This window comes from Arthrobacter echini (genome assembly GCF_008107445.1).
GTDB classification, from domain to species: Bacteria; Actinomycetota; Actinomycetes; order Actinomycetales; family Micrococcaceae; genus Arthrobacter_D; species Arthrobacter_D echini_A.
The window spans coordinates 1-227533 of sequence record NZ_VSLD01000001.1 but is presented as its reverse complement, the minus strand read 5'-3'; the positions used below and the strand labels follow the sequence as shown (position 1 = coordinate 227533).

Below are 227533 nucleotides of genomic sequence, written 5' to 3'. Positions count from 1 at the left end.
GACCCGGGTCTCGTAGCGCGCCGGGGAATGCGGCGTGTCGATGCGGCGTACCAGGCCGATGCCCGTCAGGTCGGCGAGGATCACGTAGACGGACTGCACCGTGATGTGCGGCAGTTCCGCCTGCGCCGCGCTCGAGATCTCCTCGGCGGTCGCGTGGGGGATCGCCTCGACGGCGGCCAGGACACCGAGGCGCTGACGGGTCACGCGCCGGTCGCGGGACCGCAGGGCCGTGGACCAGAGGGACTCCTGGGTCCCCTGAGTCGCGGCCGTGTGTGTCATGTCACCAGTCAAGCAGTAGATCTGACAAACTCATAATAGGAGACGATGTCGGTCCCCCTCCGGGCGCCCGAATCAGTACCGTGGGAGGCGTGCATCTCATCGAGCGGGGCTGGGCCTGGCTGCTGGACTACGCCTATGTCGGTTTCCGGCAGGCTCACGACTTCATCGTCAGGGCTGATCCGGCGCAGTACCTCGTCCAGGACCCGGGAGCCCCGGAAGCCCTCGCCCCGGTGCTCCTGATCCCCGGGGTGTACGAGAGGTGGCAGTTCATGAAGCCGGTCGCCGACCATCTGCACGGTGCCGGCCACCCGGTCCACGTGGTGCAGCGGCTCGGGTACAACCGGGGTACGGTGCCCGCCATGGCAGACCTCGCGGCCGAGTACCTGGAGCGGCACGGCCTCAGCGACGTCGTCGTCGTCACCCACAGCAAGGGTGGGCTCATCGGCAAGTTCCTCCTGACGATGCCGGACACGGCGCCGCGGATCTCCCGCCTCGTGGCGATCAACGCGCCGTTCTCCGGTTCCGTCTACGCGAACTTCTTCGTCCTGCCCAGCATCCGGGCCTTCTCGCCGCAGAACAGCATCCTGAAGACCCTGCGGGCCAATCTCGAACTGAATGCGCGCATCACCTCCATCTACGGCCGGTTCGATCCCCACATCCCCGGGGGCAGCTTCCTGGAGGGTGCCCGGAACATCCAGCTCGACACCATGGGCCACTTCCGGCCCGTGGCCGACCCGCGCGTGCTGCAGGAGATCGATCGGGCGATCAGCGACGGCGAGCGCCACCCCGCCTGACGCCCCTGACGCCCACGGCACGACACGACGCCGATGACCCCTCGGGGATCGTTGCTGATGCGAATCAAAGCGCGGCTAGACTTGCCGCGTGCCCAGACTCCTCGCCGACATCACCCCGCTGAAGGAGAGTCCGGCATTCCGCAGGCTCTACCTCGGCACGGCGCTCTCGGCGATCGGCACCCAGCTCACCATCGTCGCGGTGAGCCTGCAGATCTACGCGCTCACGCAGTCCACCCTCAGCGTGGGCCTGCTCAGTCTGTTCGCGCTCGTCCCGCTCGTGGTGGCGGGGCTCTACGGCGGCGCGATCGCCGATGCCCTCGACCGGCGGAAGGTGGCCCTGTGGTCCGGCGTCGCGCTCTGGGGCACCACCACCGCCATAGCCCTGCAGGCGTGGCTCGGCGTCGACAGCGTCGGGTTGCTCTATGCGCTGATCGCCGTCCAGTCGGGAGCCGCGGGCATCAATCAGCCCACGCGGAGCTCCATCATCCCGCGGTTGGTCCGCCCGGCGCTGCTGCCGGCCGCCAACGCGCTCAGCATGATCACGTTCGGCCTGGCCTTCACCATCGGGCCGCTGCTCGCCGGGGTCCTCGTGGCCCAGGTGGGCTACGCCTGGACGTACACGGTCGACGTCGTCACCTTCACCTTCGCGCTGTGGGCGGTCTACCGCCTTCCGCCGCTGCCGCCGGAGGGTCCCACCAGGCGTGCCGGGCTGGCCACCGTGCTCGAGGGTTTCCGTTTCCTCGGGACGCGCCCGAACATCCGCATGACGTTCATCCTCGATCTGATCGCCATGATCACGGCGCAGCCGCGCGCGCTCCTGCCGGCCGTCGGCGCCGTGCTCATCGGCGGCGGCGAACTCACGGTCGGCATCCTGCTGGCCTCCGGCGCCTTCGGATCGGTGCTGGCCGGGCTGTTCTCGGGCCCGCTCGGCCACATCCACCGGCAGGGGCAGGCGGTGATCTGGTCCATCGTCGGCTGGGGTGCCTCCGTGGCCGGTTTCGGCGCCGTCGTCGTGATGGCGGGGTCGTCGTCGCTGCCCGCCGTCGAGGGGGACCTGTCGCCGTGGGTGCTCCCGGCCGCCGCATGCCTGATCCTCGCCGGCATCGCCGACTCGATCAGCAGCGTCTTCCGCAACACCATCCTGCAGTCCGCAACGCCGGATGCGATGCGCGGACGGCTGCAGGGGGTCTTCATCGTCGTCGTCGCCGGCGGTCCCCGTCTCGGCGACATGGTGGCCGGTGGTCAGGCCGCGTGGCTCGGCGAGGGCTGGACCGCCGTCGTGGGGGGCCTCGCGTGCATCGTGCTGGTGCTCGCACTGGTGCGCTGGCAGCCGGGCTTCTCGCGGTACGACTCGCGTCAACCCGAGCCCTGATCGCAGCGTCGCCGGCCGGCAGGACGCCTCTCAGCGAGCGTGAAGCTCCGACCCGTACCATGAACGGACAAGCCTCGTCCGATCCTCCGTCCTCCGTGGCGGTTCGGCCGGGGCCTCCACCTCGCAAGGAGTGAGTAGTGCACAACCATTTCAACGGTGCCAAGACGGCGTTGTTGTTCGGTGCCCTCATGGGCATCTTCCTCGTCTTCGGCGCGGTCATCGCCGGAGCCACCGGCAGCTCGATGTTCATCTGGCTGTTCGCCCTCCTCGGCGTCGGCTCCATCGCCTACAGCTACTGGAACAGCGACAAGATCGCCATCCGCAGCATGCGCGCGGTGGAGGTGTCGGAGCAGCAGGCGCCGGCGATGTACAGGATCGTCCGGGAGCTCAGCACGAGGGCGGGCAAGCCCATGCCGCGGCTGTACGTCTCCCCGACGAACGCGCCCAATGCGTTCGCCACGGGACGCAACCCGGAGAACTCCGCAGTGTGCTGCACCCAGGGGATCCTGCAGCTGCTCGACGAGCGTGAGCTGCGCGGCGTCCTGGGGCACGAGCTCATGCACGTGTACAACCGCGACATCCTCACCGGATCCGTCGCGGCGGCCGTGGCCGGCGTCATCACGTCCGTGGCGCAGATCTTCGCGTTCACCGGCATGATGGGCGGCAACAGGAACCAGGGCGGCAACCCCCTCGCCGCGCTGCTCCTGGCGATCCTCGCGCCGTTGGCCGCGGGGCTCATCCAGACCGCGATCGGCCGCACGCGGGAGTTCGACGCCGACGAGGACGGCGCCGCCCTCACCGACGATCCGCTGGCGCTCGCTTCCGCGCTCCGCAAGCTCGAGAGCGGTACCCAGCGCGCTCCGCTGCCGCAGGATCAGAAGCTCGTCAACACCTCCCACCTCATGATCGCCAATCCGTTCAAGGGCGGCGGGCTGAGCAAGCTGTTCGCCACGCACCCGCCCATGAACGAGCGCATCGCGCGGCTCGAAGGCATGGCCGGCCGGCCTCTGCGCTGATCACCTCATGACGACGGCGGCCCTACCTGATTTGGTAGGGCCGCCGTCGTCGTTCCGGAGCGTGGATCAGCGCAGATTTCGCGACCGGGAAGCGTATTGCCCTCGAGCACGGGGAGCACCCCATCGTCGAGCGGCAGGAACTTCCGGCGCTTCTCGGTGAGGGATGGGTAGCGTGATGGCTATCCTGTCGCCGGCAGTGACTACACGGTTTCGATTTGGTTCAAGGAGACATCATGATGGCGTTTCACTCGTGGGTAATCAGGTGCAGCTCGTGACGGGGCTAGGAGGACTGAACCCGTCGGAAGGCGCATTGGTGCTTGGGCTGGTGCAGCAGCAAGTACCGGTTGTCAATGAGCCACCCGATGTCAAAGCCACCGCCGAGAAAATTGCCGGCATGGTGAGAGCAGCCAAGGCCGGCCTGCCTACGCTCGACTTACTGGTCTTCCCGGAGTACAGCCTCAATGGGCTGAACCCGAAGGTCTGGGCACGCGATGAGATGCTCTGCGACATCGATGGTCCCGAGGTGGAGATATTGCGTGGCGCGTGCGCTGACAGCGCCGTCTGGGGATGCTTTTCGGTCATGGAGCGCAATCGCAATGGTGCTCCATACAACAGTGGCATCATCGTCGATGACACAGGCGAGGTGGTCCTGTACTACCGGAAGATGCACCCGATGGTGCCCCTCGAGCCCTGGGAACCAGGCGATATCGGCATCCCGGTCTGTGACGGGCCTGCGGGATCCAAACTGGCCCTGCTCATCTGTCACGATGGGATGCTGCCGGAAATGGCCCGGGAAGCTGCCTACAAGGGAGCCAACGTCATTCTGCGCACGGCAGGCTACACCGACCCCATACGCCACGCCTGGCAGATCACGAATCAGGTCAATGCCTTCACAAATCTTGCCTACACCGCCTCGGTCGCCCTGACCGGAGCGGACGCAACTGGTATCTGGTCCATCGGCGAAGCCATGATCTGCGACGTCGACGGCGCGGTCCTGGAGCACGGCGACAACTCACCGGATCGTATCGTCACCGGTGAGGTCATCCCCGCACGTGCAGACCAAGCCCGCCGGACATGGGGGGTGGAGAACAACATCTACCAGTTGGGTCATCGCGGGTACGTTGCTGTACGCGGTGGCGCCAAGGACAACCCCTACACCTACATGACAGACCTCGCTGCCGGACGCTATCGCGTTCCATGGGAGGACGAAGTAGAAATCACGGACGGCACCTCAGCGGGCTACGGCCCGCCTCGTGAGGCAGGAAGTACCACCGAGACCCACCGGTCCAGTGCCCCGCGCCAGACAACCGGAGGGTAGAGCGAAAGGTGCACGGTCGCCGGTGCGGGGCTGAGGGCCGGTAACGATCACGGCCGGCGTACCGGAATGGGAGCGGTCTGACTTTCGCCGACCGCGGGACGGGACCTGCTCCTGGGCGACGTCGGTTCCGACGGCGGCACGACTCTCGGCTCTTTCGCCTCGGGGAGGGCAGGACCTCGGCGCCCGGATATGAGGGGTACGACTCCGGAGTTCGGAGTCGTGCCCCTCACCAGGAACCCCGACTATCGCTGCGAGATCCTAAAGTGCCGTCGTTCGCTTCACTTGCCTGAGTCTGACCGTGAAGTAGAGTGCCGCAGCGGCAGCGCCGCACAGGGCGCCGACCAGGCCTATTCGGACCACGAGCCCTGGGGAGAGGCCGGTGTAGACCACCGAGGCACTGATGCCTGTCACTGCTGTGATGATCGACGCTTCGATGAGTGACCGTTTCCAGTACGGCAGGCAGCGGACGAGCACTGCGTCGAGCCGCCAGATGACGAGGCCGAGGACCAGACCACCGGCTGCACCCACCCACCCGCCGAAGAAGCTCGCAACCATCGCCAATCCCAACGAACGGCCCTCGAGGGCGAGCTCCGGTGGTTCCGAGATCCCCAACACGATGCTGGCTGCCCCGATGGTAGCGCCAACGGCGATCCCGGACACCAGGCCGAATGCCACGGCAGACGGCGGAAGTGAGGACGGGCTGATGCTGGTCGACATGCGTACCTCTTCGGAGGGGCCCTCAAGGAGGGACCTGACTCAGGCCTGATCAGTCATGATGTTCAGCGTCAGCGCATGTTCACGAACTGCAGATCTGCCTCGTCGAAGTTCTTGAGCAGGGCCATGGTGGCCTGCAGATCGTCGCGCGACTTCGAGCTGACGCGCAGCTCGTCCCCCTGGATCTGGGACTTCACGCCGTTGGGTCCCTCGTCGCGGATGAGCTTGTTGATCTTCTTCGCGATGTCCTGCGCGATGCCCTCCTTGATGGTGGTCTCCAGCCGGAACTCCTTGCCGGACGCGTAGGGCTCACCCGTATCGAGGGACTTGAGGGAGATGCCGCGTTTGATCATCTTGGACTGCAGCACATCGAGCACGGCCATCACGCGCTCCTCCGAGTTGGCCTTCATGAGGATCATCTCGCCGCTGAAGTCCACCTCCGCGCCCACCCCCTTGAAGTCGTAGCGCTGGACGATCTCCTTCTGGGCCTGGTTCAGCGCATTGGCGACTTCCTGCTTGTCCACTTTGCTGACGACGTCGAACGTGGATTCGCTTGCCACGATGCCTCCTGGGGTGGTGGGGATTCTTTCCCCCAAGACTATCGGCAACCCCCGCGCGGCGTCCTGCCGCTGCTCACAGGTGGGTGACAGCCCACACCCGGTCCGCGTACAACCGGCGGTGGAACGGTGGGGTGACCGCCGCAGCAGAGGAGACAACACCATGACCACATCACCGCGCCGCCGCTACCAGGTCCGGCTCCGCACGGCTCTGGCGGGATCCTTCCTCGCCGCGGCCTCGGCGACCTCACTGATCGGCATCGGAACAGCCCCGGCTCTGGCCTCGACGTCACGCGTGACGGCGGAGAGTACCGAACACGTGGACGAGGAATCGAACGATCGTCTCGAGTGGGTCAAGGCGGCTCCGACCGTGGGGACGGCGACAACCTTCCTGGTCACAGTCGGCAGGACGTCGAATGACCGGCTTGCCGGGGTGGAGGCCGATCTCGACCGGGCGGTGCTGCTGCGGCTCGTCACCCCGGAGCAGGCGAGCGGTTTCTACGCCCAAGTGGAGCGCCGCGTGGCCGCCGGACTCTAGCGGCGGATCGGGCACCGGCACCGATTCGTCACCCGGGTCCTTTATCTGTAAAGTTGTCTTGCCCGAGCTTGCTACGGGCGGTCCTCCTAGCGAGGACGTACGGCAGATTACCCGAGTGGCCAAAGGGGGCTGACTGTAAATCAGCTGGCATCGCCTTCACTGGTTCGAATCCAGTATCTGCCACTCGCCAGTCTTGGCGGGGAACATGGACCCATCAGGATCTCTTCGGAGGTCCTGGTGGGTCTTTCCTTTTTGCCGGAGAGCCATCGATCTCCTGTATGGCGGCCCAGTGCGCCGGGATGATGGTGCGCGTGAAGGAATCGATACCGTTGTCCCGGGAGCAGGGCGAATCCGGCACTGCGGACATCAACGAGGTGCAGTCGAACGGGGACCGGTTCGAGAAGGGCACCATCATCAGTTGACGCGCGGGATGCGGCGGTCGCGAGCCGGAATATGGTACGGCCAAGCTTCACCGATCCCGCCCGGCTCGTACACGTGCCCGACGAAAGCCCGCACCTCGTCCACGATTTCGTCCCGGGGGATGCGGGACTCCTCCTCCGAGGTCACCCCTCCCGATCCGTGGGAGACCCTTCCGACGCTGAAGCCATACGTTCCGTCAGCAGGCCCGTTGACCCAGGAGAAGTCGTAGCCTTACTCCGCCAGGCATCGCGCTACGCCACACCTTCCGATCCGACGGGCCGACGTACGATCAGGGCACCGCATCACATATCTGGGGGAATCATGAAGTTCTATCGTGCACCGCTACTAGGCCTCGCTCTGACCCTGACCGCCTGCTCAGGAGGTGGGACCGCAGAGGCGCCGATGCAGTCGACCGCTGAAGGCGCGTCGGCATCCGCTTCTCCCGCACCAACGGCCTCAACAGCAGCTGCACCTCCGTCAGCGACCTCAGCACCGGCGCCCGCTCCAGCGCCGAATCTGCAGTCGTCCGCGCCGACAACTCCGGCTCCGGCGCCCACCACAATGCCGGCAGCGCCACCACCTGCGGCAGAACCGCCGGCCAACACACAGCTGTCCCCGCGCGGCAATCTCATCAAACAGGTCGGTGAATTGGCCGGAATCAAGGGTGCCGACGGGGAGTACCTGGTCTCCTTCACGGTGAACGACATCGCCGTCGACGTGCAATGCACCGAAAGCTTTGCGGACGCACCGGAGAACGGTCACTTCGTCGCTCTCGACGTTTCGGTGGAGACGAGCCCGAACATGCTCAACTCGGACCTGATCCAGCAGTTCAGCATGTCCTCGTACACGTTCCAGGCGATCGGGCCGGACGGTGTCACCTCGAATGCGGGTGCGGACAGTGTCGCGACCCTGTTCTGCCTGGATGACTCGGTGCTTCTACCCACAGATATCGGACCGGGCGAGAAGGCTCAGGGGATCGTCCTCCTCGACGTCGAGAATCCTTCCGGGACGCTCGTCTACGAGGACTACTGGACCGACAGCGCCTGGGAGTACAGCTACTAGCGTCGTCGAGGGGCTCCGACAACGCCTCGCCGGGCGCTGGAGCCATCCGGCGAAGCCTCCTCCACGAATGGTCAGTGCGCTTACCTACAGTGGGAGGCGATGTCGGAGGAGCCCAGGATCAGCACGACGCCGGAGGCACGCATAGGGTGGCTGGACAGCCTGCGAGGCGTTGCCATCCTGCTGGTGATCGTGCTGCACGCGGGCGAGGCCCTGCGCCTCGTTGTCGGCCCCGTCCCAGGCGTCGACCAGGTGAATCTGTTCCTCGAACCGTTCCGCATGCCCGTGCTGATGTTCCTCTCGGGCATCCTGCTGCCGCGCTCGGTCGCCAAGCCGGGCCGGGAGTACGTCGCGGGCAAGGTGTCCATGGTGGCGTGGCCGTACCTCCTGTGGTCCTTGATCCTGCTCCTTGCCGGAGGCGACGTCAGCCTGGCCGGACTCGCGCAAATCGTCTACCTTTCGCCCACGTACCTCTGGTACCTCTGGTTCATCCTGATCTTCTACGCGGTGGCCTACCCGCTGCGCCGCGTGCCGCCCCTGCTGATCTCCGGTGCCGCACTGCTGGTCTCGCTCGTGCTGCCGGACGGCGGCCGCCCGGAGATCATGGCCTTCCTCGCGGCGTTCTTCTTCTTCGGGGCCTGGTGCGCCCGGCACGCTCGGCAGGTCACCCGGATCATCGAGCGCCCGTGGGTGCTGGTGATGGCAGGGGCCTCTGCCGTGACCGTGGGTGTGCTGAACCTGACCGGGCGTGACGTGCTCTACCACGGCGAGTTCGCGTGGGGCGTGGTGGGAGCACTCGGTGTGGTCTGCTGGCTGTTCCCGCGCCTGCCCGGCGGACGCGTGAGCGCTGCGCTCGAGTTCGTGGGCCGCTACTCGATCGTCTTCTACGTGGTGCATCTGGGCCCCATCATGATCATGCTGGCCCTCGTGGACGCCGGCAGATTCGCGGGGGCCTGGTTCGTCCTGCCTCTGCTGCTCGGCGTAGGCGTCGGCGTCCCGCTCGGCCTGGCTCGGGTGTATGCGACGCGGAAGCATGCGTCCGTCAATCTCCTGTTCGAACTGCCCGCGCTCAAGGAACGGTCGCGGATGCGATCCTCCCGTCGTCATCGGTCGCACGTCGCCTGACCTCAGCGGAGCCGCGTGAGCCTGGTGGACAGGAAGTGGTCCTTCGCCGGTCCCGTGACGTCCCAGGAGTACTCGATGGCGTCCGCGGCGCGGATGTGGAAAGCCACGCGGTACGTGTCCAGAGGGCACCCGTGCACGTCCTGCGCTTGGCCCGAGCGGAGATCGAGCCGACAGAGCACCCGCTGATCGGGGAATCGGACGATCATGGTGGCCCCCACCGCACTGACCCGGTAGGTGCGCGACGCCGGCGCCTGGAAGTGCGGCCAGCACGCCGTTCCCTCCTCGACCCAGGCCAGGCCGTCGGAGTCAGGGGTGAACGTGGTGAGGCCGCTGAACGTACCGCTGATGCCCGATGCGCGGTCGAGGAGACGGCGTTCCGTCCACCACACGCCGGTGAGGAACGCGATCGGGTCCTCCACGCCCAAGGAACCCGGTGCTGTCTCGTCCATGGATCTCCTGTCGTCGGCCCGTTCCACGGTAGCCTCCCGCTCTCGTCTTGGTGGCTCGAACCATGAATGTTAGGCTGCCTAACTATGGACACCGAGACCGAGACCGAGGACGCGGAGCTGCTGAATCTTGCGCAGTCCTTCCGCAGCACCCTGCGCCACGCCGTCTACCTGAGCCGCTCCATGGACAGTGACGGCGAACTGTCGACCATGCAGATGAGCACGCTGAGCATGGCCGCTGACGCACCCCTGAGGGTCAGCCGCGTCGCGGCCAATCTCGGTATCCGGGTGCCCTCGGCCACCGAGCAGATCATCAAGCTCGAGCAGGCGGGACTGGTCTCCCGGCAGCCGGACCCCACGGACTCCCGGGCGGTACTGGTGCAGCTCACCCGGACCGGCCGCACCACCTGGGAGGAGGTCAACCGGCGCCGGAACGCACGGATCGCCGAGCTGCTCGGACGCCTCGACAGCCGGGACAGGGCGACCCTTGCCGCAGCCCTGCCCGTGGTCGCACAACTGACCAACAACAGCTAGGAGTTCCTGAGTGACCACGCGTGCTTCCGTGCCGGAGACCTCGTCCACCTCGGTTCTGAGTGAGGAGAAGCAGTCCTTCTTCCGTCAGCCCAGGGCTGTCTGGGCCACTGCCCTCGCCGCCGTCTTCGCCTTCATGGGTATCGGACTCGTGGACCCGATCCTCCCCGCCATCGCCGAGAATCTCGACGCCACACCGAGCCAGGTGTCCCTGCTCTTCACGAGCTACTTCCTCGTCACGGCCATCGCGATGCTGGTCACCGGGTTCATCTCCTCCCGGATCGGTGGGAAGAAGACGCTGCTGCTCGGCCTCGGGCTCATCGTCGTCTTCGCCTCGCTGTCAGGGCTGTCGGGCGACGTGGCGACCCTCGTCGGCTTCCGCGCGGGCTGGGGGCTGGGCAATGCCCTCTTCGTGGCCACCGCGCTCGCGGTGATCGTCGGCGTCGCGAGCGGCGGCACGGCCACCGCGATCATCCTCTACGAGGCGGCCCTCGGGTTGGGGATCTCCCTGGGCCCGCTGCTCGGGGCGCTCCTGGGCGGCTGGCAGTGGCGTGCGCCGTTCTTCGGCACAGCCGTCCTCATGGCCGCGGCGCTCATCGCCCTGACCGTCATGCTGCCGCCCACGCCGACGCCGGCACACCGGACGTCGCTGAAGGATCCGCTCCTGGCCCTCGGGCACAGGGGACTGCGCACCACCGCCTCCAGCGCCCTGTTCTACAACTACGGCTTCTTCACCATCCTCGCGTTCACGCCCTTCGTGCTCGGCATGGACGCCTACGGCATCGGCGCCGTCTTCTTCGGCTGGGGCCTCATGGTCGCCGTCTTCTCTGTTCTCGTGGCGCCGGTCCTGCAGCGACTGCTCGGCACCACCCGCGTGCTGCTGCTGACCCTCGGCGCCCTCGCGCTGGTCCTCGTCGGCCTGGCTCTCGCGGCGGAGCGCTCGGTGACCGCCGTCGTCGTGCTGGTGATCATCTCCGGCGCGCTGCTCGGCATCAACAACACGCTCTACACGGAACTTGCCATGGGGGTCTCGGACGCGCCGCGGCCCGTCGCCTCGGCCGGTTACAACTTCGTCCGCTGGCTCGGCGGCGCCCTCGCCCCCTTCGCCGCGACGAAGCTCGCCGAGCTCTACGACCCGCGGGTCACCTACGCGGTGGCGGCCGCCATGGTGGTCGTCGCCGGCGCCGTCGTGCTCAATGGCCGCGGATCGCTGAAGCACGCGACGGCGCACGGGTGATGACGGGCGACGCCGTCAGTCCGCGAGGAACGACGTCGTCGCCTGGTCCTCCACGCCCCCGTAGTACCGGCCCAGCAGGGCCTTGAACCACGGCTCCTGCGGGGCAGCGAGGTTGAACAGGGTCATGGAGGACTGCAGCTTCCGGGCATCGGTCCCGCCGAGTACTTCCTCCGGGTCGTTGCCCTCAAGATTGAGGAGGGCGTGCACGCATTCCAGCAGGCGCGGCCCCAGGACGGGGTGCGAAAGATATGCCTGCGCCTCGTCGAGGGACGCGATGGCATAGCGGGCCGACGTCGGACTGCTCCCGAGGCCCTGGACCTGCGGGAAGACGAACCACATCCAGTGCCCCGTCTTGCGTCCGCCGCGCAGCTCGGTGAGAGCCTGCTCGTAGGTGTTCTGGGCGTCCTGCGCGTCGACGAAGCGCGCCAGGTCGAAGGGGTCGGTGTTCACTCGTGTCTCCGGAACTCGTGGGGGATCAGTAGGTGATCGGTCCGCTATTTCTTCATCGGTAGCGAACAGACCTGACAGGTACGGGGTGCGCTCGTTAGCGTTAGGGGATGTCGACAATCAATATCACCGAGGCAAGCTTCCCCGAAACCATCGAGGGCAACGACATCGTGTTCGTTGACTTCTGGGCCGAGTGGTGCGGCCCGTGCAAGCAGTTCGCACCGGTGTACGACGCCGTGTCGCAGCAGCACGACGACATCACCTTCGCGAAGGTGGACACCGAGGCGGAGCAGTCGCTCGCCGCAGCGGCCGGCATCACCTCGATCCCCACGCTCATGGCGTTCCGGGACAAGGTCCTCGTCTTCTCCCAGCCGGGTGCCCTCAACGCCACACAGTTCGGCGAGCTGGTCGAGGCCGTGAAGGGCCTGGACATGAAGGCCGTGCACGAGCAGATCGCGCAGCAGTCCCAGGAGGACTCTCCCGCCGCTGACGCGCAGTAGTTCGCGCTACCACAACGGCCCCGCACTCGTGGAGTGCGGGGCCGTTCGTGTCGGGTGCGTGGGACTCAGGCCTGCTGGTCGGAGCGCACCACGTGGGGCTGTGCGGCGAGCAGTGCGCTCAGCGACTCGCCGAGATCCTGCAGGGCCGGGCCGCGCATGTGGAGATCGAGGGCTTCCGTGGACTCCCACCGCTCCTGGAGCACAATCCGGTCCTCCTGTGCCTCGGTGATCTCGTACCGGAGGCATCCCGGTTCCTGGACCACCTGCTCGATGGCCAGATCGAGGGCCAGCTTCACGCGGGTGAACTCACCCTCCTGCGGGGTGAAGATTGCTGTGACGTCTACGGGTTCGCTCATACCCCAACCCTAGCGGCCGCCCGGTGCCCGTTCCGCACGCGAGCCGCGCTCCGTGCCTAGCGCCCGCGGTGGTCCTCGGGCGTCAGCCGGGGGCCGAAGGCCTGTTTCCGGAATCCGCTCGCATAGAGGGCCCGCACCACGCGCTGGCGCTGCCCCGCCCACGGCCGCAGCAGCTCCACCATCCCGGCGTCGTCCGTCCGGCTCCCGGTCAGCGCAGCGCCGACGTAGGCCGCGAGATGGTAGTCGCCCACGGAGATGGAGTCCGGGCAGCCGTGCGTCCGCTGGACCACCTCGGCGACGGTCCAGACGCCGATCCCCGGAACCGAGCGCAGACCCGCCCTGACCGCCTCACCCTGCCGGGAGGCGAGCCGCTCCAGGCCGCTCGCCACGAGGGCTGCCTTGAGGATCGTGGCGGAGCGCTTGGCGTCGACGCCTGCCCGGTGCCAGTCCCACGACGGCACGCGTCGCCACTGCTCGGCGGTCGGCGGGAGCCGGAGACCTGCAGGGGCCGCGACGCCGGCGGCGGGGGCGGTGTCCCCGTAGCGGGTCAGCAAGTAGCGCCAGGCGCGCTTGGCCTCGATCCCCGTGACTTTCTGTTCGAGGACCGCGCGGGCCACCGTGTCGAGCATGCGACCCGACGAGGGGAGACGGAGCCCGGGATCCAGGTACCTTCCCTTCCGGGCGAGCTCCGGCAGGGTGGCGCGGAACGCAGGGCTGTCGAAGTTGCTCCAGTCGTCGTCGCCGCCGAGCAGCCGGGGGAGCGCCTCGAGTGCCCGGGCTGCCCCGGGGCCCCACGCGGATCCCTGGATGACGCAGTCGTTCAGGGAACCCCGCTGTCGCAGCAGCAGGCTCACCGGTCCCTGATCCGTGCGGAAGGCCAGCCAGTGATCCGGCCCCTGGACGATGAACGCGGGGTCGTGGGCCCCGCACTGCAGGGTGCCCACGCTGCGGGTCAGGCTGTACGGGCCGCCCGGGATCCACTCCGCCGTCTCCGCGCCGAAGGGCACGAGAGCGGGGGCGATGGACATGGAACCATGGTGCCACGGTGGTACCCCGGTGCGCTCGCGGGGCGGGGGATCAGCCCGCGATGGCGGCGGTGATGGCCTCACCCAGGGACGCCGTCGTGCCCGTACCGCCCAGATCGCGGGTGAGTGCATCACCACCGGTGGCGAGCACCGATTCGATGCCCGCCAGGATGCCCGCAGCGGCGTCGGTCTCCCCGAGATGGTCCAGCATCATGGAGGCACTCCAGATCTGCCCCACCGGATTGGCGATGCCCTTGCCCGCGATGTCCGGCGCCGAGCCGTGCACGGGTTCGAAGAGGCTGGGGAACGTACGGTCGGGGTTGATGTTGCCGCTGGGTGCCACGCCGATCGTGCCGGTGCAGGCGGGCCCGAGATCGGACAGGATGTCGCCGAAGAGATTGCTGGCCACCACGACGTCGAACCAGTCGGGGTGGAGCACGAAGTTCGCGCAGAGGATGTCGATGTGGAACTTGTCCACCCGGACGTCGTCGTACTTCGTGGACATCGCCGCCACGCGCTCGTCCCAGTAGGGCATGGTGATGGAGATGCCGTTGCTCTTCGTCGCCGAGGTCAGGTGCTTCTTCTCGCGGGTCTGCGCGAGCTCGAACGCGTAGCGGAGAATCCGGTCCACGCCGGTGCGCGTCATGACGGTGTCCTGGATGACGGTCTCGCGCTCCGTGCCCTCGAACATCCTGCCGCCCACGCTCGAGTACTCGCCCTCGGTGTTCTCGCGCACCACCCAGAAGTCCACGTCCCCGGGCTCCCGGCCCGCGAGCGGGCTGGTGATCCCCGGCAGCAGGCGCACGGGGCGCAGATTCACGTACTGGTCGAAGTGGCGGCGGAACTGCAGCAGGCTGCCCCACAGCGAGACGTGGTCGGGCACGACGTCGGGCCAGCCGACGGCGCCGAAAAAGATCGCGTCGAAGGTGCGTAGTTCCTCGAACCAGTCGTCGGGCAGCATCTGGCCGTGGGCCGTGTAGTACTCGGCGCTCGCGTAGTCGAACTCGACGGCGTCGATCCCGAAGCCGTACCGCGTGGCCGCGGCCCGCAGGGCGCGCAGGCCCTCGGGCATGACCTCCTTGCCGATCCCGTCCCCGGCGATGACGGCGATGCGGTAGTTCTCGGTCATGGCTGGATCCCCTCGTCGGACGGTGGCTGGTGCTCCAACCCTAGGCGCAAGCCCCCCGGGGGGCGCACGGCGTGTGTTACGGGGGCGCACGGCGCCGGGGTCGGCAGCCGGTAGCGTTGTGTTCATGAAGTATGCCAAATCGATTGTCGATCTGATCGGCAACACCCCGCTGGTCAGGCTCAACTCCGTGACGGACGGCATCGCCGCCACCGTCCTCGCCAAGGTCGAGTACCTGAATCCGGGCGGGTCGGTGAAGGATCGCATCGCGGTCCGGATGCTCGATGCGGCGGAGGCCGAGGGCCGGATCAAGCCGGGCGGCACCATCGTGGAACCGACGTCCGGCAACACCGGGGTGGGCCTCGCGCTCGTCGCGCAGCAGCGTGGCTACCGGTGCATCTTCGTGGTGCCCGACAAGGTGGGCGAGGACAAGCGGAACGTCCTGAAGGCGTACGGCGCTGAAGTGGTCGTCACGCCGACGGCGGTGGCGCCGGAGAGCCCGGAGTCGTACTACGGCGTCTCGGACCGCCTGGTCCGTGAGATCCCCGGTGCCTACAAGCCCGACCAGTTCTCCAACCAGTTCGGCCCGCTGAGCCACTACGAGAGCACCGGTCCCGAGATCTGGGCCGACACCGAGGGCACGGTGACGCACTTCGTCACCGGCGTCGGAACGGGCGGCACCATCACAGGGACGGGGCGGTACCTGAAGGAGGTCTCCGCGGATCGCGCCGGAGGCCCGGTGCGGATCATCGGCGCCGATCCGGACGGGTCCGTGTACTCCGGTGGCACGGGGCGGCCCTACTTCGTCGAGGGTGTGGGCGAGGACATGTGGCCAGGCTCCTACGATCCCGAGGTCCCGGACGAGATCGAGGCCGTCACCGACGCGGAGAGCTTCGAGATGACGCGGCGACTCGCCCGTGAGGAGGGGCTCCTGGTCGGCGGCTCGTGCGGCATGGCCGTCGTCGCCGCCCTGCGCGTGGCGAAGGAGCTCACGGCGGACGACGTCGTGGTGGTCCTGCTGCCCGACGGCGGCCGGGGTTACCTCGGCAAGATCTTCAACGACGACTGGATGAAGTCCTACGGCTTCATGGACGGCGGCGCGGACACCGGCGTCGGCGCGGTCCTGGACGCGAAGGACGGTTCCATGCCGGCCCTCGTCCACGCCCACCCGGCGCAGACGCTCCGCGACGTCATCGCGCTCATGGCCGAGTACGGCGTCTCCATGGTCCCCGTGCTGTCCCAGGAACCCCCGGTGAAGATGGGCGAGGTGCTGGGCTCCGTGGACCAGCGGTCCCTCACCGAGAAGCTCCTCCACGGCCGGGCCGAACTCACGGACACGGTCTCCGAGCACCTGGACGCGAAGCTTCCGCTCATCGGATCGCGGGAGTCCCTCGAGGCCGCACGGGAGCGGCTGCAGCACAGCGACACGCTGATGGTCACGTCCCTAGGCTCGCCGGTGGGAATTCTGACGCGCCAGGACGTGCTGACGTATATGAGCAGCTGACAGTCCACCAGAACACCAGGAGCATCGTGACGCACTCTGACGCCCAGGGTTTCAACACCCGGGCCATCCATGCAGGCCAGACACCCGATCCCACCACGGGAGCGGTGATTCCGCCGCTGTACCAGACGACGACGTTCGCGCAGGACGGCATCGGCAAGCTCCGCAACGGCTACGAGTACGGGCGCGGGACGAATCCGACGCGCGATTCCCTGCAGACGCAGATCGCAGCCCTCGAGGGCGGGAAGCACGCGTTCAGCTTCTCCTCGGGCCTGGCCGCGGAGGACGCGCTGATCCGCGGTGCGCTCCGGCCGGGTGACCACATCGTCCTCGGCAACGACGCCTACGGCGGTACCTACCGGCTGATCGACCGGGTCCTGTCGCAGTGGGGCATCACCAACTCCGCCGTCGACATGGCCGACGCCGCCGCGGTGCAGGCCGCGATCTCGGCCAACAACACGAAGATGGTGTGGGTCGAGACGCCGTCGAACCCGATGATGAAGATCACCGACATCGCCGCGACCGCCCAGCTGGCGCACGACGCCGGCGCCCTGCTCGTGGTCGACAACACCTTCGCCTCGCCGTACCTGCAGCAGCCGCTCACCTTCGGTGCCGACGTCGTCGTGCACTCGACCACGAAGTACATCGGCGGCCACTCCGACGCCAGTGGCGGCGCCGTGGTGGTGAACGACGACGAGCTGGCCGAGAAGGTCGGCTTCGTGCAGTTCGCCGTCGGCGCCGTCTCCGCGCCGATGGAGGCTTGGCTCACCACGCGCGGACTGAAGACGCTCGGCGTCCGCATGGACCGACACTCCTCGAACGCCACGGCGATCGCCCGTTGGCTGCAGGAGCAGGCCGAGGTGGAGCGTGTCTACTACCCGGGTCTGCCCGAGCATCCCGGCCACGATCTCGCCGCGGCGCAGATGAAGGACTTCGGCGGCATGATCTCCGTGACCTTCACGGGCGGGGCCGAGGCCGCGAAGAAGGTGGCCGAGTCGACGCACGTGTTCACCCTCGCCGAGTCCCTGGGTGGCATCGAGTCGCTGATGAACTACCCCTCGGACATGACGCACGCCTCGGTGCGGGGCACGGAGCTGGCCGTACCCGAGAACCTGGTCCGCCTGTCGGTCGGCATCGAGGATCTCGAGGATCTGATCGGCGATCTCGAGCAGGCCATCGGCGCCCTGCGCTAGTTCTGCCTGATTTTCTTCGTGGAAGGCCCCTCCGTTCGGTGGGGCCTTTCGTGCGTCCGGCCACGTGGTGGACGGCGCATCAGAGTCACGTCTGGCCCTACCGGAAGCCGGGGAACCTGAAGCGCTTCTTCGCCTTCGGTTGGGTCAGCTGGAAATAGTCGCTGCTCTGGGGCAGCCACATGAGCAGCACCGCGGCGAGCATGGCCCCGGCTATCAGGGACAGGCCGGGCGTCCCGCGGACGAGGATCGGCGCGCCCATGAGGATGCCGATGGTGCTCAGCACCTCGCGGGCGCTCCTCCTGCCCCGTCGCAGCGGGAGCAGGAGGAGCAACTGCAGGACGGCGAGCGCGCCGAAGAGTGCCCCGAGTCCGATGGATCCCGCCCGATCGAGATCCTGCACCGCCGCCGAGCCCATGAAGGTCCCGGCGGCGACGAGCAGGAGCACCGCGATCGCGAGCCACAGGACCACCGCCGCACGCAGCGTGAAGGGTCGCGGCGGCAGGACCCGCGCCAAGGGGAGACTAGCCCCGCGGAGCGACAGTGCTGTTGCCGCTCCCGGTGTCGTAGGAGTAGACCTCCGTGCCGCCGATCCACACCTGCAGGGCACGCTGCATGACGTCGAGTGGGTCCCCGCTCCACAGCACCAGATCCGCGTCCTTCCCGACCGCGAGGGAGCCGAGGCGATCGGCCAGCCCCAGCACCCTGGCCGGGTTGATGGTGATGGACCGCAGGGCCGTCTCGCGGTCGAGCCCCTCCTTGACCGCCAGGGTGGCCTGGTGCACGAGGAAGTTGATGGGGATCACCGGGTGGTCGGTGATGATGGAGATCTCGACGCCGGCCCTGGCCAGCTTGCCTGGATTGGCGATCGATCGTCCGCGCAGCTCCACCTTCGACTTCGTGGTGAACAGCGGACCGATCAGCACCGGGGTGCCGCGCTCCGCCAGGACGTCGGCCAGCAGATGGGCCTCGGTGCCGTGGTCGAGCACCAGGTCGTAGCCGAACTCGTCGGCGAGCCGGATCGCGGTGGCGATGTCGTCGGCGCGGTGGGCGTGCTGGCGCCAGGGGATCTCGCGACGCAGCACCATGGCAAGGGCCTCGAGATGGGGGTCGCGCGCATTCTCGTCGGCCTTGCCCATGTAGTTCTGGGCCTTCATGAACGCCTCGCGGATGACCAGCGCCGTGCCGAGCCGGGTGGAGGGCGTCTTGCCCTTCTCGCCGTAGACGCGCTTGGGGTTCTCGCCGAGTGCCGACTTCAGACCGCTGGGGGAGCGCAGCACCATCTCCTCGAGATAGCGTCCGTGCGTGTGGATGGCCACGGCCTGTCCGCCGATGGGGTTGCCCGAGCCGGGATTGACATTCACCGTGGTCACGCCACCGGCCAGGGCGTCGTCGAACCCCGGATCGTACGGGTTCACGGCGTCGATGGCCCGGACGCCCGCCATGTTGGGGTCGGTCATCTCGTTGGTGTCGTCGCCGGCGGAGCCCTCGCCCTCCTCGTGCGTTCCGAGGTGCACGTGGGCGTCGACGAACCCGGGCAGCAGCCATTTGCCTGCGGCGTCGATGACGGTGGCGCCGTCGGGCACGGTGACCGAGGCCCCGAGGGCCGAGATGCGGCCGTCCTCGACGAGGACAGTACCGTCGAAGGCCTCTCCGTCGATCGGGACCACATGGGCGTTCGTGATGGCTGTCGTGGTGCTGCCGCTGGGGGAGGACATCGGTGGTTCGACCTTTCCTGGGGGACGTGGGGTGATTTCCACCATATCCGCCCGCGACGCCCCACCCGGAAGCGGATGCCTACACTGGATGAGCTGTGGCCCCGGGTTTCGAGGGAACAGCGACAGACACCGGTTCCTCGGAAGGAAAGCATGAGCCAGCGCGGTACCCCGATGGCCGTTCGGGCGCTGGGCATCGTCGGTGCGCTGGCCGTGGCGGTGGCGCTGATCTCATGGGCCTACGCCTGGGCCGATGTGATCGGCCTCGACTTCAGGGTCTACCGGATGGGCGGACAGTCCGTGGTCGACGGCGACGGCTCGCTCTACACGCGCTCCTTCGGCGAGGGGGAGGGCTCGCTCCTGTTCACCTACCCACCGTTCGCCGCGCTGGTCTTCACCGCCCTGACGCTCGTGAGCGCGGAGACCGGCGCCGCCCTGTTCGTGGGCCTGTCGGTGGTCGTGGCGGCCGTGACCGCCCTGCTCATCACGCGGTACCTCGGAGGCTTCCGCACCAGCGCCGCGGTACTCGCGCATCCGGTGGCGCTGCCGCTCACCATCGCCGGCACAGGGCTGATCTGCCTGCTCGGCCCCTGGCGCGAGACGATGGCGTTCTCCCAGATCAACATCCTGCTCTTCGCCATGATCGCCGCGGATCTGCTCTCGAACCCGCACCGCCGGGTGCCCACCGGTCTGCTGACGGGGATCGCCGCGGGCATCAAACTGACGCCGCTGGTCTTCGGCCTGTACTTCCTGGTGCGCGGCGAATGGAAACAGCTCTTCACCATGGCCGGTGGCTTCTTCGGCACCATCGCCGCCGGCTTCCTCCTCCTGCCGTCCGAGTCCCGCATCTACTGGCTGCAGATGCTCCGGGACACCGGGCGGATCGGAGGTGAGGGCTACGTGGACAATCTCTCCGTCCGGGGTGCGATCCTGCACGTCATGGGTCCCGACTTCCCCGCCACCGTCCCGTGGCTGCTGATCTCGCTGCTGCTGGTGACAAGTGCCGCCTACGTCATCCGGTCCGGCCGTCGTCGTGGTGACCGTTTCACACCGATCGCGATGACGGCGCTGCTCATGCTGCTGATCTCCCCGATCTCCTGGTCCCATCACTGGGTCTGGATCGCCGTCGTCCTGGCGGTGCTCGCGGGTCAGGCCGCCGGACTGCCGGTGGCACTGCGGGCCTACCGGAGCGCAGCGGCGGCCCTGTTCGTCATCACCCTCCTCGTCTTCGTCTATTCACCGAAGACGATCGGCCTGCTCCTCGGTGCGGAGGACCTGAACTCGCAGGCCACCACCGGATGGCTCGTCGCCTCCAGCGCCGGTGTTCTCTGCGCGCTCGCCATCACCGTGTTCTGGGTGCTCCTATCCCGTGCGCTGCGGCCCGGAGGTGCTCCGGACGCAGGGGTGGACGGCGGACCGGTGGCAGCTGGAGCGCACGTGGCCGTATCCGGGTCGGCGCGATGACCACCGGCACTCTGCTGGCCGTCTGCCGCGTCCACGAACTGCATCGCACGAAGGACGCCACCGGCGTGACCGCCATCGACAAGCGCGCGGTCGAGGGACCTGTCACAGTGCATCCGCTGGGCCTCAGCGGCGATGTCCAGGCCAGCAGGAAGCACCATGGCGGGCTCCTGAAGGCCGTTTACGCCTACGGGCAGGACGATGCCGACTTCTGGACGCAGCAGCTCGGACGGGACGTGAGCCCCGGGCTGTTCGGCGAGAACCTGCGGGTCGCCGGGATCGATGCCTCCGGGGCGGTCATCGGCGAGCGCTGGAGCATCGGTGAGCAGGTTGTCCTCCAGGTGACCATGCCACGCACACCCTGCAGCAACTTCGCCCGGTTCCTCGGCGAGAGAGCCTGGGTCAGGCGCTTCTCCGAGGCGAACCGGGTGGGAGCCTATCTCTCCGTGGTGTCCACGGGCAGCATCATGGCGGGGGACACCATCCGTGTGGAGGATGTCCCCGCCCACGGCGTCACGGCAGCGCAGGTCTACGCCGGGCTGGACCGGGAGCAGGCCGAGGCACTCCTCGCTGCGTCGGCGGACGATCTCGTCACGCTCACTCCGCAGGTCCGTCGGTCCGCGCAGCGCGCCCTGAGGATGCCGTCTCCCGCTTGACCTGCACAGGCACAGCGCCTGACACGTGCGCAACGTCACCCCCGGAGGACGCCCGTGTGCGGACCCGGCGGACGGACGTGCCGTAGACTAGGGTCATCCCCCACACCGGTATTCCCGTCATGTCCGACCATTTGGTCAGGATTCGTTGTGTTGGGGCTCGGAGCGCAGACTCGCGAGCAGATTCATCAGGGAGCGCCGGCTAAAGAAAAGTCACACATCGCGAGTCGCACAGACTCGCATCGATGTGGGACGAGGAGTCCCGGCGCGGGATTGAAACAGTGCCGGACTTCCATGTTCATCCGGCGTCTCGGGCTTCCTCCCGTAGTGCCGGCCGGCACCTACCTGGAGGACTCATTCCCGTGCCTGAAAACCTGACCGAGCAGATCACCGACACCACACCAGCAGCCGAAGCGGCACCAGTGGATTCCGCATCACCGGCGAATTCCACGGCGCTACCCGTCGATGACGGCGTCGACATCCTCTTCACCGATCTCAAGCTCGACGGCCGCGTGCTCGCGGCGCTGTCCGACGTCGGTTACGAGAAGCCCTCGCCCATCCAGGCGGCGACGATCCCCGCACTGCTCGATGGCCGCGACGTCGTCGGCCTCGCGCAGACCGGAACCGGCAAGACGGCGGCCTTCGCCATCCCCGCGCTGTCGAAGATGGCCGAACTCGCCGACATCAACGGTGGGCCCAGCAAGAACACGCAGGTCCTGGTGCTCGCACCGACCCGCGAGCTCGCGCTCCAGGTGGCGGAGGCCTTCACGTCCTACGCCAAGCACATGGACGGATTCACCGTCCTTCCCGTCTACGGCGGTTCGCCCTACGGCCCCCAGCTCAACGGACTCCGCCGCGGTGCTCAGGTTGTCGTCGGCACTCCGGGACGCGTGATCGACCACATCTCCAAGGGCTCGCTCGACCTGTCCAATCTCGAGTACGTGGTGCTCGACGAAGCGGATGAGATGCTGCGCATGGGCTTCGCCGAGGACGTGGAGCAGATTCTCTCCTCCACCCCGGACGAGAAGCAGGTGGCCCTGTTCTCCGCGACGATGCCCCCGGCCATCCGCCGCATCGCCAAGAAGTACCTGAACGATCCGGCCGAGATCTCGGTCAAGGGCAAGACGACGACGGGCACCAACACGCGCCAGCGCTACCTGCAGGTCATGGGCCCGCACAAGCTGGACGCGCTGACGAGGATCCTCGAGGTGGAGGACTACGACGGCATCATCGCCTTCGTCCGTACCAAGATGGCGACCGAAGACCTGGCGGACAAGTTGCGTTCACGGGGCTTCTCGGCCGCAGCCATCAACGGAGACATTCCCCAGCAGCAGCGCGAGCGTACCGTCGAGGCCCTCCGCGACGGCAAGATCGACATCCTCGTGGCCACGGACGTCGCAGCCCGTGGGCTCGACGTGGACCGCATCTCGCTCGTCGTGAACTACGACATCCCGCACGACACGGAGTCCTACGTGCACCGCATCGGCCGCACGGGCCGCGCCGGCCGTTCGGGAGACGCCATCCTGTTCATCACGCCGCGGGAGAAGTACCTGCTCCGCTCCATCGAGAAGGCCACGCGTCAGCCCGTCGAGCAGATGCAGTTGCCGTCCACAGCGAAGATCAACGAGCTGCGCCTCGGTAAGTTCGCCGACAGGATCACCCAGACCCTGTCCGGTGAGGACGTCTCGCTGTTCCGCGATCTCATCGCGAGCTACGAGCAGGAGCACAATGTGCCGGCCAACGAGATCGCGGCGGCGCTCGCGGTCATGGCGCAGGGCGGCCAGCCGATCCTCGTCCAGGACATCCCTGTGGCTCCGGCCGGTCAGCGCGAGCGGGCCGAGGGACGCAAGGACGGCTTCGGGTCGAGGGGCCCCACGCGCACGCTCACCGAGGGCAACGCCACCTACCGCATCGCGGTGGGTCGTCGCCAGCGTGTGATGCCGGGGTCCATCGTGGGCGCCATCGCCAACGAGGGCGGGCTCTCCTCGGCGCAGATCGGCGGGATCGACATCCGCGCCGACCACAGCCTCGTGGAGCTCCCGGCCGATCTGTCCAAGGACCAGCTGCGCGCCCTGTCCCGGACGCGCATCGGCGGCGAACTGATCCACCTCGAGCTCGACAAGGGCCGCAAGCCCGCCGCCGGGCGCGGTGCGGGCGAGTTCAAGAAGCCCTTCAAGAAGGACTACCCGAAGCGCGACGGCGACACCCGGTTCTCGGGCGACGCCACGCGCAAGCCACGTCAGGGCAAGGGCGCCGGCGCCGGAGCGGGACGCTCCAACGCGCAGTCCGAGCAGTAGCAGGAACGACGCCGGGCGGGCCGCGTGGGAGCTGTGGAAGATGCAGTCTCCACGCGGCCCGCAGGCCCCTCCCTCGGGGCGGTCTGCGATTTCGCTCCACCGGCGGAGAACTGGTAACGTAATGTGCTGTTGCCCCCCTAGCTCAGTGGTAGAGCGCGTTCTTGGTAAGAACGAGGTCACCGGATCGATTCCGGTGGGGGGCTCATGAATGAGAGGCCCGTGACGATCCTCGGATCGGTGCGGGCGCCCTCATTTACGGCGGTGTAGCTCAGCTGGTTAGAGCGCACGACTCATAATCGTGAGGTCCCGGGATCGAGTCCCGGCACCGCTACAGAAGGAAAGGCCCCGGAGCACGAGCTCCGGGGCCTTCCGCGTCTCAGGGTGAGTGTTCCATGGTGTGCGGTGTATCGGGTGCGGGGGAAGCCGCTACTTTCCGCTCGTCGCAGTGGGCTTGCTCTTCGTCGTTGACGTTGCAGCATCCTTGACCGACTGCGGTGTCTCGCGGCCCAGCTGTTCGTCGAGTGCTACGCGGAGCCGCGCCTTTGCGGCGCTCACGCGCACGGTGTCGGCGGGCCGGTGGTCGTGGGGGTGCCCGTTCGGGGCCGGTCGTGCGCGCGCCGTGTCGGTCATCGCCATGCCCTTCGGCTGGTGCGTGCTACCCCCAGTGTCCGATCCCGTCGTCGGGCCGTCCAGCACGGCGACGGGATCGGCCAGAGGGTCGCGCGCCCAGATGGCGTCGAGGATCAGGCGGTCCTCCTCCGTGGCGAGCTCGCTGGAGGAGAGCTGCAACAGGGCCTTCACGCCGGCCTCCTGCCGGACCGGATCGGCCGAGGTCGCCGCGTCGATGCCCCATTGGGTCCGCCGCCACCATTCCGCGCGGTCGTCGGCGCGCCTCCTCTGCCCGAGTGCCGCGCGATCCGCCGTCGCCCGCTGGCGCAGGGACGCGAAGGCAGTGATCGCTGCGAGGACAGCGGCGAGCAGAACGGCCAGGGGAGCGAGGGCGCCGACCACCTCCCACCACGGCAGACCATCCGAGAGGATCTCGACGCTGATCGGCTCGGGCGGCGTGGTCGCGGTCAGGACGGACATGGCGCCAGCCTAGCGGTCGGTACTCCTGCTCCGACGATCCGCTGTGTCGGCGCTCACCGCAGACGGACGGCGTGCAGTACGGTGTCGCGGACGTCCACGGCCTGCCCGTTCGGCCCCTGTTCCTTGCGTGGAGAGGAGGCGCTGATCCTGATGTCCCACGCATCGTCGAGGAGCCCGGCAATCTGGTCGGGTGTGTAGAACAGCTCGGCCCGCGGCGGCCTCCCGATGCCGGTCTCGAGGTCCGACGGGTCGTGGGCGACCACCAGGAGCGAGCCGCCGACTCCCACGGGGGCGGCGAGCGAGCCGAAGATGCTCGAGCGTTCCGGGTCCGCGAGGTGCAGGAACTGCACGGACACCAGGTCAAGGCCTGACGGAAGGTCGGGGGAGGACGACAGATCCACACGGCGCCAGGTGAGGCGGTCGGCGACGCTCGGGTCCAGATTCCCGGTGTGTGCACGGGCACGGGAGAGCGCCACATCGGAGACATCGATGCCGAGGACGTTCCAGCCGCGCGTGGCGAGCCAGATGGCATCCGCTCCCTCGCCACACCCGACGTCGAGCGCCGTCCCCGGCGTGAGGTCTCCCGCCACCGCGACGAGCTGCCCGTTCGGCTCACCGCTCCAGACCCGCGGGCGCTGCCGATAGCGGTCGTCCCAGAACTCCTGCGTGGCTCCGAGCTGCATGGCGTGTCCTTCCTCCGTGATCCTCGTCCACGGGCGCCGACCCTCCGCGGCCCGCCCCGATCCATCATGGCCCCTCCGCGGCGCCCTCGGACGGTCCGCGGAGAAGATTCCCGTTCACCCCTACACGTACCCTGACACTCCCCCTAGGATGAGCGGACTATCGATGCGCGCCCGGTCCACGGGCCCCGACGGGGAAGCAGCCACGATGACCTACGACGAGTCCGCCCGGACGACCGAGGACCCGAGGAACCCACCCGGCGCCGTGCGCCGACGACGGAGCCACGACGGCGATCCGCCACGCTTCGCGGATCGCTTCACGGAAGGGCAGGGCGGTAGGAATCCCGGGCCGGTCGTCGTGTCCGATCATGCACCCTCCGGTGATGTACCGGTCCGAGACACATCGGCCAGCGACCCACCGACCGCTGATCCACCGACCGGCAATGCTCCGTCCCCTGACGCCCGGGCCACCGGCTCCCTGCACATCGTGGCACCGCTGCAGCGCGACCCGGCGCCCCCGCCGCGCCCGCACGATTCTCCGCCGACGGCTCCGGGCGCAGCCTCGACCGGCCTGCGCCCCAGGGAGGGGCGGCGCTCCTTCCTCACCCCCGACGACGTCGTCGTCCCCGCCGAGACGGGTCTGCGCGGCTTCCTGGCGGGGCTGGGTATCCGGCTGCAACCCTCGGTGAGGGAGCGGGCGGTGAGGGCGGACATCGCCGCAGTGAGCCGGCACTGGCCCGGTCCGCGCACCATCGCCGTGGTGAACGGCAAGGGAGGTGCGAACAAGACCCCCACGGCGGTGCTGCTCGCGGCGGTCTTCGCCCGCAACGGTGGCGGACCGGTCCTGGCCTGGGACAACAACGAGACCCGGGGAACCCTCGGCTGGCGTACCGAGCAGGGTCCGCACGAGGCCACCGTCCTCGATCTCCTGCCGCAGACCGACGCACTGCTGGCCCCCTCCGCCCAGTCGGCGCTCCTGGCGCGGTATGTGCACCACCAGACGGCGGACAAGTTCGACGTGCTCCGGTCCAAACCTGCCGTGCTGGCCTCCGAGCAGAAGATCACGGCCGCGGATTTCGACGCCCTGCACGAGGTCGCCTCCAAGTACTTCCGCCTCAACGTGGTCGACTCCGGCAACGACGAGACGGCCGAGCGGTGGCTGCGCATGATCCACCACACGGATCAGCTGGTGATCGCGACCACCACGCTCGAGGAGCATGCGGAGGCAGGAGCGCTCCTGCTCGAGGCCCTACGGGATCGCGGCGGTCGCTACGGCGACCTGGCCCGGCAGGCCGTGGTGATCATCAGCCAGTCGGACAAGAACGGCAGTCCGTCCCGGAGCCGGGCCATGGCAGAGGGGTTCGACGAGCTCGCGCGTCGCTCGGTGATCATCCCGTTCGACGTCGCGCTGCTCAAGGGGCGCATCCGCTTCAGCGCCCTCAGGCCGGTCACGCAGCGGGCCTGGCTGGAGGCAGGGGCCGCCGTGGCGGAGGGACTCTGACGCGATACTCGCCTTGCGCGATCCTGGACCAGGGCCTGGTCACCAGCCGCGATGCCGGTGACGTCGAGGTCTTGGGCGACAAGCTCCTCGAGGAGATCCGGAGGGTCCGCACGAGGGTCGGGCCCCGTAGGGAGCGGGGATGGGGCAGGATCAGCACATGACCGATCTGCCCTTCCCCCTCAGGCCCATGCTCGCCAAGGCCGTCGGCGACGTCCCCGAGCCGGACAGCGTTGCGGGCGGTCTGGTGTACGAACCGAAGTGGGACGGCTTCCGGGCGATCGTGAAGATCGAGGACGGCGCCTGCGAGATCGGCAGCCGCGGCACGAAGCTGCTCACGCGGTACTTCCCCGAACTCGTCGAAGCGTTGCTCGGGAATCTCCCGGACCGCTGTGTCGTCGACGGCGAGATCGTCATCCGGCAGGGTGAACCAGGAGCCGAACGGCTCGACTGGGAGGCCCTCTCCCAGCGCATCCACCCCGCTGCGAGCAGGATCCGCCTGCTCGCGGAACAGACGCCGGCGTCGTTCGTGGCCTTCGATCTCCCGGCGCTCGGTGACGACGATCTGACGGCAGTCCCGTTCGCGCAGCGCAGGGAGGCGCTGGAGCGCGTGGGTGCAGCATTCTCCGCGCCGGTCCACGTGTCCCAGACCACCCGCGACGTCGGGCTGGCGCGGCGCTGGCTGGTCGAGTTCGAGGGAGCCGGCCTGGACGGCGTGGTGGCCAAGCCGCTCGGCGCGGTATACGAGGCGAACAAGCGGCGCATGCTCAAGATCAAGCACCACCGCAGTGCCGACACCGTGGTGCTCGGCTACCGTGTGCACACCTCCGGACGGGGTGTCGGTTCGCTGCTGCTCGGCCTGTACGACGACGACGGCGAACTGCGCAACGTGGGCGGTATCTCGGCGTTCTCGGACGCGCGCAGGCTCGCCCTGATCGAGGAGCTCGAGCCCGACGTGATGCACGACGACGACGGCGAGGTGCTCCGCGGTGCCACGGAACGCAACCGTTTCGCGTCGGCGAAGGACGTGTCCTTCGTCCGGCTGCAGCCCCGCCGCGTCGTCGAGGTGCGGTACGACCAGATGGAGGGCGCCCGCTTCCGGCACACCGTGCAGTTCGAGCGGTGGCGCCCGGACCGCGAAGCACGTTCGTGCACCTTCGGTCAGCTGGAAATCCCCGCAGCCTACGACCTCAGCGAGGTGCTGGCCTGAACCCCACGCGGAGTCCGGTCGGGGGAGGGCGCACCTACGCTGGGGACATGGAACAGACGTACCTCTGCAGCGGCGTGGACTGGCGTGCCGACGCACCCGTCCTCTCGCTGCACCAGATCCTGCCGGCCCGCACAGCCCCGACCGGTGCGGCCGGGCAGACCGCGGCCGGTCTCCCGCTCGTGCCCGGGACGAGGCTGGCGTTCGAGGTCGCGGCCGAGGGCAGATTCTGCCTCGGATTCCACCGTGTCCACGACCGGGACGAGCGGACCCAGGTGCCGTGCGAGGATCAGCTGCCGGCCGAGCGCGGCTACCAGTGCGGGCGCTGCTTCGCGCAGGACGACCTCCGCTTCATGCACGACTTCCACCGCTCCGGGATCGCACCGGCGGGTCTCAAGCGCTACCTGGACCAGCCGCACTGGCTCTATGTCGCCACCTTCGCCGACGGGGCGTCGAAGGTGGGCACGGCGTCGCACCTGCGGAAGCAGGCACGGCTCGTGGAGCAGGGCGCAGTCCTCGCGCAGTACGTGGCCTATGCGCGAGACGGCCGCGTGGTGCGGATCCTGGAGGACGAGGTGACGCGCTCCGTCGGCCTGCAGCAGGCCGTGCGTTCCGGGGCGAAGGCCGCAGCGCTCTGCGCGCCGCTACCCGCCGCCCAGCTCCAGGACATCAACGACGGCTTCGCGCTCGCCGCCCGCGGACTGCTCGCGGGAGGCATCGACGTGGATGGCTTCGAGGTGGTCCGGGAGGAGTTCGTGCCGCCGGTGGCCGACGTCGTCCTCGGCCACAGCGGACTGCAGCCCTACCCCGAGCCGCTGGGCACGGGCCGCCATGGCTTCACGATCCGCGACGTGCTCGGTCCCTCCGCCCTGGTCTCGATCGACGGCTCCGCGCTCGTGTTCGTCGCCGATCTCGCGCAGCTCAAGGGGCGGCGTCTGGGCTTCGGTGATTTCGCCACCGGGGTTCCCGCCGTCCAGGAGTCGCTGTTCTGAGCAGCACGCGCAAGGCCCGGGACGACCGCGGGACGACGACGGTAGAATCGGGGCATGCTGAATACGCCCTGGGAGACCGGCTCGGACCTGTACCGCAAACTCGTGGTCTCCGCACTCGTCACGACGGCCGTCGGCATCCTCGTCGCCGTCGTCGGCGCCGGGACAGCCCGGAACAACCTGGTCTACACGGGTATCGCGGTGATCGTGGTGGGTATGAGCTGTCATGTGGCCGGCATGGTCATCCGGTCCCGCGACCTCAGGCGCCGCATGAAGAACCGGGGCTGACCCCGCGTCGGACGGCGTCCGTCGTCATCTGCCGCACTGTTCCCAGGACCACCATCGTTCCCAGCACCACATCGTTCCCATCGGAGGACCCATGACCATCGCCCCGGACCTGCAGGGACGAAGCTACCCGCCGGCAGAGCCCTACTCGGTGGGACGGGAATCCGTCCGCGACTTCGCCCGTGCGGTGAAGGCCACCCACCCCGCACACTTCGACGTCGCTGCCGCCGCGGCTCTCGGCCACGCGGACCTCGTCGCACCCCCGACCTTCGCGATCATCGTCGCCCAGCGCGCCGATGCGCAGCTCATCGCTGATCCCGACGCCGGGATCGACTTCACCCGCGTGGTCCACGCCGACCAGCGCTTCGTCCACCACCGCCCCATCCTCGCCGGCGACGAGCTCGTCGCCGAACTCCACGTGGACCAGGTGCGCGCGATGGGCGGGGGAGCGATGATCACCACGCGCGCCGAGATCTCCACCGTGGAGGGCGCGCCCGTGGCCACGTCCACCTCATCCATCCTCGTCCGCGGAGAGGGCCAGTAGCCATGACCGTGTCAGTCACCACGCTCGAGGTGGGTCAGTCGATCGGCTCCACCACCGTCCACGTCACCCGGCAGGATCTCGTGCGCTACGCCGGTGCGTCGGGGGACTTCAACCCGATCCACTGGAACCAGTCGTTCGCCGAGGGTGTCGGCCTTCCCGGGGTGATCGCCCACGGCATGTTCACCATGGGCGCCGCCGTCCAGCTCGTCACCGACTGGGCCGACGACCCGGCCGCCGTCGTCGACTACCAGACGCGTTTCACCAAGCCGGTGGTCGTCGAGGACACCACCGCCGAACCGGGCGAGCCGGGAGCCGTCGTGGAGGTGTCCGGGGTGGTCGGTGCGATCGACACGGACGCGTCGACGGCGCGCATCGACCTCACGGTGACTGCGGCCGGCCAGAAGGTGCTCGTGAAGGCGCAGGCCGTGGTGAGGCTGCCATGAGTGCTGCGGCGACCGGGACGCGGCTCGCCGATCTCACCACCGCCCGCGTCGGCGGTCCCGCGGGCACGCTCGTGGAGGCCTCGACCGAGCAGGAGATCGTCGACGCCGTCCGCGCCGCCGATGCCGCCGGCAGCCCCCTGCTGATCATCAGCGGCGGGTCGAATCTGCTGATCGGTGACGACGGCTTCGACGGCACGGTGGTCCACATCACCTCGACGGGGTTCACCGTCAACGACGATGACGCGACGTGCGGCGGCGTCATGGTGAAGGTGCAGGCAGGCCAGGACTGGGACGAGCTGGTGGAGTACACAGTGCTGCACGCCTTCTCCGGGCTGGAGGCGCTCTCGGGCATCCCTGGCTCCACCGGTGCCACGCCCGTCCAGAATGTCGGGGCCTACGGATCGGACGTGTCCCAGACCATCGCGACGGTGCGCACGTACGACCGCGAGACCGACCGCATCAAGAGCTTCACGAACTTCGAGCTGGGGTTCGGCTACCGGGATTCCCTCCTCAAGCGCAGCACCGTCGAGGGGTCACCGCGCTACGTGGTGCTCTCGGTGGAGTTCCAGCTGGCGCTGGGCCGCATGAGCACGCCGATCCGGTACGCGGAACTGGCGCGGGTACTCGGAGTCGAGGTGGGGAAGCGGGCCTACTCCAACGACGTGCGTCGCGAGGTGCTGCGCCTGCGCGGGGGCAAGGGGATGGTGCTCGATGCCCCCGATCCGGACACGTGGAGCACGGGCTCCTTCTTCACGAATCCCGTCGTCACCGAGGACGTGGCTGCCGCGCTGCCGGAGGACGCGCCGCGATTCCCAGCCGGGGAGCACCGGGTGAAACTCAGCGCGGCCTGGCTGATCGACCAGGCGGGCTTCGGCAAGGGCTTCGGCCTGGCCGACGACGCCGGCCACGCCGCCGCGGACGGACGGGCAGCCCTGTCCACGAAGCACACGCTCGCCCTGACCAACCGGGGCGGCGCGTCCACCGACGATCTGCTGGCGATCGGACGGCTCGTCAGGGACGGCGTCGAACGGGTCTTCGGGATCCGGCTGGAGCCGGAGCCGCTGCTCATCAACTGTGCGCTGTAGCCGTCCGTCGGCGCTGCCCGCCGTCCGTCGGCGCGGTGGCCGTGTACTGGCGCGCTGCTGCGCACTTGCGCCATTTCCGCCGGATGCGGGTGTCACACCTGCCGGTCACCGGTGTCGCACCGCAGGCTGATCACCGTGTCCTGGCCGTTCGCTCACAGGTGTTGTACCGCAGCCCATCAGGGTGCCGCACCCGGCGGGATGCGGGTGTCATACCGCAGGAGTCAGGTCCGCGGGTGGGGATACTCCGCGGCCCGGCCCTGGAAGGCGAGGATGTTCGAATTGCGAATGACGCCCTCGCTGATCTCCACGGCGTATCGGAGGACGTCGTCGTTCTCCCACGCCGTGGGTCCGTCGAGGACCGTCCGGAGGTAGGGCAGGAGCGCTTCGCTGACCTCCCACGTGGCGGAGTCCCACAGGTACGACGGGCTGTGGTCCACGCCGTAGTAGCGGACGTTGTTCCCCACCCGGAACATCGGATCGTCGAACGACGTGGGCCGCGCCCAGCTGAAGCCCATCCCCTCGTCGCAGGAGACATCCACGATGAGTGTGCCGGGGGCGAGGGACGCCAGGTCGGAGTCGACGAGGAACATGACCGGTTCGTTGGGGTCCTGCAGGATGCAGTTCACGATCAGGTCGTGACCGGCCAGGAAGCCGGCCAGCGGTACCGGGCCGCTCTCCTCGAGGACCACGCTGTTACTGGAGTCCGCGGCGTCGTGCTCCACCTGCAGCATCCTGGCCGAATGGATCGGGGAACCGACCGCCGTGACTCCGCGACCGGTGAGGACGTCGACGTCGTGGATGCCCTGTGCGTTCAGCGCCGTGACAGCGCCGCGCGCCGTTGCACCGAAACCGATCACCACGGCGTTCAGCTTCCGGCCGTAGTCGCCGGTGGAGCCCACGAGCTGCAGCGCGTGCAGAACGGAGGAGTAGCCGGCCAGCTCGTTGTTCTTGTGGAAGACGTGGAGGCTGAACGCACCTGCTGCGGTCCAGTGGTTCATGGCCTCGAAGGCGATGAGGGTGAGGCGGCGGTCGATCGCGTGCTGGGTGAGTTCGGCGTCCTGGACACAGTGCGGCCAGCCCCACAGCACCTGGCCCTCCCGCAGCTGCGCGACGTCCGACGCCAGGGGCTTGGGCAGCAGGATCACATCGCTCTCCGCGATGAGTTCCTCCCGCGTCGCGAAGCCGCCCACGAAGGGAGCGAGTTGCTCGTCCGGCACCCCGAAGCGGTCGCCGTACCCGTGCTCCAGCCGGATCCGCTGCTGCAGATCGTCGTCGATCCGGGAGAAATGGTGCGGGTGGATGGGCAACCGGCGCTCATTGGTCTTGCTTGAATGCGCCATGATTCCGAGGCTGAGCTGATTCACGCGTGCTCCTTCTGGTTACACCCTGTCTAGCACGTCGGGGCGAAGCAGACGAGCGCCCCATACGTCGGACTGCCTGGGCGGGTGCCGGCGGGTCTGGCAGGTTCGCGGACCTGCTGCAGGTGCCGGGAGCCCGGCGGCTGTCAGCGGATCTGGTGGGACCGACGTCGTTCGATGGCTTCGGTGAGTTCTGTCGGGGCGTCGGTAGAGACGAGGACACTGGTGCTACCGGTCGAGATGCGCACTGCCGGTCCGCCGACCAGATAGCCGGTGGTGCTGTTCGGCATGATCCGCAGTCCCATGCCCGAGCCCAGTCCGGTCGCCTTGGCCGGCTGCACGCCGTCGATCCGATGGTAGGGGATGGAGGTCCTGAAGATGCGCGCAACGCTGATGCTCAGCTCCCCGGCGTCCAGGCGGACCACCGCCTGCATCATCACTGTCGCGACGAAGAGCAGTGCCATGAGGGCCCCGAGGATCAGTCCGATCCCGTTCAGGCCGCCCGCCATCATGCCTGCGGTGACCGAGATGGTGGACGCGGCCCCCAGGACCAGGAAGCCTATCCGGTACTTGAGCGGCATCCGGGCGTGGAACGTCTCGGCGGTCTTCTGTTGGTCCCGGTCCATGCGTTCATTCTGGTGACGGACTCCTTCCGCGTCCACCAGGGAGGCCTCGTGGCCGTGTGCGCGTGTCGCTCCTGCGGCTCCCTCCCGCTGTTCGGCGTCCTTGGGTGGGATTGACGCTCCTTGGCTGTTCCTTCCCACTGGTCGGAGTTGCGCAGTGGGATCGACGGTTCTGCAGCGCCCCTTCCCCCGCTCACTCCCACTGGTCGGAGTTGTGCAGAGGGATCGAGCGTTCTTTCCCAGCGTTGGGGGTTGTGCAGTGGGATCGACGCTCCTCCATCGCTCTCTCCCAATGTCGGAAGTCGTGCGGTGGGATCGACGGTTCTGCAGCGCTCCTTCCCCCGCTCACTCCCACTGGTCGGAGTTGTGCAGTGGGATCGAGCGCTCGTCCCCAGCGGTCAGCATTGTGCAGTGGGATCGACGCTCCTTCACTGCTCCACCCCACTGGTCGAAGTTGTGCGGTGGGAACGAGCGCTCCGACGTGCGCACCACCGCACGGGAACGCCGATGCAGGCACTCCGACGCCTTGGCCGGAAAGCTAGATAGCGGGGGTGCGGCGGGCCTGTTCCGCGGCAGCCCGGGTGAGGACGACGTCGCCCCAGCTCAACTCGCGCTCGACGAGCTGGCGGGAGCACAGCCACTGGGCGAGGCGCGAAGCGACGCTGATCTGGGCGAGCCGATCGTGGAAGTCGGGCAGGAGATGAGGCTGTGCGAGGAAATCGGGCAACGCGTGCAGTAGCGCCGGTGCACCCATGACCTGGGAGAAGGGGCAGTCCGTCCCGAACTGGCGTTCGAGGGCGAGCAGCTCCTGGTCCTCGACGGTCAATCGGCTCCATGCGCTGTCCTCGAGATAACCCCGGAGGTGGTCCTGGACCCGTTCGTACCGCAGCAGACTCTCCGGATGACGGACGTGGGAACTCGACGCGAAGAAGCGCCGAAGGATGGTGTCTGCGTTCACGGGGTCCATGCGGTCATCCTGCCGCTGCCCACCGACCTTTTGCTCCAGGAGCCGTCGCGGAACCTCAGGTGACCGGGCCACCGGGACCGGTGCCGGGCACCGACGCCGCATCCTTGGCAGCCCTGCAGCTTCGGGTCCTCGGCCGCCCGGGTGACGTCATCGCCCGGCGGGCCTCGCGGCGCACGGTCCCATGCCGGCCCGGCTGCCTCGAAGTACGGACCGGGCAGCGCGCCGCCGGCGATCGGACCTACAGGTTCCCGGTCGCGATCAGCAGCATGCGGCGCAGGGGTTCGGCCGCTCCCCACAGCAGTTGGTCGCCCACGGTGAAGGCGCTGATGTACTCCGGCCCCATCTCGAGCTTGCGGATGCGCCCCACCGGGATCTCCAGCGAGCCCGTGGCCGCGATGGGGGTGAGGCCGGACACGGTGTCGACCTTCGTGTTCGGGATCACCCGGACCCATTCGTTGTCGGCCGCGATGATTGCCTCGATCTCGTCGACGGGCAGGTCCTGCGTGAGCTTCAGGGTCAGGGCCTGGGAGTGCGAGCGCATGGATCCGACGCGGACGCACAGGCCGTCGAAGGGGATGCGTGTCTCCGTCCCGAGGATCTTGTTCGTCTCCGCTCCGGCCTTCCATTCCTCCTTCGACTGCCCGTTGCCGAGATCCGCGTCGATCCACGGGATCACGGACCCGGCGAGCGGCACCCCGAACTGCGTGGCGTCCAGGCTCGGGTGGCGCTGCTTGGCGAGGATGGCCCGGTCGATGTCGAGGATCGCCGATGCGGGGTCGTCGAGATTCACGGCCACGCTGCTGTGGAGGGCGCCGAACTGATCCAGCAGCTCGCGCATGTGCCGTGCGCCCCCACCCGACGCCGCCTGGTAGGTCATGGAGGTACCCCACTCCACGAGACCGTTCCGGAAGAGCCCGCCCAGGCCCATGAGCATGCAGGAGACCGTGCAGTTGCCGCCCACGAAATCCCGGACACCGCCCGCGAGGCCCGCTTCGATGACCGACCGGTTGACCGGATCGAGCACGATCACGCTCTGCTCCTCCATCCGCAGCGTCGACGCGGCATCGAGCCAGAGACCGTCCCAGCCGGTGGCACGCAGCCGGGGATGGACCTCCGCGGTGTAGTCGCCGCCCTGAGCGGTCACGATGATCGGCAGGGTGGCCAGGGTCTCGACGTCGTACGCGTCCTGCAGCACCCCGGCACCGTCGGCGAACGACGGCGGGGCACCACCGGCCGCGGAGGTGGAGAAGAAGATCGGGTTGATGCGGTCGAAGTCGCCCTCGTCCTGGAGGCGCTGCATGAGGACGGAGCCCACCATGCCGCGCCAGCCGACGAACCCGACCGACGGCAGGGCGGAGGTCGCGGGTACTGAAGTCATGGGCACCAGCTTAGGCGTGACGCCCGGTCCGACCCTCCTTATGACGGAGGGACGGACCAGTCGCTGACGGATTTCGACGGAGGGCTGAGGCGCGCTGATGGAGGGCTGACGAAGGCGCGGGACCGAGGGACGGACCAGGCGCACCGCCGGAAGGCCGATCAGGGCGTGGCTACGGGCGGCGGGTCCAGAGGCTGATGCGGTACCGGGACCCGCCCGAAGACTCCAGCCACCCGGTCTCGGGCGTGAGCGCGGCGAGCGCCCAATCGACATCGAGCGACGGCGCCATCGTGTCGCCGTCCTCGGCCGACTCGATGACTGTGACGAGAGCGGCGTTGGCCAGCGCCATGGCGTCGGCATAGACCTGTCCGCCCCCGATGATCCAGATCTCCTCCGCGCCGGGGCTTGCCCCGGCGGCCTCGATCGCGGCCTCGAGGGATCCGACGACGACGGCGCCAGGGAATGCGCTGGGCTCGGAGCCGGAGATGACGATGTTGGTGCGGTCCGGCAGCGGCCGGAACTTCTCCGGGAAGGATTCCCAGGTGCGGCGACCCATGACCACCGGATGGCCCGTGGTCGTGGCCTTGAAGTGCGCCATGTCCTCGGGCACGTGCCAGGGGATACCGCCGTCCCGACCGATCACGCCCGCCTCGGTCTGCGCCCAGATCATGCCGATCACCGGGGAGGACCCGACGGCGTCGGGCACGCTCAGGCTGTCGGCTGCAGAGCTCATACGGCCACCGGTGCCTTGATGGTGGGGTGGTGCCGGTAGTCGATCACGGCGAAATCCTCCAGGGTGTACTCGAAGATGCTCGCGGGTTTCCGGGAGAGTTCGAGGCGCGGGTAGGGGTAGGGCGTGCGGGAGAGCTGCTCCCGGACCTGCTCCACATGATTGTCGTACACGTGCACGTCGCCGCCGGTCCAGATGAACTCACCGGGCTCCAGACCGGTCTGCTGGGCCACCATGAGGGTCAGCAGGGCGTAGGAGGCGATGTTGAACGGCACGCCGAGGAAGGTATCGGCGGAGCGCTGGTACAGCTGGCAGGAGAGTCTGCCGGGAGCACCGTCGACGCCGGGGGTCACGTAGAACTGGAAGAAGACATGGCAGGGGGGCAGGGCCATGGACTGCAGCTCGGAGACATTCCATGCCGAGACGAGATGGCGGCGCGAATCGGGCGTGTCCCTCAGCGCCTCGACCACCTGCGCGATCTGGTCGATGTGGCCGCCATCGGGTGTGGGCCACGAGCGCCACTGGACGCCGTAGACCGGGCCGAGCTCGCCGTCGTCGTCCGCCCATTCGTTCCAGATGGAGACACCGCGTTCCTGGAGCCAGCGCACATTCGAGTCGCCGCGGAGGAACCAGAGCAGCTCGAGCGCCACGGACTTGAAGTGCACGCGCTTGGTGGTGATCAGGGGGAAGGACTCGGTCAGGTCGAAGCGCAGCTGGCGCCCGAAGACACTCCGCGTGCCGGTGCCCGTCCGGTCACTCTTGGCGACGCCGTTGTCCATGACGTCGCGCAGCAGGTCCTCGTACGGCGTGGGGAGGGGAGTGTTCACCCGGACAGTCTAGCGATCGGCGGGACAGGTGCTCACGACGCCGACACCTGCTCCGGAGCGACCGGGCGCCTGGCTCCGGGTGACCTCACGGGCAGCACCGCGACGACGACGGCGGCGAGGAACAGGGCGATCACGAGGGTATCGAGCTGCCCCGATCCCGGCGGGTACGGCGCAACTCCGGCGCCGTCCGGTACCAGGGCCGCGCGATTGCCCGCGAGGACGAAGGCAGCGAGGGCGAGCATGCCGGAGATGGTCATGACCAGGGTGCGGGCCGCCACCGCCGCGCGCAGGGACCGGTCCCCGAGCTCGGGGGCCAGACGCAGCCGAGGGCGGGTCAGCGTGAGGGACAGCACGGCCACGGAGCCACTCAGGAGCAGGCCGTAGGAGGCCCACCAGAGAGCGGGCTGCGTCGATGCCCCGGGCAGAGTCCCCACCCAGAGCGCCAGCCAGGCCGCACCGAGGACGACGGCGAGGGCAGGGACCATGATCAGCAGGAGCAGCGCAGGAGGACGCGGCGCTGTCCGCGGATCCGACGGCAACCCGTGGTTCCTCAGCAGGATCAGCTCGGCCCACAGCTGGACACCGAGGAACGCGAGATAGGCCACGGTCAGCATGCCGAGCTGCAGCGGGCCACCCAGCGGCATGCCGAGGGAGAACAGCAGCGGTACGACGCCGAGGCACCACACCGCGTAGCCGATGCGTTGCCCGCTGCCCACCACACTCCGGGCCCGTGGGAGCGACCCGGCGGGTGCCGGGGGCTGGTCCCCGTCGTAGAGGTGAGGAGGTTCGAAGCGTGGCCGGGCCGCGACGACCATGAGGAGGGTCGCCACCGAGAGGAGGCCCACCCCGACGCGGAGAGGGTCCCAGGCGGGCCCTGCGCTCGGCGGTGCTGCGAACTGCAGGCAGGCGCCCACCACCAGCACCGTGACCAGGGCCGTGGTCCGCAGCAGGCGGTTGACGAACACGCCGCGCATGATGATGTCCTCCACCTCCGTGAGGGTGGACACAGGCCGACGCCGCACGATCACCTGCAGCGTCAGGACGACCCCGACAATCAGCGTGGTGTAGGAGATGCCGGCGATCGACGCGAAGTAGGGTCCAGGGACGCGCGAGACGGAGGGGGCGAACCCCTCCACGGGAGCGTCCTGCGGGTCGATGGGGGAAACGGGCACCGTCAGGGCGATCGCGGCGAAGCCGACCAGCACCAGCACCCCCGTGGATGCCGTCAGGTAGCGCGGCAGGTACTCGCGCACGTGCCTCGCCATCCGGTCGGCGTCGTGATCTCCGGCGCATCGCGGACCGGTGAACTGCGCGATCAGATAGATGCCGACGATCGAGAGGAGGGGTGTGAGGGTATCCGTCAGATCCCTGGAGAACACTGCACCCCTGGCCGCCCCGGAGGCCGACGGCCAGGGCGTGGCCAACTCGTGCAGGGGCGGGGAACCGAGGACGCCGCCGACCGCGAGGGCGAGGAGGGCCGCCACCATCGCGTGGCGCCTGGCCGCGCGCATCGGGAGTGTCTCCGATCGGCCGGTGCGGAGCGTCAGACGCAGGACGGCGTACACCAGGAGGGCGCCGATGAGAAGATTCACCCCCGTCGCGGCGACACTTCCGGTCGTGGCCATCGTTTCCCTCCCCGAATGCTCTGCCAAGCTTTCGACACGGGCAGGGCTGCGTCAACCCCCGAGGATCAGTCGTCGTACGCCCGGTACTGCTCCACGGACACGATCCGGCCGGGATCGGTGCTGCTGACCTGACAGATCAGGGCCTCTCCGGGCGCCAGATAGGGGTCGTCGGTGGGAAGGAGCGCGCGCAGCCGCTTCGTCAGGTGGCCCTCCAGGACGTCGAAGACCAGCGGCAGGACGGGGCGGTGTGTGCAGATCGCCACGGGGCGGCGCTTGTCGAACACCCGCTCGACGGCGGCCCTCGTCCGTCCGGGCTTCCGCGCGGCGTCGCGCTCGGTGAGGGCGTCCACGAGCTTGAGCTTGGCGCTGCGCTGGTTCACGTAGGGCGAGACGGTCTGGACGCAGCGCACCCACGGGCTGCTGATCACCCGCTCCGGGTTCCACGCCTGCAGCAGGCGGCTCACCGCGACGGACTGCCGTCTGCCGGTGGCTGCGAGCGGGCGGTCGCCCTCGGCCAGGCTCCAGGAGGAGCGGGGTTTCGCCTTCGCGTGCCGCACCACGATCACCGGCCATGTCTGGAGATCGTCGGCATCGTACGCCTCGACGAGGACGTCCAGTGGTTCGACGTCGGAGGGGTTGCTCAGCATGGTGCGGGCCTTCTGCGGCGTCACCCACTCCACGTGGTCGACCTCCTTGCCGTCGGGGACGGGGGAGAGGTGCCGGATGCCTGCCGCCCAGTACTGGACGATTTTCTCCCCGGAGTTCACCGGATACCTGATGGTGGCGAGCGGGATCCCGAGCTCGACGCGGAGACCCACTTCCTCGAATGTCTCGCGGACCGCGCACTCCGGCGTGGTCTCGCCCTCGTCGAGCTTGCCCTTCGGCCAGGACCAGTCCCCGTAGCGCGGCCGGTGGATGAGCAGGAGCTCGAGCCGGCCCTTCTCGATCCGCCAGCACAGGGTGCCGGCCGCGATCACGACGGCGTCTCCCGGCGGCATGCCGGAGGCCGGGTCTTTCGTGGAGGAAGCCATCAGCGACGCGACACCGCTTGCTGGCGGGTCCTGGAAGCGAGTAGCCAGGACTGGATGTCCTCGAGGGGGGCGCCCTCTTCGTCCCGGTGGTGGCGGGTCCAGCACCCGGTCTCGTCGAGGTGCCAGCTGGACACGGACGGATCCATGTAGCGGTCCATGAGATTCATCAGGTACGAGATGTCCTCCGGAGCGCTGAGCTGCACCAGCGCCTCGACCCTGCGATCCAGGTTGCGGTGCATCATGTCGGCCGAGCCGATGAAGACCGCCGGCTCACCCCCGTTCGCGAAGGCGAAGACCCGCGAGTGCTCCAGGAAGCGGCCGAGGACGGAACGCACCGTCACGTTCTCGCTCAGGCCGGGAACCCCGGGGCGCACGGAACAGATGCCGCGGACGATCACGTCCACCGCGACGCCGGCCTGTGATGCGCGGTAGAGCGAATCGATGATGGCCTCGTCCACGATGGAGTTGACCTTGATGACCACGCGCGCCGGCAGTCCCGCCCGGCTGTTCGTGATCTCCTGCTCGATCCGCTCCATCAGACCCGAACGGACGGACCGCGGAGCCACGAGGAGCCGCTTGAAGGTGGACTTCGGGGCGTACCCGGAGAGCTGGTTGAACAGCCGCGAGAGATCCAGGCCCACCTGGTCGTTCGCGGTGAGCAGGCCCAGGTCCTCGTAGTATCTCGCGGTGCGCGGGTGGTAGTTTCCCGTGCCGATGTGGCAGTACCGCCGCAGTCCGTTGATCTCCTGCCGCACCACGAGCGAGAGCTTGCAGTGCGTCTTCAGGCCCACGATCCCGTACACCACGTGGACGCCGGCCTGCTCGAGCTTCCGTGCCCAGGAGATGTTGGCCTGCTCGTCGAAACGCGCCTTGATCTCCACCAGGGCGAGGACCTGCTTGCCCGCCTCGGCGGCGTCGATCAGCGCGTCGACGATGGGGGAGTCGCCCGATGTCCGGTACAGCGTCTGCTTGATGGCCTGGACCTTGGGGTCGGCTGCAGCTTGCTCGAGGAAGGCCTGGACCGACGTCGAGAAGGAGTCGTACGGGTGGTGCAGCAGGATGTCCCGACGTCGCATCGCGGCAAAGACGTTCGCGGCCTTGGAGGTCTCGCTCTCGTTCAGATGCCGGCTCGTGTGCGGAACGTGCTTGGGGTAGTGCAGTTCACCGCGGTCGATCGCGGCGATGACGCTGAGTCCGCGCAGGTCCAGCGGTGCCGGGAGGGCGTAGACCTCGTCCTCCTCGACACCGAGCTCGCGGGAGAGCAGGGCGCGAATGCTCGGGTTGATGTCCGTGGTGACCTCGAGGCGGACGGGCGGGCCGAAGCGGCGGCGCAGCAGTTCCTTCTCGAGGGCCTGGAGCAGGTTCTCGGCGTCGTCCTCCTCGACCTCGAGGTCCTCGTTGCGCGTGACCCGGAACAGATGGTGCTCGAGCACCTCCATCCCGGGGAAGAGCTGGTCGAGGTGGACGGCGATGACCTCCTCGAGCGGGATGAAGCGCGCGATCCGCCCCGCGACGTTGCCCGCGCGGGGCCCGTCGACGGACACCAGGCGCGGGAGCTGGTCGGGGACCTTCAGGCGCGCGAAGAGCTCCTTCTCGCTGATGGGGTTACGCACCACGACGGCGAGATTCAGTGACAGCCCGGAGATGTAGGGGAACGGATGCGCGGGGTCCACGGCGAGCGGGGTGAGGATCGGGAAGACCTTCTCGGCGAACATCGTGTGCAGATCGGCCCGCGCCGCGTCGTCCAGCTCGTCCCATGTGGTGAGGTGGATCTGCTCCTGGGCGAGGGCGGGGCGGATGTGCTCGGTGAAGACGGCGGCATGGCGCTGCTGCAGTTCGTAGCCGTCGTGCATGATCTTCTCGAGCTGCTCGATGGGGCTGAGGCCGGAGGCCGATGGCACGGCGAGCCCGGTGGCGATACGCCGCTTCAGCCCTGCCACGCGCACCATGAAGAACTCGTCGAGGTTGGACGCGAAGATTGACAGGAAGTTGATGCGCTCGAGCAGATAGAGATTCGGGTCCTCGGCCAGTTCGAGCACGCGGGCGTTGAAGTCCAACCAGCTGATCTCGCGGTCCAGGAAGCGGTCCGGGCTGATCTCTCCCTCGGGGACGAGACTCGGCGGGAAATCCGGGATGTCGATGCGGTCCTGGGTGGCTCGCGCCGGGGTCGATTCGGACGAGCCGTACAGCGACGCGGTACGGCGGGTGGTCTTCGAATCCATTGCGTCTCCTCCAGCAGCGGGCACAGGCTTGGCGGGCCTCCCGCCCTGAACGGTAGAGGTGCGCCCTGGATGAAACACTACAAGGTGCTTCAGGCAGCCTTGCCGGCGTACATCACGTCCACGTCCCAGCGCGTGAAGCCGAGCTTCCGGTACAGCGCGACGGCGGCCGTGTTGTCGGCGTCCACGTAGAGCATGATGGCCTGCAGCCCGGCGCCGTGCAGATGCTCGATGCCCGCGATCGTGAGGGCCTTGCCGAGTCCCGTGCCCTGCGCGTCCGGAGCCACGCCCACCACGTAGACCTCGCCCATCGCCGCCCTGTCACCGCTACCCGCGTGGATCTTCGTCCAGTGGAAGCCCAGGAGCCGTCCGTCCTCCTCGCTGACGGCGAGCAGGAAGCCGTCCGCGTCGAACCAGTCCTCGTCCATGCGTGCCTCGAGGTCCGCTCGGGTGGTGGCGCCCTGTTCCGGATGGTCCGCGAACGCGGCGGCGTTGGTGGCCAGCCAGGCGTCCTCGTCCTGGCCACGGACGAAGGGCCTGAGGCTCACGCCGGCGGGCAACCGGAGCGCGGGCACCGATGCCTCGACGGCGGCGCGCGTCAGGCGCATGCGCCAGAGCTCACGGACCGGCTCGAAGCCGAATCGCTCGGCGAGGTCCGCCGCGGCTGAATGATTGCCGTGCGACCAGCCGCGCAGATCGCGGATGCCCTCGCGGAGTACTCCCTCGATGAGCGCTGTCCCGGCGCCTTCGCCGCGGCAGTCCGGCCCGACGACGAGCTCGAGGACCGCTGCGTCCTCGCTGCGGGTGATCACGGCGACCCCTGCGAGTTCGCTGGCCTCGTGACCTGCGATGCGCGCGGTCAGGACCAGCAGCCGTTCCCCGGCCTCCCGGTCGCGGAGCGTCACGAGTGTCTGCTCGGACAGCGGAGGATTGCCGTCGGACTCGGCAGCTGCGGAGGCGAGACCGACGATCTCCCCGAGGACGGTCTCCTCCGGTGCGCCGGAGATCCGGTCGATGGACCAGGTGGGAGCATGCTGCGCGGTCGTCATGCGCCCAGCCTAGTCCCCGCGCCAGGGCACCGGTTTGGCTCGTCGTCCGGACTGCGGTACTGTTTGGAACTGCTCGAGGGGGATGCACCAGTGGGGTGCCCGCGATACGTTCGACCCGTATGTCCTCCACCATGACGCCGGTACGTCCGGCTACGAGACCCCCGCCCACCGGCGGGGGTTTCGTCGTCTCCGGGGTCCGTGCCATGCCACGCCATGCCCTGGCCGGGTCCGATGGTCCTCAGGCGTCGTGTCCGACCGACACCCGCTCCTCGCCCGACCGGTTGCGCGTGAAGCGGTATCCGACATTGCGCACGGTGCCGATCAGCTGTTCGTGGTCCGCCCCGAGCTTCGCGCGCAGGCGCCGCACATGGACGTCGACAGTGCGCGAGCCGCCGTAGTAGTCGTAGCCCCAGACCTCATGGAGCAGCTGGTCGCGGGTGAACACCCGGCCCGGATGCTGCGCGAGGTACTTCAGGAGCTCGAACTCCTTGTACGTCAGATTCAGCGGTTCCCCGTGGACCTTAGCGGTGTAACTGATGTCGTCGATCACGACGCCGGAGGCGTGGATGGCGGTGTCGGTCTCCCTCCCGGCGGCCACAGAGCGCCCGATGGCCAGCCGCAGCCGGGCCTCCACCTCGGCCGGACCGGCCGAGTCCAGCACGACGTCGTCCGCTTCCCAGCCTGCTGTCACCGCAGCCAGACCTCCCTCGGTGAGCACGAGGACGAGGGGTGCGCCCGGTCCTGTGGCCCGGAGCAGCAGTGTCAGGGACCGCGCTCCGAGCAGATCCTCGCGAGCGTCCACGAGCACGACGTCGCACGGCCCGGTGGTCAGGAGCGCGGTGGGCTCCGCGGGGAGGATGTGAACCCGGTGATCGAGCAGTTCGAGCGCCGGAAGGACCTCGACGGAGGATCCGGTGCTGTTGGTGAGCATCAGGATGTGCGGCATGGGTCCTCCACGGATCAGGCGTGCATGGATCAGGAGTGCGCATCATCGGGCAACGGCGTCGGCCCGCCCGGCGGAGGGCGGGTCACGTTCCGACGAGTGTAGCCGCCGCCGCGTGACGTGTCCCACGCCGCGGGGTGCCTGTGGGCGCCGGATTGTCCCTCTCCCCCTGCGCGTAGGGCAGTATTGCAGGGTGAAGAGGACGAGTGTGGCAGTCGCGGCGGCCGGAGCCACCGCCCTCGTGGTCGCCGCGTCGTACCTCTCGCTGACCGCGGTCGCGCTCTCGGTCGGAGCCCTGTGCGTCGTCGCCGCCGTCGGGTGGACCCATCTTCTGGGGGTCCCGGCACGCAAGAGCCAATCGGCGGCCATCGGACTCAGCGCACTCCTCGCGGTGAGCCTCACAGCTCTGGTACCTGCCCCGTCCTTCCTGGCGTGGTTCCCCGCCTGTGTGGCGCTCGGTGTCGGGGCCGTCTTCATGATCCAGCTCGTCCGGGGAACGGGACAGAGCTTCCGCCTCGAATCGACGCTCGGGGCCAGCTCCGGGGTTGTCGCCGTGGGGATGGGGTCGGGCTGGGTCGCCACCGAGCGGCTGGCGGCCAACGCCACCGATTCCGGCATGACGCTCGTGACCGGGGTGAGCATCCTGGTAGCCATCGCGGTCTCCCTCCTGCCGTTCCCGGACCGTCTCATCGCTCCGGCCGCCGTCGCCCTCGCCGCGCTCGCGGGCCCCCTGGGTGCCCTGCTGTTCACCGATGTGCCGGCGCTCGCCGCAGCTGTGGTCGGCCTGGTCTGCGGTGCGGTCATCGCCGCGACCCGGCGGCTCCTGATCGCGCGTGGAACGCCGCTGCCGGCGCTGGCCGCGGTCTCCGCGGGTCTCACCCCCGTGCTCGCCGTCGGCGCCGTCGTCTACTTCCTCGACGGTTTCTTCCTGGCCTGACGGACCCTCCTGTGGCTCCGACTCGAGGAGGGTGACCCGGGCACATCCGTTGCGGCGCTGTCGGAGGTGCACGTTAGGATGTCACCATGTCCATCCTCGCTCTTGAAATCTTCTTCATCTCGCTGCTGGTCGTCGCCGGTCTCGGCATGGCAGGTTTCGCAGCCCTCGTGATCGCCCGCCTGTACAAGGGCCAGAAGTAGCCGATCGGCCCGGCGCCCCGATGTCGATCGATCTACCCACCGACCTCACGCCCGAGCTCGTCCCCCTGTCCTGGCTGCTCGGGACCTGGGAGGGTACGGGCATGCTCGGGGAGGGGACTGCGGGATCGGAACGCTTCTTCCAGCGGGTCGAGTTCACCCAGAACGGCCTGCCCTACCTCCGGTACAGTGCGGAATCCTGGCTCGTCGACGAGCAGGACGTGCAGCTGCGACCGCTCTCCGTCGAGACGGGGTTCTGGGCTCTGGACCGCAGGCTGAACGATGCCGACGTCGGGCCGGGACTGAGGCCGGCCGACATGGTGCCGTCCCTGAAGACGGCCGACGAGGTGGAGCAGTTCCGCAACGACGCCGGGGGCTTCGACCTCACCGCCACCATCGTCCACCCCGGCGGCATCGCGGAGCTGTACTACGGGACCATCAAGGGCCCGCAGGTCCAGCTCAGCACCGATCTGGTGATGCGCGGACAGCAGTCCAAGGAGTACACCGCTGCCACGCGTCTGTTCGGCCTCGTGGAGGGCAATCTCTACTGGCGCTGGGACGTCGCGGCGGACGGCGGATCCCTGGAGGCGCATGCCTCGGCGATCCTGCGCAAGGCCTCCTGACCGCAGCGGTCGGAGGACCTGCGGGGCTCCCGGGTCTGGGCCGGAGGAATAGTCCCTCCCGGAAGGCGTTATACGGATATGACCTCACAGAGCCCTTTCCTGGAACGCCCCGGCGCCGTGGCCGGCGGTGGGGCAGATTCCGGCGTGGCGTCCCACTACGGCGACCCCTTCCGCGAGCAGCGGCTCCTGGCCGACGGACAGGCGGTGGTGGACCTCTCCCAGCGCGGCGTGGTCACCATCTCCGGCCCTGATCGGCTCAGCTGGCTCAACACGCTCTCCTCCCAGCTGCTCCTCGGCCTGCAACCGGGCCAGAGTTCTGAGACGCTGCTGCTCACCGTGCAGGGTCGGATCGAGCATTCGGCCCACGTGGTGGACGACGGCGCCACCACCTGGCTCATCACCGAGGGCAGCGAGGCCGCCCCCATGGCTGCCTGGCTGGACAGGATGAGGTTCACGCTGCGCGTCGAGGTGGCGGACGTGTCGCAGGACTGGTCCGTGCTCGGCTCCACGCGCGCCCTGCCTGTCCTGGGCGGGGACGCCGTCGTCTGGGAGGACCCGTGGCCGTCCGTCGGAGTGGGCGGGTACGCCTATTCGGGTTTTGCCGATGACGAGCACCCCGGCGCGGAGCGGCCCTGGTTCGAGTACCTCGTACCGCGGGACGGCGTCGAGGACGCCGTGACCTCGACGGGGCTGACCCTCGCCGGTTCCCTCGCGGCCGAAGCGCTCCGGGTTGCCGCCTGGCGACCCCGTCCGGGTTTCGAGACGGACGAGAAGACCATTCCGCACGAACTCGACCTGATGCGCACCGCGGTCCACCTCTCGAAGGGCTGCTACAAGGGGCAGGAGACCATCGCGCGGGTCCACAACCTCGGGCACCCACCGCGCCGTCTGACCTTCCTCCACCTCGACGGCAGCCAGCACACCCTGCCCGCCGGGGGGAGCGCCGTCGTCGTCGAGGGACGCACCGTCGGCAGGGTCACTTCGGTGGCTCACCACTACGAGATGGGCCCCATCGCCCTCGCCGTCCTCAAGCGGTCCGTCGATCCGGCGGCCGGGCTGCTCGTGCAGGACGGCGAGGAGACCTACGCCGCCGCACAGGAGGTCATCGTGACCCCGGATGCCGGGCAGGTCGTGGGCCGGGCCACCGGCTTCCTGCGGACACCGCGATGAGCGCCGGGAACGACGGCCCGACCGACAACGACGACGCTGCCGCGGCGATCGCCCTGGCCCATGCTCTGTTCGACGCCGCCCGGAACGGTGATGGTGCCATGCTGATGCGTTACCTCGATGCCGGGGTGCCGATCACGCTGACCACGGCGGCCGGGGACAGCCTGCTCATGCTCGCGGCCTACAACGGCCACCCGTCGATCGTCGAGGACCTCCTCGGCCGAGGCTCCGCCGTCGACCAGGCGAACGACCGCGGTCAGACACCCCTCGCCGGCGCGGTGTTCAAGGGCTACACGGACGTTGTGCAGATGCTGACGTCAGCCGGAGCGGACCCCGACGCGGGGACGCCCTCCGCCCGTGCCACGGCGGAGATGTTCGCCCGGGCCGGGATGGTGGAGCTCTTCGACCGGTAGCGCGTGCACGTCCGCCGCGCGGGGTTTGTGCCGCCGTCGTCGTGGCGCCCGTTCCGCCGCGGGTGCAGCCTCGATCGCGTGCGGGCCCGGGGGCTTCGCCCGGTCGCCCCAGTCGATGGACGGCATGTCGCACCCCGACACACGCTTTCCGGGTCCGAAGACCCAGGATTCGCACCGTGTCCCGCGGAGCACGGCGCCGAGGCCCCCGGACTGATGATGCGCACGCCGGAACGAACTCAGTCCCGGGGCAGGGCCACCGACGTCTGGGTCCCCGCGTACGCGAAGCCCGCCCTGCGCGCCGTCCGCTGGGATGCCGTGTTGTCGGTGCGGGCGCGCCACTGGGGTACGAGCCCGGCTGCCATCGCCTCCTCGACCGCGACGGCGGTGATGCGCTGCGCGTAACCCCTGCCCCGCTCGTCCGGCGGAGTGAGCACTGCCATGTGTGCCAGGATCCCCTCCCGGAGGTCGTACCCCGCGCCGGCCAGCGGCGTCGGTGAGGCGTCGTCCTCCGTGGTGTCCTCGCCCAGGAGGACGACGGCGTTCCCCATCCGCGCCAGGCCAGCCTCGGCGACGTCGTCAGGCGGGCACCGCTGCTCGAGCGCTCGGATGAGGGCGGCCTCGGAGGACACGACGGCCGGAGATCCCTCGAGCTGCGGCAGTGTGTCGCAGAAATAGAGCTGGGCCTCCCCGAGTCCCCGGCCTCCGTGGTCGCGGCTGAGGGCGAGCAGTGTGGAATGCTTCCTCAGTTCGGCCCCCGGAATGTCCCGGGCGGCGTCCACGGCCCAGCCGGGTCCGGCGAGGATCTCCCGGCCGAAGAGGGTCACGAAGGTCAGTACCGAGGCGTCGTCGTCGATATGACGGAGCCTGTCCGTGCCGCCGTCGCCCAGCGCGCCGTCGTCGAGACCCAGCAGTCGGGCCCAGGCGAAGCGGACGATGGAGACCGTGCCGGTCTCGAGTTCCAGCTCGCTCATCCGAACAGGATCGCGGCTTCGTCGTAGCGGTGCTGGGGGACCCGCTTGAGATTGCCCAGCGCTGCCTCGAAACCCACGTGGACGATCTCGGTGCCCTCCAGGGCCACCATGGTGCCCCAGAGTCCGTCCACGACGGAATCGACCGCCGCCATGCCGAGGCGCGTTGCCAGCACGCGGTCGAACGACGACGGCACGCCTCCGCGCTGGATGTGACCCAGGATCGTGGCGCGGGTCTCGATGCCGGTGCGGGCCTCGATCTCGGGGGCGAGCTGCTCCGCGATCCCGCCCAGCCGTGGGCGGCCGAAGGTGTCGAGGCCGCGCTCGGAGTGCGCCTGCTCCAGGTGCGAGGGCACGAATCCCTCGGCGACGACGACGAGGGGAGCACGCCCGCGTGAGTTCGCCATGGACACCCACTCGGTGATCTGCTCGATGCTGGTCCGCTGCTCGGGCATCAGGATGGCGTGGGCGCCGGAGGCCATCCCCGCGTGCAGGGCGATCCAGCCGACGTGGCGGCCCATGACCTCGGCGATCATGCAGCGGCTGTGGGATTCACCCGTGGTGCGCAGTCTGTCGATCGCCTCGGTGGCTATCTGCACGGCCGTGTCGAACCCGAAGGTGTAGTCCGTCGCGTCGAGGTCGTTGTCGACGGTCTTGGGTACGCCCACGATCTTCAGGCCGAGATCCGTGAGGCGCTTCGCCGCAGCCAGGGTCCCCTCGCCGCCGATGGCGATGATCGCATCGATACCCAGGCGCTCCAGATTCGCGGCGATGGCCTCTGCACCGCCGTTGCCCTCGAAGGGATTGGTCCTCGACGTGCCGAGGATGGTGCCTCCCTGCTTGGAGATGCCGCGCACCGCGTGACGGGGCAGCTCGATGACGTCGCCCTCGACCACGCCCCGCCAGCCGTCGCGGAAGCCCACGAACTCCTGGTCGTGCACCTTGATGCCCTTGAGCACCGCGCCGCGGATGACGGCGTTCAGTCCGGGGCAGTCGCCCCCGCTGGTGAGGATTCCGATCTTCATGTGTCCTGGTTCCTTACGACGAGGTTGGGTCCATCGCGAGCACGCCGTCGGGCCCACCCACGAGTCTAGACTCAGGGGCCGCCCGGGTCCCTGAGGGGCATGGCCGCCGGGCCCGGACGGGCCCACGGGCGGCGCGGTGCGGGGTGCTCCGGCGTCGGCGGGAGCACGTAGGCTGGAGCCATCCTGCGCGCGGGGGACCGAGGTCCCCAGGCGTGCGTGCCCAGCCCGTCCGAGGAGGACATCGACCGTGCCCCAGGCAGGTTTCGCACCGGTAGCGCTGCGCATGGTCCACATCTCCAGACCGGTGCTGTGGATCAATACCCTGGGGACCGGTGTGATCGGGCTCTGGCTCACCGGGAGCCTGTGGCGGGCCGATGCCCTGGTGCTCCTGGTCTGGCTGACGCTGCCGTTCAACCTGCTCATCTACGGCGTGAACGACATCTTCGACCAGGACACTGACGCCCTCAACCCCCGCAAGGGCTCCCTCGAGGGCGCCCTGATCAGGGCCACCGAGGTCCGCGCCATCTGGAGCTCCGTGCTCGTGGCCAATGTGCCGTTCCTGATCTGGTTCGCCGTGACGCTGCCCCCGGCGGCCCTGGCGTGGATCGCGGCCTACGCCCTCGTCTTCGTCTTCTACTCCGCTCCGCCCCTGCGCTTCAAGGCCCGCCCCTATCTCGATTCGATCAGCAACGCGGCCTATGCCTTCCCGCTCGTCATCGTGCCCTACGCGCTCGGGGAAGCGCCGGTGTGGGCGGCGGCCCTCGGTCTCATGGCGTGGAGCGCCGCGAAGCACACATTCGACGCCGTCCAGGACATCGACGAGGACAGGTCGGTGGGGATCACGACGACGGCGGTCCGGTTGGGCGCCCGCGGCGTCGTCGCCTGGAGCGGCGCGTGGTGGATCGTGTCCACCGTCTGCTTCGCGCTCGTGAACATCCCGGTCGCCGTGGTCAACGCGGTGATCGCCGGAGGCCTCCTGCTCGCCCTGTCCCGGGATCCCCGGCCAGAGACCGGACACCGCCTGTACCGGTACTCCATCGCGTTCCCGTACGTGGCCGGGACGGTCGCCGGCGTCCAGCTCGTCGTCGCCCTCACCCTGGATCTGCTGCCATGAGCCGCGTCGTCGTGGTGGGCGGTGGTATCGGCGGTCTCACGGCCGCCGCCCTGCTGGGACGTGCCGGGCACCGCGTGACCCTGCTGGAGGCAGCGGATCGCGTGGGCGGCAAGAGTCGCCGCATCGACCTGGCGGGGCAGCGGGCCGACACCGGTCCGTCCCTGTTCACGTTCCCGGGCGTCTGGGAAGAGCTCCTGCGCCGGCTCGATGCCGCAGGGTCCCACGGCGCGCAGAGCGCTGCCGAGGTCGCGGATCTGCGGCTTGAACGGCTCGAGGAGGTCGGTACCTACTTCTACCGTGGCGAGAAGTGCTCTCTGCCCGTCCCCGAGGGCCACCCCTGGCACGGGGCCTGGACCCGTTTCGCCGCCGAGCACGGCATCCTCGGGCCGGACGTGTCCCGGTTGCTGACCACCGGCCCCCTGGAGGCGGGCTCGTACCCGGCGCTCGCGCGGCTGGCGGGCCTGTACGGTCCGAGGCTGACCACGCGCAGCTACCTGGACAGCCTCACCTGGCTGCCCGACGGGTTGCGGGAGGTCATCGCGATCCACACCCTGAATGCGGGGGTCAGTCCCACCCGGACGCCTGCGCTCTATGCCAGCATGCCCGCGATCATGGCGCACGACGGGGTCTGGATCCCGGAGGGCGGCATCTTCGAACTGGTGCTGGCCCTCGAACGGATCGCGCGCGACGCAGGCGTGGAGATCCGGACGTCGGAACCGGTGCAGCGTATCCGGCGGCACCGGGTGGTGACGCGGGAGGGAACCTATCCGGCGGACGCCGTCGTCAGTGGCCTCGACGCGCACCGCCTGGCAGGACTGCTGGGTGGCCGCGCGCCCAGGACGCCGCGGAAGCTCACCTGCTCCGCCGTTGGGATCTATGCGGTGCTGTCCCGGCCCCTGCCGGCGGGCACGGCGCGTCACGGCGTGATCATGCCCGACGACCCTGCGGAGCTCTACGCGGCACTCGAGGCCGGCAGTGAGCCCGAGCAGACCATGGCCTTCGCCAACTACTACCCGGCGCACGAGGTGTATCCGAACGCGTCGGCCACCCTGGCGCTGCTCCTCACCGCTCCGGCCAACGGCCGGACGTACTCCCTCGAGGACCCGTTCGTGCGGCGCGAACTCGAGCGGACCACACGCGTGCTCGGGCTGGAGGAGCCCCTCGAGGACCATTTCGCGTCCCACGAGATCCTCGACCCCGGGTATTTCGGCGAGCGCGGCTCCGCCGGGGGTGCCCTGTACGGTGCGGTACATCCGGTCTGGATGAGTGGCCCGTTCCACGTGCCGCCCTATGCGGACCCGTTGCGCCCCTGGCTCTGGCGCGTCGGCTCTTCGGTGCATCCGGGCGGGGGGCTGCCCGCGGTGCTCGGCGGTGCCATGATGTCCACGCAGAAGCTCCTGGCCCGGCTCGGTCCCGCAGCGCGCTGAGCCGAATGGCTCAGGGGTGGCGGACGGTGTCCTCCGCCTCGACCGCACCGGTGGGTGCGGTCCGGGATCGGGTCAGCTGAAGCCGGCGGCGAGCGATCAGGACGATCAGCGCCACAGCGAGCACCGCGGGGACCACGAGCCCGGAGAAGATGCAGACGCTCAGCCACAGGACCATGGAGACGAGCAGGCTGTCGAGCAGTCCCGGGCGAAGGGGTACCTCGGTGAGGTGCCGCCCTCCGATCCACGTCACGAGGGCGGAGGCGACCAGCCCGGAGATCAGCCAGCCGCCGTAGTTGGAGAGCGGAACCCCGTAGTACGGCCCGCCTCCCGGCCAGATCCAGAACCCGAGGGCCGCCGCTCCCGGGTCGAGGACGCCGTCGATCACCACCAGCAGCAGCCCGCCGAGCACGATCCTGCGCAGCATCGTGCCGGTGCCCGACACGACGGCGACGGCCCCGATGACGAGCGGCACGTAGGACAGCGGTAGCAGATAGGGAACGAGTCCGAAGATGGTGGGACCGAGCGGATCGCCGTAGTAGAACTCGCCGTACGGCATGTGGGTCGCGACGCCGAACCCCTCGATGAGATACCCGAAGACGGACACGGCGGCCAGTGCTGCAACACCGCGGGCCGCTCCGAACTGCCGGACGATCGCGATGAAGGCGGGCAGTGCGATGAGCAGATTGAAGCCGTAGGACGCGTAGCTCGCCCCCTCGACATCGGGGAATCTGACCAGGAAGAAGCCGGAGACGAACAGGAACACGCAGGACGCGATGAGCAGGCGGGGGAAACGGCGGGTGGCTGGGGTCTTCGGCACGGCACCCATCCTCTCAGGTGCCCGGAGGCGAAGGCGCATCCAGCGCTGGATGCGCCCGTGCCGGGACCGGGGGGCTAGCGGTTCAGCAGCGTCTCGAGGGCGATGGTCCCGTCGTCCTTCGGGAGCAGGAGCCACAGCACCCCGTAGAGCGGCAGGCTGATGAAGGGGAGCAGGAAGCTGAGCAGCATCCCGATCCGTACATAGGAGACGCGCCAGCCGAACTGCTGGGCGATACCGGAGGCTATGCCGCCGAGGAGTCCTCCGGGAGCCCGTTTGAGGGGGGAGGAGCGGAGGACGCGGTAGAAGGTCTGCATGGTCTGCCTTTCGATGACGGGGAGGGGTGGTCGGGACGCGACGGGATCGGGAGTCAGCCCTCCCAGTATCCCGCGATGTCGTCGGTCCCGGTGTCCGAGCGGTCCCAGTCCGCGCGGTCCCGGTCCGCGCCGGCGGGGTGCCGCGCGCGGAGCGAGAGGATGCCGCCGATCACGAGGGACAGTCCCACGCCCACGAGCAGTCCGAGCGTGAGGATCACCGGATCGATGGCGATGGCGAAGAACTGCCCGGCGAGGATCAGCGCGGGGATGATCAGGAGCACCACACCCCACACGATGGTCGTCACGCGTGGGCGGGGTTCCGGCGGGGTGAGGGAGGTGCTCATGGGGTTTCTCCTGTAGGGGTCGGGTCGACAAGCGCAGGGCCACCGGGATCCACGGCGTCCGGCACCCTGACGATCGTCACGTCGCTCAGCGCGCCGCCCAGGTCGAGGACGATCGCGGGTCCGGAGGTATCGGGTGTCACCTCGTCCCGGCCCAGATCGAGGGCTCCGACGTCGCCGTCGACGAGGCGTGCGGTGGTGTCGGGGCCGCGGACGCTCACACTGCTCAGCGGCATCTCTCCCCGGATCTCCACCGCCACGTCCTCGGGCACCCGTACCGTGACCTCGCTGGCGAGGGAGTTCACCGGCACGACGAGGTCCCGTTCGGGAGTGGGGAGGCCGGTGAGATCGATGGTGCTCGCTGCCGCAAGATTGCTGTACCCCTGCGCTGCCGCCTCGGACGACCCCGGCCGGGCGATGGTCTGCTGGGCCAGGGCGAGTGTCCCACTGACCACCACGAGGGAGGCGACGAGTGCGCCGATCGTCGCCACGGCTGCGGTGGCACCGACGAGGCCGGAGGTCCGGCCCCGCACCCCGAGGGCGATCACAGCGAGCGCCAGGATGATCGCGGCGGTGGCGAGCGCCACGACCGGAGCATCGGCGAACCTGAGCACACCGGTGTAGTCCAGGGCGAGTACGAGGGCGGAGACGGTGATCGCTCCACCGACGAGCAGCGCGGTGACGGAGCCGGGTGGACGGACGGGCCGCCGCCGCGGCAACGGAGCCAGCCGCTGTCGCTGTGGTTCGATCGGGGTGTCACCGGAGGAGGCGAACGACGATCCGGCCCACGCGCCCTGCCCGGGCTGGTAGGGCAGCGGATAGGTCGGGGGAACATCCTCCCGCGGCGCCGTCGGCTGGTATCCCGGTGCCGCGTCCTCCACGTCAGGTCCTCCCGGCCGGGGCCCGGACCTGCCCGAGCGATTGATGATCCAGTACACGAAGAGCACGACGGCGCCGACCCAGAACAGTGCCCACAGCAGCCCGCTCCCGCCGTCCCCGAGGATGGGCGCATCGGGCCGCAGCAGTCCCAGGCCCACCAGGACGGTGGCTCCCGTCAGGCCGGTGGTCCAGGAACCACGCCCCGCCTGCTCCACGTGGATCCGCCCGTCCGGTTCGGGCAGCAGTGCCCACGCGATGCCGTACAGGAGCACGCCGACGCCGCCGAAGATCACGAGGACCACGATCAGACCCCGGACCAGGGCCAGATCGAGGCCGGTGCGGCGGGCTACGCCACCGGCGACACCGGCCACCCACCGATCCTGCGTCCGAATGATGTGCAGGCCCCGGATCCAGCGGAAGAAGGCGGACGAGGCGGGAAGGTGTTCCTGATCGGCGTGGTCCGGTTCTCGATGCTCGGCGGGCCCGCCCGGTGATGGGTTCATGCCTACATCCTTCCGCCGGGAGGGTGGGGGTGCTATCGGGGACTGCCCTGAGGGGACCCTGAGCTGCCCCTGATTCTGCTCCGGGTGCGGTGCCGCCTACCCGCCCGCGTGGTCTCATGGAGTGATGAGACCACCCCTGGTGCGCGGGCGCGACGGCATGATCGCCGGAGTGTGCGCCGGACTCGCCGTCCACCTGGGGATCGGCGCCGGCTGGATCCGCCTCGGCATGATCCTGCTCACCCTCGCGTCCGGAGCAGGCGTGGTCCTCTACGGATGGTTGTGGATCTTCGTCCCCACGACCGCCGACCGGGCGGACCTCGACCGCCGCAGCGGGCCCGCCTCGTTCATGCGCGACGCCGGCACCGCCGCAGTCGCTCCTCCGCCGGGACGGCAGGCCGCGGGACGTGACACCGGCGCGACGGCGACCGCTCCGGGACGGGACACCGGCACCGCCGCGACCGCCCCGGCGACCGCTCCGGGACGGGACACCGGCGCGACAGCCCCGGGACCGCCTGCCCCGGGACCGCCTCCGTCGGGGGAGCCGGAATCCTGGGGTGAACGGGCGCGCCGCGCGGGTCGGCGGGAGGTCCTGTTCGGCGCGGGACTGCTCATCATGGCCGCGGTGCTCCTGGCGCAGGTGCTCGGTGTCCAGGTCGACTGGGCGTTCCTCGTCCCGGTCTCCGTGGTCGTCACGGGCGCGGCGCTCGCCTGGTCCCAGCTCGACGACGCCCGGCGGGCCCGGCTGGTCAGCCAGGCCCGCGCAGGGAGGCCCGGCTGGGGCGTGCGCCTCGCGGCGGGCATCGTCCTCGTCGTCGCCGGTGTCCTCGTGGCGCTGTCCAGCAGCACGTCGCTGTCCCTGACGATGACCACCCTGATCGCGGTCGTCGCCGTCCTCGCCGGCGTCGGGCTGGTCCTTGCCCCCTGGGGCCTGAAGTTCTGGCGCGACCTGGAGACTGAACGAGCGTCGCGCGTACGGGAGGCGGAGCGCGCCGAGATAGCCGCCCACCTGCACGACTCGGTGCTGCAGACGCTCGCCCTGATCCAGAACAGGGCGGATTCCGAGACCGACGTGCTGCGCCTGGCCCGGGCCCAGGAGCGGGAACTCCGTCGGTGGCTGTTCGCCGATCCTTCCCGGGACCCGGGCAGCCTGTCCGAGCGCCTCCGCGCGACGGCCGGCGAGATCGAGGATCTCTACGGGCACCCCATCTCGGTGGTCGCCGTGGGCGATGCCGCCCTCGGACCCGCCGAGGACGCCCTTTCCCAGGCGGCGAGGGAAGCCGTGCTGAACGCCGCGAAGCACGCGGACGTGGCCGTCTCGGTGTACCTGGAGGCCGGTCCGGACAGTATCGACGTGTTCGTCAGGGACCGTGGTCGCGGCTTCGACCCCGACCAGGTGCCGGCCGACCGCGCGGGGATCCGCGAATCCATCCACAGCAGGATGCTGCGCTACGGTGGCTCGTCGGAGCTGAGGACCGGTCCCGGCGGCACCGAGGTACACCTCCGGCTCCCGCGGACAGGCGCCGGCCAGAGCGGAGCTTCCCGGTCGGCGGGGAGCGGGAAGGACGCCGGATGACCCACGAACCGACGGACCCGGCAGGCGACGCTCGCGCCTCCGTGGTGATCGTCGACGACCACGGCATCTTCCGTTCCGGCCTGCGCGCCACCCTGGGTGCGACGATCGACGTGCTCGGAGAGGCGTCGACGGTGGAGGAGGCCGAGTCGGTCATCCGGGCCACCGGGCCCGACGTCGTGCTCCTCGACGTCCATCTGCCGGGCGGACGCGGAGGAGGCGGGGCGGAAGTCATTCTCCGCTGCGTCGCGTTCGGCGCGAGGTCCCGCTTCCTGGCCCTGAGTGTCTCGGATGCCGCGGAGGACGTCGTCGCCGTGATCCGGGCCGGCGCTCGCGGCTACGTCACGAAGACCATCTCCGGGCCCGACATCACGGCGGCCGTCCACCGCGTCGCCTCGGGCGATGCCGTCTTCTCACCCCGACTCGCCGGGTTCGTCCTCGATGCGTTCGGCACCGCGGCGGTCGCCGTCGACGACGAACTCGACCGCCTCTCCGCACGCGAACTCGAGGTCATGCGCCTGATCGCCCGCGGCTACACCTACAGGGAGACGGCGAAGGAACTCTTCATCTCGATCAAGACGGTCGAGACCCATGTGTCGGCCGTGCTCCGCAAGCTCCAGCTCTCCTCGCGCCACGAGCTGACCCGCTGGGCCTCGGAGCGACGGCTCCTCTGAGCTGTCGGACCCCCGTGGGCGGGGGGCGGCTCCCGCGCGGCTAGACGCCGGCCAGGGCCCCCTCGAGTGCCGGCCAGGCAGCGCCGGCCCCCACACCGCCCATCAGGACCACGATGCCTGCGATCACGGCCACGGTGGCGGGCCACCGCCGAAGGGTCGGACCGGGCGCAACCGCATCCGGTCCGCGCTCCGCCGGCCGGAAGACGGGGGCGAGCCAGCGCAGGTAGTAGAACAGGCTCGCTGCCGTATTGAGGGCCGCGACCACGACCAGCCAGGCGACACCGCCGTCCCAGCCCGCGGTGAAGGTGGTGAGTTTCCCGACGAAGACGACGGTGGGCGGCGTGCCCACGAGGCTGAGGAGGCAGACCACCAGCACTCCGGCCAGCCACGGTCTCCTCCTCCCCAGACCCCTGTACCGGCCGAGCTCGTGCTCCCCGGTGGCCGCGACCACGGCGAAGGCACCGAGATTCGACACGGCATAGGCGCCCAGGTAGAAGAGCAGGGACGGCAGCGCCAGCGCACTGGTCCCGACGACGGCCACGGGGAGCAGCAGATAGCCCGCCTGGCTGACCGTGGACCAGCCCAGCAGGCGGCGGACGTCCGTCTGGGAGAAGGCTGCGAAGTTGCCGATGGTCATACTGGCAGCGGCCAGGACGGCGATCAGCAGGGCCGCATCGACCGTGACCGGGATCGTGGTGAGGAGCCTGTAGGCCGCGACGAGTGCCCCGATCTTCGGCACGGTGGTCAGGAACGCAGCCACGGCGACACCCGCGCCCTGGGCGGCGTCGGGGACCCAGAAGTGGCCCGGCACCGCCCCGGCCTTGAAGGCGATCCCGGCCAGCACGCCGACGAGACCTGCGGCGACGGCGCCCGCCGGTGCGTCGACCAGCCCGGCACGCAACTGGTCGTAGGCGCTCGCCCCGGCGAGGGAGTAGAGGATGGTGGCGCCCAGGAGCAGGGCGATCCCGAGGAAGGCACCCAGCAGATAGGTCTTCAGGGCTGCTTCGGCGGCCCCGGGTGAGCGGCCCATGCCGATCAGGGCGTAGAGGGGAATGCTGGCGAGCAGATAGGCCACCGCGAGAATCAGCAGGTCGTTGGTCCCGGCCATCACCATGGCGCCCAGGGCGGAGAGGAGCATCAGCGCGTATGTCTCGCTCTCCCTCGGGGTACCGCCGAGTTCGTCAGCTCCCAGACAGACGACCAGGAGCGTCGCCGAGCAGATGACCAGGCGTGCGACGGTGGTGGGGGTGTCGATCGCGAAGCTGCCCTCGAACACCGTCCGCACCGTCCCGGACAGCCCGGCCGCGGCGCTGACGGCACCCCCGGCCAGCGCGGTGATCGCGATCAGGCGGGTGAGCCCCTGCCGGGTCCGGGGCAGGAAGGAGCCGGCGAGCAGGGCCGTGATCGCCCCTGCGAGGACGATCATCTCCGGGAGGAGGGCCGCGAAGTCCGCGTCCATGCTCATGCCGGCATCCATGGGTCAGCGTCCCACGAGCTCGACGACGGCAGCCGCAGCCGGCTCGACGAGGTCCAGCAGCGGGCGCGGGAAGATTCCGATGAGCAGCGAGAGGAGCAGGAGGGGGCCGATGGACAGCAGCTCCGGTGACCGCAGATCCGTGACGTCGGCTGCCTTGCCGCGGACCGGTCCGGTCAGGAGACGCTGGGTGGCGAGGAGGAACAGGGCGGCAGTGACCAGGATGCCGGGTAGCGCGAGTGCGGTCCACGGAACCGTGCCGATCACACCGGCGAAGATCTGGAACTCCGCGATGAACCCGCTGAAACCAGGCAGGCCCAGGGAAGCGAACGCGACGACGGCGAACAGGACCGCGAATCTCGGTGCCACCGCGGCGATCCCGCCGAAGGACCCCATGTCGTAGGTTCCAGCCCTGGCCCGCAGCACTCCGGCCAGCAGGAACAGGGCCGCCGTGATGAGTCCGTGGCTCACCATCTGGGTGAGTGCCCCGGTGACCGCCACCTCCCGCGCCTGCGCATCGGTCCCTCCGGCCACCCCGGCGGCTCCGACGGCGAGGACCACGTATCCCATGTGGTTGACCGAGGTGTAGGCGATCATCCGCTTGAGATCGGTCTGGGCCAGCGCCACCAGGGCCCCGTACAGCACGGAGACGATCCCGACGACGATGATGACCCAGGCCCAGTCCCGCCACGCCTCGGGGAGCATGGGCATCGCGATCCTGACGAAGCCGTACGTGCCGAGCTTCAGCAGGATCCCGGCGAGGACCGCCGATCCGATCGCCGGTGCATCCGTATGGGCGGGCGGGAGCCAGGTGTGGAAGGGGAAGGTGGGGGTCTTGATGGCCAGCCCGAGCAGGATCGCCCCGAGGACGAGGCCGCCTGCCACGGGACTTCCGTCCAGGGGTGCCGCTGCCGCGAGCTCGACCATGTCGAAGGTCCGCGGTTCCGAGGCGAGGTAGAGCCCGATGAAACCCAGGAGGAGGGCGAGGGACCCCAGGAAGGTGTACAGGAAGAACTTCAGGGCTGAGGCCGCGGCGTTGCCGTGCCCCCAGCCCGCGATCACGAAGTACATCCCCACGATCGACAGATCGAAGAAGAGGAAGAACAGGATGAGGTCCTGTGCGGCGAACACTCCCAGACAGGAGGTCTGCAGGAACAGGAACAGCGCAGCCTGCGGACGCGGTCTGTCCTGCTCCCGGACCGCGTAGACGGCGCAGCCGAGGAACACCACGGCGGTCAGGGCCAGCAACGGCAGAGACAATCCGTCCACACCCACGTGATAGCTGCTGCCCACCGTCGGGATCCAGGCGACCTGCTCCTCGAACGCCACACCGCCGTCGCCCGGAGCCTCGAACGCCGCCCACAGCGCAGCGACGAGGACCGCTTCCACTGCGGTGACGGCCACCCACGCCCACCGTGCCGCAGCGTCCGGGAGCTGCGGGAGGACCGCCAGGACGATGGCGGCGGCAAGGGGCAGGAAAACGACGAGACTGAGCACGGTCACCTCACGAGGAGCAGGAGGACGAGCGCCGCCACGAGGAACGCGGTGGCCTGGGCATAGTAGTGGTGGACCTGTCCGGTCTGGGGCCGGCGGACGAGACCGCCGAAGCGGCGGGCGCCCCGGCCCGTTGCCCGCACCACGGCGTCGACGCCGTCGGCATCGATCCGTGCTGTTGCCGCGGCGGTCCGGAGCCCACCGCGCGAGGCCGCCGTCACGGCGCGATCGAGCCCGGAATCATCGAGGCGGGCGGCACCGCGTCCCGCTCGTGCGGCGAGGAATGCGCCGGCCAGCACGCCGCGATCCACCACGTGGTCGTCGAAACGGGCCAGAGCCACCGAGAGCGCGAAGACGGGACGGACGACGAGCACGTGCACCGCGTGCTCGAGGCCGAACCACCGGAGGGCCCACCTCGGCTCCACCACGCCGAGCCGCGCCACGACGACGAGCACGCTCAGCGCCAGCACGGCGGAGAGGATCAACTCTCCCCGGGAGGCCGCGGGGGAGCCCCCGTCCCCGAGGAAGGCACGGACGGAGTCGGCCAGCGGGGGGAGTGCCAGGACACCGAGACCCACGGCACCGGCGGCCAGGACGAGCAGGGGGAGCTGCTGCCAGGGCCCGATCCGGCGGGTGCCCTGTTCCTCGGTGTCCCAGGTGCCGGAGGTGCCCGGGCCGGGACGACGCCACACCAGGACCAGGGCTTTGCCCGCGTAGGCTGCCGAGAGCGCCGACGCGACGAGCCCGACGCCGTACAGTGCCGGCGATGCTTCCAGTGCGGCCGCGAGTACCCCGTCCTTGGTCGCCCACAGCGCGAGCGGAGCCACCCCGGCCAGACCCAGTGCACCGAGGGTGAAGGCGCCGCCCACCAGGGGCCAGTGGCGCCCCGCCCCGCGCAGGCCCCGCAGTTTCTTCGTCCCGAGCGCGGAGAGCCAGGCGCCCGCGACCAGGAACAGGAGGGCCTTCGTCGCCGCATGGGCGATCAGGTGCGCCGTCCCGCCGGCCACCGCGCCGAGCCCCGCGCCGAGCACCACGAAACCGAGCTGCGCCGCCGTCGACGCGGCCAGCAACTGCTTGAGGTCCTTCTGGGCCACGGCGACGACCCCGAGGACCAGCGCCGTCGAGACGCCCACCCACGACGTGACCGGGCCGGCCCATGCGGTTGCCTGGATCAGGGGTGCCACGCGCAGCAGCAGGTAACCGCCCATGGCCACCATCGCCGCCGAATGCAGAAGGGCGCTGACCGGACTCGGGCCTGCCATGGCCCGCGAGAGCCAGAAGCTGAACGGAAGTTGGGCTGCCTTTCCCAGGGCCGCCACGAGGATCCCGGCGGTGATGACGGTCCTCCAGCCCTCGGGGGCGGCGGGCAGTTCCCGGAAGGCGGCACCCGTGCCTGCGGCCAGCGCGGCTCCTGCCGCCACGTAGAGCCCGAGATCAGCGGCCCGGGTGGTCAGGAAAGCCGTCAGCCCCGCCGACACCCGGTGCTGGTCCTGCCACCGGAAACCGACGAGGGCGTAGGACATGGCACCCATCACCTCCCAGGCGAACAGGAGGGCCGGGAGTGTGGTCGCGGTCACCGTCACCACCACCGCGGCGACGAAGAGGAGCATCAGTCCGTGGAAACGCGCTGGCGGCGAGACCTCCGCCGCTGCGCCCGACGCCGAGGCGAAGAGCAGGACCAGCAGGGCCACGAGGGCCACCGAGGGGAGGACCAGCGCCGAAAGGGCGTCGACGGCCAGGCCGAACCCGGCCCCGCCGATGAAGGGGAGCTCCAGTGCCGGACGGCGCACTCCCGCCACCACGGACAGCACGAGGACGAGCGAGACCACCGACACCGACACCGGAGCGGCCGACGTCGCCAGGCGGCGCCCGCCCAGGCAGAGCGCCGCCCCGGCCAGCGCCGGCAGGCCGACGAGGGACCACAGCAGCACGCTCATCCGCTCAGATCCGTGGCCATGTCCGTCATGTCGGACTTCCTGGACCGGTTGAGCAGCGTCGCGACGGCAAAACCCATGGCCATCTCCACGGTCATGGCCGCGATGACCACCAGCAGGAGGACCTGTCCATCGGGAGCCGGCGCGAGGAACCACCACAGACCCGCCGCGGCGAGGATCACGCCGTTGAGCATCAGCTCCAGCCCCATCATCACCATGACGACCACCTGCTGGGACAGCGCCCCGTACACGCCCACGGAGAACAGGGCGGCAGCGATCACCAGGACGGTGTCGAGCGTCATGCCTGATCACCCTGCTCCCCGGGACCCCTCGGCGTCGCCGCGCGCAGGTCGTCGCCGAATCTGTCGTAGCGTCCGCGCGGAGTGGCCAGGACCAGAGCGGCTACGAGGGTGGCGAACAGGAGCGGGCTGACCGTGAGCATGACCAGCATCTTCGAGCCCATGACGGCCTCCCCCAGGGACCGGGTCAGGTCGCCGGCCGGTTCACCGCGGCGTGCCGGCCAGTCGACGAGCAGTGCACCTCCCGCGAGGACGACGAACACCCCGAGGGCCAGGACCAGCGAGCCCACTTTGTTGTGCACCATGCTCATCGGCATCAGCGCCGGGTTCATGCCCATGAACATGATCATGAAGATGGCCATCACGGCCATTTCCATGACCATCATCAGGATGGTGATCACCCCGATGTACTCGAGGTTCAGCAGCAACAGTATGGCGCCGACGGCCACGAAGGAGACCGCCAGGGCATACGTGGCCCGGGCCATGGAATCCACCCGGAACACGGCGATGCCCGCGGCCACGGAGATCACGGCGAGGACCCAGAAGACGGCATCGAGCACGGGACTCATTGCACCACCACGAAACTGACGAGAAGGAGTTGGAGCAGGACTGCGGGTAGGACGACGATCCAGGCCACTTCCGCCAGGCGATCGGGCCGGACGACGGGCAGGAGCCGCCGGACGCCGACGAGGGCCGCCAGCACGGCGAGGGTCTTCACGAGCGTCCACACCCACGAGGGGGCGAATGGACCCGATCCGCCGCCGAGGAACAGCGCGACGGCGAATCCCGCCCCGGCGCTCAGCAGCGCGTACCGGCCCGCCAGCAGCAGGAGGCGGTCGACGCCCGACAGCTCGGCGAGTACCCCGCCCGCGATGTCCTTGCCCGCGGCGGCACCGAAGGGCCCCCAGACGGAGAAGGCCACCACTCCTGCACAGAAGACGAGGAAGGCCACGGGCATCCAGACCACGAACCAGAGCTCATCCTGGGCCGCGACCACATCCCCCACCCGCAGGCTGCCCGCGGCGATGGCCGGGCCGGTCAGGGCGAACATCAGCGGCAACTCGTAGGAGAGAGCCTGTGCGAGGAAGCGATAACCGCCGATCAGTGCGTGGGCGCTGTTCGCTCCCCATCCCACGAGCCACACGAGGGCCCACACCATCACGTCCATGGCGTTGAACCACACCACGCCCACGGAGAGATCGGCGACGGTCCACGCGCCGAGGGGGACCACCGCGACCTTCAGCAGCGCCACCACGAGCAGGCCCACCACGCCGATCCGCCACAGCAGGGAATCGGCGGCCACGATCGTCCGGCGTCGCTGCCTGAGCAGTCGTGCACCCTCCCACACCGGTGCAGCGGCTCCCGAAAGGGTGCGTCTGCCCTGAAGCCGCGCACCCACGGCGCCGTCGAAGGCTGCGGCCAGGACAGCGACGATCCCGAGGAGCACGGTGGCGGTGACGGTGCCCAGCGGACCAACCTGGATGATGCCCTCAGCCATGATCGGAGCCTTCCGGCGCGACAACAGCCGTGTCCAGTCCGAGGGACGCGATCACGAGCCGTGCTCCCGCGACGTCGAGACCGGTGATCAACCCGGGTATCTGCTCCAGGCGTTCAGCTTCGGCAGCGGGGGAGCGGAGGGGAGCCGCGGTGTCTGCAGCGATCTCGCCGAGCAGGGCGGTCCTGACCCCGTCCAGCAGGGCCATCAGTCCTTCGAGAACACCCGGCAGATCCTGGACCGACCAGCGCAGCACACGGGACCGACGGAGCCGCTCACCGAGGCGCTCCACCTCAGCCGTCACCGTCTCGATCGGCGCATCGTCCAGCACCGAATCCCGAAGGCGGATCGCCCGCATCGACAGGCGTTCGAAGTCCAGCAGCGCCAGCAGGCCGGCCACCTGATCACAGTACTGAGCGCTCCTCAAACGCACCGTGCCACGCATCAGCCCCGCACCGTCACGAGCTCGATCCGGGCCCCATCCGGCGGCCGGGAGCACCTCCACGGCGGCACCGGTGACGACGTCGCCCTGCAGCGAGCAGCGCACCACGAGTCCCGCGGGCCAGTGCGGAAGGACCGGGCCCAGCGAGACATGCAGCACATCCAGGTCGAGGCCGTCCCTGTCGGTTCCCCCCTCGGCCAGACCGATCCCGCCGGGCATCGGCATGTCCATGCCGTCGTGGTCCATGCCCTCATGCCCCATGTCGCCGTGGTCCATGTCCCCGTGCCCTGCGTCGCCGTGGTCAGGATCATGCGGAACGTCACCGGCCACTGCGGTCCGTGCTTCGGCGTCAACGCGCTGAACCGTGCCGTCGAGCAGCGCTCGCCGGGACTCGTCGAGCACACCGGACACCTGATCCGGATCCGTCGCTCCGATGCGCACCCTCGGTCCGGGAAGCTGGTCCCAGACCCGGTCGACGATCTCGCTGAACTCCCGGCCGGCCACCCCGCAGGTGAGCATGATGTCGGCCTCCGCCGGCGAGTTCGCCTGCACCCAGCCCCGATGACGCAGTTCCCGCTCGGCAGTCATCCGGGTCGGGCCCCACCCCGGGACCTCGACGACGAGGACATGGGGGCGTCGGGCAGCCAGCCGGGCGACGGCGGACGTCAGGTCCACCGGAGTGCCCCTTCGCGCCAGGCCCAGACGACCCCGGCCATCAGCACGCCCAGGAAGACGAACATCTCCACCACGGCGCCGATCCCGGCGTCGGCAACGATGACCGCCCACGGATACATGAAGAGCATCTCCACATCGAAGGCCAGGAAAAGCATGGCCAGGGGATAGTACCGCGCGTGATAGCGGGACAGTGCGTGCTCGGACGGTTCCCAGCCGGACTGGAACGGCAGACTCGTCAGCGGGTCCCGCGCCACGGCGACGAGCCGTGCCACGCCGTACAAACACCCCGCGACGACGAGTGCGACGAGGAGCATGGCGAGGATGTTGAGATATCCGGACACGACGGCCTCCTGATGGTCAACAAGCTGCAAGGACTGCTGTGGTGATCGTTCTCATCCCGCACGGGTCCACAACCTGCCGTACGACCTGGTCATGCCGCGACGCGGTAGATCTGCAAGGAAGGGCTACAGATCGAAGAGCCTATACCCTATGGGGGTATGCGTCGAGGGGCTCTCCTCGGGGATTCGACGATGCCGGACCGTGGTCACCGGCAGTGCGGGAGCTGTCTCAGCGGGTGGAGCCGAGGAACTCCTGCAGCCGGGCCACACCCGTGGCGAGGTCCTCGTCGCCGAGCGCGTACGACAGCCGGAGATAGCCGCTGGGCCCGAAGGCCTCACCTGGCACGACGGCAACCTCGGCCTTCTCCAGGATCAGCGCGGCCAGCTCGGCCGAGGACCCGGGACGGACGCCGTCGAAGCTGCGGCCGAGGAGTCCCCGGACGTCGGCATAGGCGTAGAAGGCGCCGTGCGGGGTGGGACACTCGACGCCGTCGATCGCGTTCAGCCCGGCGACCATGGCGCGGCGGCGGCGGTCGAAGGCCACTTTCATCTCATCGACCGCAGTGAGCGGTCCTGACACCGCCGCGAGGGCCGCCATCTGCGGCACGTTGGAGACGTTCGAGGTGGCATGGGACTGCAGATTGGTGGCCGCCCTGACGAGGTCCTCGGGGCCGATCATCCACCCGACACGCCAGCCGGTCATGGCGTACGTCTTCGCGACGCCGTTGAGGATCACCACCTTGTCCCCCAGGGACGGCGCTGCCGTCGCGATGGAGGTGAAGGGGACGTCGTCGTACGTCAGGTGCTCGTAGATCTCGTCGGTGACCACCCAGAGACCGCGTGCGGCCGCCCACTCGCCGATCTCGCGGACGGCGTCAGCGGTATAGACCGCTCCCGTCGGGTTCGAGGGCGAGACGAAGAGGAGCACCTTCGTGCGCGGGGTCAGTGCCTCCTCGAGCTGGTCGACCGTGACGAGATAGCCCTGCTCGGGGCCCGCGAACACCTCCACGGGCACGCCGCCCGCGAGGCGGATGGCCTCGGGATAGGTGGTCCAGAACGGTGTGGGCACGAGCACCTCATCCCCCGGGTCGAGGAGGGTGGCGAAGGACTCGTACACGGCCTGCTTGCCGCCGTTGGTCACGAGGACCTGGGCCGGCTCGACCGCGTATCCCGAGTCGCGCAGTGTCTTCTCCGCGATGGCCTGTTTGAGCTCCGGGAGGCCACCTGCGGGGGAGTAGCGGTGGAACCGCGGTTGCCGGGCAGCGTCGATGGCCGCCTCGACGATGTAGTCCGGCGTCGCGAAGTCGGGCTCCCCGGCGCCGAAGCCGATGACCGGGCGACCGGCGGCCTTCAGCGCCTTCGCCTTCGCATCGACGGCCAGGGTCGCGGACTCGGCGATGGAACCGATCCGCTCCGAGATCCGGGGGAGCGCTGCGCGGAGGGAGTCGTCGGTCGTCGCGTTCATCGGGTCCCGTTCAGTGAGGTTCCATGGATGCGTCCAGCTTATGCGGTGGATGCTGTGGGGACCCCACCTCCGCAGGAAGCGATCGGCCGGTGCTCCGGGGCCGGTTCGGGCACCCAGTGCCCGTACCCATCGATGGGTTCGACGTTCCGCGGCGCAGTGCGTAGACTTGACCCTTGGTGTTGGACGCCATGATGGATCGTGCCCGGACAGGGCCGTCCTGAGCGGGCGCAGTCCAGGATCGAAGGGTAGTGGCGCAATTGGTAGCGCAGCGGTCTCCAAAACCGCAGGTTGCAGGTTCGAGTCCTGTCTGCCCTGCGCGTGGACCCCACGGAAGAGTTGTGGGGACGCGGCAGAAACAGATCACGAAGATCCGGCGCGTCCGCGGTCGGCGGTAGACATGATCAGCTGGGGCGCCGCGCGGTGGTCCTGCTGGCACCCACACAGATTGATGAGGTTGACGGTGACCGACACGGCTGCGAGCAGCTCCAGGGGCGGGTCTCGGGACAGGAAGGCTCCCCGGCGCGGCTTCTTCGGACGCATCATCCTGTTCGTCCGCCAGGTCTTCGCGGAACTCGGGAAGGTCGTCACGCCGACGCGTCGCGAGCTGGTCCGGTTCACCATCACGGTCCTCATCTTCCTGGTCATCATGATGCTTCTGGTCACCGGCCTGGACCTCTTGTTCGGCGCCGGCGCGGTGTGGGTGTTCGGCGACAGCTGATCACGGGTCCGGCCGTCCGCCAGGGCAGCCGTCAGGAGCCCAGTACAGGCAAGCAAGTCAACTTCCGAAGAATGTCAGAAAGCAGGGCTAGGTGTCCGAGCAAGAACTCGAACAGCAGATCACTTCCGAGGACGGTCTGGAGAACGAGGAGCACGCAGGGGAAGGGACCGTCGTGTCCTCCGATCCAGACGTGCCTGCTGACGACTCCACGGCAGATTCCGTCGACGGTGCAGGCGACGACGACGGCGATCCTGCGACAGCGGCCGAGCCGGAGGCCGACGATGCGGACGTGCCGCCGGCGGGCGATGTTGACTCTGTCGACGGCTCGGACGAGGCCGACGGAACGCGTGTGGACGCCACCGACGGCTCGGACGAGGCCGACAGCTCGGACGCCGACGCAGCCATAGACGACGAGCCTGCCGCAGATCCGGTCGCGGATTTCCGGGCCAAGCTCCGCCGCCAGGAGGGCGACTGGTTCGTCATCCACTCCTACGCCGGCTACGAGAATCGTGTGAAGGCGAATCTGGAGACCCGTATCCAGACGCTCGACATGGAGGATTTCATCTTCGAGATCCAGGTGCCGATGGAAGAAGTGGTGGAGATCAAGAACACCACCCGGAAGATCGTCAACCGCGTGCGCATCCCCGGCTACGTCCTGGTCCGCATGGAGCTCACGGACGAGTCCTGGGGGGCCGTCCGGCACACCCCCGGCGTCACCGGCTTCGTCGGCAACGCACACAACCCGGTCCCGCTGAGCCTGGCCGAGGTGTTCTCGATGCTCGAGCACACCATCGTGCACATGGATGCCGAGTCGGGCAAGCCCGTCCAGCCCCAGTTCACGCCGGCAACGGTGAACTTCGAGATCGGGGAATCCGTGACCGTCAACGAGGGGCCGTTCGAGACCCTTCCGGCGTCCATCTCCGAGATCAAGCACGAGTCCCAGCAGCTCGTGGTGCTCGTATCGATCTTCGAGCGCGAGACCCCGGTCACGCTGTCCTACAGCCAGGTCACCAAGATCCAGTAAAGCTTCGACGCAGCCGGCCTCCTCGGCCGGCAGCGTCGCAAGGGCCGTCACGCCATGACGGCCACCACCGTCGGGACGCTCCTGTCCCTGCGAAACACACTGCAAGAGAAGGACCCTTTCATGGCCCCCAAGAAAAAGGTCACCGGACTCATCAAGCTGCAGATCAATGCAGGCGCCGCCAACCCGGCTCCTCCCATCGGTCCCGCCCTTGGCCAGCACGGTGTCAACATCATGGAATTCTGCAAGGCCTACAACGCCGCCACGGAATCCCAGCGCGGAAATGTCATCCCCGTCGAGATCACGGTGTACGAGGATCGCTCGTTCACCTTCATCACCAAGACGCCTCCGGCAGCCGAGCTGATCAAGAAGGCAGCGGGAGTCGCCAAGGGCTCGGGAACGCCGCACACCGTCAAGGTCGCGAAGCTCACCAGCGCCCAGGTCGAGGAGATCGCCACCATGAAGATGGAAGATCTCAACGCCAACGACGTCCAGGGCGCAGCGAAGATCATCGCCGGAACCGCCCGTTCCATGGGCATCACCGTCGAGGGCTGACAACCCCCTCACCCGCGCTGACCGCGACGTCGGTCGGCGCACAACCATTCATCAAAGGCGAGGCGCCCCACGGGCGCCACTCGTCAGTGGCAGGGCCGAGCGCGGTCCGACGACCACGACTGCATAAGGAGAACAGGCAGATGGCACAGCGCAGCAAGGCATACAGAGGAGCCGCGGCGAAGATCGACGCGGACAAGCAGTACGCACCCCTCGAGGCGGTCGGCCTGGCGAAGGACACGAATCCGTCCACGTTCGACGCCACGGTCGAGGTATCGTTCCGTCTCGGAGTGGACCCTCGCAAGGCGGACCAGATGGTCCGAGGCACCGTCAACCTCCCGCACGGCACGGGCAAGACCGCCCGGGTCCTCGTCTTCGCCACCGGCGAGAAGGCGGAGGCGGCCATCGCCGCCGGCGCCGACTTCGTCGGTTCGGATGACATGATCGAGAAGGTCTCCGGCGGCTGGACCGATTTCGACGCTGCCGTCGCGACCCCCGATCTCATGGGCAAGGTGGGCCGCCTGGGCAAGATCCTCGGCCCCCGTAACCTCATGCCGAACCCGAAGACCGGAACTGTCACGGCGGACGTCGCGAAGGCCGTGACGGACATCAAGGGTGGCAAGATCGATTTCCGGGTGGACAAGCACTCCAACCTGCACTTCATCATCGGCAAGGTCTCCTTCGAGGAGCAGAAGCTCGGCGAGAACTACGCCGCTGCGCTCGAGGAGATCCTGCGCCTGAAGCCGTCCGCGTCGAAGGGCCGGTACATCCAGAAGGCCACCGTCTCCACCACGTTCGGTCCGGGAATCCCCGTGGATCCGAACGTCACGAAGGTCTTCGCGGTCTAGCTGACGTCGAAGAGCCCCGCAGCACCAGCTGCGGGGCTCTTTCACGTTCAGGGCGATCCCGGGTGCTGTGTGTGATTTGGCCGGACTGGGCTCCTCGCGTACGCTGGTGCTACCAAAGACCGTCGGTCGATCATGTCCCGCTTCACGCATCGTGCGCAAGTACGCCGCAACGAAGAAGGGACAGGGTCCGAAAGCTCCGAGAAGGGGCGACCTACGCAGGTGAACGAAGCTCCTCCCCGGGATCACATCCCGGTGGGCCAAGCCCCGTGCATCTGCGCGGGGCGTTTTTTATTGGAGTGGGAACAGCCGGCGCACAATCCCCGGAAGGAGGGTTATGGCAACGCCGACAAAGGTTTCTGCAGTGGATGAGATCACCACCGATTTCAATGATTCCACCGCCGCTGTCCTGACCGAATACCGTGGGCTCACCGTTGCACAGCTGAAGGAACTGCGTCGCGCCCTGGGCGCCGACACCAAGTTCTCCGTCGTCAAGAACACCTTGACCGGCATCGCGGCAAAGGAAGCCGGCATCGACGCGTTCGATGGCCAGCTCTCCGGTCCCACCGCGATCGCCTTCATCAAGGGTGACGCCGTTGCAGCGGCCAAGAGCCTCACGGACTTCGCGAAAGCCAACCCGAAGCTCATCATCAAGACCGGCATCTTCGAGGGCAAGGCCCTCGACGCTGCCGCTGTGGCCGCACTCGCGGCCCTGGAGTCACGCGAACTCCAGCTCGCCCGGGTGGCCGGTGTGCTCAAGGCGCCGATGTCCAGCCTGGCACGCACCGTCGACGCGCTGCGCGTCAAGCTCGAGGAGACGAGTGGCGCTGCACCCGTAGCGGACGCTCCTGCAGCCACCGAGGAAGCCGATGCGCCAGCAGAAGCAGCCACGGAGGCTCCGGCCGAGGAAGTCGCAGCACCCGAGGAGAACTAGCTTCTCCCCGTTCCACACACTGAAGGTGCCGTGCACCACTAAAGGAAGGACGCCTCCCATGGCGAAGCTCAGCAACGAAGAGCTCATCGAAGCTTTCAAGGAACTGTCGATCATCGAACTCTCGGACTTCGTGAAGTTGTTCGAGGAGACCTTCGACGTGACCGCCGCTGCAGTCGCAGTCGCCGGTCCCGCCGGTGGCGGAGCCGATGCAGAGGAAGAGGAGCAGACGGCATTCGACGTCATCCTCGAGGCTGCCGGAGACAAGAAGATCGCAGTCATCAAGGAGGTCCGCGCGCTCACCTCGCTGGGCCTGAAGGAAGCCAAGGACGTTGTCGACAGCGCTCCCAAGGCTGTCCTCGAAGGAGCTACCAAGGAAGCTGCGGAGAAGGCCAAGGAGTCCCTCGAGGCTGCCGGCGCCACCGTCACGCTCAAGTAGCATCAGCCGGCCTGTCGCGGCGCATCACAACCGCGACACGGACGACAGAAGAGCCCCGCTTCATCGGAAGCGGGGCTCTTCTGCTGTCCCGGGCCGGTTCAGCGGCGGTCCGGTCAGCGCCAGAGCAGCAGTGCTTCCCCCTGACCGCCGCCGCCGCAGAGACTCACGGCCGACCGGCCACTCCCGCGACGGGAGAGTTCCATCGCGGCGTGGAGTGCGAGCCGCGCACCCGAAGCCCCGATGGGGTGCCCCAGAGCGATGGCCCCGCCGTGGAGATTGCACTGCTCCAACGGGTAGTCGAGGTCCTTCAACGATTGGCATGCCACCGAGCCGAAGGCCTCGTTGATCTCGATGAAATCGAGATCGCCCACCAGCCAGTCCGCACGAGCGAGGGCCTGCTTGATGGCCTCCGACGGCTGGGAGTGCAACGAATTGTCCGGTCCGGCCACCTGGCCGGGCTGCCCGAGGACGGCCAGCACGTGGAGGTCCTTCTCGTCGGCATAGGCGCGCGTGGTGACGACCAGAGCCGCGGCACCGTCCGAGAGGGGAGAGGAATTGCCGGCCGTGATCGCACCGTCCGGGTTGAAGGCCGGGCGCAGCTTCGCGAGTGATTCGACGGTCGTCGTCGGGCGGATCCCCTCGTCGGCCGTGAGGACGATGTCGTCGCCCTTCCGCTGCTTCACCGTGAGTGGGACGATCTCCTCGCCGAGGACGCCGTTCTCCGTGGCCTCGGCCGCACGCCGGTGCGACTCGGCTGCCACCGAGTCCTGTGCCCTGCGGTCGATCTCGAGGCGGACGTTCCCGCGCTCGGTCGAGGCTCCCATGGAGTCGTTGTCGAAGGCGTCGGTGAGGCCGTCGTGGGCCACCGAGTCGAGTGCCTGAATGGAGCCGTAGTTCCACCCCTGGCGTGAGCCGGGCAGCAGATGCGGTCCGCGCGTCATCGACTCCTGGCCGCCGGCCACCACCACCCGTGCCTCTCCGCTGCGGATGAGTCGGGCGGCGTCGATCACGGCTGTCAGGCCGGACAGGCAGACCTTGTTCAGCGTGACCGCAGGGACGTTCCACGGGATCCCCGCCTTCACGGCGGTCTGCCGGGCGGGGTTCTGGCCGCAACCTGCCTGGACCACATGCCCCATGATGACGGCGTCCACAGCTCCGGCGTCCACGCCCGAGCGCTCCAGCGCACCCGTGATGGCCCGTGCGCCCAGTTCCACGGCGGTGAAGGAAGCCAGCTGTCCGTTGAGCCGCCCGAGCGGGGTACGGGCGCCGCCGACGATCACGACGTCGTCGGGGGATGGCGTGGGTGTTGCCATGGCGGAACTCTCTTTCGTCGTCGAATGGTGCTATCAGACTAGGGGCTCCATGGGCGCGCTGCCGCTGGAGCTCAGGAAGCGTCCCGCGGACCCGGTCCGTCGGCGCCCTGCGGGTACAGCAGGGGCAACTGGAGCGTGAGCCACGGGCTGAAGGCCCACGGTGTGTTCGTCACGGCCGGGACCAGGTCGGCCGGGTCCACCCAGTGGAGGTCCATGACCTCGGCGGGCAGCGGATCCACCGCGGTCTCCGCGAGCGCGGTGTACACGGGGCAGATCTCGTTCTCGACGATCCCCGAGGCGTCGACGGCGCGGTACCTGAAATCCGGCAGTGCCGGTCGGATGTCCCGGACGGTGAAGCCGAGCTCCTGCGCGGCGCGGCGCCGCACGGCATCCTCGAAGGTCTCGCCGGGGGCAGGATGCCCGCAGAACGAATTGGTCCACACGCCCGGCCAGGCCTTCTTGTCGAGGGCGCGCCGTGTGACGAGGATCCGCCCCGCGTCGTCGAAGACATGGGTGGAGAAGGCGAGGTGGAGGGGCGTGTCGCTCGTGTGGACCGTCGCCTTGTCGTGGGTCCCGATCGGGGTGCCGTCCTCGGCGAGCAGCACCACCACTTCCGCGCCGCCGGGGCCATCGGTCGTATCGCGTTCCATGGTTCCTGCTTCGCTCGCCATCGTGACACCTTTTCGCTGATCGTCCGCCCGGGTGGGTCGTCATGGCGCGGCCGAGTAGTCCGGCTGCCACCGCCCGACGTTTCGTCAGGGGCGCCCTATCCGTTGTTTACTTTACCTATGGACATGGACACTCTGCTGGTCGAGCCCGCCGGGCTGGAGCGGGTCGAGAGTGCACTCGGGCGGTTCTTCGAGGAGTCCAAGCTGCGCGCTGCCCGGATCAGCCCCGGATACCACGGCCTGTGGGAGACACTGGAGCAGTGCACCGCGGGCGGCAAGCGCTTCCGCCCCCGCCTGGTGATGTCCGCCTACCAGATGCTCGGCGGGTCCGACGTCGGCAACGCGGCCGAGGTCGGCGCCGCGTTCGAGCTGCTCCACACCGCCCTGATCGTGCACGACGACGTCATCGACAGGGACTTCGTCCGCCGTGGGATCCCGAACGTGTCCGGCCGCTACCGCATGATCGCCGAGAAGGCCGGCATGACCCCGGAGGGCGCGCGGCATGTCGGGTTCTCCGCTGGAGTCATCGCGGGCGATCTCGCGTTGTCCAATGCCCACCGCCTGCTGGAGCGGGTCGAGACCACGGCCGGGGTCCGCCGCCGGCTGGGAGAGATCCTCGACGAAGCGGTATTCGCCTCCGCCGCGGGGGAGTTCCTCGACATCGAGACCTCGTTCGACACCACCATCCCGCCACTCGAGGACATCGTGCACATGGCCCGCCTGAAGACCTCGGTCTATTCCTTCGAGGGTCCGCTGCAGGCCGGAGCGGTGCTCGCGGGTGCGGAGGAGGACGTCATCACCCGGCTGGGTGACTTCGGGCGGGACGCCGGGATCGCCTACCAGGTGGCGGACGACATCCTCGGCGTCTTCGGGAACGAGACCCGCACGGGCAAGACGAACTGGGGAGATCTCCGCGAGGGCAAGCGCACGGCGCTGATGTCCTTCGTGTCGACGCGCCCCGAGTGGGAGAGCATCTCGTCCCTCGTCGGTAACCCGGCCATGTCCGCGGCAGATGCCGACTACGTGCGGCGTATCCTCGTGGACTCCGGGGCCAGGGACTACTCGGCGGACCTGGCGGCCGACTACGCGGCGCGGGCCCGCACGCATCTCGACTCCGACACCGTGCCGCCCGCGCTGCGCGCCGTCCTCGACCCCGTGGTGTCAGCCGTCGTCGACAGGGTGCACTGAGTGGGCATCGACGACTCGCTGCAGCGCTACAGTGCTGCTGCCCTGAAGACCTCCGCGGAGGTCATCCGCTGCTACTCGACGTCCTTCGGGATGGCTTCGCGCATCCTGGACCGGACCACCCGGGGACACATCGAGGCGGTGTACGCGCTCGTGCGCATCGCGGACGAGATCGTCGACGGCGCGGCGGCCGGGGCCGGTCTCACGCCGGACGACGTCGAACGCCTTCTCGACGATCTCGAGCGGGACACCGGGACGGCGCTGCGCACCGGCTACAGCACCAATCTCGTGGTCCATGCGTTCGCCGTGACGGCACGCACCACGGGCATCGGCATCGAGCTCACGCAACCCTTCTTCGCCTCCATGCGCGCGGACATCATCCGGAACGAGCACACCCAGGAGTCCTTCGAGCTGTACGTCTATGGCTCCGCCGAGGTAGTGGGCCTGATGTGCCTGCGCGCCTTCCTGGTAGGACGCCACGTGACGGAGCGCGAGGGTGAGGTCCTGTCCGACGGTGCCCGCCACCTGGGGGCGGCCTTCCAGAAGATCAACTTCCTGCGCGATCTGGCCGAGGACTTCTCCGTCCTCGGGCGCAGCTATTTCCCCGGCATCAGCCCCGGGAGTTTCTCCGAGACGGACAAGCTCCGCCTGCTGGACGACATCGACGAGGACCTGCGGATCTCCGCCGCCGCGCTGCCCGGGCTCCCCCCCAATGCGCGCCGCGCGGTCTCCCTGGCCCAGGGTCTGTTCGCCGAGCTCGCCACCAGACTGCGGCGTACCCCCGCCGAGGAACTCCTCAGGGCGAGGATCCGGGTGCCCAATCCGGTCAAGCTCCGCATCATGGCGAAAGCCTTCACCGGTCGCGCGGTACCGGAACTCGCCGCGCAGGAGAGGACGGCATGACGTCAGAGCAGATGGGGCGTGCCCGGGCGGGTGCGCGGGAGGTCGTCGTGATCGGCGCCGGGATCGGAGGCCTCGCCACGGCGGCCCTGCTGGCGCGGGAGGGCCACCGGGTGACCCTGCTGGAGAAGCGTGACGAGGTAGGTGGCCGCGCGGGGTCGTGGGAGCAGGACGGCTTCCGCTTCGACACGGGCCCGTCGTGGTACCTGATGCCCGAGGTGATCGATCACTTCTTCAGGCTGATGGGCACGAGCGCGTCCCAGCAGCTCGATCTCCGGAAACTGGATCCCGGCTACCGGGTGGTCTTCGAGGACGGTCTCGACACCGTCGACGTGCCGGCGGACCGTGAGGCCGTCACCAAGCTCTTCGAGTCGATGGAGGCCGGGGCCGGCGAGCAGCTCTCGCGGTATCTCGACTCGGCGGAGGACGCCTACGAGATGGCCAAGAAGCGGTTCCTCTACTCCACCTTCCAGTCCTTCACGCCGTTCCTCAGGGCGGATGTGCTCAGGCGGCTCCCACGGATCGGCTCATTGCTCCTGCAGTCCCTGCACTCCTTCGTCGCAAAGCGCTTCAGGGATCCCCGGATCCGGCAGATCCTCGGCTACCCCGCGGTCTTCCTCGGCAGTTCCCCGTTCGACGCGCCGAGCATGTACCACCTCATGAGCCATCTGGACCTCGACGACGGCGTGCTCTACCCGATGGGCGGCTTCACCACCCTCATCGGGGCGATGCGCAGTGTCGCGGTGGAGGCCGGCGTCGAGATCCGTAACGGGGCCGACGTCGTGGGAATCGACACCGACGCCCGCACTCCCGGAAGATCACCCCTGGATCGTCGGACGGCGACGGTCCGCGGTGTTCGCTACCGGACCGCGGACCAGGAGTCCTCCGTCCCGGCAGATCTCGTGATCTCCGCGGCGGACCTCCATCACACGGAGACGACGCTGCTGCCCGGAGACCTGCAGACCTATCCGGAGAAGTACTGGCAGAAGCGCGTGCCGGGTCCGAGCGCGCTCCTGCTCTACCTCGGGGTGCAGGGCGCACTGCCGCAGCTCGAGCACCACACCCTGCTGTTCACCACGGACTGGCGCGAGAACTTCGGCAGGATCTTCGGCAAGGAGAGCTCCGTCCCGTCGCCTGCGTCGCTCTACGTGTGCCGGCCCAGCGCCACCGATCCCTCGGTGGCACCGGAGGGCCACGAGAACGTCTTCGTGCTCGTGCCGATCCCCGCGGACGTGGGGATCGGCAGGGGCGGCCTGGAGCGCGGGGGAGACGCGCGGGTCGAGGCGCTCGCGGACGAGGTGATCGGGCAGATCTCCGCCTGGGCCGGCATTCCGGATCTTGCCGAGCGCATCGTGGTACGTCGCAGCTATGGTCCCCAGGATTTCGCCGAGGACCTCAATGCGTGGCGTGGTACGTCCCTGGGTCCGGCGCACATCCTGCGGCAGAGTGCCTTCTTCCGCGGCTCGAACCGGAGCGCGAAGGTGGAGAATCTGCTGTACGCGGGAAGTTCCACCGTGCCAGGCATCGGGATCCCCATGTGCCTCATCAGCGCGGAGCTGATCGTCAAGCGGCTCCGCGGCGACGTCAGCACCGGCCCGCTGCCGGAGCCTGTCCGCGAGTAGCTACTTTCCGCCGGGGACGCGCCGCCGCAGGGGAACGCCGGGGCTTGACGCCGAGGCAGATACAGGTTATTGGACTTCCCGCCGTTCGTCCCGTAGTGTAGATCCTTGCGTCTTCCCTCTAAACCTCAGCCTTCATATAGCGGTGGGCTTTGCTCTGCTCTCGTCGTTGGATCTGGCCACCTGGTTGGGATCCACGCGGGCAGATATCGGTGGGCACTGAGATCCCTGCAGCATCCTGCGGTGGCGGTGTCGAGGCGGAAGCGCTGACAAGCCTGACGGTCTGTGGAAGGATCCCTCTTGGTCGCCTCGAGCACCTCTAATAATGCAACCGCTCCGAGCCAGGTCGACGCCGACGGCGCCGCACCACGGCTCTCATTCGCAAAGATTCACGAACCGCTTGACGTCCCCAATCTCCTCGCGCTCCAGACGGACAGCTTCGACTGGCTGATCGGCAACGAGCACTGGAAGGCCCGGGTCGAGGAAGCCCTCGAGAACGGGATCCAGGGCATCGCGACCACCTCCGGGCTGGCCGACATCTTCGAGGAGATCTCCCCGATCGAGGACTTCCAGGGCACCATGTCCCTGAGCTTCTCCGAGCCCGAGTTCGCCGACCCCAAGTACACGATGGCCGAGTGCAAGGATCGCGACGCGACCTACTCGGCGCCCCTGTACGTCAAGGCCGAGTTCATGAACAACAACACGGGTGAGATCAAGCAGCAGACCGTGTTCATGGGCGACTTCCCCCTCATGACCGACAAGGGCACCTTCGTCATCAACGGCACCGAGCGTGTCGTCGTGTCGCAGCTCGTCCGATCGCCCGGCGCGTACTTCGAGCGCACCGCGGACAAGACCAGCGACAAGGACATCTTCAGCGCGAAGATCATCCCCTCCCGCGGCGCCTGGTTCGAGCTCGAGATCGACAAGCGCGACCAGGTGGGCGTCCGCTTGGACCGTAAGCGCAAGCAGTCGGTCACCGTGCTCCTGAAGGCGCTCGGCTGGACCGAGGGTCAGATCCTCGAGGAGTTCGGGCAGTACGACTCCATCCGCGCCACCATGGAGAAGGACGCCACGGAGACCCGCGAGGACGCACTCCTCGACATCTACCGCAAGCTCCGCCCGGGAGAGCCTCCCACGGTCGAGGCGGCGCAGACGCTGCTCGACAATCTCTACTTCAACCCGAAGCGCTACGACCTCGCGAAGGTCGGTCGGTACAAGATCAACCGCAAGCTCGGTATTGACAAGGCGCTGACGGATTCCGACGCGTCGGTCCTGAACATCGATGACATCGTCGCGATGATCAAGTTCCTCGTGGCCCTGCACGCGGGCGACAAGACCCTCGGCGGCAAGCGCGACGGCGGCGACGTCGATCTCCGCGTCGAGGTCGACGACATCGACCACTTCGGCAACCGCCGGATCCGCGCGGTCGGTGAGCTCATCGAGAATCAGGTGCGCACGGGGCTCTCCCGCATGGAGCGCGTCGTCCGCGAGCGCATGACCACCCAGGACGTCGAGGCCATCACGCCGCAGACCCTGATCAACATCCGCCCCGTCGTGGCCGCGATCAAGGAGTTCTTCGGAACCTCCCAGCTCTCGCAGTTCATGGACCAGAACAACCCGCTGGCCGGCCTGACGCACAAGCGGCGTCTCTCCGCGCTGGGCCCGGGTGGCCTGTCCCGTGACCGCGCAGGCATGGAGGTCCGTGACGTCCACCCCTCGCACTACGGACGCATGTGCCCCATCGAGACCCCTGAAGGCCCGAACATCGGTCTGATCGGCTCCCTCGCCTCCTACGGCCGCATCAATGCGTTCGGCTTCATCGAGACGCCGTACCGCAAGGTCGTCGACGGCATCGTCACGGAGCAGATCGACTACCTCACGGCCGACGACGAGGTGGAGCGGCTCATCGCCCAGGCGAACGCACCGCTGAACGAGAAGAACACCTTCACGGAGGACATGGTCCTCGTCCGTACCCGGGGCGGTTCCGGCGAGCCCGTACTCGTCGAGCCCGGCGAGGTCGAGTACATGGACGTCTCCCCGCGCCAGATGGTGTCGGTCGCGACCGCGATGATCCCGTTCCTGGAACACGACGACGCCAACCGCGCCCTCATGGGAGCGAACATGCAGCGCCAGGCCGTGCCGCTGCTCCGGTCCGAGCGTCCCCTCGTGGGCACCGGCATGGAGAAGAACGCGGCTGTCGACGCGGGCGACGCCGTCACCGCGACGAAGGCGGGTGTGGTCAAGGAGGTCTCGGCCGATCTCGTCAGCGTGCTCAACGACGACGGCACGGAGACGAACTACCCGATCATGAAGTTCGCCCGCTCGAACCAGGGCAACGCGTACAACCAGCGCGTCCTGGTCTCCGACGGCGACCGTGTCGAGTACAACACGATCATCGCCGACGGTCCGTCCACGGACCAGGGCGAGCTCGCGCTCGGCAAGAACATGCTGGTCGCGTTCATGTCCTGGGAGGGTCACAACTTCGAGGACGCGATCATCCTGTCGCAGCGGATCGTCTCCGACGACGTCCTGACCTCGATCCACATCGAGGAACACGAGGTGGATGCCCGCGACACCAAGCTCGGTGCCGAGGAGATCACGCGTGACATCCCGAACGTCTCCGAGGAAGTCCTCGGGGCGCTCGACGAGCGCGGCATCATCTACATCGGTGCCGAGGTCGAGGCCGGCGATATCCTCGTGGGCCGCGTCACACCCAAGGGCGAGACGGAGCTGACCCCCGAGGAGCGGCTCCTGCGCGCCATCTTCGGCGAGAAGAGCCGCGAGGTCCGCGACACCTCGCTGAAGGTCCCCCACGGCGAGTCCGGAACGGTCATCGGCGTGCGGATCTTCGACCGCGACAACGACGACGAGCTGCCCCCGGGCGTGAACCAGCTGGTGCGCGTCTACGTGGCACAGAAGCGCAAGATCACCGACGGCGACAAGCTCGCCGGCCGCCACGGCAACAAGGGCGTCATCTCGAAGATCCTGCCCATCGAGGACATGCCGTTCCTCGAGGACGGCACCCCGGTGGACATCGTGCTGAACCCCCTCGGAGTACCGGGCCGGATGAACGTGGGCCAGGTGCTCGAGATCCACCTCGGGTGGGCGGCCAAGCAGGGCTGGAAGATCGAGGGCGATCCGGAGTGGGTCCGCAATCTGCCGAACCTCCCCCGGGAGATCGCGACGACCACTGTGGCAACACCCGTGTTCGACGGTGCCACCGAGGACGAGATCGTCGGTCTGCTCGGCTCGACGAACGTGACCCGCGACGGAGATCGCCTGATCGGCGAGTCCGGCAAGGCACGCATGTTCGACGGACGCTCCGGCGAACCGTTCCCGGATCCGATCTCCGTGGGCTACATGTACATCCTGAAGCTCCACCACCTGGTGGACGACAAGATCCATGCGCGTTCCACCGGACCGTACTCGATGATCACCCAGCAGCCGCTAGGCGGCAAAGCGCAGTTCGGCGGGCAGCGCTTCGGTGAGATGGAGGTCTGGGCCCTGGAGGCCTACGGAGCGGCGTACACGCTGCAGGAGCTCCTGACCATCAAGTCGGACGACATCCACGGGCGCGTCAAGGTGTACGAGGCCATCGTCAAGGGCGAGAACATTCCCGAGCCGGGTGTCCCCGAGTCCTTCAAGGTGCTCATCAAGGAAATGCAGTCGCTCTGCCTGAACGTGGAAGTCCTCTCCACCGACGGCACCACGATCGAAATGCGTGACTCGGATGAAGAAGTCTTCCGGGCCGCGGAGGAACTGGGCATCGACCTCTCACGGGCTGAGCCGAGCTCTGTCGAGGAGGTCTAGGCGACATCCGGATCAAGTCTGGTCCGGCGCCTGGAGGAAGGCGGCTTTAATATTTCGGAGGCCGCCCGCGGCCGAGGAAATTTCGTTGCCGCCGTTCCAGGCGCCGGACCGGACACCCGGCACGCGCCCAGCACTCTTCGCCGCACCCCACAAGACGTCACGAATTTAGAGAACAAAGAGAGAACAGGGACCCTATGTCCAGCGAATCCTCCTTCGGCCTCATGCGAATCGGCCTTGCCACCGCGGACGAAATCCGTGGCTGGTCCTACGGCGAGGTCAAGAAGCCGGAAACCATCAACTACCGCACGCTCAAGCCCGAGAAGGACGGCCTCTTCTGCGAGAAGATCTTCGGCCCTTCCCGTGACTGGGAGTGCTACTGCGGCAAGTACAAGCGCGTGCGCTTCAAGGGCATCATCTGCGAGCGCTGCGGCGTCGAGGTCACCCGCGCCAAGGTACGCCGTGAGCGCATGGGTCACATCGAGCTCGCCGCCCCCGTCACCCACATCTGGTACTTCAAGGGTGTTCCCTCACGCCTCGGGTACCTGCTGGATCTCGCGCCGAAGGACCTCGAGAAGGTCATCTACTTCGCCGCCTACATGATCACGTCGGTCGACGACGAGAATCGCCACGCCGAACTGCCCAACCTCCAGGCCGAGCACGACCTCGAGAAGAAGCAGATGACGGATCAGCGTGACTCCGACATCGCCGCCATTGCCAAGGATCTCGAGGACGAGCTCGCCCGCCTCGAGGGCGAGGGTGCCAAGGCAGCGGACAAGAAGAAGGCCCGCGACTCCGCGGACCGCCAGATGGCCAATGTGCGCAAGCGTGCCGACGCCGACATCGAGCGTCTCGTCCAGGTGTGGGAGCGCTTCAAGACCCTGAAGGTCGCCGACCTCGAGGGTGACGAGGGCCTCTACCGTGAGCTGCGGGATCGCTACGGCCTGTACTTCGAGGGCTCCATGGGCGCCGAGGCGATCAAGAAGCGCCTCGAGAACTTCGACATGCCGGCCGAGGCCGAGATGCTGCGCGACATCATCCAGAACGGCAAGGGCCAGCGCAAGACCCGCGCCCTGAAGCGTCTGAAGGTCGTCAATGCGTTCCTGACCACCACGAACAGCCCCCTGGGCATGGTCCTGGACGCCGTTCCGGTGATCCCGCCGGAGCTCCGCCCCATGGTGCAGCTCGACGGCGGACGGTTCGCCACCTCCGATCTCAACGACCTCTACCGTCGCGTGATCAACAGGAACAACCGGCTCAAGCGTCTGCTCGATCTCGGGGCACCCGAGATCATCGTGAACAACGAGAAGCGCATGCTCCAGGAGGCCGTGGACTCCCTGTTCGACAACGGTCGTCGCGGGCGTCCGGTCACCGGACCGGGCAATCGTCCCCTGAAGTCGCTCTCCGACATGCTCAAGGGCAAGCAGGGTCGGTTCCGCCAGAACCTGCTCGGCAAGCGCGTCGACTACTCGGGCCGTTCGGTCATCGTCGTCGGCCCCCAGCTGAAGCTGCACCAGTGCGGTCTGCCCAAGCAGATGGCGCTGGAGCTCTTCAAGCCGTTCGTCATGAAGCGGCTCGTCGATCTCAACCACGCGCAGAACATCAAGAGTGCCAAGCGCATGGTCGAGCGTTACCGCCCCCAGGTGTGGGACGTCCTCGAGGAGATCATCACCGAGCACCCCGTGCTGCTGAACCGTGCACCCACCCTGCACCGGCTCGGTATCCAGGCGTTCGAGCCGCAGCTCGTCGAAGGCAAGGCCCTCCAGCTCCACCCGCTGGTCTGTGCCGCCTTCAACGCCGACTTCGACGGCGACCAGATGGCAGTGCACCTGCCGCTGAGTCCCGAGGCCCAGGCCGAGGCGCGCATCCTGATGCTCTCCTCGAACAACATCCTCAAGCCCTCGGACGGCCGCCCCGTCACCCTGCCCTCGCAGGACATGATCATCGGGCTGCACCACCTCACCACCAAGCGTGAAGGCAGTGCCGGTGAGGGCCGGGTCTTCACGAGTCCGGCCGAGGCCGTCATGGCCTACGACGCCGGTGAGCTGCACCTCAACTCGATCGTGCGCATCCGTGTGACCACGTTCGTGCCGAGCACCGACATCGCGGCGCCCGAGGGCTGGGAGCCCGGTGCTCCTGCGCTCATCGAGACCTCGCTCGGGCAGGTGCTCTTCAACGACACCCTTCCCGACGACTACCCGTGGGTGGAGAAGGTCGCGGACAAGGGGCAGCTCTCCACGATCGTCAACGATCTCGCGGAGCGCTACCCGAAGGTCGTCACGGCGGCGACGCTGGACAATCTGAAGGACGCCGGTTTCTACTGGGCAACCCGCTCGGGTGTCACCGTCGCCATCTCGGACATCTCCGCGCCGATCAACAAGGCCGGCATCATGGAGGGCTACGAGACGCAGGCCGCCAAGGTCCAGTCTCAGTTCGACAAGGGCCTGATCGCCGACGAGGAGCGCCGTCAGGAGCTCATCGACATCTGGAACAGGGCCACCAACGAGGTGGCTGCGTCCATGCGCGAGGCCATGCCGAAGGACAACACCATCAACCGCATGGTGTCCTCCGGCGCGCGAGGCAACTGGCTGCAGGTCCGGCAGATCGCCGGTATCCGTGGTCTGGTGGCCAACCCGAAGGGCGAGATTATCCCGCGTCCGATCAAGTCCTCCTACCGTGAGGGTCTGTCGGTCCTGGAGTACTTCATCGCCACGCACGGTGCCCGCAAGGGCCTGGCCGACACAGCACTGCGGACCGCGAACTCGGGGTACCTCACCCGACGCCTCGTGGACGTGTCCCAGGACGTCATCGTCCGCGAGGACGACTGCGGTACGGAGCGCGGCCTGAAGGTCACCATCGCCGAACCGAACGCCGACGGCGAGCTGGTGCTGCATGACGAGGTCGAGAACTCGGCCTACTCACGCACTCTGGCCACCGACGTCGTCGACTCGGCGGGTAAGGTGCTTGCTGCGGCCGGCTCCGACGTCGGGGACGTCCTCATCGACCAGCTGTTCGATGCGGGCATCACCGATATCAAGGTGCGCTCCGTGCTCACCTGCGAGTCGAGCGTCGGGACCTGCGCCCTCTGCTACGGCCGCTCACTGGCGACCGGCAAGACGGTGGACATCGGCGAGGCAGTCGGCATCATCGCGGCGCAGTCGATCGGCGAGCCGGGTACCCAGCTGACGATGCGTACCTTCCACACCGGTGGAATCGCCTCGGCGGAGGACATCACCCAGGGTCTGCCCCGTATCCAGGAGCTCTTCGAGGCGCGCACCCCCAAGGGTGTCGCCCCGATCTCCGAGGTCGCAGGGCGCGTCACAGTGGAGGATGCCGAGAAGCAGCTCCGCCTGGTGGTCACTCCCGACGACGGCTCCGAGGAGATCGCGTACCCGGTCCTGCGCCGTGCACGCCTCCTGGTCTCCGACGGCGAGCACGTGGAGGTCGGGCAGCAGCTCGTCTTCGGTGCTGTCGACCCGAAGCAGATCCTACGGATCCTCGGCCCCCGCAAGGCCCAGGAGTTCCTGGTGGACGAGGTGCAGCGTGTGTACCGCAGCCAGGGTGTGGGCATCCACGACAAGCACGTGGAGGTCATCGTCCGGCAGATGCTGCGTCGGGTCACCGTGATCGAGTCCGGGGAATCGGACCTGCTCCCGGGCGAGCTCGCGGAGCGTCGCCGCTTCGAGGACGAGAACCGTCGCGTGGTGTCCGAGGGCAAGAAGCCGGCCTCGGGCCGTCCCGAGCTCATGGGCATCACCAAGGCCTCGCTCGCCACCGAGTCGTGGCTGTCGGCCGCTTCCTTCCAGGAGACCACGCGTGTCCTCACGCAGGCCGCCATGGAAGGCAAGAGCGATCCGCTGCTGGGTCTCAAGGAGAATGTCATCATCGGCAAGCTCATCCCTGCCGGTACCGGTCTCGACCGCTACACCAAGGTGACGGTCGAGCCCACCGAGGAGGCGAAGGCCAACCTCTTCACCGGTCCGAGCGCATTCAGTGACTTCGACTACGCCGGAGTGGAGAGCGGGCTGAGCCCCGAGTTCCATGCCATCCCGCTGGACGACTACGACATGGGGTCCGAGTTCCGCTGAGCGGATCCCCGGTGAGTCCCGTACACCTGCCAGGTGTGCGGGACTCACCTGTTCTCGGCGCCCCGGCCGGACCTCGTTGGGGCGTGCCTGCCGACCTCTGGTATGGTAGGGGTAATTGTTTGTGTGGCAGAGGATCGGCGCCGTCATGGGTGCATCTCCGCGTTGTACGTATCGTGTACAACGAATGCCACATTTTTTCACGCCTACCGACCAGTGCGAACAGCCCCGGTCTGTGGGCCTGGTGCAAACGACGGTCACCATCTCTAGACATTACGGAGAAATCAGAAGTGCCAACAATCAATCAGCTGGTCCGTAAGGGCCGGACACCCAAGGTCGTCAAGACCAAGGCCCCCGCCCTGAAGGGCAGCCCCATGAAGCGCGGTGTCTGCACCCGCGTCTACACGACCACCCCGAAGAAGCCGAACTCGGCCCTCCGCAAGGTGGCCCGCGTGCGGCTCAACGGCGGCATCGAGGTCACGGCCTACATCCCCGGAGTGGGCCACAACCTGCAGGAGCACTCCATCGTGCTCGTCCGCGGTGGTCGCGTGAAGGATCTGCCCGGTGTCCGCTACAAGATCGTCCGTGGCGCGCTGGATACGCAGGGTGTGAAGAACCGCAAGCAGGCTCGCAGCCGCTACGGAGCGAAGATGGAGAAGAAGTAATATGCCTCGCAAGGGTCCGGCCCCCAAGCGGCCGCTCGTCCTGGATCCCGTCTACGGATCGCCCCTGGTCACGCAGCTGATCAACAAGGTGCTCGTGGACGGCAAGAAGTCGACCGCGGAGCGGATCGTCTACGGTGCGCTCGAGGGCGCCCGTGCAAAGTCCGGCGGAGATCCGGTCGCCGCCCTGAAGAAGGCCATGGACAACGTGAAGCCGACCCTCGAGGTCCGCTCACGGCGGGTCGGTGGCGCCACCTATCAGGTGCCCGTCGAGGTGAAGCCCGGTCGGTCCACCGCCCTGGCCCTGCGCTGGCTCGTCGGCTACTCCAAGGCCCGTCGCGAGAAGACCATGACGGAGCGCCTGCAGAACGAGATCCTCGATGCTTCCAACGGCCTCGGAGCCGCAGTGAAGCGCCGCGAGGACACGCACAAGATGGCCGAGTCGAACAAGGCCTTCGCACACTACCGCTGGTAACACCGCCGTCGGCCGACCCATCACCCCCAGCGGGGCGGTTCGGCCGGGCGACCGGCAGAACTCCATCTTCGTAAAAAGGGAGACACCGTGGCACAGGACGTGCTTACCGACCTCAACAAGGTCCGCAACATCGGCATCATGGCCCACATCGATGCCGGCAAGACCACAACGACCGAGCGCATCCTGTTCTACACGGGTGTCAACCACAAGATCGGCGAGACGCACGACGGCGCCTCGACCACCGATTGGATGGAGCAGGAGAAGGAACGCGGCATCACGATCACGTCTGCCGCCGTGACCTGCTTCTGGGAGAACAACCAGATCAACATCATCGACACCCCCGGCCACGTGGACTTCACGGTCGAGGTGGAGCGCTCACTGCGCGTCCTCGACGGCGCTGTCGCCGTCTTCGACGGCAAGGAGGGCGTCGAGCCACAGTCCGAGACCGTCTGGCGTCAGGCCGACAAGTACGAGGTGCCCCGCATCTGCTTCGTCAACAAGATGGACAAGCTGGGTGCCGACTTCTACTACACGGTGGACACCATCGTCAGCCGCCTCGGCGCCAAGCCGCTCGTACTGCAGCTGCCCATCGGGGCCGAGAACGACTTCATCGGCGTCGTGGACCTGCTCTACATGCGTGCGCTCGTGTGGCCCGGCGACTCCAAGGGCGACGTGACCATGGGTGCCAAGTACGAGATCCAGGAGATCCCCGACGATCTCAAGGAGCGGGCGGAGCAGTACCGCGCCACCCTCGTGGAGACCGTGGCGGAAGCGTCCGACGAGCTCATGAACAAGTACCTCGAGGGCGAGGAGATCTCCATCGAGGAGCTGAAGGCCGGCATCCGCAAGATGACGGTAAACTCCGAGCTCTACCCGGTGCTGTGCGGCTCCGCCTTCAAGAACCGCGGTGTCCAGCCGATGCTCGACGCCGTCATCGACTATCTCCCCTCGCCGCTGAACGTGCCCCCGATGATCGGTCACGACCCGCGGAACGAGGAGATCGAGCTCACGCGCGCGCCGTCGACGGACGAGCCGTTCTCTGCCCTGGCGTTCAAGGTCGCCACGCACCCGTTCTTCGGGCAGCTGACCTTCATCCGCGTCTACTCGGGGCACATCACCTCCGGGACGCAGCTGGTGAACTCGACCAAGAACAAGAAGGAACGCATCGGGAAGCTCTTCCAGATGCATGCCAACAAGGAGATCCCGGTCGATGACGCCTCGGCAGGCCACATCTACGCGGCGATCGGCCTGAAGGACACCACCACCGGAGACACGCTCTCGGACGCGGGCAACCAGATCGTGCTCGAATCCATGAGCTTCCCCGAGCCGGTGATCTCGGTTGCCATCGAGCCGAAGACCAAGGGCGACCAGGAGAAGCTGTCCACGGCCATCCAGAAGCTGTCGGCCGAGGATCCCACGTTCCAGGTGTCCCTCAACGAGGACACCGGGCAGACGATCATCGCCGGGATGGGCGAGCTCCACCTGGACATCCTGGTGGATCGTATGCGGCGCGAGTTCCGCGTCGAGGCGAACGTGGGCAAGCCCCAGGTGGCCTACCGCGAGACCATCAAGTCCAAGGTGGCCAAGCACGATTACACCCACAAGAAGCAGACGGGTGGATCGGGCCAGTTCGCCAAGATCCAGATCGCCATCGAGCCGATGGAGGTCGAGGAGGGCGTGCTCTACTCGTTCGAGAACAAGGTCACCGGTGGCCGCGTTCCCCGCGAGTACATCCCGAGCGTGGACGCCGGTATCCAGGACGCCCTGAACGACGGCGTCCTGGCCGGGTACCCCGTGGTGGGCATCAAGGCGACGCTCCTCGACGGCGCCTACCACGACGTCGACTCCTCGGAGATGGCGTTCAAGATCGCCGGACGCATGGCTTTCAAGGAAGCCGCGCGCATGGCGAAGCCCGTACTGCTCGAGCCGCTGATGGAGGTCGAGGTCCGCACCCCCGAGGAGTACATGGGTGAGGTCATCGGAGACATCAACTCGCGACGCGGTCAGATGCAATCGATGGAGGACGCGAGCGGCGTGAAGGTCATCACCGCACACGTGCCGCTGTCCGGTATGTTCGGCTACATCGGCGACCTGCGGTCGAAGACCCAGGGCCGCGCCGTCTACTCCATGAAGTTCGACAGCTATTCGGAGGTCCCGCGGGCAGTCGCCGACGAGATCATCCAGAAGACGCGCGGCGAGTAGAAGCCACCCCGGCGACGGGAAGCGGGGGAGTCAGCTCTGGTGCTGCCCGAGGGCATACCGGCCCTGACTTCCCGCCCGGTCCGGACGGACCGGTACTGCAGTTCAGTTTCATCAAAATGAAAAGCCCCCCGTAGACTTGCAACAGTTTCGGTCGCGAAAAGCGCGGCTGGGAAGCAAATCTGAAACGTTCTAGGAGGAACCCGTGGCGAAGGCAAAGTTCGAGCGGACTAAGCCGCACGTTAACATCGGCACCATCGGTCACGTAGACCATGGGAAGACCACGTTGACGGCTGCCATTTCCAAGGTGCTGTACGACAAGTACCCCAGTCTCAACGAGCAGCGTGATTTCGCGTCGATCGACTCGGCCCCCGAGGAGAAGCAGCGCGGCATCACCATCAACATCTCGCACGTCGAGTACCAGACCGAGAAGCGCCACTACGCCCACGTAGACGCACCCGGTCACGCCGACTACATCAAGAACATGATCACCGGTGCGGCGCAGATGGACGGCGCCATCCTCGTGGTCGCGGCAACGGACGGCCCCATGGCCCAGACGCGCGAGCACGTGCTGCTCGCCCGCCAGGTCGGTGTCCCCTACCTGCTGGTCGCGCTCAACAAGTCCGACATGGTCGACGACGAGGAGCTCCTCGATCTCGTCGAGATGGAGGTCCGTGAGCTCCTGAGCTCACAGGGCTTCGACGGCGACGACGCCCCCGTGGTGCGCGTCTCGGGCCTGAAGGCCCTGGAGGGCGACGCCGAGTGGGTCAAGTCCGTCGAGGACCTCATGGAAGCGGTGGACGACAACGTCCCCGATCCCGTGCGTGACAAGGACAAGCCCTTCCTCATGCCGGTCGAGGACGTCTTCACGATCACCGGTCGCGGAACAGTCGTCACGGGCCGCGCCGAGCGTGGAACCCTCGCGATCAACTCCGAGGTCGAGATCGTCGGTATCCGTCCGGTCCAGAAGACCACGGTCACCGGCATCGAGATGTTCCACAAGCAGCTCGACGAGGCGTGGGCAGGCGAGAACTGTGGTCTGCTCCTGCGCGGCATCAAGCGTGAGGACGTGGAGCGCGGGCAGGTCATCGTGAAGCCGGGTTCCATCACCCCGCACACCGACTTCGAGGCCAACGTCTACATCCTGGCGAAGGACGAGGGCGGGCGTCACAACCCGTTCTACTCGAACTACCGGCCCCAGTTCTACTTCCGCACCACGGACGTCACCGGTGTCATCACGCTGCCCGAGGGTACCGAGATGGTCATGCCGGGTGACAACACCGAGATGACGGTCGAGCTGATCCAGCCGATCGCCATGGAGGACGGTCTCGGCTTCGCCATCCGTGAAGGCGGACGCACCGTCGGTTCGGGACGAGTCACGAAGATCCTGAAGTAGTACCAGCACCACCAGACGCCGGCTCCCGCCGGTGGCACCCGGAGGGCCCGTATCGCGATCAGCGGTACGGGCCCTCCGGCGTTTCGACGAACTCGCACCTTACACTGACGGGAGAACTCACCGAGGGGTTCCGCTCCGGGGGGTTCGATGGCAGAGGTACTGATAGTGGTGCTGGGCTTCCTGGGACTGGTCTTCGGCGCCGGCTGGTTCCTGGGAGCCCGGACCATGCGCCGCAGACAGGGCCGATCCACCGAGGGCGCCGTGCGGCCCTCGACCTCCTACGACGAGGCCTTCGACGCGGGTTTCCGCGCCGGGCGCGAAGCCGGTCCGGGATCCCCGCGGACCGAGCGGGCGCCGTACGCCCCGGAGCCCCCCGCCGGTCATGCCACCCTCCAGCGGGTCGTCGTTGCTCCTGATCGGATGGCGGCGCCGCCCCCGATGCCGCAACCGGCGCAGTCGCCCGAGGAGTTGGCGACGGCGAAGGCGGAACGGGACCTTCGCACCGTCAATATTGCCCTCTACTCGGCAAGTCTGCTGCTCGTGGCCGCCGGAGGCCTCTTCATCGGGGCCGCACTGCCGGGCGCGGCCCGAGCGGTCACCATCAGCGTGGTGGTGGTGCTGTTCTACGTCGGTGGTCTCGTGCTGCACGCACGAATTCCGCGACTCCGCCCGGCCGCAATAGCGTTCGCGGGTACCGGACTCGCGCTCCTGCCGGTCGGGGGTCTGCTCTTCGGGGTACTGACGGGGGAGGGGTCCCTGGCATGGTTCGTCAGTGCGGTGATCGGCAGTTGCGCCTATGTCTTCGCCGCGATCCGTCTGCAGAGCCGGGTCGTGGCCTATCTGAGTCTTCCGTTCTTCCTCTCGATCGCGCTCTCGTCGGTCTCCCTCCTCGGCACAGCCCTCATCTGGTACTTCACCTGCTCGATCGCAGTGGCGGCAGTCCTGGCGGTGGTCGCGTATGGTCTGCCGCACCGGCTGCCCCACGTCATGACGCGGGTGGTCCTCGACGCGCATCGGTTCCTGGCGCCGCTGGCCCTCGTCATGTCGGTCGTGCTCGGCGGGATGCTCCCCGACGGGGACCGCGCGCTGCTGTGGGTGGTGGGGGCCGGCTACTACGGGGCCCTGCTGCTCGTCCTGCCCGTCCGTCGGCTCGAGCACTTCTACGCCCTGCGGCTGGTGACGGCGGTGGCGGCGTTCCTCCTCACCGACGCGGTGGGCGTAGAGGTCGCCTGGGGGGTGATGGTGCTCGGCCTCGTCCTCGGCGTTCAGGTCTTCGGGCTGCTCGTCCTCTCCCTTCCTGTGCAGCAACTGCTGAGGAACCACCTGCGGACAGGCGAGGAGCGGTCGGCGGAGGACGGCTGTGGGCCAACCCCGGGGTGGTACCGGCTCGATGTGCTGATCACGTTCGGCCTCATGACTTTCGCTGCAACGGTTGTGACACTGATACTGCTCGTCCCGTCGGGGAGCATCGTCGGCGTTCTACCCGATGCGCTCCTGCCCGCCCTGCTCGTGCTCCTCGTCGGAGCATTCGTCGCGAGCAGCCTTCGCGGGGGAGCCGAACTGCTCGTCCTCCCAGGTATCGTCCTGGGCGCCATGGGTCCATGGTCCTTCCCCTGGCGAACCGAGGTCGTGATCATGCTGTCCCTCGTATATTTCGCGGTCCGAGCTGGACGAGCCTCGCAGGAGGCCCGCGAGTGGTTCCTCCTCGCTGCCCGCGCAGCGGTGGTGGTCCTGCTTCCGCTCATCGTTCTGGTCCATGCGCGCACCCCTGGCATGTCGGGTGGCAGGCTGTGGGACACGGCGGCTCTCGCCCTCGTCCTGGGGGCCCTGGCGAACCAGATCGCCGAGGCGGTCCGCGTGCGCGGTGGTTCGACCAGCCCCTACGGCACCGGGGTGATCTGTGTCGCGAGCGGAATCTCACTTCCGACAACCATCTTGCTGGCAGGCAGTGCCGGCACCGGGACGATCACGGCGATCGCCGTCGGGAGTTGCGTCCTCGTCGGCTGCGCCACCACCCTGATGCTGCCGCTCGCCGACGAGAAGGGGAGGGGCGCCTGGTGGCCCGGCGGGTCCCGGCCGGCAACGGAGACTGCGACCGGGCGAGCCAGACGGATCGCTCGATCGGTGGGGCCGTCCTGGGCCATCGAGGCGATCGGACCGCTCTCGTTCCTGGCCGCAGCCCTCGCGTTCGTCGTCGCCACGTCCACGCTCCGTTCCTACGAGATGTTGCTCGGCGCGCTCGTCCTCTATTCCGGGCTCATGGCGGGCCGCTCCATCACGCGTGGCCGCAGGGGTCTCTACCTGCTCGCGGCCCAGGTCGCCTTCACCTCGCTGACCGCCGTGGTCTCGGCTGACCTCGAACTGTCGGTGCACGGCGTCCTGACCGCCACCGCCGTGTCCGTCGCGGTGCAGGAGGTTGCGCGCAGCCTGCTGCGACGCCGGCTCCGGAAGATCGGTCTGCAGTCGTCGTCGGCGTGGTCGGGCCTTGCTCTCCTCGTGGCCCTACCCATGCTCTACGGGGCGCTGGCGGGACCGGAGGTGCGGCTCGGCGTGGTGCTCGTGCACCTGGCACTCCTGCTGATCGTCTCCGGGACCGTGTTCGTCCTGCGGCGGGAGGACCTCGCCGCGTATCCGGCCCTGTATGCAGCGGCAGCCCTCATAGCGGCCCTGACCGGAGTCCTCCGGACCTCCCCGGAAGGGTGGCTGCCGAGGGCCCCGCTCGAGCCTTGGGCCGGGGCCCTGGTCGCAGTGGGACTGGTGCTGGCGCTCGTGCTGATGCGACTGCGGCTCGGCGATCCACGGATCGTCCGGCCCACCTGGGTCGGCATCGCGGTCCTCGGGACGGAGTCCGCCGCCTTCGCCTTCGAGGACGGGGCCGGGTGGGACAGGGTCGTCGTCGCGGCCGTTCTCGCCGGCGTGGGCTTCGCGATCTCACGGCGCGACGCTCTGCCCTGGGGCGATGCCGGTGCTGCCGTCGCAGTGATCGTTTTCGCTAGCACCCTCGTCCAGGAGGTGGTCCCAGAGGTGGACGGAACACCGGCGACCGCCAGCCTGCAGCTTCTGCTCGGCGCCGTGCTGGGCGGCGGACTCCTCCAGCTCGCCCGCAGCTTCCTCCCGCCCGCCGGGCATGAACCACTCCGGCGTCGGCTCCTGGCCGCTGTCGCACTCGGGTGGGCCGGAGCGGCAGCCGTCGTCGCGATGATCCCGGACGATCAGGCGGTTCCCGGTTCGGTGGTCCTCGCCGCGGTGGCGGTGCTCACGGTGCGCGAGCTTCCCGCCTCGATGCGGGGCCCGGCGCGTGAAGGGGCGTTCCTGGTGCTGGCTGCGAGTGCCCAGCGCGTCACCTGGCTGCTGCTCGACGACGGGTGGGGCTTCTACTGGGCGGCCCAGTGGTGGGTCGTGGCACTCTCGCTCCTGTCCGTCTACTCCTTCACACGAGGCAACGGCCGGCGTGGACCGCTCTGGCTCTCGGCGGCGGCAGGAGTGCTCTCCGGGACAGGGCTGCTGACGGTTCTGGGCGGAACCTCGGGCGCGCAGATCTGGTCATTGTCCGGGCATGTGGCTCTGCTCGCGGCCGGCGTTGCGCTCTCGAGAAGGCTGTTCAGCGTGTGGGGGGCCATCGGTATCGCTCTCGCCCTGCTGTGGTTCCTGCGGGATTACACCTTCGTCCTGCTGACACTCGCGGCAGTCGCGCTGATCGCCTTCGCCGTCTGGAAGCTCAATCGGCAGACCAGGGGAGGAAACGCTGCAGCCTCCGGGTCCTCCACGGTCACCTACGCAGAGGACGGGTAGCTTACACCGGCGTCATCGGGCACGCGGTTCGCAATCATTGCGTGAATCTGCCACACTGGACAAGTTGTTCACGTGCCGGTTCGCGGTATGAGGCTTCGTCCCGGTCAGGATAATGCCTGACGCAGGGGCCGGGTCCGCCGCGACGGCCCGGAATGATCGATCCTATCGACCCGCCGTATCCAGTCGGCTGTACTCGTCCGCCCAGGACGACACGCCCGAGCGCGGGGGTCGGACCCGAGCAGAGTGAGGAACCCGGATTCATCCGGATTCAGTCTGCGCGGGAAGCGCCGCGCACCAGGCGCGATCGATGCACGTTCGTTTCGGAACTGCCCCGGCAGTTACCCACAGGTAAGAGAGAGAGTCGAGACGCCATGGCGGGACAGAAGATCCGCATCCGGCTGAAGTCGTATGACCACGAGGTCATCGACGTATCAGCGCGGAAGATCGTTGAGACGGTGACGCGCGCAGGCGCCACGGTGGTGGGCCCCGTGCCCCTGCCCACGGAGAAGAACGTCTTCGTCGTCATCCGGTCTCCGCACAAGTACAAGGACAGTCGTGAGCACTTCGAGATGCGTACTCACAAGCGGCTGATCGACATCATTGACCCCACGCCCAAGGCCGTCGATTCGCTGATGCGTCTCGATCTGCCCGCGGACGTGAACATCGAAATCAAGCTGTAAGGGAGAGCGGATACTCATGTCTACTTCACTTACGCGCCAGGTCAAGGGTCTGCTCGGCATCAAGCTCGGCATGACCCAGGTCTGGGACGAGAACAACATCCTCATTCCGGTCAGCGTCATCCAGGCCGACTCGAATGTCATCACGCAGCTGCTCAGCGAGGAAAGGGACGGCTACACGGCGGTGCAGATCGGCTTCGGCCAGATCGACCCCCGCAAGGTCACGAAGCCCCTCGCCGGCCACTTCGAGAAGGCGGGCGTCACGCCGCGCCGTCACGTGGTGGAGCTGCGCACCTCCGATGCCGACACCTACTCGCTCGGTCAGGAACTCTCCGTGGAGATGTTCGACGCCGGCCAGACGGTCGACGTCATCGGCACCACCAAGGGCAAGGGCTTCGCCGGCGTCATGAAGCGTCACGGCTTCCACGGAGTCGGTGCCTCGCACGGTGCCCACAAGAACCACCGCAAGCCCGGTTCCATCGGTGGTGCATCCACCCCCAGCCGCGTCTTCCGTGGGATGAAAATGGCAGGCCGCATGGGTGCCGTTCGTCAGACCACGCTGAACCTCCGGGTCCACGCCGTGGACGTCGAGAAGTCGCTGCTGCTCATCAAGGGCGCCGTTCCCGGTGCCCGCGGACAGGTCGTCCTCGTGCGCACCGCCGTGAAGGGAGCATAGCCAGATGGCTGTCACAGTTCAGGTAGATCTCCCCGCGGAGATCTTCGATGCCCAGACCAATGTGCCGCTGCTGCACCAGGTCGTCGTCGCCCAGCTCGCTGCGGCGCGGCAGGGCACGCACAAGACCAAGACCCGCGCCGAGGTCAGTGGCGCCGGCCGCAAGCCCTTCAAGCAGAAGGGCACCGGGCGGGCCCGTCAGGGTTCCATCCGCGCACCCCACATGACCGGTGGTGGCGTGGTCCACGGACCGACGCCGCGTGACTACAGCCAGCGGACCCCCAAGAAGATGAAGGCCGCAGCACTGCGCGGCGCTCTCTCCGACCGGGCACGCAACGGCCGTATCCATGTGCTGGACTCCCTGGTCGAGGGCGGCAAGCCGTCGACCAAGGGTGCGATCGAGACCCTGCGCGCCGTGTCCGAGCGGCCCAGGCTGCTCGTGGTCATCGAGCGGGCCAACGACGTCGCGGCACTGTCGGTGCGCAACGTCCCGGAGGTCCACGTGCTGTACGTGGATCAGCTCAACACGTACGACGTGCTCGTCTCAGACGACGTGATCTTCTCGAAGGCCGCGTTCGACCAGTTCGTCGGCTCGGCCGATGTCATCTCCGAGGAGGACGCAAAGTGAGCGGCAGTATCGCAAAGGATCCACGCGACGTCGTGATCGCCCCCGTCGTCTCGGAGAAGAGCTACGGGCTGATCGACGAGGGCAAGTACACCTTCCTGGTCGACCCGAGGTCGAACAAGGAAGAGATCAAGTTGGCGGTCGAGAAGATCTTCTCCGTGAAGGTCGACTCGATCAACACCATCAACCGGATCGGGAAGCGCAAGCGGACCAAGTTCGGCTGGGGCCAGCGCAAGGGCACCAAGCGTGCCATCGTGTCCCTCAAAGAGGGCTCGATCGACATCTTCGGCGGTCCGCTCTCCTAGAGCGGAGACCACTTTAACGAGGAATTGAGTTATGGGAATCCGTAAATACAAGCCGACAACCCCGGGCCGTCGCGGCTCGAGCGTTGCCGACTTCGCTGAAATCACACGGTCGACGCCGGAGAAGTCGCTGGTGCGTCCCCTGCCGAAGAACGGCGGGCGCAACAACACCGGCAAGATCACCACCCGCCACAAGGGCGGCGGACACAAGCGCCAGTACCGGCTGATCGACTTCCGTCGTCATGACAAGGACGGCGTGGACGCTCGCGTCGCGGAGATCGAATACGATCCCAACCGCACTGCGCGCATCGCCCTCCTGCACTACGTGGACGGCACCAAGCGGTACATCATCGCCCCGAACAAGCTGAAGCAGGGCGACTTCGTGGAGGCAGGAGCCGGAGCGGACATCAAGCCCGGCAACAACCTGCCGCTGCGCAACGTCCCGGTCGGTACCGTCATCCACGCCGTCGAGCTCCGCCCCGGTGGCGGCGCGAAGATGGCACGCTCGGCCGGAGCATCGGTGCAGCTCGTCGCCAAGGAGGGCCGCTTCGCACAGTTGCGTCTGCCCTCCGGCGAGATCCGCAACGTCGATGTCCGCTGCCGCGCCACGATCGGCGAGGTCGGCAACGCCGAGCAGTCGAACATCAACTGGGGCAAGGCCGGACGCAACCGCTGGAAGGGCATCCGCCCGACAGTGCGAGGCGTGGCCATGAACCCGGTGGACCACCCCCACGGTGGTGGCGAGGGCAAGACCTCCGGTGGACGCCACCCGGTCAACCCGAACGGCAAGCCCGAGGGACGCACGCGTCGGCCCAACAAAGAGAGCGATTCACTCATCGTGCGTCGCCGCCGTTCCGGCAAGAACAAGCGATAGGAGCCTGGAGACATGCCACGCAGCCTGAAGAAAGGCCCCTTCGTCGATCAGCACCTGTACGTCAAGGTCGCTCGCGAGAACGAATCGGGTAAGAAGAACGTCATCAAGACGTGGTCCCGCCGCTCCATGATCGTCCCCGACATGCTCGGGCACACGATCGCGGTGCACGACGGGCGCAAGCACATCCCGGTGTTCGTCACAGAGTCGATGGTCGGGCACAAGCTCGGCGAATTCGCCCCCACGCGGACTTTCCGCGGCCATGTTAAGGACGACCGCAAGGGCAAGCGCCGCTAGGCGCTGCTCTTCGGATAAGACGAGAGAAGGAAAGCAATGGAAGCCAAGGCTATTGCGCGACACATCCGCGTAACGCCTATGAAGGCCCGGCGCGTCGTCAACCTTGTTCGTGGTAAGCAGGCGAATGAGGCTCTGGCTATTCTGAAGTTTGCCCCACAGGTTGCTTCGGAGCCGGTTTTCAAGGTGGTCCAGTCGGCAGTCGCCAACGCCCGCGTCCGCGCGGATCGTGACGGCGTCGCCTTCGACGAGGACAACCTCATCATCAGTGAAGCATTCGTTGATGAAGGCCCGACGATGAAGCGGTTCCGTCCGCGTGCCCAGGGCCGCGCGTTCCGCATCAACAAGCGGACCAGCCACATCACGGTTGTCGTCGCTACCCCTGAGAAAGTGGAGGTCCGCTAAGTGGGACAGAAAGTAAACCCGCACGGGTTCCGACTCGGCATCACCACCGACCACAGGTCACACTGGTTCGCCGACAGCAACAAGCCGGGTCAGCGTTATCGCGACTTCGTCCGTGAGGACATCAAGATCCGCCAGCTCATGTCGACCGGCATGGACCGCGCAGGTATCGCGAAGGTCGAGATCGAGCGCACCCGGGACCGTGTCCGCGTGGACATCCACACGGCACGTCCCGGCATCGTGATCGGCCGCCGGGGAGCTGAAGCCGACCGTATCCGCGGAGAGCTCGAGAAGCTCACCGGCAAGCAGGTGCAGCTGAACATCCTCGAGGTCAAGAACCCCGAGATCGAGGCGCAGCTGGTGGCCCAGGGCATCGCCGAGCAGCTCTCCTCACGCGTGGCGTTCCGTCGCGCGATGAAGAAGGCCATGCAGTCCGCGCAGCGCGCCGGCGCCAAGGGCATCCGTGTCCAGTGCTCCGGTCGTCTGGGTGGGGCCGAGATGAGCCGCTCGGAGTTCTACCGCGAAGGACGTGTTCCCCTGCACACCCTGCGGGCGAACATCGACTACGGATTCTTCGAGGCCAAGACGACCTTCGGCCGCATCGGCGTGAAGGTCTGGATCTACAAGGGCGACATCACGGCGAAGGAACTCGCGGCGCAGGCTGCCGCAGCACCCTCGCGTGGTCGCAGTGGAGACCGTCCGGGCCGCGGCCCGGCCGGTGCGGACCGTGGAGGCGACCGTCGTCGTCGGGCACCGGAACGCTCCGAGGGACAGGGTGCCCAGGCACCCGCCGAGACCGCCGCAGCCCCGTCTGCGACTGAAGGAGGGCAGGCCTAGATGCTGATCCCACGTCGAGTCAGATTCCGCAAGCAGCACCACCCGGGTCGCTCCGGCTCTGCCTCGGGCGGCACCGAGGTCAGCTTCGGTGAGTGGGGTATCCAGGCACTGAGCCCGGCATACGTCACCAACCGGCAGATCGAATCCGCCCGTATCGCCATGACCCGCCACATCAAGCGTGGCGGCAAGGTCTGGATCAACATCTATCCGGACCGTCCGTTGACCAAGAAGCCCGCCGAGACCCGCATGGGTTCCGGTAAGGGTTCGCCCGAGTGGTGGGTGGCCAACGTCAAGCCGGGACGTGTTCTGTTCGAACTGTCCGGTGTTTCCGAAGAGGTAGCGCGCGAAGCGATGCGTCTGGCTATCCACAAGCTGCCGTTGAAGGCACGCATCGTGCGTCGTGAGGGTGGTGAATAGTTATGGCTCTGGGTGCAAAGGAACTGGCAACAGACCAGCTGGACGGCTTCGACAAGGACCGTCTGGTGGAAGAACTGCGCAAGGCCAAGGAGGAGCTGTTCAATCTCCGCTTCCAGTCGGCCACGGGCCAGCTCGAAAGTCATGGTCGGCTCAAGTCGGTCAAGCGTGACATCGCGCGCATCTACACGGTGCTGCGCGAACGTGAGCTCGGCATCCGGCCCGAGGTCGTCGCTCCCGTCGAGGAAGCGAAGCCTGTGAAGGCCGAGAAGACCAGGAAATCCAAGAAGGCCGCCCCGACGGACGAGCCCGTCGTCGGCACCGAGGCTTCTGAGGAGGACGCCAAATGAGTGAGCAGCAGAGCGAGACCACGGCAGTACCCGAGACGGCCGTGCACGACGCCGGATCGCGCGGCTACCGCAAGGTCCGTCGCGGGTACGTCGTCTCCGACAAGATGCAGAAGACCATTGTGGTCGAGGTCGAGGACCGGGTGAAGCACGGGCTGTACGGCAAGGTGCTGCGCCGGAGCTCCAAGGTCAAGGTCCACGACGAGCTCGACGCTGCCGGCGTCGGCGACATGGTGCTGATCAGCGAGACCCGCCCGCTCTCCGCGACCAAGCGGTGGCGCCTGGTGGAGATCGTCGAGAAGGCCAAGTAGAACTCGTGCATCACCCGCGGGAGAGGCTCCGGCTCCTTCCGTACACTGTGCCCCGGACGCGATTTCGTGTCCGGGGCACAGTCGCGATATGATCAGAATCTTGTCTGTCCGGTGGGTTGACGCATGCCCTGAGGGGCTCGGCACACCAGGCACATAGGCAAAAGCCCGCTGATCTTGTTCGGCACGAATCTTCCCTGCAGAGGACCCCGTCCCCTCCTGCTCGTGCCGAGTACCAGTATCACGGGGCCAACCCATATCCGTTCCGCAAGGCTCGAGCAGAGAACCGGCGCGACGACAGGAGCAATCAGTGATTCAGCAGGAATCGCGGCTGAAGATCGCCGACAACACCGGGGCCAAGGAAATCTTGACCATCCGCGTGCTCGGAGGATCCGGACGCCGCTACGCAGGTATCGGTGACGTGATCGTCGCCACCGTGAAGGATGCGATCCCCGGTGGCAACGTCAAGAAGGGCGACGTCGTCAAGGCCGTCATCGTCCGCACCAAGAAGGAACGCCGCCGCGCGGACGGTTCCTACATCAAGTTCGATGAGAACGCAGCAGTGATCCTGAAGAACGACGGTGACCCGCGCGGTACCCGTATCTTCGGTCCTGTGGGTCGCGAACTGCGCGACAAGCGTTTCATGAAGATCATCTCGCTGGCGCCGGAGGTGCTGTAGTCCATGGCACAGAAGACAAAGCTCAGGATCAAGAAGGGTGACCTCGTCCAGGTCATCACGGGAGCCAAGCAGGAGCGCGGCGGAGACCGCGGCAAGCAGGGCAAGGTACTGAAGGTCTTCCCCGAGACCAACCGTGTCCTCGTCGAGGGGATCAACAGGGTCACGAAGCACACCAAGGCCGGGCAGTCACAGCGCGGCACCACGACCGGTGGCATCGAGGTGGTCGAGGCGTCCGTGCACATCAGCAACGTCGCCGTCGTCGATCCCGAGACCAAGAAGCCGACCCGCGTCGGATACCGCACCGAGACCGTCGAGCGCGACGGCCGCGAGCGTGTTGTCCGCATCCGCGTCGCCAAGTCATCAGGGAAGGATCTGTAATGACGGTCGAAACCACAGGTACCACAGAAGCCGCAGTTCTTCCCCGTCTCAAGGCACGCTACGCGTCGGAGATCAAGTCCAAGCTCCAGGAGGACTTCGGCTACTCGAACGTCAACCAGGTGCCACGCCTGGTGAAGGTCGTCGTCAACATGGGCGTCGGGGACGCTGCGAAGGACTCCAAGCTGATCGACGGCGCCGTCAAGGACCTCACCGCGATCACCGGGCAGAAGCCGCAGGTCACGAAGGCCCGCAAGTCGATCGCCCAGTTCAAGTTGCGTGAGGGAATGCCCATCGGCGCCCATGCCACCTTGCGCGGGGATCGCATGTGGGAATTCACCGACCGGCTCGTCTCTCTCGCGCTGCCCCGTATCCGCGACTTCCGCGGGCTCAACGGCAAGCAGTTCGACGGCAACGGCAACTACACCTTCGGTCTGACCGAACAGTCGATGTTCCACGAGATCGACCAGGACAGGATCGACCGTGTCCGAGGTATGGACATCACCGTCGTGACGACTGCCAAGACCGACGCCGAGGGCCGCGCGCTCCTCAAGGCGCTCGGATTCCCGTTCAAATCCGAAGATTAATCTGACTACGTTTCAGGTCCACTCCCGTCATCGCACCTATTGGCGGGAACCGGGAAACCGTTTCGAGGAAGGGCAAGAGCCCACATGACAATGACAGATCCTGTCGCAGACATGCTGACGCGTCTGCGCAATGCAAACTCGGCGTACCACGACTCCGTGTCGATGCCGTACAGCAAGCTGAAGGCCCGCGTGGCCGACATCCTGAAGGCCGAAGGCTACATCGCCGGCTGGAAGGAAGAGGAGGCCGAGGTCGGCAAGAAGTTGACCCTGGACCTGAAGTTCGGTCCTGACCGCCAGCGTTCCATCGCGGGTATCCGCCGCATCTCCAAGCCCGGCCTGCGCGTCTACGCGAAGTCCACGAACCTCCCGCACGTCCTCGGGGGTCTCGGAATCGCCATCCTGTCCACATCCTCCGGTCTGCTGACGGACCGCCAGGCATCCAAGAAGGGCGTGGGTGGGGAAGTCCTCGCCTACGTCTGGTAACGGGAAAGGGAAAGAAACATGTCACGTATTGGACGTCTGCCCATCACCGTTCCCGCTGGTGTCGAGATCACGCTCAACGGCAGCGATGTTTCCGTGAAGGGCTCGAAGGGGGAGCTGAGCCACACGGTTCCGAACCCGATCGAGGTCTCGCTGGACGAGGGCACCATCACGGTGTCCCGGCCGAACGACGAGCGTGAGTCACGCTCGCTGCACGGGCTCACCCGCACGCTGATCTCCAACATGATCATCGGGGTCACCGACGGCTACAAGAAGAACCTCGAGATCGTGGGCACGGGTTACCGTGTCCAGGCCAAGGGCAGCGACCTCGAATTCGCCCTAGGGTACAGCCACCCGGTCGCCGTCAAGGCTCCCGAGGGCATCACGCTGACGGTCGACAGCCCCACCAAGCTCTCGGTGTCCGGCATCAACAAGCAGCGCGTCGGCGAGGTCGCTGCAACCATCCGCAAGCTGCGCAGGCCCGATCCCTACAAGGGCAAGGGCATCCGCTACGCAGGCGAGATCATCCGCCGCAAGGTCGGAAAGGCTGGTAAGTAACCATGGGTCTGAGCATCAACAAGAAGCGCAGCTCGAAGAGTAGGTCCGCCTCGCGTGGACGTCGGCATCTCCGCGTCCGCAAGCGCGTCTCGGGTACCGCGGTACGGCCGCGCCTGGTCGTGAACCGGTCGGCGCGCCATGTATTCGTGCAGGTCGTCGACGACACCAAGGGCATGACCGTCGCCTCGGCATCCACGCTCGAGGCCGACCTCCGCGCCTTCGACGGCGACAAGACGGCCAAGGCGAAGCGCGTCGGCGAACTCGTCGCGGAGCGTGCCAGGGCCGTCGGCGTCGAAGCAGTCGTCTTCGATCGTGGCGGTAACAAGTACCACGGCCGCGTCGCAGCAATTGCAGACGGCGCACGGACGGGCGGTCTGTCACTGTGACCGAGGAAAACAAGGCAAAGGAAGCCCCATTGAACACGGCTACAGAGCAGCCAGCGGCGGAAGCTCCGGCTGCCGCTGCAACCGGGACCGGATCAGCCGACGCCAATCGCACCAACTCGCGCGGTTCAGCCCGCGGGGGTGAGCAGCGCGGCGGTCGCAATGAGCGCGGCGGCCGCGGCGGCCGTGACGGCGGACGGAACGATGACAAGGACAAGTTCATCGAACGCGTCGTCGCCATCAACCGTGTCTCGAAGGTCGTCAAGGGCGGTCGTCGGTTCAGCTTCACCGCGCTAGTAGTGGTGGGCGACGGCAACGGCATGGTCGGCGTCGGATACGGCAAGGCGAAGGAAGTCCCCTCGGCCATCCAGAAGGGTGTCGAGGAGGCCAAGAAGACGATGTTCCGCGTTCCGCGCATCGGCGGCACAGTTCCGCACCTGGTGCAGGGTGAGGCAGCGGCCGGCGTGGTCCTGCTCCGTCCCGCATCTCCCGGTACCGGTGTGATCGCCGGCGGTCCGGTGCGTGCAGTCCTGGAGTGTGTCGGCATCCACGACGTGCTCTCCAAGTCGCTCGGTTCCGCGAACGCCATCAATATCGTTCACGCGACCGTCGACGCCCTGAAGCGGCTCGAAGAGCCACAGGCGGTCGCGGCACGCCGCGGCCTGCCCCTCGACGAGGTCGCATCCCACCAGATGCTGCGGGCGATCGCAGCTCAGAAGGCAGGTGCGTGATGACCGCCATCACTCCGAAGAAGGTGCGTGTGAGCTCTACGAAGCTCTCGATCACCCAGGTCAAGTCCGTCATCGGCGGCAAGCAGAGCCAGCGGGATACGGTGCGCTCGCTCGGGCTCAAGCGGATCGGGCACACCGTTGTCCGTGAGGCTGACGCCGTCACCGTCGGCATGGTCAACACGGTTCCGCACTTGGTGAAGGTTGAGGAGGCCAAGTAATGACAGAGAACGACACTGCGGCTACGGCAGCAGAACGAACGCACGCACTGAAGGTCCACCACCTCCGCCCCGCACCCGGCGCCAAGACGGCGAAGACCCGTGTGGGCCGTGGTGAGGGATCGAAGGGCAAGACAGCCGGCCGTGGCACCAAGGGAACCGCAGCACGCTACCAGGTGAAGGCAGGCTTCGCCGGAGGCCAGCTGCCCCTGCACATGCGACTGCCCAAGCTGCGCGGGTTCAAGAACCCGTTCAGGGTGGAGTTCCAGGTCGTGAACCTGGACAAGCTCTCCGAGCTCTTCCCGTCGGGCGGGGACGTCACCGTCGCCTCCCTGGTGGCCGGAGGGGCCGTTCGCAAGAACCAGCCCGTCAAGGTCCTCGGGACCGGCGAGATCACCGTTGCCGTCAACGTGACGGCAGACGCCTTCTCGGCCTCCGCGGCAGAGAAGATCACGGCTGCGGGCGGATCGGTCACCACGCCTTAGGGCATGGGCCGTTCTCCGACGGGGGGACGGCACTCACGCTTATCAGAGAGGGACTCCTGGTGGACAGGATCGAATCAGTCCACCGGGAGTCCTTTTCCGTTCACCCCGCCGGGAGCCTGTACGAGGGCACCGACGGCCACCCGTTACACTCGATTGTTGTGTGCGGTCCGCGACGGGACCGAAGAATCTTCAGGAGGACGCTTGCTTAGCGCTATTGGCCGGGCATTCCGGACGCCGGATCTGCGGCGCAAGCTGTTGTTCACGCTGGGAATCATCACTATCTTCCGTCTCGGCGCCTTCATCCCTGCCCCGGGCGTGGACTACGGCAACGTCCAGCAATGCCTGGAGTTGGGGAACACGGACGGCGGTCTCTACCAGTTCGTCAATCTCTTCAGCGGCGGAGCGCTCCTCCAGGTGTCGATCTTCGCGCTCGGGATCATGCCGTACATCACCGCCAGCATCATCACGCAGCTCCTCCGGGTGGTCATTCCCCGCTTCCAGGAGCTGCATCAGGAAGGTGCCCAGGGCCAGTCCAAGCTGACCCAGTACACGCGCTACCTGACCATCGCGCTCGGTCTGCTGAATGCGACCACCCTCGTCTCACTCGCCCGGACGGGGGCCCTGCTCGGTGACTGCCCGGTACCGCTGATCCCCGACGACTCGCTCATCATGATCGTCCTGCTGATCATCACGCTCACCGCGGGAACGGGCCTCATCATGTGGATGGGAGAGCTCATCACCGAACGAGGTGTGGGCAACGGGATGTCCCTGCTCATCTTCACGGCCATCGCCGCAGGCTTCCCCACCTCGCTCGGTGAGATCCTGCGCACCCAGGGCGGTACGGTCTTCGCCCTCGTGCTGCTCATGGGCATCGTGGTGGTCACTCTGGTGATCTTCGTCGAGCAGTCCCAGAGACGCATACCGGTGCAGTACGCCAAGCGGATGATCGGACGGCGCACCCTGGGTGGCAGCAGCACCTACATTCCCATCAAGGTCAATATGGCGGGGGTCATCCCGGTCATCTTCGCCTCATCCATGCTCTATCTCCCGAGCCTGGTCTCGCAGTTCAACACGCCCCAGGACGGCACGCCACCGGCTGCCTGGGTCAACTGGGTCACCACCTACCTCACGAGCGGTGACCATCCCCTGTACATGGCGCTGTACTTCCTGCTGATCGTGTTCTTCACCTACTTCTACGTCGCCATCACGTTCAATCCGGACGAGGTCTCGGAGAACATGAAGAAGTACGGCGGCTTCATCCCCGGGATCCGGGCCGGACGGCCGACGGCGGAGTACCTCCAGTACGTGCTCTCGCGCATCACGCTGCCCGGTGCCATCTACCTGGGGCTCGTGGCCCTGATCCCGCTGATCGCCTTGGTCTCGATCGGCGCCAATCAGAACTTCCCCTTCGGTGGGACCTCAATCCTCATCCTCGTCGGTGTGGGCCTCGAGACCGTCAAGCAAATCGACGCGCAGCTCCAGCAGCGTCATTACGAAGGGTTGTTACGTTGACGAGAATGCTGATCATCGGCCCGCCCGGCTCGGGCAAGGGAACGCAGGCCGCCCGGATCTCCGAGCGTCTCGGCGTCCCGGCCATCTCGACGGGCGACATCTTCCGCGACAACGTCAGGCGTGAGACGCCGCTCGGTATCGAGGCGAAGAAGTTCATGGATGCGGGCGACTTCGTGCCCGACACCGTCACGAACAGCATGGTGAGGGACAGGCTGGCCGAGGACGACGTCCGCGAGGGCTTCCTGCTGGACGGTTATCCCCGCACGGCATCCCAGGTGCTCGAGCTTGACGACATCCTCCGGGAGAACTCCCTCGAGCTCGACGTGGTGCTGCAGCTGACGGCGGACGACGAGGAACTCGTCCGGCGACTCCGCGGCCGCGCCGAGCTCGACGGCCGGTCGGACGACACCGAACAGGTCATCCGGCATCGGCTGGGGCTCTACCACGATCAGACGGTGGTCGTGGTGTCCCGGTACGACGAGCGGGGGATCGTGGTCAGGGTCGACGGTATCGGGCCCATCGATGAGATCACCGAGCGGATCATGGACGCCCTCAAGGTCTCGAGCTAGGGGCAGCGTGTTCCGTCAACCGAAGATCGAGTACAAGACCGTCGAGCAGATGCTGGTCATGCGGGAAGCAGGGCTCGTTCTGTCACGGGCGCTCGACTCAGCGGTCGCCGCTGCACAGGTGGGGGTCACGACGGCGCAGCTGAACCGGGTCTTCGAGGAGATCCTCCGCGAGGCGGGGGCCACGTCCAACTTCCTCGGGTACCACGGCTTCCCGGCGAGCATCTGCACGTCGGTGAACGAGGAGGTGGTGCACGGCATCCCCGGCGGGTACGCCCTGCAGGACGGCGATATCCTCTCCATCGACGGAGGCGCGGTGGTGCGCGGATGGCATTCCGATTCGGCCCGGACCACGATCGTCGGAACGGCCCGGCCGGAGGACGAACGCCTCTCGCAGGTCACCGAGGACGCCTTGTGGCACGGCATAGCGGCCCTGGCCTCGGCTCGGTACGTCGGAGATGTCGGAGCGGCGATCGACGACCACGTGTCGTCCGTTCCCGGGCCGGCGCTGGGCATCCTGGAGGACTACGTAGGCCACGGGATCGGCACCGAGATGCATCAGGCGCCCGACGTCCTCAATTACCGTAGCTCCGCGCGCGGACCCCGGGTCCGCGGGGGACTGTGTCTGGCCATCGAGCCCATGCTCGTGCAGGGCGGACTCGAGACCGCGGTGCTCGACGACGAGTGGACGGTGGTCACGACCGACGGAGGCCGGGCATCGCAGTGGGAACACAGCGTCGCGGTCCACGACGGGGGTATCTGGGTGCTCTCGGCGGTCGACGGCGGGGCCTCGCGCCTCGAGCCTCTCGGTGTGACGCCGGTACTGCCGGCGGCCTGAGCCGCTGCGGGATTTAACTATCACCGTGCAGTGGCGTAGGATTCGTTGTTGGTCGTCTGTGTTTTCCGTGCCCTTCTAGGCCTCTACACGTTCCCTCCCGGTGGCATCTCCGCCGATGGGGAATCCGACGACCGGAACCCTGAACCGGCCCGCCGCACGTGTGGTGGGCACAGACGTTAGCGGAGGATATGGCCAAGAAAGACGGTGTCATTGAGATCGAAGGCACTGTGAACGAGGCGCTGCCCAACGCGATGTTCCGCGTTGAGCTCGCCAACGGACACATTGTTCTCGCTCACATCTCGGGAAAGATGCGCCAGCACTACATCCGGATCCTCCCCGAGGACCGGGTCGTGGTGGAACTCAGCCCGTACGACCTCACCCGGGGCCGTATTGTCTACCGCTACAAATAAGAACGCAAAGGAACACCATGAAGGTCCAGCCGAGCGTGAAGCGTATCTGCGAGAAGTGCCAGGTGGTTCGCCGCAAGGGCAACGTTCTCGTCATCTGCGAAAACCCGCGCCACAAGCAGCGTCAGGGCTAGGGATCCCTCCACGGGATCCTCCTCGCGCGTAGAAGTACCTACAACGGCAGCACGGCGCCCTCCCAGGAGGGCGTCCACCCCCGGCTCGGAGGCCGGGGACCGGAACGAGAGTTCCGGGATCGTTCTGCTCAAGACCTCCGGTGATACAAGAGGAGCACCGTTTCTATGGCACGTCTCGCCGGCGTAGACATCCCCCGTGAAAAGCGGGTCGTCATTGCGCTCACCTACATCTACGGCATGGGTAGGACCCGTGCGGAGAAGACCATCGTCGACACGGGGATCTCAGCGAGCACCCGTGTGAAGGATCTCTCCGACGCCGAGCTGGTCCAGCTCCGCGACTACATCGAGGACAACTTCAAGGTCGAGGGTGATCTTCGACGTGAGGTTGCCGCCGACATCCGCCGCAAGGTCGAGATCGGCAGCTACGAGGGCATTCGGCACCGCCGCGGCCTTCCTGTGCGCGGACAGCGCACGAAAACGAACGCGCGTACCCGCAAGGGTCCGAAGCGTACCGTCGCCGGCAAGAAGAAGGTCGGACGCTAGTTCCCCACTGGCTCCCTGACGAGACTCGCCAGCGCTCGTCTCGCCAGGGAACCCTCGCCAGCGGAGGCCCCTGTTCGTAGGACCTCCACCGGCTCGGATCTCGCTCGATCAGCCGATCAATGCTCTACCCAATACCTTCGTAGGAGAAGCAATGCCCCCCAAGACTCGTGGAGCGGTGCGCAAGCCGCGTCGCAAGGACAAGAAGAACATCGCGCTCGGCCAGGCGCACATCAAGAGCACCTTCAACAACACGATCGTGTCCATCACGGACCCCAGCGGAGCCGTCATCTCCTGGGCCTCCGCCGGTGAGGTCGGATTCAAGGGCTCGCGCAAGTCGACGCCCTTCGCGGCGCAGATGGCTGCAGAGGCTGCGGCGAAGCGTGCGCAGGAGCACGGCGTCCGCAAGGTCGACGTCTTCGTGAAGGGCCCCGGCTCGGGGCGCGAGACCGCGATACGCTCGCTGCAGGCCACGGGCCTCGAGGTCGGGTCCATCCAGGACGTCACCCCGAGCGCACACAACGGCTGCCGCCCCCCGAAGCGCCGCCGCGTCTGAGCCGGCCCCAGGTCACGACGCCGCCCGGTGGTTCCCATGGGACCGACCGGGCGGCGTGGACGGCCTGTCCGCCCGAGCAGGCTGACCAGCAGTTTCGCCCATTTCGAAGTGTCATATAGCGGATGCTTCCTGAAAGGAAATGTACGTGCTCATTGCACAGCGCCCCACCCTGACTGAAGAAGTCGTTGCCGACAACAGGTCGCGGTTCGTGATCGAACCCCTCGAGCCCGGGTTCGGTTACACCCTCGGCAACTCCCTCCGCCGCACGCTGCTCTCCTCCATCCCCGGTGCTGCAGTGACGAGCATCCGGATCGACGGTGTCCTCCACGAGTTCACCACCGTTCCCGGGGTCAAGGAGGATGTCACCGAGATCATCCTGAATATCAAGAACCTCGCCGTCTCCTCCGAGCACGACGAGCCCGTCGTCGCCTACCTGCGGAAGCAGGGCCCCGGCGTCGTCACCGCGGCGGATATCGCCCCGCCGGCCGGCGTCGAGTTCCACAACCCGGATCTGCACATCGCCACGCTGAATTCGAAGGGGAAGTTCGAGCTCGAGCTGACGATCGAGCGTGGCCGCGGGTACGTGTCCGCATCCCAGAACAAGTCGGGTGACTCCGAGATCGGCCGCATCCCGGTGGATTCCATCTACTCGCCCGTCCTGAAGGTGACCTTCCGCGTGGAGGCCACCCGTGTGGAACAGCGCACCGACTTCGACAAGCTCATCGTGGACGTGGAGACGAAGGACGCGATCGCTCCCCGCGACGCCGTGGCCTCGGCCGGCACGACGCTGGTCGAGCTCTTCGGTCTCGCCCGTGAGCTCAATGTTGCAGCCGAGGGCATCGAGATCGGGCCGTCGCCGACGGACGCCGCTCTCGCGGCCGACATGGCGCTGCCCATCGAGGACCTCGAGCTCACCGTCAGGTCCTACAACTGCCTGAAGCGTGAGGGCATCCACTCCGTGGGTGAACTCGTGGTGCGCTCCGAGGCCGATCTCATGGACATCCGTAACTTCGGGGCCAAGTCGATCGACGAGGTCAAGGCAAAGCTCGTGGAGCTGGGTCTGTCCTTGAAGGATTCCCCTCCGGGATTCGATCTTGCCGCCCGCGCGGCCGCCATCGACGAGGACGACGCCGACTTCGGCACCGAAGAGGTCTAGAACGCTACCCGTTCCGGTACCGCAGCAGAGCGGTACCGGAACTTCTAACGAGGAGAAAGAAACATGCCCACACCCACCAAGGGCCCACGTCTCGGAGGCGGTGCGGCGCACGAGCGCCTGATGCTCGCCAACCTGGCCGCCTCACTGTTCGAGCACAAGCGCATCACCACCACGGTGACCAAGGCCAAGCGGCTGCGGCCCTACGCGGAGCGACTCATCACCTTCGCCAAGAAGGGCGACCTGGCCTCACGCCGTCGCGTTCTCGGCGTCATCAGCAGCAAGAGCATCGTCCACGAGCTGTTCACGGACATCGCCCCGGCTGTGGCCGACCGCGAGGGTGGCTACACCCGCATCACCAAGATCGGCAATCGCAAGGGCGACAACGCTCCCATGGCGGTCATCGAGCTGGTGCTCGACCCCATGTCGCCCAAGCAGTCCGTGGTCGCAGAGGCCGAGCGGGCCACGGCGCCCGCTGCACCGGTAGCAGACTCCGTGGATTCGGTCGACTCCGTCGATTCGGCCGACTCCGTGGATTCGGTCGACTCCGTGGATTCTGCGGACTCAGCGGACTCCGTCGAAGTGCAGGCCGAGGACACCACGGTCGATGCCGAAGCAGGATCCGACGACGAGATCGCCGTCGTCGAGGGTACGGTCGAGGACGAGAAGAAGTAGTCTCCCACCCATGACACAGCTCGAGCCCGCCGCTCCCCGAGGGGACGGCGGGCTCCTGCGTATCCGGCTCGACATCGCCTACGACGGCAGCCTCTTCTCCGGCTGGGCGGTCCAACCGGGGCTGACCACGGTGGAGGGCATCCTCGAGGACGCCCTGTTCACGCTCCTGCGCCGCAGGGTGCGCCTCACGGTCGGGGGGCGGACGGATGCCGGTGTGCATGCTCGCGGGCAGGTAGCGCACGTGGATCTGACCGCGGCCGAGTGGGAGGGTATGGCCCGCGGGCGTGACACCGACCCCTCGAAGGCGTTCCTGCGACGCATCGCGGGCACGATCAACCGCGTCCTCACCAGTGGTCCGGCCGGTCCTGATCGGACGGTGCGCAGCATGGTGCCCGCCGTCGTCGTGCGCTCCGCCGCACGAGCGCCGCAGGGGTTCGACGCGCGCTTCTCGGCCCTCTGGCGACGCTACAGCTACGCCATCGCGGACACGGCGACCGGACAGGACCCGCTCCGACGCGCAACGACACTCTGGTACCCGGCGTCGCTCGATGTGGGACTGCTCAACGAGGGGGCGGCTCTGCTGCTGGGCATGCAGGACTTCGCGGCGTTCTGCAAACCCCGCGAGGGGGCAACGACCATCCGCGACCTGCAGCGCTACGAGTTCGCCCGCGGACCAGGCGGCGAGATCATCGCCACCATCCAGGCCGACGCCTTCTGCCACACCATGGTCCGGGCACTCGTCGGCTCCACACTGCGGGTGGGCTCCGGGGAGATGCCAGCGGCGTGGCTGGCGGATCGTCTCGCTGCCCGTATCAAGGACGCCCGGTCCATCCTGGCGGCGCCGCATCCCCTGGTGCTCGAGGAGATCGCCTACCCGGCGGACGGGGACCTGATGGCCCGCGCGGAACTGACGAGGGCGCGCCGGACGTCCGACGCCGTGGGTGAGCCGCAGGGTCGGTCGGGGCACCCCGTCTAGAGGGAGCCTTCGAAGGACTCCTGGTGCATGCGCTCGACCTCGCCCTTGACCGGCAGGGTCACCGTGAAGCAGCTGCCCTCGCCGGGTGAGCTGGTGCACCTGATGGACCCGCCGTGGCCCTCGACGATGGCCCGCGTGATGGCGAGCCCCAGGCCGGCGCCGTCGATCTCCGCCCGCCGGGCCGCGGGCGTCCGGTAGAACCGCGAGAAGATCTGGCGCGTCTCCTGCTCCGACATCCCCATGCCCCGGTCCTCGACCTGAAGGGTGATGGCGGTCTGCGTCTCGTCCGCGCGGACGATCACCGGGCCGCCGTGCTCCGTGTACTTGATCGCGTTGGAGAGCAGGTTGTCGAGGACCTGCGAGATCCGCAGCGGATCGATGAGGGTCCACAGTGGTGCGCGGACCTCCGTCTCGAGAAGCACACCGTGCTTCTCGGCCCGCAGGCGGTTCGATCTGACGCTCATCTCGATGAGGGCCGCCAGGTCCACCGGACGCGGGTGCACGCGCACGCGGTCGCCGGCCGTGGAGAGCAGATCGGCAACGAGGTGCAGAACACGCTCGGCGTTCCGGCCCGCGACCTCGAGGTGCTCCCGGAGCTGGGCGGGCAGTACATGCTCATCTTCCTGCACCAGTTCGAGATACCCGAGGACCGAGGTCAGCGGGGCGTGGAACTCGTGGGAGATGTTGGAGATGAAGGCGTCCTTGGCGGAGACCGCCTCCACGAGCTCAGTGACGTCGCTGCACGCGATGAGTGCCCCCGCGATGTCGCCGTCGGCGTTCGTGATGGGGCGCGCGGCAGTGGACAGGGCGCGCTGAAAGTCGCCGGCGCCCACCCAGAGGAGCTGATCCGCGAAGGTTTCGCCCCTGAGGGCACGGGAAACGGGTCTCAGCTCGGGCGGGAGCGGCGTCACGCCGTCCGGCTCGAACACGAGCGGATGGGGGTCCGGCTCGTGGTCAGGTCCGGCGGACAGCCTGTTGAAGAGCTCCTGCTGGCGATTGGTGAGGGTCGTGGTGCCGTGCGCATCGACGGCGGTGAGGCCGACGTCGACGGTGTTGAGGATCGCTGTCAGGACCCGCTCCCGATCGATGGCCGCCTGCAGGAGATCCTGCAGTTCACGGTCACGCCGCCGGGCCTCTACCGCTCGGGCCCGGGCACCCTGGCTCGTGAGGCGCAGGGCCGCACCGACGCACAGCATCACGACCGGTAGCAGCGCTCCCCGGTACGGGTCGTCGCGGGGTTGGACCAGGAGCGGCCATTCAGCGACCAGAGATCCCAGGACCGTCAGCCAGAGGACGAGCCACAGGGGCAACAGGGACCACACGAGCCAGAGCACGGGGAAGACGACGAGGATCCCCAGGCCCGGCTGGTTCTCCACCGGACCGGAGCGCAGCAGGCCGATGGCGACGAAGTCGAACACCGGCACGATCAGTATGGCGCCGGCCGGCAGCCGGAGCCTGGGTATTACCGAGGAGAGGGCCAGCAACCCGAGGATCGTCGAGACGCCGAGCACGAAACCCGTCCCGGTTGCGCCCGGGCGGATCGCCGCCGACACCGCGAGTGCCAGGACGATCAGGGCCAGCGGGAGCTGGCAGCTCAGCACCGACCGGTCGAGGGGCGGGCGGGGCCGTGATTCCGGGGTTGGCGCCGGATGTCCGGCCCTAGACATGTGTCATCCCGGGCAAGGGGAAATACCGCATTCTGACAATCTTTCCGACGCTGAGACCTACGTACTGGCTACCAGTATGTCCCGGAATCCGTGTCCGGCCCGGACCCTGGGGACGAGTCGGCGGTGGAGTCGGGCACAATGTGACTGACGACGAGCCGCGACGCGCTCGGGGACGAGGAAGAAGGGGGCTGCGGGTGAGCGATCCGGGAGTGGCAGTAGTGATCGAGGACGACGCCGATGTGCGGAACCTCGTGGGCGCCGTCCTGAGGCAATCGGGATTCGAGGTGCATGTCGCGCCGGACGGTAGAGCCGGCGTCGAGCTGGTCCGGACCCACGAGGCGACGGTGGTCACCGTGGACGTGGGGCTGCCGGACATCGACGGCTACGAGGTGCTTCGACGTCTCCGCAGCTTCAGCACCTGCTACGTGGTCATGCTGACCTCCCACGGCGACGAACTCGATACCCTGACGGCCCTGCAGTCCGGAGCTGACGACTACCTCACCAAGCCCTTCCGGCCCCGCGAGCTCAGAGCGCGGATAGCGGCGATGCTGCGCCGCCCCCGTGCCGTTCCGCCGCCAACGGCAAGCGTGGCGACGGAGGAGGCGGTGCCTGCCGTGAACTCGACGCCGACGCCTCCGCCGTCATCGATCCTCGAGCACAACGGCCTGGAGCTGGATCCCTCCACGCGCTTCGTCGCCGTCGAGGGGCGCGAGCTGCCCCTGACCCGCAGTGAGTTCGATCTGCTCAGTGAGATGCTCAGGAGCGTGGGAGCCGTCAGGACCAAGGCGGATCTGGTGCGGGTGGTACGCGGGGACCGCTACGACCGGGACACCTACATCAGCGATTCGGACGAGCGGGCCATCGAGGTCCATGTCGGCAACCTGCGGCGCAAGCTCGATGAGGACCCGAAGACCCCGCGGTGGATCCAGACCGTACGCGGTGTGGGATACCGCCTGACGCCCCGCTCCAGCTAGCACCGAGCAGGCGCTCCGGCACCCCGGCCGGGTGGACTACACCCGAAATACTGCGGGGAACGAGCGGACATGGTGCGCAATTCCGCAGGAAGTACGGCCGAAACGGCCATCGAGTGTGCCGGCCCTACAATGTCGCCATGACCGCCTCCTCATCCCCGATCGGTGTCGCCCGGCATGACCCGCGCACGCCGTCGTGTCCGGCGGCAGCCGTGCCCGAGGTTCCCGGGCACCCCGGACCCGGCGTAGAGGAGATCCGCTACCTCCGCCGGTTGGCCGCCCTGGTGGAAGCCTCCGGCGACGCGATCAACGGGACGGACCAGGACGGCATCATCACCAGTTGGAACACCGGAGCCGAAAGGATCTACGGGTACACCGCGGAGCAGGCGATCGGCAGCAGTATCGAGATGCTCACCCCGGGTGGCTCGGCTAGTGCGGGGCGTGCGCTGCGATCGACCATTGCCGAGGGTCGGGAGATGACCGGAGCGCAGGCGGTGGCCAGACGCCGGGACGGCTCGCTCATCGAGGTGTCGATGACCCTCTCCCCGGTCCTCGACGCCGACGGCACGGTGATCGGCTCATCGGCGATCGCGCGGGAGATCACCGACGTCGAGCAGCAGCGCGCCGACGCCATCCATGAGCGTGACCGGCTGACCTTCGCGCAGGAGATCGCCCATGTGGGGTCCGTCGAGGTCAATATGCTGACGGGGCGCCGGTGGTGGTCCGACGAGTACTTCCGGATCCACGGTCTGCCGCTCGACGCGATCCCTACGGAGGAGCTCTGGCACTCGGTACTGCACCCCGAGGACCGCGAGATGGTCCGGCGGGTCTGGGGCGAACTCGAGTCCGGCGGGCCGCCGCTGAAGCTGGTCCACCGGATCATGCGCCCCAACGGCGAGGTGCGCTGGGTCCACACGCGGGCTGCCGCCGAGCACAGCGACGGCGTGCTCATCCGGCTGCTCGAGACGGTGGTGGACATCACCGAACGCAAGCTCGCCGAGGAGGCCCTCGAACGCCTCGCCTTCCAGGACCCGCTCACCGGACTGGCCAACCGGGCGCTGCTGGCGAACTGCATCGACATCGCCCTCGAGGACGCTTCCAGGTCCGGGACCCGGGTGGGCGTGCTCTTCCTCGACGTCAACCGGTTCAAGGTGGTCAACGACGGGCTCGGTCATGCCGCCGGGGACAGCCTCCTCGTCCAGCTCGCCGCGCGCCTGCGCGGTGCGGTGCGACCCGCGGACACCCTGGCCAGGTTCGCCGGGGACGAGTTCGTGATCGTGTGCGGTGGTATGGGGCTCGACGATGCCCATGAGCTGGCAGGACGGATCGCGGCCACGGTGCAGGCTCCGTTCGATCTGTTGGGCCAGGAACTGTTCGTCAGCGTCAGTATCGGCATCGCCCTCTCGTCGGGGGACGACACCGCGGCCTCCCTGCTCCACCAGGCCGACGCCGCGATGTACGTGGCGAAAGAGACCGAGCGGGTCGACGGCGTCGTGTTCGACGAATCGATGCATCGTCGTGCCGAGGTACGCCTCGATATCGGCTCCCAGCTGCCGCGTGCCCTCGAGCGTGGCGAACTCGAGATCCATTACCAGCCCATCGTCAGGGTGACCGATCAGAGGCCCGTGGGCTTCGAGGCACTCCTGCGCTGGAGACATCCCAGGCACGGGCTCGTGTCACCGTGTCAGTTCATCCCCATCGCGGAGGAGACCGGGTTGATCGTGCCGATCGGGACCTGGGTGCTCGCTCAGGCGCTGGCGCAGGCCCAGCGCTGGCGTACGGAGGTCCCGGGAGCGTCCGGGTTCCGGATCGCCGTCAATCTGTCCGCCCGCCAGCTCACGGATCCGGCGCTCTGCGCATCAGTGGCTGGCGCCATCGACCGCGCCGGGATCGACCCTTCAGCTGTCGAGCTCGAGATCACAGAGTCCACGCTCATGAAGAACGTGGAGCGATCGATGGCGACCCTCACGCAGCTCCGCGGCCTCGGAGTGGGACTGTCGGTGGACGACTTCGGGACCGGCTACTCCTCCCTGAGCTATCTGAGCCGATTCCCCGTGACGGCGCTGAAGGTCGATCGCTCGTTCGTGGAGGAACTGGACGGCAGGGACGAACACGCGGGCCCCATCATCGCGGCGGTCACCATGATGGCGTCGGCCCTCGGGCTGGACGTGGTCGCGGAGGGCGTCGAGACGGCGACCCAGCTCGAGAAGTTGGACGCGCTCAATGTGGGTTGGGCCCAGGGCTTCCTCTGGGCCCAACCACTGCAACTCGACGAGGTGGTCCCCTGGTTGTCGACCCGGATGTGCACCCCGGGCCGACGCTCGGACGAGTCGTCGCCGTCGTCGTCGCGGGTTTTGCCATATACCAGCGTGGCACGCTAAAGTTGGCAGTCGTCGTGCGTATCCCATCTCGATACGTCTTCGTTCTTCGGAGCGGTTCAGTTGCAGAACCACCTGGCCCGGGGGCGGAGCCGAGATCCACGGGATCCCTGGCCGTATTTCAGCCCTCACCTGAAGTTCCGGTAGCGCATGAGTCAGCTGAGTTCGCGGATCAGGGTCACCGTTCCCGTGAGCGACACCGAAACAGAAACGAAGGCCATAACCGTGCGTACGTACACCCCGAAGCCAGGCGACATCACCCGCCAATGGCACGTAATCGATGCAACCGACGTCGTCCTCGGCCGGCTTGCCAGCCAGACCGCCATCCTGCTGCGCGGGAAGCACAAGCCGACCTTCGCTCCGCACATGGACATGGGCGACTTCGTGGTCATCATCAACGCCGACAAGGTGGCGCTTACGGGCGCCAAGCTCGAGCAGAAGCGCGCCTACCGCCACTCCGGGTTCCCGGGCGGCCTCAAGTCCTCCAACTACGCCGAGCTGCTGGAGAAGAACCCCGAGCGTGCGGTGGAGAAGGCCATTCGCGGCATGCTCCCCAAGAACTCCCTCGCAGCCCAGCAGATCGGCAAGCTCAAGGTCTACCGCGGCGCCGAGCACCCCCACGCGGCACAGCAGCCCGTGACGTACGAAATCACCCAGGTCGCCCAGTAGTCCTGGCCACCGACACTAAACAGCTTCAAGGAGAACCGTGGCTCAGAACACTGAAGAGATGAATGAACCGACTGAGGAGCTCACCAGCTACACCTCAGAGTCGACCGAGGGTGCCGAGACGGCCGTCAAGGAACGTCCCGCACTGACCGTCGGCGGCGGAGCCGTGGGGCGCCGCAAGGAAGCAATCGCCCGGGTGCGCCTGGTGCCCGGCACGGGCAAGTGGATCGTCAACGGGCGCGAGCTCGCCGACTACTTCCCGAACAAGCTGCACCAGCAGGAAGTCAACGACCCCTTCAAGCTCCTCGAGCTCGACGGCGCCTACGACGTGATCGCTCGTATCCACGGTGGTGGACCGTCCGGTCAGGCCGGAGCACTGCGGCTCGGTGTGGCTCGCACGCTGAACGAGATCGACCGCGAGAACAACCGGCCCGCCCTCAAGAAGGCCGGCTTCCTCACCCGCGACGCCCGCGTGATCGAACGCAAGAAGGCCGGTCTCAAGAAGGCCCGTAAGGCACCGCAGTACTCCAAGCGCTAGATCCTGCCTACCCCGTGGAGATCGCTGAGGCGATCTCCACCGGGTCCCCTCGGCAGGATCCAGCGCTTGGCTCCACGCGCTGTCTGTCCGGCAGGATTCCGCCGGGACACGCTCGGATGCCCGTCCATGCTCCTCGGACGGGCATCGTGCTTTAACCTGATGGGGTCCGTACCCCGGCGGTCTCATGTTCTTCTCCTAGGATGTCAACGATGAGCAAGTTATTCGGTACCGATGGTGTGCGAGGTCTGGCCAATGGTCTGATCACCGCCGAACTGTCCCTCCACCTGGCCCAGGCGGCCGCTGTGGTCCTCGGCCACAATGCCGTCGAGGGCGGGCGTCGGCCCACCGCCGTCATCGCCCGCGATCCACGCATCAGTGGAGAGTTCATTGCCGCCGCCGTCGAAGCCGGCCTCGCCAGCGCCGGAGTCGACGTGTTCGACGCCGGCGTGCTGCCCACACCGGCAGCCGCCTTCCTGGTCGCTGATCTGAAGGCCGACTTCGGCGTCATGATCTCCGCCTCCCACAATCCTGCCCCGGACAACGGCATCAAGTTCCTCGCTCGCGGGGGCAAGAAGCTCAGCGACGCGCTCGAGGATGCCATCGAAGCGGAGATGGGGAGGCCGAGTCGACGGCCCCTGGCCGGCGACGTGGGACGCATCCAACGCTTCGCGGACGCGGAGGACCGCTACGTCGTCCATCTGCTGCAGACACTCCCGCGCCGCCTCGACGGCATCAAGGTGGTGCTCGACTGCGCCCACGGCGCGGCCAGCGGCTGTTCACCCGAGGTGTTCAGGAACGCGGGCGCCGATATCGTGGTGATCGGCGCGGAACCCGACGGCATCAACATCAACGACGGATACGGTTCCACCCACCTGGGGCTCCTGCAGGCGGCGGTGCTCGAGCACGGTGCCGACCTCGGCATCGCCCATGACGGCGACGCCGATCGCTGCCTCGCCGTCGACCATGAGGGCTCGGTCGTGGACGGCGACCAGATCATGGCCGTGATGGCGCTCGCGCTGAAGGACGCCGGGAAGCTGACGGACAACACCCTGGTAGCCACCGTCATGAGCAATCTGGGCCTGAAGATCGCGCTGGCCGAGGCGGGCATCACGCTGCGGGAGACCGGGGTGGGAGACCGCTACGTGCTGGAGGGCATGAATGCCGGAGGCTTCAGCCTCGGTGGCGAGCAGTCCGGTCACGTCATCTTCGCCGAATACGCGACCACAGGTGACGGTGTGCTGACGGGCCTGCAGCTCGCCGCGCGGATGGCGGAGACGGGCAAGACCCTGAAGGAGCTCACCGGCGTGATGACGAAGCTCCCTCAGGTACTCATCAATGTGAAGGGTGTGGACCGTGCTGCCGTCCGGTCCGACGAGGTCGTGCAGAACGCGGTACGTCGCGCGGGGTCGCTGCTCGGGGACACCGGCCGTGTGCTGCTGCGCCCCTCCGGCACCGAGCCTGTGGTGCGGGTCATGGTCGAGGCGGCAGACACAGCCACAGCGCAGCGGGTGGCAGAGGAACTCGCCGCGACGGTGCAGGAACGCCTCGCCCTCGAGCCGGTCGCCTGACCTTCCGCGCCTTCGCTCGGACCCGACCGGGTGGACGCTCGGCACAACGCCCTTCGGTGACGCCGGGACAGGCTCCTTCCGGGCTCGGAGTCCCCGGATCCGTGCAGGAACCGCGCACGACGGCGTGGAGGAGCCGCAGTGCGCGGGGGCGGTCCGAACTCAGTAGGACGGCGCCGCGGGGAGCCCGAAGTACTCCTCCAGCGTTTCCTGGCCTGCGTCCTTCATGGCCAGAGCCACGTCCGTGCCCACATAGCGGAAGTGCCACGGCTCCGCGAAGAAACCGGTGATCCGGTCGAACCCGAGGGGGTAGCGCAGGATGATCCCGTACTCCGGGGCGTGCAGCGCCGTCCAGCGGGCAGCCCGGGTCTGGGCGAAGCAGGAGACGAGCGTACATGCCCCGTCGTCCTGGGCGATGTCGAAGGCGAGTCCGGTCTGGTGCTCCGAGTGGCCGGGTCGGGCGGAGACCGCGTCGGCGCCCGTGGCACCGCCGTACTGGGCCACCCAGTGGGCGTAGGTGGACTGCTGCTCGGCGTAGGAACGATACCCGCTGACGATCACCAGGCCCACTCCCTCTTGGCCTGCGGCGTCGACCATCTTCTCCACGGCCTCCGCCGCATCGGGCCGCAGGCGGATATCAGGACCGGCGGACGCATCGAGTGGACGTAGTTCGGCCGGCTCGAAATCGAGGGGGAGCAGGGGGCGCTGCTTGTTCACGACGACGTCCGGCGCCGTGGGATCGGCTTGGGCTCCTGCCGAAGGAGGGGCGGCAGGCGTGGTGGACGGTGCCGGCGTCGTCGCGTCCGGCGAGGACGGCACGGGGCGTTCCACGGCAGGGGGCGGAGGTACCAACCCCGGGGGGGCGGGTGCCGCCGTCGACCCCCCCGACGCACACGCCGGGAGGGCCAGGACGGCCAGCACCGCCGCAAGCCGGCGCACGCGCACCGTCACGTCTTCCGGAGGAGCATGCGCCGGATGGAGTGATCGGCGTCCTTCGTCAGGACAAGCTGCGCGCGCCCACGGGTGGGCAGGACGTTCCTGAGCAGGTTGGGTTCGTTGATCCGCTCCCAGATGCCGGTGGCCGTCTCACGGGCCTCGTCGTCCGTGAGGCTCGCGTAGCGGTGGAAGTACGAGTCCGGGTCGGCGAAGGCGCTGGTGCGCAGCGACTGGAAGCGGTGGACGTACCACTGCCGGATGTAGGCGGTCTTTGCGTCGACAAAGATGGAGAAGTCGAAGAAGTCGCTCAACGCGAGGCCGGTGATGCCGTCGGAGCGCGGACGGGCCGGCGCCAGGACATTGAGCCCCTCGACGATCAGCACATCCGGACGACGCACCACCACCTCCCGACCGGGCACGATGTCGTAGGTGAGGTGGGAGTACCAAGGAGCTCGCACCTCGGCGGCCCCGCTCTTGACCTCGCTGACGAAACGCAGCAGTCGGCGCCGGTCATAGGATTCCGGGAAGCCCTTGCGCTGCATCAGGCCGCGCCGTTCGAGTTCCGCGTTCGGGTAGAGGAAACCGTCCGTGGTGACCAGATCCACACGGGGGGTGCCGGGCCAGCGCCGCAGCAGTTCGCGGAGAACCCGCGCCGTGGTGGACTTGCCCACCGCCACGGAGCCGGCGACACCGATCACGAATGGCGTTCTCGTGGTGGTCTCGCCGAGGAAGGTGTTGGTGGCCCGGTGCAGCTGTCCCGCCGCGGCGATGTAGAGGTTCAGCAGCCGGGAGAGGGGCAGGTAGACCTCGCGTACCTCGTCGAGGTTGAGGGCATCGCCGAGACCCTTCAGGCGCTGCACGTCCTCGACGTTCAGCGGGCTCTCGATCTCGTGGGAGAGGCGGGACCACATCTGTCGGTCCAGCTCGACGAAGGGAGTGAAGGATTCGGCACCCGAGGTCTGCTGCGTGCTCGTGCTTCTGTCACTCACCCGATGATTCTGCACGGTGGGGTGCTCATTAACAAACACGGCCACCGGTAAGCTGGAGCCCATGTGTGGAATCGTGGGATATGTGGGCCGGGATCACGGTCGGGAATCGTCGGCGTTCGATGCGGTCGCCGAGGCCGCCGGAGGTGAGTCGGCCGGGGCCGGTCACGGCGCGCTCGACGTCGTCATGGAGGGCCTGCGGCGCCTCGAGTACCGCGGGTACGACTCCGCGGGCGTCGCCGTCATCTCCGAGCAGGGGATCGAGTCCCGCAAGAAGGCCGGCAAGCTGAGCAACCTCGTGGGGGAACTGGCAGCCGATCCGCTGCCGCGGTCGATGACGGGCATCGGCCACACCCGCTGGGCCACCCACGGTGGCCCCACCGACCAGAACGCCCACCCCCACCTGGCGGATGAGGGGCGACTCGCACTGATCCACAACGGCATCATCGAGAACTATGCGGAGCTCAAGGCCGAGCTGACCGATCAGGGTCTCACGTTCGTCTCGGACACGGACACGGAGGTGGCCGCCGGTCTCCTCGGCCACCTCTACCGCACCCTGCGGGACCAGGGCGCCGAGGGCGATCTGCTGACCCGCGCCCTGCAGCAGGCCTGCCAGCGGCTCGAAGGAGCGTTCACCCTCCTCGCGATCCACGAGGACCAGCCCGGAACGGTCGTTGCCGGCCGACGCAACTCGCCCCTCGTCGTGGGCCTGGGCGAGGGGGAGAACTTCCTCGGCTCCGACGTCTCCGGCTTCATCGACTTCACGCGCCGTGCGGTGGAACTCGGCCAGGACCAGATCGTCACCATCACGCCCGACGACGTCGTCATCTCCGACTTCTACGGGACGCCCGCCGAGGGTACCGAGTTCCACGTGGACTGGGATGCCGCCGCCGCCGAGAAGGGTGGCTTCGCGTCCTTCATGGAGAAGGAGATCCACGACCAGCCCGACGCCGTCGGCCAGACCCTGCTGGGGCGCTCCGACACCGCGGGCAACCTCGTGCTCGACGAGCTGAGGATCGACGAGTCGATCCTGCGGTCCGTGGACAAGATCGTGGTGCTGGCCTGCGGCACGTCGGCCTATGCCGGTCAGGTGGCCAAGTACGCGATCGAGCACTGGTGCCGGATCCCCACCGAGGTGGAGCTGTCCCACGAGTTCCGGTATCGCGACCCCATCGTGAACGAGAAGACCCTCGTGGTGGCGATCTCGCAGTCGGGCGAGACCATGGACACACTCATGGCCGTCCGATACGCGCGGGAACAGGGTGCGAAGGTCGTGGCGATCTGCAACACCAACGGCTCCACCATTCCGCGGGAGTCGGACGCGGTGCTGTACACCCACGCCGGTCCCGAGATCGCCGTCGCCTCGACCAAGGCGTTCCTGGCCCAGATCACCGCCGCCTACCTGCTGGGGCTCTACCTCGCCCAGCTGCGTGGGAACAAGTACCGCGACGAGATCGCCGACGTCATGGCAGACCTCGCGGCGATCCCCGCCAAGATCCAGACCATCCTCGACAACGCGGACACCATCAAGGCCCTGGGCGCCGACATGGCGAACGCCAAATCGGTGCTGTTCCTCGGCCGCCACGTAGGGTTCCCGGTGGCCATGGAGGGTGCCCTCAAGCTCAAGGAGCTCGCCTACATCCACGCGGAGGGTTTCGCCGCCGGCGAGCTCAAGCACGGACCCATTGCGCTGATCGAACAGGGCCAGCCCGTGGTGGTCGTCATGCCCTCCCAGAGCGCGCGCGACTCCCTCCACGCCAAGGTGGTCTCCAACGTGCAGGAGATCCGGGCACGCGGGGCCATCACGATCGTCATCGCGGAGGAGGGCGACACCTCGGTGGAGGCCTATTCCGAGCACGTCTTCTACGTCCCCGCGTCCCCGACACTCCTGGCACCCCTGCTGACCACCGTGCCGCTGCAGATCTTCGCCCTCGCGCTCGCCAGCGCGAAGGGCTACGACGTCGACCAGCCGCGCAATCTGGCGAAGTCGGTCACGGTTGAGTAGAGCGACGATCTCGCCCCGACGGGTCGGCGCGGTACGGGGAGGCACGTCGGCATGATCGTCGGGATCGGGATGGATGTCGTGGACATCGCGAGGTTCCAGGGGCAGCTCGAGCGGACCCCCGGGCTCCGCGAGAGGCTTTTCGTGCCGTCGGAGCGTGGCCTGAGCACGCAGTCGCTCGCGGCGCGCTTCGCCGCGAAGGAGGCCATCGCCAAGGCCCTCGGAGCTCCCGTGGGTATGAACTGGCAGCACTGCACGATCGCGCTGGACGCTGCCGGCGCACCCTCCGTGGTCCTCGACGGGACCGTGGCCGACGCCGCCCGCGCCCGCGGAGTACACGCCTGGCACCTGTCCATGAGTCACGACGGCGGTCTCGCCACCGCCATGGCCGTGGCGGAAGGCCCGGCGCCTGCGGACGCCGAATAGTAACCGTACTGATCATCGGCCGCGTTGCCGCTAAGCTCGACCATATGCTTGAAGCCTTTTCCGGGTCCGACGTCCGCGCTGCGGAGGCCCCGTTCCTCGACGCCGGGCAGGGTGATGCCCTGATGCAGCGGGCGGCTCATGCCCTGGCCGGCGTCGTCGTGGGCCTGCTGCGCGAGAGCGGTCGCGGCACCTACGGGGCCACCGTCGTCGTCCTCGCGGGCAGCGGGAACAACGGAGCCGACGCACTGTACGCGGGGGAGCGCCTCGCGCGCCGCGGTGCGAGCGTCACGGCCGTCATCCTTGCCGATCGCGTCCATGAGGAGTCGCTCCGCGCGCTCGAGCGGGCTGGCGGTACCGGCATCAGGGTCGACGACGACGCAGCGCCTGAGGACCTCGCGGAGCACGCGGCGGCAGCTGACGTCGTCATCGACGGCATCCTCGGCATCGGCGCGGACGGCGGTCTGCGCGGGCGCGCCCTGCGCTTCGTACAGGCCTTCACCGCAGCGGCAGGCCCGCGCGGCACGCGCTCCGCACTCGTGGTCGCCTGCGATCTGCCGAGCGGGATCGGCGTCGACGACGGCCGTGTGACCGGCACGGTCCTCGCCGCTGACGCAACCGTCACCTTCGGTGCCCCGAAACCCGGGCTCCTCCTCGGCGACGGAGCCGCCGCGGCCGGCGAGCTGAACGTGGTGGACCTCGGTCTCTCCTTCTCGTCCCGACCCTCCGTCCGGTCCCTGCTCGACGCCGACGTCGCGGCCCTGATCCGGCGACCCACCACGCAGGACCACAAGTACTCGCGTGGCGTACTGGGCGTCGCAGCCGGCTCTGCCCGCTATCCGGGCGCGGCGGTCCTCGCCGTCGGGGCCGCGCTTGCCACGGGGATCGGCATGGTGCGGTACCTCGGACCCGAAGCGGTCGCGGCGCTCGTCCACCAGCGGAGCCCGGAGGCGGTGGCCTCCACCGGCCCCGTCTCCGGTGCGCGGTCCCAGGCCTGGCTCGTCGGTCCGGGAGCAGTGGACGACGACGAACAGCGGCAGCGCGCCGCGGACGCCATCGGTTCGGGACTCCCCGTGGTGGTCGATGCCGAAGCACTGACCCAGTTGCCGGAGCGCGTCGGGTCCCACGTGATCCTGACCCCGCACGCCGGGGAGCTCAGTTGGCTCCTGGCGGCCCGCGGCCTCGAGACGGAGCGGGCGGACATCGAGTCCGAACCGGCCCGCTACGCGCTGCTGGCGGCGGAGGTGACGGGGGCGACGGTGCTGCTCAAGGGGTTCGCCACGACCGTCGCAGCGCCCTCGGGTGCACTCTTCGTGCAGCGGGATGCCAGTCCCTGGCTCGCTGCGGCCGGGTCCGGTGACACCCTGTCGGGTATTGTCGGAGCCCTGGCCGCGAGCCTCGCCGAGGACGACCGGGCAGCGGATCGCGCGGGCGTGGCCCGCGAGGACCTGTGGGCCGTCGTGGCGGCTGCAGGGGCCCTGATCCACGGGCGGGCCGGCCTGCGGGCAGCGGCACGGGGACCCGTCGTCGTGTCAGACCTTCCGGCGGACATCGGTCCGGTCATCGCCGACCTCCTCGAGGAGTGTCGACCGGCCATGTGAGCCGGGTGCGGTGCCAGGGCCCGGACCTGAATACGCTAGATACGGATCAATCGGCCGCGGCACCAGTCCGCGAAGCCGACGAGCGCGTCCGCGGGCACCCATCGGGGCGTCCGCAGCAGAAGACACCAAGGAGACCTGATGGAACTATGGCCCGGCGAAGCGTATCCCCTGGGAGCGACCTATGACGGCACGGGAACCAATTTCGCGCTGTACAGCGAGATTGCGGACCTCGTGGTCCTCTGCCTCATCGACGACGACGGCACCGAGACGCAGGTCGAGCTCAAGGAGGTGGACGGGTACGTCTGGCACGGCTATCTGCCCCAGGTCAGCCCGGGGCAGAAGTACGGCTACCGCGTCCATGGCGACAACAACCCCGCAGAGGGCAACCGCTGCAATCCGAACAAGCTGCTCCTTGACCCCTACGCGAAGGCCATCTCCGGTGATCTCGACTGGGACCAGGCACTCTTCGGCTACAACTTCGGTGACGAGCACTCCGTCAACAACGAGGATTCCGCGGCACACATGATGCTCGGCGTCGTCGTCAACCCGTTCTTCAACTGGGACGGCGACCGCATGCCGCGGACGCCCTACCACCAGTCCGTGATCTACGAGGCCCACGTGAAGGGCCTCACGCAGGTGCACCCGGACGTGCCGGAGGAACAGCGGGGCACCTACGCCGGTATCGCCCACCCCTCGGTGATCGCCCACCTGCAGAAGCTCGGTGTCACGGCGATCGAGCTGATGCCCGTCCACCAGTTCGTCAACGACAGCACCCTGCAGGAGCAGGGCCTGTCGAACTACTGGGGCTACAACACCATCGGCTTCTTCGCCCCGCACAACAAGTACAACTCCTCGGGTGATCAGGGCGAGCAGGTCCAGGAGTTCAAGGCCATGGTCCGCGAACTGCACCTCGCGGGCATCGAGGTCATCCTCGACGTCGTCTACAACCACACGGCCGAGGGCAACCACATGGGGCCCACGCTCTCCATGCGCGGCATCGACAATGCGGCCTACTACCGGCTGGTGGAGGACGACAAGCAGTACTACATGGACACCACCGGCACGGGGAACTCGCTCAACGTCGGTCACCCGCACTCCCTGCAGCTGCTCATGGACTCCCTGCGCTACTGGGTCACGGAGATGCACGTGGACGGCTTCCGCTTCGACCTCGCCTCGGCCCTGGCGCGGGAGTTCTACGAGGTGGACCGCCTCTCGGCGTTCTTCGAACTCGTGCAGCAGGATCCCATCGTCTCGCAGGTCAAGCTCATCGCCGAGCCCTGGGACGTGGGTCCCGGCGGCTACCAGGTGGGCAACTTCCCGCCGCAGTGGACCGAGTGGAACGGCAAGTACCGCGACACGGTCCGCGACTTCTGGCGCGGGGAGCCCTCGAGCATCGGTGAGTTCGCCTCCCGCCTCACCGGCTCGGCCGACCTCTACGAGCACTCGATGCGCCGCCCCGTCGCCTCCATCAACTTCGTCACGGCACACGACGGCTTCACGCTGCGTGACCTCGTCTCCTACAACGAGAAGCACAACGAGGCCAACGGTGAGGACAACAACGACGGCGAGTCGCACAACCGCTCCTGGAACGGCGGTGTCGAGGGTCCCACGGACGATCCCGAGGTGCTCGCGATCCGCGCCCGACAGCAGCGCAACTTCATCGCGACCCTGCTGCTCTCGCAGGGAGTCCCCATGCTGCTGCACGGAGACGAGCTGGGGCGCACGCAGGAGGGCAACAACAACACCTACGCGCAGGACTCCGAGCTCAGCTGGGTGCACTGGGACAAAGTGGACCAGCCACTGCTGGAATTCACGGCGGCGGTCAACCGGTTGCGCTCGGAGCACCCAACCTTCCGCAGGCGCAGATTCTTCGACGGGCGCCCCGTCCGGCGCGGCGAGGGCGAGGCGCTGCCGGATATCGTCTGGTTGGACACCTCGGGTGAGCTCATGGCTCCCGAGGACTGGGACAGCGGGTTCGGCCGATCCATCGGCGTGTTCCTGAACGGCCAGGGCATCCAGGGACGCGACGCGCGTGGCCAACGGATCGTCGACGCGAACTTCCTGCTGTACTTCAACGCCCATGACGAGTCGGTGGACTTCACGGTGCCGTCGGAGGAGTACGGCCGCACCTGGGACGAGGTGATCGACACGGCGGGCAAGTACGCGGACAGCCAGGCCATCCCGGCAGGAGCCACCCTCGCGGTCGAGGCCAAGTCGATGGTGGTCCTCAGGACGCACTCCAAGGTCGAGGACCTGGACCACTCCGTCGCGGCGTCGCTGGCCATCCTCGCCAACGAGGTCGGGGACAAGACCGGCGCCCCCTGAGCGCCACCCACCGGCACACCCACCCCTAGTCCGAGGAGGACCCCCACGTGTTGACACCGACATCGACCTATCGGCTGCAGATCCGCGACGAGTTCGATCTGCACGAAGCAGCAGCCCTCGTGCCGTATCTGCATGATCTCGGAGTGGACTGGGTGTACCTCTCGCCGATCCTGACGGCCGAGGAGGGATCCGATCATGGCTATGACATGACGGATCCCTCCGCCGTCGATCCGGTGCGCGGCGGTCCGGACGGTCTCGCAGCGCTCAGCGAGGCCGCCCGCGCCGCGGGCATGGGCGTGCTGGTGGACATCGTCCCCAACCACATGGGTGTTCAGACACCCGCCGACAACGCCTGGTGGTGGCAACTGCTGCAGGAGGGTCGGGGATCGCGCATGGCGGAGGCGTTCGACGTCGACTGGGACGCAGGCGGGGGCCGGATCCGAATCCCGGTCCTCGGGGACGGCGAGGACGAGCTGGACCAGCTCAGCCTCGTGGACGGAGAGCTGCGCTACTACGACAACCGGTTCCCCCTCGCCGAGGGCTCCGCCCATCCGGGGGACTCGGCGGCCGAGGTCCACGCCCGGCAGCACTACGAACTCGTCAACTGGCGCCGCGCGGACTCCGAGCTGAACTATCGGCGGTTCTTCGGCGTCAACACCCTGGCCGGGCTACGTGTCGAGGTGCCGTGGGTGTTCGAGGAGAGCCATGCGGAGGTGAAGCGGTGGTTCGACGACGGGCTCGTCGACGGTCTGCGGATCGACCACCCGGACGGTCTCGCCGACCCCGAGGGCTATCTCCGGGATCTCCGGAGCCTGACCGGAGGAGCCTACGTCCTCGTGGAGAAGATCCTCGAGCCGGGGGAGACGTTGCCCGCGGAGTGGGACACGGCGGGTACCACGGGGTACGACGCGCTCGCGGAGATCGACCGGCTGTTCACCGACCCGGACGGAGAGCACGCTCTCACCGGGTCCGTGCCGGTCGATCCCTTCCACGAGATGATCCACCACACCAAGCGTGGGATCGCGGACGGGATCCTCCGCTCGGAGGTGCTGCGCCTCGCGCGGCTCGTCCCGACCGACGCCGGGCTCGATGCCGACGTCGCCGTCGATGCGATCGCCGAACTGCTCACGTGCTTCCCCGTCTACCGCAGCTACCTCCCCGGCGGCGCGCAGTACCTCGCGGATGCCGTGCGCGACGCCCGGATCAGGCGTCCGGATCTCACCGACGCCATTTCCACCCTGCATCCGCTCCTGAACCCCTTCCTGAACGGAGTCGGGGAGCTCTCCGAGCTCCCGCGCCGATTCCAGCAGACCTCCGGGATGGTGATGGCGAAGGGTGTCGAGGACACCGCGTTCTACCGGTACTCGCGCCTCGTCTCACTCAACGAGGTGGGAGCGGACCCGAGCATCTTCTCGATCGAGCCACTCGAGCTGCACCGGCGGCTGCTCGAGCGGGAGACCGCGAACCCGCTGGCCATGACCACCCTCAGCACCCACGACACGAAACGCAGCGAGGACACCCGGGCACGCATCTCCGTCCTGTCCGAACTCGCGGAGGACTGGGTGGGGATCCTCGGCCGGCTCGAGGAACTCGCGCCCATCGGTGATGCCACCTTCGCGCCCCTGCTGTGGCAGTCACTGATCGGCGCGTGGCCGCTGGGTCGGGAACGCGCCCATGCCTACGCCGAGAAGGCCTCCCGTGAAGCGGACCTCAGCACGCACTGGACCGCACCGGACGAGGCCTTCGAGCGCGGCATGCACGCCGCGGTGGACGCCGCGTTCGACGACGCCGCCGTGGCGGCGCTCATCACGGAGACGGTCGAGCGTATCCGGGACGCGGGATGGTCCACCTCGCTGGCGCAGAAACTGCTGCAGCTGACCATGCCCGGTGTACCCGATGTCTACCAGGGCACAGAGTTCTGGGACACCTCCCTCGTGGACCCGGACAATCGCCGTGAGGTGGACTACGAGGCACGCCGAAAGGTGTTGACGGACATCGACTTCGGGGCGCTCCCCGAGGTGGGCCCCGGCGCCGAAGCCAAGATGCTGGTCGTCTCGCGCGCCCTGAAGCTGCGCCGCGATCGTCCGGAACTGTTCACCGGGTACACCGCGGTCACGGCATCCGGCGCCGCCGCGGGCCACGTCTTCGCCTTCGATCGCGGCGGTGCCATCACGCTCGTCACGCGGTTGCCCTACGGGCTCGCCCGACGCGGCGGCTGGGAGGGGACCACGCTCGAGCTACCTGCCGGGACCTACACCTGCGCGCTCACCGGCGCCACGGTGAGCGGGGGCACCGTGCACGCCGCCGAGATCTTCGCCACCTTCCCCGCCGCACTACTGGTCCAGGAGGACGCAGCATGAGGAATGCCTTCGATGTCTGGGCGCCACGCGCCGACGCACTCACCCTGGTGGCGGACGGCGCCGAATACCCGATGACACGGCAGGGGGGCCACTGGTGGAGCGCCGATGGGGCCCCGGCTCCGGCGTCGTCATCGGACGTGGCCTACGGGTACCTGGTGGACGGATCCGACACCCCGGTGCCGGATCCGAGATCGCGGCGGCAACCCGACGGCGTCCATGGGCTCTCGCGCACCTTCGATCCGTCGGCCCATGCCTGGCAGGACAGCTCCTGGGTCTCACCGGGGCTCGACGGCGGCGTCATCTACGAGATGCACCTGGGCACCTTCACCCCCGAGGGAACCCTGGACGCCGCGATCGACAAGCTCGGCTACCTCGCGGACCTCGGCGTACAGTACGTGGAACTGCTGCCCGTCAATGCCTTCAACGGCACCCACAACTGGGGGTACGACGGCGTCCTGTGGTACGCCGTGCAGGAGACGTACGGCGGCCCGGCGGCCTACCAGCGATTCGTCGACGCGGCCCACCGGCACGGCCTCGGCGTCATCCAGGACGTGGTCTACAACCATCTCGGCCCGAGCGGCAACTACCTGGGACTCTTCGGCCCGTATCTGACCGACGGCAAGTCCAACACCTGGGGCGACTCGCTGAACCTCGACGGCCCGCAGTCGGATGAGGTACGCGAGTACGTGGTCGACAATCTGCTGATGTGGTTCCGTGACTACCACGTGGACGGGCTGCGGCTGGATGCGGTGCACGCCCTCCACGACGAACGCGCGGTCCACATCCTGGAGGAGTTCGGTGCCCGCACCGACCAGTGCGCCGCCGAGCTGGGCAAGCCCCTGTTCCTCATCGCCGAGTCTGACCTCAACGATCCCCGTCTCATCGAGCCCCGCAGCGCGGGCGGGTACGGACTCGCCGCGCAGTGGAGCGACGACTTCCACCACGCGGTGCACGTGAATCTGACGGGGGAGATCGACGGCTACTACCTCGACTTCGACTCGGTCGGGGCGCTCGCGAAGGTCCTCGAGGACGGCTTCTTCCACAACGGGACCTACTCGTCCTTCAGGGAACGCCACCATGGCCGGGAGATCGACGCGGCGACGGTGAGCCCGCTGCAGCTCGTGGTCTGCACGCAGAATCATGACCAGATCGGCAACCGGGCCGCGGGGGACCGCCTCGGTGCCCTGCTGACCCCGACCCAGCTCGCGCAGGCCGCTGTCCTGAACATCCTCGGCCCCTTCACGCCGATGCTGTTCATGGGCGAGGAGTACGGCGCGTCGACCCCGTGGCCGTTCTTCACCTCCCATCCGGAGCCGGAGCTGGGCACGGCGACGGCAGAGGGTCGGCTGAGGGAGTTCGAGCGGATGGGCTGGCGCCCCAAGGACGTCCCCAACCCTCAGGACCCCGCGACGTTCGCCTCGGCCAAGCTGGACTGGGCCGAGCTGGAGCAGGGACACCACGCGGTGCTGCTCTCCACCTACCGGGATCTCATCCGGTTGCGCTCGGAACGCCGCGATCTGCGCGAGGCCGATTTCGGCAGTATCGCGGTGGAGTTCGACGAGGAGGACCGCTGGATCCTCCTGCGGCGCGCCGGCACCGTCGTCGTGCTGAACCTCGGCACGTCGAGGCGCACCGTGTCCCTGCCGGGTGCAGCGGCCGAGCTGCTCCTGACCACCGTGGACGGCGTGGAGCTCGCCGACGGCAGGCTCCACCTGCCGGCCCACGCAGCAGTCGTCCTGGCGCAGACCCGCTGATCAGCGGCGGGACACCTCGGGCAGCCGGGCCCCGGCGACGACTCCCACCAGTCCCATGAGCGCCAGGAACATCAGCGCCCAGACGATGCCGAGGATCGCGAGCAGCGAGCTGATGCCACCGACGACGAGCAGGATGACGCCCATCGCGGAGTTCGAGACAGCCACGTAGGTGGTGCGCAGGTCACCCTCTGCCATGTCCACGATGTAGGTCTTGCGCGCTACCCGGACCCCGGTGTGCATCAGGGTCAGCAGGAGATAGCCCGAGATGAACAGCAGCGTGCCGGCGGGGCTGTCACCGGAGAACCCGGGCAGCGACACGATCACCACCAGCACGACGATGATCCCCGAGGCGGCTCCGGCCCCGGCGGTCATCAGCGTCCGACTCGATCTGTCCGCCAGCCGGCCGAAAAGGCGCCCGCCCAGCAGCGAGGCCAGGCCTGACGCGATGACGAAGCCGCCCAGACCGGCAAGGCCGTCGTTCCCGGCGCCGACCGACAGCGCCACCACGAAGGGCGGGCTCAGCGCGGACACCAGCAGGAAACTGCGAACGACGACGAAGTGCCGGACGTCGCGGTCCTCACGCAGGAGGGCAAATGTCCGGAGGAACCAGTTCTGCGTGTCACCGGGCTCGCGGGCCGGTTGCTCCTGGCCCGCCGGCTCCCGGATGCCGCTGTAGAGGACGGCTACCATGACCCAGAGCACGGCACCGCCGCCCAGCAGCCAGGCGAGCTGGCCGGCGTCCGCCTCCCCGTCGCCGAAGTACCGGATGCCCAGTCCCAGGGTGATCGCCACCAGCCCGGACGCCGTCGTCGCCAGACCGTTGATCTGGCCACGGTTCCCCTTGGGTACGGTTCGGCCCTGGACATCCTTGGAGGAGATCGAGCACAGGCACCTCCCGAGCGAGAACACCGCCAGCATGGCCACGATGGTGAGCCCGGCAGCCAAGCCACTGCCGATTGCTGCGGTCGCAGCCATCGCCGCCACCGACGTCGCCTGGACGAGCGCCCCAGCGACGAAGACCCGCTTCCGGTGCCGCACACGCAGGATCAGGGGTGTCAGGAATGCTTGCGGCAGCATCGAACCGGACTCACGGATAGGAACGAGCACCCCGGTCAGCGCCGCCGGGACACCGAGTGCGTCGAACAGCCACGGGAGGACGGTCGAGGCATTCACGGTCTGGTCGCCGGAGGACTGCAGGGCGTTGGCCGCCACCAGGCGCAGTCCGTTGCGCGGTACATTGCGTCGGACGTCCTCGGGCAGGGTCCGCTCGGCGTCGGCGTCCCGTTTCAGCAGCAGGGAGTAGATCTTCTCGGTTGCGTTCACAGCTCCCACGCTACCGGCGGCAATCGGGGACCTTCTGCTCTGGACGGCGGCACCGATCCGGGGTTGGGTGGGAGGAGATAGATAGCTATGCCCGGACGCCGGGTAGCCAACGATGAGGAGAACACAGTGGACATGATGACCGGTGCCGATCTACCCCTCCTGACCGAGGCCGATCCGGCTGCAGTGCAGATCTCGATGTTCATGCCCACCCACCGGTCCGGTGATCAATCCAGGGCCGATCAGTTGCGCTGGAAGAATCTGCTCGGCGCGGTCCGTGACAAGCTCTCGGAGCGGCTGAAGGGCAAGGAGCTGGACGAGTTGCTGGCTCCGGCGCAGGCACTGCAGGACGACTCCTGGCAGTGGCAGCACATGCGCGACGGTGTGGCACTGTTCCTGCGTCCGGGCTGGCACCGCAGCTACAGTGTGCCGGCAAATGTCCCCGAGCTCGCCACGATCGGTGATCGCCTGGTCCTCGGACCGGCTCTGAGACTCCTCACGGGCAATGAACAGTTCCTCCTGCTGGCCCTCAGCCAGCAGGACACCCGGCTGTTCCGGGCAGACCGCCACGGCATCGACGATGTCGACCTGCACGACGTGCCGACGTCCCTCCGCGAGGTCGTGGGCGACCCGGAGCCACGGTCCGACACGATGACCAGGCCTGCCGCGGCCGGCGCCGGCGCCGCCGTGTTCTTCGGCCATGGCGCGTCGGACAAGGACTTCAAGAAGGACGAGATGGTGAGCTTCCTGCGGGAGCTGGGCGCAGGCCTGCGCACCCAGCTCGAGGACGACGGGACGAAGCTGGTGCTCGCAGGCCTGGAGCCCATCGTGAGCGCCTATCGTGGCATCTCGGAGTACCAGCACGTTCTGGACGAGGCCGTGCTCCGGAACCCGGACCCGCTCTCGAAGGACGAACTGCACCAGCTCGCGTGGCCGATCATCGAGCAGCAGCTGGGCGACGACAGGTCCCGGCTGGTCGAGCAGTTCCGGGAACTCCAGGGCACCGGACGCGCATCGAGCGATCCCGATGAGGTCCACGAAGCCGCTGTCAACGGCCGGGTGGAGACGCTGTTCGTCCAGGCCGACCCATGGTGCTGGGAGCAGGAGACCGGTGATCCGCATGCCATCGTGATGCTGGGCGAGGACCGGCGCTACGCGGCGTGCGAACAGATCGAGGCTGCTGCGGTCGCCACGATGAACAACGGGGGACTGGTCCATGCGACGTCGGACGGCGTCGACCCCGACAGCAGCATGGCGGCCGTCTTCCGCTACTGACCGAAAGCGCGGCGAGAGGAGAAGGACATGCCGAAGATCATCGATACGATCTCATCACTGCTGGGTCGGCGAAAACCAGTCACACCCGAGGAAGCGGCGGAGATCGCGGACTGGGTCGGCGAGGGTGGAGCGCCCGACCCCGATGGGCCGCCCCCGGTCGTCGATCGTCGGGAGGACCGGTAGGAACCTCGACCCGGACAGCAGGGGAGATGTCACTCCGGGACGTAGGGCCTGTACTGCTCGAGCGTTCCGTCGAGCACCGGGACGAGCAGCTCGATCGTCTCGCCTCCGGACTCGGCGGTGACGGTCGTGTTCGCTCCCGGAGCGTCTCCCACCGTCTCGAAGATGGTCTCGTTGTGCAGCAGGGAGAACTGTTCCCCGGGGTCCACGGCAATCACGACCTCGTCGTCGGCATCGGAGATGGTCACCTCGACGGACTGATCGGATTCATTGTCCAGGGTCCCCAGGAGGCGTGCGGGCTCTCCCTCGGCTGAGGAGACCAGCAGGACGCTCAGGAGATCGACGGAGCCGACCGACCCGTTCTCCCCGACGGCGATCGCGCCGTTGTTCTGGTCCCCGGGGGACGAACACGACGTCAGGGCGGTCAGCAGGAGGGCCGCGGAGGCCAGCGTCCACCCGAGGGTCCGGGAAGGGGAACTCAGCAGTGACATCATGGTCCTTCTCGAGCTGGGAGTCGGAACATGTGCTCCGGCAGGGACTGACCACAGTAATCGATCAGCCACGGGGTTGCCTGGGGCCGCGGACGCCGCGGCCGTCCTTGTTGCGCCGCTGGTCCGCCCCTACCATGGGAGCATGGATGACAAGGAGCAGCAGAAGCGGGCTGCGGAGCCGCTGGTACCAGACAAGCAGATCCACCGCTGGAAGGACGACGGCGGCCAGGTGATCGATCAGCCGGACGACGAGCCCACGCAGGGTGCGTCGGACAAGGACTGACGAGCGGACGAGGACTGACGAGCGATCATCCCCGACGAGCCGTCGCTCGTCGGTCAGCCGTGTTACTGTCCGGCCAACGAACGGCTGAACGCAGCATCCAGCCGTCTGCCCAGTTCGATCGCGTCGGGTGCGAGGCTGGAGATCAGGGACGCCTCGTCCGACAGCTCCATCACCGCAGTGTCAGGCACCGACTCCTGCCGCGTCGGCCGACCCGCCCTCTGGGGGTCGACGAGGACGATCGTGCCGAGTGACCGGCGTTTTCCCGTGACGGCCGCGCTGTTCCACCCCGGTGCCCCTGGACCGATGGCGAGTTCCTGGTCGTAGAGCGGCTTCCCCTCACGGGTCACCCGCATGCGCTGCCGGAATCGCCCTGGCTCCTCACCGAACCGTCCCAGGGCGATCTCCTCACGCGCGTACAACCTGGCCCCGGCCGCGAGGCCTATGGTATTCAGCGTCGTGTGGTGACAGTCCCTGGCAGCAATCTGCACCCCGGGGTTCCAGATGAGCGTCCCGCCGTCTGCCACCGTGATGGAGACATCACTGCGCGACTGCTCGCCATGGACTCCCGGGAGGACAAGGGTGCCGGCGGCCGCTCCGAGCATGAGGACGGCACCAGCACCCACGGTGACCTCCAGGCGAAGCTGATCTCCGCCCAGCGGGCCGGCGGCGCCCGCCACGATCCTCACCTTGACGGGCGTGCTCCCGGTGAGATTCCACCGCGCAGCCCAACCAGGCAGGACCTCCTTCGTGGGACGAAGGACCAGCGCGCCCTGCGACCGCATCCTCTCGATGTATGAACGCTTCACACCCTGCGGCGTGCTCGACGACGCGATGTCGAGGAGAGCATGCGAACGCATCAGTGGGTGTGTTCGCTGAGCTTCTCCCTGACCCAGGCTGCCACCGAGGTTGCCGCCGGGTCCTGGGTGAGCGAGGTGAAGAGCACGGGCAGGTCGCCGCGCTTGGCCTTCGCGTCGCGATCCATGACGTCGAGATCGGCATTGACGTAGGTGGCGAGGTCGGTCTTGTTGATGACCAGCAGGTCCGACGTCGTCACGCCGGGTCCTCCCTTCCGGGGCACCTTGTCACCACCGGCGACATCGATGACGAAGATCTGCTGGTGGATCAGGCCCCGGCTGAAGGTGGCGGTGAGGTTGTCCCCGCCACTTTCCACGAGGATCAGATCCAGCGGCGGCAGCTTCTCCTCGAGTTCCTCGATGGCCTCGAGATTCGTGGAGATGTCGTCGCGGATCGCGGTGTGCGGGCAGGCTCCGGTCTCGACGGCCGTGACGCGCTCCGCGGGGAGGACCCCGTGCCGCAGGAGGAAGTCGGCGTCCTCCGTGGTGTAGATGTCGTTGGTCACCACGGCGAGGGCCAGCTCCTTGCTGAGCGTCCTGCAGAGGGCAGCCACGAGGGCTGTCTTGCCGGAGCCTACAGGACCACCGATACCGATCCGCAAGGCCTGCTTCGGCTGCCGCGTGATCGGCTCCTCCTCGTCCACATGAACGTGGGGAGGGGTGGCCTGGAGCGTGTTCGCGCCCTCGTGGCTCGGTTCGAGCAGGTGTGAGATGTCGTGGTCGTGGTCGTGGTCGTGATCGGTGTGGTCGTGGGGCTGGTTAGCTGGCAAAGAGTCGTACCTCCCAGGTTGCATGTACTTCTGCGGATATGTCGATGAGGTAGCCGGCGACGGCCGGCAGGTCCGCAGGGGATGAGGATGCGGATGCGAACGCCCTGGTCGCGACGAGCGCGACGTCGCCCGCCAGTCTCGCCAGCAGCGCGTTGACGTCGAACGGATCAAGCCCGAGCAGTCGCACCGAGGCGGTGGCAGGACCCGTGATGGACTCCTGGGCCGCTGCCGTTGCGGCGAGAACCGGGGGCTGGCCGGCGGCTCCGGCCACGACGCCGAAGGCGACAGGTTGGTGCACTCCCTGGCCGGGGAGGCGGGCGAGTTCGTCCACCAGTGGATGCGGCCAGATCCGCCGTCCTGCGCGGACCAGCTGGCGGCCGAGACGGCGCGACACCACCCGCAGCACAGGTGAGGGCGTGCGCGCGGTGAACTCGTCGTCCAGCACGCCGAGGTCCGCGGTGAACGCCGCGAGCCCCGCATCGTCGGTCGCGGCCGCGGCGCGGCCGAAGGCGAGACAGGACGAGGCAGCGAAGGCAGCCGCGACGAGGCCCGTGGTGTGGAGGCGCCCCAGGAGGAACTGCTCCATGGACGCGATGTCGGTCACCTTCTCGTTGGTCGCAGCTGCCTCGAATCCCCCGGAGTGCGCGTGACCCCCGGCGGGGAAGCGACCGTCGATCAACAGCATGAGCGCGGACATGCTCCTGAGCGACGCGGTGGACCCCGCTGATTCGGCGGCCGCGGTCGCCGAATCCCTCGGGCGGGTGTCCTCCTCGAGTACGTGGGTCATCAGAAGAGGAAGTACCGCTGCGTCATGGGTAGCTTCTCCGCTGGCTCGTGCTCGATGAGCTCGCCGTCGACCTTCACCCCGTAGGTGTCGGGGTTCACCTCGATGTGGGGCATCGCGGTGTTCTCCGGCAGATCCTCCTTGGTACGACCTCGGGTGTTCTCGATGGCCACGAGCTCGCGCTGGATGTTCAGCCTGTCCGCGAGATTGTCCTCGATGGCGATCTCGGAGACGAAAGCCACACTCGTCGCTGCTGCAGCGGGGCTGTGTGCGTTGAACCCGAGGCGTTCCAGCACGGGTTGCGGGGTGGGGATAGAGGCGTTCGGATCACCCAGCGCGGCCACGGCCGCCATGCCACCCTTGAAGACCGCTGTGGGACGGACCCCGAACAGGGCGGGCTGCCAGAGGACGAAGTCGGCCATCTTGCCGGGCTCGATGGATCCGATCTCACGTTCCAGTCCGTGGGCCACAGCCGGGCAGATGGTGTACTTCGCGACGTAGCGCCGGGCCCGGTGATTGTCGGCCTTGCCATCCCCGGGGAGGTATCCGCGGATCTTCTTCATCTGGTGAGCCGTCTGCCACGTGCGGATCACCACTTCTCCGATGCGCCCCATGGCCTGGGCGTCGGAGGACATGATGGACAGGGCCCCCAGATCCTGCAGGACGTCCTCGGCGGCGATCGTCCCCGCCCGCACGCGGCTCTCGGCGAAGGCGAGGTCGTTGGGCACCTGGGGATTCAGGTGGTGCGCCACCATCACCATGTCGAGGTGCTCGTCGACGGTATTGACCGTGAACGGTCTCGTCGGATTCGTCGAGGCCGGCAGGACGTTGCGCTCACTGGCGATCCGGATGATGTCGGGGGCGTGTCCGCCACCGGCTCCCTCCGTGTGGTACGAGTGGAAGGCCCGCCCATTCACAGCCCGGAGCATGTCCTCGACGAAACCCGCTTCGTTGAGGGTGTCGGAGTGGATGGCCACCTGAACGCCGCTCTCGTCGGCCACTTTCAGGGCCGCGTCGATGACGGCTGGTGTAGCGCCCCAATCCTCGTGGATCTTGAATCCGCCCACACCGCCACGTAGCTGTTCCCACATCGCGTCCCGGGACACCGTGTTGCCGCGTCCCAGGAACAGGACATTGACCGGCCATGGATCGAACCCTTCGAGCATGCGTTCCATCCACCAGGAACCGGGAGTGGCCAGCGTCGCCTTCGAGCCCTCGGTCGGTCCGGTGCCGCCGCCGACGACGGTGGTGGTCCCGGCGTTGAGGGCCACCTCGAGCATGTCGGGCCCCACGAAGTGGACGTGGGTGTCGATGGTCCCCGCTGTCATGATCAGCCCGTTCCCCGACATGACCTCCGTGGACGGGCCGATCACGAGATCGGGGTGGACACCGTCCATGGTCTCGGGGTTGCCGGCCTTGCCGAGGGCGACGAAGCGGCCGTCGCGGATGCCGACATCGGCTTTGATGATGCCCCAGTGATCGAGGATCACGGCGCCTGTGATGATCAGGTCCGGCGTCCCTTGGGCTCGGGTGGCCCGGGACTGACCCATTGACTCGCGGATCGACTTGCCGCCCCCGAAGACGACCTCGTCCCCGCGGGAACAGCGGTCCTCCTCGACCTCGATCAGGAGATTCGTGTCCGCGAGGCGGATGCAGTCCCCGGTGGTGGGGCCGTAGGACGCCACGTACTCGGATCTATCGATCCTGGTCATCGAGTTTCCCTCCGCACAGCCCGCGCAGGCCGTAGATGATGCGATCCCCTCCGATGGGGACGAGTTCCACTTCCTCGGCGGCGCCGGGCTCGAATCTCATCGCTCCTCCGGAGAGCACGTTGAGCCGCTTGCCCCAGGCGGCGTCCCGGTCGAACTCCAGACCCGTGTTGACCTCGGCGAAGTGGAAGTGGGAGCCGACCTGGACCGGGCGGTCAGCGACGTTCTCCACCCGCAGTGTGGTGACCTCGAGGCCGACGTTGATCTCGATGTCCCCGTCCGCGAGGAACAACTCGCCGGGGATGACCGGTTCCTGGGATTCGCCGGACGGCGTCATGGACCGTCTTGGTGCCTGGCGCTCGTTGGTGCCGGGGCGCCGCGGCTCGCTGGGACCCGAGGGACCGCTGCGGCGCTTCCCGGTCGTCTTCCCGGGGCTCGGATCCTCGGGGTAGTCCCGGCCCGGATGATCCGACGAGTGCCCGGTGGAGGACCGCTCCGTGTCCGAGAGCTCGGGATTGTGGAAGGGATTCTTCGACGAGTCGGTCATTGGATCGGGTCCGTCACTGTCACGAGCTTGGTTCCATCGGGGAAGGTCGCTTCGACCTGGACCTGCGCGATCATCTCGGGAATGCCCTCCATGACGTCTGCCCGGGAGAGCACGTGCCGCCCGGAGTCCATCAGATCCGCCACGGAGTCGCCGTCCCTCGCGCCCTCGAGGAGATAGGAGGTGATGATGGCCGTGGCCTCGGGGAGATTCAGGAGGACGCCCCTGGCCTTGCGCTCCAGCGCGAGCTTGCCCGCGGTGAAGATCATCAATCGTTCCTGCTCGTGCATACTCAGAAACATGGACTGCTCCAGGTGCTGATGACAACGGCGGAAGCGGCGTGGGCCCGGTCGTCTGGACCGAAGGACCGTCACTGCGGGTGTTCGAAAGGTAGCACCGGGCCCGGGGCCGGTCAATGGATGGTCCACGAGGACGTGGCGGGGTCCTCCCACGTGCCGGCGAGCGGATCAGGTCCGTTTCCGGGCGTTCCCCACGATCACCGCAGCGACCCAGGTCATGGCGAACAGTCCGACGACGACGAGGCCGAAGTTCTCCAGGTCTACCCCTCCGATCCATGCGAGCGGGCCGGAGTCGACGTCGAGCAGGGCACTGACCAGTCCGCCGAGGATCACGAGGGCCACGATGAAGGCGATGGCCACCGACACCGACGTGACGATGTAGTTGTACAGGATCTTGCGGGCGGGCTGCTGGAAGGCCCATCGGTACACGCGACTCATCAGCAGCCCGTCAAGACTGTCGAACAGCACCATTCCGGCAGTGAACAGCAGGGGCAGCACCATCACCGCGTACCACGGCAGGGTGACCGCGGCACCCCCGGCGACGACGAACAGTCCGATCGTGGTCGCCGTGTCGAAACCCAGCCCGAAGAGCACGCCCAACGGATACATCTTCCACGGCCGGTCGATCCGGCGGGCGAGCGGTCCGACCAGCCGATTCAGTAGCCCCCGTTTGTCCAGGAGCGCATCGAACTCCGCGCCGTCGTAGGTGCCCGCCCTCAAGCGCCGGTGCGCCCGATGCACCCCTGCGAGGGAGACGAGATTGATCATCCCGATGAGGAGCAGGAACAGTCCCGAGACGGCGGGTCCCCAGATACCGGTGAACTGCTGCAGGACAGAACCGTCGTCCCCGAGCTGACCCGCCAGGAGATTCAGGCCGGCACTGAGCAGCGCGACGGTGAGGATCACGACGGTCGAGTGGCCGAGCGCGAACCAGAACCCGGTGCTCGCGGGACTGCGCCCGGCGGTCGCGAGCTTCCGCGTCGTGTTGTCGATGGCCGCGATGTGGTCCGCGTCGAAGGCGTGCCTGACACCCACCAGGTAGGCCGTGACAGCCAGTCCGACGCCGAAGATCGTTGCGCCGTCGTCCATCGCGAACCGCTGCGGCCGCACGACGGCGAAGAACGTACCCCACCCGAGCACGTGCAGAACGACGATGGTCAGCACGATTCCCGGGACACGCCAGGCCAGGCGCCCTGCAGTCATCACTCGTTCGGACACGGACACCCCTTGCTCACCCGGGACGGTCGCCGGGGACAGGACCGTGGTGCGGCCCTGCCCGGTCATGCCCACTGTCCAGTGCCCGGTGATGAATGACAACCCCCGGCCCGCCTAGGATGAGGAAATGACCTACCATCCTGCCGACGACCGCTACGAGAAGCTGCCCTATCGACGCGTAGGACGCAGCGGGCTGCACCTGCCTGCCGTCTCCCTCGGGCTGTGGCACAACTTCGGTGACGACAGGGCTTTCGCGACGCAGCGGGACATCCTGCGCCGGGCCTTCGATCTCGGGGTGACGCACTTCGATCTCGCGAACAACTACGGACCGCCCTACGGCAGTGCGGAGACGAACTTCGGACGCCACCTCAGGGACGATTTCCGGCCCTTCCGCGACGAGCTCGTCATCTCGAGCAAGGCCGGGTACGACATGTGGCCGGGACCGTACGGCAACCTCGGCTCCCGCAAGTATCTGCTCGCCAGTCTCGACCAGTCGCTCGAGCGGATGGGCCTCGACTACGTCGACATCTTCTACAGCCACCGGCCCGATCCCGGCACTCCGCTGGAGGAGACGATGGGGGCCCTGGACACGGCGGTGCGGTCCGGGCGAGCCCTGTACGCGGGCATCTCCTCCTACTCACCGGAGCGCACCCTGGAGGCAGCGGCGATCCTCGCGGATCTCGGCACACCGCTGCTGATCCACCAGCCCTCCTACTCGATGCTCAACCGCTGGACGGAGAACGGTGAGCCGAATCTGTTCGAGGCACTCGAGCGGGTCGGCGCCGGATCGATCGCCTTCTCGCCGCTGGCGCAGGGCCTGCTGACCGACAAGTACCTGCACGGCGTCCCGGAGGACTCGCGTGCCGCCGCCGGCACGTCCCTCTCCGAGGACCACCTGTCCCAGGACAATCTCGACCGCGTCCGCGGGCTGAACGGTATCGCGGAGAACCGCGGCCAGAGTCTGGCGCAGCTGGCCATCGCCTGGGTCCTGCGCGAGCAGACGAAGGGGACACCCGTGACCTCGGCGCTGATCGGCGCCTCGAGTGTCCGTCAGCTCGAGGACAGTCTGGCCGCGGCACGGCAGCTCGACTTCACCGAGGAGGAACTGCGGGCCATCGACGAGTTCGCCGTCGAGTCCGACATCAATCTCTGGGCCGCTGCCCTGAAGGCCTGAGCCTGCCGCGCCCCTGACGGCCGGGACTCCCGGCCGTCAGGGTGTCAGGCTCGCTTGGCCACCGACAGCAGGACCACCGAATCCTCGTCGGCCTCCAGGGAATGACGGCGCTCGGGCACGATCAGGAGGTCCCCGGCCGAACCCTCCCACTCGTCCGGGTCCGCGACGAGTCGCACCCGCCCGCTCAGGACGTACACGGTGGCCTCGCCGGGGTTCCCGTGCTCGCCCAGCGCGGAGCCGCCGCGCAGGGCGATCACGGTCTGGCGGAGAACGCGCTCGTGCCCGCCGTACACGGTGCTGGCACTGCGGCCGCTGGTACCCGTGCGTGCCGCGTCGAGCTGGTTCCGCGCGAGGGCGGTGAGGGACATCTTCTGCATGGCACGGCTCTCTTCCTCGGGGGTCGCTGATGTCCGACAGTAGCGCACGCGCTCCGGGGGATCAGCCGCGCAGGGCCGCCGCCTCACCGAGCCAGCGCAGGTACAGCGCCCAGGGATCGTCGACGCCCGCGGAGAGCCGACGCACGTGCTCCGAGAGTTCCGGCGAGGCGTCGAACCATTCGGAGGTGCCGCGCCGCCAGGCGGCGAACTGTCCGTGACGACGGCGTTCGACGAGCCGGTCACCCCGCTCGAACGCGAGGAGCTCGTCGTGCCGGATGCGTCCCAGCCGCTGGCGCGGGTTCGCCGTCGTGCCGATCTTGATCCGGTCCCGGAAGCCGAGGTAGTAGACCACGTCGACGCGCGGGGGAGGAAGGCCGTCGTCGAGCACGTCGCCCACGCGCCATTCACAGGCTGCACAGACCCACCCGCTGGGATAGTGGACTCCGAGCCGGGAGCCGCAGGCACGGCAGGCGCCCGGCAGCAGATCCGTCGTTCCCCACTGCGCACCGGCCCACTCCGCCACGATCGCGATGTGCCCGGCGCAGAGGCCGAAGGGGCCGTCCCCCACGGAGTTGCCGCAGGGCGTGCCGTCGTCACCGGGCAGGACACACCCCGGTTCGGGGAGGATCGGATCGAACACGCCTTCGATCCTTGCGGCCGGGGTTCGCAGACGCAAGCCCGCCACAGCCCCCGGCAAGCTGGCAGAATGGGGCGGGTGACCTTTCCCGAGCGCGCTGTGGAGATCGACCTCGATGCCCTGCGGCACAACGTCCGGCACCTCCGCGATATCGCTGATCCTGCGCGTGTCATGGCTGTGGTGAAGGCCGATGCCTACGGGCACGGCGCGGTGCCCGTGGCCCGGGCCGCCCTCGAGGCCGGAGCCGCCTGGCTCGGCGTGGCACATATCAGCGAGGGCGTGGAGTTACGCAGGGCAGGCATCGAGGCCCCCGTCCTCGCCTGGCTCCACACACCGAGCTCGGATTTCGTGGCCGGGGTGGAGCACGGCCTCGACCTCGGGATCTCCGGATGGGAGCTCGAGCACGTCGTCGCCGCCGCGCGCGAGCTCGAGCGACCCGCGATCGTGCATCTCAAGATCGACACGGGGCTGGGCCGCAACGGCTGCCCGCCCGAGAAGTGGGACGAGCTGCTCCGCCGGGCCGTCGGCTACCAGGACGAGGGCGTGCTCCGCGTCGTCGGGGTCTTCTCCCACCTCGCTACCGCCGACGAACCCGCCCGTCCCGAGACGGACCGGCAGGTCCAGCTGTTCCGCGAGGCCGTCGCGGCGGCCGAACGCGCGGGGATCGCCGTGGAGGTGCGGCACCTGGCCAATACGCCGGCCACGTTCTCCCGGCCCGACTGCCACTTCGACCTCGTGCGCGTGGGCCTGGGTATCTACGGACTCTCGCCCTTCGCCGATCAGGACTCCGCCGATCTCGGCCTGCGGCCCGTGATGACCTTCAGCACCACCGTCTCCACCTGCAAGGAGGTGCCGAAGGGGCAGGGCGTGTCCTACGGCCACGCCTACCGCACACACCAGGCCACGACCCTCGGCCTCGTCCCCGTCGGGTACGGGGACGGCGTCCCGCGAATCGCCACGGGGGCGCCAGTGCAGGTGGGCGGGCGGATCTATCCTGTGATCGGGCGGATCGCCATGGACCAGCTCGTCATCGACTTCGGCACCACGGGGTTGCTCGATACGCCCGACAGTCCCGTGGGACGCCGCGCCGTGCTGTTCGGCGGAGGTGACGCTCCGGCGGTTGAGGACTGGGCCGCCGCCGCCCAGACCATCAACTACGAGATCGTGACACGGATCAGCGACCGCGTGGAGCGCGTCCATCTCCATGCCGATACCGGAGTGGGCGATGACGGTCTCGCCTGAGTGGACCCGGGTGCACGAGATCGGGTCGGCGGCTGAGCTGAAGGCCTTCGCCGGGCGCCTGGCGCCAGCGCTCCGGCCCGGTGATCTCGTGGTCCTCGCAGGAGCGCTCGGGGCGGGCAAGACTACCTTCACGCAGGGCCTGGGCATCGGTCTGGGTGTACTGGACCGCATCATCTCGCCCACGTTCGTCCTCGTCCGCCAGCATTCCTCCACCGGAGACGGACCGGGGCTCATCCACGTGGACGCGTACCGCCTCGGAAGCGCCGCGGCCGTGGACGACCTCGATCTCGAGGCGACGATGCCCCGGAATGTCACGGTGGTCGAGTGGGGTACCGATCGCGTGGAGCACCTCAGCAGCAGCAGGCTGCACATCGACATCACGCGCCCGCCGGGCACGGACGGAACCGGGCCCGGAGGCGCCGGGGCGCCGGTCACGGCGTTCGACGACGACGGCGAGGACGAGGTGCGCAGCATCACCCTCGCGGGGTTCGGCGAGCGTTGGCGTGGAGGGCCGCCCGCGGTGTCCCTCGACTAGGATTGCCGGGTGCTTCTCCTCGCCCTCGACACCTCCGCCGCGGCCACCGTCGCGCTCGTGCGTGACGACGTCGTCGTCGGTCGGTTCGCCAGTGCTGACACGCGCTCGCACGCCGAAGTCCTCGCTCCTGCTGTGCGGGGGGTGCTCGCCGATGCCGGCGTGGCGGGCCCCGAGCTCGACGCGATCATCGCCGGGGTGGGCCCCGGCCCCTTCACAGGTCTGCGCGCCGGACTGGTGACCGCGCGGACGCTGGGCTTCGTCTGGGGCGTGGCACTGCACGGCGTCATGAGCCTGGACGCCCTGGCCTTCGACGCGGTGGCAGGCAGCGCAGCCTTGCCGGGCGCGGAGTTCCTCGTGGGAACGGACGCGCGCCGGGGCGAGGTCTACTGGGCCGCGTACCGTGCTCCCGCGCAGGGCGGCATCCTGCCGGAGCTGCTGGACGGACCGCACGTGGGCACGGCGGCGGCGCTGCCGGGGAGCCGACCGGTCATCGGGCGCGCCGCCGGTCTGTATCCGGAGGATCTCGACGGAGTGCCCGGATTCACGACGGCGGACCCCGATGCCGCGTCCCTGGGGCTCGTCGCCCATGCCAGACTCCTCGCGGACCGGTCACTGCTGGACACCTCACCGCTGTACCTGCGGGAATCGGATGCCCAGGTACCCGGACCGCGAAAGCGGGCGACGGCGTGAGCTTCGTCCTGCGGGACCTCGCGTACGAGGAGATCGAGACCATCGGGATACTGGAGAACGAGCTGTTCCCCGCAGATGCCTGGCCGCTCGAGCTGTTCTACTCCGAGTTCTTCCAGCCGGACACACGGCGCTACATCGTGGTGGAGGTGGACGGCGAGGTTGTGGGCTACGCCGGTCTCATGGTCATCGACACGACGGCCGACATCCAGACCATCGGGGTGCTACCGCGCTTCGAGGGGCAGGGGATGGGCCGCGCCATGCTCACCGAGTTGCTCGGAGAGGCGCGTCGCAGGGGAGCCACGACCGTGATGCTCGAGGTCCGCGCCGACAACCCCCGTGCGCAGGAACTCTACGCCCGCTACGGCTTCCGGAAGATCCACCTGAGGAAGAAGTACTACCGCGACGGCGTCGACGCATGGGTCATGCAGCTCGTGCTGGCCGAGGAGAAAGAGACACCGTGACCACGGCAGAACCCCTGATCCTGGGTATCGAGTCCTCGTGCGACGAGACCGGCATCGGCATCGTGCGGGGCACGGAACTCCTGACCAACACCGTGTCCTCGTCCATGGACGAGCACGTGCGCTTCGGCGGCGTCATCCCCGAGATCGCCTCGCGTGCGCACCTCGAGGCCTTCGTGCCGACGCTGCAGGCCGCCCTGACGGACGCCGATGTCTCGCTCGCGGAGATCGACGCCATCGCCGTCACCGCCGGGCCGGGACTCTCGGGCGCGCTCATGGTCGGTGTGTCCGCCGCGAAGGCGCTCGCAGTCGCGACCGGAAAGCCGCTGTACGCGATCAATCACCTGGTGGCGCACGTGGGCGTGGGACTGATCGGACGGCCGCCGGCCGGCGGACTCCCTCCTGCCCTCGGCGCGCTGCTCGTCTCCGGTGGCCACACCGAGATCCTGCGCGTGGTGGATATCGCGGGCGACGTCGACCTGCTGGGGTCCACGATCGACGATGCGGCAGGTGAGGCCTACGACAAGACGGCACGCATCCTCGGCCTGGGCTATCCGGGTGGTCCGGCGATCGATCGCCTCGCGGCCGACGGAGATCCGAAGGCCATCCGCTTTCCCCGCGGGCTCTCGCAGCCCAAGTACATGGGCACGGCGGAAGTGCCGGGCCCGCACCGCTACGACTGGTCCTTCAGCGGGCTCAAGACGGCGGTGGCCCGCTCCGTGGAGCAGTACGAGGCGGCGGGCCTCGACGTGCCGGTAGCCGATATCGCGGCGTCGTTCCAGGAAGCGGTGGTCGACATCATCACGGCCAAGGCCGTACTGGCCTGCACGGAGCACGGCATCACCGAGCTGCTGCTCGGCGGCGGTGTGGCTGCCAATCGGAGACTGCGCGAGCTGACGCAGGAACGGTGCGAGGCGGCGGGGATCACGCTCACGGTGCCGCCCATCCCGCTGTGCACCGACAACGGCGCAATGGTCGCGGCGCTCGGCGCGCAGCTCGTGATGAGCGGTCGGAGCCCGAGCGGCATCGCCTTCGGGACGGACCCGTCGCTGCCGGTCACCACAGTTGTCCTGCCGAAGGTCTGAGAACTCACACCTTCCGGACCGACACCAGTTCGTAGTCGATGGCCGAGCTCGGCTGCGCGCCGCGGCACGTGAGCTGACGTGGCGGGGTCCGGTGAGCCTGCACCTCGACCTCGACGTCGGTCAGCTGAGCCGGCCGTCCCGTCAGCCGGACACGCCAGGTATCGGCGTCACGCACGGATCCGGTGACGATGTAGTCATTGCGGCCGGCCGGACCGACGTGCTCGAGCGCTCCGGCGATCGCTGCCTGATGCGGTGACGGAAGATCGGTGTAGCCGCGCAGATGGTGGGCTTCGATGCGGTCGGCGAGATGGCCCTCGACCACACCGACGGCGGATTCCTCGTCGAGATTGCCGTAGTAGACGCCATCGGGCGCCACCACCACGGTGGCAGCGAATCTGTCGCCTCCCACGTGCGCGCACTCCCACACCAGCTCCGGCCAGCGCTCGCCGAGGGCACGTCCCACCGGCCGGCCCCGCACCGAGCAGCAGACGTCGTGCTGGCCGTGCGTGCAGACCAGGATGACCGGAGAATGCCCGAGCTCACCCGGTACCTCCAGCGCCACGGCAATCTCGGCCAGGTCCTCATCGCGACTCCACGTACCCCACTGTTGGCGGTACGCGCCGGTGGTGTCGTGACGCAGGACGGCCCAGCGGCCCGATCCGCCGTGTGTTCGACGACCGGGACGTCTCATGAGGAGGATTCGTGCCCGCTGGGCCTGCGCAGCCGAGAACACCCGTGCCTTCGTTCGCGGGTCCAGGTCGAGGCCGTCGAAGCCGTTGGGGGGCCATCCTCCGCGATACTCGATCAGGACCCAGACCAGGCCGCGCGGTGCCGTGCCCGCGATCGGGTCGGCCCGTTCGCGGGCGGCGTTCGAGCAGAAGAAGCGGACTGCGCCGGGCACCGCCCCACCATCACCGGTCAGCAGGAATCAGCACCCCGGCACGCATCAGGCGTTCCACGAGCTCGACGCCGAGATCTCCCGCTACGTGCACCTCGCCGCCGAGCAGGCGGTCCACCGACTCCAGTTCCGCCTCGCTGAACTCCAGCCAGCCCACGCGGGTGGTCAGACGTGATCCTTCCAGCCGTGCCTCGAGCGAGTCGCGGAGCCGCACGAGGCTGGCGGGCCCCAGGTCCCTGAAGGAGCGAAGCTGGGCCAGAGGTCCCAGCGGTGCCGGCCGGGCCTGGCTGCGCCGGGTCCGGTGGAACAGGGGTGCGGAATCCGCCGATGAGACGGCTGCGCGGAGCCGCTCGCGGATCAGGTCCAGGTCAGCAGCGGGCCCGGCGACGCCGAGCGGCAGCGTGGCCCGCATCTCGGGGTCATCGCGGAGCTCTGCAAGGGCAGCCTGAGCGAGCTGCTCCGCCAGGGCATAGCGGGTCCAGCTGTGGATGCCGAGTGTGAGATGGATCGATACCTCGCCCTGGGCCTGTGCGGCGTGCAGCCACCCCCTGGGGAGGTACAGCACATCACCGGGTTCGAGGACCGTATCGATGAAGGCCTCGCCCGTGGCCGCCTCCGCCACAGTGGAGCGGCGGTCGGTCCATGGCTGTTCCCGCAGTGGATCAGTATGTACGGGCTCGTGGATGATCCACCGCTTCGTGCCCTCGATCTGCAGCACGAAGACGTCGTGGACGTCGTAGTGATCGTCGAAGCCGCGGTTCTGCGGCGGCGTGATGTACGCGTTCGCCTGGACCGGGTGACCGAGCTCACCACCCAGCCGTGCGCTGAAGTCGGCGATCGGGTTCCAGGTCCGGTGCAGTGCCTGGAGCACCAGCGTGGCCCCGTCCGCGAATTTGCGCCAGAGCGCGGTGTCGTCGAGTTGGTCGGAGATGGTTGCGCCGATCCCCGCGCCGGAGGTGAAGGCCGAGTCCGGAAGCGTGGTGCCGTCCTTGGCCACGCGGAGGAACGGTGCACGCAGTCCGCGCCGTGAGACGAGCTCATCGACGGCCTCGGCAGAGAGCAGATCGGAGAAGTCGCCTGCCGATCGGGTCACCAGGGCTGTGCGCCCCCACACCTCGCCGGCGAACGTCTCGCGGTCCATGTCGATGAGGCGGGTCTCCAGGACGCCGGCACCGGTGACGGCGTCGGCGTCCTGGAGCTCTGGACGCGCAGGAGTCAAGGGCGGTTGCCCTCGTCCGCAGCTCCGTCGGCTCCGCCGTCGTGTTCGCCGGCTACGCCTGCCGCACCGCCGTCCGCGGGGCCTTCGGCAGCTCCGTCGGCGCCGCCGTCGTGTTCGCCGGGTACGCCTGCCGCGCCGCCGTCCGCGGGGCCTTCGGCAGCTCCGTCGGCGCCGCCGTCGTGTTCGCCGGGTACGCCTGCCGCGCCGCCGTCCGCCGGGCCTTCTGTGTTACTGAGATCCTGGTCGTCCGCCATGCTTCCTCCTGAGAATCGACTGACTGCGCAGGGCGCCGTTGCTGCCCTGTCCCGGCTCAGCATTTCTGCTCGCCTCTCGCAAGACTAGCGAAGAGCACCGACCGTGGGAACAGGCACCACAGGGCTGCTCAGGAGGGGAGATCGCCGACGTCGACGTACTTGCGCCGCCAGCCGTGCCCTTCCTCGCCGCCGTACAGGGTCCAGTACTCGCGCCCCGAGGTGATGACGCCGTCGATCACCGTCCAGATGGACACCACGCGGAAGATCCCCACGTCCTCCTGCGGCACCTGGACCTCCGAGACCACCGTCTCGCCGGCGTCGTAGACGTTCAGGACGTCGATGCTCCACCCGTTCGGGTACTCGGAGTTCACCGCGACCATGTTGTCGCGTCCCCGGATGATCTCCCGCGTGACGGGCCAGAAGACCTCGACGTCGTCGGCGAGTGTACGCCCCACGCCGTCCCAGTCCCTGCTCCACACCGATGCCCAGTACCGCCGGACCACCTCGACTGCTTCAGTGCGTGCTTCCATAGGCCGATGCTACCGGCGCGGGCAGGGCACCGGTCAGGTATCCGGGGCAGCCCGGCGGATATCGCGGCGCGTACATTGATCGGCGCGGACCCAGGCTTCCCGGGCGATGGAGAACTCGATCCACTGCGCCAGCACCGCGGTGGCGGTCCACGCCATGGCGAAGCCGCGCACTCTCTGCCGGGAACCGTTCGGGTACTCGAGCTCGACCCACAGGGCCGGCGACGGCGCGATGGACTCCGTGACGCCCTCGGTCGGGGTCCGGAGCTCAACCGGCGGAGTGAACTCGTGGGTGGTCGGCGGCAGCCCATGCCATCCGGCCACCTCAGGCACGCGCACCCGGAACCGTGCGCACGATCAATTCGTCCATGCGGCCACTGTACGAGGGCGGGCGGGAGCCTGCGGTCCGTCAAGCGCTGACGCTCACGCCCTACCCACGGCAGGCGGGATCGGCCGGGGCAGGGTACGACGTCGGCAGCACGTGGCGAGCACCCAGGCCTCGCGTGCACGGGAGTATTCGATCCACTGCGCCAGGACGGCGGTGCTGGTCCAGGCCATGGCGAAGCCCTTCATGGTGCGGCTGGAGCCGTCCGGGTAGCTGAGCTCCACCCACAGGGCGGGCGAGCGCAGCGGCAGGGTGATGCGGTGCGCGGGAGCGTCGAGCTGCAGCGGGGCCACGTATCGGTCCATGCCCGGCGGGATGCCGTGCCACCCTGGTCGTTGAGCCATGCGACGAGAGTACGGGCGCGGGCCGACATCCTGGCTGGGCATGTTCCGCCGCAGGACCCGCCGGGAGGGGTACGCCTAGGGTGGGAGCATGGCCTTCATCTACGACGTACCCCTGAACCCCTCCAAAGTGGACGTGCTGCTGCCGTGGCTGCCCGGTCAGCCCTGGGCCAGGGGTGTCAGCGCCCCCGAGCAGCTCGCGGCGTACCGCTTCGACGATCCTGCCGGCGAGGTGGGCGTGGAGACGCTGCTGGTCAGGGACGGCGAGACCCTGGTGCAGGTGCCGCTGGCCTACCGTGGTGCTCCGGTCGCCGAGCTGGAGGAGTACCTGATCGGGACCATCGATCACCCCGTCCTCGGTCAGCGGTGGGTCTACGACGCAATCGGTGATCCGGTGTATCTGGCGGCCATCGGGGACGCGGTCCTCGCCGGTGCGGCACAGGCCGAGCAGTTCCACGAGGTGGACGACGAGATCGTCCGTATCGAACCGACCCTCGCGCTCGAGTGGAGCGCAGGGGACCACGAGCGCGCCCCCGTGACCGCGGGGACCGGCGTCGTCGAACTCGTCACGCCCCGGGAGCCCGTCCTGCTGTTCCGACGCCTGGATCCCCGCGCAAAGGTCCTGGGCCGGGACGCATTGCTCGCCGTCGTCGACGACCTCACGGTGCAGCTCGCCGCTGCCGGGTAGCCCGGCGCGGCACCTTGCCGCTACAGGCCGAGCTGCTCGAGGATCGGCAGTTCCGCCCGCGTGCGGGCCCGGGCCTCGGCGGCGGTCGGTGCCGCGAGCGCTATGCCGGCGATGCGCTCGGCGTCGGCCCGCGTGACACTGTTCAGGACGGCGCCCACACCGGCCAGGGCGCGCGGGGTCATCGACAGTGTCGAGACACCCAGCCCCACGAGCACGACGGCGAGCGCGGGATCCGCGGCCGCCTCACCGCAGATACCGACCGGCTTGGCGTGCCCCTCGGCAAGGGATCCCTCCACCGTGAGGTGCACCATGCGCAGGAGCGCCGGCTGCCACGAGTTGTTGAGGGCGGCCAGGGAGCCGAGCTGGCGGTCCGCCGCCATGGTGTACTGCGTGAGATCGTTGGTCCCCAGGCTCGCAAAGGACACCTCCGTGAGGATGGCCTCCGCCGTGAGGGCCGCCGACGGGACCTCCACCATGACCCCGGGTGTCCGCAGGCCCGCCGTCGCGCACAGGGCGGCGAAATCCGCTGCCTCCTCCGCGGTGGAGATCATGGGTGCCATGACCCAGACATCGGCGGTGGCCTGCGCCGCGGCATCGGCGATGGCCATGAGCTGACGCGCGAGGACGCCCGGTGACGTGAGATCTGTGCGATAGCCCCGCACGCCGAGGGCGGGATTCGGTTCGGTGGTGTCGGTGAGGAACGGCAGGGGCTTGTCCGCACCCGCATCCAGGGTCCGCACCACCACCTTCTTGCCCGGGAAGGCGTCGAACACCCCGCGGTAGGCCTCCATCTGTTCCTCCGCGGTGGGTTCGGTGTCGCGTCCCAGGAAGCAGAACTCGGTCCGCAGCAGACCCACACCCTGCGCCCCGGCCGCCGCAGCCTTCACGGCGTCCTTCGCTCCGCCCACATTGGCCAAAAGCGGGACCTCGTGCCCGTCCGCGGTGATGCCCACGCCGTCGAACACCGTGAGCGCCTCGGCGGCAGCCCGGTACTCCGCCGCAGCGGCTTCCTCGTCGGCCCCGGGGTCGAGGGCGATGGTGCCGGCGGCGCCGTCGACGAAGACAGATGCACCCTCCTCGATACCGTCCACCCCCGACGCCGCGACGACGGCCGGGAGCCCCAGGGCGCGGGCGATGATCGCCGTATGGGACTGCGGTCCGCCGCCCGAGGTGACGAGGGCGAGGACCATGGCCGGATCGAGGGTGGCGGTGTCGGCCGGGGCCAGGTCCTCGGCAATGAGGACGAAGGGCGTGGTGGAGGAGGGGATACCGGGTGCGGGCAATCCGCGGAGCTCGGCGACGAGACGGGAGCGGACATCGAGCACATCAGCGGTGCGCTCCGCCATGTACCCGCCGAGGTTGTGCAGCATCTCCGCCACGGATGCGCCTGCCTCCCAGACCGCTCGTTCCGCGGAGACGCCCTTGGCGATGAGTTTCTTCGCCGACTTCAGCAGCATCGGATCAGCCGCCATGAGGGAGGTGGCCTGGAGGACCGCCCGCGCGTCGCCGGTCGCGGCCGCCGCCCGGCGCTTGAGCTCCTCCTGGACGGCCTTCGAGGCCGCCGCAAGGGACTCGGAGGCTGCTTCCGGGGAATCGTTGCGCTCATCGGCCGGCGGTTCGCCGACCGCCTCCGCCATATGGCGCACCGGCCCGATCACTCGTCCGGGGCTGACTCCCACACCTGCGAAATTGCTCATCGAATGTCCTCGTTTCCCTGCCGGTGATGCTCGCGGTCCATGATCATTGTGCCCTGTGTCATAGGAATTTGTGTGACCCACTTCATATAGCGCCGTTATAGGTGCTACCGTAACAGCCATGAAATCCACGGGCGACCCGGCGCCGAAACTTCGGCTGCTGCGGGCGGCGGCGGCGCTGCTTGCCGAATCCGACGGCGCGTCCGTCTCCACCCGACAGATCACCGAAGCCGCCAAGGTGACCGCACCCACCCTCTATCACCACTTCGGCGACAAGGAGGGCCTGTTCGACGCCGTCGTGGCGGAGGGTTTCGCCGAGTATCTCGCCGCCGAGCGGAGTATCCCCGCATCCGGACAGCCGATCGAGGATCTCCGGCGGCACTGGGACAACCACGTGCAGTTCGGGCTCGACCATCCTCAGCTCTACCTCGTGATGTTCGGCAACATCCGCCCCGAACGGAGGCCCTCGACGGTGGCCACGGCGGAGGCCTTCCTCGAGGAGGTGCTGCGCCGCGCTGCTGCAGCGTCCCGACTCGTGGTCACGCCGCACGAGGCAGCACGCAGCATCCTCGCCGCGAACATCGGCGTCACACTCATGCTCATCTCGGAGACGGCCGAGAAACGGAGTCTGGAACTGTCCGTCATGACCCGCGAGGCCGTGCTCTCGGCTGTGGCCACGGATTCGGAGGCCGATCCCGTGACCGACACCGAGGGGACACCGGCTGTGGTGGTGGCAGCCATCGCACTGAACGCCGCGCTGCAGTCCTCCCACCCCGATCAGCTCTCCGGTCCGGAACTCAAGCTGTTCCTCGAATGGCTCCACCGGATCTCCAGCAGGTCGGGAAGCTGATCCATCCCGCTCATCCATCCCTCCCCACACAGGTGCGGGGACAACGGTAAGGAAAGAACGTGGCAACACAAGTCGAAGCGAAGACCGGATCCAGCGTCCGGGTCCGCGTACAGAAATTCGGGACCTTCCTCTCCGGCATGATCATGCCGAACATCGGTGCCTTCATCGCCTGGGGTATCGTCACCGCGCTCTTCATCGAGGCCGGCTGGCTCCCGGTTCCGCAGCTCGGCGGATTCGGCGAGACCGACGGTGTGGCGAACATAGGCCTCGTGGGGCCGATGATCACCTACCTGCTACCCCTCCTGATCGCCTACACCGGCGGCCGCATGGTCCATGACGTGCGCGGTGGCGTAGTGGGTTCCATCGCGACGATGGGTGTGATCGTGGGAGCCGGTATCCCCATGTTCATCGGCGCCATGATCATGGGCCCGCTCGGCGGCTGGACCATGAAGAAGATCGACGCGATCTGGGACGGCAAGATCCGCCCCGGCTTCGAGATGCTCGTCAACAACTTCTCCGCAGGGATCTGGGGTGCGGTCCTCGCTCTCATCGGCTTCTTCGGTGTCTCCCCGCTGGTCGAGGCCTTCAGCACCGGCGCGGGCAACGTGGTCCAGTTCCTCGTCGACAACGGTCTGCTGCCGCTGACCAGCATCTTCATCGAGCCGGCAAAGGTGCTCTTCCTCAACAACGCCATCAACCACGGTGTCCTGACGCCGCTGGGTGTGCAGCAGTCACTGGAGGAGGGCAAGTCCATCCTCTTCATGCTCGAGGCCAACCCCGGTCCGGGCCTCGGCATCCTGCTCGCCTATATGTTCTTCGGTCGTGGTGCCGCCAAGGCCTCGGCGTCCGGTGCAGCCATCATCCATTTCGTCGGTGGTATCCACGAGATCTACTTCCCCTACGTGCTCATGCGCCCGCTGCTGATCCTGGCCGCGATCGCAGGCGGCATGACGGGTATCGCAACACTCAGCATCACCAATGCCGGGCTCGTCGCACCAGCCGCTCCGGGGTCCATCATCGCCGTCCTCGCGCAGTCCTCCCGCGACAGCTATGTAGGAGTCGTGCTGGCGGTCGTGCTCGCCACGGCGGTGTCCTTCCTCGTCGCGTCGGTCATCCTGAAGACCGGGAAGAACCAGGACGACGGCGACCTCGCCGCCGCTGCCACCAGGATGGAAGGCCTCAAGGGCAAGAAGAGCTCCGTCGCCGGCACTTTCCAGTCCTCCTCCGCGACGGAGGGTCCCATCCGCAACATCGTGTTCGCCTGCGACGCCGGCATGGGCTCCTCGGCGATGGGCGCCTCCGTGCTCCGCAACAAGATCAAGGCTGCCGGGTTCCCGGACGTCAAGGTCACCAACCTGGCCATCGCCAATCTGAAGGACGACTACGACGTCGTGGTGACGCACCAGGATCTCGCCGCACGCGCGGAACCCCTGACGCAGAGTGCCACGCACGTCTCCGTCGACAACTTCATGAACAGCCCCCGCTACGAGGAGATCGTGGAGCTGGTCCGGGCGAGTGCCGCAGCCGATAGCGGGATCGATCCGCAGATTCCCACGGCGGCCGCTGTTGCCGCCGAGGCGGACGCGGCTGGCGAGGCAGGAGCCGGCCGGGACGTCCTCGCCGAGGAGAGCGTGATCCTCAGCGGACGGGCGACCACGCAGAAGGACGCGATCGACGAAGCCGGTGGACTGCTCGTGGACCGCGACGCCGTCGATTCCAGCTACGTCGCGGCCATGCACGAGCGCGAACTCTCCGTCCCCACGTACATGGGCAACTTCCTCGCGATCCCGCACGGCACCAATGCTGCGAAGGATCTCATCAAGCGCTCGGCGGTGTCGATCATCCGCTACCCCGAAGGCATCGACTGGAACGGCAAGCAGGTCAAGTTCGTGGTCGGCGTCGCAGGCATCAACAACGAGCACCTGTCCATCCTGTCCGCGATCGCCCGCGTGTTCTCCGACAAGGAGCAGGTTGCCAGGCTCGACGAGGCGACGACGGTGGACGAGGTCCTGGCCCTCTTCGGAAAGGTGAATGCCTGATGAAGGCTGTGCATTTCGGTGCCGGGAACATCGGCCGCGGCTTCGTGGGGCTCCTGCTCCACGAAGCAGGGTACGAGGTGGTCTTCGCCGATGTCGCGGACGCACTGATCGGTCAGCTGGCCTCGACGCCCAGCTATGTGGTCCACGAGGTCGGTGAGGATCCGACCACGAGGACCGTCGACAACTACCGCGCCCTGAACTCGCGCTCGCAGGAGGAGGAGGTCATAGCGGAGATCGCGACGGCCGACATCGTGACGACCGCCGTGGGTCCGAGCGTCCTGAAGTTCCTCGCGCCGGTCATCGCCCGCGCGATCGCCCGCCGGGACAGGGAGCTCGAACCCCTGCAGATCATGGCGTGCGAGAACGCCATCAATGCCACGGACCTCCTGCACCGCGAGGTCGAGCATACGTACGACGGCGCCGCCCTGGATCTTGCCGCCCGCGCTGTGTTCGCCAACACCGCGGTGGACCGGATCGTCCCCAACCAGGCCGAGGGCCAGGGTCTCGACGTCACCGTGGAGACCTTCTTCGAATGGGTGATCGACCGGACGCCGTTCAGCGGCCGTACCCCCGACATCCCGGGAGTCACCTGGGTGGACGACCTCGCGCCCTACATCGAACGCAAGCTCTTCACCGTCAATACGGGGCACGCGGCGGCCGCCTACTTCGGTTACGCGGCCGGTGCGGAGAAGATCGCCGATGCGATGGCTGACGAGTCCGTCGCGTCCAGGGTCCGGGCGGTGCTCGGGGAGACCAAGGAACTCCTCGTGGCCAGACACGGCTTCGACGCGGGGGAGCAGGAAGCGTATGTGCAGAAGATCCTGCACCGTTTCAGCAACCAGCACCTGCCCGACACCGTGGTACGTGTGGGCAGGGCTCCGCTGCGCAAGCTCGGTCGCAGCGAGCGTTTCGTTGCCCCGGCGGCGGGGCTCGCGGAGCGGGGAATGAATCCCGAGGCTCTCCTCGGAGCCATGGAAGCCGCCCTGTCCTTCTCGGCCCCCGATGATCCGGAGGTCGCTGCGTTGGCCGAGATCCTGGCGACCCAGGACCCCGCGGAAGCCACGACGTCGATCACGGGCCTCGATGCAGGGCATCCGCTCTTCGGGGCGGTCCGGGATCTTGTGGCACGCCATGGCCGAGGGCAGCACGGGTCGTAGGATCCGACGGCCGCGAGGAGCGCCCGGCAGGGCAGCGAGGGGATGAGGTCTGGGTAGTGCGGCCGGTGGCCGGTAAATTGGGGGTGTGAGCACCCTTCCCCATGACCTGCTGTCCATCGTTTATGCGAGCAGTGCCGCCTATCCGTTCGGCGACGAGGAACTCGCTGCCCTGCTGGAGCTCAGCCGGAAGAACAATGCCCGCTCCCAGCTGACCGGCATGCTCATCTACGGCGGCGGGCATTTCCTGCAGGTCATCGAGGGCCCCAGCGATGTCCTGCGGGAGCGCATGTCCGTCATCGCCGCGGATCCCCGCCACCTGGACGTCCGCGTCCTGTTCCAGGAGACGATCGACCAACGCCAGTTCCCCGAGTGGACCATGGCCTTCGAGCCGGCGACCGACCTGCGGCTCGAGGAGATCCCCGGCTACCGGACCTCGTTCTCCGACATCGAGGACGAGGAGGACCCGCAGCGCTCCCTCGCGACACTGCGGGAGCTGATGCACTGGTTCCAGGACCGGGCTGCGCAGCGCGGCTGACCACCGGCAGAACGTCGCCCCTCCGGCCAGTGCTGGCGCGGTGCATCGAGTGCTACCCGCGCAGTTGCTCCACCATGTCGAGAACGACTGCGCGGAGATCGCCGTCGTTCTCCTCCGCGACGCGACGCTGGCGCTGGTACCCGGCGCCACGCTGAATGATCGCCTCTACATCCGCGAGTTCCCTGCTGCAGCCGAGGCTCCGGGCGACGGGCTCCAGTCGGGTGAGCACCTCGGCGAGATGATCGGTGACGAGCTGTTCGTTGCCGGCGGCGTCGAGGATGATGATGGCGTCCAGACCGTACCGCGCGGCACGCCACTTGTTCTCCTGGATGTGCCACGGCTGCATGGTGGGGATGCTCCCTCCGGCGTCGAGCGTGTCGGAGAACTCCTGGACGAGACACTGGGTCAGTGCTGCGACGGCGCCCACGTCCTGCAGGGTGGAGAGCCCGTCGCACACCCGCATCTCCACGGTGCCGAGATTGGGGACCGGACGGATGTCCCAGCGGATCTCGCTGATGGAGTCGATCACCCCCGTGGTGAACATGTCCTGCACGTAGGACTCGTAGCCGGCCCAGTCGTCGAAGTGGAAGGGAAGACCCGCAGTGGGCAGCTGCTGGAACATGAGGGCTCGCTGCGAGGCGTAGCCGGTGTCCTCGCCACCCCAGAACGGCGACGACGCCGAGAGCGCCTGGAAGTGCGGCACGTAGTTCATCAGCCCGTCGACCACCGGCAGCGCCTTCTCCCGACGATCCAGTCCCACATGGACGTGCACGCCGTAGATCACCATCTGCTGTCCCCACCACCGGGTGCGGTCGATCAGTTTCGCGTATCGCTCCCTGTCGGTGACCTGCTGATCCTTCGGTGAGCTGAAGGGATGTGAGCCCGCGCAGAAGACGTCGACCCCCATGGGATCGGTGACTTCCCGGACGGCGGCGAGCGAGCGGGCCAGGTCGTCCTTCGCCTCGCCCACCGTGGAGCACACACCGGTGATGAGTTCCACGGTGTTCAGCAGGAGCTCCTGTTTGATATGCGGGTGTTCCTCGTCCTCCTGCAGCTCGGGATGGTTGGCGCTGACCCCGCGGAGCACCTGGTCGGCCACCGAGACCAGCTCGCCGGTGGAGGGGTCCACCAGGGCCAGCTCCCACTCGACACCGAGCGTGGATTGCGCGGACTGCGCGAAATCGATAGTCACGGGTGGGCTCCTGGGACGAGGCGTGCGGTGGTGGGGGATCAGGCCTCTGGAGTGCGCCGTCGCAGGAGGACCGAGCTCAAGTGTAATGAGACCGCGGCGTCCGAGGCGCGCTGTACCGGTCAGGTGTCCTCGAGCGCCGGGCGCGGGACGAGGGTTCCTCGAGGCCGAACCGCGAAGTGCTGTAGGCCAGGACGGCTGAGCCCGGGCAGATGAGGCGGCAGCACGCCGCCGGTCTCGCCAGCAGAAAGGACGCGTGCGGTACCAGAGATGGCAGTGACCGGCTCGGAGTCCTTCCACTACCGACCTCGGATTGTTCTCATGTGCAAACGATTGCCTCTTAGTCGGTGATGCGCTCGGCAGATTCGGCGGCCCACTGGCCCCGGGGCCCTGAGTGGTTGGCGTTTCGGCTCCATGAGAGCGAAGTCAGCCGATGGCGTACTCGCGAAAGTTCTTGACTGTGACTCGGGTCATAGGTTTTACTTTTCTCACAGTACGCAATCGTTTGCAAAGGATGTTGTCATGAGTGGATCCTTCATCGCTGCGGCGGTGCAGATGGAACCTCGAATCGGAGAGGTCGAATCGAACGTCACCGAGCTGCTGCGCCTGGGAGAGGAAGCTGTCGCTCATGGCGCCAAACTCCTCGTCTTCCCGGAACTGTGCTCTTCCGGTTACGTGTTCCAGTCAAAGGAAGAGGTCGCAGCGTGCGCGGAAGACCTCAGCGACAGTAGGACCATTTCGACATGGGCCGCTTTCTGTCGGGCGAACAACGTATGGATGGTGGCCGGCTACCCGGAGAACAGTGGCGGCACCTACTTCAACTCGTCCGTGCTGATCGGCCCGGAGGGAGTGATCGGCAACTACCGGAAGAACCACCTCTGGAACAATGAGAACAAGTATTTCGAGCCGGGCGACTGCAATCACCCGGTATTCCGAACCGAGCTGGGCACCATCGGCATGATGGTGTGCTACGACGGATGGTTCCCGGAAGCGGTACGTTCCTTCGCCGTGCAGGGCGCCGACGTCCTCTGCGTTCCGACCAATTGGGTTCCGATCCCGGGGCAGGCACCCGGGGAGAAGGCAATGGCCACCATCCTGTGTCAAGCCAGCGCACATGTGAACGGGCTTTACATCGTTGCAGCCGACCGGGTGGGCACCGAGCGGGGCCAGGAGTTCATCGGACAGAGCGTGATCACCGGATATACGGGATGGCACCTTGCCGGTCCCGCCAGTCCGGTCCATCAAGAGATCCTGTACGCGGAGATAAAACCGGGCGAAGCCCGAGACTCCAGGCAGTGGAACGAGTTCAACGATCCGCTGCTCAATCGGCGAGTTGAGACCTACACAACGCACACACCTGCCTAGGAGAGCAACGATGATACCGGAATACGCATGGGCGCTCGGAGGAGTGCTGTGTCTTGTCACGCTCTTCATCATGATTGCGCTGGGTCAGGCCGTGACGAAGAACGAGTGGCTCGACGAGGTCGAGGCCATCGAAACTCCTGATGAGGGGCGGTCGGAGTGAATTTCCAGGTCCTCGGTATCGTCATCATCGTCGTGCTGGGCGCGTCCTGGATCTATGCCGGCCTCAAGGTCAGTAAACGCGTATCGAGCACAGACGACTATCTTGTAGGGGGTCGTCAAGTCGGCCTGGCGCTCGGCAGCGCTACCATCCTTGCAACATGGGTCACCGGGAACACCATCCTCGCGTCGCCGGAAAGCGGCTATACCTACGGAGTCCTCGGTGTCCTCGGCTATGCAGTCGGGGGCGGGGTCGCAGTGATGGCATTTGCTCCGCTGGCCGCCCGCCTGAAGAAGATCCTGCCCGCCGGACGAACGGTCGGCGACTTCTTCCGTCTCAGGTACGACGGCAAGAACTACTGGCTCTTCCTCATCGCACTGCTGGTATGGGATCTGGGATGGCTGCTGACCCAGGGCATGGCCGCGGGTATTATTCTGGAGACCATTTTCGGTATCCCCTTCGCTGTCGGAGTCATCCTTACGGTCGGCATCGTTCTTACCTACGTGTCGATCGGCGGCATGATGTCGGTCCTGAGCACCGACTTCCTTCAATCGATGCTGATCATGGTTCTCGTCTTCATCTTCCCCGCCCTCATTTACTGGCAGGCAAATCCCCGCGAGGTGTACGACGGGATGATTGCTCTCGCGCCGGAGACATTGCGGCTGGACAATCCCGCCGGACTGCTGTTTCTGTGCGTCATTCCGCTGATCTACGCGGGGGAGGTCTTCATGGACAACACCTTCTGGCAGAGAGCTTTTGCATTGCGCGCGAATGTACTGAAGAAGACCTTCATTTTCGCGGGGATCGGTTGGATCTTCGTGCCGATCGCCACCGGTACCCTTGCCTTTGTCGCCGTAGGCTCCGATATGGAGCTTCCGGGTGGCCCAAGTTCCGTTGCTCCCGAGGTGGTCTCCAATCTGGCCGGCTCGCTCGGGTCAGTGTTCTTCCTGGCTCTCCTCTGGGCGGCGCTGGCCTCCACGATGGCAGCGCTGATGAACGGTGTGGCCGGCATCTTCATGAATGACATCTACAACAACGTCATCAACCGCAACGCTACGGATCGACAGGTTCTGTCGGCTGGTCGAATCGGAACGGTTGTCATCGCGCTGATCACTATCGCGACCGCGCTCCAACGACCGTCGACACTTTTATCCCTGCTCATCTGGCTGGGCATCATCAATGCCGCCTATCTGACACCGGTCGTGGTCGGTGCCTTCTTCAAACGGGTCAATCCAACGGGTGCGTTCTGCAGCATAATCGTCGCGATAGCGACCGGCCTCGTCTTCTATGGAGGCGGGAGTATGGACCTGCTGTTCTTCCAGATTCCCATGTTCACATTCCCTGATTGGGCGTCGGGAGACCTGCAGGGAGCTGTCGTCTCATTCGCGATCGCTACGATCGGAACCCTCCTGACCAGCTGGATCTGGCCCAAGCACTTCGATTTCCGGACCATGCGTGACTGGGTTCCTCTATCGAAATCGGAACACGTCAGCACCTCCCCTGAGGTCTGAGGCACGACATCTGCTGTTCAGCACCAAGAGAGAGGTCCATAGAATTGACTATTCCATTCGTTGTCTGGTTTGCCCTTATTGTTCTCGGAGTTGTCGGCAGTTTGTCGACCTTCATAGCAATCATCATTGCGTTCTTCCATGAGAAAAAGCGCAACCTGCTCTGGTAGGAAGGTCCTGCTGTGACATTTTCGATTCTCGGTCGATGCGTCGACAGTGGTTCGGTGGGGGTGGCTATATCGACAGCCATCCCATGTGTAGGCGGGTTGTGCCTGCGGTGGAAGCGCGATGTCGGGGTGATGACGACACAGTCATTCATCAACCCCTACCTGGCGTCTGGTGTGCTGGACCGGATGCCGTCCGAGGACGCGGCGGAGTCCGTCTTCACCTCCGTGGTCGCAGCCGACCCGCAGAAGGAGATCAGGCAACTCGGCTGGATGCCCTTCATCGGTCGACCGCAGGGATTCACGGGATCCGGTTGTACCGGGTGGAGCGGTCAGATCATCGCGACGGACCACCTCGTCCTGGGCAACATGCTGACCGGTGAAGAAGTGCTCGGCTCGATGGCTGAGCGATACGAATCGACGGAGGGACTCCCGCTTGCGGAACGGCTGGTGCTGGCTCTCGAGGCGGGCCAATCGGCTGGCGGCGACTTCCGTGGGAGGCAGTCCGCGGCAGTTCTGGTACTGACCGATCGCGGATACCCCACTGTTGATCTACGGGTGGACGACAACCGTGAGCCGGTCCGCGAGGTTCGCCGGATCTGGGGAATTCATCAAGCACAGTTGACACAGTTCATCGAGGACATGCCGCGGCCGGGTCATATGGGCGGCTCGAATGATGGTGGACCTGAGAGCGTCATCTCCTTGCCGGTGGCGGATAGGCCCCCTTACCACGAGGACCTGCTCGGAGGGCCGGAGAAGGGTCGCCACTAGTGCGGTATGAGCACTTCGGCGGGGCAGAATGGGTCCGTGCCCATCCTGAACAAAGACATGACCCTGTGCATCTCGCTGGCCGCACGGCCCAGCAACATCCGGACCCGTTTCCACAATTACCTCTACGAGGAGTTGGGGCTCAACTACGTCTACAAGGCGTTCAGCACGACGGATCTGGCTGCGGCCATCGCTGGTGTGCGCGGGCTGGGCATCCGCGGATGTGCCATCTCCATGCCGTTCAAGGAGGACGTGATCGCCCTGGTGGACCACCTCGATCCGTCCGCGCGGGCCATCGATTCCGTCAACACGATCGTCAACGACGACGGCGTCCTCACCGCCTACAACACCGACTATCTGGCCGTGACGCGCCTGCTGCGTGAGCATGCCGTCCCGAGCACGCACTCGGTGCTCGTGCGCGGCTCCGGCGGGATGGCCAAGGCCGTCGTCGCGGCGCTGCGCGATTCCGGGTTCCACAGCGTGGTGCTCGTGGCCCGCAACGAGCGCACCGGCCGGGCGCTCGCCGGACTCTACGGCTTCGACTGGCAGGCGGAGGTGGGGGAGTCGACGGCGGATCTGCTCGTGAACGTCACGCCGCTCGGCATGGAGGGCGACGACGCGGACGTCGTCGCCTTCCCGCAGCACGCCATCGAGGCAGCCCGCCTGGTGTTCGACGTCGTCGCCTCCCCGTCGGAGACCCCGCTCGTCCTCGCCGCACGGCACAGGGGGACACCGGTCATCACGGGTGCGGAGGTGGTGGCCCTGCAGGCCGAGGAGCAGTTCGTGCTCTACACGGGTCACCGACCCACCCCGGAGCAGGTCCGGGCCGCGGGGGAGTTCTCACGCAGGCAGTGACCGGGTGCCTTCCCTGCACCGGGGTCAGATCCTGAGCCAGCGGACACCCAACGGCTCGAGCCTCAGGCCCGTCCGCAGGAACACCCGCTCGCCGCCGATGAGTTCCCACGCCGTCTCCGGCAGGCCGGAGAGGGTCTCGGCGCTGAGGTGCTGTGCGGTGTCCGCGACATTGGCGAAGGCCACCACAGTGGAGTCCTCGCCGTCGAGCAGCCCGGGTCGCTGGTAGCCGAGGACGTGCGGGTTGTTCGTATGGAACGGCAGGAGGCGTCCTCCGGCGAACTCGGGAGTCTGCGTGCGGACGTCGATGAGGTGCATGAGCCCGCGGAAGATGGCACCCGCCTCCGTGGTGGGGTCCGTCCTTTCCGCGTAGCGGTCCTCCGGGTAGGCGGGACGGCCCACCCAGCGGCTGTCCGCTGCCTTGGCGGGATACGCGAGGTAGGTGTGGTCGTTGAGCTGGCCCACTTCGTCGCCGAGATAGAGCAGCGGGATGCCGCCGGTGCTGAGGATGATCGCGTGGGCCAGGAGCACCCTGGCCACCCCGGCGCCGTCGGCTCCGGCGTCGGGAACGGATTCCAGCCCGGCCAGGGACGCCGTCGTGCCCGAGATGCGCGCGTCGCCGGTGCGCGGGTTGTCCTGGAACGGGATGCCGCGGGCGAAGCTGCCGGGGAAGCGGTCCACGTAGAAGGCGTTGAGGAACCGGCGGTGGTCGTGGCCGTCGATCCCGAGGTCGGCGGCGTCCTCGTCGGAGAAGGTCCATCCGATGTCGTCGTGGCTGCGCACGTAGTTGACCCACGCCGTACCCTCGGGGATCCCGTGCCGGCGTTCGAGGGCCTGGCTGAGCAGGGAGACGTCCCGGGTGGCGAGCGAGTTCCAGATCAGGGCCATCTGCAGGGGGTTGTAGCTGAGCCGGCATTCGTCGGGGTCGATGTACTGCACCACCTCGTCCGGGTGGACGATGGCCTCGGACTTGAACAGGAGGGACGGTGCCGCGAGCCGGCACACGGCGTTGAAGGCCTGCAGCAGGAGATGGGCCTCCGGAAGGGACTCACAGCTGGTGCCGAGCTGCTTCCAGATGAAGGCGACGGCGTCCATGCGCACCACGTCTACGCCGAGATTCGCGAGGAACAGCAGTTCGCCGGCCATGGCGCGGAAGACCCGGGGATTACGGTAGTCGAGGTCCCACTGGAACGAGTGGAAGGTGGCCCAGACCCAGCGGCCGTCCTCCAAGGGCACGAAGGAGCCGGGGTGGTCGTCGGGGAAGATCTCCCGCACCGTCCGCTCGAACGCATCGGGCTTGGAGCGGTCCGGGTAGATCCAGTAGAAGTCCGCGTACTCCGGGTCCTGCGCCAGAGCACGCCGTGCCCACTCGTGCTCGTCCGAGGTGTGGTTGAAGACGAAGTCGACCACCAGGGCTATCCCGTTCCCGCGGAGTTCACGCGCGACGTCCGCTAGATCGTCCATGGTGCCGAGCCGTGGGTCCACGGCGCGGTAGCTGGAGACCGCGTACCCGCCGTCGGAGTTCTCCTCGGGTGCCAGGAACAGCGGCATCAGGTGCAGATAGGTCAGGCCGAGCTCGCGGAAGTAGGGGATACGCTCACGCAGACCTGCCAGATCCCCGGCGAACAGGTCCACGTAGCAGACGCCGCCGAGCATCCGGTTCGACTGGAACCAGTCCGGAGCCATGGCCCGCAGTGTGTCGAGGTGTTTGAGGTCCGCGGGCCTCTCCTGCCAGGAGGCCGCCGCGTCGAGGACCACCCGCAGGAGCTCGCCGTCGGCCTCCGGGCCGTACAGGGTGTGGAAGAGCCGCTGCAGGCGTGGGAACTCCGCCTCGACGCGTACCTCGAAGGACTGCCAGTCCTGATCCGACGTGGCCGCCCGCCGTGCGGAGCCCAGCTCCGATCGGAGCTGATCGCCGGCCTGGGGTGTGGGACTCATCCGGCAAGCCTAGGGCAGCGGATCACCGGGCGGGGGCGGCCGATAGCGCCCGACGGCGTGCGGTGGCCGGGCAGGCCATGCGCGGAACCTTGCCATGGGCGCGGAACAGGTCCACAGTGTGGTGGAAAACGTAGGGGAGGGGCGAGCATGAGTACTTCTGCCGACCGGGCATCCGAATCACCGGCCGCCACCGGTGAACCGGAGCTGAAACGGGTCCTCGGACCGAAGCTGCTGCTGCTGTTCATCGTGGGAGACATCCTCGGTGCCGGGGTGTACGCGGTGACCGGGACCATGGCCGGAACGGTCGGGGGGATCGTCTGGCTCCCGTTCCTGCTCGCGTTCATCGTGGCGACCATGACCGCCCTGTCCTATCTGGAACTCGTCACGCAGTACCCGCAGGCCGCCGGCGCGGCGCTGTACACGCACAAGGCCTTCGGCATCCACTTCGTCACGTTCCTCGTGGCCTTCGCCGTGGTCTGCTCGGGGATCACCAGTGCGTCCACGTCGGCGAACGTCCTTGCCCAGAACTTCTTCGGTGGGCTCGAGGTGAACGGCTGGATGGAGGTGCCCGGGCAGGGCGTGATCACCCTCGTGGCGCTGGGCTTCATGCTGCTGCTCGCCGTCGTCAATCTGCGCGGCGTCGGGGAGAGCGTCAAGTTCAACGTGGTGCTGACCCTGGTGGAGATGACGGCGCTGTGCATCGTGATCGGCGTCGGCTTCTACGCGATGGCGCAGGGCAACGGGAACGTCGGCGAAGTCTTCGTGTTCTCGGATCTGCAGGACAAGGGACTGTTCCTCGCGGTGACCGCGGCGACCTCCATCGCCTTCTTCGCGATGGTCGGGTTCGAGGACTCCGTGAACATGGTGGAGGAGACCAAGAACCCCGAGCGGATCTTCCCGCGCACCATGCTGACAGGCCTCGGGATCGCCGTCGTGTTCTACATGCTGGTCGCCATCTCCGTGGTCACGGTGCTGAGCCCCACCGAGCTGGAGGGGATCCGTGCCTCCGAGGGCGCCGCCCTGCTCGAGGTGGTGCAGAAGGGCTCCCCGGGTTTCCCGATCGAGAAGATCTTCCCGTTCCTGGCGGTCTTCGCCGTGGCCAACACCGCCCTGATCAACATGCTCATGGCGAGCCGGCTGATCTACGGGATGGCGCGCCAGGGCATCCTGCCCCGTCCGCTCGGCAAGGTCCTGCCGGTGCGGCTGACGCCCTGGGCCGGCATCGCCTTCTCCACCGTCCTCGCCCTCGCCCTGATCGTCTACGTCACGAGCGACCCGGAGAGCAATATCGTGGCCAATCTCTCGGGCACCACAGCCTTCCTCCTGCTGTGCGTCTTCACGGTGGTGAACATCGCCTGCGTGGTGCTGCGGGGAAAGCGTGACCCGAACAGGAAGGTGTTCTTCACCTCCCCCGGACCCATGCCGATCGTCGCCGCGGTCCTGTGTGCTTTCCTCGCCGGGCCCTGGGTGGGACGCGACGTCATCCAGTACCAGATAGCCGGTGGACTCATGGTCATCGGCGTGGTGCTCTGGGCCATCACCTGGCTCATCAACCGGAGCACCAGCACCCGGCCCGGAGACCCGGCGCTGGTGGAGAGCTCCGGGCCGGACGACTGACGCCGGTAGCATCACCGCATGGAGATCCTCCGCTACGCCGCGTTCACCGACAGGCCCGACGGCGGCAACCCCGCCGGGATCGTCCTCGATGCCGGAGCGCTCACGTCGGAGCGGATGCAGGTCATCGCCGCCGATCTGGGCTATGCGGAGAGCGCGTTCATCACGGCGCGGAGTCCCGGCCACGCCACGGTCCGCTACTTCGCGCCCGAGGCCGAGATCCCGTTCTGCGGGCACGCGACCATCGCGACCGGCGTCGCGCTCGCCGAGCGGGAGGGGCCGGGAGACCTGATCCTGTCCACACCCGTGGGGCAGCTGGAACTCAGGACGGAGCAGACCGGTCAGGGTCTCGTCGCCTCTCTCGTCACGGTGGAACCGTGGGTCGGGGTGATCGACGACGCCGTCCGGACCGATCTCCTCCGGCAGTTGCGACTGGACGAGGCCGATCTCTGCGCCGACCTGCCGGTGATGCTCGCCTTCGCCGGCAACATCCACCCCATCGTGCCCGTGCGCAGCGCCGCCGTGCTCCATGCCCTCGACTACGACTACGCCGGGCTGAAGTCTTTCATGGCCACCCACGGCTGGGGCGCCACGGTCGCCGTCGTCCACCGGCTCGCGCCCGACGTCTTCGAGGCCCGCAATCCGTTCCCGCCCGGAGGCGTGCGCGAGGACCCGGCAACCGGATCCGCTGCGGCGGCGCTCGGAGCGTATCTCCGGGAACGCGGTGAGCTCGCACCGCCCGCCGTGCTGACGGTGCACCAGGGGTTCGACGTCGGTCGCCCCTCCGTGATCACCGTGGCGATCCCCGGAGCCGGTGGGCTCACCGTCTCGGGCGGGGCCGTGCGGATGGACGCCTGACCCGTTCTTCGGGTGCCCCTGGGTCCTGGATGTCCCTGGGCGGTTGGCGCGCGGCATCCGCGGGGACGGTCAGGGTCGGTAGCCGAAGGCTGCCAGTCCCAGCTCCGGGTGTGCACTGAAACCCAGCGACCGGTAGAACGGGTGGGACAGGGCGGCGTCGGGCGTGGTCCCGGCATCGGTGCTCAGGGCGATGAACATGCAGTGGCGGTAGCGCTGCTGCACGTGGAGCACCAGCGCCCGGCCCACACCGCGCCGCCGTGCGTCGGGGTGCACGAGGATGTCCTGGAGATAGCAGATGGACTCGTCGTCTGAGACGGTCCGGGCCAGTCCGAGCAGCGAGCCGTCGTCGTCGCGCACCGTCAGTACCAGGTGCGATCCGGCCAGGCTGCGCTGCAGGCGGTCCGGGTCGCGTGTGTAGACGGTCCAGCCGACCGCGTCGTAGAGCGCGAGCGCTTCGGCCTGCCGTGGGAGGGCGCCTTCGGTGAGTTCCACGCACGTCACCCTATCGCGGGAGCACGCGCTACGGTCCGGCGATCGCCGCGACCCGCGCACCGGTGACGGCGACCAGATCCGTCGGCGCGAGCTCGATGTCCAGGCCGCGCCGCCCGCCCGAGACGAAGACCGTCGCGTGATCGAGAACGGATGCGTCGACGACGACGGGGGAGTGCTGCCGTTGTCCGATCGGTGAGATCCCACCGAGCACGTACCCGGTCCGACGCCGTGCTGTCTCCGGGTCTGCCATCGACGCCTTCCGCCCGCCGAGCGCGGCGGCGAGCGCCTTCAGCTCGAGCGACCCGCTGACGGGCACGACGGCGCATACGAGCGCGCCGTCAACGCTCGTCATCAGGGTCTTGAAGACACGGGCGGGTTCGACGCCGAGCGCCGCGGCGGCCTCGAGCCCGTACGACGGCGCCCCGTCCTCGTGCGTGTACGGCCGAACGGTGAACGGGATCCGCGCTGCCGTCAGCGCGGTGAGAGCCGGCGTGCCGCCCGGTCCCGGCTGCTTCCCGCCCATCCCGTCCTCCGGTCTCAGCCGAGGTGGCGGAAGGTCACGACGCTCCGCCCGACGCCATCAGGGCGTGGAGGGGGCCGTCGTCGAACGCATCCAGCAGTGCCCGGATGTCCCTGTACACCAGGGTGGCGCCGGCGTCCCGGAGTTCGGCCTCGCCGGTTCCGCCGGAGGCGAGGGCGATCGTGGGGATCCCCAGCTCGGAGGCGGCGATGACGTCCCAGACCGCATCTCCGACGAAGACGACATTCGCGGCCTCCAGGCCGCCGGCGTCGAGCGCTGCCTGCAGGATATCGGGGGAGGGTTTGCTGTTCCCGGCGTCGTCGGTGGTGGTCGCCGCGGTGATGGCGTCGTCCGCGTCGATGACGGCGCGGTTCGCATCGACGTCGTCCTGCGAGGCCGAGGAGGCGAGGACGACCACCAGGCCGTCGTCCGCGCAGCGGCGCACCAGCTCGGCAGCTCCGTCGAAGGCGCGCAGGGAGGGCCAGAACGAGGAGAAGATGGCGCCGTGGGTGGAGTCGATCTCGATGTCCTGGTCGGCATCGCGACCCTCGCCGAGCAGATGGGCGACGAGCTTGTCCCCGCCCATGCCGATGGCCCGGTGGATCCCGGACATGGGGACGTCGTGTCCGAAGCGGCGGAAGGCCTGCCACCACGCGATGGTGTGCAGGTAGTTGGAATCGACGAGCGTGCCGTCGACGTCGAAGAGGACGCCGCGGCGCACCTCACTGCTTCTCGTGTCGTCCGCCATGGACCTGCCTTCCGTCGGGTGGGATGACCTCCCAGTCTAGGAAACCTTACGCACCGGGCGCACACGCGCCGCCCGGGTTGCGGGTTCGGCGGCCGTGTGGCCCGCTCATCCGGAAGGAACGGGCTCGACCACGATCGCGAGGCGTTCGTCGCCCGCCCGGGTCAGCACGAGCGTCGCCTTCCTGCGGCCCTTGCCCGACCCCGCGAGTAGCTTCTCTCGTACCTCCTCCGGAGTGACGGCGATCCCGCGCTTCTTGATGTCGAGGACCCCGATCCCCTCCGCGCGGACCCACGCCTTCAGGGCCTTCATATTGAAGGGGCGTACCTCGAGGATCTTGTAGGCGCGGGCGAACGGGGTGTCGATGTGCGAGGGCGCGCAGATGTACGCGATCATCGGATCGAGCAGATGCCCTCCGAGCTGCGCCGCGAGGTCGGCAACGAGTTCGGCACGGATGACGGCGCCGTCGGGTTCGTAGAGATAGTCCTCCGGCGCCCCGATCGCCGCCGTCGGACCGGCTCCGAAGTCCGCGGCCGATGTCAGCTCCGCAGCGTTCCGCGCCCCCAGGACCAGGGCTGCCCGGCGGACGCCGTCCCGCCGGAGGGCGTTGAACCACAGGGCCACCTCGGTGACGGCGCCATCCACCGAGACCCACTGTGCCTCGCAGTCCGCGGGGATCGCGTCGTGCGGCATTCCCGGGCCCATCTTCACGCCCACGGGCTTGCCCGTCGCGGCGAGGTCCTGCACGAAGGACAGGGGCGGCGAGAAGGCCTCCGGATCGAAGAGCCGGGAGGTGCCCGACGTCGTCGTGGTCCGCCGCGCCGGATCCAGCCACACGCCGTCGTACTCCGCGGTGTCCACCGCGGCGGCGTCGGCGTTGACCACGCGCGCGTTGGGGAAGGGCAGCAGATTCATGGTCGCGGCGGCGGCGGTCGTCTCATCCAGTTCGACGGCGGTGACCTCACGGTCGAGCGTGGCCAGGGCCATGCTGTCCGCGCCGAGGCCGCACCCCAGATCCGCGATCCGCAGAAGGCCGGCGTCGACGAAGCGGCGCGCGTGGCGGGCGGTGACGACGAGGCGAGTGGCCTGCTCCAGGCCTGCCTCCGTGAACACCATCCGCTCCGCGAACGGCCCGAACTTGGCCGTGGCCCGCGCCCGTAGCCGCGACTGGGTGAGGGCTGCGGCCACGGCCAGCGGCGCGTGGCCGGCCTTGCGGAGCTGGGCGGTGAGCCTCATGCTGTCCGCCTCGTCGTACGGCCCGAGCGAATTCAGCAGCTCCCAGCCCTCGGGGGTGAGGATGTCCGCGATGTTCTCCGTTGCCATCCGGTCAGCCTAGGGGACGCAGCTGTTGCTCCCGGCGTCCGCCCGCCGACCGGCCGCTGTCATCGGCCGCCCGCCGGCGTCGTCGTCTACTGGCTGGCACTCACCTTGACCGAGTGCCAGCCGTTGCATACAGTCGGAGTTGGCACTCGCTCCTTGTGGGTGCCAGCCTGCGAGGGCAGCGTTCACCGGCACCGCGACGACGGTACACGCCCAGCCCGAAGGCCTTTACTCCATTGGAATCGAACGCAAAGGAGAGCCCGAGTGTCGGTCTCTATCAAGCCCCTTGAGGATCGCATTGTGGTCCGCCCCCTCGAAGCCGAGCAGACCACTGCTTCCGGCCTCGTCATCCCGGACACGGCCAAGGAGAAGCCCCAGGAGGGCGAGGTCGTAGCCGTCGGACCGGGTCGTATCGACGACAACGGCAACCGCGTTCCCATCGACGTGTCCGAGGGCGACGTCGTCATCTACTCGAAGTACGGCGGAACCGAGGTCAAGAACGGCGGCCAGGAGTACCTCGTGCTCTCCGCCCGCGACGTCCTCGCCATCGTCGTCAAGTAGTAGCCCCTGAGAAGAGCCCCGGTCGCACTGGCCGGGGTTTTTCTTGCTGCACAAGCCTGAAAGGAACCAACAATGGCAAAGCAGTTGGAATTCAACGACGCCGCCCGCCGTGCCCTCGAGGCCGGCGTGGACAAGCTCGCCGACACCGTCAAGGTGACGCTGGGCCCGCGTGGACGCAATGTCGTGCTCGACAAGAAGTGGGGCGCCCCCACCATCACGAACGACGGCGTCACGATCGCCCGCGAGGTCGAGCTCGACGACCCGTACGAGAACCTCGGCGCACAGCTGGCCAAGGAAGTTGCCACCAAGACGAACGACGTCGCCGGTGACGGCACCACCACCGCGACCGTCCTGGCGCAGGCACTCGTCAAGGAGGGCCTGCGCAACGTGGCCGCCGGCGCTGCACCCGGACAGCTCAAGCACGGTATCGAGGTGTCGGTCGAGGCCGTCGCCAAGCGCCTGCTGGAGAACGCCCGCGAGGTCGTCGGTCAGCAGACCGCCAACGTCGCGTCGATCTCCGCCCAGAGCACCGAAGTGGGAGACCTCCTCGCGGAGGCCTTCGAGAAGGTCGGCAAGGATGGTGTGATCACCATCGAGGAGTCCTCCACCACGCAGACCGAACTGGTTCTCACCGAGGGCATGCAGTTCGACAAGGGCTACCTCTCGCCGTACTTCGTGACTGACGCCGAGCGCCAGGAAGCCGTCCTCGAGGACGCGCTCATCCTCATCAACTCCGGCAAGATCTCCTCGCTGCAGGAGTTCCTGCCGCTGCTCGAGAAGGCCCTGCAGGCCGGCAAGCCGCTGTTCATCATCGCCGAGGACATCGAGGGCGAAGCGCTGTCCACCCTCGTTGTCAACAAGATCCGCGGCACCCTGAACGTGGTCGCCGTCAAGGCTCCGGGCTTCGGTGACCGCCGCAAGGCCATGATGCAGGACATCGCCACGCTGACGGGTGCGCAGGTCGTCTCGCCCGATCTCGGTCTGAAGCTGGACCAGGTGGGCCTCGAGGTGCTGGGTTCGGCTCGCCGCATCACCGTCACCAAGGACGCCACCACGATCGTGGACGGCACGGGCAGCGAGTCCGACGTCGCCGACCGCGTGGCGCAGATCCGCGCCGAGGTGGAGCGCACCGATTCCGACTGGGATCGCGAGAAGCTCCAGGAGCGCCTGGCGAAGCTCGCCGGCGGTATCGGCGTCATCAAGGTCGGCGCTGCCACCGAGGTGGAGCTCAAGGAGAAGAAGCACCGCATCGAGGACGCCGTGTCCTCCACGCGCGCAGCACTCGAAGAGGGCATCGTGGCGGGTGGCGGTTCCGCGCTCGTCCATGCAGGCAAGGCGCTGGACACGGACCCCGACGTCCTGGCACTCGAGGGCGACGCCGCGACGGCCATCGGTCTCGTGCGTCGTGCCCTCGCCCAGCCGCTGCGCTGGATCGCCGAGAACGCCGGGCACGAGGGCTACGTCGTCGTTTCCCGCGTCTCCGATCTCGAGGTGGGTCACGGCTTCAACGCCGCGACCGGCGAGTACGAGAACCTCGTGGATTCCGGCATCATCGACCCGGTGAAGGTGACGCGCTCCGCTCTGCGCAACGCAGCCTCCATCGCGGCACTGGTGCTCACCACGGAAACCCTCGTGGTGGAGAAGCCCGAGGAGTCCGACGCCGAAGGCCACGGCCACTCGCACTAGGACGCCAGGGCTCGTCCCGCGTAACTGAATGCAGCAGCACCCCGGTTCTCTGGAGCCGGGGTGCTGCTGTGTTCGGGGGTGTGGGGAGGAGCGTGCAGGGTAGGGGGTGCGTGCGCGCTGGACGTTTGCGGTCGTTCCCGCTGGTCGGAGCTGACCAGTGGGCAGCGCCGGTCGTCCCCACTGGTCGCAGGTGGATAGTGGGGAGGTTGCGCGTCCAAGGCAGGGGTTCGTCGTCGTTCCCGCTGGTCGCGGGCGGATCGTGGGGAGGGAGCCCGCTCAGGGTGGGGTTTCGCCGGTCGTTCCCGTTGTTCGGCGCTGACCAGTGGGAAGCGGTGGTCGTTCCCACTGGTCGCAGCTGAATGTCGGGAAGGAGCGCGCTCAAGGCAGGGGCTCGCCGTCGTTCCCACTGCTCGCAGGTCGACAGTGGGGCGGTAACGCGTCCAAGGCAGGGGCTCGCCGTCGTTCCCGCTGGTCGCGGGTGGATGGTGGGGAGGGAGCGCGTGCACGGTGGGGTTTCGCCGGTCGTTCCCGTTGTTCGGCGCTGACCAGTGGGCAGGACGAATCATCCCCTCTGCAGGGGCCCGGTCAGTGGGATCAAGCGTTCTGGCCGCCGAGCGTGCTCACGCTCGGGCGCAGAGCATGCGATGTCGAGCTCCTTGTATGCCAGGAGGAGACTCGGGGCCGGAGATCCGTTCGATCCCCCTCATGGTGCCTGACCAGGGGGATGGAGGCGCTGATTGAAGTGGGCGGACCCTTGGATCCCACCTGCGGACAATGGGATGTGGGAAAGGGGACTCGCTCCCACGGGAGCTCCCCGAAGAGTGGGATCGATGACCCGGCCCGACAGCAGCGCTCGCAGGACGGATCCGGACAGCAGGACCCGCACGACGAAGCTCCGGCAACCTCACGGGTGCCGGAGCTTCGTGTTACGCGGAAACGCTGGGGAATCAGGCGTCGACGACGATCGCCGTCACCACGGGCTGCCGGTTGTAGAAGCGGCGCATCCAGTTGGACGTGGCCCGCTCGATGATCTCCTCCGGATCCTGCTTGCGGCCACCCTGACGGTTCGACGCGGCGTCGCGCAGCGCCTTCTCGACGGCGGCGCCGGCCTTGTCCAGATCCTCGTTGGAGCAGGAGAAGCCCTTCGTGAAGAACTCGGGGGCCTCGACCATGTCCCCGTTGTCGGGATCGATGATCGCCAGGACGGTGACCACACCCTCCTCCGCCAGGCGGCGGCGCTCGCGCAGGTCCTCCTCCGTGATGCCACCCACGCTGTCGCCGTCCACGAACACGAGGCCGGCGTCCACCTTGCCCGAGAGCGTGGCACGCCCGCGGGCGAGATCCACGGTCACGCCGTCCTGGGCGATGACCACGTTGCGGGGATCGACGCCGGTGGAGACGGCGATCTCCGAATTGGCGCGCAGGTGACGCCACTCGCCGTGCACGGGCATGACGTTGCGCGGCTTGACGATGTTGTAGCAGTAGGCGAGTTCGCCCGCGCTGGCGTGCCCGGAGACATGCACCTTCGCGTTGCCCTTGTGCACCACGTTCGCGCCGATCTCGGTGAGCGCGTTGATGATCCCGTAGATGGCGTTCTCGTTGCCTGGGATCAGCGAGCTGGCCAGCAGCACCGTGTCGCCCTCGCTGATGCGGATGGCGTGGTCCTTGTTCGCCATGCGGGACAGGGCCGCCATCGGCTCACCCTGCGAGCCGGTGCAGATCAGGACCACCTTGTGGTCGTCGCTGCGCTCGAGCTTCCTGAAATCGACGAGCAGCCCCTGCGGGATGTTCAGGTACCCGAGGTCTGCCGCGATGGTCATGTTGCGCACCATCGAGCGGCCCACGAAGGCCACCTTGCGCTTGTGCCGGTGCGCGGTGTCGATGATCTGCTGGATGCGGTGGATGTGGCTCGCGAAGCTGGAGACGATGATGCGGCGCGGGGCCGTACGGAACACGGCGTCGATGGCGGGCGCCAGGTCCTTCTCGGAGGTGGTGAAGCCCGGCACATCGGCGTTGGTGGAGTCCGTGAGGAACAGGTCCACGCCCTCAGCACCCAGGCGGGCGAAGGCCCCGAGGTCCGTGATGCGGCGGTCGAGCGGGAACTGGTCCATCTTGAAGTCGCCCGTGTGCAGCACCATGCCGGCCGCGGTGCGGATGGCGACGGCGAGGCTGTCGGGGATGGAGTGGTTGACGGCGACGAACTCCAGGTCGAAGCCCTCGATGGTGCGGCGGTCGCCCTCCTTGACCTGGATGGTCTTCGGAGTGATGCGGTGTTCCTTGAGCTTCGCCTCGATGAACGCGAGTGTGAGTCGCGATCCGATCAGGGGGATGTCGGCGCGTTCCTTCAGCAGGTAGGGGATACCTCCGATGTGGTCCTCGTGCCCGTGGGTAAGGACCACCGCGACGACGTCGTCGAGACGCTCGCGGATGTAGGAGAAGTCGGGAAGGATGACATTGATCCCCGGCTGGTGGTCCTCGGGGAACAGGACACCGCAGTCGACGATCAGCAGCTTGCCGTCGAACTCGAAGACGGTCATGTTTCTGCCGATCTCACCGATCCCACCGAGTGCGACGATGCGCATGGCTCCCTTGGCCAGTTCCCGTGGTGCTTTCAGTGCAGCAGGTCGTTTATTCACAGATCAGCATTCCCTCGTTGATGAGCCGAAGCGGGTCAGGGGGCTCATCGACGTTGTGTCGTCGAGGCCGGCAGACCCGGCGATCGGACTCAGATGGTCCCGGGTATCCGCCGGGAGATACTCCTCTCAAGAGTACGTGCTTCCGCCGGGAACCGCCGGATCGGCGGCCCGCGGCGGGAACGGGCCGGGCCGGAGGGGCGACGGCCCAGGGCAGGAACCGGCCGGAAATAGGGTGGCTTCGCAGAGCGTTCTAGACTGATATGGCCGCAGGCGTAGCTCGCCGCAGGCCCCACCCACCCAGATCGGGCAACACCGAAAGAGGCGTATCAGTGAGCCAGCAGTCCGGCCAGAACGAGACCCACGACCCTTTCGGATTCATCGGCCTGACCTACGACGATGTCCTTCTGCTCCCCGGTCACACCGACGTCATCCCGTCGGAGGCCGATACGTCCTCGCGCATCTCCCGGCGCATCACGGTCAGGACCCCCCTGCTCTCCTCGGCGATGGACACCGTGACCGAGTCCCGCATGGCTGTTGCCATGGCCCGGCAGGGCGGCCTCGGCGTCATCCACCGCAATCTCTCCATCCAGGACCAGGCCGACCAGGTGGACCGGGTGAAGCGCAGCGAGTCCGGGATGATCTCCAACCCCCTCACCATCGGGCCCGACGCCACGCTCCAGGAACTCGACGCGCTGTGCGGGCACTACCGTGTCTCCGGCCTCCCGGTGGTCGACGACTCCGGGCGGCTCCTCGGCATCGTGACCAACCGCGACACGCGCTTCGTCCTCGAGCGTGACTTCCCCCGTACCCTCGTGCACACCGTGATGACCAAGATGCCGCTGGTCACCGGGCGCGTGGGCATCAGCGGCGACGACGCGATCGGCCTCCTCGCGACGAACAAGATCGAGAAGCTGCCCCTGGTCGACGGCGAGGGCGTGCTCCGCGGCCTCATCACCGTGAAGGACTTCACGAAGGCCGAGCAGTACCCGCTGTCCACGAAGGACGACGACGGACGCCTCCGCGTCGGTGCCGCCATCGGCTTCTTCGGTGACGGCTGGGAGCGCGCCATGGCGCTGGTGGACGCCGGCGTCGACGCCCTCTTCGTCGACACGGCGAACGGCCACAGTGCCGGTGTCCTCGAGATGATCGCGAAGCTCAAGGCCGAGACGTCGGTGGCGCACGTCGACATCATCGGTGGGCAGGCCGCCACCCGCGAGGGCGCGCAGGCCCTGATCGACGCCGGTGCCGACGGCATCAAGGTGGGCGTGGGACCCGGGTCCATCTGCACCACGCGCGTCGTGGCCGGTGTCGGTGTTCCCCAGGTCACCGCCATCTACGAATCCGCGAAGGCGGCCATTCCTGCGGGCGTCCCGGTGATCGCCGATGGCGGCCTGCAGTACTCGGGCGATATCGGCAAGGCCCTCGTGGCCGGCGCGGACACCGTGATGCTCGGTTCGCTCCTCGCCGGATCCGCCGAGGCCCCGGGCGAGCTGATCTTCGTCAACGGGAAGCAGTTCAAGGCCTACCGCGGCATGGGCTCGCTGGGGGCCATGCAGACGCGCGGCAAGAACACCTCGTACTCGAAGGACCGCTACTTCCAGGCCGACGTCACCGGGGACGACAAGCTGATCCCCGAGGGGATCGAGGGTCGCGTGGCCTACCGCGGGCCGCTGGCATCGGTGGCCCACCAGCTCGTCGGGGGTCTGCGCCAGACCATGTTCTACACCGGCGCGCGCACCATCGCCGAACTGAAGGCCAAGGGCAAGTTCGTCCGCATCACCTCGGCAGGGCTGAAGGAATCCCATCCGCACGACATCCAGATGACGGTGGAGGCACCCAACTACGGCTCCAACTAAGCACTCCCGGTCCGCCCTCCCCGACAAGGGAGGTGCGTCATGACCGGTCTGCCGCAACCCGAGGCGACCGCGCGCCGCAGGATCCGCCTGCGCCCGTACGCACACGCCGTCGGGCAGGTCCTGGCCGTGAGCGCCAAGGCGTCGCCGGGCGCCGTCGCCATGAAGATCGGCGGCTCCCTCATCTCCGCGGTGCTGCCGCTCGTGACCACCTACTTCGCGGCCCTCACGACGACGGCGCTCGCCGACGCCTACGCGGGTGCGGCCGACGCCGGTCGGTCGGCCCTCGTCTACGTGGTCATCACGGTGGTCCTCGGGCTCCTGTGGGGAGCCTTCACGAGCGTGGACCGCTACATCCAGCAGGTCCTGAGCTTCCGCGTCGGGGCGATCGTGGGTGACCGCATGTACGAGCGTTTCCTCGCGCTGGAGTTCTGGCGCTACGACGACAAGGAGACGGTGGATCTCTACGACCGAGCGCGGCGCTTCTCCGACTCCTACGCCCGCGTCCTGGACCGGATCGCCGCGATCTTCACGCAGTTGGTGTCCGTGGTCCTCGCGATCGGCGCGCTGCTCCTGGTCAGCTGGTGGATCGCGCTGATCGTCCTCGTGGCGATCATCCCGAGCGTCTACCTGCAGTTCCGGCTCTCGCGTGAGCAGATCGCGCACTGGAACACACAGATCGACTCCAGGAGGCAGCGGCGCATGATCGAGACGAATCTCATGAAGCCGCAGAACATCGCGGAAATGCGCCTCTACGGGATCATTCGCTACCTCATGGGCCTGCGCTCCACCCTGCGCGACGTGGACGAGAAGCGCCGGCTCGACTTCCAGAAGCGCTACATCCCCCGGCAGCTCCTGGCCGATGCCCTGCAGTACGGCGCCCAGCTGCTGGCCCTCGTCTGGGTGGTGGTCCAGATCATCGCACGGGCACAACCCGTGGGCCAGTTCCTCTACGTCCAGCAGATCGTCAGCCGGGCGCTGACCACGGCCAACAGCCTCGTCTCGTCGCTGAGCTCCATCGACGAGGATCTGGCGAACCTGAAGGACTACGAGCAGTTCATGGAGTTCCCGCTGTCCACCACAGCCACGGGACGGCTGGACGGTCCGCCGTCCGCCGTCGAACTCCGCGACATCCACTTCACCTACACCGGCTCGGAGGCGGAGGTCCTCAAGGGCATCTCCATGTCGTTCGAGCGGGGCACGCACGTGGCGATCGTGGGCGAGAACGGCGCGGGCAAGTCGACGCTCGTCCGGGTTCTCGCCGGTCTCTACCAGCCGAGCGAGGGGGCGGTCCTGCTCGACGGGCGCGATCTGCGCGGGATCCGCATCGACGACTGGCACGAGCATCTCGCCGTGATGTCGCAGGACTTCCTGCGCTACGAGTTCGCCACCGCGGCGAACAACATCTACTTCGGGGACGTGCACGGCCCGCGCGACGACGAGCGCGTCCGCCGCGCCGCCGAGGACGCCGAGGCAGCCGATTTCATCGGGAAGCTGCCCAACGGGTTCGAGAACTACGTCAGCAACTGGATGGAGGATCCGCGCGGGCGGAAGGGCAGCGGCCTGTCCGGCGGGCAGTGGCAACGGCTCGCGATGGCACGCAACTTCTACCGGGACGCGCCCTTCATCGTCATGGACGAGCCCACCTCGGCGATCGACGCACTCGCCGAGCACCGCATCTTCTCGCAGCTCTTCGCCGACCGTTCCCGGACCATCATCGCCATCAGCCACCGGCTCGCCACCATCGAGAAGGCCGACGTCGTGTACATGCTGGAGGACGGCCGGATCGTCGAGTCCGGTACCCACCGCAAGCTCGTGGCGCTGCGGGGCCGGTACTACCGCATGTTCGAGAGCCAGCTGCCGGAGGCCTGAACCCGCTCCGCCCGTCCGGCGACCCGCGCTGGGCTAATCTGGAGCAGTGACTTACGAGATCGAGATCGGCCGGGCCAAGCGTGGACGCAGGGCATATTCGCTGGACGACGTGGCGGTGGTCCCGTCCCGGCGGACCCGTGATCCGCTCGACGTGTCCGTGTCCTGGCAGATCGACGCCTACCAGTTCGAGATGCCCGTGATCGCGGCGCCCATGGACTCGGTGATGTCACCCGCCACCGCGATCGCCATGGGCAGGCTCGGGGGTCTGGGCGTGCTGAATCTCGAGGGCCTGTGGACGCGCTACGACGATCCGCAGTCCGTGCTCGACGAGATCGCCGGGCTGAGCACCGAGAACTTCAGCCCCGCCGCCACGCGGCGCCTGCAGGAGATCTACGAGGCCCCCATCCGGGCAGATCTCATCACCAGCCGGCTCGCCGAGATCCGCGAGGCCGGAGTGACGGTGGCGGGCTCACTCACCCCGCAGCGCACCCAGCAGTTCTACAGGACGGTCCTCGCCGCCGGCGTGGACATCTTCGTGATCCGCGGCACCACGGTCTCCGCGGAGCACGTGTCCAAGAACGAGGAGCCGCTGGACCTGAAGAAGTTCATCTACGAACTCGACGTCCCCGTGATCGTCGGGGGAGCCGCGGGCTACACGCCCGCACTGCATCTGATGCGCACCGGCGCCGCCGGTGTGCTCGTCGGGTTCGGGGGAGGCGCGACGACGACGACCCGCCGTGCGCTGGGCATCCACTCACCGCTCGCCTCCGCCATCGCCGACGTCGCCGGTGCACGCCGGGACTACATGGACGAGTCCGGCGGTCGGTACGTCCACGTCATCGCCGACGGCGGGATGGGCGTGAGCGGCGACATCGTCAAGGCCATCGCGATGGGCGCCGACGCCGTCATGCTCGGTTCTGCGCTGGCACGCGCCGATGAGGCGCCCGGCAGGGGCTGGCACTGGGGCCAGGAGGCACACCACGGCGAACTCCCGCGCGGGGACCGCGTGGACATCGGCACCGTGGGGCCGCTCCAGGAGGTCCTGTGGGGTCCGTCCCACCACACCGACGGCACGTCCAACCTGATCGGTGCCCTCCGGCGCGCCATGGCGACCACCGGATACTCCGACCTCAAGGAGTTCCAGCGGGTGGAAGTGGTCCTCTCGCCCTATGCCTCGGTCGACTGAGCCCGCGGAGGCTTGCGGGTACCCCCGCTAGGGTGGTGACACTGTAGCCGTCGTGATCATCGAAAGGCACACCGTGAATGAGCTGTTCCCCGATCTGTACGACGCCGAGCTCACCACCGCCGATCTCGTGATCCTGGAGATGGAGGCGTCCTCGAAGGAGGACGCCGCCACACAGCTGGCGGGTCGCCTGCACCGTGCGGGGCGCATCTCCGATCTCGACGGTTTCCTCCGGCAGGTCAACGCCCGCGAGCACCAGCTGGCCACAGGACTGCCCGGCGGAGTGGGCCTGCCGCACGCCCGCAGCGAGTACGTGACGCAGACCTCGATCGCCGTCGGCGTGACCCGCTTCGGCTACAGCATCGATTTCGGCGCCGTGGACGGACCGGCCACCCTCGTGCTGCTCATGGCCACGCCGGCGCAGTCCTTCTCGGAGCATCTGGAGGTGCTGGCCACCACGGCCCGGAGCCTGTTCAAGGAGAACTTCCGCGAGTCGCTGCGCCGGGCGCACGACGCCGAGGTGATCGCCGAACTGATCAATTCCTCGCTGGTGTTCTTCGACCACTAGTCCTGCGGCCCCCGGGGTCAGGGGAGGTTCACTCGCTCCGCCACGAGTTCCACAGCGAGGCGTAGGCCCCGTCCAGGATGATGAGCTCCTCGTGCGAACCGAGTTCGACGATGCGCCCCTCCTCCACGACTGCCACGCGGTCGGCGTCGTGCGCGGTATGCAGGCGGTGCGCGATCGCGATGACGGTCCGGCCCTCCAGCACGGCGTTCAGCGAGCGCTCGAGGTCCCGGGCGGCCTGCGGATCGATGAGGGACGTGGCCTCGTCGAGCACCAGGGTGTGCGGGTCCGCGAGGATCAGCCGTGCCAGGGCGAGCTCCTGCGCCTGCGCCGGGGTCAGCTCGTGGGCGCCGGAGCCGACTTCTGTTCCCGCGCCCTCGGGAAGCTGCTCCACCCAGTCCAGGGCACCGACGCTGCGCAGCGCGTCCTCGATCTCGGCGTCGGGCGCATCCGCGCGCCCCAGGCGCACATTGTCCGAGACGGATCCCACGAACACGTGGTGCTCCTGCGTCACGAGGGCCACCTCGCGTCGCAGCTCATCGAGCGGGCGGTCCACGAGGGGCACGCCACCCACCGTGACGGAGCCTGACGTCGGCGGATGGATCCCGGCGATCAGTCGGCCCAGGGTGGACTTCCCGGCACCGGAGGGTCCGACGACGGCGAGGCGTTCGCCGCGCACGAGGGTGAGATCCACACCGTGGAGGACGTTGTGCCCTTCCCGGTAGGCGTAGCTGGCGCCGGCCACCACGATGTCCTCGTTCACGGGCTCCGCCGTCGTCGCCGTGCGGTCGGGCTCCACGTCCTTGATGCCGACGATCCGCGCCAGCGACGCCGCGCCCACCTGGATCTCGTCGGTCCACATGATGAGGAGGTCCACCGGGTCGATCAGCCGGACGGCGAACAGGGCCACCGTGGCCACAGCGCCCGGTGTGACGATGCCCTGCCCGGCGAGCCAGCCTCCCCAGAGCAGCACCGCGGCCGCCGGGAGCCAGAAGGCGATGTCCGCGGCCGGGAAGAGGACCGAGCGCAGCCACAGCGTGTAGCGCTCAGCCCGGAAGCTCCCGGTGAGGGCGCGGTCGAGCTCCTCGCGCCGCAGTGCGCCGAGACCGAGGGCGTCCACCGTCCGGGCGCCCTCGATGGTCTCGGTGATGGTCCCGTTCACGACGGCGTAGGTCTCGCGCTCCCGCATGTAACCCCGGGCGCTGCGCCCGAGGTACCAGCGGGTCACGGCCCACAGCAGGGGAAGACCCACGAGCAGGGCGAGGGACAGGACGGGGGAGGTGAGGACCGCGACGCCGAGGGTGAGGACGATGGTCACGACCGACACGACGACCTGGGGGACGCCGAAGCGCACGGTGTGGGACACCGCCTCGATGTCGTTCGTGGTGCGCGCCACGAGATCGCCCGTCCCGGCCTTCTCCACCGTGGAGAGCGGGAGCGCCGTCATGTCACGCATGAAGTCCTCGCGCAGTTCGGCGAAGACACGCTCGCCGAAGACCATGCCCGAGCGGACCGCGTACCGGCGGAGCACCGACTGCACGATCAGGAACCCGAGCATGGCCAGCGACACGAGTGCCACGAAGCCCCGGGTGGTGCCCGCGGACAGTGCGTCGACGAGCTCGCCGAGCAGCAGCGGGCCGGCGAGACCGGCCACGGCGGATCCGATGTACAGGGCGATGACCAGCCCGAGCCCGCGCCGGTGGTGGCGGATCAGCCTCGACGCTTCATCGCGCACTGCGAGGGCCCCCGCGACGGGGAGCTTGGTGGTGCTACTCACTGCGGATCACCACGTCCCGGTACGCCGAGCTGTCGGCCATGAGGTCCCGGTGGCTGCCCTGGGCACTGATCCGGCCGTCCTCGAGGAACACCACGCGGTCCATGGTCCGGAGCATGAGGGGACTCGCCGTGACGATGACCGTGGTCAGCCCGTCCCGCGCTCGCACGCCCGCCAGGCGGGCGGCGATGCGTTGCTCGGTGTGCGCGTCCACGGCGCTCGTCGGCTCCACCAGGACCAGGGTCTCCGCCTCCGTCAGATAGGCGCGGGCCAGGACCAGGCGCTGGCGTTGCCCGCCGGAGAAACCCCTGCCGCGTTCGGTCACCTCGTGGGCGAGGCCGCCCTCGAGGCCGTCGAGGATGTCCAGGGCGCTGGCCGCCTCGAGCGCGGCCAGGACGGCGGCGTCGTCGTGCCGGCCGTGCGGATCGAGTTGGCGGCGCAGGGGACCGCTGAAGAGCTGGGGAGCGGCCTCGCTGACCACGATGCGCGCGCGGATGTCCGCGAGCGGCACCCGGCGCAGGTCCGCGGATCCCCAGCGCACCGTCGGCGCCCCGGGTCCGTCGTCGAAGCGGCCCAGGCGCGTGAGGACCTCCGTGGAGTCCGCGGGTTCCCGGGAGACGACGGCGGTGAGGAGTCCGGGTTCGACGACGACGCCGGAGCGCTCGTCCACCAGGACCGAACCGGCGCGCGGCGCAGGGACCGGGGTGGCGCTCTCGGATACGTTCGCGTCGACCTCGAGGACGGCGATGATCTTCCGGGCGCCGACGTGGGCGCGGATGAAACGGGCCACGGAATCAGCGGCGGCCCGGATGGGCGTCACGAGGAAGATGGAGAAGCCGTACAGGGCCACGAGCTCTCCGGGCGCGATAGCGCCCTCGAGGACCAGCGAGGCACCCACCCACGTGAAGACCACGCTGAAGGTTCCCGCGATGAACACCTGGGAGGCCTCGAGATCCGCCAGGGAACGGGCTACGCGGATCCCGGAGTCGCGCGTGGCGGTCGACTTGGTGCGATAGCGATCCACGAAGATGTGCTCGCCGCCGATCCCGCGGAGCACGCGCAGGCCCGCCACGGTGTCCGCGCCCACCGCCGTCATCTTCCCCGCAGCCTCGCGCTGCTCGCGCTGGCGTGCCTGCATGGGGCGCACCACGAAGAGCAGCAGCGCGCAGCTGACGGGCACGCCGATCAGGACCACGACGCCGAGGACGGGCGAGGTCTGCCAGATGAGGACCGTCACCACGACCCACGCGGCAGCCGCTCCGGCGAGGCGCGTCAGGACCTCGTACACCTCCCCGAGCCGGAAGGCATCCGACGCCGCCGTCGAGACGACCTCGCCCGTGGACAGTGCCGTGGGCAACGCGTCCCCGGTCCTGCTGATCTTGTGCCCCACGAGCCGGACAGAACTGAATGCGGCCTGCATCCAGCTGCTGACCCCTGCCCGGTGCGTGGCGGTGTCGGAGGCGGCCTGCACCACCATGAGCCCGAGCAGGGCGAGGGTCCAGGCCAGGAGGGCCCGGCTGTCCTGGCCGATCACACCGTCGTCGATGGCCCGGCCCAGCACGAAGGGCATGACGGCCTGCGAGGCCATCCAGACGGAGCCGAGCGCTATCCCGGCGGCGAGGGTGGCCTTCTGCCTGGCTCCCAGCCAGAGGAGATAGCGCGCGGGCGAGCGCAGGTCCGGCGAGCCGGCCAGGGGATAGGGAAAGGAGCGCACGAGGGACAATCCTAGACCGCGGTGCACCGAAGTGATAGGGACAAACCAATCACTGTGCCGGTCGCCGCACCGGCCCTTCCCGGGCCGGGTCCGGCCGCCCGCGGCATTCGCTGTTCTACAGCCGCACGAAGTACCGTGGAGGGGTGCTGAAGACCGCGATCAAGCCCCGATGGATCCTCATGCTGATCCTCGCGATGGCGATCGCCTCCGTCTTCGTCCTCCTGAGCCGGTGGCAGTTCAGCTCGTCGAGCGAGACCGCCCCGCCCGCCCCTACCACCACCGAGGCCGTCCGCCCCCTCACCGACGTGCTCGATCCGCTCTCGCCGCTGTATGCGACGGGCGCGGACCAGATGGTCTCCTTCGAAGGCGCCTTCGTGCCCGGGGCCCGCATCCTGGTCCAGGACAGGCTGCTGGACGGCGACGATGGACTGTGGGTCGTCGAGGGCTTCGCCGTCGAGGGTCCGACGGGAGACGAAGCCACAGCCACCGACGCTGAGGCGGCGGTGATCCCGGTGGTGCTGGGGTGGGTTCCCTCGGTGGAGGGCGCGGCGTCGGTACCCGAGCAGACCGGCGCGGCGACCGTCGTCGGACGCCTCCTGCCCCCCGAGGCCCCCGAGGTCGCGCGACCCGTCGAGGGACAGCTCCCCACCCTGTCCACGGCAGCGCTGTCGAACGTCTGGGACCAGCCCGTCTACGCAGCCTTCGTGGTGGCCGCGGAGATGACCCGGGACGGCGTGCCCGTGCCCTTCGCCGCCGGCCTCGAGGACGTGATCGTGGGACCCCAGCCCCAGGAGACGCCCGTCAACTGGCTGAACATCTTCTACGCCATCGAGTGGGTGGTGTTCGCAGGCTTCGCGTTCTTCCTCTGGTGGCGCCTCGTCGCCGACGACCACCGCCGGTCCCTCGAGGATGCGGCCGACGCCGAGGAGGCCCGCGTAGGCGGCGGCGGATCCCACGCCACAGCGCCGGTCGCCGCGACCTCCGGCCCCGAGCTCACCTCGACCACCGCCACCTCGAGCACCGCCACCTCGCGCACCACGACCACGCGAACCACCGGGCCCGCCGGCGCTCCCGCTCCCGGGCCCAATGACACCGAAAGCGGTACCCTCCCGTGACAGAGCCAGCACTCGATCCAGCCGGTCGGCGCCGCACACCGGACGCCGGTACGCCCAAGCGGCGGTTCGGCGGCACGCACGCACAGATCCGCTCCGCCCTCTCCTTCTACCGTGTCCTGGCGTATCTCACCGGGGTCATGCTGCTGCTCGTCGTCGTCGAGATGGTGGCCAAGTACGGCTTCGATTCCGAGATCGTGGCCGGAGGCGGCGCGTTCATCCAGTTCCTGCCGGAAGTGGTCGCGGACACCGCCGGCGGCTTCAACCTCTCGACGGCCGTGCTGATCGTCCACGGCTGGCTCTACGTGCTGTACCTCATCGCGGACTTCCGCCTCTGGCAGTTCATGCGCTGGCCCTTCAGCCGGTTCGTCCTCATTGCTCTCGGTGGGGTGGTCCCCCTGCTGTCCTTCGTAGTGGAGCGGCGCATCCACCGCCAGGCGGAGGAGGATCTGCGGGCGCACCCGGAGGCGCTGCAACGCTACTGAGCCGCCCGCCCGGGCCCACGGTCGCCCGAGGCCCGACGTCGGGCGGGGTGCCTTTCCGGGCTGCGACTATTATTGACGCGTGACTACCCCCGAGAACGGCTCCGAACACCGCCCTGTCCTCGTCGTGGACTACGGCGCGCAGTATGCGCAGCTGATCGCCCGCCGCGTCCGTGAGGCGGACATCTACTCCGAGATCGTCCCGCACACCCTGAGCACGCAGGAGATCCTGGCGAGGAACCCGGCGGCCATCATCCTCTCCGGTGGTCCCTCCAGCGTCTATGCCGAGGGAGCCCCCTCGGTCGACGCCGACCTCTTCGACGCCGGGATCCCCGTCCTCGGCATCTGCTACGGCTTCCAGGCCATGGCCCAGGCGCTCGGGGGGACGGTGGCCAACACCGGTCTGCGGGAGTACGGCTCCACGGAGATCCGCTCGGAGGGCGGCTCCCGCTCGATCCTCAGCGGCACGCCGGAGCGCCAGGACAGCTGGATGAGCCACGGCGACAGCGTCCAGGCCGCGCCCGAGGGCTTCGACGTCCTCGCGCGGAGCGCCGGCGCGCCCGTCGCCGCGTTCGCCGACGAGGAGAAGGGCCTCTACGGCGTGCAGTGGCACCCGGAGGTCAAGCATTCCCAGCACGGTCAGACGGTGCTCGAGAACTTCCTGCTCCGCGGTGCCCGGCTGACGCCGAACTGGACCACGGGGAACATCCTCGAGGAGCAGGTGCAGCGGATCCGCGAGCAGATCGGGGACGCCCGGGTGATCTGCGGGCTCTCGGGCGGGGTCGATTCCGCCGTCGCCGCCGCCCTCGTGCAGCGCGCTGTCGGCGACCAGCTGACGTGCGTCTTCGTGGACCACGGCCTGCTCCGTGAGGGCGAGGCCGAGCAGGTGGAACGGGACTTCGTCGCCGCCACCGGGGTCAGGCTCCACGTGGCGGAGGAGCAGGCGCGTTTCCTCGACGCGCTCGCGGGGGTCTCCGATCCGGAGGACAAGCGCAAGATCATCGGCCGCGAGTTCATCCGGGCCTTCGAGGAGGCCGAGCGCGCCATCATGAAGGAGGCGGAGGCCGAGGGCGAACCCATCCGCTTCCTCGTCCAGGGCACCCTGTACCCCGACGTCGTCGAATCCGGCGGCGGTGAGGGGGCGGCGAACATCAAGAGCCACCACAACGTGGGTGGTCTGCCCGAGGATCTGCGATTCGAGCTCGTGGAGCCCCTGCGGACCCTCTTCAAGGACGAGGTCCGTGCCGTGGGTGCCCAGCTGGGTCTCCCCGCGGAGATCGTGGGCCGCCAGCCGTTCCCCGGTCCGGGGCTGGGCATCAGGATCGTCGGCGAGGTCACCCGGGACCGACTCGAGCTCCTGCGCAGGGCCGATGCGATCGCCCGCGCCGAACTCACCGCGGCCGGCCTGGACAACGACGTCTGGCAGATGCCGGTGGTGCTCCTGGCCGATGTGCGCAGCGTCGGCGTGCAGGGCGACGGGCGGACCTACGGGCACCCGATCGTGCTCCGTCCGGTGTCGAGCGAGGACGCGATGACCGCCGACTGGTCGCGCCTGCCCTACGATCTGCTGGCGCGGATCTCGAACCGCATCACGAACGAGGTGGACGGCGTGAACCGCGTGGTGCTCGACGTGACGAGCAAGCCGCCGGGAACCATCGAGTGGGAGTAGGCGTGGGTGCGCGCGGGGACGAATGGGCTCCGCGCCGCTGCGGTCGCGTTGCTATCCGCGGGACCACGACGCTTTTCGGATAGTTTGGAGACCATGCCCATCTGGTCGAGATCAGCCCGTGACAATGCAGGAAAGAAGGCGGTCGTGCCGGAGCAGGACCAGAGCGACGCGGCAGCGCGTCCCACCGACGCAGTCCAGGGAACCGGGACGCCGGCTTCCGCCGACCAGCACCGGCGCGGTGAGGACCCCTCGGAGCACGGCTCGCTGCAGCCCTGGCTCGACGGCCTCGGCGCGCAGTCGGCAGGAGACACCCTGCTGCATTTCAGGCCCTCGGCCGGCACGAGCATCGATCTGACGCACGCCCATCCGTCGGGCCTTGCGCAGCTGCTCGCCGGTCGCCGCACCCGTCTGTCCACCCTCCTGCGGGACCCCGCGCAGTACGGCGAGGCGAAGAGTGCCGCTCACGCCCTGCGGGCGAAGATCTTCGAGCTCGGAACGGAGCGCGGGATCGACGTCGGCCATCTGGCCGCCGGGACGGCGTCCTGGCGGGCCACCGACGACGCGGGACGCTCCGAGACCCTGAATGCCCCGGTCCTCCTGACAGCGGTCTCGCTGACCGTGCATGCCTCGCAGGACGACTACGAGCTGCAGCTCACCGAGCAGGCCCGGATGAATCCAGCGCTCGTGCGCCACCTGAGGACCAAGCAGGGGCTGCGCCTGGACCCGACGCGGGTGGCGCGGCTCGCCTACGGCACCGCCCGCTTCGATCCCCACCCCGTACTCGAACACATGCGGGTCCTGACCGCGGACGTCCGCGGGATATCGGTGGAGCACCGGCTCCTCGTCTCCACGTTCGCGGATCTGACCGGGATCAAGGGTGATCCTGCACTGCGCTCGGACCACCCGGTCCTCTCGGCGCTCGTGCGCTCTGCCGGGGCGGATACGCAGGCGGCCCCGGACCTCCTCGGTGCTGCCGACGGTCTGCACTTCCCGCCGTCGGACGCGCGGGACCCCGAGGACGAGCTGCTCGTCCTGGACGCCGACCCCGCGCAGCAGGACGTGCTGGATCTGGTGGCCTCCGGGATCAGCCTGGCGGTGGCTTCCCCTCCGGGCACGGGGCAGACCCAGACCGCCCTCAACATTGCAGCGCGCTCGGTGGAGGCCGGGTCGATGCTGCTCGTGGCCGCCGAGCGCCGGGGCACGCTCAACGAGTTCGTCCAGGACCTCGAGGGGTTCGCCCTCGGATCCCTGGTGCTCCAGCTGGGCGCTCGCACGGGGCCGGAGCAGCTCCGGGATGCCGTCATCCGCGCCGTCGTCCGCAACGAGAAAGCCGTGGAACCCGAACTGGAGGTGCTCCACACAACGCTGACCGGGCACCGCCACCAGCTCATCGAGCATGTGAGCAGCCTGCACGACGTCCGGAGCCGGTGGGCGTGCTCCCCGTACCAGGCGATGCAGTCCCTCGCCCGGCTGACCGCGCTCGATCCCGCGCCGTCCACCACCGTGCGTCTCAAGCGCAGCGTGCTCGACGCGATCGCCGACCGCGGGGAGCTCACCGAGCGCCTCGAGCGCGCCGCGGAGCTGGGCAGCTTCAGCAGGGCGTCCACGGAGAGCCCCTGGTACGGTGCGCCCCTGCTGAACCGCAAGGAGACGGAGCACGCGCACGCACTCGCGGAGCAGCTCAGCGACGAGGTTCCGGAACTCCGCGCCGCCGTGCGCCGCGTCGCCGAGCACGCGCAACTCCTCCTGGGCGGGAACGTCCGTGAGTGGGGCGATCAGCTCGACCTCGTCGTCGCCGTGCAGCAGAGCCTGGAAAGGTTCACCCCCGATCTCTTCGATCGGCCGGTCACCGACCTCATCTCGGCCACCGCCCCGACGTCGTGGCGGAAGGAACGCGAGATCGAGATGAGTTCCATGACGAGGTCGCGGCTGCGTCGGGTGGCCAAGGAGTACATCCGGCCCGGGGTGCACATCGCGGACCTCCATGCGGCACTGCTCGAGGTACAGCAGCAGCGCACGCTCTGGACGCGCCACGCCCTGTCCGAACGCCAGCCCTCGGTGCCCGGTGGACTCACCGAGCTCCACGCCCGGTACCGCGCCATCGAGGAACGGCTGGAGGAGCTCACCGCGATCCTCCGGCCCACCGAGAAGCACCCCGATCTGGCAGCACTGGACCTGGACGAGCTGGAGGCACTGCTCCGGGATCTCGCGGCGGACCGGCCCGCCCTGGAGACGCTGCCCGAACGGACCCTGCTGCTCGACGAGATGCGCGAGCAGGGCCTCGGCGAGCTGATCGCCGATCTCGCCTCCCGGGAGGTGCCTGCCGAGCAGGTGGGAGCGGAACTGGAACTCGCCTGGTGGCAGTCGGCCCTCGAGGCGATGATCAGCGGCGACGACTACCTCGCCATGTCCGACGGCGACAGCCTGCGACGGCTCGAGGCGGAGTACCGTGCGGCGGACAACGCCCATATCGCCTCCGGCCCGGCCCGGCTCCGGTGGGTGCTCGCCGAACGCTGGCGGACCGCCGTCCAGGATCATGCCCAGGACGCAGGGCGGCTGCGCCAGGAGCTCAAGGACGGAACCCTGACCCTCGAGGTCCTGGTGTCCCTGCACCGCGATCTGGTCACGGCCCTGCTCCCCGTGTGGACCGCGAGTCCCCTGAGTGTCAGGGGAGCGGTGCCGGAGGGTTTCTCGTTCGACACCGCCGTCCTCCTCGACGGTGAGTCGATGTCCGTGCAGAGTGCGGTGCCCTGCGTGGCACGCTCCGGGCAGGTTGTGGTCTTCGGCGATGATCGCCTCGCGGGGCCCACGCGCTTCGGTGTCGAGGCGCAGGGCGCCGATCAGGCACCGGTGTTCGAGCCGCTCCCCAGTGCCTTCGAGGCGCTGCGGGAAGTGCTGCCGGTGCGCGGACTCACGGAGGTGTACCGCGGGGTGGATCGCTCGCTCACCGCGTTGCTGAGCGAGTCCTTCTACGACGGCAAGCTCTCGCGCCTGCCGCAGGCCTCGGAGGTCACGGGGGAGCCCCGCGGCCTGGCCGTGGAGTACCTGCCCCACGGGACGGGGATGCCGAGCTCGGAGCACGACGGCGTGGAGAGCGTGGACGTCGAGGTCGACCGCGTGCTCGAGCTCGTCTTCGATCATGTCCGCCATCGCTCGGACTCGTCATTGGCGGTCGTCACGGCGAGTGCGCGGCATGCCGTGCGCGTGGGCGAGGCCGTGCGCCGCCAGCTGGTCGACTTCCCGTGGGCCGCCGATTTCTTCCTCCCGGGCAGGGAGGCGTTCCGCGTGGTGCCCGTGGAGCGCGCGGGAGGACTGATCCGCGACGCCATCATCTTCTCCCTCGGCTATGGCAGGACGCCGCACGGCCGTACCCTGCACTCCTTCGGCTCCCTGTCCGGCCCGAACGGCCGGCGGAACTTCGTCATGGCCATGACGCGGGCGCGGCGACACCTGCACGTCCTGACCTGCTTCCAGCCCTCGGATCTCGACCCGGATCGGTTGACGGCCGGGGCCCTCGACTTCTACGGGCTCCTGCAACGGGAGCTCGGTGGCACGGTCGATCCGGCATCGGCCTCCGCCGGCAACGAGGATCCGCTCGTCGCGGACCTCGTGGACCGGTTGCGGCTCCGGGGCGCCGAGGTCAGGGACCACTACGCCGGTGTCCTGGACATCGTCGCGGTTCGCCCTGCCGATCTCCGCGCCGACGGGAGCGCGGCGGCCGTCCAGGACGAGCGTCCGGCGGCGGTGGCCATCGAATCGGACGGCACCGGCAGGTACGGGGCGATGTCCGTCCGCGAACGCAGCAGGCTCCGGCCCCAGGTGCTCGAGCGCATGGGATGGCTGTACCTGCCGCTGTGGACGATCGAGGTGTTCGCTGATCCCGACGGATGCGCCGAGCACGCATCGGCCCTCATCGGCCTTCCACCACGCAGCGGCGGCCACGGCCGCCCCGAGGACAAGGACACCGACAACGTGCAGCACGAGGCCTCACGACCGGACGACGAGCCGGGGCAGGCCGACGCGGCGGGATCAATCGATGCCGCACCCGCCCTGCCGGTGACGGCGTCGGAGGACGACGCCAGGTCCTGGGGTGACACCGAGGGGGACCACGATGCCTGGCTCCGGGAGCAGCGCCCGCCGCACTGGGGCTAGGCGCGGCGGGATCCGGACCAGGCCCACGTCAGGGGCCCGATGTCAGCACGAGGTGCACGTCCCCCGAACTCGACGATCCTGCGAGGGCCGCGGCCTCGTCGGCTCCGGCGGCGACGACGACGAGTCCACCGTCCGGGCCGGCGCCGGGCCACCCGCCTCCCGATCCTCCCGGGTCCGTCCAGAGGACGGCGACCGACCGTGCCAGGACGATGGAATCGGCGGTTGCGTCGTACCCGTCTCCGGTACTGAGGACCACGTCCACGAGGTGCCCGGGAGCCAGGAGCTGCACGGTCGCCGGATCGGCCGGGCGCAGGGGGACGGCGACGGTGCCCGGAGCGGTGCCGGTCAGGAGCCCCTCACTCACGAGCGACGTGGTGTAGACGGGGGAGCCTCGGCCGAGGGGAGTAGCCAGTTGCTCGCCCGTCACCCGACCGACGTCCGTGAGGACACTGCCGAGGGCGGCTCCGCCGGGCACCTCGACGATGGACACGTCGTCCGCCGAGATCACCGTTCCCACCGCGAGATCGCGGACCGCGCTAACCACCGGGGTGGACGCCGGCCCGTCCCCCACAGCCGCTTCGACGGCCACGCCCGCGGCCACACAGAGGAGGAGGCTGGCCAGGAGGCGTCGATGGCGGTGCAGGACACGGCGTGCACGGTGGCGGAGGGTACTGGTCTGGTGGCGCATCGGATCCATGACTGGAATCTAGCCGCCGCCCGTCGGCGTCGGGGGAGTGACGATGCTATGTGGACAGGCTGACCGGGACCAGGGGCACTGTGAGCCTGTGCTCGGTGGGTCTGCTCTCTTCGGGTCCGCCGTGGCGAAGGGTGCCGCAGGACGCCGGAGGGTCCGTGGAGGACCCGGTGCGTCAGGGTGCCGCAGGTGCCGTCGTGGTGGTCGAGGGCGAACTCTTCGGTGTGGGGGCCGTCTTGCCCTCCGTGCTGCCGCCCGATCCAGTCGTGGCCGGTGTACCCGACGAGGAGCCGGCCTCCGCGCTCACCGGACCGGACCTGGAATCGTTCCGGTAGAAGCCGGAGCCCTTGAAGACCACGCCCACGCTGTTGAACTTCTTGCGCAGAGCGCCGCTGCATTCCGGGCACACTGCGAGGGAGTCCTCGGAGAACGACTGCTGGATGTCGAAAGCGTGGCCGCAATCCTTGCAGGCATAGGCATACATGGGCATGGAGTTCCTCCTGGACGGGCTTCGAGGACCCGGGGCACTCGGTACTGCACTTGGCACTCTCCGGGGTCGAGTGCCAGTCTACACAGGTGTGGCGCGCGCTCCGAAGAGGCGGAGGCCGTCGGCGGTGAACGCACCGTGGAGGGGCTGGTCGTAGGGCCGGGCGGGCACCCGGCCCGCCGGCAGGAGCTCGCTCCGGTACACGATCCCCAGGCGCGGTACGGCGTTCGGGGCATCATGCGGGTGGTCGGCGAGGAAGCGGTCGTAGTACCCACCGCCCTGTCCGACGCGCTGACCGTCCTGGTCGATCCCCAGCGCGGGTACGAGGATGAGACGTACCCCGGTCAGCTCCGTGAAGGCGAACCTCCGACCTCCGGGCTCTCCCACCGGCGCCCGGACCGATCGTTCCAGGGGTGTTCCCGGCGTCCACGCCGCCCACGACAACTGGTAGCGCGGCTCGCAGATGGGAACCACGATGTCGTGGTCAGGGGCCAACGCGGTGAGCAGTGCGATGGTGTCGGGTTCCGGTGCCACGCCGAGGTAGGCGGCGATGGTCGATCGACCGCCCTCGCCGGTAGGCAGGATCGTGCTGCCCACATGCTCCAGGACCTGGCGTGCAAGATCCCTCGACTGGGCGGCCCGGTCCGCGGGCTCCAGCGCTTCGCGCCTCTCGCGGAGCCACGTGCGCAGCCGGACTTTATCATCGTGGCCGTCGATCCCACTCCCGGAGCGTGTCATGACCCCATTGTGCCCATGCCCGGGCGATTCCGTCCCCTTTATGTAGTGTGGTCCCCATGACTTTGCGATCACGCGTGACGAAGGCCGTTATCCCCGCGGCCGGCCTGGGAACCCGGTTCCTCCCCGCCACGAAGGCCATGCCGAAGGAGATGCTCCCGGTGGTGGACAAGCCGGCCATCCAGTACGTGGTCCAGGAAGCGGTGGATGCGGGGCTGTCCGACGTCCTGATGATCACCGGTCGCAACAAACGCGCACTCGAGGACCACTTCGACCGCGTCCCCTTCATCGAGCAGACCCTCGAGGACAAGGGTGATCACGACAAGCTGGCAGCCGTCCGCCGTCCGTCCGAGCTCGGCGACATCCACTACCTGCGCCAGGGTGACCCGAAGGGCCTCGGCCACGCGGTGCTGCGGGCCAAGCTGCACGTCGGCGACGAGCCGTTCGCCGTCCTGCTCGGCGACGACCTCATCGACGAGCGCGACCCGCTGCTCGAGACGATGATCGAGGTGCAGTCCAGGACGGGCGGATCCGTGATCGCCCTCATCGAGGTCGATCCCCAGCAGATCAGTGCCTACGGCTGCGCCGACATCACGGAGATCGACGGCGAGAGTCACGTCCGTGTCAATGAGCTCGTGGAGAAGCCCTCCGTCGAGGACGCGCCGTCCAATCTGGCCCTGATCGGCCGCTACGTGCTCCACCCGCGGGTGTTCGAGGTGCTGGAGACCACCGAACCCGGCCGTGGCGACGAGATCCAGCTGACCGACGCCCTGCAGACCCTCGCCGCCGCCGACGGGGAGGGCGCAGGGGTGTACGGCGTGGTCTTCCGCGGACGGCGCTACGACACCGGCGACAAGCTGAGCTATCTCAAGGCCGTCGTCACGCTCGCCTCGGAGCGGGAGGATCTGGGTCCGGACCTGCGGGCCTGGATCAAGAACTTCAGCAAGGACCTCTGACCCGTCGTGTGGTCGGCGGCAAGCTGGCCTGTGAATCTCAGGTCCGGCTCCGTGGTCCTGAGACCCATCCGCCATCGTGACAAGGGGATCTGGACGGCGCTGCGGAACCGCAATATCGAGTGGCTCGCTCCCTGGGAGGCGTCCAATCCCGACCCGGACGGCTATCTGCCCACCTACCACCAGATGGTGCGGACGCTCACGGCCCAGGCGCGTGCGGGTCTGGCCCTGCCCTTCCTGATCACGGAGCAGCAGCCCGGGTCGCGGGATGCCCGACTCGTCGGGCAGCTGACGGTCTCGAGCATCACCTGGGGGTCGGCGCTCAGCGCCACCCTGGGGTACTGGGTAGACGCCGACCGCGCCGGTCGGGGTATCGCGCCCACCGCCGTCGCGCTCGCCACGGACTACTGCTTCGACGAGCTGGGTCTGCACCGCATGGAGATCAACATCCGGCCGGAGAACCGGCCGAGCCTGCGGGTCGTGGAGAAGCTCCGGTTCCGTGACGAGGGGCTGCGACCGCGGTACCTGCACATCGCGGGGCAGTGGGCGGATCACCGGAGTTTCGCGCTCACCGCCGAGGACGTGCCGCACGGTCTGCTCGCGTCCTGGCTGGAGAATCGGCCCCCACGCGGCTGATCAAGCCGGTTTCCGGGTCGCTACGTACATCCGCGCCCGACACACCGGCGGCAATACGCCCTCCCGGAGCACCGGACTCCTACCGTTCTAGGTGTGGTCTTCTCTCTGGATAGCTCCCTGGTGCTCGTGGCAGTCGTCGGCCTCTGGCTGGTCTGGGTGGCGCCCTCCGCGCTCCGCCGGGGCCTCCCTGATGTGGCCACCACCGGACAATCGGCAGTGGGGCCCGGCACACATCGCTCGGCGGCGATCATGATGATGACGACACCACAGGACCTGACGACACCGGACGGGGCAGGCCCGCCCGCCGAGGGCTGGGCGCCGACCTCGCCCGCCGAGTCCGGCACGAGCCACGCGGATCCGGACGGAGCGTCGCGGCGCACGCCCTCCTTCGCCCTCCGTCGGGGCCGCCTCGCGATTGCGGTCGTCGGCCTGGTCGCGCTCACCGTCGCCCTCGTCACGCTCCTGCTCGGAGTCTTCGGGATCGTCTCCCTCCTCGTGCCGCTGATCTGCCTCGCGCTGGGCGTCGCATCGATCGCACTCCTGAGGGTCCTGGCCGTCCGCGCCCGCCGTGCCCGTGTCGATCGCGCCTTCGCGGACGCCATGGGGCCGGCCTACGCCGAGGACTCCGAGCCGGTCGCCGCCCCGATCACCCGGTCCGAGCCGGTCCGGGCCACCACGCTCTTCGACGCCGAGGAGGCGGACGTCCGACCACTGACACCCATGGAGCTGAGGACCGCGGCCCTCGCACAGGGCTCGTCGGCCGTCGACGTTTTGCCGGAGGCGACGGATGCCGCCGCCCCGGAGGACCCGGCTCCGGAGGGCGCCTCCCCGGTCCGCCCGACGCCGCACCCGGGTGGCAGAGCGGGCGCCACGGCGTGGGTGCCGGTCGAGGTCCCGCGCCCCACCTATGTCGATGCGGCCAAGGCCGAACGGGTGGCTCCGCTCCCACTCGATCTCCCGGAGGCCCCGAAGGCGTCCACCACCGTGCCGATCAAGGCCGCCGAAGCCGCTGTACGCAGGGCCGCCGCGTCGGCCGGGGACGTGGAGCAGGAGTCGTCCGCGGCCCACGAGGAGCTGTCTGCACCTGCCGCCGGGAGCGCCGGGGAGGCGACCGCGAAGCACGGCCCCAGCGGGCTCGACCTCGACGGCGTCCTCCAGCGCCGCCGCGCCTGACCAGGCCTCTGCAGGCACAAGGCCCCCGGCGCCGGTCGTCCTCCGTGAGGTTCCCCGAGAACGGGATTCCCTGAGTTCCGGGCGGGGGCGGAGCCAGCGCGACCAGGACACCATCCGCCTCCTCGACTCACGGGTTCCCGAGGGCCTGCTACGGACGGCCCTCGCCGCGGCGGGCTGGAACCTCACGTCCTGGACCCCGGGGTCGCTCCACCACCGCCCCGGTGCCGGGGTCACGCGGGTCTTCTCGATCGCCGTGACACCCTCGCCGGCGCTCGGCGATCCACCCTCTCCGCCACCGACCACGGCCTGCATCACCTCCTGCCCCCTCCCGCGTGGCTCGACAGGTGTCACCAGATTCGCCGCCGTCGGGATGAGCCCTCTGGCGCTCTGGCTGCACCCGGCCGACCCGCTGCTCCCCGGGTTGCCGTCGGCCCTTGATCCCCGACGCGTCACGGCGTTCGCCTTCGGAGGCGGAGCACTGCCCGCAGGGACAGTGCTCCGCCTACGCGCCTATCGCCCCCTGCGCCGCGCCGTGGTGCTGGCCCGGAACGGGGACCAGCACCGCTACCTGAAGGTGCTGCGGGCGGGGAGGGCCGCACCCCTGGCGCACCGCCACGCACTGCTGCACGAGGCCGGCGTCCCGGCGCCCGTCCTCGCCGCCGACCCGGAGCACGACGTCGTCGCCATGCATCCCGTTCCGGGTCATCGCCTGGCCGTGCTGCTGCTGCGGGACGGAGCGGCGGAGATCGACCCACGGGTCCTGGTGCGGACGCTTGCTGCGCTGCCGGCGTCGGTGCTCGGGTTGCCGGTCCGTCCCTCCTGGTCGGATCGGGTCCGCGACTACGGTGAGGCTGCCGTGGCGGCGCTCCCGGCGCAGGCTCACCGGATCCGACTGCTCGCCCGGAGGATCGATGACGTCGTCCGGGCGAGTGAGGCGGGCCCGCTCGTGCCGACCCACGGGGACTTCCACGAGGGGAATCTGTTCATCAGCGGCACCACGGTCTCGGGACTGCTGGATCTCGACACGCTCGGTCCCGGCCACCTCGTGGACGATCTCGCGTGCTGTGTGGGGCACCTGGCCGTGCTGCCCGGCCTGGATGCAGGCTACATCCACGTGCCGCAGACGGTGGAGCGCTTCCTGCGGGTCTTCGACGAGTCCGTCGAGCCCGTGGCGCTCCGGGCCAGGGCCGCGGCCGTGGTGCTCACCCTGGTGGCCGGTGCGCGACGTCGGGTCGGAGGGGGAGAGCTGGAGGCACTCTCCCGGCTGGCCGTCGCCGAGCGGTTGCTGTCCGAGGCGCTGTCGATCGACGCCGGCCACCATCGCGGTGGCACCCGGGACTAGGCGGGGCCCGCGCCACCTCGGACGGCGGGGGCCCCGGTCACGCGGGTGTCCATGGTGAGCACCGGTGTGCCCTCCATGTCGGAGAGAGCCAGGGTCACCGTGACGCCGAGGCCTGCCAGGGACGTGAGGTGCGTCCCGCCGCAGGGGATCTCCGCGCGTTCCCCAGGCAGCTCGCAGACCCAGCGGCGCCGATCCGTCAGACCCGGTCCCTCGGCGTCCACCCCGATCCCGGCTCCCGTCGCGGTCCAGTCCGCGAGCGTGGCGTTGACCGCGTTCGCCACGGCCGCGGTGTCGATGCCCTCCACCGCGAAGCCCTTGCGGCGCAGGGACTTGCCGAGGCGGTACGTGTCCACGGAGGAGGCCTCCCCGATGGTCGTCGTGTCGATCGCGAGGGCATCGAAGTTCGGGGCACCGAGGGCATCCGCTGCGACGACCTTCTTCCAACGGTCCGCCAGGGCCCGGTTCAGCGCCAGCGAGGCCAGATGGCAGCCGGTGTGCCCGGCGGAGACCGCAGCCCGGTAGGACGCGTCCACCCGCACCACGACGTCGTCCCCCTCCACCGGTCCACCGGCGCTGCCAGGGTCGAGGAGATGTACGACGACGAACGCCCAGCCCTCGGTACCCTTCCGGACGGGGGCCTCGCTGCCGAGATGCAGCGCGGTGCCGTCGGTGGCTCCGACCACGCAGTCCTGCACCGGCCAGGTTTCGACACCGCGCTGCAGGGACCCGCGGTCCGGACCCTGATCGGGCCAGGCATGATCCACCGGGTGGAAGGCGGTGGTGTCGAGGACCACGGCGAGGAGCCCGTCCGGCCGGGGTGCCGCATGGAGCACGCGCGCTGTGGCCTCGGTGTCCCCGCGTGGATACGTGACTCGGGTGTCGGTGGTCGGCAGGGTCATGGTTTGTCGGTGCTCCTCGTGGTGTCGGTGGGGTGCTGCGCCAGGCGCTCGAGCAGCGGTTCCGTCCGGTAGGGGATGTGTTCGTGCAGGGCCAGGACCGTCTCCGTCCGGATCACGCCCTTGATCCTCAGCACCGAGCGCAGCGCGGACTGCAGATTGTGCGTGTCGGTCGCGGTGACCCGGCACCAGACATCTCCGCGGCCGGAGATCTCGTGCACCTCGAGGACCTGACTGAGGGTACGCAGGCCCGCGATCACGCCGTCGAGTTCGCGGTGGGAGACCTCGATGGTGATGAAGGCGATCACATCGTAGCCGAGCGCCTCGAGATCGATCTCGCGGCCGCTCCCGCGCACGACGCCGGTGCGCAGCAGGCGGCGGATCCTGCTCTGCGCCGTGTTCCGGGCCACGCCCAGGGTGTCGCTCAGCTCACTGACCTGCGCCCGGGGATCGCGCACCAGTTCGAGCAGCAGGCGCAGGTCGAGGTTGTCCAGCTTGCTCATGAAGCTCACTTTCCGTCAGCCGCTTCCGCCCGTGTTGCACACGGCGCTCAAATCACCGCGCTGGGACACTGCACGGAGAGCAGGAGAGCTCATTCTATAGAGGTCCGTGCGCGAGTGCGTCGGGACTGCTCCGACGGGCACGTCAGATCGAGGGGAGAGGTGGACATGAGCGTCATCAACGAATTGCGCATGAGACCCGCCACCGTGCAGCGCCGCGCGTGGGACGCCTCCCTCGCCGTGCGCCTGGCGCTGGCGATCACGGTGATCTCCACCCTGCTCATCGGAGCCAATCTCGCCACGCCGCTCTACCCGCTCATCCAGGCCGATCTCGGCCTGACCTCCTTCGCAGTCTCGGTCGCCTTCTCCTCCTACGTCCTCGCCCTCGTGGGCGGGCTCGTCCTCGCGGGCCACTGGTCGGACCACCTGGGCCGTCGCGCCGCACTGGTCCTCGCCGTCGTCCTCGGTCTGCTCGGTGCCTGCCTGTTCGCCGCGGCCACGACGCTGCCGATGCTCGCTGCAGGCCGCGTGCTGCAGGGTGGTGCGGTAGCACTTGCCACGGGTGCGAGTGCGGCGGCGCTGCGCGATCTGTTGCCCACCCGCCCCGACTGGGCCTCGCGGTTCACGCTGCTCGCCTCGGCCGGCGGCGTGGCGGCCGGTCCGGTGATCGGCGGCCTGCTGTCCCTCCTGCCCGCCCCCACGAGGACGCCGTTCATCGTCTACCTCGTGGTGCTGGTGAGCCTGCTGGTGCCCCTGGTCCTGCTCGACGCCCGCCCCGCCATCAAGCCCGCGGACGCCGTCCGCCCGCTGGCCGCCCTGCGGCCCCGTCGGCCCGGAGTGTCCAGGGACGCCCGCCGCGCGTTCTGGACCGCAGCCTCCGTGGGCTTCCTCAGCTTCGCGGTGTTCGGCTTCTCCCTCAGCCTCGCCCCCACCTGGTTCGCCTCGATCGTCGGCACCACTTCCCGCCCTGTCATCGGCGTCCTCGCCGCCCTCGTCCTGGCCTCGTCCGCTCTCAGCCAGCTCCTGTCACCGCGCGGCCGTTTCGTGGTGCCGGTGGGACTGGCTGCCATGGCGCTGGGAACCGGGCTCCTTCCCGTCGCGGCGGCCACGGGCAGTGCCGTGCTGCTCGTCGGGGCGTGCGTCGTCGCCGGCTTCGGCCAGGGCATGGCCTTCCGGGTGGTCTTCAACGAGGTGTCCGTGAAGGTCGATCCCGCGCTGCACGCCCAGACCGTGAGCGCCGTGTACGTCATCACCTATCTGGGCAGTGCGGTTCCGGTGCTCGGACTCGGGGCGGCCGCCGGCCGGTGGGGCCTCGACGCGTCCGTCACGGTGTTCGCGCTCGCCATCTGCGTTGCCTGTACCGTCCTCGCCGCGGCGTCGCTGGTCATCCGCATCCGCCGCTAGGACGCGGGCCGCTACCACGGCGGCGCCCCGCGACGCGAGGCCGATCGGACCGCACCTCGTTCGTCACCGTTCCGCAGTCATGGTTACACTCGGATTCTCCGACAGCTTGAACTGACTGCTGCGCGTTCCGCCCAGCAGACCCTCCAGACGGCAAGCCGGAACCACGCGTGTGTGGTCCGTGGGCGCAGCCCGGCCGAGTAGCTCCTGCCACGAAAGGCACAGCTGAGATGACATCCACCGAGCAGGCCTCCACCACCCGCCCCATGATCGAGTTCCGCGACGTCACCAAGACCTACGACGGCGGCCAACCGGCGGTGGACTCTCTCACCATGGATATCGAGCGCGGGAAGATCACCGTGTTCGTGGGTCCCTCGGGCTGCGGCAAGACGACGTCGCTGCGCATGATCAACCGGATGGTGGAGCCCACCTCCGGGCGGATCCTCCTCGACGGGCAGGACGTGGCGGAGCAGAAAGCCGCCGAGCTGCGCCGCTCCATGGGTTATGTCATGCAGTCCTCCGGCCTCATGCCGCATCGCACGGTGCTCGACAACATCGCCACCGTTCCCCGCCTCAACGGCGTGGCGAGGTCAACGGCCCGCGCCCGCGCGAAGGAACTGCTCGACGTCGTGGGTCTTGCCCCGGAGCTGGGCCGCCGGTACCCCGGGCAGCTCTCCGGGGGCCAGCAGCAGCGCGTGGGGGTGGCCCGGGCGCTGGCTGCGGATCCGCCCGTGCTCCTGATGGACGAGCCCTTCAGCGCCGTGGACCCCGTGGTCCGGGCCGAGCTGCAGAGCGAACTGATCCGCCTGCAGCGCGACCTGGCCAAGACCATCGTGTTCGTCACGCACGACATCGACGAGGCGACCATCCTGGGGGACAGGGTGGCGGTGTTCGCCGTCGGCGGGCGGCTCGCGCAGTTCGCGGACCCCGAGGAGATCCTCCGTGCACCGGTCGACGACTTCGTGGCCGGATTCGTGGGCCGGGACCGCGGCTTCCGCCACCTCTCCTTCCAGGAGGGCGAGGACGTCACCATCCATCCCATCGAGACCATCGAGACCGGCCGGCTGGCCGATCCCTCGGTGACAGTGAACTCGCCGTGGACGCTCCTCGTCGATGCGGAGGGCCGTCCGCACGGCTGGGTGCCCGAGGCCACCCGCGAGTCCGTCACCTCGCAGGCCGACGCGGTGCCGGGCGGCTCCCTGTACACGCGGGGGGACTCGCTGCGGCGCGCCCTCGACGCCTCGCTGTCCTCGCCGTCGGGCCTGGGCGTGACGGTCGACGACGACGGCCGGGTGGTCGGCGTGGTCCGGGCCGCGGAGGTCTTCGAACTCATCGAGGCCGGACGCCTCGATCGCGGACGCGCCAACTACAACACGGCGGTGTAGGGGTGGACTGGATCAGCGGCATCATCGACTATGTGCCGGCCAACATCGGCCAGCTCCGTCAGCTCACCGGCAACCACCTCCTGCAGTCGGTCCTGCCGATCGTCTTCGGCGTTCTCATCGCCGTGCCCCTCGCGCAGCTGGCACGCCAGAACCGCACCCTCGCAGGGATCATGCTCACCGGCTCCTCCCTGCTCTACACCATTCCCTCGCTGGCCATGTTCGTCTTCCTCCCCCTCGTCCTCGGGACCAGCATCCTCAGCATGGTCAATGTCGTCGTGGCGCTGACCATCTACGCCGTGGCCCTGCTCATGCGCTCCACGGTGGATGCGCTCACCTCGATCGACGACGGCGTCCGGCAGGCGGCCGTCGCCATGGGCTACACGCCGCTGCGGCGCTTCCTCACGGTGGATCTTCCGCTGTCCATCCCCGTCCTCATCGCGGGCGTCCGGGTCATCTCCGTCACGAACATCTCGATGGTGAGCGTCGGTGCGCTCATCGGGGTGCCGAGTCTCGGGCGACTGTTCACGGACGGGCTCACACGCAACTACCCGGTGCAGATCGCCGTGGGCATCATCATCACGCTCCTGCTGGCCCTGCTGCTGGATCTGCTCCTGGTCCTCCTCGAGCGCGTCCTCACACCCTGGGCCCGTTCCTCGACGACGCGCCGGACCCGGGCCGCGGCCCTCGATGCACGGACGGTGGCTTCCTGATGGACTACTCGAGCAGCAATCTGTTCGTCCAGATGGGGGAGTGGCTCTCGGATCCGGAGAACTGGTCGGGCTCCCGCGGGATCCCCATGCGGATCGCGGAGCACCTGGGCTACGTAGGTCTGACGATGCTCCTCGCCCTGGCCATCGCGGTGCCGCTGGGCCTCTACGTGGGACATACCGGCAAGGGGCGCGTCCTGATCGTCTCGGGCGTGGGTATCCTGCGCGCGCTGCCCACCCTCGGCATGGTCTTCCTGTTCGCCCTGCTCTTCTCCAGGGGCGTGCTGCCCGCCGTCTGGGCCCTCGTCCTGCTGGCGGTCCCGCCGGTCCTCAGCGGTATCTACGCGGGGGTCTCCTCGGTGAACCGCACCGTGGTGGACGCCGCCCGCAGCATGGGTCTGACCGAATGGCAGATCCTCACCCGCGTGGAGCTCCCCAACGGACTGCAGGTCATGCTCGGCGGTGTGCGCGCAGGGGTCCTCCAGGTGGTGGCGACAGCTACCGTCGTCGCCTACGCCAAGGCGGACGGGCTGGGGGTCTTCCTCGTGGAGGGCACCCAGATCAACGACAACGGACGACTGTTCGGTGGCGCCGTGGTGATCGCCGCCGTCGCCATCGCCGTCGACGGCGTCATGGCGCTGCTCCAAAGATTTGCGATCTCTCCCGGTCTGCGCACCACGCGCCCGGTCGCGAGATCCCAGCAGGAATCTGGCCGGCAAGAGGCCGTTGCCAGTGCACAAGGAGGAACAACATGACAAACCTGGCCCCGCGCGTCGCCCGACGCGCCATGATGGGACTGGCAGGCGGTCTCACGGCTGCCCTGGCGTTGACTGCCTGCGGTGCTAACAGCGACCCCCAGGGGGAAGCGGACAGCGACGCCCCCGAAGGGTCCGTCGTTGTCGGTTCAGCTGATTTCCCGGAGAGCCAGATCATCGCCGAGATCTACGCGGGCGCCCTCAACGCCGAAGGTGTCGAGGCCACCACGAAACCCAACATCGGGTCGCGTGAGATCTACTACCAGGCCATCGAGGACGGCTCCATCGACCTGATCCCCGAGTACAGCGGCAACCTGCTGCTGCTCGCGGACCCTGCCGCCACGGCGGCCTCCGCCGAGGAGATCATGGACGCCCTGCCCGACGCGCTGGAGGCGAAGTCCCCGGACGCGAATCTCGGCGTGCTGGAGCCGAGCGACGCCGAGGACAAGGACGCCGTCGTCGTCACCGCCGCAACGGCGGAGGAGTACGACCTCGAGTCGATCGCGGATCTGACCCCCTACTGCTCGGAGTTCACCATGGGGGCGCCGAGTACCTACCTGGAGCGCCCGCAGGGGCTGAAGGGCTTGATCAAGAACTACGACTGTGAGCCCACGGTCGAGGCGATCAACGACGGCGGCGGGGAGCTCACGCTCAAGGCGCTGCTCGACGACACCGTGCAGATGGCCGACATCTACACCACCACGCCCTCGATCGAGGACAACGACCTCGTGGTCCTCGAGGACCCGAAGAACAACTTCATCGCGCAGCAGGTCCTCCCGCTCGTGAATCTGGACACGGTGGGCGACGACGCCCGGGAGATCCTCAACAGGGTCTCGGACGAGCTGACCACCGAGGATCTCCTGTCGCTGAACCGCGAGGTCAGCGGCGAGGCGAAGCGCGACCCGGCCGAGGCAGCAGCCGACTGGCTCGAGGAGCACGATCTCGCCGGCTGATCCACCCGGCAGCACCTGCACCACCACCTCGGGCCCGGTCCGCGGCACCCCCGACGGGTTCCCGCGGACCGGGCCCGAGCTGTGACATCCTGATCCAATGGTCTTGTACAAACAGTCGGAGAAGCTTCGCAACGTCCTCTACGACATCCGGGGCCCGCTACTGGAACACGCGATGGCCATGGAGGCCCAGGGTCACCGGATCCTGAAGCTCAACATCGGCAATCCCGCGCCGTTCGGTTTCGAGGCGCCCGACGCGATCCTCGTGGACATGATCCGGCATCTGCCGAAAGCGCAGGGGTACAGCGATTCCCGGGGCATCTATTCGGCGCGTACCGCCGTCGTCCAGTACTACCAGGGCCGGGGCATCACGTCGATGGACGTCGACGACGTCTATCTCGGCAACGGGGTGAGCGAGCTGATCACGCTCTCCATGCAGGCACTCCTCGATGCCGGCGACGAGATCCTGATCCCCACGCCCGACTACCCGCTCTGGACGGCATCCGTGGCGCTCGCCGGAGGCACCCCGGTGCACTACCTCTGCGACGAGGACGACCACTGGTGGCCGGACCTCGAGGACATGGCCGCGAAGATCACCCCGAACACCAGGGGCATCGTCCTGATCAACCCGAACAACCCGACGGGATCGGTCTACCCCCGCCCGGTGCTCGAGGGGATCGTCCGTCTGGCCCGCGAGCACGGGCTCATCCTGTTCGCGGACGAGATCTACGAGAAGATCCTCTACGACGACGCCGTGCACGTCAACGCAGCGTCGGTCGCCGGTGACGACGTCCTGTGCCTGACGTTCAGCGGCCTGTCGAAGGCCTATCGCATCGCCGGGTTCCGCAGCGGCTGGATGGCGATCACCGGACCGAAGCAGGATGCCGCCAACTATCTCGAGGGCATCAATCTGCTGGCGAACATGCGGCTCTGCGCCAATGTGCCGGCGCAGCACGCCATCCAGACGGCACTCGGTGGACACCAGAGCATCGAGGACCTGATTCTGCCCGGAGGACGCCTGCTGCAGCAGCGGAACCGGGCGGCCGAGCTCCTCAACGCCATCGATGGCGTGAGCTGCGAGGTGGCCCAGGGCGCGCTGTACCTGTTCCCGAAACTCGACCCCGAGGTCTATCCCATCCGCGATGACGAGAAGTTCGCCCTCGATCTGCTCAAGCAGCAGAAGATCCTGATCTCGCACGGCACCGCCTTCAACTGGGTGGCACCGGATCACTTCCGCATGGTGACCCTCCCCAGCGTCGAGGTCATCGAGGACGCCATCGGACGGCTGGGCGACTTCCTCTCCACGTACAAGCCCTGACCGTCCCGGCCTTCCCGTCCGGCCCTGTTCGTCCCAGCCCGCTCGGCCCACTCCAGGAGGACCCGTGAAGAAATCCACAGCCAAGACCGCCGCCATGCGCCAGCTCCTCATGGCCGGACCGGACTTCTCCCTGGCGGCGATGGATCCCCACTCCACGCCGGGCTTCGACGGCGGCAAGAAGAAGGGCAAGGCGGCGCTGGCCGCCGGAGCAGAGAGACTGTCGTCGCTGCAGGAGAAGCTCTTCGCCGAGAGTCGCGCCGGGGGTGAGGCCGCCGTCCTGCTCGTCCTGCAGGGCATGGACACCTCCGGCAAGGGCGGGATCGTGCGGCACGTGGTGGGCTCGGTGGAGCCTCAGGGCGTCTCGCATCATGCATTCAAGGCTCCGACCCCCGAGGAGCAGAAGCACAACTTCCTGTGGCGCATCCGGCGGGAGCTGCCCGCTCCCGGCATGATCGGCGTGTTCGACCGCTCCCACTACGAGGACGTGCTCATCCATCGGGTCCGGGGGCTGTCCTCCGGCCAAGCCGTGGAGAAGCGCTACGGCGAGATCCTCGCGTTCGAGGACGGCCTGGTGTCCTCGGGGACCAAAGTGCTGAAGGTGATGCTGCACATCAGCAAGGACGAGCAGGAGGAACGGCTCGTCGAGCGGCTGAACCGCAAGGACAAGTACTGGAAGTACAACCCGGGCGACGTCGACGAGCGCTCATACTGGGACGAGTACCAGGCGGCGTACCAGATAGCCGTGCAGCGGACGAGCACGGCCGATGCACCCTGGTTCGTGGTTCCCGCGGACCGCAAGTGGTACGCCCGCCTCGCCGTACAGCACCTGCTCACGGCGACCCTCGAGGAGATGGACCTGAGCTGGCCGAAGGCGTCCTTCGACGTCGAGGCCGAGAAGAAGCGACTCCAGGCAGGTTGATGCTGCCCAGAGTGCGCGCCACGCGCCATGAGCTGTGAAAGGACAGGATGAGCGAGGAACGCAGGAGGCAGCTCGGAGACTCCGACGCGCCCGTCGAGGACGAACTGAAGGAGTCCTTCGACAAGACCGTCGACGAGGGGGCCGAGCGTCTCCACCGGACCACGCGCACCATCCTCGTGACCGGCGTCTTCGGCGGGTTCGAGATAGGCCTCGGCATCATGGCCTATCTCGCCGTCCTGCACGAGACGGGGAACGAACTGTTGGCGGGCCTGGCCTTCGGCGTCGGACTCGTTGCGCTCCTGCTCGCCCACAGCGAGCTGTTCACGGAGAACTTCCTCATGCCGGTGGCCGCCGTCATCGCCAGGGAGGGCAGTCTCGCGCAGCTGGCGAAGCTGTGGATCGGCACCCTCGTGGCCAATCTGGCCGGAGGCTGGGTCTTCGTCTGGATCGTCATGCAGGCGTTCCCGCAGTGGTCGGCCACGGTGGGCGAGAGCGCGCATCACTACGTCGATGCACCCTTCTCCCTGCAGACGGCGGCGCTGGCCGTCCTGGGCGGCAGCACCATCACGCTCATGAGCCGCATGCAGCAGGGCACGGAGAATGACGTCGCGAGGATCATCGCCACCATGATCGGCGGATTCCTGCTCGCCGGCCTGCAGCTCTTCCACTCCATCCTGGACTCGCTGCTCGTCTTCGCGGCCATCCAGTCCGGGGCCGACGTCGAGTACGGGCAGTGGCTCGGGTGGTTCGGCTACACGCTGCTCTTCAACATGCTCGGCGGGCTCGTCCTCGTGACGCTCCTGAGGCTCGTGCGGACCAAGGAGCTCATCAAGGAGCGCCGTGACGACGCACCCGAGGACGCCGAGGCCGTACGTGACGAGGATTAGCAGGCGGAGCTAGGCGTTCTCGGCCTTCTCGCGCGCGGCGGCCAGTCTGACCTTGGCGCCCTCGAGCCAGGCCTCGCAGCGGTCGGCAAGGGCCTCGCCCCGCTCCCAGAGCGCCAGGGACTCCTCCAGGCCCACGCCTCCGGCCTCGAGCCGCGAGACCACGAGGACGAGCTCCTCCCGCGCCCGTTCGTAGGACAGCTCGCCCACATCCACGGGCTGCTGCTGGTCGTTACTCTCCGCCATGCTGTTCTCCCTGTGTCGTCTGCTGCGCCGGGTGCCCGGTGATCGAGGTAGTGACCGAGCCGGTGCCCTCGTCTGTCACCGAGGCGGTGACCGCGTCGAATTGACCATGGGCCACGCGGATCCGAAGGGTCTCCCCGGGAGCCACCTCGGTCGGGCTCCTCACCACGTGCCCGTCGGTCTGCTGCACCACGGCGTACCCGCGATCCAGTGTCTTCTGCGGCGAGAGGGAGCGCACCCGGTCCCGCAGGTGCCCGATCGCGTCCGCCTCCCGCTCCACCGTCGTCGTCGTACTTCGCCGCGCCCGGGAGCGCAGGCGTTCCAGATCTGCCTCGCGGACCTCGATCATCCCCTCCGGCTTCGCCAGGGAGGGGCGTGAGCGCAGCACCGCCAGGCTCTCCGCCTCCCGGTGGACCAGATTGCGGATGGCACGTTCGAGGGCGGCCCGCGCCTGTCCTATCCTGCCGAGCTCCTCCGCCACGTCAGGGACCACGCGCTTCGCGGCATCCGTGGGCGTCGAGGCACGCACATCCGCGACGTCGTCGAGCAGCGGGCGGTCCGCCTCGTGGCCGATGGCGCTGACCACCGGCGTCACGGCCAGGGCGACGGCGCGCACGAGTGCTTCGTCGCTGAAGGGCAGCAGGTCCTCGAGGGCGCCGCCGCCCCGGGCGATGATGATGACGTCGACCCGTTCGTCGGCGTCGAGCTCGCCCAGCGCCGCGCGGACCTGGGCCACGCTGTTCACGCCCTGCACGGCGACCTCGCGGACCTCGAACTCCACGGCCGGCCACCGCAGGGCGGCGTTGCGCATCACGTCCTTCATCGCATCGGAGTCACGGCCGGTGATCAGGCCGATCCGGTGGGGGAGCAGCGGCAGCGGTTTCTTGCGCGCGGCCGCGAAGAGGCCCTCCGCCGCCAGGGCCTGGCGGAGCCGTTCGATACGCGCCAGCAGATCGCCGATGCCGACGGGCCGGATGTCGGTGGTCTGCATGGACAGGCGTCCGGTCTTCACCCAGAAGTCGGGGCGCAGGCGGGCGACCACGCGCGAGCCCCGCTCGGGCGGCGAGGCCAGGCGATCCATCACCGAGCCGTAGACGGACAGGGAGAGGGAGACCTCCGAGTCGACGTCGCGCAGCGTGATGTAGGACATGCTGGCGCGGCGCGTCAGTTCGATCACCTGACCCTCCACCCATGCGGCCGGAGCCCGCTCGATGTGCGCCTTGAGCTTCTCGGACAGCAGGCGCAGCGGCCAGGGCGTATCGGGTGAGGTCTCGGCCGCCGTCGCCGGCACCGTCGTCGTTCCCGTTCCCGTTCCCCGGCCGGGCGGAGCGCCCGACGGCGTCCCCGTTCCCTCGCGTGTCATGGTGTCCTGTCCCGGGAGCTACCCCGCTGTCCGTCCGTGAAGCTGACAGTCCATCTGTACCACCCCTTACCCCCGGCGACCTCCAGGCGGCTGCTATGTGGGCGCCATGCCCGCCACCGGCGGGTCCGGACGGTACCGCTCAGCGGCACGGGGCATAATCGGCCGGGTACCCACCACCGAAGGAATCCATGCGGACTCTCGTCTCTGCCGTCCTGGCCCTGCTCGCCCTCGTCGCCACCGCGGGAGGGCTTGCCTCGGCGTGGATCGACGGGAATCTCGTGGACGAGTCCGGATTCGTGGCACTCGCCTCGCCGCTGTCCGAGGATGCCGAGTTCCAGGCCGTGCTGACGGATTCGCTGGTGGAGGAGGCGACGACCGCCGGGGGTCTTCCGGACCAGGTGGTCTCGTTCATCGAACCTCTGGTCCGCGACGCCGTGAGCGCGGTGACCGAGACCTCGGGCTATCCCGCGGCCTGGGACCGGACGCTGCGCATCTCGCATGCCATGACCTTCGCGCAGGCCCCGGACCCCGCCGAGCCCGCGCCCGCCATCATCACCCTCGATCTCGCGCCCGTCATCGGGCTCGTGACCGAGAGCCTGGGTGGTGGCCTCGGTGTGGACATCCCCACTCCGGAGGACACGACCATCGAGGTCGGATCGCTGGAACGGGGCGGCATGCTGAGCCGGGTGGCCGATGCCGTCACCGCGTGGCCGCTCTACCTCGCGATCGCGGCGGGCCTGGCAGTACTCGCCCTGCTCATCGCCCGCCGGCGCGGCACAACCCTGGCCCTCCTCGGGCTCGGGGTCGCGGTGATCGGCGCCGTCGCACTGCTGGCGGGCCGGCTGATCCCGCAGTGGGCGGGCGGCGCGCCGGGACTGAGTGCGGTCGCCGATGTCTTCGTCCACGGGCTCGCAGGACGGGCCGGAGCGAGCATCGGCGAGGCCAGCCTGCCGGTCATGGCCGCGGGACTCATGGCGCTGCTGATCGGCGTCGCCGCACGACTGGCCTTCGGGCGCCGCCGCAGGAGGTTCCGCTGAGGTCCGGCCAGGGGCTCGGCGCCTGAAGCTCGGTCACGGGCCGGCACTCGAAGGCCGGCTCCGGGCTCGGCTCTGAGCTTCAGGAGCGCCCGGATCCACGGGGCCGCCGACGCCGACCGGGTAGGATCGGTCTCATGACCAGTACCACCGTTCAGGTCCCCATGCCCACCATTCCGCGCCGCCGCCGCACTCCCGAGGACGTGCTGTCAGCCGCGCCGGTCACCGGGAACAAGCGGATCCTGCTGGCGGCACCCCGCGGCTACTGCGCCGGCGTCGATCGTGCTGTGATCGCCGTCGAGAAGGCCCTGGAGCACTACGGGCCCCCGGTCTACGTGCGCAAGCAGATCGTGCACAATCTCCACGTCGTCTCCACCCTCGAGGCCCAGGGCGCCATCTTCGTCGACGAGACCGACGAGGTGCCCCCGGGCGCGCTCGTGGTCTTCTCCGCCCACGGTGTCTCACCCGCCGTCGTGCAGTCCGCAGAGGACCGCGGTCTGCGCACCATCGACGCCACCTGCCCCCTCGTCACCAAGGTGCACAAGGAGGCGCAGCGGTTCGCGCGCGACGACTTCGACATCCTTCTGATCGGCCACGAGGGCCACGAGGAGGTCGAGGGAACCGCGGGTGAGGCCCCGGAGCACATCCAGATCGTCAACGGCCCCGAGGACGTCGACAAGGTCCAGGTGCGCGATCCCGAGCGGCTCATCTGGCTGTCGCAGACCACACTCAGCGTCGACGAGACCATGCTGACGGTGAATCTGCTCAGGGAGCGGTTCCCCACACTGCAGGATCCGCCGAGCGACGACATCTGCTACGCCACGTCCAATCGCCAGGCCGCGATCAAGAAGATCTCTCCCGAGTCGGACCTGGTGATCGTGGTGGGGTCGGCGAACTCCTCCAACTCCGTGCGCCTCGTCGAGGTGGCCCTGGAGTACGGGGCGAAGGCCGCGCACCGCGTCGACTTCGCGAACGAGGTGGACGAGTCCTGGTTCGAGGGCGTCGCCACGATCGGCATCTCCTCGGGTGCCTCCGTGCCGGAGAATCTGGTGCAGGACGTCCTGCGGCTCCTCGCGGAGTACGGCTACGGGGATGTCGAGGAAGTGGTGACGGCGCAGGAGGACATCATCTTCTCGCTGCCCAAGGAGATCCGCGCCGCGCTGAAGGCCATGGGAGATCCGTCGCAGGGACGCGGCGGCCGCGGGCAGCTGCAGGACCGCGGTTCGCTGAACTGAGGCTCGCGAGGTGGTCCGCAGAGGATCATGCGTGCTTCACCTGATGTCGGCTTCTCGAACTCAGGGGTGTCGGCGGGAGGCAGTTGCTGTCTCCTGCTCGGCGGTAACCGGGCATTGCCCGCGCCGTCGATCCATGCCCTCTCCTTCCATCGGAGACGGACTATCGGAGGCGCCCTGCGCTAGCCCGCGGTGCCGTCGAGCAGCTCGTGCGCGGTGAGCGAGCGCGGCGTCGCGTCGACCGAACCCGACGGCTCCGCGGCAGCGCCCGGAGCCCCGGCCCGCTGGGCGCGAGCCGTGCCGATCGCGCTGACGTCGGCGCCCGCGGTTCCCGGCAGCGCCCCGTCGGCTGCGGCGTCGACCACGTCGAGGGATGCGGAGTCGAACGCCCCGATGCGCCGCGCTGTCGGCAGCACCCTCGATTCCAGGGCCCCGACGAAGGAGTTGTAGCGCTCCACGGAGGTCTTCAGCGACGATCCGAGTTTGGTCACGTGCCCGCCCATGGTGCCCAGGCGCTCGTACAGCTGCTTGGAGAGATCGAAGAGTTCGCGTGCATTGTCTGTCAGGACGGCCTGCCGCCAGCTGAACGCGGCTCCCTTGAGGATGCCCAGCAGCGAGACCGGCGAGGCCAGTGCCACGCTGCGGGAGAAGGCGTAGTCGAGCAGTTCGGGATCGGCACGCAGTGCCTCCGAGAGGATGGACTCGACCGGGATGAAGCAGATAACCAGTTCGGGGGAGTTGGTGGCGCCCTCCCAGTACTTCTTGCGGGCCAGGGCGTCGATGTGTGCGCGCAGGGCCTTGCCGTGCTGCTTCAGCAGCTCCGCGCGCTGCGCCTCCAGGCCCTGATCGGACGTGGCCCCGTGCGGGGCGTCCGCACCGTCCCCCGTCCGCGTCAGTTCCTGGGCTGCGAGGAACGCGCTCAGGGGGACTTTCGCGTCTATGACGAGCTGCTTGTCGCCCGGGAGCTGGACCACCATGTCGGGCCGGGCGCTGTCGGCGTCGTCCGTCGCGGCGAAGGAGACCTGCTCCAGGAAGTCGACGCGGGAGAGCATGCCGGCCGCTTCCACCACGCGCCGCAGCTGTACCTCGCCCCACTGGCCGCGTGCGCTGTTGCTGCGCAGGGCACCGGCGAGGGCGTGCGTGGTGGAGAGCAGTCGCGCGTCGGACAGCCGGGCCTCGTCGAGCTGCTGGGACAGCTGCCCGTACTGCTCCACGCGGTCGCGCTCGAGCAGGCCCACCTGCCGCTGCACCTGGGTGAGCTTCTCGGCCACCGGCGCGAGGGCGCGCAGCACGTCGTTCTCTGTCGAGGTCTTCCCGGTCAGCTCGCGGTTGTGCTGCTGCAGCAGGTCGCGCTGCGCGGCAGCTGCAGCCAGTTCCGTCGTCGCCCGCCCCAGGTACGCCGTGGCGTCGTCGAGCTCGGAGCGTAGGTCCGTGCTGCGCGTGCGGAGGGAGCGCCACACCAGCGCGGCCCCGAGGGCGCAGCCAAGAATGAAGGCGAGGATGACGAGGAGGACGGCCGTGGTGCTCATGCCCACACTGTCGCAGGAACCGCCGACAATCAGCGGTACCGACACCTTCCCGGTGGCCTCGCGGGTGCCCGGTAGACTTGTCTCCCGTGGCTCTTACTATCGGCATCGTCGGACTGCCCAACGTCGGCAAATCAACCCTTTTCAACGCGCTGACGCGCAACAACGTGCTGGCGGCGAACTATCCGTTCGCCACGATCGAGCCGAATGTCGGCGTGGTCAATCTGCCCGATCCCCGCCTCGCGCAGCTCGCCGAGGTCTTCGGGTCCAAGCAGATCCTGCCGGCCACCGTGTCCTTCGTGGACATCGCTGGCATCGTCAAGGGCGCGTCCGAGGGGGAAGGGCTTGGCAACCAGTTCCTCGCCAACATCCGGGAAGCCGAGGCGATCGCCCAGGTGATCCGCGTATTCGACGATCCCGACGTGATCCACGTGGACGGCAAGGTTGATCCGCGCTCCGACATGGAGACCATCAACACCGAGCTGATCCTCGCCGATCTGCAGACGCTGGAGAAAGCCATCCCGCGCGTGGAAAAGGAAGTGAAGATCAAGAAGCGTGACGCCGCGCAGCTGGCCGCGATGCAGGCAGCCCAGTCGGTGCTGGAGCGCGGCGACACGATCTTCTCCTCGGTGGCCAGCGACAAGCTGGAGATGGAGCACCTGCGCGAGCTCAGTCTGCTGACCGCCAAGCCCTTCATCTACGTGTTCAACGTGGACGACGCCGTGCTCGGCAACCCGGAGCGTCAGGAGGAGCTGCGCGCGCTCGTGGCACCGGCCGATGCCATCTTCCTCGACGCCAAGCTCGAAGCGGATCTCGTGGAGCTCGACGAGGCCGAGGCCCGGGAGATGCTCGAGATGAGCGGTCAGGAGCAGTCGGGTCTTGACCAGCTGGCCCACGTGGGTTTCCACACCCTCGGTCTGCAGACGTATTTGACGGCCGGCCCGAAGGAGAGCCGTGCATGGACGGTGAAGAAGGGGGCGACCGCGCCCGAGGCCGCCGGCGTCATCCACTCCGACTTCCAGCGCGGTTTCATCAAGGCCGAGGTGGTGTCCTTCGAGGACCTGATCGACGCTGGCTCGATGGGCGAGGCGAAGAGCCGCGGCAAGGTCCGAATCGAGGGCAAGGAGTACGTCATGTCCGATGGCGACGTAGTGGAGTTCCGTCATGGAATAACGTCTGCGAGCCAGGGTAAGAAGTGAGGGCGCCGGCCCGCGAGCCGTAGGCTCGTTCGCTATTGCTTTGCACGCAGGGGGTTCGGGGTTCGAGTCCCCGTGCCTCCACCGAAGGAAAGGTAGAAGGAGCCAGGCGTCTAGACGCCTGGCTCCTTCGTCTTCCCATGTCAGACTGGGTTTTAAGACGGCGCATTGGACTTCTCAGTCTCATTGGGGACCCTAGGCGCACCGAGCCCGACCGAGGCACCGTCTCCCTATGATCCCGGGGCACACGGGGCACACGGGGCACACGGAGCCCAATACCGACTACTACCAAAATTATCCGCTCTACTACCGCGCGAGATCGACACTGCACGACCGCACGCCACACCGTCTTCCATGAGGTCCCCAGCTGTCGGGCGAGACCGGCGATCGTGGCATGTTCCCGGCGGAGTTGTCCGATCGCCCAGGTGACCGCGCGTGTGGTGATCGAACCGCGCGCCGGGACCAGAGATGGGAGCTGTTCGATGAACGCCCCCTTCTCGCAGTCGGTATCGGCGCATCGCCAGATACGTTGCCTCCAGATCACCCGTACCCGACTCACGCCGGGGACGTCATGCAGGGCCCGCCGGCGCCGGCCACGACCGACAGCGACGACACCGCACCCCGGGCAGCCCATCAACCGCGGCGGCGTCGAGACGATCACCGTCAGCAGTCCGTCATCACGCTCGACTTGCTCGACGTGGACGCCGTCGAGACCGACCAGCAGGTCGCAGCGGGGGCACAGACAGGTAGCAGAGCGCGCGGGAGCGCACCCCGAAGTAGGGTGAGACACGTCGAGGTCCTCGTGGTCGGATCAGGTGGTTAGCGCTTCTGATCCTCGGGGACCTCGACCCCTTCACGCCACACCTCAACCGGCGAGTCTCACACCTTCACCCCCACCGGATGTCCGAAGAGCCGGTTGATTGCGCGCCCAGGGCGCGTCTCGAACGCCGCCGCCGAGAAGGGCGAAATCCGGCCGAGGGGAGGTTAGGCTCAGTCTGTGCACGCCTGGCAACGTGAGTCGTCAGTCCTAACCGCAAGCCGTCCGGTAGGTTGGACACGTGTCTCAAATTACAGCTCGAAACAGGGTAGAAAAATTACCTCCACTTCTCGAGAGGAAGTTGTATAAAACTGGGCAGACCCGCGGCGCTAGCGTCCGAGAGATTTATCAAAACAGAGTCTCCCGCAACAGCACAGTTTTGATCCCCCATGCCTTTTGGGAGCAATGTAAGGCACCATATGGGCCGGGCCAGACCTATGAGAACGGTTTCATTGTTCTTGTCGAGCCGTCCTGGTATTTCACAGCCACAGACCCTGACGAATTACTAAATCAGCAAGGACTCCGGCTCGGCACGAACGCTCTACTACTCTTCCTGAAACGAAGCGACTTAGTGAGATTCGCCCCTGCCATAGATAGCACGCTCCCGAACGGTATGACGTTCACTGCAGCCACCAGCAGAATCGCTCCGTTAGGAGGAGTGTTATTTTCTCGCATTCATTCGACCACGGCCCTAAGTAATGGCAGGGCCGTTGTGCATGGGTTCGACGAGACAAGTATTCGTGGTGCCGGAATTCGTGTATACGAGTATGCGTCGAGTGAGATGATCGGCGCTGCCCGCCTTCAGTTAGAGTGCCTAATCTGGATGTCCCACGACTCCGTCAAAGTCATGTCAAGTGAGGGAATGACAGAGGCGGGTGCAACGCACCGTAGGAATGTTCAATTGGCTAATGCGGTGGCTGCTGGGCTCCTAGACCTTAGTAGGCTACGCGAGGCTAGAATGATCGACGACAACGGAAATACTATTTGCCCGCTGTGCCTCGACAAGATCTCGGCTGCTGGATTTTTGAAACGCGAGGAACAAGCCGAGGGTCGAGCGGTTTACGACTTGACTGTCACCGAACTCAGCTTGTTCCACATAGATGAGTTACGGATTGGGAAGCTACAGCACAGGCCTTACAACTTGTCTTGGGGGCACCACTTCTGCAACATCGTTGTTAAGGACGCTGGAATCATTCCGACCCTTGAGTGGATGAAGCGCGTTGTTGACAATAACGGTCACAGTTGGAAGGAGCTTGAAAAGAGAAAGGCTTTAATCGAAAAGACTGTCGAAATGTAACTGGTTGGCGTTCCTGCCCCGACTATTTGCTGGACGGGCAGGATCCCCGCTACTCTCCAGTTCGACTATATGGCGCAGGTCTCGACTCATGCGATCGGTCCACTGCTCTTCAATGTCGATGCAGACCGCTCGGCGGCCCAATTGGAGGGCGGCTACTCCAGTGGATCCAGACCCCGCGAAGCAATCCAGGACGATGTCACCGGGGTAGCTCGACGCCGAGACCACGTGTCGTAGCATGTCTAATGGTTTCTCCGCGGGGTGCTTGCCCTTGAACGGTCGGACGCTCATGAAGTCCCAGACGTCAGTGAACTCGACACCTCCATGTACGTCCATCGGGCGGATGATGTCCTCGTAGGCGAGCATCTTCCCAATTTTTCCGGTCGCCTCAAGCGCATCGACCATCTTCTTGTACTGATTCCTACTTGGGATATTCCTACCCGCTTCCCAATTCGCGACCGCACCACCATGGTTGACCTTTCCGTACGCGCCAGTAAGCTCAGTTAGGCGATGGCCCGACATCCCGGCCCTCTTGCGAGTTTCCATAAGGTATTGCCCCATTGGAGAGCGCCGGCTGGCAGTAGCCGCACCGTACGTTCCGTGCTCGAATACGAGGATTCGCTCGGAGTGGGGATACCACCGACGAAGCGCCTCTTTATTCATCTTGCCCTTCCACCCGTCATAGCCGGGCGCGTTCGGTTTTGTCCACGTGATGTGGTTCAGGGGACGCAAGTATTGCGACATCATCACTTCGAGTCGCGCTGACATTTGCGCAGAACAAAACACGTATGCGGTCCCGTTTGGCTTGAGGATGCGCTTCCACTGAACAGCAAATTTCTCCATCCACTCAAGAAAGTGCTCATCCTCAATGAAGGATCGGTCGCCGTAGATGTTGTCCTTCTTTGTGGAGTGGTACGGCGGGTCAGTCAGTATCAGCGATACCGACGCGTCGGGTAGTCGCTCAAGCAGAGCAAGCGAGTCTCCCAGGGCCACGATCGCATGGTCTCTCGTGGTGGTGGCGTGCGAGGCGATGCTCGCCGTGATCGCCTGAAAATCCTCGGCGCGAGAGCTCATGGGGGAAGGCGCATCCGTATCGGTGAGGGGGTACTGGCGAGAGGTAATCATAACAACTTGAGGTGACCGGTCAGCGTCGGCGGTGTGAAGGGAGGCGGGCATGACTCGGTCGGAACGAGTACGACAGGCAGGGGCTTGAACTCCCTCACAATAAAATTTTGGCAGTTCTGATGCTAGGTGATCTGTGCGACGGCATAGTTTCGCTACGGACCGTCAGGACGACGGGTACATCGGGCACGGACTCGGACGCCGCGAGGCGCGGTACCCAGAACGGCGAGTAGAACACAGCACTGGTGCAGGTAACTCGCTTTCGGGGGCATCGAGGGACGCGGCCACGTTGACGTGACGCTTTCTGCTCATGGCGAGGGGGGGGGGGGAGCACTCACACTACGGCGTGCCTGCCCGTGTTCTTTGTGCCAGGACTCTCAGGGAGCGCCAGTTCGCTGACGGTATCAGCGCTTTCCATCTAAGGTTGTCGTTCTCGGTGAACCTAAGCGGTCTGGCTCGAAACGCGGCGCGCGGAGGCGCAACAACCATCTCCTTAACGAGACGAGACCCGTTCACCGGCGTAGCGCCGATGAACGGGTCTCGGAATGTTGTCTCAGAAGTCCCGACCTCAGGGTGGGATTTAAGAGACTCCGGCGGCCGACCGGTGCCGGTAGTAGGTCGCCTTCGACCATCCGACGGTTCTCGTGGCATCGACGACCCCGAGTCCCTCGGACTCGATGAGATGCTTGACCGTCCGCAGGTTCAGGGCGACCTTCTCTGCATCCGGGGTAGGGCGTCCAAACTTCACGCCCCGGGCCCTGGCTGCATTGACGCCGGCCTGGACACGCTCCTGGATGAGCTCTCGTTCGTACTCGGCGAAGGTCGCCATGAGGTTGAGCATCAGACGGCCCTCACGGGTTGACGGGTCGATGCCATCGGATAGGGATCTCACCTCGATTCCCCGGTGAAGGAGGTCCTTCACCGTCGTGACGACGGCGATCATGGAACGCCCGATCCGGTCGATGCGCCATACGACGAGCTCATCGCCCTCACAGAGCCGATCATCGAGGTTCGACCATCCCGAGCGAGTCTTGGCTTCCCTGGAACCGGAAACCTGGTCTGAGAAGATTGCGCCCTCGGCGACCCCTGCGTGGACCAGGGCCCGGCGCTGGAGGTCGTCGTCCTGCTTGTCCTTCGTGCTCGTGCGCGTGTAGCCGTACTTCATCGCCGATTCCTCCCTGATCGCATCACGGCTCGATCGAGCGCTGCCTTCACCCAGACAGACAGTCGCCACAATGCGAATCCCGCACCGGTGACGAGGCCCGCGAGACCGATCCCGGCGGTAATGTCCATCCAGAGCTCCCAGTCCTGAGCCAGCGCCCACTGGATGCCGACCACGAGAGCCCAGACAGTCTGCACGCCCATGAGCAGCACCACGACCACGGGGAGCAGAACAAGGCTCATGTGAGCCGCTGCGCCCCACCCCAAGGACTTCTGCAGGCGCTCGGCTGTCTCGATGGTCCGTGCTGCGCTCTTACCGGCGGCGTCGACGCGTTGGGTAGTGGCCTCGATCTGCTGGGAGGCCGCGCTGGCCGCCGACGTGGATGCTTCCTTGACGGCTATTACAGCTTGGTCGGCCATCGCTTGGATTGCTTTGCCCCCAGCGTTGAGCGTCTGCTGGTACTTCCTGGCGAAGTTGTTCGCTTGGTCAGAGTTCCAGGCCGTCGTCCTCTCGATCTGCGTCCTCGCGAACATCAGCGACGAGACGGCGCCGGCGATCTGCTTTCCGTCGATCACGCTGGCGAGCGACTTCAGCGTCCGCCCGATCTCGTGCAGCTCGCTCTTCACGCTCTCGCTCATCGAGGAGTCGTTGCGCGTAGGCACGGATACCGACGTGATCGACTGCCGGAGTCGCTGCTCCAGACCCTCGATCTGCTCGCTCGACTCCTCGTCCATGGTCTTCACGTACGAGGCGAGTTTCTCCTGGCGCTCCGCCAGTCCCGCGAGACGCCTGGTCTGCGCTTCGACGGCGGCGAGGATCGAGGTCAACACTTCCATGATCGTCTCGGTCTGTTCCGCGGGCGGCACCTGCTGCGCGTCGTGCTGCCTCAGCCGTTCGAGCGCTGCGCTCATTGTCCTGCTCCTTCTGGATCTGGTTCTGCTGGTGGTAGTCGAAGAACGCTTGTGCGCCCTCCGGAGTGAAGTCGGCCGAGAGCACCGATGTACGCTTGCGGCGCTCGGCTCGGCCGGTCTCACCGCGTCGGTCTTCGATGTAGAGCGTCCAGGTTTCTTGCCCGGCGCGCTTGCCCTTCCTGGCGACCGAGGTGTGCAACCGCATTCTTGGCAGCGGCAACCCATCATCACCGGGCAGGTGATTCTGCTCGTCGAGTACCGCGGTGAGCGCCGCCTTGCTCGTCGAGCGGGGATCTCCGAGCGCGGCCATCATCCGGTCGCCCATCTGGCGGTCGAGCGAGCGTTGATCGAAGTCCTCCCGACGGAGTTCCCAGTCCTTCGGCTGATGCTCGACACGCTTGACCACCGAGAGTCCGTGCTCGAGCATCAGCTCGTCGTTGACGGACTGCACGCCGCGCTGGTTGCCTGCCTTCCGGTCATGGAACGTCCGGTACTGCGACAGAGCCTTGCCGGTGGCATTGTCGTGATTGATCACGATGATGTGGTTATGCGCCTTCCCACCACGGCCGTCGACGTGCGTGACGACGAGAACGTCCGAGTTGGGGTGCATCTTCTTGGCAAGCAGATACCCGAGGTCGTTGACGCGCTGCACATGGTCGGGATGCTTCGGGTCGAACTCCTCGTCGCTGAACGACTGCCGGTAGTGCAGGACCTCGACCTCGCGACGGGTGTTCTGCGTCAGAGCACGTGCCCGGGCCGCGAAGGCACCTGGTGGACCAGGAACGTCACAGGTGATCGCCACACCTCGTGCGTTGTCTTTCCCTCTGACGTACCACTCGGTGTCGGCAGCACTGTTGCTCGGGCTGTAGTGCGTCGTACTCACGTAGCCCTCCGATCACCGAGCAGCCCGCGGACATCGCGGAGAAGGGCAAGCAGCTCGGGCAGGTCGGCGTCGAGAGACACAGCCTCACCCGCACGAGCGCGACGGTCGAGATCATTGACGTTGATCGCCAGGGGACGGATCTGTGTCGCCAGTTCTCGAACGTCCGCTGATACCTGAGCTCGCTGCTCGCCATTGATGAGGGCTGCAGCAACGGCAGCATCCAGCTCGTCCGCCCGCGATGCATGAAGCGCGTCCCGGACAACGGCCTTCACCCACACTCCGGGCTGAAGCCCGAGGCGGTACGCGCGGGCGCGCACCGCCGGAAGAGTAGTGTGGCCGAAGTCCACGTCAAGCTTCGCTCGACCCGTACGCCGCTTCGCGACGTCACTCTTACGCACAGCGTCCACAGCACCCCGACCAGCGTTGCTTGGGGTGTCGGGGTGCTGTTCCATCTGTACGTAAGAGTGGCAAGCAGTAGCCCCGTCAGACACTTCGCTGGCGCTCGTGTCTTCCGGTGCTGCTTGCGAGGGGGCGACGCCCCCTTCGATCCCCCGGAAGGAAGCATCGAACTGGGCGTTCATCGTGCTTCCTCCACAAACGCCCCACGAGCGTCGTTGATGCTCGTCGGCCCTGACGACTCTAGCGGGGCGGCGCGGCGGACATTCTTCGAGCCCGCAGCCTTACCAGCAGCCAGAGCGCCCACCGCCTGTCGAGTAAGACCTTCATACAAGGCGGGCTCCTGCTCGCAGAGCAGCTCGATGACCTTCGCATCGATCTTTTCCTGTTCGGCAGCGGCATCCCGCTTCAGCTTGGCGATACGGGCCGCGGCCTGCTTCTTGGCCTTCGCGATCTCCGCATCGAGGCTGGCCATGATCGTGTTCGACATAGTAATGATCCTTTGTTGCAGATGGTGTGCGGAGCCGATCCCGCAATGACGGCGACCACACTGTGGTGGTCCGGGTCTTTGTTAGTAAGGCAAGCGGTCAGCATCGCCGGGGGTGATTCCAACGGGCATCGCGAGCATTCGGTGGAGATAAGGATCGAGGGAGTCCAAGGGGAGCATCTGAGAGATGCGTTCTGGTCGGCGGGCGTTCTTCCAGTCACCCTCCGAGACCGTCCCCAGTCCCCACGTCGCCAACCAAGCGATCTTGTCGGCGATAGTCGACGATCGGTCGGTCAATGCGGGAATGCTGACGATGCGTTGGCGGTGCGCCATGACGATGCTCAGGAGTACGGCGCGTTGAGGTGTGACGATCCGCCGGCCCTTGCCGTGCGTGTACTTGAGATGCCACGCCCTCCATTCATCGACGGTTCGCAGGCATCCACCGGCCTTCGACATCTCACGGGCTATCTCACGAGCACGCAGGCTCTCTTCGACGGTGTCCCACGGCTCGGTGGTGAACGTGGCCATCTCGTGACGGGAACCGTCGGGCAGGGGGACCAGTTCGGCAGTCATCGAACTCATGACAGGGCGACGTTTGAGGTCGAAGTCCATGGAGCGGGGTGCGATGACCCATGACGGCAGGAAGTCCTTCCGGTTGTCTTTACGCGAAAGGTCGCTGAAACTGGGAAACCGCTTGTACTCGTTGTCGACCCGGCCGGTACGAGTGATGACCAGGGTCAGCAGGTGCTCCCGGTCCTCGGGGCTGTCCTCCTCGATGCCCGCGGGCCGCTTGATTCCGTTATGGGCGCAGACCCCACCAGGAGAGAGCGAGACGTTTCCGCGCGTCGTGAAGTTCACCAGGTCGTCCTGGGTGTGCTTGGCTTCCCAGACCGCCGGGTTACCGGTCAGGGCTGTACGAGCTTCCCGAAGGTGCTCAGCCAGCCCGTACAAGTCGAGGTCATTGACGTCGTCGAGGGGCATGCCCGTAATGAACCCGTCGGTTGTCACGCTGTAGACATGGCCACTGCGCTCGGTGATCTGGTTCATCGTCGCGAGCAACTGCGCCCGGACGAGACTCGTCGACGTGGCCGCGTGGTAAGGGCTGGTAATCGCCGACCCTCCGACACTGTCCATCTGTTGTTCATGGGCGTTCCATGCGCGCTGCTCAGCGACGTCTTGAGCGGTCTTGCCGTAGACGGAGCTCGCCGCTGTTTTAAGGGTCTGTTCTTCGATGGACTTGTCACCGAAGAGGTGCTTGGCGGTGTTGCGGTCGTCGATGAGCTGCTTCACTCCGTACCGCAGGACCCGGGAAGGAGTTCCGTCCGGCCGGGTGAGAGTCACCGCGGTGTACCCGATTTGGCAGAAGACCTCGGCACCGAGCGTGAGTGCGAGCCACAGCTCGGGACCGCATGCCCACGTGCCGGCGGTTCCCTCGCTTGTCTGCGGGTAGATGAGCGTGTTGTCGGCGACGATCGGCAAGGTTGGAAAAGCAACACCCGGGGGGAAGATGAAGGACACGAAAGCGACGATCGGAGTTATCGGCTCCGGCACGTCCGCGAGGGTCAGCGGGCGCTTGTTCACGACGGCGTCGATGACACCGGCTTCCCAATCAAGGTCATGGACGAGCGCCATTGCGGTTGGGTAAGCATTCTGTGCGTCAATGTCAACGGTCGGGTGGGGGTAGTAGCCCGGCGCACTGCACGCATTGAGACCGCCGTGGTACGCCTTGGCGAAAGCAGACATTAGTTGGTCGGCTGCACCGTCAACCGGGCGACGGAATCGTTTGCCGTAGAAGCTCAGCTGATCATCTTCATCAACGACCTCAACGCCGTCGTCTTGAACGATTCCGGCGAAAGTTAGCCGGAAGTATTTAGGAGATCGAACACCGAAGTAGTCCAACCCCGACGAGACGAGGGAAGCGGCGGCCCCACCGCTTAAGGTGATCGGAGGGATAACACCATCGCCCCAAAGTCGTGCAAGGTACTCGACGACGATGACGGCGTCGTTAATGCCGTACTCGAGGAAATCACCTAGGTGGGCGGCTCGGTAGCCAGTCATGTTGGAGATCCACCCGTCTGGGACCTCTAGCTTGGGGTTGTCGCATGCGGGACCGATCACTGTCAGGCTCTTCTTCCCTGCAGGGGTCTGGCCCATGGTGTCGCGGACGGTTACGGACAGCACCCGCCACCAGTCGCCCTCGCCGTCGCCCTGCTGGAGGCGGAATGGAAGGAGCGTTACCAGACCTCCGGCAGCCGAGGTCAGCCGGGTGAGATGGTCTGTAACGTACGCGCCACCGCGAAAGGCAGTGAGGTCGGCCGAGCCGTAGTGGGTCGCGAGCACGATCGGAACCCGCCACGGCGCCAGAGCCGCTGCACGAGCTTCCCAGTTACGGGTATCCGCAGACCAGGCCATGGCGGCATCCCTGGCCGCTCTGGTGGGAGGCTGATCGAGCACCATGTCGCGGCGCACCCCGCGATCGTCGACACCATCGGGTACGAGCGAGGAGTGCCAGAGGCGGGCGGCAACCACGACCTCCCACAAAGCCGTGTGGAGGCTGATGCGGTGTTCATCGAGAGGCAAGATTACAACCTCGACCATGAGGGCGGGATTGAAGATCTCTGGCACTGCAAACTGGTACGAGTCGATGACGCGCGTGCCGAAGGAGGTGGTCGTGAACTCGGTGTCGAACCCGAGGACGATCCCGGCGCGTTCGGTGCCCATGGCACGCACCGATGTCAGGTCGCCAAAAGAGATCGGGGTCCCCGGCACAACCCCTGCAAGACGCTGAGGGGGCGACGGGGTCAGAGCACCGTAGCTCGGGGGGCCCATAGGGGGCTTATGACCCCGTGATGAAAATCCTGGAATTCTGCGGAAGTCATCCGCTCCCGTGCGCTCGATTGCTCCGGGCACTTTCAAACTACCCGGAGCAATTGAGCGGTTCTGAGCGGAAAGAGCTGCAATCTTCGGAGGCAGGTGTGCGGCGAAGGAGCCCCTGCGTGGGGTGCGCCGCACGAGTACCTGGAAGCGGCCGCCGCCGTCTTTGATCTCGTGGCTCGACCAACCTGCAGGCACTGGGGCGTTCATGCTGCACCTCCGCCGAGGAGAGTAGCGAGGCGCTCACGCTGTTCCTTCGAGAGCCGCGGGGCAGAAGCAACAATCCGGTCGATCGCCGCGCTGACGGAGGCGTGCTCGGTGGGACGGCCTACAACGGGCGCGAGCAGGGCCTCAAGATCGGTCTCGAGGATCAGATAGCGTCGTCCGACGCGCTCTGCGGGAAGCTCACCGGAAGAGATCTTTTTGCGGAGGGTTGAGTACCCGCCATATCCGCGTTCAGCAGCGTCGCTCAGGGACAAACGAACTGGGGGAGTAGAGGGTGAGCGTCCTTCGCGGTCCGGTTCAATAGCTTGTTGCAGGGAATGGCAAGGAGGGAGAGCAAGGGGGGTGGCAGGCACGGGCCCGCTCCTCTCATGAGGAGTGAACACCTGTACCTCTCGCAGGACGCTACCGCGCTCTATCCTGCCAGGATCGCTTTCGGCCGATCCGACCTCACCAGAGTTGACTCGCAGGCTCATTATGCGCTGGTGATCGCACTCGCCTGGAGCGTGGGAACTATCTCGACGGAGGGATCCCATCCCCGTGGTTCCGTCGGGTGTATCTGACCGGGTGGTCAGACAAGTGACACTAAAGCGCTTGTTGGCGACACATTAAATCAATTGCTGAAAGTCGGTTTGTCTTGCACTAGGTCGTCGGTTGTCGCCAGGTGACGGTTAGCGAATCGGGATTGAATACTTTGATCCCCCGTGGATGCGGCAAGAGATGCACCTCACAGAGGATCTCGATAGTCTGCCGACGTATAGCTAGATCGCCTCCGTCGAATGCAGTCAGTGGGTCCCTAGCTTCCAGCACGCTGTTGTGCGCCATCCCCAACGAAAGTCGTAGGCGGTCCACTTCCAAGGTATCGATTGCAGCGTTCTCACGGTCCCGGATGCGCTTGAGGTCGAGGCCCTCGATAAGTTCGTCATCGTAATCGCGCTGCGCTCTGTGAAGCCTGGCTCGGCGGTCGTCGATCTCCCCTTTGATCTCTCGCATCCGCGGCTCATCTGCGGAAGGAAGAAGATCGTAAAGATCCGGCAGTTGGAGCCGTCTCCGGACAGTCTCCACAACGAAATCATCGATCTGCGCCCGTGACCGCAAGACATGGCCTTCACACCGGTACCGCAGCCCTTGTGCCTTCACGGGCTTGTCACACACCCCGCACCGGTAGAGGCCTGAGCCAAGGTGCTTCCTGTCGGTCCCTGCCCGGTTCGTGATACGCGCCGGGTCGTCGAGCCGGTCCTGTACTGCCTCCCATACGTCGAGACTTACGATCCGATCCCATCTGCCGAGGACCGGTTCGCCGTGCTCGTCACGCAAGATCTGAGCCCGCCACGATCGCCGCCGGTCGCCATTGGTGAGCACCTCCTTCGGCGTGTATGTACTGTAACCGGCATAGCGCGGGTTCCTTAGAATGCCCAGAACGGTCGACGATACCCAGGGACTGTCGGTCGGGACGAGGCGTGGCTCGAGGTCTTCTTCGGAGCGGCGTGCGTTGCGCTCGATCATCAGGGTTCGGTTGTGCCGCGGGAGATTGGGCATCTTGGGAAGGTCCTTTCCTTCACCGCCGGACAGTGCCGCGGCGATAGCCCGCAGCGACGCCCCTGAGGAGAACGCTATGTAGATTCTCTCAACAGCCTCCGCCTCATCTTTGATCACGTCACCGTTGCTGGCGTAGCCGAGCGGACGTACACCCTTCGGAGGTCTTCCTTGCTCGGCGCGCTGGCGTTGTGCCCGTGATTGCCGTTCGGCCTTGACTTCGATTTCGTTGCGGGCGATAGCCGAGAACATGTCGGCGCTCAGCCTGCCAGCCGCGGTCGTGCAGTCAATGTCCGACCCCTTAGCGAAGGTCAGCAGGACATGGCCACGTTGTGCCGCCTCGATGATTCGAACGCCGTCTATCCGGTTGCGTTCCAGACGAGGCCACTCCTGGGCGACAACGACGTCGATGAGGCCCGCCCCAATGTCTTCGAGGAGCCGTTCGAAGGCGGGACGTTTCTTGTGGCCCTTGCCGGAGAGGTCATTGTCTTCGTAGATGCCCGCGGAGATCCACCTTCGGGCTGCGATGAGCGCTTCGGCGTCTTCGCGGTGCCGGTCTACGCCGAGTCGTGTGTTCTCGCGGTCCTGGGAGATGCGCAGGTAAATGGCCGCGCGGCGTTCTTCGGAGCTCATGCCACAAAGCTACAGCTTGCAGGTTGCCTGGTTACTGCACCGGAGCTTGTCCGTCTCCAGCGAGTTCTCCCGCTTGAACGAATCCTCGATTAGGCATTCTTCGTCGTTTATCAGTCCTTTTTTATATTTTGGGTGAGCGCAGAGCAACAAAAACTGCTGGTAATAGAAATTTGATTTTGGTGCACCGGAGGACCGAGTTGCTAGATTTGTAAGCTGGTTGTTATCATTCGCACCAACTACTAGCGACTGCCGTTTCCGGTAGCGTAGACATTTAGCGGCTCTTCACGAACCAGGGTGTAGGACGGGTCTGAATCCGCCTGATTCGAGCAGGGATCGGGCGATGTAGTTGGCGAGGTTCCGGAAGCCGAGGGCTGATCCGCGGAGGTGCTCAAGCCGCCCAT

Annotated in this window: 222 protein-coding genes, 4 tRNA genes and 1 pseudogene (1 of these 227 cut by a window edge); 139 read left to right on the top strand and 88 right to left on the bottom strand. The window is 67.9% G+C overall.

Annotation, left to right across the window (positions count from 1 at the left end; genetic code table 11):
- Nucleotides 1–279, bottom strand: the 5' portion of a protein-coding gene (locus tag FQ377_RS01110) for a Fur family transcriptional regulator (RefSeq protein ID WP_148599404.1). 192 nt of this gene lie to the left of the window's left edge; only the first 279 of its 471 coding nucleotides appear in the window; it begins with the start codon at nucleotides 277–279; its stop codon lies beyond the left edge, outside the window.
- Between the two features lie 89 nt (nucleotides 280–368).
- Here FQ377_RS01110 and FQ377_RS01105 point away from each other — a divergent pair, with 89 nt between their 5' ends.
- The 4 genes from FQ377_RS01105 to FQ377_RS01090 all read left to right on the top strand — a co-directional run bounded on the left by FQ377_RS01105 (nucleotide 369) and on the right by FQ377_RS01090 (nucleotide 4779).
- A complete protein-coding gene (locus FQ377_RS01105) occupies nucleotides 369–1073 on the top strand; it encodes an alpha/beta hydrolase (RefSeq protein WP_148599403.1) in 705 nt (234 codons plus the stop codon).
- Between the two features lie 88 nt (nucleotides 1074–1161).
- Nucleotides 1162–2445: an MFS transporter gene (locus tag FQ377_RS01100; protein WP_148599402.1), complete on the top strand. Its 1284-nt coding sequence runs from the start codon at nucleotides 1162–1164 to the stop codon at nucleotides 2443–2445.
- A 137-nt stretch (nucleotides 2446–2582) separates the two neighbouring features.
- Nucleotides 2583–3461, top strand: a complete 879-nt coding sequence (gene htpX, locus FQ377_RS01095) for a zinc metalloprotease HtpX (protein WP_148599401.1) — start codon at nucleotides 2583–2585, stop codon at nucleotides 3459–3461.
- Nucleotides 3462–3636: 175 nt separating this feature from the next.
- A complete protein-coding gene (locus tag FQ377_RS01090) occupies nucleotides 3637–4779 on the top strand; it encodes a formamidase (RefSeq protein ID WP_222861817.1) in 1143 nt (380 codons plus the stop codon).
- A gap of 258 nt (nucleotides 4780–5037) precedes the next feature.
- Here the strand turns inward: FQ377_RS01090 and FQ377_RS01085 are convergent, their stop codons facing one another.
- Nucleotides 5038–5496 carry a hypothetical protein gene (locus tag FQ377_RS01085; RefSeq protein WP_148599400.1) on the bottom strand — a complete coding sequence of 153 codons (459 nt, stop codon included), beginning with the start codon at nucleotides 5494–5496 and terminating at the stop codon, nucleotides 5038–5040.
- 68 nt (nucleotides 5497–5564) lie between these two features.
- Nucleotides 5565–6053: a YajQ family cyclic di-GMP-binding protein gene (locus tag FQ377_RS01080; RefSeq protein ID WP_148599399.1), complete on the bottom strand. Its 489-nt coding sequence runs from the start codon at nucleotides 6051–6053 to the stop codon at nucleotides 5565–5567.
- 160 nt (nucleotides 6054–6213) lie between these two features.
- On the opposite strand from FQ377_RS01080, the gene FQ377_RS01075 reads away from it, so the two are divergent.
- The 5 genes from FQ377_RS01075 (at nucleotide 6214) to FQ377_RS01055 (ending at nucleotide 9192) form a co-directional block, all read left to right on the top strand.
- Nucleotides 6214–6588 carry a hypothetical protein gene (locus FQ377_RS01075; RefSeq protein ID WP_148599398.1) on the top strand — a complete coding sequence of 125 codons (375 nt, stop codon included), beginning with the start codon at nucleotides 6214–6216 and terminating at the stop codon, nucleotides 6586–6588.
- Nucleotides 6589–6689: 101 nt separating this feature from the next.
- Nucleotides 6690–6771 (top strand) — tRNA-Tyr (locus FQ377_RS01070).
- A gap of 95 nt (nucleotides 6772–6866) precedes the next feature.
- The gene (locus tag FQ377_RS14770; RefSeq protein ID WP_187393208.1) at nucleotides 6867–7010 is read left to right on the top strand and encodes a hypothetical protein; all 144 of its coding nucleotides are present in this window, start codon (nucleotides 6867–6869) and stop codon (nucleotides 7008–7010) included.
- A gap of 646 nt (nucleotides 7011–7656) precedes the next feature.
- Nucleotides 7657–8070 (top strand): hypothetical protein, encoded by a 414-nt coding sequence (locus FQ377_RS01060; protein ID WP_148599396.1) that lies wholly within the window; start codon nucleotides 7657–7659, stop codon nucleotides 8068–8070.
- Nucleotides 8071–8169: 99 nt separating this feature from the next.
- Nucleotides 8170–9192 (top strand): acyltransferase family protein, encoded by a 1023-nt coding sequence (locus tag FQ377_RS01055; protein WP_148599395.1) that lies wholly within the window; start codon nucleotides 8170–8172, stop codon nucleotides 9190–9192.
- Between the two features lie 2 nt (nucleotides 9193–9194).
- Here the strand turns inward: FQ377_RS01055 and FQ377_RS01050 are convergent, their stop codons facing one another.
- The gene (locus tag FQ377_RS01050; protein ID WP_148599394.1) at nucleotides 9195–9641 is read right to left on the bottom strand and encodes a DUF6314 family protein; all 447 of its coding nucleotides are present in this window, start codon (nucleotides 9639–9641) and stop codon (nucleotides 9195–9197) included.
- 84 nt (nucleotides 9642–9725) lie between these two features.
- Between FQ377_RS01050 and FQ377_RS01045 the strand changes: the two genes are divergently transcribed.
- Both FQ377_RS01045 and FQ377_RS01040 read left to right on the top strand, forming a co-directional pair.
- Entirely contained in the window at nucleotides 9726–10172 is a 447-nt protein-coding gene (locus tag FQ377_RS01045) for a MarR family winged helix-turn-helix transcriptional regulator (RefSeq protein WP_262364199.1), read from the top strand.
- Between the two features lie 10 nt (nucleotides 10173–10182).
- Nucleotides 10183–11406, top strand: coding sequence for an MFS transporter (locus FQ377_RS01040; protein WP_148599392.1), 1224 nt, complete (start codon nucleotides 10183–10185; stop codon nucleotides 11404–11406).
- Between the two features lie 15 nt (nucleotides 11407–11421).
- On the opposite strand, the gene FQ377_RS01035 is transcribed toward FQ377_RS01040, so the two are convergent.
- Complete coding sequence (locus tag FQ377_RS01035) at nucleotides 11422–11856, bottom strand: DUF1810 domain-containing protein (protein ID WP_148599391.1); 435 nt, start codon at nucleotides 11854–11856, stop codon at nucleotides 11422–11424.
- A gap of 107 nt (nucleotides 11857–11963) precedes the next feature.
- Between FQ377_RS01035 and trxA the strand changes: the two genes are divergently transcribed.
- Nucleotides 11964–12353 carry a thioredoxin gene (trxA, locus tag FQ377_RS01030; RefSeq protein WP_148599390.1) on the top strand — a complete coding sequence of 130 codons (390 nt, stop codon included), beginning with the start codon at nucleotides 11964–11966 and terminating at the stop codon, nucleotides 12351–12353.
- Between the two features lie 65 nt (nucleotides 12354–12418).
- On the opposite strand, the gene FQ377_RS01025 is transcribed toward trxA, so the two are convergent.
- The 3 genes from FQ377_RS01025 to FQ377_RS01015 are packed head-to-tail and all read right to left on the bottom strand — an operon-like array spanning nucleotide 12419 to nucleotide 14863.
- A complete protein-coding gene (locus FQ377_RS01025; protein ID WP_148599389.1) occupies nucleotides 12419–12709 on the bottom strand; it encodes a putative quinol monooxygenase in 291 nt (96 codons plus the stop codon).
- Nucleotides 12710–12765: 56 nt separating this feature from the next.
- Nucleotides 12766–13737 (bottom strand): DNA-3-methyladenine glycosylase family protein, encoded by a 972-nt coding sequence (locus FQ377_RS01020; RefSeq protein ID WP_148599388.1) that lies wholly within the window; start codon nucleotides 13735–13737, stop codon nucleotides 12766–12768.
- Between the two features lie 49 nt (nucleotides 13738–13786).
- On the bottom strand, nucleotides 13787–14863 hold the full coding sequence (locus FQ377_RS01015; RefSeq protein WP_148599387.1) for a tartrate dehydrogenase: 1077 nt from the start codon (nucleotides 14861–14863) through the stop codon (nucleotides 13787–13789).
- A gap of 124 nt (nucleotides 14864–14987) precedes the next feature.
- Here FQ377_RS01015 and FQ377_RS01010 point away from each other — a divergent pair, with 124 nt between their 5' ends.
- Both FQ377_RS01010 and FQ377_RS01005 read left to right on the top strand, forming a co-directional pair.
- Nucleotides 14988–16364: a cystathionine beta-synthase gene (locus FQ377_RS01010; protein ID WP_148599386.1), complete on the top strand. Its 1377-nt coding sequence runs from the start codon at nucleotides 14988–14990 to the stop codon at nucleotides 16362–16364.
- Nucleotides 16365–16390: 26 nt separating this feature from the next.
- Entirely contained in the window at nucleotides 16391–17554 is a 1164-nt protein-coding gene (locus FQ377_RS01005) for a cystathionine gamma-synthase (RefSeq protein WP_148599385.1), read from the top strand.
- Nucleotides 17555–17651: 97 nt separating this feature from the next.
- On the opposite strand, the gene FQ377_RS01000 is transcribed toward FQ377_RS01005, so the two are convergent.
- Nucleotides 17652–18068: a hypothetical protein gene (locus tag FQ377_RS01000; RefSeq protein WP_148599384.1), complete on the bottom strand. Its 417-nt coding sequence runs from the start codon at nucleotides 18066–18068 to the stop codon at nucleotides 17652–17654.
- 7 nt (nucleotides 18069–18075) lie between these two features.
- Nucleotides 18076–19269, bottom strand: a complete 1194-nt coding sequence (locus tag FQ377_RS00995; protein ID WP_148599383.1) for an amidohydrolase — start codon at nucleotides 19267–19269, stop codon at nucleotides 18076–18078.
- A 150-nt stretch (nucleotides 19270–19419) separates the two neighbouring features.
- Here FQ377_RS00995 and FQ377_RS00990 point away from each other — a divergent pair, with 150 nt between their 5' ends.
- The 5 genes from FQ377_RS00990 (at nucleotide 19420) to FQ377_RS00970 (ending at nucleotide 24008) form a co-directional block, all read left to right on the top strand.
- Complete coding sequence (locus FQ377_RS00990) at nucleotides 19420–20730, top strand: glycosyltransferase 87 family protein (RefSeq protein WP_187393207.1); 1311 nt, start codon at nucleotides 19420–19422, stop codon at nucleotides 20728–20730.
- Complete coding sequence (locus FQ377_RS00985; protein ID WP_148599381.1) at nucleotides 20727–21383, top strand: MOSC domain-containing protein; 657 nt, start codon at nucleotides 20727–20729, stop codon at nucleotides 21381–21383. Before FQ377_RS00990 ends, FQ377_RS00985 begins: the two co-directional genes overlap by 4 nt.
- Before the next feature lie 359 nt (nucleotides 21384–21742).
- Entirely contained in the window at nucleotides 21743–23677 is a 1935-nt protein-coding gene (locus FQ377_RS00980; RefSeq protein WP_262364198.1) for a DEAD/DEAH box helicase, read from the top strand.
- A gap of 131 nt (nucleotides 23678–23808) precedes the next feature.
- Nucleotides 23809–23880, top strand: a tRNA-Thr gene (locus FQ377_RS00975).
- A gap of 54 nt (nucleotides 23881–23934) precedes the next feature.
- Nucleotides 23935–24008: transfer RNA gene (locus FQ377_RS00970), tRNA-Met, on the top strand.
- A gap of 95 nt (nucleotides 24009–24103) precedes the next feature.
- Here the strand turns inward: FQ377_RS00970 and FQ377_RS00965 are convergent.
- Together FQ377_RS00965 and FQ377_RS00960 are read right to left on the bottom strand one after the other, a co-directional pair.
- On the bottom strand, nucleotides 24104–24766 hold the full coding sequence (locus FQ377_RS00965) for a hypothetical protein (protein ID WP_148599379.1): 663 nt from the start codon (nucleotides 24764–24766) through the stop codon (nucleotides 24104–24106).
- 53 nt (nucleotides 24767–24819) lie between these two features.
- On the bottom strand, nucleotides 24820–25449 hold the full coding sequence (locus FQ377_RS00960; RefSeq protein ID WP_148599378.1) for a class I SAM-dependent methyltransferase: 630 nt from the start codon (nucleotides 25447–25449) through the stop codon (nucleotides 24820–24822).
- 148 nt (nucleotides 25450–25597) lie between these two features.
- Between FQ377_RS00960 and FQ377_RS00955 the strand changes: the two genes are divergently transcribed.
- The 7 genes from FQ377_RS00955 (at nucleotide 25598) to FQ377_RS00925 (ending at nucleotide 31497) form a co-directional block, all read left to right on the top strand.
- Entirely contained in the window at nucleotides 25598–26947 is a 1350-nt protein-coding gene (locus FQ377_RS00955) for an ATPase (protein ID WP_187393206.1), read from the top strand.
- Between the two features lie 157 nt (nucleotides 26948–27104).
- Nucleotides 27105–28154, top strand: a complete 1050-nt coding sequence (locus FQ377_RS00950; RefSeq protein ID WP_148599377.1) for an ATP-dependent DNA ligase — start codon at nucleotides 27105–27107, stop codon at nucleotides 28152–28154.
- 47 nt (nucleotides 28155–28201) lie between these two features.
- Complete coding sequence (locus tag FQ377_RS00945) at nucleotides 28202–29143, top strand: DUF2797 domain-containing protein (protein ID WP_148599376.1); 942 nt, start codon at nucleotides 28202–28204, stop codon at nucleotides 29141–29143.
- Between the two features lie 54 nt (nucleotides 29144–29197).
- Complete coding sequence (locus tag FQ377_RS00940) at nucleotides 29198–29428, top strand: hypothetical protein (protein WP_148599375.1); 231 nt, start codon at nucleotides 29198–29200, stop codon at nucleotides 29426–29428.
- Nucleotides 29429–29519: 91 nt separating this feature from the next.
- Nucleotides 29520–29969, top strand: a complete 450-nt coding sequence (locus tag FQ377_RS00935) for an FAS1-like dehydratase domain-containing protein (protein ID WP_148599374.1) — start codon at nucleotides 29520–29522, stop codon at nucleotides 29967–29969.
- A 2-nt stretch (nucleotides 29970–29971) separates the two neighbouring features.
- Nucleotides 29972–30412, top strand: a complete 441-nt coding sequence (locus FQ377_RS00930) for a MaoC family dehydratase (protein ID WP_148599373.1) — start codon at nucleotides 29972–29974, stop codon at nucleotides 30410–30412.
- Complete coding sequence (locus FQ377_RS00925) at nucleotides 30409–31497, top strand: UDP-N-acetylmuramate dehydrogenase (protein WP_148599372.1); 1089 nt, start codon at nucleotides 30409–30411, stop codon at nucleotides 31495–31497. Before FQ377_RS00930 ends, FQ377_RS00925 begins: the two co-directional genes overlap by 4 nt.
- Before the next feature lie 221 nt (nucleotides 31498–31718).
- Here the strand turns inward: FQ377_RS00925 and FQ377_RS00920 are convergent, their stop codons facing one another.
- From FQ377_RS00920 to FQ377_RS00870, 11 genes are all read right to left on the bottom strand, one after another.
- Nucleotides 31719–32837 carry a N(5)-(carboxyethyl)ornithine synthase gene (locus tag FQ377_RS00920; RefSeq protein ID WP_187393254.1) on the bottom strand — a complete coding sequence of 373 codons (1119 nt, stop codon included), beginning with the start codon at nucleotides 32835–32837 and terminating at the stop codon, nucleotides 31719–31721.
- A gap of 164 nt (nucleotides 32838–33001) precedes the next feature.
- Nucleotides 33002–33481, bottom strand: a complete 480-nt coding sequence (locus tag FQ377_RS00915) for a hypothetical protein (protein ID WP_148599370.1) — start codon at nucleotides 33479–33481, stop codon at nucleotides 33002–33004.
- A gap of 535 nt (nucleotides 33482–34016) precedes the next feature.
- A complete protein-coding gene (locus FQ377_RS00910; RefSeq protein WP_148599369.1) occupies nucleotides 34017–34445 on the bottom strand; it encodes a hypothetical protein in 429 nt (142 codons plus the stop codon).
- 238 nt (nucleotides 34446–34683) lie between these two features.
- A complete protein-coding gene (gene asd, locus FQ377_RS00905) occupies nucleotides 34684–35823 on the bottom strand; it encodes an aspartate-semialdehyde dehydrogenase (RefSeq protein ID WP_148599368.1) in 1140 nt (379 codons plus the stop codon).
- A 169-nt stretch (nucleotides 35824–35992) separates the two neighbouring features.
- Nucleotides 35993–36553, bottom strand: a complete 561-nt coding sequence (locus FQ377_RS00900) for a dihydrofolate reductase (RefSeq protein ID WP_148599367.1) — start codon at nucleotides 36551–36553, stop codon at nucleotides 35993–35995.
- Nucleotides 36550–37329 carry a thymidylate synthase gene (locus FQ377_RS00895; protein ID WP_262364261.1) on the bottom strand — a complete coding sequence of 260 codons (780 nt, stop codon included), beginning with the start codon at nucleotides 37327–37329 and terminating at the stop codon, nucleotides 36550–36552. The genes FQ377_RS00900 and FQ377_RS00895 overlap by 4 nt, the downstream gene beginning before the upstream one ends.
- 80 nt (nucleotides 37330–37409) lie before the next feature.
- The gene (locus FQ377_RS00890; RefSeq protein WP_148599365.1) at nucleotides 37410–39002 is read right to left on the bottom strand and encodes a hypothetical protein; all 1593 of its coding nucleotides are present in this window, start codon (nucleotides 39000–39002) and stop codon (nucleotides 37410–37412) included.
- Between the two features lie 65 nt (nucleotides 39003–39067).
- Nucleotides 39068–40033: an NUDIX hydrolase gene (locus FQ377_RS00885; protein WP_148599364.1), complete on the bottom strand. Its 966-nt coding sequence runs from the start codon at nucleotides 40031–40033 to the stop codon at nucleotides 39068–39070.
- The gene (locus FQ377_RS00880) at nucleotides 40033–42255 is read right to left on the bottom strand and encodes an RNA degradosome polyphosphate kinase (protein WP_148599363.1); all 2223 of its coding nucleotides are present in this window, start codon (nucleotides 42253–42255) and stop codon (nucleotides 40033–40035) included. The genes FQ377_RS00885 and FQ377_RS00880 overlap by 1 nt, the downstream gene beginning before the upstream one ends.
- A gap of 89 nt (nucleotides 42256–42344) precedes the next feature.
- Complete coding sequence (mshD, locus tag FQ377_RS00875; RefSeq protein WP_148599362.1) at nucleotides 42345–43301, bottom strand: mycothiol synthase; 957 nt, start codon at nucleotides 43299–43301, stop codon at nucleotides 42345–42347.
- 238 nt (nucleotides 43302–43539) lie between these two features.
- Nucleotides 43540–44247, bottom strand: coding sequence for a winged helix-turn-helix transcriptional regulator (locus FQ377_RS00870; protein ID WP_148599361.1), 708 nt, complete (start codon nucleotides 44245–44247; stop codon nucleotides 43540–43542).
- 190 nt (nucleotides 44248–44437) lie between these two features.
- Between FQ377_RS00870 and FQ377_RS00865 the strand changes: the two genes are divergently transcribed.
- From FQ377_RS00865 to FQ377_RS00850, 4 genes are all read left to right on the top strand, one after another.
- Nucleotides 44438–45181, top strand: a complete 744-nt coding sequence (locus tag FQ377_RS00865; RefSeq protein ID WP_262364197.1) for a hypothetical protein — start codon at nucleotides 44438–44440, stop codon at nucleotides 45179–45181.
- Between the two features lie 220 nt (nucleotides 45182–45401).
- Nucleotides 45402–46001: a heme-binding beta-barrel domain-containing protein gene (locus FQ377_RS00860; RefSeq protein WP_148599360.1), complete on the top strand. Its 600-nt coding sequence runs from the start codon at nucleotides 45402–45404 to the stop codon at nucleotides 45999–46001.
- 78 nt (nucleotides 46002–46079) lie between these two features.
- Nucleotides 46080–47171 carry a CAF17-like 4Fe-4S cluster assembly/insertion protein YgfZ gene (ygfZ, locus tag FQ377_RS00855; protein WP_148599359.1) on the top strand — a complete coding sequence of 364 codons (1092 nt, stop codon included), beginning with the start codon at nucleotides 46080–46082 and terminating at the stop codon, nucleotides 47169–47171.
- Nucleotides 47168–47581, top strand: coding sequence for an ankyrin repeat domain-containing protein (locus tag FQ377_RS00850; RefSeq protein ID WP_148599358.1), 414 nt, complete (start codon nucleotides 47168–47170; stop codon nucleotides 47579–47581). Before ygfZ ends, FQ377_RS00850 begins: the two co-directional genes overlap by 4 nt.
- A gap of 236 nt (nucleotides 47582–47817) precedes the next feature.
- Here the strand turns inward: FQ377_RS00850 and FQ377_RS00845 are convergent, their stop codons facing one another.
- Entirely contained in the window at nucleotides 47818–48552 is a 735-nt protein-coding gene (locus FQ377_RS00845; RefSeq protein ID WP_262364196.1) for a GNAT family N-acetyltransferase, read from the bottom strand.
- Complete coding sequence (locus FQ377_RS00840; protein WP_148599357.1) at nucleotides 48549–49574, bottom strand: 6-phosphofructokinase; 1026 nt, start codon at nucleotides 49572–49574, stop codon at nucleotides 48549–48551. Before FQ377_RS00840 ends, FQ377_RS00845 begins: the two co-directional genes overlap by 4 nt.
- Before the next feature lie 247 nt (nucleotides 49575–49821).
- Between FQ377_RS00840 and FQ377_RS00835 the strand changes: the two genes are divergently transcribed.
- Together FQ377_RS00835 and FQ377_RS00830 are read left to right on the top strand one after the other, a co-directional pair.
- Nucleotides 49822–50688, top strand: a complete 867-nt coding sequence (locus FQ377_RS00835; protein ID WP_262364195.1) for a UbiA family prenyltransferase — start codon at nucleotides 49822–49824, stop codon at nucleotides 50686–50688.
- A complete protein-coding gene (locus FQ377_RS00830; protein ID WP_148599356.1) occupies nucleotides 50685–52115 on the top strand; it encodes a phytoene desaturase family protein in 1431 nt (476 codons plus the stop codon). The genes FQ377_RS00835 and FQ377_RS00830 overlap by 4 nt, the downstream gene beginning before the upstream one ends.
- A gap of 10 nt (nucleotides 52116–52125) precedes the next feature.
- On the opposite strand, the gene FQ377_RS00825 is transcribed toward FQ377_RS00830, so the two are convergent.
- The 4 genes from FQ377_RS00825 to FQ377_RS00810 all read right to left on the bottom strand — a co-directional run bounded on the left by FQ377_RS00825 (nucleotide 52126) and on the right by FQ377_RS00810 (nucleotide 54969).
- The gene (locus tag FQ377_RS00825; RefSeq protein WP_187393205.1) at nucleotides 52126–52932 is read right to left on the bottom strand and encodes a carotenoid biosynthesis protein; all 807 of its coding nucleotides are present in this window, start codon (nucleotides 52930–52932) and stop codon (nucleotides 52126–52128) included.
- A gap of 74 nt (nucleotides 52933–53006) precedes the next feature.
- Entirely contained in the window at nucleotides 53007–53246 is a 240-nt protein-coding gene (locus FQ377_RS00820; protein WP_148599354.1) for a PspC domain-containing protein, read from the bottom strand.
- A gap of 53 nt (nucleotides 53247–53299) precedes the next feature.
- A complete protein-coding gene (locus tag FQ377_RS00815) occupies nucleotides 53300–53590 on the bottom strand; it encodes a hypothetical protein (protein ID WP_148599353.1) in 291 nt (96 codons plus the stop codon).
- Entirely contained in the window at nucleotides 53587–54969 is a 1383-nt protein-coding gene (locus FQ377_RS00810; RefSeq protein ID WP_148599352.1) for a PspC domain-containing protein, read from the bottom strand. The genes FQ377_RS00815 and FQ377_RS00810 overlap by 4 nt, the downstream gene beginning before the upstream one ends.
- Nucleotides 54970–55093: 124 nt before the next feature.
- On the opposite strand from FQ377_RS00810, the gene FQ377_RS00805 reads away from it, so the two are divergent.
- Together FQ377_RS00805 and FQ377_RS00800 are read left to right on the top strand one after the other, a co-directional pair.
- Complete coding sequence (locus FQ377_RS00805; protein WP_148599351.1) at nucleotides 55094–56542, top strand: ATP-binding protein; 1449 nt, start codon at nucleotides 55094–55096, stop codon at nucleotides 56540–56542.
- Complete coding sequence (locus tag FQ377_RS00800; RefSeq protein ID WP_148599350.1) at nucleotides 56539–57213, top strand: LuxR C-terminal-related transcriptional regulator; 675 nt, start codon at nucleotides 56539–56541, stop codon at nucleotides 57211–57213. Before FQ377_RS00805 ends, FQ377_RS00800 begins: the two co-directional genes overlap by 4 nt.
- Nucleotides 57214–57253: 40 nt before the next feature.
- Here FQ377_RS00800 and FQ377_RS00795 read toward each other — a convergent pair whose 3' ends face one another.
- From FQ377_RS00795 to FQ377_RS00755, 9 genes are all read right to left on the bottom strand, one after another.
- A complete protein-coding gene (locus tag FQ377_RS00795) occupies nucleotides 57254–58678 on the bottom strand; it encodes an NADH-quinone oxidoreductase subunit N (protein ID WP_262364194.1) in 1425 nt (474 codons plus the stop codon).
- A 15-nt stretch (nucleotides 58679–58693) separates the two neighbouring features.
- Nucleotides 58694–60190: a complex I subunit 4 family protein gene (locus tag FQ377_RS00790; RefSeq protein ID WP_262364193.1), complete on the bottom strand. Its 1497-nt coding sequence runs from the start codon at nucleotides 60188–60190 to the stop codon at nucleotides 58694–58696.
- Complete coding sequence (locus FQ377_RS00785) at nucleotides 60187–62118, bottom strand: proton-conducting transporter transmembrane domain-containing protein (protein ID WP_148599348.1); 1932 nt, start codon at nucleotides 62116–62118, stop codon at nucleotides 60187–60189. Before FQ377_RS00785 ends, FQ377_RS00790 begins: the two co-directional genes overlap by 4 nt.
- Entirely contained in the window at nucleotides 62115–62417 is a 303-nt protein-coding gene (locus FQ377_RS00780; protein WP_148599347.1) for an NADH-quinone oxidoreductase subunit NuoK, read from the bottom strand. Before FQ377_RS00780 ends, FQ377_RS00785 begins: the two co-directional genes overlap by 4 nt.
- Nucleotides 62414–62983 (bottom strand): NADH-quinone oxidoreductase subunit J, encoded by a 570-nt coding sequence (locus tag FQ377_RS00775; protein ID WP_148599346.1) that lies wholly within the window; start codon nucleotides 62981–62983, stop codon nucleotides 62414–62416. Before FQ377_RS00775 ends, FQ377_RS00780 begins: the two co-directional genes overlap by 4 nt.
- Entirely contained in the window at nucleotides 62980–63912 is a 933-nt protein-coding gene (locus FQ377_RS00770) for a complex I subunit 1 family protein (RefSeq protein ID WP_148599345.1), read from the bottom strand. The genes FQ377_RS00775 and FQ377_RS00770 overlap by 4 nt, the downstream gene beginning before the upstream one ends.
- Nucleotides 63905–65026: a hypothetical protein gene (locus FQ377_RS00765; protein WP_148599344.1), complete on the bottom strand. Its 1122-nt coding sequence runs from the start codon at nucleotides 65024–65026 to the stop codon at nucleotides 63905–63907. Before FQ377_RS00765 ends, FQ377_RS00770 begins: the two co-directional genes overlap by 8 nt.
- Entirely contained in the window at nucleotides 65017–65367 is a 351-nt protein-coding gene (locus tag FQ377_RS00760) for an NADH-quinone oxidoreductase subunit A (protein WP_262364192.1), read from the bottom strand. Before FQ377_RS00760 ends, FQ377_RS00765 begins: the two co-directional genes overlap by 10 nt.
- Before the next feature lie 226 nt (nucleotides 65368–65593).
- The gene (locus FQ377_RS00755; RefSeq protein WP_148599343.1) at nucleotides 65594–66829 is read right to left on the bottom strand and encodes a pyridoxal phosphate-dependent aminotransferase; all 1236 of its coding nucleotides are present in this window, start codon (nucleotides 66827–66829) and stop codon (nucleotides 65594–65596) included.
- Nucleotides 66830–67071: 242 nt separating this feature from the next.
- On the opposite strand from FQ377_RS00755, the gene FQ377_RS00750 reads away from it, so the two are divergent.
- The 7 genes from FQ377_RS00750 (at nucleotide 67072) to rplL (ending at nucleotide 71335) form a co-directional block, all read left to right on the top strand.
- Nucleotides 67072–67144: transfer RNA gene (locus tag FQ377_RS00750), tRNA-Trp, on the top strand.
- A 133-nt stretch (nucleotides 67145–67277) separates the two neighbouring features.
- On the top strand, nucleotides 67278–67547 hold the full coding sequence (secE, locus tag FQ377_RS00745; protein ID WP_148599342.1) for a preprotein translocase subunit SecE: 270 nt from the start codon (nucleotides 67278–67280) through the stop codon (nucleotides 67545–67547).
- Between the two features lie 91 nt (nucleotides 67548–67638).
- On the top strand, nucleotides 67639–68571 hold the full coding sequence (gene nusG / locus FQ377_RS00740; RefSeq protein WP_262364191.1) for a transcription termination/antitermination protein NusG: 933 nt from the start codon (nucleotides 67639–67641) through the stop codon (nucleotides 68569–68571).
- 120 nt (nucleotides 68572–68691) lie between these two features.
- On the top strand, nucleotides 68692–69123 hold the full coding sequence (rplK, locus tag FQ377_RS00735) for a 50S ribosomal protein L11 (RefSeq protein WP_148599341.1): 432 nt from the start codon (nucleotides 68692–68694) through the stop codon (nucleotides 69121–69123).
- Between the two features lie 140 nt (nucleotides 69124–69263).
- Complete coding sequence (rplA, locus tag FQ377_RS00730) at nucleotides 69264–69968, top strand: 50S ribosomal protein L1 (protein ID WP_148599340.1); 705 nt, start codon at nucleotides 69264–69266, stop codon at nucleotides 69966–69968.
- A gap of 334 nt (nucleotides 69969–70302) precedes the next feature.
- Nucleotides 70303–70899 carry a 50S ribosomal protein L10 gene (rplJ, locus tag FQ377_RS00725; protein WP_148599339.1) on the top strand — a complete coding sequence of 199 codons (597 nt, stop codon included), beginning with the start codon at nucleotides 70303–70305 and terminating at the stop codon, nucleotides 70897–70899.
- A gap of 58 nt (nucleotides 70900–70957) precedes the next feature.
- Nucleotides 70958–71335, top strand: a complete 378-nt coding sequence (gene rplL, locus FQ377_RS00720; RefSeq protein ID WP_148599338.1) for a 50S ribosomal protein L7/L12 — start codon at nucleotides 70958–70960, stop codon at nucleotides 71333–71335.
- Between the two features lie 113 nt (nucleotides 71336–71448).
- On the opposite strand, the gene FQ377_RS00715 is transcribed toward rplL, so the two are convergent.
- Together FQ377_RS00715 and idi are read right to left on the bottom strand one after the other, a co-directional pair.
- A complete protein-coding gene (locus FQ377_RS00715) occupies nucleotides 71449–72648 on the bottom strand; it encodes an acetyl-CoA C-acetyltransferase (RefSeq protein ID WP_148599337.1) in 1200 nt (399 codons plus the stop codon).
- Between the two features lie 71 nt (nucleotides 72649–72719).
- On the bottom strand, nucleotides 72720–73298 hold the full coding sequence (gene idi / locus FQ377_RS00710) for an isopentenyl-diphosphate Delta-isomerase (RefSeq protein WP_148600023.1): 579 nt from the start codon (nucleotides 73296–73298) through the stop codon (nucleotides 72720–72722).
- A gap of 138 nt (nucleotides 73299–73436) precedes the next feature.
- Between idi and FQ377_RS00705 the strand changes: the two genes are divergently transcribed.
- From FQ377_RS00705 to FQ377_RS00515, 40 genes are all read left to right on the top strand, one after another.
- The gene (locus FQ377_RS00705) at nucleotides 73437–74504 is read left to right on the top strand and encodes a polyprenyl synthetase family protein (RefSeq protein ID WP_148599336.1); all 1068 of its coding nucleotides are present in this window, start codon (nucleotides 73437–73439) and stop codon (nucleotides 74502–74504) included.
- A complete protein-coding gene (locus FQ377_RS14765; RefSeq protein WP_262364190.1) occupies nucleotides 74505–75404 on the top strand; it encodes a phytoene/squalene synthase family protein in 900 nt (299 codons plus the stop codon). It abuts the gene before it with no gap.
- Entirely contained in the window at nucleotides 75401–77023 is a 1623-nt protein-coding gene (crtI, locus tag FQ377_RS14760) for a phytoene desaturase family protein (protein WP_262364189.1), read from the top strand. Before FQ377_RS14765 ends, crtI begins: the two co-directional genes overlap by 4 nt.
- Before the next feature lie 297 nt (nucleotides 77024–77320).
- Entirely contained in the window at nucleotides 77321–80830 is a 3510-nt protein-coding gene (rpoB, locus tag FQ377_RS00695; protein ID WP_148599335.1) for a DNA-directed RNA polymerase subunit beta, read from the top strand.
- 194 nt (nucleotides 80831–81024) lie between these two features.
- Nucleotides 81025–84915, top strand: coding sequence for a DNA-directed RNA polymerase subunit beta' (locus FQ377_RS00690; protein WP_148599334.1), 3891 nt, complete (start codon nucleotides 81025–81027; stop codon nucleotides 84913–84915).
- Between the two features lie 287 nt (nucleotides 84916–85202).
- Nucleotides 85203–85577 (top strand): 30S ribosomal protein S12, encoded by a 375-nt coding sequence (gene rpsL, locus FQ377_RS00685; protein ID WP_019481488.1) that lies wholly within the window; start codon nucleotides 85203–85205, stop codon nucleotides 85575–85577.
- 1 nt (nucleotide 85578) lies between these two features.
- Nucleotides 85579–86049: a 30S ribosomal protein S7 gene (rpsG, locus tag FQ377_RS00680; protein ID WP_087076905.1), complete on the top strand. Its 471-nt coding sequence runs from the start codon at nucleotides 85579–85581 to the stop codon at nucleotides 86047–86049.
- A gap of 87 nt (nucleotides 86050–86136) precedes the next feature.
- Entirely contained in the window at nucleotides 86137–88251 is a 2115-nt protein-coding gene (gene fusA / locus FQ377_RS00675; RefSeq protein WP_148599333.1) for an elongation factor G, read from the top strand.
- 202 nt (nucleotides 88252–88453) lie between these two features.
- The gene (tuf, locus tag FQ377_RS00670) at nucleotides 88454–89644 is read left to right on the top strand and encodes an elongation factor Tu (protein ID WP_148599332.1); all 1191 of its coding nucleotides are present in this window, start codon (nucleotides 88454–88456) and stop codon (nucleotides 89642–89644) included.
- 147 nt (nucleotides 89645–89791) lie between these two features.
- Nucleotides 89792–93436 (top strand): DUF2339 domain-containing protein, encoded by a 3645-nt coding sequence (locus tag FQ377_RS14755; protein WP_187393204.1) that lies wholly within the window; start codon nucleotides 89792–89794, stop codon nucleotides 93434–93436.
- A gap of 371 nt (nucleotides 93437–93807) precedes the next feature.
- Nucleotides 93808–94116, top strand: a complete 309-nt coding sequence (rpsJ, locus tag FQ377_RS00660; RefSeq protein ID WP_026531952.1) for a 30S ribosomal protein S10 — start codon at nucleotides 93808–93810, stop codon at nucleotides 94114–94116.
- Nucleotides 94117–94132: 16 nt separating this feature from the next.
- Complete coding sequence (gene rplC, locus FQ377_RS00655) at nucleotides 94133–94789, top strand: 50S ribosomal protein L3 (protein WP_148599331.1); 657 nt, start codon at nucleotides 94133–94135, stop codon at nucleotides 94787–94789.
- Between the two features lie 4 nt (nucleotides 94790–94793).
- On the top strand, nucleotides 94794–95414 hold the full coding sequence (gene rplD, locus FQ377_RS00650; RefSeq protein WP_148599330.1) for a 50S ribosomal protein L4: 621 nt from the start codon (nucleotides 94794–94796) through the stop codon (nucleotides 95412–95414).
- Nucleotides 95411–95716 carry a 50S ribosomal protein L23 gene (gene rplW, locus FQ377_RS00645; RefSeq protein WP_148599329.1) on the top strand — a complete coding sequence of 102 codons (306 nt, stop codon included), beginning with the start codon at nucleotides 95411–95413 and terminating at the stop codon, nucleotides 95714–95716. Before rplD ends, rplW begins: the two co-directional genes overlap by 4 nt.
- A gap of 31 nt (nucleotides 95717–95747) precedes the next feature.
- The gene (gene rplB, locus FQ377_RS00640; protein WP_148599328.1) at nucleotides 95748–96587 is read left to right on the top strand and encodes a 50S ribosomal protein L2; all 840 of its coding nucleotides are present in this window, start codon (nucleotides 95748–95750) and stop codon (nucleotides 96585–96587) included.
- Between the two features lie 12 nt (nucleotides 96588–96599).
- Nucleotides 96600–96881, top strand: a complete 282-nt coding sequence (rpsS, locus tag FQ377_RS00635) for a 30S ribosomal protein S19 (RefSeq protein ID WP_136453998.1) — start codon at nucleotides 96600–96602, stop codon at nucleotides 96879–96881.
- A gap of 36 nt (nucleotides 96882–96917) precedes the next feature.
- The gene (gene rplV, locus FQ377_RS00630) at nucleotides 96918–97283 is read left to right on the top strand and encodes a 50S ribosomal protein L22 (protein WP_087030095.1); all 366 of its coding nucleotides are present in this window, start codon (nucleotides 96918–96920) and stop codon (nucleotides 97281–97283) included.
- Complete coding sequence (rpsC, locus tag FQ377_RS00625; RefSeq protein ID WP_148599327.1) at nucleotides 97284–98117, top strand: 30S ribosomal protein S3; 834 nt, start codon at nucleotides 97284–97286, stop codon at nucleotides 98115–98117. It abuts the gene before it with no gap.
- Entirely contained in the window at nucleotides 98118–98534 is a 417-nt protein-coding gene (gene rplP / locus FQ377_RS00620; RefSeq protein ID WP_148599326.1) for a 50S ribosomal protein L16, read from the top strand.
- A gap of 2 nt (nucleotides 98535–98536) precedes the next feature.
- A complete protein-coding gene (gene rpmC / locus FQ377_RS00615) occupies nucleotides 98537–98881 on the top strand; it encodes a 50S ribosomal protein L29 (protein ID WP_148599325.1) in 345 nt (114 codons plus the stop codon).
- Nucleotides 98878–99189: a 30S ribosomal protein S17 gene (gene rpsQ / locus FQ377_RS00610; RefSeq protein ID WP_148599324.1), complete on the top strand. Its 312-nt coding sequence runs from the start codon at nucleotides 98878–98880 to the stop codon at nucleotides 99187–99189. Before rpmC ends, rpsQ begins: the two co-directional genes overlap by 4 nt.
- A gap of 307 nt (nucleotides 99190–99496) precedes the next feature.
- Entirely contained in the window at nucleotides 99497–99865 is a 369-nt protein-coding gene (rplN, locus tag FQ377_RS00605; protein ID WP_026549116.1) for a 50S ribosomal protein L14, read from the top strand.
- A 3-nt stretch (nucleotides 99866–99868) separates the two neighbouring features.
- Complete coding sequence (gene rplX, locus FQ377_RS00600; protein WP_148599323.1) at nucleotides 99869–100243, top strand: 50S ribosomal protein L24; 375 nt, start codon at nucleotides 99869–99871, stop codon at nucleotides 100241–100243.
- Nucleotides 100243–100827 carry a 50S ribosomal protein L5 gene (rplE, locus tag FQ377_RS00595; RefSeq protein WP_148599322.1) on the top strand — a complete coding sequence of 195 codons (585 nt, stop codon included), beginning with the start codon at nucleotides 100243–100245 and terminating at the stop codon, nucleotides 100825–100827. The genes rplX and rplE overlap by 1 nt, the downstream gene beginning before the upstream one ends.
- A gap of 84 nt (nucleotides 100828–100911) precedes the next feature.
- Nucleotides 100912–101310 (top strand): 30S ribosomal protein S8, encoded by a 399-nt coding sequence (gene rpsH, locus FQ377_RS00590; RefSeq protein WP_136453991.1) that lies wholly within the window; start codon nucleotides 100912–100914, stop codon nucleotides 101308–101310.
- Between the two features lie 18 nt (nucleotides 101311–101328).
- Complete coding sequence (rplF, locus tag FQ377_RS00585; protein ID WP_148599321.1) at nucleotides 101329–101865, top strand: 50S ribosomal protein L6; 537 nt, start codon at nucleotides 101329–101331, stop codon at nucleotides 101863–101865.
- A 2-nt stretch (nucleotides 101866–101867) separates the two neighbouring features.
- Nucleotides 101868–102251, top strand: a complete 384-nt coding sequence (gene rplR / locus FQ377_RS00580) for a 50S ribosomal protein L18 (RefSeq protein WP_148599320.1) — start codon at nucleotides 101868–101870, stop codon at nucleotides 102249–102251.
- Between the two features lie 29 nt (nucleotides 102252–102280).
- Nucleotides 102281–102979: a 30S ribosomal protein S5 gene (gene rpsE / locus FQ377_RS00575; RefSeq protein WP_262364188.1), complete on the top strand. Its 699-nt coding sequence runs from the start codon at nucleotides 102281–102283 to the stop codon at nucleotides 102977–102979.
- Nucleotides 102979–103197 (top strand): 50S ribosomal protein L30, encoded by a 219-nt coding sequence (gene rpmD, locus FQ377_RS00570; protein WP_148599318.1) that lies wholly within the window; start codon nucleotides 102979–102981, stop codon nucleotides 103195–103197. The genes rpsE and rpmD overlap by 1 nt, the downstream gene beginning before the upstream one ends.
- Nucleotides 103197–103679, top strand: a complete 483-nt coding sequence (gene rplO / locus FQ377_RS00565; protein WP_148599317.1) for a 50S ribosomal protein L15 — start codon at nucleotides 103197–103199, stop codon at nucleotides 103677–103679. Before rpmD ends, rplO begins: the two co-directional genes overlap by 1 nt.
- A gap of 201 nt (nucleotides 103680–103880) precedes the next feature.
- On the top strand, nucleotides 103881–105191 hold the full coding sequence (gene secY, locus FQ377_RS00560) for a preprotein translocase subunit SecY (RefSeq protein WP_148599316.1): 1311 nt from the start codon (nucleotides 103881–103883) through the stop codon (nucleotides 105189–105191).
- 5 nt (nucleotides 105192–105196) lie between these two features.
- Complete coding sequence (locus FQ377_RS00555; RefSeq protein ID WP_148600021.1) at nucleotides 105197–105760, top strand: adenylate kinase; 564 nt, start codon at nucleotides 105197–105199, stop codon at nucleotides 105758–105760.
- Nucleotides 105761–105767: 7 nt separating this feature from the next.
- Nucleotides 105768–106595 carry a type I methionyl aminopeptidase gene (gene map / locus FQ377_RS00550; protein ID WP_262364187.1) on the top strand — a complete coding sequence of 276 codons (828 nt, stop codon included), beginning with the start codon at nucleotides 105768–105770 and terminating at the stop codon, nucleotides 106593–106595.
- A 188-nt stretch (nucleotides 106596–106783) separates the two neighbouring features.
- Nucleotides 106784–107005 (top strand): translation initiation factor IF-1, encoded by a 222-nt coding sequence (gene infA / locus FQ377_RS00545; RefSeq protein WP_019481515.1) that lies wholly within the window; start codon nucleotides 106784–106786, stop codon nucleotides 107003–107005.
- 17 nt (nucleotides 107006–107022) lie between these two features.
- Nucleotides 107023–107136 (top strand): 50S ribosomal protein L36, encoded by a 114-nt coding sequence (gene rpmJ / locus FQ377_RS00540; RefSeq protein ID WP_026531446.1) that lies wholly within the window; start codon nucleotides 107023–107025, stop codon nucleotides 107134–107136.
- Nucleotides 107137–107301: 165 nt separating this feature from the next.
- Nucleotides 107302–107679 (top strand): 30S ribosomal protein S13, encoded by a 378-nt coding sequence (gene rpsM / locus FQ377_RS00535; RefSeq protein ID WP_148599314.1) that lies wholly within the window; start codon nucleotides 107302–107304, stop codon nucleotides 107677–107679.
- Nucleotides 107680–107830: 151 nt separating this feature from the next.
- Nucleotides 107831–108232 carry a 30S ribosomal protein S11 gene (rpsK, locus tag FQ377_RS00530; protein WP_049829160.1) on the top strand — a complete coding sequence of 134 codons (402 nt, stop codon included), beginning with the start codon at nucleotides 107831–107833 and terminating at the stop codon, nucleotides 108230–108232.
- A gap of 145 nt (nucleotides 108233–108377) precedes the next feature.
- Complete coding sequence (locus FQ377_RS00525) at nucleotides 108378–109388, top strand: DNA-directed RNA polymerase subunit alpha (RefSeq protein ID WP_148599313.1); 1011 nt, start codon at nucleotides 108378–108380, stop codon at nucleotides 109386–109388.
- A 63-nt stretch (nucleotides 109389–109451) separates the two neighbouring features.
- Nucleotides 109452–110060: a 50S ribosomal protein L17 gene (gene rplQ / locus FQ377_RS00520; RefSeq protein WP_148599312.1), complete on the top strand. Its 609-nt coding sequence runs from the start codon at nucleotides 109452–109454 to the stop codon at nucleotides 110058–110060.
- A gap of 10 nt (nucleotides 110061–110070) precedes the next feature.
- On the top strand, nucleotides 110071–111036 hold the full coding sequence (locus FQ377_RS00515) for a tRNA pseudouridine synthase A (protein WP_148599311.1): 966 nt from the start codon (nucleotides 110071–110073) through the stop codon (nucleotides 111034–111036).
- Here the strand turns inward: FQ377_RS00515 and FQ377_RS00510 are convergent.
- Nucleotides 111033–112703, bottom strand: a complete 1671-nt coding sequence (locus FQ377_RS00510) for a sensor histidine kinase (protein WP_148599310.1) — start codon at nucleotides 112701–112703, stop codon at nucleotides 111033–111035. The two genes, FQ377_RS00515 and FQ377_RS00510, sit on opposite strands and share 4 nt — an antisense overlap.
- A 194-nt stretch (nucleotides 112704–112897) precedes the next feature.
- Between FQ377_RS00510 and FQ377_RS00505 the strand changes: the two genes are divergently transcribed.
- From FQ377_RS00505 to glmM, 5 genes are all read left to right on the top strand, one after another.
- Nucleotides 112898–113677 carry a response regulator transcription factor gene (locus tag FQ377_RS00505; RefSeq protein WP_148599309.1) on the top strand — a complete coding sequence of 260 codons (780 nt, stop codon included), beginning with the start codon at nucleotides 112898–112900 and terminating at the stop codon, nucleotides 113675–113677.
- Between the two features lie 137 nt (nucleotides 113678–113814).
- Nucleotides 113815–116055, top strand: coding sequence for a putative bifunctional diguanylate cyclase/phosphodiesterase (locus tag FQ377_RS00500; protein ID WP_148599308.1), 2241 nt, complete (start codon nucleotides 113815–113817; stop codon nucleotides 116053–116055).
- Between the two features lie 222 nt (nucleotides 116056–116277).
- A complete protein-coding gene (gene rplM, locus FQ377_RS00495) occupies nucleotides 116278–116721 on the top strand; it encodes a 50S ribosomal protein L13 (RefSeq protein WP_148600020.1) in 444 nt (147 codons plus the stop codon).
- Nucleotides 116722–116758: 37 nt separating this feature from the next.
- A complete protein-coding gene (gene rpsI / locus FQ377_RS00490; RefSeq protein ID WP_148599307.1) occupies nucleotides 116759–117256 on the top strand; it encodes a 30S ribosomal protein S9 in 498 nt (165 codons plus the stop codon).
- A 209-nt stretch (nucleotides 117257–117465) separates the two neighbouring features.
- Nucleotides 117466–118824, top strand: a complete 1359-nt coding sequence (gene glmM, locus FQ377_RS00485; RefSeq protein WP_148599306.1) for a phosphoglucosamine mutase — start codon at nucleotides 117466–117468, stop codon at nucleotides 118822–118824.
- Between the two features lie 159 nt (nucleotides 118825–118983).
- Here the strand turns inward: glmM and FQ377_RS00480 are convergent, their stop codons facing one another.
- Both FQ377_RS00480 and coaA read right to left on the bottom strand, forming a co-directional pair.
- Entirely contained in the window at nucleotides 118984–119640 is a 657-nt protein-coding gene (locus FQ377_RS00480; protein WP_148599305.1) for a M15 family metallopeptidase, read from the bottom strand.
- Nucleotides 119641–119768: 128 nt separating this feature from the next.
- Nucleotides 119769–120746: a type I pantothenate kinase gene (coaA, locus tag FQ377_RS00475; protein WP_262364186.1), complete on the bottom strand. Its 978-nt coding sequence runs from the start codon at nucleotides 120744–120746 to the stop codon at nucleotides 119769–119771.
- A gap of 61 nt (nucleotides 120747–120807) precedes the next feature.
- Between coaA and glmS the strand changes: the two genes are divergently transcribed.
- The 6 genes from glmS (at nucleotide 120808) to treZ (ending at nucleotide 131208) form a co-directional block, all read left to right on the top strand.
- A complete protein-coding gene (glmS, locus tag FQ377_RS00470) occupies nucleotides 120808–122748 on the top strand; it encodes a glutamine--fructose-6-phosphate transaminase (isomerizing) (RefSeq protein ID WP_148599303.1) in 1941 nt (646 codons plus the stop codon).
- A gap of 51 nt (nucleotides 122749–122799) precedes the next feature.
- On the top strand, nucleotides 122800–123171 hold the full coding sequence (locus FQ377_RS00465) for a holo-ACP synthase (RefSeq protein WP_148599302.1): 372 nt from the start codon (nucleotides 122800–122802) through the stop codon (nucleotides 123169–123171).
- A gap of 44 nt (nucleotides 123172–123215) precedes the next feature.
- Complete coding sequence (locus FQ377_RS00460; protein WP_148599301.1) at nucleotides 123216–124769, top strand: NAD(P)H-hydrate epimerase; 1554 nt, start codon at nucleotides 123216–123218, stop codon at nucleotides 124767–124769.
- Nucleotides 124770–124907: 138 nt separating this feature from the next.
- Entirely contained in the window at nucleotides 124908–127094 is a 2187-nt protein-coding gene (gene glgX, locus FQ377_RS00455; protein ID WP_148599300.1) for a glycogen debranching protein GlgX, read from the top strand.
- Nucleotides 127095–127141: 47 nt separating this feature from the next.
- Nucleotides 127142–129454, top strand: coding sequence for a malto-oligosyltrehalose synthase (gene treY / locus FQ377_RS00450; protein ID WP_148599299.1), 2313 nt, complete (start codon nucleotides 127142–127144; stop codon nucleotides 129452–129454).
- Nucleotides 129451–131208, top strand: coding sequence for a malto-oligosyltrehalose trehalohydrolase (treZ, locus tag FQ377_RS00445; RefSeq protein ID WP_148599298.1), 1758 nt, complete (start codon nucleotides 129451–129453; stop codon nucleotides 131206–131208). The genes treY and treZ overlap by 4 nt, the downstream gene beginning before the upstream one ends.
- Here the strand turns inward: treZ and FQ377_RS00440 are convergent, their stop codons facing one another.
- On the bottom strand, nucleotides 131209–132531 hold the full coding sequence (locus FQ377_RS00440; RefSeq protein WP_148599297.1) for an MFS transporter: 1323 nt from the start codon (nucleotides 132529–132531) through the stop codon (nucleotides 131209–131211).
- A 132-nt stretch (nucleotides 132532–132663) separates the two neighbouring features.
- Between FQ377_RS00440 and FQ377_RS00435 the strand changes: the two genes are divergently transcribed.
- Nucleotides 132664–133803 carry a baeRF3 domain-containing protein gene (locus FQ377_RS00435; protein ID WP_262364260.1) on the top strand — a complete coding sequence of 380 codons (1140 nt, stop codon included), beginning with the start codon at nucleotides 132664–132666 and terminating at the stop codon, nucleotides 133801–133803.
- A 27-nt stretch (nucleotides 133804–133830) separates the two neighbouring features.
- The gene (locus FQ377_RS14750; protein WP_187393203.1) at nucleotides 133831–133986 is read left to right on the top strand and encodes a hypothetical protein; all 156 of its coding nucleotides are present in this window, start codon (nucleotides 133831–133833) and stop codon (nucleotides 133984–133986) included.
- 29 nt (nucleotides 133987–134015) lie between these two features.
- Here FQ377_RS14750 and FQ377_RS00430 read toward each other — a convergent pair whose 3' ends face one another.
- Nucleotides 134016–134477 (bottom strand): hypothetical protein, encoded by a 462-nt coding sequence (locus FQ377_RS00430; protein WP_148599295.1) that lies wholly within the window; start codon nucleotides 134475–134477, stop codon nucleotides 134016–134018.
- A gap of 139 nt (nucleotides 134478–134616) precedes the next feature.
- Between FQ377_RS00430 and FQ377_RS14745 the strand changes: the two genes are divergently transcribed.
- Nucleotides 134617–134757 carry a hypothetical protein gene (locus FQ377_RS14745; protein WP_187393202.1) on the top strand — a complete coding sequence of 47 codons (141 nt, stop codon included), beginning with the start codon at nucleotides 134617–134619 and terminating at the stop codon, nucleotides 134755–134757.
- A 62-nt stretch (nucleotides 134758–134819) separates the two neighbouring features.
- Here FQ377_RS14745 and FQ377_RS00425 read toward each other — a convergent pair whose 3' ends face one another.
- The 7 genes from FQ377_RS00425 to FQ377_RS00395 all read right to left on the bottom strand — a co-directional run bounded on the left by FQ377_RS00425 (nucleotide 134820) and on the right by FQ377_RS00395 (nucleotide 140935).
- A complete protein-coding gene (locus tag FQ377_RS00425) occupies nucleotides 134820–135614 on the bottom strand; it encodes an urease accessory protein UreD (protein WP_148599294.1) in 795 nt (264 codons plus the stop codon).
- Nucleotides 135614–136381 carry an urease accessory protein UreG gene (ureG, locus tag FQ377_RS00420; RefSeq protein WP_316245900.1) on the bottom strand — a complete coding sequence of 256 codons (768 nt, stop codon included), beginning with the start codon at nucleotides 136379–136381 and terminating at the stop codon, nucleotides 135614–135616. The genes FQ377_RS00425 and ureG overlap by 1 nt, the downstream gene beginning before the upstream one ends.
- Complete coding sequence (locus FQ377_RS00415) at nucleotides 136371–137168, bottom strand: urease accessory protein UreF (RefSeq protein ID WP_148599293.1); 798 nt, start codon at nucleotides 137166–137168, stop codon at nucleotides 136371–136373. The genes ureG and FQ377_RS00415 overlap by 11 nt, the downstream gene beginning before the upstream one ends.
- Nucleotides 137168–138877 (bottom strand): urease subunit alpha, encoded by a 1710-nt coding sequence (locus FQ377_RS00410; protein WP_148599292.1) that lies wholly within the window; start codon nucleotides 138875–138877, stop codon nucleotides 137168–137170. The genes FQ377_RS00415 and FQ377_RS00410 overlap by 1 nt, the downstream gene beginning before the upstream one ends.
- Nucleotides 138861–139421 carry an urease subunit beta gene (locus tag FQ377_RS15330; protein WP_148599291.1) on the bottom strand — a complete coding sequence of 187 codons (561 nt, stop codon included), beginning with the start codon at nucleotides 139419–139421 and terminating at the stop codon, nucleotides 138861–138863. The genes FQ377_RS00410 and FQ377_RS15330 overlap by 17 nt, the downstream gene beginning before the upstream one ends.
- Nucleotides 139418–139720 carry an urease subunit gamma gene (locus FQ377_RS00400; RefSeq protein WP_148599290.1) on the bottom strand — a complete coding sequence of 101 codons (303 nt, stop codon included), beginning with the start codon at nucleotides 139718–139720 and terminating at the stop codon, nucleotides 139418–139420. The genes FQ377_RS15330 and FQ377_RS00400 overlap by 4 nt, the downstream gene beginning before the upstream one ends.
- 165 nt (nucleotides 139721–139885) lie before the next feature.
- Nucleotides 139886–140935, bottom strand: a complete 1050-nt coding sequence (locus FQ377_RS00395) for a HoxN/HupN/NixA family nickel/cobalt transporter (protein ID WP_222861815.1) — start codon at nucleotides 140933–140935, stop codon at nucleotides 139886–139888.
- Between the two features lie 124 nt (nucleotides 140936–141059).
- Here FQ377_RS00395 and mgrA point away from each other — a divergent pair, with 124 nt between their 5' ends.
- The gene (mgrA, locus tag FQ377_RS00390) at nucleotides 141060–142106 is read left to right on the top strand and encodes an L-glyceraldehyde 3-phosphate reductase (protein WP_148599289.1); all 1047 of its coding nucleotides are present in this window, start codon (nucleotides 141060–141062) and stop codon (nucleotides 142104–142106) included.
- Nucleotides 142107–142150: 44 nt separating this feature from the next.
- Here mgrA and FQ377_RS00385 read toward each other — a convergent pair whose 3' ends face one another.
- Nucleotides 142151–142483, bottom strand: a complete 333-nt coding sequence (locus FQ377_RS00385) for a cupin domain-containing protein (RefSeq protein WP_148599288.1) — start codon at nucleotides 142481–142483, stop codon at nucleotides 142151–142153.
- Nucleotides 142484–142544: 61 nt separating this feature from the next.
- A complete protein-coding gene (locus tag FQ377_RS00380; RefSeq protein ID WP_262364185.1) occupies nucleotides 142545–143123 on the bottom strand; it encodes a GIY-YIG nuclease family protein in 579 nt (192 codons plus the stop codon).
- Nucleotides 143124–143189: 66 nt separating this feature from the next.
- Between FQ377_RS00380 and alr the strand changes: the two genes are divergently transcribed.
- Genes alr through tsaD form a run of 5 tightly spaced genes read left to right on the top strand, consistent with a single transcriptional unit; the run spans nucleotide 143190 to nucleotide 147130 of the window.
- Nucleotides 143190–144362: an alanine racemase gene (gene alr / locus FQ377_RS00375; protein WP_148599287.1), complete on the top strand. Its 1173-nt coding sequence runs from the start codon at nucleotides 143190–143192 to the stop codon at nucleotides 144360–144362.
- Nucleotides 144346–144897: a tRNA (adenosine(37)-N6)-threonylcarbamoyltransferase complex ATPase subunit type 1 TsaE gene (gene tsaE, locus FQ377_RS00370; RefSeq protein WP_148599286.1), complete on the top strand. Its 552-nt coding sequence runs from the start codon at nucleotides 144346–144348 to the stop codon at nucleotides 144895–144897. The genes alr and tsaE overlap by 17 nt, the downstream gene beginning before the upstream one ends.
- Before the next feature lie 9 nt (nucleotides 144898–144906).
- Nucleotides 144907–145587 (top strand): tRNA (adenosine(37)-N6)-threonylcarbamoyltransferase complex dimerization subunit type 1 TsaB, encoded by a 681-nt coding sequence (tsaB, locus tag FQ377_RS00365; RefSeq protein WP_148599285.1) that lies wholly within the window; start codon nucleotides 144907–144909, stop codon nucleotides 145585–145587.
- Complete coding sequence (gene rimI, locus FQ377_RS00360) at nucleotides 145584–146048, top strand: ribosomal protein S18-alanine N-acetyltransferase (protein WP_148599284.1); 465 nt, start codon at nucleotides 145584–145586, stop codon at nucleotides 146046–146048. The genes tsaB and rimI overlap by 4 nt, the downstream gene beginning before the upstream one ends.
- Nucleotides 146045–147130 carry a tRNA (adenosine(37)-N6)-threonylcarbamoyltransferase complex transferase subunit TsaD gene (gene tsaD, locus FQ377_RS00355; protein WP_148599283.1) on the top strand — a complete coding sequence of 362 codons (1086 nt, stop codon included), beginning with the start codon at nucleotides 146045–146047 and terminating at the stop codon, nucleotides 147128–147130. The genes rimI and tsaD overlap by 4 nt, the downstream gene beginning before the upstream one ends.
- A gap of 4 nt (nucleotides 147131–147134) precedes the next feature.
- Here the strand turns inward: tsaD and FQ377_RS00350 are convergent, their stop codons facing one another.
- The 6 genes from FQ377_RS00350 to FQ377_RS00325 form a co-directional block, all read right to left on the bottom strand.
- The gene (locus tag FQ377_RS00350) at nucleotides 147135–148031 is read right to left on the bottom strand and encodes a sucrase ferredoxin (RefSeq protein WP_148599282.1); all 897 of its coding nucleotides are present in this window, start codon (nucleotides 148029–148031) and stop codon (nucleotides 147135–147137) included.
- A 10-nt stretch (nucleotides 148032–148041) separates the two neighbouring features.
- Nucleotides 148042–149169: a cupin domain-containing protein gene (locus tag FQ377_RS00345; RefSeq protein WP_148600016.1), complete on the bottom strand. Its 1128-nt coding sequence runs from the start codon at nucleotides 149167–149169 to the stop codon at nucleotides 148042–148044.
- Between the two features lie 74 nt (nucleotides 149170–149243).
- Nucleotides 149244–149501: a BatC protein gene (locus tag FQ377_RS00340; RefSeq protein WP_148599281.1), complete on the bottom strand. Its 258-nt coding sequence runs from the start codon at nucleotides 149499–149501 to the stop codon at nucleotides 149244–149246.
- Between the two features lie 128 nt (nucleotides 149502–149629).
- Nucleotides 149630–150031 (bottom strand): nuclear transport factor 2 family protein, encoded by a 402-nt coding sequence (locus FQ377_RS00335; RefSeq protein WP_148599280.1) that lies wholly within the window; start codon nucleotides 150029–150031, stop codon nucleotides 149630–149632.
- A 33-nt stretch (nucleotides 150032–150064) separates the two neighbouring features.
- Nucleotides 150065–150352 (bottom strand): hypothetical protein, encoded by a 288-nt coding sequence (locus tag FQ377_RS00330; RefSeq protein ID WP_148599279.1) that lies wholly within the window; start codon nucleotides 150350–150352, stop codon nucleotides 150065–150067.
- A 99-nt stretch (nucleotides 150353–150451) separates the two neighbouring features.
- Nucleotides 150452–150757 carry a hypothetical protein gene (locus FQ377_RS00325; RefSeq protein WP_148599278.1) on the bottom strand — a complete coding sequence of 102 codons (306 nt, stop codon included), beginning with the start codon at nucleotides 150755–150757 and terminating at the stop codon, nucleotides 150452–150454.
- 88 nt (nucleotides 150758–150845) lie between these two features.
- Here FQ377_RS00325 and FQ377_RS00320 point away from each other — a divergent pair, with 88 nt between their 5' ends.
- A complete protein-coding gene (locus tag FQ377_RS00320) occupies nucleotides 150846–151442 on the top strand; it encodes a maltokinase N-terminal cap-like domain-containing protein (protein WP_148599277.1) in 597 nt (198 codons plus the stop codon).
- A 20-nt stretch (nucleotides 151443–151462) separates the two neighbouring features.
- Here the strand turns inward: FQ377_RS00320 and ptsP are convergent, their stop codons facing one another.
- Nucleotides 151463–153139 (bottom strand): phosphoenolpyruvate--protein phosphotransferase, encoded by a 1677-nt coding sequence (ptsP, locus tag FQ377_RS00315; RefSeq protein WP_148599276.1) that lies wholly within the window; start codon nucleotides 153137–153139, stop codon nucleotides 151463–151465.
- Nucleotides 153140–153257: 118 nt separating this feature from the next.
- Between ptsP and FQ377_RS00310 the strand changes: the two genes are divergently transcribed.
- From FQ377_RS00310 to FQ377_RS00295, 4 genes are all read left to right on the top strand, one after another.
- A complete protein-coding gene (locus FQ377_RS00310) occupies nucleotides 153258–153986 on the top strand; it encodes a TetR/AcrR family transcriptional regulator (protein ID WP_148599275.1) in 729 nt (242 codons plus the stop codon).
- Between the two features lie 59 nt (nucleotides 153987–154045).
- Nucleotides 154046–156025, top strand: coding sequence for a PTS mannitol transporter subunit IICBA (locus FQ377_RS00305; protein WP_148599274.1), 1980 nt, complete (start codon nucleotides 154046–154048; stop codon nucleotides 156023–156025).
- Nucleotides 156025–157182, top strand: a complete 1158-nt coding sequence (locus tag FQ377_RS00300) for a mannitol-1-phosphate 5-dehydrogenase (RefSeq protein ID WP_148599273.1) — start codon at nucleotides 156025–156027, stop codon at nucleotides 157180–157182. The genes FQ377_RS00305 and FQ377_RS00300 overlap by 1 nt, the downstream gene beginning before the upstream one ends.
- Nucleotides 157183–157267: 85 nt before the next feature.
- The gene (locus tag FQ377_RS00295) at nucleotides 157268–157717 is read left to right on the top strand and encodes a BLUF domain-containing protein (RefSeq protein ID WP_187393200.1); all 450 of its coding nucleotides are present in this window, start codon (nucleotides 157268–157270) and stop codon (nucleotides 157715–157717) included.
- A 52-nt stretch (nucleotides 157718–157769) separates the two neighbouring features.
- On the opposite strand, the gene FQ377_RS00290 is transcribed toward FQ377_RS00295, so the two are convergent.
- Complete coding sequence (locus tag FQ377_RS00290) at nucleotides 157770–158909, bottom strand: glutamate--cysteine ligase (protein WP_148599271.1); 1140 nt, start codon at nucleotides 158907–158909, stop codon at nucleotides 157770–157772.
- Nucleotides 158910–159428: 519 nt separating this feature from the next.
- Between FQ377_RS00290 and FQ377_RS00285 the strand changes: the two genes are divergently transcribed.
- From FQ377_RS00285 to FQ377_RS00270, 5 genes are all read left to right on the top strand, one after another.
- Nucleotides 159429–160271 (top strand): nitrilase family protein, encoded by an 843-nt coding sequence (locus FQ377_RS00285; RefSeq protein WP_222861814.1) that lies wholly within the window; start codon nucleotides 159429–159431, stop codon nucleotides 160269–160271.
- 10 nt (nucleotides 160272–160281) lie between these two features.
- Nucleotides 160282–160431, top strand: a complete 150-nt coding sequence (locus tag FQ377_RS14740) for a hypothetical protein (RefSeq protein WP_187393199.1) — start codon at nucleotides 160282–160284, stop codon at nucleotides 160429–160431.
- Entirely contained in the window at nucleotides 160428–161939 is a 1512-nt protein-coding gene (locus FQ377_RS00280) for a sodium:solute symporter family transporter (RefSeq protein WP_148599270.1), read from the top strand. Before FQ377_RS14740 ends, FQ377_RS00280 begins: the two co-directional genes overlap by 4 nt.
- A gap of 179 nt (nucleotides 161940–162118) precedes the next feature.
- Nucleotides 162119–162871 (top strand): DUF1028 domain-containing protein, encoded by a 753-nt coding sequence (locus tag FQ377_RS00275; protein ID WP_148599269.1) that lies wholly within the window; start codon nucleotides 162119–162121, stop codon nucleotides 162869–162871.
- A 36-nt stretch (nucleotides 162872–162907) separates the two neighbouring features.
- Nucleotides 162908–163723 (top strand): shikimate 5-dehydrogenase, encoded by an 816-nt coding sequence (locus tag FQ377_RS00270; RefSeq protein ID WP_262364184.1) that lies wholly within the window; start codon nucleotides 162908–162910, stop codon nucleotides 163721–163723.
- 24 nt (nucleotides 163724–163747) lie between these two features.
- On the opposite strand, the gene FQ377_RS00265 is transcribed toward FQ377_RS00270, so the two are convergent.
- Nucleotides 163748–165658, bottom strand: coding sequence for an alpha-amylase family protein (locus FQ377_RS00265; protein WP_148599268.1), 1911 nt, complete (start codon nucleotides 165656–165658; stop codon nucleotides 163748–163750).
- A 147-nt stretch (nucleotides 165659–165805) separates the two neighbouring features.
- On the opposite strand from FQ377_RS00265, the gene FQ377_RS00260 reads away from it, so the two are divergent.
- Nucleotides 165806–167275, top strand: a complete 1470-nt coding sequence (locus tag FQ377_RS00260) for an APC family permease (RefSeq protein ID WP_148599267.1) — start codon at nucleotides 165806–165808, stop codon at nucleotides 167273–167275.
- 18 nt (nucleotides 167276–167293) lie between these two features.
- Nucleotides 167294–168130, top strand: a complete 837-nt coding sequence (locus tag FQ377_RS00255) for a PhzF family phenazine biosynthesis protein (RefSeq protein WP_148599266.1) — start codon at nucleotides 167294–167296, stop codon at nucleotides 168128–168130.
- Nucleotides 168131–168199: 69 nt separating this feature from the next.
- Here the strand turns inward: FQ377_RS00255 and FQ377_RS00250 are convergent, their stop codons facing one another.
- The 4 genes from FQ377_RS00250 to FQ377_RS00235 all read right to left on the bottom strand — a co-directional run bounded on the left by FQ377_RS00250 (nucleotide 168200) and on the right by FQ377_RS00235 (nucleotide 171210).
- The gene (locus FQ377_RS00250) at nucleotides 168200–168622 is read right to left on the bottom strand and encodes a GNAT family N-acetyltransferase (protein ID WP_148599265.1); all 423 of its coding nucleotides are present in this window, start codon (nucleotides 168620–168622) and stop codon (nucleotides 168200–168202) included.
- A gap of 28 nt (nucleotides 168623–168650) precedes the next feature.
- Nucleotides 168651–169145 (bottom strand): Cys-tRNA(Pro) deacylase, encoded by a 495-nt coding sequence (gene ybaK / locus FQ377_RS00245; RefSeq protein WP_148599264.1) that lies wholly within the window; start codon nucleotides 169143–169145, stop codon nucleotides 168651–168653.
- Between the two features lie 34 nt (nucleotides 169146–169179).
- Nucleotides 169180–169890, bottom strand: coding sequence for an HAD family hydrolase (locus FQ377_RS00240; RefSeq protein ID WP_148599263.1), 711 nt, complete (start codon nucleotides 169888–169890; stop codon nucleotides 169180–169182).
- Between the two features lie 105 nt (nucleotides 169891–169995).
- Nucleotides 169996–171210, bottom strand: coding sequence for a class I SAM-dependent methyltransferase (locus FQ377_RS00235; protein WP_148599262.1), 1215 nt, complete (start codon nucleotides 171208–171210; stop codon nucleotides 169996–169998).
- A 261-nt stretch (nucleotides 171211–171471) separates the two neighbouring features.
- Here FQ377_RS00235 and groES point away from each other — a divergent pair, with 261 nt between their 5' ends.
- Nucleotides 171472–171768 carry a co-chaperone GroES gene (groES, locus tag FQ377_RS00230; RefSeq protein ID WP_148599261.1) on the top strand — a complete coding sequence of 99 codons (297 nt, stop codon included), beginning with the start codon at nucleotides 171472–171474 and terminating at the stop codon, nucleotides 171766–171768.
- A gap of 72 nt (nucleotides 171769–171840) precedes the next feature.
- Nucleotides 171841–173454 (top strand): chaperonin GroEL, encoded by a 1614-nt coding sequence (groL, locus tag FQ377_RS00225; RefSeq protein ID WP_148599260.1) that lies wholly within the window; start codon nucleotides 171841–171843, stop codon nucleotides 173452–173454.
- Nucleotides 173455–174401: 947 nt separating this feature from the next.
- Here groL and FQ377_RS00220 read toward each other — a convergent pair.
- The gene (locus FQ377_RS00220) at nucleotides 174402–176036 is read right to left on the bottom strand and encodes a ribonuclease J (RefSeq protein WP_148599259.1); all 1635 of its coding nucleotides are present in this window, start codon (nucleotides 176034–176036) and stop codon (nucleotides 174402–174404) included.
- A gap of 314 nt (nucleotides 176037–176350) precedes the next feature.
- Between FQ377_RS00220 and guaB the strand changes: the two genes are divergently transcribed.
- From guaB to FQ377_RS00200, 4 genes are read left to right on the top strand one after another with little or no spacing between them, the layout of a single operon-like run.
- On the top strand, nucleotides 176351–177946 hold the full coding sequence (guaB, locus tag FQ377_RS00215) for an IMP dehydrogenase (protein ID WP_395858449.1): 1596 nt from the start codon (nucleotides 176351–176353) through the stop codon (nucleotides 177944–177946).
- Between the two features lie 39 nt (nucleotides 177947–177985).
- On the top strand, nucleotides 177986–179815 hold the full coding sequence (locus FQ377_RS00210) for an ABC transporter ATP-binding protein (protein ID WP_148599257.1): 1830 nt from the start codon (nucleotides 177986–177988) through the stop codon (nucleotides 179813–179815).
- A 46-nt stretch (nucleotides 179816–179861) separates the two neighbouring features.
- On the top strand, nucleotides 179862–181001 hold the full coding sequence (locus FQ377_RS00205) for a GuaB3 family IMP dehydrogenase-related protein (RefSeq protein WP_148599256.1): 1140 nt from the start codon (nucleotides 179862–179864) through the stop codon (nucleotides 180999–181001).
- A 58-nt stretch (nucleotides 181002–181059) separates the two neighbouring features.
- Nucleotides 181060–181566, top strand: coding sequence for a PTS sugar transporter subunit IIA (locus FQ377_RS00200; protein WP_262364258.1), 507 nt, complete (start codon nucleotides 181060–181062; stop codon nucleotides 181564–181566).
- Between the two features lie 28 nt (nucleotides 181567–181594).
- Here the strand turns inward: FQ377_RS00200 and FQ377_RS00195 are convergent, their stop codons facing one another.
- Together FQ377_RS00195 and FQ377_RS00190 are read right to left on the bottom strand one after the other, a co-directional pair.
- On the bottom strand, nucleotides 181595–183340 hold the full coding sequence (locus FQ377_RS00195) for an ABC transporter ATP-binding protein (RefSeq protein ID WP_148599255.1): 1746 nt from the start codon (nucleotides 183338–183340) through the stop codon (nucleotides 181595–181597).
- Nucleotides 183333–185051 (bottom strand): ABC transporter transmembrane domain-containing protein, encoded by a 1719-nt coding sequence (locus FQ377_RS00190; protein WP_148599254.1) that lies wholly within the window; start codon nucleotides 185049–185051, stop codon nucleotides 183333–183335. The genes FQ377_RS00195 and FQ377_RS00190 overlap by 8 nt, the downstream gene beginning before the upstream one ends.
- A 143-nt stretch (nucleotides 185052–185194) precedes the next feature.
- On the opposite strand from FQ377_RS00190, the gene FQ377_RS00185 reads away from it, so the two are divergent.
- From FQ377_RS00185 to FQ377_RS00170, 4 genes are all read left to right on the top strand, one after another.
- Complete coding sequence (locus tag FQ377_RS00185; protein WP_262364183.1) at nucleotides 185195–186166, top strand: SURF1 family protein; 972 nt, start codon at nucleotides 185195–185197, stop codon at nucleotides 186164–186166.
- Nucleotides 186163–186648: a DUF3817 domain-containing protein gene (locus FQ377_RS00180; protein ID WP_148599253.1), complete on the top strand. Its 486-nt coding sequence runs from the start codon at nucleotides 186163–186165 to the stop codon at nucleotides 186646–186648. The genes FQ377_RS00185 and FQ377_RS00180 overlap by 4 nt, the downstream gene beginning before the upstream one ends.
- A 79-nt stretch (nucleotides 186649–186727) precedes the next feature.
- Nucleotides 186728–188314, top strand: a complete 1587-nt coding sequence (gene guaA, locus FQ377_RS00175; RefSeq protein WP_148599252.1) for a glutamine-hydrolyzing GMP synthase — start codon at nucleotides 186728–186730, stop codon at nucleotides 188312–188314.
- Between the two features lie 93 nt (nucleotides 188315–188407).
- Nucleotides 188408–192466: a DUF4011 domain-containing protein gene (locus tag FQ377_RS00170; RefSeq protein ID WP_148599251.1), complete on the top strand. Its 4059-nt coding sequence runs from the start codon at nucleotides 188408–188410 to the stop codon at nucleotides 192464–192466.
- A 28-nt stretch (nucleotides 192467–192494) separates the two neighbouring features.
- On the opposite strand, the gene FQ377_RS00165 is transcribed toward FQ377_RS00170, so the two are convergent.
- The 3 genes from FQ377_RS00165 to FQ377_RS00155 all read right to left on the bottom strand — a co-directional run bounded on the left by FQ377_RS00165 (nucleotide 192495) and on the right by FQ377_RS00155 (nucleotide 194385).
- Nucleotides 192495–193163, bottom strand: a complete 669-nt coding sequence (locus tag FQ377_RS00165) for an SAF domain-containing protein (protein WP_148599250.1) — start codon at nucleotides 193161–193163, stop codon at nucleotides 192495–192497.
- A gap of 172 nt (nucleotides 193164–193335) precedes the next feature.
- Nucleotides 193336–193650, bottom strand: coding sequence for an FmdB family zinc ribbon protein (locus FQ377_RS00160; protein WP_148599249.1), 315 nt, complete (start codon nucleotides 193648–193650; stop codon nucleotides 193336–193338).
- 78 nt (nucleotides 193651–193728) lie between these two features.
- Entirely contained in the window at nucleotides 193729–194385 is a 657-nt protein-coding gene (locus FQ377_RS00155; RefSeq protein WP_148599248.1) for a 5-formyltetrahydrofolate cyclo-ligase, read from the bottom strand.
- Nucleotides 194386–194441: 56 nt separating this feature from the next.
- Between FQ377_RS00155 and galU the strand changes: the two genes are divergently transcribed.
- The 4 genes from galU (at nucleotide 194442) to FQ377_RS14730 (ending at nucleotide 198486) form a co-directional block, all read left to right on the top strand.
- Nucleotides 194442–195338 (top strand): UTP--glucose-1-phosphate uridylyltransferase GalU, encoded by an 897-nt coding sequence (gene galU, locus FQ377_RS00150; RefSeq protein ID WP_148599247.1) that lies wholly within the window; start codon nucleotides 194442–194444, stop codon nucleotides 195336–195338.
- Between the two features lie 30 nt (nucleotides 195339–195368).
- Nucleotides 195369–195971 (top strand): GNAT family N-acetyltransferase, encoded by a 603-nt coding sequence (locus tag FQ377_RS00145; RefSeq protein ID WP_395858448.1) that lies wholly within the window; start codon nucleotides 195369–195371, stop codon nucleotides 195969–195971.
- A 93-nt stretch (nucleotides 195972–196064) separates the two neighbouring features.
- Nucleotides 196065–197144, top strand: coding sequence for a hypothetical protein (locus FQ377_RS14735; protein WP_187393198.1), 1080 nt, complete (start codon nucleotides 196065–196067; stop codon nucleotides 197142–197144).
- A gap of 370 nt (nucleotides 197145–197514) precedes the next feature.
- Nucleotides 197515–198486: a phosphotransferase gene (locus FQ377_RS14730; protein WP_187393197.1), complete on the top strand. Its 972-nt coding sequence runs from the start codon at nucleotides 197515–197517 to the stop codon at nucleotides 198484–198486.
- Here FQ377_RS14730 and FQ377_RS00135 read toward each other — a convergent pair.
- Together FQ377_RS00135 and FQ377_RS00130 are read right to left on the bottom strand one after the other, a co-directional pair.
- Nucleotides 198483–199385: an alanyl-tRNA editing protein gene (locus tag FQ377_RS00135; protein WP_148599244.1), complete on the bottom strand. Its 903-nt coding sequence runs from the start codon at nucleotides 199383–199385 to the stop codon at nucleotides 198483–198485. The two genes, FQ377_RS14730 and FQ377_RS00135, sit on opposite strands and share 4 nt — an antisense overlap.
- A complete protein-coding gene (locus FQ377_RS00130; protein WP_148599243.1) occupies nucleotides 199382–199885 on the bottom strand; it encodes an Lrp/AsnC family transcriptional regulator in 504 nt (167 codons plus the stop codon). Before FQ377_RS00130 ends, FQ377_RS00135 begins: the two co-directional genes overlap by 4 nt.
- A 165-nt stretch (nucleotides 199886–200050) precedes the next feature.
- Between FQ377_RS00130 and FQ377_RS00125 the strand changes: the two genes are divergently transcribed.
- From FQ377_RS00125 to FQ377_RS00090, 8 genes are all read left to right on the top strand, one after another.
- Entirely contained in the window at nucleotides 200051–201286 is a 1236-nt protein-coding gene (locus FQ377_RS00125; RefSeq protein WP_148599242.1) for an MFS transporter, read from the top strand.
- Between the two features lie 263 nt (nucleotides 201287–201549).
- Nucleotides 201550–202668 (top strand): ABC transporter ATP-binding protein, encoded by a 1119-nt coding sequence (locus tag FQ377_RS00120; protein ID WP_148600011.1) that lies wholly within the window; start codon nucleotides 201550–201552, stop codon nucleotides 202666–202668.
- A 2-nt stretch (nucleotides 202669–202670) separates the two neighbouring features.
- Complete coding sequence (locus tag FQ377_RS00115; protein WP_316245899.1) at nucleotides 202671–203378, top strand: ABC transporter permease; 708 nt, start codon at nucleotides 202671–202673, stop codon at nucleotides 203376–203378.
- Nucleotides 203378–204130, top strand: coding sequence for an ABC transporter permease (locus FQ377_RS00110; protein ID WP_148599241.1), 753 nt, complete (start codon nucleotides 203378–203380; stop codon nucleotides 204128–204130). The genes FQ377_RS00115 and FQ377_RS00110 overlap by 1 nt, the downstream gene beginning before the upstream one ends.
- Nucleotides 204127–205083 (top strand): ABC transporter substrate-binding protein, encoded by a 957-nt coding sequence (locus FQ377_RS00105; protein ID WP_148599240.1) that lies wholly within the window; start codon nucleotides 204127–204129, stop codon nucleotides 205081–205083. The genes FQ377_RS00110 and FQ377_RS00105 overlap by 4 nt, the downstream gene beginning before the upstream one ends.
- A gap of 97 nt (nucleotides 205084–205180) precedes the next feature.
- Nucleotides 205181–206398, top strand: coding sequence for a pyridoxal phosphate-dependent aminotransferase (locus FQ377_RS00100; protein WP_148599239.1), 1218 nt, complete (start codon nucleotides 205181–205183; stop codon nucleotides 206396–206398).
- 94 nt (nucleotides 206399–206492) lie between these two features.
- The gene (locus FQ377_RS00095; protein ID WP_148600009.1) at nucleotides 206493–207317 is read left to right on the top strand and encodes a PPK2 family polyphosphate kinase; all 825 of its coding nucleotides are present in this window, start codon (nucleotides 206493–206495) and stop codon (nucleotides 207315–207317) included.
- Nucleotides 207318–207364: 47 nt separating this feature from the next.
- The gene (locus FQ377_RS00090) at nucleotides 207365–208204 is read left to right on the top strand and encodes a formate/nitrite transporter family protein (RefSeq protein ID WP_148599238.1); all 840 of its coding nucleotides are present in this window, start codon (nucleotides 207365–207367) and stop codon (nucleotides 208202–208204) included.
- A 9-nt stretch (nucleotides 208205–208213) separates the two neighbouring features.
- Here FQ377_RS00090 and FQ377_RS00085 read toward each other — a convergent pair whose 3' ends face one another.
- Nucleotides 208214–208447 (bottom strand): exodeoxyribonuclease VII small subunit, encoded by a 234-nt coding sequence (locus tag FQ377_RS00085; RefSeq protein WP_148599237.1) that lies wholly within the window; start codon nucleotides 208445–208447, stop codon nucleotides 208214–208216.
- Nucleotides 208434–209807 carry an exodeoxyribonuclease VII large subunit gene (xseA, locus tag FQ377_RS00080; RefSeq protein ID WP_148599236.1) on the bottom strand — a complete coding sequence of 458 codons (1374 nt, stop codon included), beginning with the start codon at nucleotides 209805–209807 and terminating at the stop codon, nucleotides 208434–208436. The genes FQ377_RS00085 and xseA overlap by 14 nt, the downstream gene beginning before the upstream one ends.
- Nucleotides 209808–209995: 188 nt before the next feature.
- Between xseA and FQ377_RS00075 the strand changes: the two genes are divergently transcribed.
- The gene (locus tag FQ377_RS00075) at nucleotides 209996–210844 is read left to right on the top strand and encodes a hypothetical protein (protein ID WP_148599235.1); all 849 of its coding nucleotides are present in this window, start codon (nucleotides 209996–209998) and stop codon (nucleotides 210842–210844) included.
- Between the two features lie 134 nt (nucleotides 210845–210978).
- A complete protein-coding gene (locus tag FQ377_RS00070) occupies nucleotides 210979–212076 on the top strand; it encodes a 4-hydroxy-3-methylbut-2-enyl diphosphate reductase (protein WP_148599234.1) in 1098 nt (365 codons plus the stop codon).
- Nucleotides 212077–212255: 179 nt separating this feature from the next.
- Here FQ377_RS00070 and FQ377_RS00065 read toward each other — a convergent pair whose 3' ends face one another.
- Complete coding sequence (locus FQ377_RS00065) at nucleotides 212256–213602, bottom strand: DNA recombination protein RmuC (RefSeq protein ID WP_148599233.1); 1347 nt, start codon at nucleotides 213600–213602, stop codon at nucleotides 212256–212258.
- An 86-nt stretch (nucleotides 213603–213688) separates the two neighbouring features.
- Here FQ377_RS00065 and ychF point away from each other — a divergent pair, with 86 nt between their 5' ends.
- On the top strand, nucleotides 213689–214798 hold the full coding sequence (ychF, locus tag FQ377_RS00060) for a redox-regulated ATPase YchF (protein ID WP_148599232.1): 1110 nt from the start codon (nucleotides 213689–213691) through the stop codon (nucleotides 214796–214798).
- On the opposite strand, the gene FQ377_RS15060 is transcribed toward ychF, so the two are convergent.
- On the bottom strand, nucleotides 214731–215429 hold the full coding sequence (locus FQ377_RS15060; RefSeq protein ID WP_262364257.1) for a helix-turn-helix domain-containing protein: 699 nt from the start codon (nucleotides 215427–215429) through the stop codon (nucleotides 214731–214733). The genes ychF and FQ377_RS15060 overlap by 68 nt on opposite strands.
- A gap of 424 nt (nucleotides 215430–215853) precedes the next feature.
- On the opposite strand from FQ377_RS15060, the gene FQ377_RS00050 reads away from it, so the two are divergent.
- On the top strand, nucleotides 215854–216909 hold the full coding sequence (locus tag FQ377_RS00050; protein ID WP_222861813.1) for a BstXI family restriction endonuclease: 1056 nt from the start codon (nucleotides 215854–215856) through the stop codon (nucleotides 216907–216909).
- On the opposite strand, the gene FQ377_RS00045 is transcribed toward FQ377_RS00050, so the two are convergent.
- The 9 genes and pseudogenes from FQ377_RS00045 to FQ377_RS00005 form a co-directional block, all read right to left on the bottom strand.
- Nucleotides 216883–217980, bottom strand: a complete 1098-nt coding sequence (locus tag FQ377_RS00045) for a DNA methyltransferase (RefSeq protein ID WP_148599231.1) — start codon at nucleotides 217978–217980, stop codon at nucleotides 216883–216885. The genes FQ377_RS00050 and FQ377_RS00045 overlap by 27 nt on opposite strands.
- Before the next feature lie 628 nt (nucleotides 217981–218608).
- The gene (locus FQ377_RS00040) at nucleotides 218609–219193 is read right to left on the bottom strand and encodes a recombinase family protein (RefSeq protein ID WP_148599230.1); all 585 of its coding nucleotides are present in this window, start codon (nucleotides 219191–219193) and stop codon (nucleotides 218609–218611) included.
- Complete coding sequence (locus FQ377_RS15055; RefSeq protein ID WP_262364279.1) at nucleotides 219190–220101, bottom strand: hypothetical protein; 912 nt, start codon at nucleotides 220099–220101, stop codon at nucleotides 219190–219192. Before FQ377_RS15055 ends, FQ377_RS00040 begins: the two co-directional genes overlap by 4 nt.
- A gap of 421 nt (nucleotides 220102–220522) precedes the next feature.
- Nucleotides 220523–220903: pseudogene (locus FQ377_RS15050) on the bottom strand (relaxase/mobilization nuclease domain-containing protein); the annotation flags it as partial.
- 77 nt (nucleotides 220904–220980) lie between these two features.
- Complete coding sequence (locus FQ377_RS00025; RefSeq protein WP_148599227.1) at nucleotides 220981–221565, bottom strand: hypothetical protein; 585 nt, start codon at nucleotides 221563–221565, stop codon at nucleotides 220981–220983.
- On the bottom strand, nucleotides 221562–221870 hold the full coding sequence (locus tag FQ377_RS00020; protein WP_148599226.1) for a hypothetical protein: 309 nt from the start codon (nucleotides 221868–221870) through the stop codon (nucleotides 221562–221564). Before FQ377_RS00020 ends, FQ377_RS00025 begins: the two co-directional genes overlap by 4 nt.
- Nucleotides 221871–221951: 81 nt before the next feature.
- Nucleotides 221952–224588: a hypothetical protein gene (locus tag FQ377_RS14725; RefSeq protein ID WP_187393196.1), complete on the bottom strand. Its 2637-nt coding sequence runs from the start codon at nucleotides 224586–224588 to the stop codon at nucleotides 221952–221954.
- Between the two features lie 359 nt (nucleotides 224589–224947).
- Nucleotides 224948–225220 carry an excisionase family DNA-binding protein gene (locus FQ377_RS14960; RefSeq protein WP_222861812.1) on the bottom strand — a complete coding sequence of 91 codons (273 nt, stop codon included), beginning with the start codon at nucleotides 225218–225220 and terminating at the stop codon, nucleotides 224948–224950.
- Between the two features lie 385 nt (nucleotides 225221–225605).
- Nucleotides 225606–227132, bottom strand: a complete 1527-nt coding sequence (locus tag FQ377_RS00005) for a recombinase family protein (protein ID WP_148599224.1) — start codon at nucleotides 227130–227132, stop codon at nucleotides 225606–225608.
- Between the last annotated feature and the right edge of the window lie 401 nt (nucleotides 227133–227533).

Excerpts from the sequence above, each read along its gene's own strand:
- FQ377_RS00915 (WP_148599370.1), bottom strand. The coding sequence starts at position 33,481 with ATGGACCGGGACCAACAGAAGACCGCCGAGACGTTCCACGCCCGGATG.
- FQ377_RS00910 (WP_148599369.1), bottom strand. The coding sequence starts at position 34,445 with ATGGACCCCGTGAACGCAGACACCATCCTTCGGCGCTTCTTCGCGTCG.
- FQ377_RS00100 (WP_148599239.1), top strand. The coding sequence starts at position 205,181 with ATGGTCTTGTACAAACAGTCGGAGAAGCTTCGCAACGTCCTCTACGAC.
- FQ377_RS01010 (WP_148599386.1), top strand. The coding sequence starts at position 14,988 with ATGAAGTATGCCAAATCGATTGTCGATCTGATCGGCAACACCCCGCTG.
- rplJ (WP_148599339.1), top strand. The coding sequence starts at position 70,303 with ATGGCAACGCCGACAAAGGTTTCTGCAGTGGATGAGATCACCACCGAT.
- FQ377_RS01090 (WP_222861817.1), top strand. The coding sequence starts at position 3,637 with ATGGCTATCCTGTCGCCGGCAGTGACTACACGGTTTCGATTTGGTTCA.
- FQ377_RS00045 (WP_148599231.1), bottom strand. The coding sequence starts at position 217,980 with ATGAGCTCTCGCGCCGAGGATTTTCAGGCGATCACGGCGAGCATCGCC.
- FQ377_RS00935 (WP_148599374.1), top strand. The coding sequence starts at position 29,520 with ATGACCATCGCCCCGGACCTGCAGGGACGAAGCTACCCGCCGGCAGAG.
- FQ377_RS00810 (WP_148599352.1), bottom strand. The coding sequence starts at position 54,969 with ATGAACCCATCACCGGGCGGGCCCGCCGAGCATCGAGAACCGGACCAC.
- FQ377_RS01055 (WP_148599395.1), top strand. The coding sequence starts at position 8,170 with ATGTCGGAGGAGCCCAGGATCAGCACGACGCCGGAGGCACGCATAGGG.
- rplP (WP_148599326.1), top strand. The coding sequence starts at position 98,118 with ATGCTGATCCCACGTCGAGTCAGATTCCGCAAGCAGCACCACCCGGGT.
- ygfZ (WP_148599359.1), top strand. The coding sequence starts at position 46,080 with ATGACCTCACAGAGCCCTTTCCTGGAACGCCCCGGCGCCGTGGCCGGC.
- asd (WP_148599368.1), bottom strand. The coding sequence starts at position 35,823 with ATGACTTCAGTACCCGCGACCTCCGCCCTGCCGTCGGTCGGGTTCGTC.
- FQ377_RS00960 (WP_148599378.1), bottom strand. The coding sequence starts at position 25,449 with ATGCAGCTCGGAGCCACGCAGGAGTTCTGGGACGACCGCTATCGGCAG.
- mshD (WP_148599362.1), bottom strand. The coding sequence starts at position 43,301 with ATGACGACCGCGCAGCATGCTCCCACCTGGTCCATCGACCGGATCTCC.
- rplD (WP_148599330.1), top strand. The coding sequence starts at position 94,794 with ATGGCTGTCACAGTTCAGGTAGATCTCCCCGCGGAGATCTTCGATGCC.
- FQ377_RS00120 (WP_148600011.1), top strand. The coding sequence starts at position 201,550 with ATGATCGAGTTCCGCGACGTCACCAAGACCTACGACGGCGGCCAACCG.
- FQ377_RS00820 (WP_148599354.1), bottom strand. The coding sequence starts at position 53,246 with ATGCAGACCTTCTACCGCGTCCTCCGCTCCTCCCCCCTCAAACGGGCT.
- FQ377_RS00110 (WP_148599241.1), top strand. The coding sequence starts at position 203,378 with ATGGACTACTCGAGCAGCAATCTGTTCGTCCAGATGGGGGAGTGGCTC.
- FQ377_RS01075 (WP_148599398.1), top strand. The coding sequence starts at position 6,214 with ATGACCACATCACCGCGCCGCCGCTACCAGGTCCGGCTCCGCACGGCT.
- rplL (WP_148599338.1), top strand. The coding sequence starts at position 70,958 with ATGGCGAAGCTCAGCAACGAAGAGCTCATCGAAGCTTTCAAGGAACTG.
- galU (WP_148599247.1), top strand. The coding sequence starts at position 194,442 with ATGACTTTGCGATCACGCGTGACGAAGGCCGTTATCCCCGCGGCCGGC.
- FQ377_RS00415 (WP_148599293.1), bottom strand. The coding sequence starts at position 137,168 with ATGACCCACGTACTCGAGGAGGACACCCGCCCGAGGGATTCGGCGACC.
- FQ377_RS00890 (WP_148599365.1), bottom strand. The coding sequence starts at position 39,002 with ATGGCCACGACCGGAAGTGTCGCCGCGACGGGGGTGAATCTTCTCATC.
- groL (WP_148599260.1), top strand. The coding sequence starts at position 171,841 with ATGGCAAAGCAGTTGGAATTCAACGACGCCGCCCGCCGTGCCCTCGAG.
- FQ377_RS00135 (WP_148599244.1), bottom strand. The coding sequence starts at position 199,385 with ATGACCCTGCCGACCACCGACACCCGAGTCACGTATCCACGCGGGGAC.
- FQ377_RS00410 (WP_148599292.1), bottom strand. The coding sequence starts at position 138,877 with ATGACCAGGATCGATAGATCCGAGTACGTGGCGTCCTACGGCCCCACC.
- rplC (WP_148599331.1), top strand. The coding sequence starts at position 94,133 with ATGTCTACTTCACTTACGCGCCAGGTCAAGGGTCTGCTCGGCATCAAG.
- trxA (WP_148599390.1), top strand. The coding sequence starts at position 11,964 with ATGTCGACAATCAATATCACCGAGGCAAGCTTCCCCGAAACCATCGAG.
- FQ377_RS00895 (WP_262364261.1), bottom strand. The coding sequence starts at position 37,329 with ATGGACAACGGCGTCGCCAAGAGTGACCGGACGGGCACCGGCACGCGG.
- FQ377_RS00220 (WP_148599259.1), bottom strand. The coding sequence starts at position 176,036 with ATGCGCATCGTCGCACTCGGTGGGATCGGTGAGATCGGCAGAAACATG.
- rpsM (WP_148599314.1), top strand. The coding sequence starts at position 107,302 with ATGGCACGTCTCGCCGGCGTAGACATCCCCCGTGAAAAGCGGGTCGTC.
- FQ377_RS00240 (WP_148599263.1), bottom strand. The coding sequence starts at position 169,890 with ATGGCGGACGACACGAGAAGCAGTGAGGTGCGCCGCGGCGTCCTCTTC.
- FQ377_RS00165 (WP_148599250.1), bottom strand. The coding sequence starts at position 193,163 with ATGGATCCGATGCGCCACCAGACCAGTACCCTCCGCCACCGTGCACGC.
- FQ377_RS00025 (WP_148599227.1), bottom strand. The coding sequence starts at position 221,565 with ATGAACGCCCAGTTCGATGCTTCCTTCCGGGGGATCGAAGGGGGCGTC.
- FQ377_RS01085 (WP_148599400.1), bottom strand. The coding sequence starts at position 5,496 with ATGTCGACCAGCATCAGCCCGTCCTCACTTCCGCCGTCTGCCGTGGCA.
- FQ377_RS00920 (WP_187393254.1), bottom strand. The coding sequence starts at position 32,837 with ATGGCGCATTCAAGCAAGACCAATGAGCGCCGGTTGCCCATCCACCCG.
- rplK (WP_148599341.1), top strand. The coding sequence starts at position 68,692 with ATGGCCCCCAAGAAAAAGGTCACCGGACTCATCAAGCTGCAGATCAAT.
- FQ377_RS00945 (WP_148599376.1), top strand. The coding sequence starts at position 28,202 with ATGGAACAGACGTACCTCTGCAGCGGCGTGGACTGGCGTGCCGACGCA.
- FQ377_RS00500 (WP_148599308.1), top strand. The coding sequence starts at position 113,815 with ATGACCGCCTCCTCATCCCCGATCGGTGTCGCCCGGCATGACCCGCGC.
- FQ377_RS15060 (WP_262364257.1), bottom strand. The coding sequence starts at position 215,429 with ATGGGCTGCCCGGGGTGCGGTGTCGTCGCTGTCGGTCGTGGCCGGCGC.
- FQ377_RS14770 (WP_187393208.1), top strand. The coding sequence starts at position 6,867 with ATGGCGGCCCAGTGCGCCGGGATGATGGTGCGCGTGAAGGAATCGATA.
- FQ377_RS00340 (WP_148599281.1), bottom strand. The coding sequence starts at position 149,501 with ATGGCGGACGACCAGGATCTCAGTAACACAGAAGGCCCGGCGGACGGC.
- rpsS (WP_136453998.1), top strand. The coding sequence starts at position 96,600 with ATGCCACGCAGCCTGAAGAAAGGCCCCTTCGTCGATCAGCACCTGTAC.
- FQ377_RS00160 (WP_148599249.1), bottom strand. The coding sequence starts at position 193,650 with ATGCCCATGTATGCCTATGCCTGCAAGGATTGCGGCCACGCTTTCGAC.
- FQ377_RS00005 (WP_148599224.1), bottom strand. The coding sequence starts at position 227,132 with ATGAGCTCCGAAGAACGCCGCGCGGCCATTTACCTGCGCATCTCCCAG.
- FQ377_RS01045 (WP_262364199.1), top strand. The coding sequence starts at position 9,726 with ATGGACACCGAGACCGAGACCGAGGACGCGGAGCTGCTGAATCTTGCG.
- crtI (WP_262364189.1), top strand. The coding sequence starts at position 75,401 with ATGACGTCAGAGCAGATGGGGCGTGCCCGGGCGGGTGCGCGGGAGGTC.
- FQ377_RS00075 (WP_148599235.1), top strand. The coding sequence starts at position 209,996 with ATGCGGACTCTCGTCTCTGCCGTCCTGGCCCTGCTCGCCCTCGTCGCC.
- FQ377_RS14740 (WP_187393199.1), top strand. The coding sequence starts at position 160,282 with ATGATACCGGAATACGCATGGGCGCTCGGAGGAGTGCTGTGTCTTGTC.
- FQ377_RS00775 (WP_148599346.1), bottom strand. The coding sequence starts at position 62,983 with ATGAGTCCCGTGCTCGATGCCGTCTTCTGGGTCCTCGCCGTGATCTCC.
- FQ377_RS00515 (WP_148599311.1), top strand. The coding sequence starts at position 110,071 with ATGACACAGCTCGAGCCCGCCGCTCCCCGAGGGGACGGCGGGCTCCTG.
- FQ377_RS14730 (WP_187393197.1), top strand. The coding sequence starts at position 197,515 with ATGAGCCCTCTGGCGCTCTGGCTGCACCCGGCCGACCCGCTGCTCCCC.
- FQ377_RS00795 (WP_262364194.1), bottom strand. The coding sequence starts at position 58,678 with ATGAGCATGGACGCGGACTTCGCGGCCCTCCTCCCGGAGATGATCGTC.
- FQ377_RS00985 (WP_148599381.1), top strand. The coding sequence starts at position 20,727 with ATGACCACCGGCACTCTGCTGGCCGTCTGCCGCGTCCACGAACTGCAT.
- FQ377_RS00955 (WP_187393206.1), top strand. The coding sequence starts at position 25,598 with ATGAGCGGACTATCGATGCGCGCCCGGTCCACGGGCCCCGACGGGGAA.
- treZ (WP_148599298.1), top strand. The coding sequence starts at position 129,451 with ATGAGGAATGCCTTCGATGTCTGGGCGCCACGCGCCGACGCACTCACC.
- FQ377_RS00335 (WP_148599280.1), bottom strand. The coding sequence starts at position 150,031 with ATGGAAGCACGCACTGAAGCAGTCGAGGTGGTCCGGCGGTACTGGGCA.
- FQ377_RS00800 (WP_148599350.1), top strand. The coding sequence starts at position 56,539 with ATGACCCACGAACCGACGGACCCGGCAGGCGACGCTCGCGCCTCCGTG.
- infA (WP_019481515.1), top strand. The coding sequence starts at position 106,784 with ATGGCCAAGAAAGACGGTGTCATTGAGATCGAAGGCACTGTGAACGAG.
- mgrA (WP_148599289.1), top strand. The coding sequence starts at position 141,060 with ATGACCTACCATCCTGCCGACGACCGCTACGAGAAGCTGCCCTATCGA.
- FQ377_RS00900 (WP_148599367.1), bottom strand. The coding sequence starts at position 36,553 with ATGAGCTCTGCAGCCGACAGCCTGAGCGTGCCCGACGCCGTCGGGTCC.
- FQ377_RS00435 (WP_262364260.1), top strand. The coding sequence starts at position 132,664 with ATGATGACCGGTGCCGATCTACCCCTCCTGACCGAGGCCGATCCGGCT.
- FQ377_RS00235 (WP_148599262.1), bottom strand. The coding sequence starts at position 171,210 with ATGGCAACGGAGAACATCGCGGACATCCTCACCCCCGAGGGCTGGGAG.
- FQ377_RS00965 (WP_148599379.1), bottom strand. The coding sequence starts at position 24,766 with ATGTCCGTCCTGACCGCGACCACGCCGCCCGAGCCGATCAGCGTCGAG.
- FQ377_RS00040 (WP_148599230.1), bottom strand. The coding sequence starts at position 219,193 with ATGAAGTACGGCTACACGCGCACGAGCACGAAGGACAAGCAGGACGAC.
- rplV (WP_087030095.1), top strand. The coding sequence starts at position 96,918 with ATGGAAGCCAAGGCTATTGCGCGACACATCCGCGTAACGCCTATGAAG.
- FQ377_RS00425 (WP_148599294.1), bottom strand. The coding sequence starts at position 135,614 with ATGCGTTCGCATGCTCTCCTCGACATCGCGTCGTCGAGCACGCCGCAG.
- FQ377_RS00845 (WP_262364196.1), bottom strand. The coding sequence starts at position 48,552 with ATGAGCGAGCTGGAACTCGAGACCGGCACGGTCTCCATCGTCCGCTTC.
- rpmC (WP_148599325.1), top strand. The coding sequence starts at position 98,537 with ATGGCTCTGGGTGCAAAGGAACTGGCAACAGACCAGCTGGACGGCTTC.
- FQ377_RS00210 (WP_148599257.1), top strand. The coding sequence starts at position 177,986 with ATGACCGGTCTGCCGCAACCCGAGGCGACCGCGCGCCGCAGGATCCGC.
- FQ377_RS00815 (WP_148599353.1), bottom strand. The coding sequence starts at position 53,590 with ATGAGCACCTCCCTCACCCCGCCGGAACCCCGCCCACGCGTGACGACC.
- FQ377_RS00020 (WP_148599226.1), bottom strand. The coding sequence starts at position 221,870 with ATGTCGAACACGATCATGGCCAGCCTCGATGCGGAGATCGCGAAGGCC.
- ybaK (WP_148599264.1), bottom strand. The coding sequence starts at position 169,145 with ATGGGCGGGAAGCAGCCGGGACCGGGCGGCACGCCGGCTCTCACCGCG.
- FQ377_RS00085 (WP_148599237.1), bottom strand. The coding sequence starts at position 208,447 with ATGGCGGAGAGTAACGACCAGCAGCAGCCCGTGGATGTGGGCGAGCTG.
- rplO (WP_148599317.1), top strand. The coding sequence starts at position 103,197 with ATGACAGAGAACGACACTGCGGCTACGGCAGCAGAACGAACGCACGCA.
- alr (WP_148599287.1), top strand. The coding sequence starts at position 143,190 with ATGGGGCGGGTGACCTTTCCCGAGCGCGCTGTGGAGATCGACCTCGAT.
- FQ377_RS00690 (WP_148599334.1), top strand. The coding sequence starts at position 81,025 with ATGTCCAGCGAATCCTCCTTCGGCCTCATGCGAATCGGCCTTGCCACC.
- FQ377_RS00300 (WP_148599273.1), top strand. The coding sequence starts at position 156,025 with ATGAAGGCTGTGCATTTCGGTGCCGGGAACATCGGCCGCGGCTTCGTG.
- FQ377_RS00105 (WP_148599240.1), top strand. The coding sequence starts at position 204,127 with ATGACAAACCTGGCCCCGCGCGTCGCCCGACGCGCCATGATGGGACTG.
- FQ377_RS14745 (WP_187393202.1), top strand. The coding sequence starts at position 134,617 with ATGGATGACAAGGAGCAGCAGAAGCGGGCTGCGGAGCCGCTGGTACCA.
- rplX (WP_148599323.1), top strand. The coding sequence starts at position 99,869 with ATGGCACAGAAGACAAAGCTCAGGATCAAGAAGGGTGACCTCGTCCAG.
- FQ377_RS00850 (WP_148599358.1), top strand. The coding sequence starts at position 47,168 with ATGAGCGCCGGGAACGACGGCCCGACCGACAACGACGACGCTGCCGCG.
- rplF (WP_148599321.1), top strand. The coding sequence starts at position 101,329 with ATGTCACGTATTGGACGTCTGCCCATCACCGTTCCCGCTGGTGTCGAG.
- FQ377_RS00325 (WP_148599278.1), bottom strand. The coding sequence starts at position 150,757 with ATGGCTCAACGACCAGGGTGGCACGGCATCCCGCCGGGCATGGACCGA.
- FQ377_RS00930 (WP_148599373.1), top strand. The coding sequence starts at position 29,972 with ATGACCGTGTCAGTCACCACGCTCGAGGTGGGTCAGTCGATCGGCTCC.
- secE (WP_148599342.1), top strand. The coding sequence starts at position 67,278 with ATGAGGTTGACGGTGACCGACACGGCTGCGAGCAGCTCCAGGGGCGGG.
- FQ377_RS01020 (WP_148599388.1), bottom strand. The coding sequence starts at position 13,737 with ATGTCCATCGCCCCCGCTCTCGTGCCCTTCGGCGCGGAGACGGCGGAG.
- FQ377_RS15055 (WP_262364279.1), bottom strand. The coding sequence starts at position 220,101 with ATGAGCGCAGCGCTCGAACGGCTGAGGCAGCACGACGCGCAGCAGGTG.
- FQ377_RS00785 (WP_148599348.1), bottom strand. The coding sequence starts at position 62,118 with ATGAGCGTGCTGCTGTGGTCCCTCGTCGGCCTGCCGGCGCTGGCCGGG.
- FQ377_RS00170 (WP_148599251.1), top strand. The coding sequence starts at position 188,408 with ATGCCCATCTGGTCGAGATCAGCCCGTGACAATGCAGGAAAGAAGGCG.
- FQ377_RS00755 (WP_148599343.1), bottom strand. The coding sequence starts at position 66,829 with ATGAACGCGACGACCGACGACTCCCTCCGCGCAGCGCTCCCCCGGATC.
- FQ377_RS00465 (WP_148599302.1), top strand. The coding sequence starts at position 122,800 with ATGATCGTCGGGATCGGGATGGATGTCGTGGACATCGCGAGGTTCCAG.
- FQ377_RS00285 (WP_222861814.1), top strand. The coding sequence starts at position 159,429 with ATGAGTGGATCCTTCATCGCTGCGGCGGTGCAGATGGAACCTCGAATC.
- FQ377_RS15330 (WP_148599291.1), bottom strand. The coding sequence starts at position 139,421 with ATGACCGACTCGTCGAAGAATCCCTTCCACAATCCCGAGCTCTCGGAC.
- FQ377_RS00065 (WP_148599233.1), bottom strand. The coding sequence starts at position 213,602 with ATGAGCACCACGGCCGTCCTCCTCGTCATCCTCGCCTTCATTCTTGGC.
- FQ377_RS00090 (WP_148599238.1), top strand. The coding sequence starts at position 207,365 with ATGAGCGAGGAACGCAGGAGGCAGCTCGGAGACTCCGACGCGCCCGTC.
- ptsP (WP_148599276.1), bottom strand. The coding sequence starts at position 153,139 with ATGAGCAATTTCGCAGGTGTGGGAGTCAGCCCCGGACGAGTGATCGGG.
- rplQ (WP_148599312.1), top strand. The coding sequence starts at position 109,452 with ATGCCCACACCCACCAAGGGCCCACGTCTCGGAGGCGGTGCGGCGCAC.
- FQ377_RS00860 (WP_148599360.1), top strand. The coding sequence starts at position 45,402 with ATGTCGATCGATCTACCCACCGACCTCACGCCCGAGCTCGTCCCCCTG.
- FQ377_RS00255 (WP_148599266.1), top strand. The coding sequence starts at position 167,294 with ATGGAGATCCTCCGCTACGCCGCGTTCACCGACAGGCCCGACGGCGGC.
- FQ377_RS00400 (WP_148599290.1), bottom strand. The coding sequence starts at position 139,720 with ATGTTTCTGAGTATGCACGAGCAGGAACGATTGATGATCTTCACCGCG.
- FQ377_RS00715 (WP_148599337.1), bottom strand. The coding sequence starts at position 72,648 with ATGGCAACACCCACGCCATCCCCCGACGACGTCGTGATCGTCGGCGGC.
- rpmJ (WP_026531446.1), top strand. The coding sequence starts at position 107,023 with ATGAAGGTCCAGCCGAGCGTGAAGCGTATCTGCGAGAAGTGCCAGGTG.
- FQ377_RS00940 (WP_148599375.1), top strand. The coding sequence starts at position 29,198 with ATGCTGAATACGCCCTGGGAGACCGGCTCGGACCTGTACCGCAAACTC.
- FQ377_RS00130 (WP_148599243.1), bottom strand. The coding sequence starts at position 199,885 with ATGAGCAAGCTGGACAACCTCGACCTGCGCCTGCTGCTCGAACTGGTG.
- FQ377_RS01025 (WP_148599389.1), bottom strand. The coding sequence starts at position 12,709 with ATGAGCGAACCCGTAGACGTCACAGCAATCTTCACCCCGCAGGAGGGT.
- glmS (WP_148599303.1), top strand. The coding sequence starts at position 120,808 with ATGTGTGGAATCGTGGGATATGTGGGCCGGGATCACGGTCGGGAATCG.
- rplA (WP_148599340.1), top strand. The coding sequence starts at position 69,264 with ATGGCACAGCGCAGCAAGGCATACAGAGGAGCCGCGGCGAAGATCGAC.
- FQ377_RS00770 (WP_148599345.1), bottom strand. The coding sequence starts at position 63,912 with ATGGCTGAGGGCATCATCCAGGTTGGTCCGCTGGGCACCGTCACCGCC.
- idi (WP_148600023.1), bottom strand. The coding sequence starts at position 73,298 with ATGGAACGCGATACGACCGATGGCCCCGGCGGCGCGGAAGTGGTGGTG.
- rpsJ (WP_026531952.1), top strand. The coding sequence starts at position 93,808 with ATGGCGGGACAGAAGATCCGCATCCGGCTGAAGTCGTATGACCACGAG.
- FQ377_RS00555 (WP_148600021.1), top strand. The coding sequence starts at position 105,197 with ATGCTGATCATCGGCCCGCCCGGCTCGGGCAAGGGAACGCAGGCCGCC.
- FQ377_RS00320 (WP_148599277.1), top strand. The coding sequence starts at position 150,846 with ATGGCCTTCATCTACGACGTACCCCTGAACCCCTCCAAAGTGGACGTG.
- FQ377_RS00870 (WP_148599361.1), bottom strand. The coding sequence starts at position 44,247 with ATGCCGCACATCCTGATGCTCACCAACAGCACCGGATCCTCCGTCGAG.
- FQ377_RS00510 (WP_148599310.1), bottom strand. The coding sequence starts at position 112,703 with ATGTCTAGGGCCGGACATCCGGCGCCAACCCCGGAATCACGGCCCCGC.
- FQ377_RS00925 (WP_148599372.1), top strand. The coding sequence starts at position 30,409 with ATGAGTGCTGCGGCGACCGGGACGCGGCTCGCCGATCTCACCACCGCC.
- xseA (WP_148599236.1), bottom strand. The coding sequence starts at position 209,807 with ATGACACGCGAGGGAACGGGGACGCCGTCGGGCGCTCCGCCCGGCCGG.
- FQ377_RS00995 (WP_148599383.1), bottom strand. The coding sequence starts at position 19,269 with ATGTCCTCCCCCAGCGGCAGCACCACGACAGCCATCACGAACGCCCAT.
- rpsK (WP_049829160.1), top strand. The coding sequence starts at position 107,831 with ATGCCCCCCAAGACTCGTGGAGCGGTGCGCAAGCCGCGTCGCAAGGAC.
- FQ377_RS00385 (WP_148599288.1), bottom strand. The coding sequence starts at position 142,483 with ATGCAGAAGATGTCCCTCACCGCCCTCGCGCGGAACCAGCTCGACGCG.
- rplR (WP_148599320.1), top strand. The coding sequence starts at position 101,868 with ATGGGTCTGAGCATCAACAAGAAGCGCAGCTCGAAGAGTAGGTCCGCC.
- FQ377_RS00805 (WP_148599351.1), top strand. The coding sequence starts at position 55,094 with ATGAGACCACCCCTGGTGCGCGGGCGCGACGGCATGATCGCCGGAGTG.
- rpmD (WP_148599318.1), top strand. The coding sequence starts at position 102,979 with ATGACCGCCATCACTCCGAAGAAGGTGCGTGTGAGCTCTACGAAGCTC.
- FQ377_RS00840 (WP_148599357.1), bottom strand. The coding sequence starts at position 49,574 with ATGAAGATCGGAATCCTCACCAGCGGGGGCGACTGCCCCGGACTGAAC.
- FQ377_RS00880 (WP_148599363.1), bottom strand. The coding sequence starts at position 42,255 with ATGGATTCGAAGACCACCCGCCGTACCGCGTCGCTGTACGGCTCGTCC.
- rpsH (WP_136453991.1), top strand. The coding sequence starts at position 100,912 with ATGACAATGACAGATCCTGTCGCAGACATGCTGACGCGTCTGCGCAAT.
- FQ377_RS00990 (WP_187393207.1), top strand. The coding sequence starts at position 19,420 with ATGAGCCAGCGCGGTACCCCGATGGCCGTTCGGGCGCTGGGCATCGTC.
- FQ377_RS14750 (WP_187393203.1), top strand. The coding sequence starts at position 133,831 with ATGCCGAAGATCATCGATACGATCTCATCACTGCTGGGTCGGCGAAAA.
- rplB (WP_148599328.1), top strand. The coding sequence starts at position 95,748 with ATGGGAATCCGTAAATACAAGCCGACAACCCCGGGCCGTCGCGGCTCG.
- FQ377_RS00310 (WP_148599275.1), top strand. The coding sequence starts at position 153,258 with ATGAAATCCACGGGCGACCCGGCGCCGAAACTTCGGCTGCTGCGGGCG.
- tsaE (WP_148599286.1), top strand. The coding sequence starts at position 144,346 with ATGACGGTCTCGCCTGAGTGGACCCGGGTGCACGAGATCGGGTCGGCG.
- FQ377_RS01050 (WP_148599394.1), bottom strand. The coding sequence starts at position 9,641 with ATGGACGAGACAGCACCGGGTTCCTTGGGCGTGGAGGACCCGATCGCG.
- FQ377_RS00260 (WP_148599267.1), top strand. The coding sequence starts at position 165,806 with ATGAGTACTTCTGCCGACCGGGCATCCGAATCACCGGCCGCCACCGGT.
- guaB (WP_395858449.1), top strand. The coding sequence starts at position 176,351 with ATGGCCGCAGGCGTAGCTCGCCGCAGGCCCCACCCACCCAGATCGGGC.
- FQ377_RS14755 (WP_187393204.1), top strand. The coding sequence starts at position 89,792 with ATGGCAGAGGTACTGATAGTGGTGCTGGGCTTCCTGGGACTGGTCTTC.
- FQ377_RS00950 (WP_148599377.1), top strand. The coding sequence starts at position 27,105 with ATGACCGATCTGCCCTTCCCCCTCAGGCCCATGCTCGCCAAGGCCGTC.
- FQ377_RS00070 (WP_148599234.1), top strand. The coding sequence starts at position 210,979 with ATGACCAGTACCACCGTTCAGGTCCCCATGCCCACCATTCCGCGCCGC.
- glmM (WP_148599306.1), top strand. The coding sequence starts at position 117,466 with ATGAGCAAGTTATTCGGTACCGATGGTGTGCGAGGTCTGGCCAATGGT.
- FQ377_RS14725 (WP_187393196.1), bottom strand. The coding sequence starts at position 224,588 with ATGGGCACCGAACGCGCCGGGATCGTCCTCGGGTTCGACACCGAGTTC.
- FQ377_RS01015 (WP_148599387.1), bottom strand. The coding sequence starts at position 14,863 with ATGACCGAGAACTACCGCATCGCCGTCATCGCCGGGGACGGGATCGGC.
- FQ377_RS00780 (WP_148599347.1), bottom strand. The coding sequence starts at position 62,417 with ATGACGCTCGACACCGTCCTGGTGATCGCTGCCGCCCTGTTCTCCGTG.
- FQ377_RS00830 (WP_148599356.1), top strand. The coding sequence starts at position 50,685 with ATGAGCCGCGTCGTCGTGGTGGGCGGTGGTATCGGCGGTCTCACGGCC.
- rpsQ (WP_148599324.1), top strand. The coding sequence starts at position 98,878 with ATGAGTGAGCAGCAGAGCGAGACCACGGCAGTACCCGAGACGGCCGTG.
- FQ377_RS00705 (WP_148599336.1), top strand. The coding sequence starts at position 73,437 with ATGGACATGGACACTCTGCTGGTCGAGCCCGCCGGGCTGGAGCGGGTC.
- FQ377_RS00885 (WP_148599364.1), bottom strand. The coding sequence starts at position 40,033 with ATGGCTTCCTCCACGAAAGACCCGGCCTCCGGCATGCCGCCGGGAGAC.
- rpsG (WP_087076905.1), top strand. The coding sequence starts at position 85,579 with ATGCCTCGCAAGGGTCCGGCCCCCAAGCGGCCGCTCGTCCTGGATCCC.
- rplE (WP_148599322.1), top strand. The coding sequence starts at position 100,243 with ATGACGGTCGAAACCACAGGTACCACAGAAGCCGCAGTTCTTCCCCGT.
- FQ377_RS00265 (WP_148599268.1), bottom strand. The coding sequence starts at position 165,658 with ATGAGTCCCACACCCCAGGCCGGCGATCAGCTCCGATCGGAGCTGGGC.
- glgX (WP_148599300.1), top strand. The coding sequence starts at position 124,908 with ATGGAACTATGGCCCGGCGAAGCGTATCCCCTGGGAGCGACCTATGAC.
- FQ377_RS00345 (WP_148600016.1), bottom strand. The coding sequence starts at position 149,169 with ATGGACCGCGAGACGTTCGCCGGCGAGGTGTGGGGGCGCACAGCCCTG.
- FQ377_RS00430 (WP_148599295.1), bottom strand. The coding sequence starts at position 134,477 with ATGATGTCACTGCTGAGTTCCCCTTCCCGGACCCTCGGGTGGACGCTG.
- FQ377_RS00460 (WP_148599301.1), top strand. The coding sequence starts at position 123,216 with ATGCTTGAAGCCTTTTCCGGGTCCGACGTCCGCGCTGCGGAGGCCCCG.
- FQ377_RS00095 (WP_148600009.1), top strand. The coding sequence starts at position 206,493 with ATGCGCCAGCTCCTCATGGCCGGACCGGACTTCTCCCTGGCGGCGATG.
- FQ377_RS00155 (WP_148599248.1), bottom strand. The coding sequence starts at position 194,385 with ATGACACGCTCCGGGAGTGGGATCGACGGCCACGATGATAAAGTCCGG.
- FQ377_RS00125 (WP_148599242.1), top strand. The coding sequence starts at position 200,051 with ATGAGCGTCATCAACGAATTGCGCATGAGACCCGCCACCGTGCAGCGC.